General features: G+C 63.1%; 152 protein-coding genes, 1 pseudogene and 1 riboswitch (1 of these 154 cut by a window edge). Of the genes and pseudogenes, 76 read left to right on the top strand and 77 right to left on the bottom strand.

Translation table 11 applies throughout. The features are described from left to right. The first annotated feature begins 343 nt into the window (after positions 1-343). The 4 genes from lhpI to J2Z31_RS21560 all read left to right on the top strand — a co-directional run bounded on the left by lhpI (position 344) and on the right by J2Z31_RS21560 (position 6,122). Positions 344-1,291 carry a bifunctional Delta(1)-pyrroline-2-carboxylate/Delta(1)-piperideine-2-carboxylate reductase gene (gene lhpI / locus J2Z31_RS21575; protein ID WP_209604470.1) on the top strand — a complete coding sequence of 316 codons (948 nt, stop codon included), beginning with the start codon at positions 344-346 and terminating at the stop codon, positions 1,289-1,291. A gap of 344 nt (positions 1,292-1,635) precedes the next feature. Then, positions 1,636-4,095 carry an ATP-dependent helicase HrpB gene (hrpB, locus tag J2Z31_RS21570; protein WP_408022048.1) on the top strand — a complete coding sequence of 820 codons (2,460 nt, stop codon included), beginning with the start codon at positions 1,636-1,638 and terminating at the stop codon, positions 4,093-4,095. Between the two features lie 81 nt (positions 4,096-4,176). Beyond that, complete coding sequence (locus J2Z31_RS21565) at positions 4,177-5,466, top strand: ActS/PrrB/RegB family redox-sensitive histidine kinase (RefSeq protein ID WP_209604466.1); 1,290 nt, start codon at positions 4,177-4,179, stop codon at positions 5,464-5,466. 74 nt (positions 5,467-5,540) lie between these two features. Next, entirely contained in the window at positions 5,541-6,122 is a 582-nt protein-coding gene (locus tag J2Z31_RS21560; protein ID WP_209604464.1) for an ActR/PrrA/RegA family redox response regulator transcription factor, read from the top strand. A 7-nt stretch (positions 6,123-6,129) separates the two neighbouring features. On the opposite strand, the gene J2Z31_RS21555 is transcribed toward J2Z31_RS21560, so the two are convergent. Further along, complete coding sequence (locus J2Z31_RS21555) at positions 6,130-6,654, bottom strand: MmcB family DNA repair protein (protein ID WP_209604462.1); 525 nt, start codon at positions 6,652-6,654, stop codon at positions 6,130-6,132. A 181-nt stretch (positions 6,655-6,835) separates the two neighbouring features. On the opposite strand from J2Z31_RS21555, the gene J2Z31_RS21550 reads away from it, so the two are divergent. Then, a complete protein-coding gene (locus tag J2Z31_RS21550) occupies positions 6,836-7,510 on the top strand; it encodes a L,D-transpeptidase (RefSeq protein WP_209604460.1) in 675 nt (224 codons plus the stop codon). A gap of 119 nt (positions 7,511-7,629) precedes the next feature. On the opposite strand, the gene J2Z31_RS21545 is transcribed toward J2Z31_RS21550, so the two are convergent. The 7 genes from J2Z31_RS21545 to hslV all read right to left on the bottom strand — a co-directional run bounded on the left by J2Z31_RS21545 (position 7,630) and on the right by hslV (position 17,303). Further along, on the bottom strand, positions 7,630-9,807 hold the full coding sequence (locus J2Z31_RS21545; RefSeq protein WP_209604458.1) for a malate synthase G: 2,178 nt from the start codon (positions 9,805-9,807) through the stop codon (positions 7,630-7,632). A gap of 332 nt (positions 9,808-10,139) precedes the next feature. Next, complete coding sequence (locus tag J2Z31_RS21540; RefSeq protein ID WP_209604456.1) at positions 10,140-12,143, bottom strand: hydantoinase/oxoprolinase N-terminal domain-containing protein; 2,004 nt, start codon at positions 12,141-12,143, stop codon at positions 10,140-10,142. 120 nt (positions 12,144-12,263) lie between these two features. Beyond that, entirely contained in the window at positions 12,264-13,664 is a 1,401-nt protein-coding gene (locus J2Z31_RS21535; RefSeq protein ID WP_209604454.1) for a cytochrome P450, read from the bottom strand. 109 nt (positions 13,665-13,773) lie between these two features. Next, positions 13,774-14,724, bottom strand: coding sequence for a DUF1402 family protein (locus J2Z31_RS21530; protein WP_209604452.1), 951 nt, complete (start codon positions 14,722-14,724; stop codon positions 13,774-13,776). 206 nt (positions 14,725-14,930) lie between these two features. Further along, complete coding sequence (hslU, locus tag J2Z31_RS21525; RefSeq protein ID WP_209604450.1) at positions 14,931-16,238, bottom strand: ATP-dependent protease ATPase subunit HslU; 1,308 nt, start codon at positions 16,236-16,238, stop codon at positions 14,931-14,933. After that, positions 16,238-16,756, bottom strand: a complete 519-nt coding sequence (locus J2Z31_RS21520; RefSeq protein ID WP_209604448.1) for a GNAT family N-acetyltransferase — start codon at positions 16,754-16,756, stop codon at positions 16,238-16,240. Before J2Z31_RS21520 ends, hslU begins: the two co-directional genes overlap by 1 nt. Further along, positions 16,746-17,303 carry an ATP-dependent protease subunit HslV gene (hslV, locus tag J2Z31_RS21515; RefSeq protein ID WP_209604446.1) on the bottom strand — a complete coding sequence of 186 codons (558 nt, stop codon included), beginning with the start codon at positions 17,301-17,303 and terminating at the stop codon, positions 16,746-16,748. Before hslV ends, J2Z31_RS21520 begins: the two co-directional genes overlap by 11 nt. Positions 17,304-17,620: 317 nt before the next feature. On the opposite strand from hslV, the gene hisB reads away from it, so the two are divergent. The 7 genes from hisB to coaA are packed head-to-tail and all read left to right on the top strand — an operon-like array spanning position 17,621 to position 22,257. Then, positions 17,621-18,229, top strand: coding sequence for an imidazoleglycerol-phosphate dehydratase HisB (gene hisB / locus J2Z31_RS21510; RefSeq protein ID WP_209604445.1), 609 nt, complete (start codon positions 17,621-17,623; stop codon positions 18,227-18,229). Between the two features lie 26 nt (positions 18,230-18,255). Continuing rightward, a complete protein-coding gene (locus tag J2Z31_RS21505) occupies positions 18,256-18,726 on the top strand; it encodes a DUF2628 domain-containing protein (protein WP_209604443.1) in 471 nt (156 codons plus the stop codon). Then, complete coding sequence (hisH, locus tag J2Z31_RS21500; protein ID WP_209604441.1) at positions 18,726-19,376, top strand: imidazole glycerol phosphate synthase subunit HisH; 651 nt, start codon at positions 18,726-18,728, stop codon at positions 19,374-19,376. The genes J2Z31_RS21505 and hisH overlap by 1 nt, the downstream gene beginning before the upstream one ends. A gap of 34 nt (positions 19,377-19,410) precedes the next feature. Further along, positions 19,411-20,157 (top strand): 1-(5-phosphoribosyl)-5-[(5-phosphoribosylamino)methylideneamino]imidazole-4-carboxamide isomerase, encoded by a 747-nt coding sequence (gene hisA, locus J2Z31_RS21495; protein WP_209604439.1) that lies wholly within the window; start codon positions 19,411-19,413, stop codon positions 20,155-20,157. After that, positions 20,154-20,930 carry an imidazole glycerol phosphate synthase subunit HisF gene (gene hisF / locus J2Z31_RS21490; RefSeq protein ID WP_209604437.1) on the top strand — a complete coding sequence of 259 codons (777 nt, stop codon included), beginning with the start codon at positions 20,154-20,156 and terminating at the stop codon, positions 20,928-20,930. The genes hisA and hisF overlap by 4 nt, the downstream gene beginning before the upstream one ends. An 11-nt stretch (positions 20,931-20,941) precedes the next feature. Further along, positions 20,942-21,265, top strand: a complete 324-nt coding sequence (locus J2Z31_RS21485) for a phosphoribosyl-ATP diphosphatase (RefSeq protein ID WP_209604435.1) — start codon at positions 20,942-20,944, stop codon at positions 21,263-21,265. Next, positions 21,262-22,257, top strand: a complete 996-nt coding sequence (coaA, locus tag J2Z31_RS21480; RefSeq protein ID WP_209604433.1) for a type I pantothenate kinase — start codon at positions 21,262-21,264, stop codon at positions 22,255-22,257. The genes J2Z31_RS21485 and coaA overlap by 4 nt, the downstream gene beginning before the upstream one ends. A 32-nt stretch (positions 22,258-22,289) precedes the next feature. On the opposite strand, the gene J2Z31_RS21475 is transcribed toward coaA, so the two are convergent. From J2Z31_RS21475 to J2Z31_RS21465, 3 genes are all read right to left on the bottom strand, one after another. Further along, positions 22,290-22,901 (bottom strand): alpha-ketoglutarate-dependent dioxygenase AlkB, encoded by a 612-nt coding sequence (locus J2Z31_RS21475; protein ID WP_209604431.1) that lies wholly within the window; start codon positions 22,899-22,901, stop codon positions 22,290-22,292. Between the two features lie 88 nt (positions 22,902-22,989). Then, the gene (gene arfB, locus J2Z31_RS21470) at positions 22,990-23,424 is read right to left on the bottom strand and encodes an alternative ribosome rescue aminoacyl-tRNA hydrolase ArfB (protein WP_209604429.1); all 435 of its coding nucleotides are present in this window, start codon (positions 23,422-23,424) and stop codon (positions 22,990-22,992) included. A 122-nt stretch (positions 23,425-23,546) separates the two neighbouring features. Beyond that, positions 23,547-25,157: a phosphoenolpyruvate carboxykinase gene (locus tag J2Z31_RS21465; RefSeq protein WP_209604427.1), complete on the bottom strand. Its 1,611-nt coding sequence runs from the start codon at positions 25,155-25,157 to the stop codon at positions 23,547-23,549. Between the two features lie 328 nt (positions 25,158-25,485). Here J2Z31_RS21465 and chvI point away from each other — a divergent pair, with 328 nt between their 5' ends. From chvI to trxA, 12 genes are all read left to right on the top strand, one after another. Continuing rightward, positions 25,486-26,208, top strand: coding sequence for a two-component system response regulator ChvI (gene chvI / locus J2Z31_RS21460; RefSeq protein ID WP_209604425.1), 723 nt, complete (start codon positions 25,486-25,488; stop codon positions 26,206-26,208). Between the two features lie 387 nt (positions 26,209-26,595). After that, positions 26,596-28,326 (top strand): sensor histidine kinase, encoded by a 1,731-nt coding sequence (locus tag J2Z31_RS21455; RefSeq protein WP_234939577.1) that lies wholly within the window; start codon positions 26,596-26,598, stop codon positions 28,324-28,326. 2 nt (positions 28,327-28,328) lie between these two features. Continuing rightward, the gene (locus tag J2Z31_RS21450; protein ID WP_234939576.1) at positions 28,329-28,781 is read left to right on the top strand and encodes an HPr kinase/phosphorylase; all 453 of its coding nucleotides are present in this window, start codon (positions 28,329-28,331) and stop codon (positions 28,779-28,781) included. 156 nt (positions 28,782-28,937) lie between these two features. Next, a complete protein-coding gene (locus J2Z31_RS21445; protein WP_209604420.1) occupies positions 28,938-29,339 on the top strand; it encodes a PTS sugar transporter subunit IIA in 402 nt (133 codons plus the stop codon). Further along, positions 29,336-29,629: an HPr family phosphocarrier protein gene (locus J2Z31_RS21440; protein WP_209604418.1), complete on the top strand. Its 294-nt coding sequence runs from the start codon at positions 29,336-29,338 to the stop codon at positions 29,627-29,629. Before J2Z31_RS21445 ends, J2Z31_RS21440 begins: the two co-directional genes overlap by 4 nt. Positions 29,630-29,887: 258 nt before the next feature. After that, a complete protein-coding gene (gene ahcY, locus J2Z31_RS21435; RefSeq protein ID WP_209604416.1) occupies positions 29,888-31,288 on the top strand; it encodes an adenosylhomocysteinase in 1,401 nt (466 codons plus the stop codon). A gap of 349 nt (positions 31,289-31,637) precedes the next feature. Then, positions 31,638-34,118 carry a sensor histidine kinase gene (locus J2Z31_RS21430; protein WP_209604484.1) on the top strand — a complete coding sequence of 827 codons (2,481 nt, stop codon included), beginning with the start codon at positions 31,638-31,640 and terminating at the stop codon, positions 34,116-34,118. 4 nt (positions 34,119-34,122) lie between these two features. Beyond that, positions 34,123-35,634 carry a tRNA (adenosine(37)-N6)-threonylcarbamoyltransferase complex ATPase subunit type 1 TsaE gene (gene tsaE / locus J2Z31_RS21425; protein ID WP_209604414.1) on the top strand — a complete coding sequence of 504 codons (1,512 nt, stop codon included), beginning with the start codon at positions 34,123-34,125 and terminating at the stop codon, positions 35,632-35,634. Between the two features lie 9 nt (positions 35,635-35,643). After that, positions 35,644-36,375 carry a nucleotidyltransferase family protein gene (locus J2Z31_RS21420; RefSeq protein WP_209604411.1) on the top strand — a complete coding sequence of 244 codons (732 nt, stop codon included), beginning with the start codon at positions 35,644-35,646 and terminating at the stop codon, positions 36,373-36,375. Between the two features lies 1 nt (position 36,376). Beyond that, positions 36,377-39,541 carry a double-strand break repair protein AddB gene (gene addB / locus J2Z31_RS21415; protein ID WP_209604409.1) on the top strand — a complete coding sequence of 1,055 codons (3,165 nt, stop codon included), beginning with the start codon at positions 36,377-36,379 and terminating at the stop codon, positions 39,539-39,541. After that, positions 39,531-43,097: a double-strand break repair helicase AddA gene (gene addA / locus J2Z31_RS21410; protein WP_209604408.1), complete on the top strand. Its 3,567-nt coding sequence runs from the start codon at positions 39,531-39,533 to the stop codon at positions 43,095-43,097. Before addB ends, addA begins: the two co-directional genes overlap by 11 nt. 90 nt (positions 43,098-43,187) lie before the next feature. Next, a complete protein-coding gene (gene trxA / locus J2Z31_RS21405; RefSeq protein WP_209604406.1) occupies positions 43,188-43,511 on the top strand; it encodes a thioredoxin in 324 nt (107 codons plus the stop codon). A 201-nt stretch (positions 43,512-43,712) separates the two neighbouring features. Here trxA and J2Z31_RS21400 read toward each other — a convergent pair whose 3' ends face one another. The 15 genes from J2Z31_RS21400 to J2Z31_RS21330 all read right to left on the bottom strand — a co-directional run bounded on the left by J2Z31_RS21400 (position 43,713) and on the right by J2Z31_RS21330 (position 60,616). Beyond that, entirely contained in the window at positions 43,713-45,056 is a 1,344-nt protein-coding gene (locus tag J2Z31_RS21400) for a bifunctional folylpolyglutamate synthase/dihydrofolate synthase (RefSeq protein WP_209604404.1), read from the bottom strand. Positions 45,057-45,156: 100 nt separating this feature from the next. Then, the gene (gene accD / locus J2Z31_RS21395; protein WP_209604401.1) at positions 45,157-46,071 is read right to left on the bottom strand and encodes an acetyl-CoA carboxylase, carboxyltransferase subunit beta; all 915 of its coding nucleotides are present in this window, start codon (positions 46,069-46,071) and stop codon (positions 45,157-45,159) included. A gap of 50 nt (positions 46,072-46,121) precedes the next feature. Continuing rightward, positions 46,122-46,961, bottom strand: a complete 840-nt coding sequence (gene trpA / locus J2Z31_RS21390) for a tryptophan synthase subunit alpha (protein ID WP_209604399.1) — start codon at positions 46,959-46,961, stop codon at positions 46,122-46,124. 5 nt (positions 46,962-46,966) lie between these two features. After that, on the bottom strand, positions 46,967-48,187 hold the full coding sequence (trpB, locus tag J2Z31_RS21385) for a tryptophan synthase subunit beta (RefSeq protein ID WP_209604397.1): 1,221 nt from the start codon (positions 48,185-48,187) through the stop codon (positions 46,967-46,969). Between the two features lie 14 nt (positions 48,188-48,201). Then, positions 48,202-48,858, bottom strand: a complete 657-nt coding sequence (locus tag J2Z31_RS21380; RefSeq protein WP_209604395.1) for a phosphoribosylanthranilate isomerase — start codon at positions 48,856-48,858, stop codon at positions 48,202-48,204. A 179-nt stretch (positions 48,859-49,037) separates the two neighbouring features. Further along, on the bottom strand, positions 49,038-49,793 hold the full coding sequence (locus tag J2Z31_RS21375) for a M48 family metallopeptidase (RefSeq protein ID WP_209604393.1): 756 nt from the start codon (positions 49,791-49,793) through the stop codon (positions 49,038-49,040). Positions 49,794-49,966: 173 nt separating this feature from the next. Continuing rightward, positions 49,967-50,380 (bottom strand): DUF2852 domain-containing protein, encoded by a 414-nt coding sequence (locus J2Z31_RS21370; protein ID WP_209604391.1) that lies wholly within the window; start codon positions 50,378-50,380, stop codon positions 49,967-49,969. A gap of 220 nt (positions 50,381-50,600) precedes the next feature. Beyond that, the gene (phaZ, locus tag J2Z31_RS21365; protein ID WP_209604389.1) at positions 50,601-51,875 is read right to left on the bottom strand and encodes a polyhydroxyalkanoate depolymerase; all 1,275 of its coding nucleotides are present in this window, start codon (positions 51,873-51,875) and stop codon (positions 50,601-50,603) included. 237 nt (positions 51,876-52,112) lie between these two features. Then, positions 52,113-52,949, bottom strand: a complete 837-nt coding sequence (locus tag J2Z31_RS21360; protein ID WP_209604387.1) for an amidohydrolase family protein — start codon at positions 52,947-52,949, stop codon at positions 52,113-52,115. Further along, positions 52,946-53,968 carry a zinc-binding alcohol dehydrogenase family protein gene (locus tag J2Z31_RS21355; RefSeq protein ID WP_209604385.1) on the bottom strand — a complete coding sequence of 341 codons (1,023 nt, stop codon included), beginning with the start codon at positions 53,966-53,968 and terminating at the stop codon, positions 52,946-52,948. The genes J2Z31_RS21360 and J2Z31_RS21355 overlap by 4 nt, the downstream gene beginning before the upstream one ends. Positions 53,969-54,010: 42 nt before the next feature. Further along, positions 54,011-54,988: an ABC transporter permease gene (locus J2Z31_RS21350; RefSeq protein ID WP_209604382.1), complete on the bottom strand. Its 978-nt coding sequence runs from the start codon at positions 54,986-54,988 to the stop codon at positions 54,011-54,013. Positions 54,989-55,032: 44 nt separating this feature from the next. Then, positions 55,033-56,574 (bottom strand): sugar ABC transporter ATP-binding protein, encoded by a 1,542-nt coding sequence (locus J2Z31_RS21345; protein ID WP_209604380.1) that lies wholly within the window; start codon positions 56,572-56,574, stop codon positions 55,033-55,035. Between the two features lie 208 nt (positions 56,575-56,782). Next, a complete protein-coding gene (locus tag J2Z31_RS21340; RefSeq protein ID WP_209604378.1) occupies positions 56,783-57,772 on the bottom strand; it encodes an ABC transporter substrate-binding protein in 990 nt (329 codons plus the stop codon). Positions 57,773-57,956: 184 nt separating this feature from the next. Continuing rightward, positions 57,957-58,976: an aldo/keto reductase gene (locus J2Z31_RS21335; RefSeq protein WP_209604377.1), complete on the bottom strand. Its 1,020-nt coding sequence runs from the start codon at positions 58,974-58,976 to the stop codon at positions 57,957-57,959. Positions 58,977-59,110: 134 nt separating this feature from the next. Beyond that, positions 59,111-60,616, bottom strand: coding sequence for a UxaA family hydrolase (locus J2Z31_RS21330; protein WP_209604375.1), 1,506 nt, complete (start codon positions 60,614-60,616; stop codon positions 59,111-59,113). A 286-nt stretch (positions 60,617-60,902) separates the two neighbouring features. Here J2Z31_RS21330 and J2Z31_RS21325 point away from each other — a divergent pair, with 286 nt between their 5' ends. Beyond that, positions 60,903-61,781, top strand: a complete 879-nt coding sequence (locus tag J2Z31_RS21325) for a GntR family transcriptional regulator (protein ID WP_209604373.1) — start codon at positions 60,903-60,905, stop codon at positions 61,779-61,781. On the opposite strand, the gene hpaI is transcribed toward J2Z31_RS21325, so the two are convergent. Both hpaI and gabD read right to left on the bottom strand, forming a co-directional pair. Then, the gene (gene hpaI / locus J2Z31_RS21320) at positions 61,782-62,582 is read right to left on the bottom strand and encodes a 4-hydroxy-2-oxoheptanedioate aldolase (protein WP_209604371.1); all 801 of its coding nucleotides are present in this window, start codon (positions 62,580-62,582) and stop codon (positions 61,782-61,784) included. A 232-nt stretch (positions 62,583-62,814) separates the two neighbouring features. Continuing rightward, entirely contained in the window at positions 62,815-64,269 is a 1,455-nt protein-coding gene (gabD, locus tag J2Z31_RS21315) for an NADP-dependent succinate-semialdehyde dehydrogenase (protein WP_209604369.1), read from the bottom strand. A 507-nt stretch (positions 64,270-64,776) separates the two neighbouring features. Between gabD and J2Z31_RS21310 the strand changes: the two genes are divergently transcribed. After that, positions 64,777-65,373 (top strand): nitroreductase family protein, encoded by a 597-nt coding sequence (locus tag J2Z31_RS21310; RefSeq protein ID WP_209604367.1) that lies wholly within the window; start codon positions 64,777-64,779, stop codon positions 65,371-65,373. 66 nt (positions 65,374-65,439) lie between these two features. On the opposite strand, the gene gyrB is transcribed toward J2Z31_RS21310, so the two are convergent. The 5 genes from gyrB to J2Z31_RS21285 form a co-directional block, all read right to left on the bottom strand. Then, positions 65,440-67,875, bottom strand: a complete 2,436-nt coding sequence (gene gyrB, locus J2Z31_RS21305; protein WP_209604365.1) for a DNA topoisomerase (ATP-hydrolyzing) subunit B — start codon at positions 67,873-67,875, stop codon at positions 65,440-65,442. 135 nt (positions 67,876-68,010) lie between these two features. Beyond that, positions 68,011-68,388 (bottom strand): helix-turn-helix domain-containing protein, encoded by a 378-nt coding sequence (locus J2Z31_RS21300; RefSeq protein ID WP_209604364.1) that lies wholly within the window; start codon positions 68,386-68,388, stop codon positions 68,011-68,013. After that, positions 68,385-68,939 carry a Smr/MutS family protein gene (locus J2Z31_RS21295; RefSeq protein ID WP_209604362.1) on the bottom strand — a complete coding sequence of 185 codons (555 nt, stop codon included), beginning with the start codon at positions 68,937-68,939 and terminating at the stop codon, positions 68,385-68,387. Before J2Z31_RS21295 ends, J2Z31_RS21300 begins: the two co-directional genes overlap by 4 nt. Further along, positions 68,932-70,038, bottom strand: coding sequence for a murein transglycosylase A (gene mltA / locus J2Z31_RS21290; protein WP_209604360.1), 1,107 nt, complete (start codon positions 70,036-70,038; stop codon positions 68,932-68,934). Before mltA ends, J2Z31_RS21295 begins: the two co-directional genes overlap by 8 nt. A 15-nt stretch (positions 70,039-70,053) precedes the next feature. Then, a complete protein-coding gene (locus J2Z31_RS21285) occupies positions 70,054-70,758 on the bottom strand; it encodes a Tim44/TimA family putative adaptor protein (protein ID WP_209604358.1) in 705 nt (234 codons plus the stop codon). A gap of 134 nt (positions 70,759-70,892) precedes the next feature. On the opposite strand from J2Z31_RS21285, the gene J2Z31_RS21280 reads away from it, so the two are divergent. Together J2Z31_RS21280 and secB are read left to right on the top strand one after the other, a co-directional pair. Then, positions 70,893-71,387: an FxsA family protein gene (locus tag J2Z31_RS21280; protein ID WP_209604357.1), complete on the top strand. Its 495-nt coding sequence runs from the start codon at positions 70,893-70,895 to the stop codon at positions 71,385-71,387. A 204-nt stretch (positions 71,388-71,591) separates the two neighbouring features. Then, positions 71,592-72,089 (top strand): protein-export chaperone SecB, encoded by a 498-nt coding sequence (gene secB, locus J2Z31_RS21275; RefSeq protein ID WP_209604355.1) that lies wholly within the window; start codon positions 71,592-71,594, stop codon positions 72,087-72,089. A 205-nt stretch (positions 72,090-72,294) separates the two neighbouring features. On the opposite strand, the gene dnaQ is transcribed toward secB, so the two are convergent. The 5 genes from dnaQ to J2Z31_RS21250 all read right to left on the bottom strand — a co-directional run bounded on the left by dnaQ (position 72,295) and on the right by J2Z31_RS21250 (position 76,197). Further along, positions 72,295-72,990, bottom strand: a complete 696-nt coding sequence (dnaQ, locus tag J2Z31_RS21270; RefSeq protein WP_209604352.1) for a DNA polymerase III subunit epsilon — start codon at positions 72,988-72,990, stop codon at positions 72,295-72,297. Between the two features lie 235 nt (positions 72,991-73,225). Next, the gene (gene coaE, locus J2Z31_RS21265; protein ID WP_209604351.1) at positions 73,226-73,810 is read right to left on the bottom strand and encodes a dephospho-CoA kinase; all 585 of its coding nucleotides are present in this window, start codon (positions 73,808-73,810) and stop codon (positions 73,226-73,228) included. After that, entirely contained in the window at positions 73,807-74,667 is an 861-nt protein-coding gene (locus J2Z31_RS21260; RefSeq protein WP_209604349.1) for a shikimate dehydrogenase, read from the bottom strand. Before J2Z31_RS21260 ends, coaE begins: the two co-directional genes overlap by 4 nt. After that, a complete protein-coding gene (locus J2Z31_RS21255; protein WP_209604346.1) occupies positions 74,660-75,259 on the bottom strand; it encodes a Maf-like protein in 600 nt (199 codons plus the stop codon). The genes J2Z31_RS21260 and J2Z31_RS21255 overlap by 8 nt, the downstream gene beginning before the upstream one ends. 116 nt (positions 75,260-75,375) lie before the next feature. Next, positions 75,376-76,197: a pyruvate, water dikinase regulatory protein gene (locus J2Z31_RS21250; RefSeq protein ID WP_209604344.1), complete on the bottom strand. Its 822-nt coding sequence runs from the start codon at positions 76,195-76,197 to the stop codon at positions 75,376-75,378. Positions 76,198-76,603: 406 nt separating this feature from the next. On the opposite strand from J2Z31_RS21250, the gene hemE reads away from it, so the two are divergent. The 8 genes from hemE to J2Z31_RS21210 all read left to right on the top strand — a co-directional run bounded on the left by hemE (position 76,604) and on the right by J2Z31_RS21210 (position 85,768). Next, positions 76,604-77,635, top strand: a complete 1,032-nt coding sequence (hemE, locus tag J2Z31_RS21245; RefSeq protein ID WP_209604342.1) for a uroporphyrinogen decarboxylase — start codon at positions 76,604-76,606, stop codon at positions 77,633-77,635. Further along, a complete protein-coding gene (hemJ, locus tag J2Z31_RS21240; protein WP_209604340.1) occupies positions 77,632-78,174 on the top strand; it encodes a protoporphyrinogen oxidase HemJ in 543 nt (180 codons plus the stop codon). The genes hemE and hemJ overlap by 4 nt, the downstream gene beginning before the upstream one ends. Positions 78,175-78,364: 190 nt before the next feature. After that, positions 78,365-79,630, top strand: a complete 1,266-nt coding sequence (gene rho / locus J2Z31_RS21235; protein ID WP_209604339.1) for a transcription termination factor Rho — start codon at positions 78,365-78,367, stop codon at positions 79,628-79,630. Positions 79,631-80,000: 370 nt separating this feature from the next. Continuing rightward, positions 80,001-81,320 carry a tRNA uridine-5-carboxymethylaminomethyl(34) synthesis GTPase MnmE gene (gene mnmE, locus J2Z31_RS21230; RefSeq protein WP_209604337.1) on the top strand — a complete coding sequence of 440 codons (1,320 nt, stop codon included), beginning with the start codon at positions 80,001-80,003 and terminating at the stop codon, positions 81,318-81,320. Between the two features lie 192 nt (positions 81,321-81,512). Continuing rightward, a complete protein-coding gene (gene mnmG, locus J2Z31_RS21225; protein WP_209604336.1) occupies positions 81,513-83,396 on the top strand; it encodes a tRNA uridine-5-carboxymethylaminomethyl(34) synthesis enzyme MnmG in 1,884 nt (627 codons plus the stop codon). Continuing rightward, complete coding sequence (gene rsmG, locus J2Z31_RS21220; RefSeq protein WP_209604334.1) at positions 83,393-84,034, top strand: 16S rRNA (guanine(527)-N(7))-methyltransferase RsmG; 642 nt, start codon at positions 83,393-83,395, stop codon at positions 84,032-84,034. The genes mnmG and rsmG overlap by 4 nt, the downstream gene beginning before the upstream one ends. Before the next feature lie 15 nt (positions 84,035-84,049). Next, on the top strand, positions 84,050-84,844 hold the full coding sequence (locus J2Z31_RS21215; RefSeq protein ID WP_209604332.1) for a ParA family protein: 795 nt from the start codon (positions 84,050-84,052) through the stop codon (positions 84,842-84,844). A 33-nt stretch (positions 84,845-84,877) separates the two neighbouring features. After that, the gene (locus J2Z31_RS21210) at positions 84,878-85,768 is read left to right on the top strand and encodes a ParB/RepB/Spo0J family partition protein (RefSeq protein ID WP_209604329.1); all 891 of its coding nucleotides are present in this window, start codon (positions 84,878-84,880) and stop codon (positions 85,766-85,768) included. A 120-nt stretch (positions 85,769-85,888) separates the two neighbouring features. On the opposite strand, the gene J2Z31_RS21205 is transcribed toward J2Z31_RS21210, so the two are convergent. Next, the gene (locus J2Z31_RS21205) at positions 85,889-86,662 is read right to left on the bottom strand and encodes an amino acid ABC transporter substrate-binding protein (RefSeq protein WP_209604328.1); all 774 of its coding nucleotides are present in this window, start codon (positions 86,660-86,662) and stop codon (positions 85,889-85,891) included. Between the two features lie 268 nt (positions 86,663-86,930). Here J2Z31_RS21205 and J2Z31_RS21200 point away from each other — a divergent pair, with 268 nt between their 5' ends. From J2Z31_RS21200 to ispG, 3 genes are all read left to right on the top strand, one after another. Then, the gene (locus tag J2Z31_RS21200) at positions 86,931-87,716 is read left to right on the top strand and encodes a DeoR/GlpR family DNA-binding transcription regulator (RefSeq protein WP_209604326.1); all 786 of its coding nucleotides are present in this window, start codon (positions 86,931-86,933) and stop codon (positions 87,714-87,716) included. Between the two features lie 177 nt (positions 87,717-87,893). Next, entirely contained in the window at positions 87,894-89,081 is a 1,188-nt protein-coding gene (locus J2Z31_RS21195; RefSeq protein WP_209604324.1) for an MFS transporter, read from the top strand. Between the two features lie 154 nt (positions 89,082-89,235). Next, on the top strand, positions 89,236-90,489 hold the full coding sequence (ispG, locus tag J2Z31_RS21190) for a flavodoxin-dependent (E)-4-hydroxy-3-methylbut-2-enyl-diphosphate synthase (protein ID WP_209604322.1): 1,254 nt from the start codon (positions 89,236-89,238) through the stop codon (positions 90,487-90,489). Positions 90,490-90,726: 237 nt separating this feature from the next. On the opposite strand, the gene hisC is transcribed toward ispG, so the two are convergent. After that, positions 90,727-91,782, bottom strand: coding sequence for a histidinol-phosphate transaminase (gene hisC / locus J2Z31_RS21185; protein WP_209604320.1), 1,056 nt, complete (start codon positions 91,780-91,782; stop codon positions 90,727-90,729). Between the two features lie 12 nt (positions 91,783-91,794). After that, complete coding sequence (locus J2Z31_RS21180) at positions 91,795-92,709, bottom strand: polyprenyl synthetase family protein (RefSeq protein WP_209604318.1); 915 nt, start codon at positions 92,707-92,709, stop codon at positions 91,795-91,797. A gap of 164 nt (positions 92,710-92,873) precedes the next feature. Here J2Z31_RS21180 and mtgA point away from each other — a divergent pair, with 164 nt between their 5' ends. The 3 genes from mtgA (at position 92,874) to rpmF (ending at position 94,697) form a co-directional block, all read left to right on the top strand. Further along, the gene (gene mtgA / locus J2Z31_RS21175) at positions 92,874-93,608 is read left to right on the top strand and encodes a monofunctional biosynthetic peptidoglycan transglycosylase (RefSeq protein WP_408022051.1); all 735 of its coding nucleotides are present in this window, start codon (positions 92,874-92,876) and stop codon (positions 93,606-93,608) included. Positions 93,609-93,686: 78 nt separating this feature from the next. Beyond that, positions 93,687-94,334 carry a glutathione S-transferase family protein gene (locus J2Z31_RS21170; protein ID WP_209604314.1) on the top strand — a complete coding sequence of 216 codons (648 nt, stop codon included), beginning with the start codon at positions 93,687-93,689 and terminating at the stop codon, positions 94,332-94,334. Between the two features lie 177 nt (positions 94,335-94,511). Beyond that, the gene (rpmF, locus tag J2Z31_RS21165; protein ID WP_003535764.1) at positions 94,512-94,697 is read left to right on the top strand and encodes a 50S ribosomal protein L32; all 186 of its coding nucleotides are present in this window, start codon (positions 94,512-94,514) and stop codon (positions 94,695-94,697) included. Between the two features lie 293 nt (positions 94,698-94,990). On the opposite strand, the gene phaR is transcribed toward rpmF, so the two are convergent. Then, on the bottom strand, positions 94,991-95,569 hold the full coding sequence (gene phaR, locus J2Z31_RS21160) for a polyhydroxyalkanoate synthesis repressor PhaR (RefSeq protein WP_209604312.1): 579 nt from the start codon (positions 95,567-95,569) through the stop codon (positions 94,991-94,993). 224 nt (positions 95,570-95,793) lie between these two features. Here phaR and J2Z31_RS21155 point away from each other — a divergent pair, with 224 nt between their 5' ends. The 7 genes from J2Z31_RS21155 to J2Z31_RS21125 all read left to right on the top strand — a co-directional run bounded on the left by J2Z31_RS21155 (position 95,794) and on the right by J2Z31_RS21125 (position 105,085). After that, positions 95,794-96,975 carry an acetyl-CoA C-acetyltransferase gene (locus J2Z31_RS21155; protein WP_209604310.1) on the top strand — a complete coding sequence of 394 codons (1,182 nt, stop codon included), beginning with the start codon at positions 95,794-95,796 and terminating at the stop codon, positions 96,973-96,975. A gap of 113 nt (positions 96,976-97,088) precedes the next feature. Then, entirely contained in the window at positions 97,089-97,814 is a 726-nt protein-coding gene (gene phbB / locus J2Z31_RS21150) for a beta-ketoacyl-ACP reductase (protein WP_209604308.1), read from the top strand. Between the two features lie 1,029 nt (positions 97,815-98,843). Continuing rightward, entirely contained in the window at positions 98,844-101,828 is a 2,985-nt protein-coding gene (locus J2Z31_RS21145) for a helicase-related protein (RefSeq protein ID WP_234939554.1), read from the top strand. 9 nt (positions 101,829-101,837) lie between these two features. Next, the gene (locus tag J2Z31_RS21140; RefSeq protein ID WP_209604305.1) at positions 101,838-102,248 is read left to right on the top strand and encodes an RNA-binding S4 domain-containing protein; all 411 of its coding nucleotides are present in this window, start codon (positions 101,838-101,840) and stop codon (positions 102,246-102,248) included. A gap of 253 nt (positions 102,249-102,501) precedes the next feature. Next, entirely contained in the window at positions 102,502-102,840 is a 339-nt protein-coding gene (gene fdxA / locus J2Z31_RS21135) for a ferredoxin FdxA (RefSeq protein ID WP_209604303.1), read from the top strand. Positions 102,841-103,251: 411 nt separating this feature from the next. Continuing rightward, positions 103,252-103,821, top strand: coding sequence for a CarD family transcriptional regulator (locus J2Z31_RS21130; protein ID WP_209604301.1), 570 nt, complete (start codon positions 103,252-103,254; stop codon positions 103,819-103,821). A gap of 397 nt (positions 103,822-104,218) precedes the next feature. Beyond that, complete coding sequence (locus J2Z31_RS21125; protein WP_209604299.1) at positions 104,219-105,085, top strand: RNA polymerase factor sigma-32; 867 nt, start codon at positions 104,219-104,221, stop codon at positions 105,083-105,085. A gap of 70 nt (positions 105,086-105,155) precedes the next feature. Here the strand turns inward: J2Z31_RS21125 and J2Z31_RS21120 are convergent, their stop codons facing one another. The 4 genes from J2Z31_RS21120 to J2Z31_RS21105 form a co-directional block, all read right to left on the bottom strand. Beyond that, positions 105,156-105,977: an amino acid ABC transporter permease gene (locus J2Z31_RS21120; protein ID WP_209604482.1), complete on the bottom strand. Its 822-nt coding sequence runs from the start codon at positions 105,975-105,977 to the stop codon at positions 105,156-105,158. Between the two features lie 9 nt (positions 105,978-105,986). Next, positions 105,987-106,796, bottom strand: coding sequence for a transporter substrate-binding domain-containing protein (locus J2Z31_RS21115; RefSeq protein ID WP_209604296.1), 810 nt, complete (start codon positions 106,794-106,796; stop codon positions 105,987-105,989). Positions 106,797-107,013: 217 nt separating this feature from the next. Beyond that, positions 107,014-107,529 carry a 50S ribosomal protein L19 gene (gene rplS, locus J2Z31_RS21110; RefSeq protein ID WP_209604294.1) on the bottom strand — a complete coding sequence of 172 codons (516 nt, stop codon included), beginning with the start codon at positions 107,527-107,529 and terminating at the stop codon, positions 107,014-107,016. Positions 107,530-107,747: 218 nt separating this feature from the next. Next, positions 107,748-108,296: a cupin domain-containing protein gene (locus J2Z31_RS21105; RefSeq protein WP_209604292.1), complete on the bottom strand. Its 549-nt coding sequence runs from the start codon at positions 108,294-108,296 to the stop codon at positions 107,748-107,750. A gap of 147 nt (positions 108,297-108,443) precedes the next feature. On the opposite strand from J2Z31_RS21105, the gene J2Z31_RS21100 reads away from it, so the two are divergent. Further along, positions 108,444-109,781: an aspartate aminotransferase family protein gene (locus J2Z31_RS21100; RefSeq protein WP_209604290.1), complete on the top strand. Its 1,338-nt coding sequence runs from the start codon at positions 108,444-108,446 to the stop codon at positions 109,779-109,781. Positions 109,782-109,987: 206 nt separating this feature from the next. On the opposite strand, the gene J2Z31_RS21095 is transcribed toward J2Z31_RS21100, so the two are convergent. The 13 genes from J2Z31_RS21095 to J2Z31_RS21035 all read right to left on the bottom strand — a co-directional run bounded on the left by J2Z31_RS21095 (position 109,988) and on the right by J2Z31_RS21035 (position 125,861). Further along, positions 109,988-111,259: a glycerate kinase type-2 family protein gene (locus J2Z31_RS21095; RefSeq protein WP_209604288.1), complete on the bottom strand. Its 1,272-nt coding sequence runs from the start codon at positions 111,257-111,259 to the stop codon at positions 109,988-109,990. 173 nt (positions 111,260-111,432) lie between these two features. Beyond that, on the bottom strand, positions 111,433-113,088 hold the full coding sequence (locus J2Z31_RS21090) for a GMC family oxidoreductase (protein WP_209604286.1): 1,656 nt from the start codon (positions 113,086-113,088) through the stop codon (positions 111,433-111,435). 77 nt (positions 113,089-113,165) lie between these two features. Continuing rightward, a complete protein-coding gene (locus J2Z31_RS21085) occupies positions 113,166-113,939 on the bottom strand; it encodes a 3-ketoacyl-ACP reductase (RefSeq protein WP_209604277.1) in 774 nt (257 codons plus the stop codon). Then, complete coding sequence (locus tag J2Z31_RS21080; protein WP_209604275.1) at positions 113,939-115,456, bottom strand: GMC oxidoreductase; 1,518 nt, start codon at positions 115,454-115,456, stop codon at positions 113,939-113,941. Before J2Z31_RS21080 ends, J2Z31_RS21085 begins: the two co-directional genes overlap by 1 nt. Next, positions 115,453-116,565 (bottom strand): ABC transporter ATP-binding protein, encoded by a 1,113-nt coding sequence (locus J2Z31_RS21075; RefSeq protein WP_209604273.1) that lies wholly within the window; start codon positions 116,563-116,565, stop codon positions 115,453-115,455. The genes J2Z31_RS21080 and J2Z31_RS21075 overlap by 4 nt, the downstream gene beginning before the upstream one ends. Before the next feature lie 4 nt (positions 116,566-116,569). Next, positions 116,570-117,451, bottom strand: coding sequence for a carbohydrate ABC transporter permease (locus J2Z31_RS21070; RefSeq protein WP_209604271.1), 882 nt, complete (start codon positions 117,449-117,451; stop codon positions 116,570-116,572). After that, positions 117,451-118,329 (bottom strand): carbohydrate ABC transporter permease, encoded by an 879-nt coding sequence (locus J2Z31_RS21065; protein WP_209604269.1) that lies wholly within the window; start codon positions 118,327-118,329, stop codon positions 117,451-117,453. The genes J2Z31_RS21070 and J2Z31_RS21065 overlap by 1 nt, the downstream gene beginning before the upstream one ends. Before the next feature lie 167 nt (positions 118,330-118,496). Continuing rightward, positions 118,497-119,741 (bottom strand): ABC transporter substrate-binding protein, encoded by a 1,245-nt coding sequence (locus J2Z31_RS21060; protein WP_209604267.1) that lies wholly within the window; start codon positions 119,739-119,741, stop codon positions 118,497-118,499. A 161-nt stretch (positions 119,742-119,902) separates the two neighbouring features. Beyond that, on the bottom strand, positions 119,903-121,411 hold the full coding sequence (locus J2Z31_RS21055) for an aldehyde dehydrogenase family protein (protein WP_209604265.1): 1,509 nt from the start codon (positions 121,409-121,411) through the stop codon (positions 119,903-119,905). Continuing rightward, positions 121,411-122,190 carry an enoyl-CoA hydratase/isomerase family protein gene (locus tag J2Z31_RS21050; protein WP_209604263.1) on the bottom strand — a complete coding sequence of 260 codons (780 nt, stop codon included), beginning with the start codon at positions 122,188-122,190 and terminating at the stop codon, positions 121,411-121,413. The genes J2Z31_RS21055 and J2Z31_RS21050 overlap by 1 nt, the downstream gene beginning before the upstream one ends. Further along, on the bottom strand, positions 122,183-123,793 hold the full coding sequence (locus J2Z31_RS21045) for an acyl CoA:acetate/3-ketoacid CoA transferase (RefSeq protein ID WP_209604261.1): 1,611 nt from the start codon (positions 123,791-123,793) through the stop codon (positions 122,183-122,185). Before J2Z31_RS21045 ends, J2Z31_RS21050 begins: the two co-directional genes overlap by 8 nt. Positions 123,794-123,819: 26 nt before the next feature. Beyond that, positions 123,820-124,821 (bottom strand): Gfo/Idh/MocA family protein, encoded by a 1,002-nt coding sequence (locus J2Z31_RS21040; RefSeq protein ID WP_209604259.1) that lies wholly within the window; start codon positions 124,819-124,821, stop codon positions 123,820-123,822. Further along, the gene (locus J2Z31_RS21035; protein WP_209604257.1) at positions 124,821-125,861 is read right to left on the bottom strand and encodes a LacI family DNA-binding transcriptional regulator; all 1,041 of its coding nucleotides are present in this window, start codon (positions 125,859-125,861) and stop codon (positions 124,821-124,823) included. The genes J2Z31_RS21040 and J2Z31_RS21035 overlap by 1 nt, the downstream gene beginning before the upstream one ends. Before the next feature lie 324 nt (positions 125,862-126,185). On the opposite strand from J2Z31_RS21035, the gene J2Z31_RS21030 reads away from it, so the two are divergent. Beyond that, positions 126,186-127,358: a dihydrodipicolinate synthase family protein gene (locus J2Z31_RS21030; protein ID WP_209604255.1), complete on the top strand. Its 1,173-nt coding sequence runs from the start codon at positions 126,186-126,188 to the stop codon at positions 127,356-127,358. An 84-nt stretch (positions 127,359-127,442) separates the two neighbouring features. Here the strand turns inward: J2Z31_RS21030 and J2Z31_RS21025 are convergent, their stop codons facing one another. Continuing rightward, positions 127,443-129,515 (bottom strand): M3 family metallopeptidase, encoded by a 2,073-nt coding sequence (locus J2Z31_RS21025; protein ID WP_209604253.1) that lies wholly within the window; start codon positions 129,513-129,515, stop codon positions 127,443-127,445. Positions 129,516-129,974: 459 nt separating this feature from the next. On the opposite strand from J2Z31_RS21025, the gene leuB reads away from it, so the two are divergent. After that, entirely contained in the window at positions 129,975-131,087 is a 1,113-nt protein-coding gene (gene leuB, locus J2Z31_RS21020; RefSeq protein WP_209604251.1) for a 3-isopropylmalate dehydrogenase, read from the top strand. A gap of 125 nt (positions 131,088-131,212) precedes the next feature. After that, positions 131,213-131,926, top strand: a complete 714-nt coding sequence (locus J2Z31_RS21015; protein ID WP_209604249.1) for a phosphatase PAP2 family protein — start codon at positions 131,213-131,215, stop codon at positions 131,924-131,926. A 100-nt stretch (positions 131,927-132,026) separates the two neighbouring features. Here J2Z31_RS21015 and J2Z31_RS21010 read toward each other — a convergent pair whose 3' ends face one another. Then, a complete protein-coding gene (locus J2Z31_RS21010; protein ID WP_209604247.1) occupies positions 132,027-133,913 on the bottom strand; it encodes an MFS transporter in 1,887 nt (628 codons plus the stop codon). A gap of 499 nt (positions 133,914-134,412) precedes the next feature. Between J2Z31_RS21010 and J2Z31_RS21005 the strand changes: the two genes are divergently transcribed. Together J2Z31_RS21005 and J2Z31_RS21000 are read left to right on the top strand one after the other, a co-directional pair. Next, positions 134,413-135,447, top strand: coding sequence for an aspartate-semialdehyde dehydrogenase (locus J2Z31_RS21005; RefSeq protein ID WP_209604245.1), 1,035 nt, complete (start codon positions 134,413-134,415; stop codon positions 135,445-135,447). Between the two features lie 176 nt (positions 135,448-135,623). Continuing rightward, positions 135,624-136,445 carry a lytic murein transglycosylase gene (locus tag J2Z31_RS21000; protein WP_209604237.1) on the top strand — a complete coding sequence of 274 codons (822 nt, stop codon included), beginning with the start codon at positions 135,624-135,626 and terminating at the stop codon, positions 136,443-136,445. 119 nt (positions 136,446-136,564) lie between these two features. On the opposite strand, the gene J2Z31_RS20995 is transcribed toward J2Z31_RS21000, so the two are convergent. After that, positions 136,565-137,212: a carbonic anhydrase gene (locus J2Z31_RS20995; RefSeq protein ID WP_209604227.1), complete on the bottom strand. Its 648-nt coding sequence runs from the start codon at positions 137,210-137,212 to the stop codon at positions 136,565-136,567. A gap of 141 nt (positions 137,213-137,353) precedes the next feature. Continuing rightward, a complete protein-coding gene (gene pdxY, locus J2Z31_RS20990; protein WP_209604226.1) occupies positions 137,354-138,235 on the bottom strand; it encodes a pyridoxal kinase PdxY in 882 nt (293 codons plus the stop codon). A 298-nt stretch (positions 138,236-138,533) separates the two neighbouring features. Between pdxY and J2Z31_RS20985 the strand changes: the two genes are divergently transcribed. Together J2Z31_RS20985 and J2Z31_RS20980 are read left to right on the top strand one after the other, a co-directional pair. Continuing rightward, complete coding sequence (locus J2Z31_RS20985) at positions 138,534-143,321, top strand: NAD-glutamate dehydrogenase (protein ID WP_209604224.1); 4,788 nt, start codon at positions 138,534-138,536, stop codon at positions 143,319-143,321. 83 nt (positions 143,322-143,404) lie between these two features. Next, a complete protein-coding gene (locus tag J2Z31_RS20980) occupies positions 143,405-144,790 on the top strand; it encodes an MFS transporter (RefSeq protein WP_209604222.1) in 1,386 nt (461 codons plus the stop codon). Positions 144,791-144,900: 110 nt separating this feature from the next. Here J2Z31_RS20980 and purH read toward each other — a convergent pair whose 3' ends face one another. The 4 genes from purH to htpX all read right to left on the bottom strand — a co-directional run bounded on the left by purH (position 144,901) and on the right by htpX (position 151,007). Then, positions 144,901-146,511 (bottom strand): bifunctional phosphoribosylaminoimidazolecarboxamide formyltransferase/IMP cyclohydrolase, encoded by a 1,611-nt coding sequence (gene purH / locus J2Z31_RS20975; protein ID WP_209604220.1) that lies wholly within the window; start codon positions 146,509-146,511, stop codon positions 144,901-144,903. Between the two features lie 128 nt (positions 146,512-146,639). Next, on the bottom strand, positions 146,640-148,322 hold the full coding sequence (locus tag J2Z31_RS20970) for a heparinase II/III family protein (RefSeq protein ID WP_209604218.1): 1,683 nt from the start codon (positions 148,320-148,322) through the stop codon (positions 146,640-146,642). A 208-nt stretch (positions 148,323-148,530) separates the two neighbouring features. Beyond that, positions 148,531-149,940, bottom strand: coding sequence for an RsmB/NOP family class I SAM-dependent RNA methyltransferase (locus tag J2Z31_RS20965; RefSeq protein ID WP_209604216.1), 1,410 nt, complete (start codon positions 149,938-149,940; stop codon positions 148,531-148,533). A 107-nt stretch (positions 149,941-150,047) separates the two neighbouring features. Next, a complete protein-coding gene (gene htpX / locus J2Z31_RS20960) occupies positions 150,048-151,007 on the bottom strand; it encodes a zinc metalloprotease HtpX (protein ID WP_209604214.1) in 960 nt (319 codons plus the stop codon). A gap of 183 nt (positions 151,008-151,190) precedes the next feature. Between htpX and J2Z31_RS20955 the strand changes: the two genes are divergently transcribed. Next, entirely contained in the window at positions 151,191-151,385 is a 195-nt protein-coding gene (locus J2Z31_RS20955; protein WP_209604212.1) for a DUF1674 domain-containing protein, read from the top strand. 314 nt (positions 151,386-151,699) lie between these two features. Here J2Z31_RS20955 and acs read toward each other — a convergent pair whose 3' ends face one another. Beyond that, a complete protein-coding gene (acs, locus tag J2Z31_RS20950; protein WP_209604210.1) occupies positions 151,700-153,649 on the bottom strand; it encodes an acetate--CoA ligase in 1,950 nt (649 codons plus the stop codon). Positions 153,650-153,927: 278 nt separating this feature from the next. Here acs and J2Z31_RS20945 point away from each other — a divergent pair, with 278 nt between their 5' ends. Further along, a complete protein-coding gene (locus J2Z31_RS20945; RefSeq protein ID WP_209604208.1) occupies positions 153,928-154,626 on the top strand; it encodes a DUF1013 domain-containing protein in 699 nt (232 codons plus the stop codon). A 100-nt stretch (positions 154,627-154,726) separates the two neighbouring features. On the opposite strand, the gene J2Z31_RS20940 is transcribed toward J2Z31_RS20945, so the two are convergent. Further along, positions 154,727-155,386 carry a YggS family pyridoxal phosphate-dependent enzyme gene (locus J2Z31_RS20940; protein WP_209604205.1) on the bottom strand — a complete coding sequence of 220 codons (660 nt, stop codon included), beginning with the start codon at positions 155,384-155,386 and terminating at the stop codon, positions 154,727-154,729. 205 nt (positions 155,387-155,591) lie between these two features. Between J2Z31_RS20940 and leuS the strand changes: the two genes are divergently transcribed. The 6 genes from leuS to J2Z31_RS20910 all read left to right on the top strand — a co-directional run bounded on the left by leuS (position 155,592) and on the right by J2Z31_RS20910 (position 162,346). Then, complete coding sequence (leuS, locus tag J2Z31_RS20935) at positions 155,592-158,222, top strand: leucine--tRNA ligase (RefSeq protein WP_209604203.1); 2,631 nt, start codon at positions 155,592-155,594, stop codon at positions 158,220-158,222. Then, on the top strand, positions 158,209-158,739 hold the full coding sequence (locus J2Z31_RS20930; protein WP_209604201.1) for an LPS assembly lipoprotein LptE: 531 nt from the start codon (positions 158,209-158,211) through the stop codon (positions 158,737-158,739). Before leuS ends, J2Z31_RS20930 begins: the two co-directional genes overlap by 14 nt. A 12-nt stretch (positions 158,740-158,751) precedes the next feature. Beyond that, positions 158,752-159,786: a DNA polymerase III subunit delta gene (holA, locus tag J2Z31_RS20925; protein WP_209604199.1), complete on the top strand. Its 1,035-nt coding sequence runs from the start codon at positions 158,752-158,754 to the stop codon at positions 159,784-159,786. Positions 159,787-159,914: 128 nt separating this feature from the next. Continuing rightward, positions 159,915-160,595: an ABC transporter permease subunit gene (locus tag J2Z31_RS20920; protein WP_209604197.1), complete on the top strand. Its 681-nt coding sequence runs from the start codon at positions 159,915-159,917 to the stop codon at positions 160,593-160,595. Then, positions 160,592-161,353, top strand: coding sequence for an amino acid ABC transporter ATP-binding protein (locus J2Z31_RS20915; protein ID WP_209604195.1), 762 nt, complete (start codon positions 160,592-160,594; stop codon positions 161,351-161,353). The genes J2Z31_RS20920 and J2Z31_RS20915 overlap by 4 nt, the downstream gene beginning before the upstream one ends. 369 nt (positions 161,354-161,722) lie before the next feature. Then, a complete protein-coding gene (locus tag J2Z31_RS20910) occupies positions 161,723-162,346 on the top strand; it encodes a LysE family translocator (protein WP_209604193.1) in 624 nt (207 codons plus the stop codon). A gap of 37 nt (positions 162,347-162,383) precedes the next feature. Here the strand turns inward: J2Z31_RS20910 and ftsY are convergent, their stop codons facing one another. From ftsY to J2Z31_RS20890, 4 genes are all read right to left on the bottom strand, one after another. Further along, complete coding sequence (gene ftsY / locus J2Z31_RS20905; RefSeq protein ID WP_209604191.1) at positions 162,384-163,973, bottom strand: signal recognition particle-docking protein FtsY; 1,590 nt, start codon at positions 163,971-163,973, stop codon at positions 162,384-162,386. Positions 163,974-163,988: 15 nt separating this feature from the next. After that, on the bottom strand, positions 163,989-165,263 hold the full coding sequence (gene mtaB / locus J2Z31_RS20900; protein ID WP_209604189.1) for a tRNA (N(6)-L-threonylcarbamoyladenosine(37)-C(2))-methylthiotransferase MtaB: 1,275 nt from the start codon (positions 165,261-165,263) through the stop codon (positions 163,989-163,991). Then, entirely contained in the window at positions 165,260-166,162 is a 903-nt protein-coding gene (gene dapF, locus J2Z31_RS20895) for a diaminopimelate epimerase (RefSeq protein WP_209604187.1), read from the bottom strand. The genes mtaB and dapF overlap by 4 nt, the downstream gene beginning before the upstream one ends. Positions 166,163-166,260: 98 nt before the next feature. After that, positions 166,261-167,271 (bottom strand): MBL fold metallo-hydrolase, encoded by a 1,011-nt coding sequence (locus tag J2Z31_RS20890; RefSeq protein WP_209604185.1) that lies wholly within the window; start codon positions 167,269-167,271, stop codon positions 166,261-166,263. Positions 167,272-167,388: 117 nt separating this feature from the next. Here J2Z31_RS20890 and J2Z31_RS20885 point away from each other — a divergent pair, with 117 nt between their 5' ends. The 5 genes and pseudogenes from J2Z31_RS20885 to J2Z31_RS20865 all read left to right on the top strand — a co-directional run bounded on the left by J2Z31_RS20885 (position 167,389) and on the right by J2Z31_RS20865 (position 171,949). Continuing rightward, positions 167,389-167,865 carry a MarR family winged helix-turn-helix transcriptional regulator gene (locus J2Z31_RS20885; RefSeq protein WP_209604183.1) on the top strand — a complete coding sequence of 159 codons (477 nt, stop codon included), beginning with the start codon at positions 167,389-167,391 and terminating at the stop codon, positions 167,863-167,865. Then, positions 167,865-168,512, top strand: a complete 648-nt coding sequence (locus J2Z31_RS20880) for a cysteine hydrolase family protein (RefSeq protein ID WP_209604181.1) — start codon at positions 167,865-167,867, stop codon at positions 168,510-168,512. Before J2Z31_RS20885 ends, J2Z31_RS20880 begins: the two co-directional genes overlap by 1 nt. Positions 168,513-168,577: 65 nt before the next feature. Beyond that, positions 168,578-168,810, top strand: a riboswitch (cobalamin riboswitch). 360 nt (positions 168,811-169,170) lie between these two features. After that, positions 169,171-170,121, top strand: a pseudogene (locus tag J2Z31_RS20875) (ABC transporter substrate-binding protein); the annotation flags it as partial. Then, positions 170,118-171,146, top strand: coding sequence for a FecCD family ABC transporter permease (locus J2Z31_RS20870; RefSeq protein WP_209604177.1), 1,029 nt, complete (start codon positions 170,118-170,120; stop codon positions 171,144-171,146). The pseudogene J2Z31_RS20875 and the gene J2Z31_RS20870, both read left to right, overlap by 4 nt. Further along, on the top strand, positions 171,143-171,949 hold the full coding sequence (locus J2Z31_RS20865; protein ID WP_209604176.1) for an ABC transporter ATP-binding protein: 807 nt from the start codon (positions 171,143-171,145) through the stop codon (positions 171,947-171,949). The genes J2Z31_RS20870 and J2Z31_RS20865 overlap by 4 nt, the downstream gene beginning before the upstream one ends. Positions 171,950-172,107: 158 nt before the next feature. Here the strand turns inward: J2Z31_RS20865 and J2Z31_RS20860 are convergent, their stop codons facing one another. Continuing rightward, entirely contained in the window at positions 172,108-172,803 is a 696-nt protein-coding gene (locus J2Z31_RS20860) for a TetR/AcrR family transcriptional regulator (protein WP_209604480.1), read from the bottom strand. A 198-nt stretch (positions 172,804-173,001) separates the two neighbouring features. On the opposite strand from J2Z31_RS20860, the gene J2Z31_RS20855 reads away from it, so the two are divergent. The 6 genes from J2Z31_RS20855 (at position 173,002) to trmD (ending at position 177,630) form a co-directional block, all read left to right on the top strand. Continuing rightward, complete coding sequence (locus J2Z31_RS20855) at positions 173,002-173,490, top strand: RidA family protein (RefSeq protein WP_209604174.1); 489 nt, start codon at positions 173,002-173,004, stop codon at positions 173,488-173,490. A gap of 332 nt (positions 173,491-173,822) precedes the next feature. Further along, a complete protein-coding gene (gene ffh / locus J2Z31_RS20850) occupies positions 173,823-175,391 on the top strand; it encodes a signal recognition particle protein (RefSeq protein ID WP_209604172.1) in 1,569 nt (522 codons plus the stop codon). 12 nt (positions 175,392-175,403) lie between these two features. Continuing rightward, positions 175,404-175,739, top strand: coding sequence for a chorismate mutase (locus tag J2Z31_RS20845; protein ID WP_209604171.1), 336 nt, complete (start codon positions 175,404-175,406; stop codon positions 175,737-175,739). Between the two features lie 38 nt (positions 175,740-175,777). After that, the gene (gene rpsP, locus J2Z31_RS20840) at positions 175,778-176,152 is read left to right on the top strand and encodes a 30S ribosomal protein S16 (protein ID WP_209604170.1); all 375 of its coding nucleotides are present in this window, start codon (positions 175,778-175,780) and stop codon (positions 176,150-176,152) included. A gap of 169 nt (positions 176,153-176,321) precedes the next feature. Continuing rightward, on the top strand, positions 176,322-176,885 hold the full coding sequence (gene rimM, locus J2Z31_RS20835; RefSeq protein WP_209604169.1) for a ribosome maturation factor RimM: 564 nt from the start codon (positions 176,322-176,324) through the stop codon (positions 176,883-176,885). A 7-nt stretch (positions 176,886-176,892) separates the two neighbouring features. Continuing rightward, positions 176,893-177,630 carry a tRNA (guanosine(37)-N1)-methyltransferase TrmD gene (trmD, locus tag J2Z31_RS20830; RefSeq protein WP_209604167.1) on the top strand — a complete coding sequence of 246 codons (738 nt, stop codon included), beginning with the start codon at positions 176,893-176,895 and terminating at the stop codon, positions 177,628-177,630. Here the strand turns inward: trmD and J2Z31_RS20825 are convergent. The 3 genes from J2Z31_RS20825 to amaB form a co-directional block, all read right to left on the bottom strand. Next, the gene (locus J2Z31_RS20825; protein ID WP_209604165.1) at positions 177,612-178,358 is read right to left on the bottom strand and encodes a sulfite exporter TauE/SafE family protein; all 747 of its coding nucleotides are present in this window, start codon (positions 178,356-178,358) and stop codon (positions 177,612-177,614) included. The two genes, trmD and J2Z31_RS20825, sit on opposite strands and share 19 nt — an antisense overlap. Before the next feature lie 125 nt (positions 178,359-178,483). Continuing rightward, positions 178,484-179,716 (bottom strand): pyridoxal phosphate-dependent aminotransferase, encoded by a 1,233-nt coding sequence (locus J2Z31_RS20820; RefSeq protein WP_209604163.1) that lies wholly within the window; start codon positions 179,714-179,716, stop codon positions 178,484-178,486. Between the two features lie 42 nt (positions 179,717-179,758). Continuing rightward, on the bottom strand, positions 179,759-180,376 hold the 3' portion of the coding sequence (amaB, locus tag J2Z31_RS20815; protein ID WP_209604161.1) for an L-piperidine-6-carboxylate dehydrogenase. Its footprint extends 915 nt past the window's final position; the window shows 618 of its 1,533 coding nt (coding positions 916-1,533); the start codon falls outside the window, past its right edge — the gene reads right to left on this strand; its stop codon occupies positions 179,759-179,761.

Genomic DNA, 180,376 nt, shown 5'->3' with positions numbered 1-180,376 from the left:
AGCCGTCGTCGCCAGCAGCGCCGCCGCCCTCGTCAGTGATCGGGCTTATAGACCCGCCACCATTCGCACGTCAACAGCCTTTTCTCAAAAAATCGTAGAAAATCGTAAGTGGTTGATTTTCACCGCGTATTTTCTGATCAGGCGAGAAAGCGAGCGAAATTTCTACCAATGAGAGTTCCACTCGTTCGCCACGGCCGTTGTTGGGGACGCTCGCTTATATGGTTAACGAAATACCACGCTTCAAGGGGTGGCACGCCGGAGAAGTCCAGCGCCGCCAGGCGCGTTTTCACCCCTGTCAAAGACTGCTAGTGTCCCCCGATCCTCAACTCGGGAGAATTCGGAAATGCTGGTACTCGATGCGGCTCAGACACGCGCGGCGCTCCCCTGGGACGGCCTCGTCAAGGCGCTCGCCGACATGTTTGCACGGGGCTGCGTCATGCCGGTGCGCCATCATCACGAGGTGGAGGTACCAGGCGAGGCCGATGCGACGCTGCTTTTGATGCCGGCCTGGCAGCCGGGCGACTATATCGGCGTAAAGATGGTGTCGGTATTTCCAGGCAACCAGGGGCGCGGCCTCCCGGCGATCCATGGCAGCTATCTGCTCTCATCCGGCAGGACCGGGGAGTTGCTCGCCATCGTCGACGGCGGCGAACTGACGGCGCGGCGCACCGCAGCGGCCTCCGCGCTCGCGGCACGCTACCTCGCTCGCGAGGACGCAAGCCGGCTATTGATGGTCGGCACCGGGCGGCTTTCGACCAATGTCATCGAAGCCCATGCCGTCGTGCGCCCGATTCGTCACGTGACGATCTGGGGACGCGACCCGAAAAAGGCCGAGGCGACAGCGCGCGATCTCGATCTTAAAGGCATCGAAATCTCCGTGGCGACCGATCTTGCGAGCGCGGCACGGGAGGCCGACGTCATCTCCTGCGCGACGCTATCGTCCGAGCCGCTGATCCTCGGCGACTGGCTGAAGCCCGGCAGCCATCTCGATCTCATCGGCGCTTTCAAGCCGACCATGCGGGAAACGGACGATCGCGCCGTCAGTCGCGCCAGCATCTTCGTCGATACGCGCGAGGGCGCGCTCAGCGAGGGGGGCGACATCGTCCAGCCGCTTCGCGCCGGAGCGATAACGGAGGAGGCGATCCGCGCCGATCTGTTCGAGCTCGCAAGGGGCAAGCACACGGGCCGCACCTCGCCCGACGAAATCACGCTTTTCAAATCGGTCGGAGCGGCGCTCGAGGATCTCGCCGGGGCGGTACTAGCCTTCGAAGCGCACCGGGCAAAGGCATAGGCGAACGCTGCACGAGCGAGGCTGTCGCGCCTTCTACCTCTGGCGGCCAGCGCCTTCAGCTGGTCAGGCGCTTCTCGCCTCCTTGCAATTGTCGTTGCATCGCTCGGGAGCCAATTGCTATTGCGCAACCCGCGGGCAATGAGGACGTGAATGCAGAATATCGCCGGGGCAGGTTCCAGGACGGGTATAAAATCGATTTCGAGGGCCGAAATCGGGCCGCGCTGGCTGCGGCGAATGCGCGATTTCGTCTTCTGCAAGACAAAGGCAGACGGGCTGCCGAGCATTTCCCCAGCCGAAGCGGCGGGCGGTCGAGCCGTCGCGATTGCAGGCGAGGGATGCGCCTGATGCGTGCGCTTCCATCATTGCCAGTCTCGGAAGTACTGCCCGCGCTCGCGGAAACGCTCGACAAATCCCGATCGGTCGTGCTCTCGGCCCCGCCCGGCGCCGGCAAGACGACGCTGGTCCCGCTTTTCCTCCTGGATCAGCCATGGCGCGGCGACGGCAGGATCGTCCTTCTCGAGCCGCGCCGGCTTGCGGCCAGGGCGGCCGCGGGGCGCATGGCCGAACTCATCGGCGAAAGGGTCGGCGAAACCGTCGGCTACCGCATGCGGCTTGACAATCGCATATCGGCCAAGACGCGGATCGAGGTGGTGACCGAGGGCGTGTTCACCCGGATGATCCTTGACGACCCGGAACTCGCCGGAGTTTCAGCGGTGCTGTTCGACGAATTTCACGAGCGATCGCTCGATGCGGATTTCGGGCTGGCGCTGGCGCTCGACGTGCAGTCGGCCTTGCGCGACGATCTGCGGCTCGTCGTCATGTCCGCGACGCTCGACGTCGAGCGTGTCGCAAACCTGCTCGGCGATGCGCCGGTGCTCAAGAGCGAAGGGCGGAGCTTTCCGATCGACATTCGCTACGAGACGAGAAGCACCGGCGAAAGCGTCGAGGATGCCATGGTGCGGACGATCGCCGAGACACATCGCCTGGAGGAGGGCTCGATCCTCGCCTTCCTGCCCGGCCAGGCCGAGATCACGCGGACCGCAGAGCGCCTCAGGGGACGCTTTGACGAGACGACGATGGTCGTGCCGCTCTATGGTAACCTCGGCCAGAGGGAGCAGGACGCGGCAATTCGCCCGGCGCCGAAGGGCACCCGCAAGATCGTCCTTGCAACGTCGATCGCCGAGACCTCGATCACCATCGATGGGGTGCGGATCGTCGTCGACAGCGGCCTGCAGCGGCTGCCGGTATTCGAGGCCACTACCGGAATCACGCGACTGGAGACCGTGCGCGTCTCGAAGGCGTCCGCCGATCAGCGCGCCGGCCGCGCCGGTCGCACCGAGCCAGGTATCGCGATCCGGCTTTGGCATGCGGGCCAGACGGCGGCGCTTGCCGACTTCACACCGCCGCAGATCCTCGCGAGCGACCTTTCCGGCCTCCTGCTCGATCTCGCCCATTGGGGTGTTGCCGATCCCTCATCGCTCGCCTTCATCGACCCGCCGCCTGAGACGACGCTCAACGAAGCGCGCAACCTTCTCGTCGAACTCGGGGCCATTGACGCCAAGGGCGCGCTGACGCCGAGGGGTCGCAAGATTCGAGACCTGGCGCTGCCGGTGCGGCTCGCGGCCATGGCGGTTTCCGCAGCCGAGCAGGGACAGGCGGCGGAAGCTTGTCTGATCGCAGTGATGCTTACCGAGCAGGGCCTCGGCGGCAACGGCGTCGACATCGAGGAACGGCTGCGTCGCTTCCGAAGCGACCGCGGCGAGCGGGCGGAAGCCGGGCGCGGGCTTGCCCGGCGCATGGCCGCGGAACTCGGCGGCCCAAAGGGCAGTGGCGAGCGCCCCCTGCCCGGTCCCCTGCTGATGCATGCTTTTCCCGACCGCATCGCACTGCAGCGCGGCGGCCGCGGCCGTTTCGTGATGGCCAATGGGCGTGGCGCGGAAGTGCCTGAGACCGAGCGGTTGGCGGCAGCGGGGATGCTGGTGATCGCCGACTTGACGGGGCGGGCGGGGGCTCAGCGGGTACTCGCGGCGGCGGAGATCACCAGGGCCGATGTCGAGGCGCACATGCCGGACGCGATCGTCAGCGAAGAGCAGAGCTTCTTCGATCGGGCGAGCCGACAGGTGAGGGCGCGGCGAGTGACGCGGCTCGGTGCCATCATTTTCGAGGAGAAACCCTTGCCGCGTCCTGTCGGTGAGGCGGCCGCCCGGGCGCTCGCCGACGGCGTCCGCCAACTCGGGCTGGCCGCCGTGCCGTTCCCGAAGGAGGTCGCGCAATTGCGCGAGCGTATCGGCTTCTTGCACCGCTCGATCGGCGAACCCTGGCCGGATGTATCGGACGCGGCGCTGATCTCTCGTCTCGACGAGTGGTTCGTTCCTTTCCAAGGGGAGGCCGGCGGCTTTGGCGGCATCCAGGGCCGCGATCTTGCCGAAGGCCTGATGTCGCTCGTGCTTTACGAACTCCAACGCGACCTCGCGAGGCTGGCACCAACGCATTTCGAAGCGCCGACGGGACAGCGGCATCCGATCCATTACGACGGCGACGAGCCGCTCTTGTCGATCCGCGTGCAGGAGCTTTTCGGACTGAAGACCCACCCGACGATCGGCGACGGCCGGCTGCCGCTCTTGCTCGAACTGATCTCGCCCGGCCACAGGCCGATCCAGACGACCCGCGATTTGCCGGGCTTCTGGTCGGGCTCCTGGAAGGACGTGAGAGCCGACATGCGCGGGCGCTATCCGAAGCATCCCTGGCCGGACGACCCGGCCAATGCGATGCCGACGACACGCGCGAAGCCGCGCGGCACATGAGCGCCGTCCGGGGCTGGTTTATCTCTCCCGTCGCGATAAACTCCAGCCAGCCACAAGCGTGTGAGAGGACCGAAAACCAGCATGGCGGCAATGGCGCTCGACAATCTCAACGGCAATCGCAGCCTCAGGCTGCAGACGCTCGTACGGCTGCGCTGGCTGGCGGTCGGCGGCCAGTCGCTCGCCGTCATCGTCACCGCGCTCTGGCTACAATTCCCCCTGCCGCTGGTCTCCTGTTCGGCCCTGATCGCGAGCCTGGCGATCCTCAACGCCTTTCTCACCGTCCGCTATCCGCCGGCGCACCGGCTGACGCCCGCGGCCGCCTTCGTATTGCTATGGCTTGATCTCGCGCAGCTGACGGCACTGCTCTTCATTACCGGCGGACTTGCCAACCCCTTCGCGCCGCTGCTTTGCGTTCCGGTCATCATTTCATCGGCCTCGCAACCGAAGCCGCACAGTATCGTTCTCGCGGGCTTCGCCGTGATCGGTGTTACCGCGCTTGCGTTATCGCCCTTCCCGCTGCCGTGGTATCCCGGGACCGTCCTGCTGATGCCGAGCGTCCTTACGATCGGCATCTGGTTCGCGATCGTCTCGCTGACGGCGTTCGCCGCTTTCTACACCTATCGGGTTTCACTCGAGGCTAGCGAGCTTTCCGAAGCGCTGACGGCGACCGAACTCGTGCTCCAACGCGAAAAGCACCTGTCGCAGCTGGACGGCCTCGCCGCCGCCGCCGCCCACGAGCTCGGCACGCCGCTTGCGACGATCAGCGTCGTCGCCAAGGAGATGGAGCGCGAGCTTGGCGACGATCCCCGCTTCGGCGAGGACGTCCACCTGTTGCGAAGCCAAAGCGAGCGCTGCCGCGATATCCTCAAGCGCCTGACGACGCTGTCGTCCGACAGCGAGGAGCACATGCGGCTCCTGCCGCTCTCCTCGCTCATCGAAGAGGTAATGGCGCCGCACCGTGAATTCGGGATCGAGATCAAGCTCATCGAGAAGGGCGACCGCGGCAGCGAACCGATCGGCAGCCGCAATGCCGGCATCCTCTACGGCCTCGGCAATCTTCTCGAAAACGCCGTGGATTATGCGCGGCAGGCGGTGACGGTGACGGTGGAGCACACGGCCGAGCGCGTGAAAATCATCATCGAGGACGACGGCGACGGCTTCGCGCCGGACGTCCTCGCCCGTATCGGCGAGCCCTACGTCACAAGGCGGCAGAAGGACGACAGCGCCGGTGGCCTCGGACTCGGCCTCTTCATCGCCAAGACGCTGCTGGAACGGTCCGGTGCCCGTTTGCGCTTCGAAAACGGTGATCCGGGCGCCCGCGTCAGCGTCGAATGGCCGCGCGCTCTCATGGATACCAAGCTGGCGAAATGATTCCTGGAGGTTTATTGAAGACGCGGAGAAAAACCCATAGTTTCAGCAGGAAGTCCTTGCTCGGGAATTGAAGAATGACGGAAAAATCAACGGCTGGACAAAGCACGCAGTCAGATGCCGAGCTGATCGGGCCGGACAGGACGCTTTTGATCGTCGATGATGATGGGCCATTCCTGCGGCGGCTCGCCCGCGCCATGGAGGCACGCGGCTTCACCGTCGATATCGCGGAATCCGTCGCCGAGGGGATAGCGAAGGCCAAGGGCAACCCGCCGAAACATGCGGTCATCGACCTGAGGCTGGGCGATGGCAGCGGTCTCGATGTCATCGAGGCGATCCGCGGGCGCCGTGACGACACGCGGATGATCGTGCTTACCGGCTACGGCAATATCGCCACGGCAGTAAACGCGGTGAAGCTCGGGGCGGTCGATTACCTTTCGAAGCCGGCCGACGCCGACGACATCTTCGCTGCCCTGGTGCAGCGCTCGGGCGAGCGCGTCGAGCCGCCGGAAAATCCGATGTCGGCCGATCGCGTCCGCTGGGAACACATCCAGCGTGTCTACGAGATGTGCGATCGCAACGTTTCCGAAACGGCGCGGCGTCTCAACATGCACCGCCGCACGCTGCAGCGAATCCTGGCAAAGCGGGCGCCGAAATAATCGGGGCCTAATCTCGCGCACCGGCGACAATGTCGCGAATCGATTCGCCGAGTTCGCCATTTCTTTCCGCCGCCCATTCGGCGAGCATCAAGCGCTGCGCCGCTGCCCGGGCGAAGGCCTGCGTCACCGATTTTCGCGTCGCTGCCGCCAGGCGATGTTCCGGCGCGTCGCGCAACATATGCGCTTCGTAGCCGTCGGAGAGCATGAGACCGCAGTCCTCGGGGAAGATGTCGAGCGGCACTTGCGGGTGCGTCGCGAAGAACAGCCTGTCGCAATGCAGCCGGTAGTCCGGCCATTTGCGGTCGACGCGCAAGTCCTCGATCGAGGTCTTGATCTCGACAATCCAGATCTCGCCCTTCGCCGAAAGCGAGGTGAGATCGGCCCGTCGGCCGCTTGCAAGCGTCAGCTCCGGCAGCACGGCGTGGCGCAGTTCGGCAAGCAGGCGTTGTACGCCGCGGCGTACCTTCAATGCCCGTTCCGACTGCCGGCCGTCGGCAAGCGGATTGTCGCCATGGATCGATAGAATCGTCATCCCTATTTCAGCGCAAGGCGCCGCTCCCGCCGCTTGTTGCAAAAAAGCAATCGTCGCGGAATTTACAGTTCAAGGCCGAATTGTGGCGGCGCGATCCCTTGCGAAGCGCATTGCAATCGCAAATAAGCTGACGGCCGGGCACCCCCTCCCCTGTTTCCTTACTCCCTTTTACGAGACCCCCATGCGCTTCCGCAACGCTCTCCTTCTGTGCAGCCTCGCTGCCACCGTCCTCATCGCCGGCTGCTCGCAAACCACGTCCACCGCCGGCTCCTCCTCCGACGGCGTAAAGGTCGCGACGAACCAGATCTTTACTGGCGATTATGGCGCGGTCGAGGACCACGGATACCCCCTGCCGGCAATTCCGATCAACCGTCTCGATGAACGTTTCCATCGCCAGATCGTCGATTATGCGACCAAGGAACGCCCCGGCACCATCGTCGTCAACACGCCGAATCGCTTCCTTTACTACGTGCTGCCGGGCGGCAAGGCCGTCCGCTACGGCATCGGAGTCGGCAAGGCCGGTTTCGCTTGGGAAGGCGAAGCCTACATCGCCTGGAAGCAGGAATGGCCGACCTGGCATCCGCCGAAGGAAATGGCCGAACGCAAGCCGGAAGTCGCCAAATATGTCGAGGAAGGCATGGGCCCGGGCTTGAGCAATCCGCTCGGCGCCCGCGCGCTCTACCTCTTCAACCAGGAAGGCCGCGACACCCTCTTCCGCCTGCACGGCACGCCGGAATGGTCCTCCATCGGCACCGCCGCATCATCCGGCTGCATCCGACTGATGAACCAGGATATCATCGACCTCTATTCGCGGGTTCGCCCCGGCCGCAACGCGCGCGTGGTCGTGCAGCAGTAGGGTTGCAGCATTCGAATCGAGATCAAAGGGCCGCCGGGTCTAGTTCCAGGCGGCTCTTTCGTATTGATGTTAGCGCATCGGCCGGCAGGCGGATGAGGGGCAACCGCGGAGAACCGCACTTAAATTTCTGAAGCCGCTTTCGCCTTGAGCTCCAGCCGCCGGCGATGCAGCACCGGTTCGGTGTAACCATTCGGCTGTTCGCGGCCCTTGAGCACGAGCTCGAGGGCAGCCTGGAAGGCGATCGATTCGTCGAAGCGGCCGGCCATCGGCTGATAATTCGGATCTGCGCCATTCTGACGGTCGACGACGGCCGCCATGCGCTTCATCGTCTCGACGACCTGCGCCTCGTCGACGATGCCGTGGTGCAGCCAGTTCGTCATGTGCTGGGACGAGATCCGCAATGTCGCGCGGTCCTCCATCAGGCCCACATCGTTGATGTCCGGAACCTTGGAGCAGCCGACTCCCTGGTCGACCCAGCGGACCACGTAGCCGAGGATACCCTGGGCATTGTTGTCGAGTTCGCGCTGAATCTCCCCCTCGGTCCAGTTCGGCCGCACCGCGACCGGCACCGAGAGGATATCCGCGAGCCGGGCACGCGGCCGGTTCTTGAGGCCCGTCTGGACGTCGGCAACGTCGACGCGATGGTAATGCGTGGCATGCAGGGTCGCGGCCGTCGGCGAAGGGACCCAGGCGGTGTTGGCGCCGGCCTTCGGATGGGCGATCTTCTGTTCGAGCATTGCCGCCATCAGGTCCGGCATTGCCCACATGCCCTTGCCGATCTGGGCGTGACCGGAAAGGCCACATTCCAGGCCGATGTCGACGTTCCAATTCTCATAGGCCGAAATCCAGGCGGCCTGCTTCATGTCGCCCTTGCGGATCATCGGGCCTGCTTCCATCGAGGTGTGGATCTCGTCCCCGGTGCGGTCGAGAAAGCCGGTATTGATGAAGACGACGCGTTCGCGGGCGGCGCGGATGCATTCCTTGAGGTTGACCGTGGTGCGCCGCTCCTCGTCCATGATGCCCATTTTCATGGTATTCGCCGGAAGCCCAAGCGCCGCCTCGACGCGAGCGAAAATCTCACAGGCGAAACCCACCTCTTCCGGCCCGTGCATCTTCGGCTTGACGACGTACATGGAGCCGGCGCGCGAATTGGCCCGGCGACCGTTCGGGCCGATGTCGTGCAACGCGATCAGCGCCGTGACCATCGCGTCCATGATGCCTTCCGGAACCTCGCGGCCGTCGCAGTCGAGGATCGCCGGATTGGTCATGAGGTGGCCGACATTGCGTACCAGCATCAGCGAGCGGCCAGGCAGGGTCAAAGTGGCGCCAGCTGGTGCAGCGAATACACGATCGGCGTTGAGTTTGCGCGTGAAGGTCCGGCCGCCCTTCGTGACCTCTTCCGCGAGGTCGCCTGTCATCAGACCCAGCCAGTTGCGATAGACGATCACCTTGTCCTCGGCGTCGACCGCGGCCACCGAATCCTCGCAGTCCATGATCGTGGTGATCGCCGATTCCAGGATGACATCGGAAATGCCTGCCGAATCGACCTGCCCGATGGAGGTCGTCGCATCGCAGACAATGACGATGTGAAGCTCGTTGCGGCGCAGAACGATTTCAGAAGGTGCGTCGACAGAACCGGAATAGCCGACGAACTGGGCTGGATTCCGCAGCGCAGTCTTCGTGCCGTCGGTCAGGGTAACGGCAAGGACCCCGCCAGCGACCGCAAACCCGCCGACCTCGCTCCAGCGGCCGTCGGCGAGCGGAACGCTCGCGTCGAGAAAATCGCGAACCCAGGCGATGACCTTATCGCCGCGCACGGGATTGTAGCCCTTGCCGCGTTCGGCGCCCTCCGCCTCGGGAATCGCGTCGGTGCCGTAGAGCGCGTCATAGAGCGACCCCCAGCGGGCATTGGCGGCGTTCAGCGCATAGCGGGCATTCATCACCGGAACGACAAGCTGCGGTCCGGCGATCGTTGCGATCTCCGGATCGACATTGTCGGTGGTGACGGCGAAATCCGGCCCTTCAGGCAGCAGATAGCCGATTTCCGTCAGGAAAGCCTCGTAGGCGTCGATATCGAAAGGCGCACCATGTTCGCGATACCAGGCGTCGAGCTTCGCCTGCAGCTCGTCTCGCTTCGCCAGAAGGGCGCGGTTCTTCGGCGCGAGGTCGTGAACGATATCCGAGAAGGCGGAAAAGAAGTGTTCGGCGCCGATTCCGGTGCCCGGCATTGCCTCTTCAACCAGAAAACGGTGGAGCCCAGCATCGATCTTCAAGCCATATTTCTCAACGCGATCCATGCCGCAACTCCCGAAATCTCTGAGGTTCAAACCAATGGATGGAACAAGGATACATGCGGTAACCGACCAAGCACACCCGCTCCCAAGTGGGCGCAGTCTCTCATCAAACGGTCCTCTGTCAATGCTGCCAAAGTGCAAAGCAGTTCCGAAAAGTGTCCCACGGTTTTGGGGCAGGGACCTCAGACAAAAGGAAAATTTAAGCAACCATTCTGGACGGCCCACCGCGGCATTGGCGGACGTCGCATAGGTGCGGCAAATACAAGGGAAATGGGGCGGGGCGCGAACGCTTGTGAGCGCATGCCGCTCCAACAATCGTTTCCCGGATGGAAAAATCAGGAATGCGCGATTCGCGGCCGGCCGCTGGCGGAGGCAATGAAGCGCGCCTCGATGAGCTTTCGTCCGCCCTCGATCTCCGGCGCATCGATCTCTTCGCGCAGGGTGGCGGCCGGCTCTTCCGCGCCGTTCGCACGCGCCGTCTCCAGCGCGATGGCCTCGGCACGGCGGCGGGCGACACCGAAAGCCTCTTCCTGATCGAGGAAGCGCTCGCTGGCGCCTGCGCCGTTGACGACGAAGATGCCCTCCTCCGGTGTCGTCACGAAGACGGTGATCGTGGCGCGCACCTGCCCGACGACGGCGCCGACCGCATTGGCTACATCTGCCTCGTCCGGGATCGCCGACCTGGTGCCGAGCATATCCGCAATCGCCGGATAATAGACTGGCGCCGAGGCGCCCAGACCGACGAGCGGCCGGTCGAGGCCCAGCGAGAACCGGACGATACCGGGCTCGCGCCTGAGCGCCCGATCGACGGCAAGCGAGGCGGCGGGATCGATCGCGCCGGCGCCGTCCTCGTGGAGGCAGGCTTGCAAGATCACTTCCGAGGATTGCCGCGTCAGCCGGTCGACGATCATTCCAGCGAGCACCTTGGCAGACGTCGCGATCGGCTGGCCCGAACCGTCCTTGCAGCGGGCGGCGATCTCGAGGCCAAGCTGTGCCGCTTTGGCATTCCACTGCGCCTGCCGACCGAGCACATGCATGGCGTCGGAGGGCGTCAGCCCTGCAATATGAACGAGGCCGCGGGCCACCAGCCGGTCGAGTGTCGCGCGCTGCGGCGTGCTGACGAGGAGGTCCGCAAGCGCCAGCGGGACCATGCCGATCCGATCGTAAAGCCCTTGCTCCTGCGGCTGCAGCCCGCTCGCCAGATGATCCGGCAGCCCCGTGCGCACGGCGAAACGGCCGTCATGACGGCCGGCATGGGTCGCCCGCAATTGCTTCTCGAGCACCGACACCACCGCGTCGCCGTGCAGATGGGCGGCCAGACTCAGGGGCAGCAGACGGCGAGGACCGAGCTCCAGCTTCGCCTTGAGGCCGCGGTCGTTGATCTTGACCTCGGAGTCGCCGCCGAGGCCGTAGGTCCGCATCGCGACCGCCTCGACCATGGTACGGAACCCTCCGACGACCGCCCCTTCGGCATCGAGCCGAGGGCGGCCGCCCTCGAGCACGGCGACATCCGTGGTCGTGCCGCCGATGTCGGAAACGACGGCGCTTTCCAGTCCGGTCAGGTGCTTGGCGCCGACCAGGCTCGCCGCCGGTCCGGAGAGGATCGTCTCGATCGGTCGCAACCGCGCTTCGGCCGCGGAAATCAGAGCGCCGTCGCCACGAACCACCATCATCGGCACGTCGATGCCGCGGGCCTTCAGGAGATCCTCGCAGGAACCGATCAGCCGGTCGATCATCGAGACGAGCCGCGCATTGAGAAGCGTCGTCAGCGCCCGGCGCGGACCACCGAGCTTGGAGGAAAGTTCGTGGCTGCAGGTGACCGGGAGGTGGGAGACCTCACGGATACGCTCGCGCACGCGCTTTTCGTGGTCCGGATTGCGAACGGCGAAATAGCCCGCAATGGCAAATGACGACACCTGCTGGCGGAGCGTGGGAAGCGAACTTTCGAGCGCACTCATGTCGAGCGGCGTTTCGCCGCCATGGACGTTGTGACCACCCGGAAGAAAGAGGACCGGGTCGCTTCCGAGCGCTTCCTCGAGACCATCGCGTTTCAGGTCCTCGGGCCCGAAGCCGATCATCACCAGTCCGGCGCGGCCGCCCTGCCCCTCGACGAGCGCGTTTGTGGCAAGGGTCGTCGAAAGCGAGACGAGGCTGATGGCCGAAACCGGAACCTTCGCCCTTTCGAGGACGGCCTCGACGGCACCCGAAATACCCTCGGCAAGATCGTGCCGCGTCGTCAGCGCCTTGGCCTTGGCGACGACGCCGGTTGCTTCACTGAAGAGGACGGCGTCCGTATAGGTGCCGCCGGTATCGATGCCGAGAAGAAGATGCGCGGTCAATTTCTGCTGAATCCTGGGAGAGAGACGAGGCCAGTCCGAATGTGAGGATCGTGCCGGTGATAGGACAAATTTCCGAGATTGGCCATTGCCCGGAGAGACATTCACCGTCGCAGCCGCGGATCACCGCGGCCGCAGCGATACCTGCATCGGCAGTCCGCCCCTCGGCTGGGTCGTCAGCCTCTGCACCGGCCAGGGATGCGTCGCCTCGGTCGGATCGAAGCGGAAGCGGTGCATGAGTACGGCGAGCGCGATGATCGCCTCCTGCAGCGCGAAAGTCGCGCCGATACAGACGCGCGGGCCGGCTCCGAAGGGCAGGTATTGGAAACGATTGATCTTCTCTCGGTTCTCGGGAAGGAAGCGCTCGGGCATGAAGGCGCGCGGTTTTTGCCAATAGAGCTGATGTCGGTGCAAGGTCCACGGCATTATCAGCACCGATATACCCTTGCGGATCGCCACCCGCTCCCCCTCGGGCGAGATCCATTGATCTTCCTCGATCGCCGCGCGATTGATGGAGGGCGCCGGCGGGTAGAGCCTCAGCGCCTCCTCGAAAGCGGCAAGCACATGTGGCATGCGACCGAGCCAATCCACGGGATCGGCGCCGCTTGCAAGAACCGCAGCGATTTCCTGCTCCATCACCTCGCGATAGGCAGGCGTATTGGCGACGCAATAGAGGCACCAGGCGAGTGCGCGCGCCGTCGTCTCATGGCCGGCGCCGATGAAGGTCAGAATATTGTCCTCGATCTCCAAGGTCGAAAGCCCTTCCGGTCCTTCGAGCTGCAGCAAGAGCGTCAGGAAGTCGTTCGGAACATTGCCGGGGTCGTTCGCCATCCGCGATCGGCGTTGCGCCATTGTCTCGGAGACGACACCGCGGAAGCGGTCGAGCACCTTCTGACCGCCGATCCGGGTCAGCCGCGGTACCCATTTCGGCGCGACGAGAAGATCCATCGGATCGACCCGACCCATCCGCTGCAGCAACTCCTCGACATTGGCGGCGAATCCTTCCTTCTCGACGGCGATCTCTCCGGAGAAGAGCGTCTCGGCTAGGATTTCGAAGGTAAGCTCCGTCATGTCGACGGCGATATTGGCGACGAGGGGCTCCGACGCCGCCGGCTCGTAGCGTTCGGCGAAAGATTCCGAGACGCGCAGCATCTGGCCGGCAAAGCCCTTGGCGTGGCGCGGCGTGAAGACCGGCGCCATGGCCTTGCGCGAGCGCTTCCAGACCTCCCCTTCCGCCGTCAACAGTCCGTCGCGCAGGATCGGACGAAGGATCAACCGCCTAACGTCCGACATTTCATAGTTGGCGGCGTTCTCGACGAGAATGTACCGGATGAGACCGGGGTCGTTGACGATCAGCGTGCGCTGATTGATGAATTTCGTCTCGATCCAGGGCAGCGTGTAGGAGGGTTCGCCCCAGAGTTCGAGCGGATTGCGAAGTACGGTACGGATGATCTGCAGCCGCGAAGGAATGCCGGTTCGCGGCACCGGCGCGGGCGGCTCGAACGGCTCCGGTCGCGTGTCCATGATTGAGGTGCCTGTGCTTAATGCTCAAGCGTCTCAGCTTTCGCCGGCGCAATCAAGGGCGGGTTTCACGTGAAGCACTTTTATTTGCGCCGGTCGCGGCGCGCCCATTTCAGAGCAAAGCGTCCAGTTCGGCGCGCTTCTCGTTGACGAGCCAGCCGTAATAGTTTTCCTCAGGCCAATGGACCTCGTCGCCCGAATTCCTGGCGGCGAGCGCGGCTGCGCGCTGGTCCGGATTGCCGACATTGTAGAGCGTCGCCGTTATTCCGGGATTTTTGGAGATGTCCATGCCCGCGATCGAGCGGTAGGCGTCGATCGAATGCCGGATCGAGGCGGCCATGTAGGCGAGCGACACGTCTGGTTCCATGATCGCCGCGTAGACGTTGGCCGCATTGCTCTCGTCGAGTCGGCCGTAGCCGGATACGCGTGAAACCATGTCCGTCAGCTTGAGGGCGGTCAGCGGATTGATCTGGCCGAGGCCGAATGTCTGGCCCGCGAAGAAGGGCTGGAAAAACACGGCGCTGAGTCGATTGTCGGGGAAGGCCTTTCCGCCGACCAACCGGCCTCGGAACTCGCTCTCCCATACACGCTCTCGACAGCTCCAAAGCGCGTACGACGTTGCCTCGCCGGCGCAGGCGGAAAACTGCGGCCGTTCGACGAATTCTGCGATGGATTCCCCCTCGTAACCGAAGCGGAAGCTGTTGCCGGCATAGGCGGCCGCCTTGACGTAATAGGCCTGCAGGCGGTCATAGGCGTCGACATTGTATGTGTGCTCGCCGGCGATGGCGCCGATCATGTGAATGGGGGCGATGCCATAGGCGGCTGCAGTCTGTTTGATCTTTGCGACGAGGTTGCGGTCGGAGGCTAGAAGATCGCGCACCTTCTCGTATTTCGCATCGAAGGAGGTCCGGCCGGCCTTGGTACGGCGCACGGAGGCACCGGGAACATGCGGCTGCTCGGCATGGCGGTTGCCTTCCGGCACCGTGAGGATCTCGGCCGCGGCGGGTCCAGCGGCGGCGAGGCAAAGCGTGGCGATGACGAGGAGGCAAGCGGTGAGACGCACGTTCTGTCTTCCTGTGGGACTGCTTTCCATGAAACTGACCAGGCCAGGTCCGATCGGCGCGGGCCCGTAAGGCAGAATCATGTCGGAATCATGCCGCATATCGGTTGATCGACACCGCTCTAGAAAAAACGAGGGCGCCTGTCGAGTGACAGGCGCCCCAGGAATACCGTGACAGGTGGGCTTTTCCCGGGGACCGGGCACAAAAGTCACAGGATGTAGCGCGACAGATCCGTGTTGGCGGCAAGGTCGCCCACGTGCTTGCGGACATATTCCGCGTCGATCATCATCGCCTGGCCGCCTCGATCCGGCGCGTTGAAGGAGATATCGTCCAGGACGCGCTCCATCACCGTCTGCAGGCGCCGCGCGCCGATGTTCTCCACATTCGCGTTGAGCTGGACGGCAACCTCGGCAAGCGCATCGATCGCATCTTCGGTGAAATCGAGCGAGAAGCCCTCGGTCTCGAGCAGCGCCTTGTACTGGCGGATAAGGCTTGCCTCGGTTTCGGTCAGAATCCGGCGGAAGTCCTCCTTGGTCAGGGCGCGCAGCTCCACCCGGATCGGCAGACGGCCCTGGAGCTCCGGCAGAAGGTCCGACGGCTTGGAAACATGGAACGCGCCCGAGGCGATGAACAGAACGTGGTCCGTCTTCACAGGCCCGTATTTCGTCGCAACCGTCGTGCCCTCGACCAGCGGCAACAGATCCCGCTGGACGCCTTCGCGCGATACGCCGGCGCCGAGACCGCCGTCCCGCGCGGCGATCTTGTCGATCTCGTCGAGGAAGACGATGCCGTCGTTTTCCGCCGCGGCGACCGCCTCGCGCTGGATCTGCTCGTTGTCGAGCAGCTTATCTGATTCGTCGGTGACCAGGAGCTCGTAGGAATCCTTGACCGTCGTCTTGACCTTCCTGGTCCTGCCGCCAAGCGCCTTGCCGAACATTTCGGAGAGGTTCAAGACGCCGATATTGGCGCCCGGCATGCCGGGAATCTCGAATGCACCGCCAGGCATGCCGCTGTCGGCAATGTCGATCTCGATCTCCTTGTCATCGAGTTCGTTGGCGCGGAGCTTCTTGCGGAAGGAGTCACGCGTCGCCGGCGATGCCGTCGTGCCGACCAGCGCATCGAGAACGCGCTCCTCGGCGTTTTGGTGCGCCTTGGCCTTCACCTCGGCGCGCTTCTTCTCGCGCACGAGCGCTATGCCGACTTCGACGAGATCGCGCACGATCTGCTCGACATCACGGCCGACATAGCCGACTTCGGTGAATTTGGTCGCCTCCACCTTGATGAAGGGGGCGCCGGCAAGCTTGGCGAGACGGCGGGAAATCTCCGTTTTGCCGACACCGGTCGGGCCGATCATCAGAATGTTCTTCGGCATGACCTCGTCGCGCAGCTCGTCGCTGAGCTGCTGACGGCGCCAGCGGTTGCGCAACGCGATCGCAACTGCCCGCTTCGCGTCCTTCTGGCCGATGATGAAGCGATCGAGCTCCGATACGATTTCTCTGGGTGAAAAGTTGCTCATCAATTCCTCTCAAACTCAGTCCGCGTCAATTCCATCAGCAGGGTGCGACCGGACTCGCCTATCCATTCGCCGAAGGGTACAAAACCGGCCTTCGCATAGGCTCTGACCGCGCGGCGGTTGCCGGCATCGGGATCGATGACGATGCGCCGGGCACCTTTCTCGAACAGCCTCGCGGCAAAGGCTCGAAGCGCGAGCGTGGCAATGCCCTTGCCGGTCAACTCCGGCCGGCCTACGAAAATATCGACGCCCGGCGTATCGGCGGAGAGATCCTTCGCCCAGGGCTCCTCGTCATAGTGCGATGGGATCCACGACTGGATGTAGCCAACCGGCTCATCGGCGACGTGAAAGACAAAGCCGTCGACCTCACCACTCTCACAACCGTCGCGGATCAATCCCAGTTCCACCTCCGGGTCGCCCCACCATTGTCGGACATGCGGCTCCGATAGCCAGGCAAGGAGCATCGGCAGGTGGCGGTCGGCCACCCGCTCGAAGCTGACCTTTGCCCCGTCAGTCGGCATCCAGCGTCTCCACGACGATGCTGTGGTTGGTGTAGACGCAGATGTCGCCGGCGATCTGAAGCGCCCGTCGGGCGACCTCTTCCGCCGATTTATCGCTGTCCATCAGCGCCCGTGCCGCTGCGAGCGCGAAATTCCCGCCCGAGCCGATGGCGATCGTCCCGTGCTCCGGTTCGAGCACGTCGCCATTGCCGGTGATCGCCAGGGTCACGGTCCTGTCGGCAACCAGCATCATCGCCTCGAGATCGCGCAGATATTTGTTGGTGCGCCAATCCTTGGCGAGTTCAACGGCCGCACGCATCAACTGGTCGGGATATTGCTCGAGCTTCGCCTCGAGCCGTTCCAGAAGCGTGAAGGCGTCCGCCGTCGCACCGGCGAAACCGGCAATCACGTCGCCCTTCGACAGGCGCCTGACCTTGCGGGCATTGCCCTTCATGATCGTCTGACCGAGGCTCACTTGGCCGTCGCCGGCCATCACCACCTTGCCGCCTTTGCGCACGGTGATGATTGTGGTCGCATGCATGGTTCCGTATGGATTGTGTTCGCTCATGAAAATACCCGTCGGCCCCGTGGATGCGGGGCGTTGCGGCTCGAACGAGCCTTGCTGCTTGACGCCTATGTAAGTCGGCTCGGCGCGATTGCAAATATGCCGCTTCACCCATCGTCGATCGCGGCTGCGCCGCCGGTCGGGAAAGATGGAATTTCTGTTGCCGTTCTGGATATTTCGCGCCCCGCCTGATATGCAGCGGCTCTACTTCAGGACGGAATATGCGGCGAGCGCCCGGCACCCCCTATTCCTCCGGAGTTCTTGATACCGTCCTGGCGCCTTTGGCAAATTGCGGCGCCCAGCGCATACAGGAGAGCTTGATGGCAGAGGTGATGCCCAGCCGCACCAGCCAAGTGTCGCGTAAGACGAATGAAACGGACGTTTCCGTTTCGGTCAACATCGACGGGACCGGCGTGTCGAAAATCTCGACCGGGGTGGGCTTCTTCGATCATATGCTGGAGCAGCTCTCCCGCCATTCCCTGATCGACCTGGAGATCAACACCGCGGGCGACCTGCATGTCGACGATCATCATACGGTCGAGGACACCGGCATTGCGATCGGCCAGGCGCTTGCCAGGGCGCTCGGCGACCGTCGCGGCATCACCCGTTATGCCTCGATCGACCTCGCCATGGACGAAACGATGACGCGCGCCGCCGTCGATGTCTCGGGCCGGCCCTTTCTCGTCTGGAACGTGACCTTCACGTCGCCGAAGATCGGCACCTTCGATACCGAACTCGTGCGCGAGTTCTTCCAGGCCTTCGCCCAGCATGCCGGCATCACCCTGCATGTGCAGAACATCTATGGCGCCAACAATCACCACATCGCCGAGACCTGCTTCAAATCCGTCGCCCGGGTGCTTCGCACCGCAACCGAAATCGATCCGCGCCAGGCTGGACGCGTTCCCTCGACCAAGGGGACGCTTGCCTGAGCCGATCCAGATCTGGCTTGAAGACCATGGCCTCCTACCTGATCATGACCCCGCCGGGCGCCGCGGCCGACGATGAAGGGGCGCGGTTCGTTGCGGACGGTTTCTCCTGGACCGCCTTCTTCTTTCCCGCGCTCTGGCTGATGGCCAAGCAGACATGGCTCCTCGGAATCGGAGTTGCTATTCTGCAAATCCTGTTAATCCTGCTCTTGCAGCTTCCCGGCGGCTTCGTCGCTGCGCTGATCATGCATCTTGCGCTCAGCCTCCTGGTTTCGCTCGAAGGCCCGCTTTTCATCGCACGGCACCTTTCGGCGCGGGACTGGACGCTGCGCACGATCATTCCGGCGCCCGATATCGCGACGGCGGAGGAAATCTATTACTCGGCCGCAACCGCGCAATCCAAAAGCGCAACTCGGTTGCAGTCGACCCAATGGTCCAGGACGGGTCCGCCAGGAGATTCCGCCGGGCTCGGCCTTTTCGAATCCTATGGAGAACGCTGATGCGCGTCGCCATCATCGACTACGGTTCGGGCAATCTGCGCTCGGCCACAAAAGCCTTCGAGCGAGCCGCCCGCGAAGCCGGTATCGCCGCCGAAATCGAGCTGACGGACAGGCCGGACCGGGTGGCCTCGGCCGACCGGATCGTGCTGCCGGGCGTCGGCGCCTATGCCGATTGCCGCGGCGGCCTTGCCGAGGTCGCCGGCATGGAGGAGGCGTTGACGGAAGCGGTCGAGACGGCGGGACGGCCCTTTCTCGGCATCTGCGTCGGCATGCAGCTCATGTCCTCGCGCGGGCTCGAGAAGACGATCACCAGGGGTTTCGGCTGGATTCCCGGCGACGTCGTCGAGATGACGCCCGACGATCCGTCGCTGAAGATCCCGCAGATCGGCTGGAACACGCTGGGCCTCGTCCGGCCGCACGCGCTCTTCGAAGGCATTCCGACCGGCGAGAACGGTCTGCACGCCTACTTCGTGCACTCCTATCACCTCGCCACCGAACATCCGGACCATGTGGTCGCCGTGACCGACTATGGCGGACCGGTGACAGCCTTCGTCGCCAATGGCAACAAGGCCGGTGCGCAGTTTCACCCGGAGAAGAGCCAGGCGCTGGGCCTTGCTCTTATCGCAAATTTCCTGCGCTGGAAGCCGTGAGGCTGCCCCCGCGACCCTCTGATCGGACGAACACATGATTCTATTCCCCGCCATCGATCTCAAAGACGGGCAATGCGTGCGCCTCAAGCTCGGCGACATGGACCAGGCAACCGTCTACAATGCCGATCCGGCCGCCCAGGCGCGCGCCTTCGAGGAACAGGGCTTCGAATGGCTGCATGTGGTCGACCTGAACGGCGCCTTTGCCGGCGAGACGGTGAACGGCGCCGCAGTCGACGCCATCCTCAAAGCGACGAAGAATCCGGTGCAGCTCGGCGGCGGTATCCGCACGCTCGAGCACATAGAGAACTGGCTCTCGCGGGGGCTCGCGCGCGTTATTCTCGGCACCGTCGCCGTGCGCAATCCGGCGCTGGTCATCGAGGCGTGCCACAAGTTTCCAGGCCGGGTCGCGGTCGGCATCGACGCCAGGGGCGGCAGGGTTGCGGTCGAGGGCTGGGCGGAAGCCTCCGAGCTCGGGATCATCGAACTTGCGAAGAAATTCGAAGGTGCCGGCGTTGCGGCGATCATCTATACCGATATCGACCGCGACGGCATCCTGACCGGAATCAATTGGGCCTCGACACTGGAGCTTGCCAAGGCGGTTTCCATTCCGGTCATCGCTTCCGGCGGGCTTGCGTCAATGGACGACATCCGCCGGATGGTCGCGCCGGACGCCTGGAAGCTCGAAGGCGCGATTTCCGGCCGGGCGCTATATGACGGGCGGATCGACCCGAAGGAGGCGCTGGAGCTGATCCGGGACGCGAGAAGGAGGATGGTCCAATGACGCTCAAAGCCCGTGTAATCCCCTGTCTCGACGTCAAGGACGGCCGCGTCGTCAAGGGCGTCAATTTCGTCGATCTCATCGACGCGGGCGATCCGGTGGAAGCGGCAAAGGCCTATGACGAAGCCGGCGCCGACGAGCTCTGCTTCCTCGATATCACCGCGTCCTCGGACAATCGCGAGACGATCTTCGACGTCGTCGCCCGGACCGCCGAGCAATGCTTCATGCCGCTGACGGTCGGCGGCGGCGTACGCCAGGTGGCCGATATCCGCAAGCTCCTGCTTGCAGGCGCAGACAAGGTTTCGATCAACACGGCGGCGGTGAAAAATCCTGATTTCGTGGCCGAGGCGGCGGACAAGTTCGGCAACCAGTGCATCGTCGTCGCCATCGACGCGAAGAAAGTCTCGGCCGAGGGCGAAGCCGACCGCTGGGAGATTTTCACCCATGGCGGCAGGCAGTCGACCGGCATCGACGCGATCACCTTCGCCGAGAAGGTCGTCGATCTCGGCGCCGGCGAGATCCTTCTGACCTCGATGGACCGCGACGGCACCAAGGCTGGGTACGACATCACGCTGACGCGTGCCATAGCCGATGCCGTTCGCGCGCCGGTCATCGCCTCCGGCGGTGTCGGCACGCTCGATCACCTGGTCGAGGGCATCCGCGACGGCCACGCGACCGCCGTGCTGGCAGCCTCGATCTTCCACTTCGGCACCTACAGCATCGGTGAGGCCAAGCGCTACATGGCAGAGCACGGCATCGCCATGCGCCTCGATTGAGGGGATTTGTCATGACCGATTTCACGCTTTCCGACCTCGAACAGATCGTGGCGACCCGCGCCAAGGCGGCGCCGGAGGATTCCTGGACTGCCAAGCTGGTGGCCGCCGGCCAGACCAAGGCGGCAAAGAAACTCGGCGAGGAAGCGGTGGAGACGGTGATCGCCGCGATCGGCGGCGATCGCAAGAATCTGATCGATGAGAGTGCGGATCTCCTCTATCATCTTATGGTCGTATTGAATATCGCCGCCGTCCCGTTGCAGGATGTCATGAGCGAACTTGCCAGGCGGACGAGCCAATCCGGCCTGCAGGAGAAGGCAAACCGGCAAAATTCATGAGCATCGCCGCGAAAGACATCGAACCGGCCGATATTCCGGGCAATCTTCAGGGGGGCGAGTATTCGCCCTACCACGTCTTCTCCGCCGAGGAATGGTCGCGCTTTCGCGCCGATACGCCGCTGACGCTGACGGCCGACGAGGTGCAGCGGCTACGCTCGCTCAACGACCCGGTCGATCTCGGCGAGGTGCGCCGCATCTATCTTTCGCTTTCGCGGCTTCTCTCCGCCCATGTCGAAGCCTCGCAGATTCTCTTCCAGCAGCGCAAGCGCTTCCTCAGCATGTCGGACGAGACGAAGACGCCCTTCGTCATCGGCATTGCCGGCTCGGTGGCCGTCGGCAAGTCGACGACGGCGCGCATTCTCGCCGAACTGCTCGCGCGCTGGCCCTCGAGTCCAAAGGTCGATCTCGTGACGACCGACGGGTTTCTCTATCCGAACGCGATCCTCACCCGGGAAAACCTGATGGACCGCAAGGGCTTTCCGGAAAGCTACGACATCGGCGCGCTCTTGCGCTTCCTGTCGGCGATCAAGGCCGCACGACCCAACGTCAAGGCGCCGACCTACTCGCACCTGACCTACGACGTCATTCCCGATCAGTTCCAGATCATCGACCGGCCGGACATCCTGATCTTCGAGGGGATCAACGTGCTGCAATCGCGCGACCTCCCGGCCGACGGCAAGATCGTGCCGATGGTCTCGGACTTCTTCGACTTCTCGATCTATATCGACGCCGACGAAAACCTCATCCACAGCTGGTATGTCAGCCGTTTCATGCGGCTGCGCGAGACGGCCTTCCAGAATCCGCAATCCTTCTTCCATCGCTACGCGAAGATAAGCGAGGAGGAGGCACGAGCAATCGCCGAAGGGCTGTGGCACAACATCAACCTGAAGAACCTTCACCAGAACATCCTGCCGACGCGGCCACGCGCGGATATCATCCTCCAGAAGGGGCAGAACCACCTCACGGAGACCGTGGCATTGAGGAAGCTCTGAGGAGAGAAGGTTCCGTCGACGAGGACCCCACCTTACGGATTGACCCGCCGGAGCGTCAGGTTGAGGCGGCCGCCGCTCTTCAGCAGCGTCGAGGTGTTCGGATAGATGCGATCGACACCGTGGAAGGCGAGGCGCCCCTCGCCGCCGAGTACGACGACATCGCCGCTTTCCAGCCTGAAGGATGTGGTCTGACCGCCGCGGGTCTTCCCGCCTACGCGGAAAAGGCAGGCGTCGCCGAGAGAGATCGAGACGACCGCCGTTACGAGATCGCGCTCGTCCCGATCCTGGTGAAGGCCCATGCGGGCCTCAGCGGAATAGAAATTGACGAGGCAAGCCTCGGGCGCCTTGTCGCTCCCCGAAACCGCGCGCCATATCTCGAGAAGAATGTCCGGCATCGGCGGCCAGGGCCTGCCGGTCACCGGATGCTTAGCCTGGTAACGATAGCCGTGGTCGCGGTCGGTGACCCAGCCGAGTGATCCGCAATTCGTCATGCGCACGGACATCGGCTTGCCTGTTTTCGGCATCTCCGGGACGTAGAGCGGTGCCTCGGCGACGACATGGCGGATCGCCTCGACCAGCGCCTCCTGGCGCGGGCGGTCCAGAAACCCGGGAATATGCCTCACGCCTTTCGGGAGCACCTGCATCGTTGGTCTTCCATCCTTCCCTGCCTGAGGAGGATGTAGCGTCGGCGACAGCGTCGAGCTACCCGAAAACCGCAATCTTCTTGCCGCGTCAATCGCCCCCAGGTCGGCCGCGCAGCCGCTTGATCTCGGCGCGGCCGGATTTTTCCTTGAGCCGCCTTTCGACGGAACTGCGCGTCGGCTTCGTCTTCTTACGCGGCGGCGGCGGCGGTTCGGCTGCCTTGAGGATCAGTTCCTTCAGCCGCTCGCGGGCATCCTCGCGGTTGCGCTCCTGGCTGCGGAAGCGATTGGCTTCGATCATCAGCACCCCGTCCTTGGAGGCGCGGCGGCCGGCGAGCTTCAGGGCGTTCGCCTTGACGCGCTCCGGCAGCGACGGCGATGCTGCGACGTTGAAGAACAGCTGCACGGCCGTCGACACCTTGTTGACGTTCTGCCCGCCCGGGCCGCCGGCCAGCACGAACTGCTCCGTCAGCTCCCAGCCGGCGATAACGATCTTCTCGTCGATGTAAAGCGGTTCGCTTGCCATGATTCTCTATCGCACACAGCACGCAAACGTGTGAAGCGGCGGTCCGTTCGCCTCGTGGCCTATGCAAAACCGAAAAACCCGGCCTTGCGGCCGGGTTTCACGTGAATCATGGGCTAAAAGCCTTATTCGGCCGCGACCCTCGCACCCGGCGCGGCGTCGCGGACGCCGCCGTCTACATGACGTTCGAACTTGGCGAAATTGGCGATGAACATGTCGACGAGGCGCCGCGCCTGGACATCATAGGCAGCACCATCCGCCCAAGTGGAACGCGGATCGAGAATGCGGTCGTCGACGTCCGGGACCGATACGGGTACGGCGAAGCCGAAATTCGCGTCGGTGCGGAACGAAGCGTTGTTCAACGAGCCATCGAGCGCCGCCGAGAGGAGCGCGCGGGTGACCTTGATCGGCATACGGCTTCCGGTGCCGTAGGCGCCGCCCGTCCAACCGGTGTTGACGAGCCAGCAGGTGACCCCGTTCTTGGCGATCAAGGCTTTGAGCAGATTGCCGTATTCCGACGGATGGCGCGGCATGAAGGGCGCGCCGAAGCAGGTCGAGAAGGTCGCTTCCGGCTCGGTGACGCCTTTTTCCGTGCCGGCGACCTTGGCGGTGTATCCGGAGAGGAAGTGATACATCGCCTGATCCGGAGTGAGCTTGGCAATCGGCGGCATCACGCCAAAGGCATCTGCCGTCAGCATGATGATGGTGCGCGGCTGCGGCGCAACGCCAGTCTTGCTCGCATTCGGGATGAAATTCAGCGGATAGGCGATGCGGGTGTTTTCGGTCAAGGAGCCATCGTCGAAGTCCGGCAGGCGCCGCTCATCGAGAACAACGTTCTCCATCACGGTGCCGAAGCGCCGCGTCGTCGAGAAAATCTCCGGTTCAGCCGTTTCGGAGAGGCGGATCGCCTTGGCATAGCAGCCGCCTTCGAAGTTGAAGACGCCCTTTTCGCCCCAGCCATGCTCGTCGTCACCGATCAAGGTGCGGTTCGGGTCGGCGGAAAGCGTCGTCTTTCCCGTCCCGGAAAGGCCGAAGAACACCGCGGTGTCGCCGGCGGGGCCGACATTGGCCGAGCAGTGCATCGGCATTACCGATTTTTTCGGCAGCAGGTAGTTGAGCGCGGTGAAAACAGATTTCTTCATCTCGCCGGCATAGGAGGTCCCGCCGATCAGCACCAGGCCATTCGTGAAGTCGCAGGCGATGATCGTCTCGCTGCGGCAGCCATGGCGCTCGGGATTGGCCTTGAAGCTGGGCAGATCGATGATCGTCAGCTTCGGCTGGAACGTCGCAAGCGCTTCGCGTTGCGGCCGGATCAGGAGATTGCGGATGAACAGCGAATGCCAGGCGAACTCGGTGATGACGCGCGTCGGCAGTTCGTTCTCCCGGTCGGCACCGCCGATAAGGTCCTGCACATAAAGCGACATGCCCCTCGCATGAGCCAGCATATCCTGACGAAGACGTTCGAAGTTTTCCGGAGAAATGGCGCTGTTGTTGTCCCACCAGATCTGATCGGCAGTCTCCGCATTGCGCACAATATACTTGTCCTTCGGCGAGCGACCGGTGTGCTGTCCGGTGCGCGCGCAGAGCGCTCCATGGGCCGTCAGTTCCGCCTCGCCACGGCGAAGGGCTTCTTCGTAAAGCTGTGCTGCCTCGAAGTTGTAACGAATAACCGAGAGGTCGGAAAAACCCATCGTTTCGAGCCCGTTCGCGGGGTTGCGGCTGCCAAGCTGCTCCATGGTCAAGCTTCCTTCGTGTTTGGCCGGCGGCGTTGAATTTCGCCGGAACATACTGGTCCCGACGTCCTAAGACAAGACAGCCTATCCGAAAAGAGTAATGATTTCAGTATATTAATCGATTTAAGAAAAATTATGTATTTTTTAATCGGTTGAAATACGCCATTTGATGCCGCATTTTCGGCGCCACGCCGCATCAAAGCATCTGGCGTATTTGCGCTTCGCCACAATTTGTTCCACCTTTATACTCAATTAACGCGGCCGTGACTCGGCGGTTGCCCCGTTTTAAGGACGGATCCCGGCACCGGCATCAAAGACGGAGTAGAATACGATGCAGACCATCGCGCTTGTCGATGACGACCGCAACATCCTGACATCCGTGTCCATCGCGCTGGAAGCCGAGGGCTACAAGGTCGAAACCTATACCGATGGTGCATCCGCGCTCGAGGGGCTGCTGGCGCGCCCGCCGCATCTCGCGATCTTCGATATCAAGATGCCGCGCATGGACGGTATGGAACTGTTGCGTCGGCTGAGGCAGAAGTCGGATCTTCCGGTGATCTTCCTCACCTCCAAGGACGAGGAGATCGATGAGCTCTTCGGTCTCAAGATGGGCGCCGACGATTTCATCACCAAGCCCTTTTCCCAGCGGCTTCTCGTCGAGCGCGTCAGGGCCATACTGCGCCGCGCGATCAACCGCGAAATCGCCGCGGCCAGCGCCGGGGGGGCCAAGAATTCCGACGCCCCGTCACGCTCGCTGGAGCGCGGCCAGCTCGTCATGGACCAGGAGCGGCACACCTGCACCTGGAAAAGCGAGCCGGTCACGCTGACCGTGACGGAATTCCTCATTCTGCACTCGCTGGCACAGCGCCCGGGCGTCGTGAAAAGCCGCGACGCGCTGATGGATGCCGCCTATGACGAGCAGGTCTATGTCGACGATCGGACGATCGACAGCCACATCAAGAGGCTTCGCAAGAAGTTCAAGATGGTCGACAACGACTTCGACATGATCGAAACGCTCTACGGCGTCGGCTACCGCTTTCGCGAGTCGGCCTGAGTATCCCAAGGGACTTGCGGTCGCGGCGGACTTGCCTTGGCGCCGTTTGTGGCGCATTGAGGAGCGGCGCGGAGGCAAGGCCAAGATTCTAAGACGGTGGACACAATTCGAGGCCGCGGATCCACTGCCACAGGTCGATGGGCGCGGCTGGTTGCGGCCGAAGCAAACGGCGAGAGATCAGCAGGCTAAAGTCTGTCTTATGCGCGGAGGCCGCAGGGAAAACCCGGCGTCCGGGCCTGACACGGCCTCAAGGCCGATGTCGGACGACGGATGGCCCGCCGCCGGCCGACCGGCTGCCGGAATGTTAGCGACGACGTTTTCGTCGCAGGAGCGGAAGACTTGGTAGAAGTCTTGCAGGGCGATATCGAAGAGTCGGACGGGAGGGCGCTGCGAAGCCAGCGCCGCTGGGCGCATCCCTTCACGCTCATTCGGCGGCTGTTCGGTAACGCCGTCTTTTCGAGCCTCACGCGACGCATTGTCTTCTTCAATCTCGTCGCACTCTTCGTTCTCGTCGGCGGGATCATGTATCTCAACCAATTCCGCGAGGGCCTCATCGACGCCCGCGTGGAGAGCCTCTTGACGCAAGGCGAAATCATCGCCGGCGCCATCTCGGCTTCGGCATCGGTCGACACCAACTCGATCACCATCGATCCGGAAAAACTGCTCGAGCTGCAGGCCGGCGAAAGCATCACGCCGCTGCCGAGCGACGAGGACCTGGAGTTTCCGATCATCCAGGAGCGCGTCGCGCCGGTTCTCAGACGCCTGATCTCGCCGACGCGCACACGCGCGCGGCTGTTCGACGCCGATGCGGATCTCCTGCTCGACTCCCGCCATCTCTATAGCGGCGGCCAGGTGCTCCGCTTCGATCTGCCGCCGGTCGACCCCGAAACGCCGAGCACAGCGGAGACGATCAGCACCTGGTTCAACCGGCTGCTGCAGCCGGGCGACCTGCCGCTTTACAGGGAGCCGCCTGGCGGCAACGGCTCGATATATCCGGAGGTGATGAATGCGCTCACTGGCGTGCGCGGTGCGGTGGTGCGGGTCACCGAAAAGGGAGAGCTGATCGTTTCCGTGGCAGTGCCGGTGCAGCGCTTCCGCGCCGTACTCGGGGTGCTGCTGCTCTCGACCCAGGCCGGCGATATCGACAAGATCGTGCACGCCGAGCGCCTGGCCATCATTCGCGTTTTCGGCGTGGCCGCACTCGTCAACGTCATTCTTTCGCTGCTCCTATCCTCAACGATCGCCAATCCGCTGCGGCGACTGGCGGCCGCCGCCATTCGCGTGCGCCGCGGCGCCAAGGAACGGGAGGAGATTCCGGACTTCTCCTCTCGCCAGGACGAGATCGGAAACCTGTCGATCGCCCTCAGGGAAATGACGACCGCGCTTTACGACCGCATCGCCGCGATCGAGAATTTCGCCGCCGACGTCAGCCACGAACTCAAGAATCCGCTGACCTCGCTGCGCAGCGCGGTCGAAACCCTGCCGCTCGCGCGTACGGAAGATTCGAAGAATCGGCTGCTTGACATCATCCAGCACGACGTCCGGCGCCTCGACCGGCTGATCAGCGATATTTCGGACGCCTCGCGGCTCGACGCCGAACTCGCCCGCAGCGACGCGAAAAAGATCGATCTCGAAAAGCTTCTCGGCGATCTCATCGACATTTCGCGGCAGGTCCGCGGCAGCAAGAAGCGGGTGCTGCTCGACTTCGTCGTCGACCGCAAGGAGAATTCGAAGGCGAATTTCATCGTGAGCGGCTACGATCTGCGCATCGGCCAGATCATAACCAATCTCATCGAGAATGCCCGCTCCTTCGTTCCGGAGCCGAAAGGCCGTATCATCGTGCGCCTGGCCCGGTCCCGGTCGCGCTGCCTCGTCACGGTGGAGGACAACGGGCCGGGCATCCAGGCCGAGGACATCGACCGCATCTTCGAGCGCTTCTACACCGATCGGCCGGAAGGAGAGGATTTCGGTCAGAACTCCGGCCTGGGTCTGTCGATCTCCCGCCAGATCGCCGAGGCGCATGGCGGATCGCTAAGGGCCGAGAACATCGTCGGCAAGGACGGCCGGGTGAGCGGCGCCCGCTTCATCCTTTCGCTTCCCGCCGAGCCACACGCGTGAAAATGCCGGTTATCAACATTCACGGAACGGCAATTGTGCTCGGCAGCGTCGGCTTCCTCGTGACCGGCCCCTCCGGAGCGGGCAAATCGGCACTGGCGCTGTCATTGATTTCGGAGGTCCGGCGCCGCGGGCGCTTTGCGGCCCTCGTCGCCGATGACCGTGTGGACCTGACAGCTACGAACGGCCACATTGTCGCGCGGTGCCCGCCGGCCATTCAAGGCCTCATTGAGATTCGCGGCGCAGGGATCGCGGCGGTCGAGACCATGCCCGCCTGCATTCTCAGCTGGGCGGTCCTGCCGGTGAAGGCACCCTTCAATCCGCGTCTGCCGCCCGAAAGCGAAAGACTGCAGCTTGAGGCTGCAATTAGCTTGCCCCTATTGCGCCTTCCCGTTGAAGGTACCCTCTCCGCGGTCGACGCCCTCATCGCTTTGTTGCCTGATAAAATAGGCATTTAGCCTTTCGCAAAGGCAGAACGGCTGGTTTTTCGGCATTTTAGACTTGCACTTCGCCTTTTCCTTGCCAAGATGGCCGCCCCAACAGATGGACGAAATTGCTGCATTGCGATATCTGACCATCGACGAGTTGCGGATGCAGTTGGAGCAAAGATACCCATGATCGGACTTGTGCTTGTCACCCATGGCAAGCTGGCGGATGAGTTTCGGCATGCCTTGGAGCATGTCGTCGGTCCGCAAAGAGCAATCGAGACGGTGTGCATCGGCCCAGAGGATGACATGGACCAGCGGCGTCAGGACATCATCGACGCCGTTGAGAGCGCCAACGAAGGCGATGGCGTCGTCATCCTGACGGACATGTTCGGCGGCACGCCCTCAAACCTTGCAATTTCGGTCATGCGCAGCGGCAGCGTCGAGGTGATCGCTGGCGTCAACCTGCCGATGCTGATCAAGCTCGCGGGCGTGCGCGGCGAAAGCGACATGGACAAGGCGCTTGTCGAAGCGTCCGAAGCTGGACGTAAATACATCAATGTCGCCAGCCGCGTACTGAGTGGGAAATGATGGACCATTTGGCAGATACGGCGCTGACGCGCGAGCTGCTGATCATCAACAAGCGCGGCCTGCACGCACGCGCCTCGGCGAAATTCGTCCAGACGGTCGAGGCCTATGATGCCGAGATCACCGTCTCCAAGGACGGCATGACCGTCGGCGGCACCTCCATCATGGGGCTGATGATGCTGGCGGCGAGCACCGGCTGCACCGTCTTCGTCACCGCAAGCGGGTCTCAGGCGGAGGAGGCGCTCAACGCGCTCGATGCGCTGGTGCGCGACAAGTTCGGCGAAGAGATGTGATCTCGTTTCTGCATGAGTGAAGAGGTTGATCTCCCGCCACGCACCGCGCCTGGGCTGCTGCCGACTTCCCCGCGCGGGTTGAACGGAACTTCACTCGACATAAACATATAAAGACCTCTTTATATGACCATTGCCCTCCCTGGCGATTCCTGATAGACCGGGCGCACTCTTCCGTGATGTGAAGCGCGGAACGCAGTGTCACGCCGCCATGCGCCCTCGAGGGCGGCGCGGCCGAAGAAGATCAGCCTGGAGAACTCCATGACCGCTACTCAGGACTATATTGTCGCCGATATCGGGCTTGCCGATTTCGGCCGCAAGGAAATTGCCATCGCCGAAACGGAAATGCCGGGCCTGATGGCCTGCCGCGAGGAGTTCGGACCGTCTAAGCCGCTCAAAGGAGCGCGCATCACGGGCTCGCTGCACATGACGATTCAAACCGCAGTGCTGATCGAGACGCTGGTCGCGCTCGGCGCGGAAGTGCGCTGGGCCTCGTGCAACATCTTCTCGACGCAAGACCATGCAGCGGCGGCGATTGCCGCAAGCGGCATTCCGGTATTCGCCGTCAAGGGCGAGTCGCTCGAAGAATACTGGGCCTATACCGACAAGATCTTCCAGTGGGCCGATGGCGGCTTTTCCAACATGATCCTCGACGACGGCGGCGATGCCACCATGTACATCCTGCTCGGCGCCCGCGCCGAAGCCGGCGAGGACGTTCTGACGAAGCCCGGCTCCGAAGAGGAAGAAATCCTCTTCGCGCAGATCAAGAAGCGCCTTACCGCCTCGCCGGGCTGGTTTACCAAGCAGCGAGATGCCATCAGGGGTGTCACGGAAGAGACGACTACCGGCGTCAACCGTCTCTATCAGCTCCAGGCAAAGGGGCTGCTGCCGTTCCCCGCGATCAACGTCAACGACAGCGTCACCAAGTCGAAGTTCGACAACAAGTACGGTTGCAAGGAATCGCTCGTCGACGGCATTCGTCGCGGCACCGACGTGATGATGGCCGGCAAGGTTGCGGTCGTTTGCGGCTATGGCGATGTCGGCAAAGGTTCGGCTGCATCGCTCAAGGGCGCCGGCGCAAGGGTGAAGGTGACCGAGATCGACCCGATCTGCGCGCTGCAGGCAGCGATGGACGGCTATGAGGTTGTCCAGCTCGAAGACGTCGTTCCCACCGCCGACATCTTCATCACCACCACTGGCAACAAGGACGTCATTCGCATCGAGCATATGCGCGAGATGAAGGACATGGCGATCGTCGGCAATATCGGTCACTTCGACAACGAGATCCAGGTCTCCGCACTGCGGAACCTGAAGTGGACGAACATCAAACCGCAGGTCGATATGATCGAGTTCCCGAAGGGCAACCGGCTGATTCTGCTCTCGGAGGGCCGTCTGCTCAATCTCGGCAACGCGACGGGACATCCATCCTTCGTGATGTCGGCTTCCTTCTCCAACCAGGTGCTGGCGCAAATCGAGCTCTTCACCAAGGGCGAGGACTACAAGAACGAGGTCTATGTGCTGCCGAAGCAGCTGGACGAGAAGGTCGCGCGCCTGCATCTCGCCAAGCTCGGCGCCAAGCTCACGGAGCTCTCCGCCGAGCAGGCGGCCTATATCGGCGTCGAACGCCAGGGGCCTTTCAAGGCTGAACACTACCGGTACTAATCCTTACCCGGGCAATCCACAACATCTTGTGGCCGCGATCTTGACAAGAGATCGCGGCCGCTTTTTTGGGCCCCGCACTTTCCGGCGAATCCTCAAAGAAGTATGGTTAACTCATTGATTCGTGACGCTGGTGCGGACTGCTGTTCACGAGGAGTAGGGGCGGTCGACCGCAGCGCTTCTCTTCGTTCGCCGGCGGCGTTCACGCGTGGGGATGTCTTGTCGGACATGCGGCAAACAGACGGAGACAGACCGGGGATGCAATCGGAACGGACGCGAACCCTTCGAGGTTTCGGGCATGGCGAGCGGGCGGTGCTTTCCGGGCAAACGGGCGGCGATCACCATGAACACCATGATTAAGCAGTCCACGGTTGCGGGCGGGTGGCTGAGCGGACGGCGACTGGTGCGGCGGCTTGCGGCCTGCACGGCGCTCTTCACTGCGGGCGAGGCGGCGGCTGAAGTTTCGACGCCCGTCGCCAGGAGCATCTTCGGGTCCTCCGAGGTCGTCACCTTCTCCGTCCTCATCGGCGTCATTTCCGCCGCCATGATTTCGGCGATCTGGCTCATCCGGCAGCGCGGCAACATCGAAGCCGAAAACCGCGAATTGCGATCGGAACTCTCTGACGCAAACCAGCGAATCTCCCGCTTCCAGGCGCTCATCGCCGACAAGAACCGGCGTATCGTGATCTGGGACGGGCTCGCCGAACGACCGGAATTCCTGGGTCAGCTTCCCGTTGAAACCGGGGCACCGCAGGACGACCGCGACTTTCTCGCCTTCGGGCGTTGGATCAAGCCGCAATCGGCAGGCCAGCTGGAAAAGGCGATCGAGTCGCTGAGAGCGCATGCCCAGAGCTTCGACCTGGTGCTGGAAACGCAGCGCAACGAAGTGCTGGAGGCGCAGGGTCGCGTTTCCGGCGGACAGGCCTTCGTGCGCTTCATTGCGCTCAACAATCTGAGAGCCGAACTCGCCGAGCTGAAGCTCGAGCGCGACCGTCTGCATGCCTCGCTCTCTACCTTCCGTACCCTGCTCGATGCCATCGACCTTCCCGTCTGGCAGCGCAGCCCGGACGGCAAGCTCGAATGGGTCAACGAGGCCTATGCCGAGGCAGTGGAGGCGCGCAGCCCGGCCGCGGCCGCGGCGGAAGGCCGTGAGCTGCTGGCGACCGCCGCGCGGGAAAAGATCCGCGCCGTTTCCACTTTCGAAACCCCGTTCCGCGACAGGCTTTCGACCGTCGTCCGGGGCAACCGGACCTTCTACGATGTCGTCGACGCCCGAAGCACCGCCGGTTCGGCCGGCATGGCGATCGATGTGTCGGGCATCGAAGCTGTGCGCGGGGAACTGGCGCGCACGCTAAAGAGCCACGCCGAAACGCTCGACCATCTGGCGACGCCGGTCGCGATCTTCGACGGCAATCAGCGCCTGCGGTTCTACAACCAGGCCTTCCAACGCCTCTGGGACCTCGACATGGGCTTCCTCGAGCGCATGCCCGACAATGGCGAGGTGCTCGACAGGCTCCGCGCCGGCGGCAAGCTGCCGGAGCAGCTCAACTGGAAGCAATGGAAAGCCAACGCGCTCTCCGTCTATCAGGCGCTCGACACCCAAAGCGACCTCTGGCACCTTCCAAACGGTCAGACCCTGCGCGTCTTCGCCACCGCGCGGCCGCAGGGCGGCGCGACCTGGGTGTTCGAGAACCTGACGGAGAAGGTCGACCTCGAAACGCGCTACAACACCTTGCTCCAGGTTCAGGGCGAGACCATCGACCATCTTGCAGAAGGCGTTGCCGTTTTCGGACCGGACGGGCGCATCCGGCTTTCCAACCCGGCATTCCGGGCACTCTGGGGCATCAGCGAGGCGGAAGCCAAACCCGGCACGCATATCCGCGCCGTCGAGCAGGCATGCCTCTCCTCCTACGACCAGCCGGACGGCTGGAAGCGGTTTGCCGATATCATCACCAGCTTCGACGACGAGCGGCCCTCGAAGCGCGGCATCCTGGAACTGCACACCGGGTTGATCCTGGACTATGCGGTGATACCGCTGCCGAACGCCCAAACGATGCTGACCTTCGTCAACATCACGGACAGCGTGCGCGTCGAGCGGGCACTGACGGAGAAGAACGAAGCGCTGCGCAAGGCGGACGCCTTGAAGAACGACTTCGTCCACCACGTCTCTTACGAATTGCGTTCGCCGCTGACCAACATCATCGGTTTTGCCGATCTCCTGAAAACGCCGGGCTTCGGCGAGCTCAACGGGCGCCAGGCGGAATATGTCGACCATATCGCCAGGTCGTCGTCGCTGCTTCTGACGATCGTCAATGATATCCTTGATCTCGCGACGGTCGATGCCGGCATCGTCGAACTCGACATGTCGGAAGTGACACTCCTGGACCTGCTCGAAGATGTGGCGCAGCAGATGGCTGACCGGCTCACGGAAAGCGGCGCGACACTCAAGATCGACGCGCCGGACAATCTCGGCCGCATCGTCGCGGACCAGCAACGGCTGAAGCAAATCTTCATCAAGCTCCTGACCAACGCCGCCAGTTTCGCCCCCGATGGCAGCGTCATCGGCCTGAAGTGCTGGCGTGACGGCAGCGATTTCGTCTTCTCGGTGAGCGATACCGGACCCGGTATCCCGCAGGACGTCCTGAACACGGTGTTCAACCGATTCGAGAGCTACGGACAGCGCGGCGGCGCCGGCCTCGGGCTCTCGATCGTCGAGAGCTTCGTCAGTCTGCATCACGGCACTGTTTCCATTCACAGCAAGGAAGGCGAGGGTACAGAGGTCACCTGCCGCATTCCTTCCGCCGAAATGCCGAAAATTATCGCAGCGGAATAGAGCGTTGAAACTCTTCGAACTTCTGCTGAACGACGAAGCGGCCACCATACAACTCGGCGAGGATCTGGCGCTGGCGCTTACGCGCGGCGATTGCGTCGGTCTTTCCGGCGATCTGGGCGCGGGAAAGTCGACCTTTGCGCGCGCCTTCCTGAGGGCGATGGCCGATAACGAGTGGCTCGAGGTGCCGAGCCCAACTTTTACGTTGGTGCAAAGCTACGAGCTTCGGATCCCGGTCGCGCATTTCGATCTCTACCGCCTCGGCGATGCATCGGAACTGGACGAGCTTGGATTCGACGAAGCGCTTTCGGAGGGCATCTGCCTGGTCGAATGGCCGGAAAAGGCGGCGGAGGCGCTTCCCTTGGATCGGATCACGCTGACCTTCACGCATGAGGGCGACGGCCGGCGCGTGCAGATCACGGCCCCCCGTGCGAGTTTTGCGCGGATTGCGCGCTCGTTGGCGATCCGCGACTTCCTGGGACGCGCCGGATATCCGGGCGCCAGGCGGCGGCACCTGAGCGGCGACGCTTCGATCAGGGCCTACGAGCGGGTTTATCCGAACGGCAACGAGCCGGCAAAGATCCTGATGGACGCACCGCGGCACAAGCCCGGACCCATCCTCCAGGACGGCAAGTACTACCAGCAGCTTGCGCATATCGCCGAGGACGTCGTCCCGTTAGTGGCGATCTCCGAGCTCTTGCGCAAGCGTGGCTTTGGCGCGCCGGCAATCTTCGCCCGCGACCTCGACCAGGGCCTGCTGCTGATAGAGGATCTCGGCTCCGAGGGCATTGCCGACCGCGAGGGCCGGCCCGTTGCAGAACGCTATCTCGAGAGCGCCCGGCTGCTCGCCAGGCTCCATGCGCAGCCGGCGGAACGTAAGATTGCGATCGCCGAAGGCATCGTCCACCATATTCCCGATTTCGATCGCACCGCGATCAAGATCGAAACCAGCCTGCTCGTCGACTGGTATCTGCCGTGGAAGCGCGGGGCTCCCGCGTCGGATGCGGAGCGGACCGACTACTTCGCGATCTGGGACCGGCTCATCGACGTTCTAGGTTCCGCCGAAAAGAACTTGCTCCTGCGCGATTTCCACTCGCCGAACATTCTATGGCGGCAGGATCGGTCCGGCGTCGATCGCGTTGGCGTCATCGACTTTCAGGACGCGATGATCGGGCCGACGGCCTATGATCTCGCCGCGCTTGTCCAGGACGCGCGCGTAACGATCGACCGCTCGCTTGCAGACAGGCTGATGCAAGCCTATTTTTCCGAGCGCACGGCGCTCGGCGACTTTGACGAGGAAGCCTTCCAGCGCGACTGGCACCTGATGGCGGCGCAACGCAATTGCAAGCTCGCGGGTATCTGGGTGCGGCTGAAGGAGCGCGACGGCAAGCCCGACTACATGAAACACATGCCGCGCACCTTTGCATATCTTGAGGATGCGCTTTCACACCCGGTGCTGACTCCCTTGCGCGAATGGTGCATTAAGGCTGGAATCCTGGCTAGCGAATCAGCCAACTGACAGGAAATCATGCCCATCACCAATGCCATGGTGCTTGCGGCCGGACTGGGCACCCGCCTGCGGCCAATCACCGACACTCTGCCGAAGCCGCTCGTCCCCATCGCCGGCAAACCAATGATCGACTACGTGCTGGACCTCCTGGGTGCCGCCGGCGTGTCCACGGCCGCGGTGAACGTCCATCACTTCGCCGACCAGATGGAAGCACATCTCAGGCGACGCGAGGTGCCGCGCATCCTGATCTCTGACGAGCGCGACGCGTTGATGAATTCCGGCGGAGGGCTTGCCAAGGGCCTGAAACTGCTTGACCAGGGTCCGGTGCTCGTCATGAACGCCGATCTCTTCTGGGTCGGCGAGAACGCGGGGACACCAGGCAACCTGCAGCGGCTTTCCGAATTCTTCGACCCGGAACTCATGGACATGGCGCTGCTCTGCGTGCGGCTCGAGGATACGACCGGCCACAATGGCAAGAGGGATTTTTCGCTTGGCGCGGATGGCCGACTCATTCGTTATCGGGAAGGCATGGACAATCCCGTCGTCTATGCCGGTGCGATCGCACTTGAATCGCAGCTTTTCGCCGACGCCCCCAAAGACCCGTTCAACCTCAACATCTATTTCGACCGGGCAATCGAGAGGGGCCGTCTGTTCGGCCTGATGCTCGAGGGTCGATGGATGACCGTCGGCACGCCAGAGGCGATCGGTGAGGCCGAGACGATCGTCCGGCGTTTCGAACCGGGGGGGTAAGGTGCCCGGACGCGCGCCAAACGTCTTTTCGATTCCGCCCGGTCTGCCGTTCCTGAAAACGCTGGCGGGAAGCCTCTTTACCGGCGCGCTCACCCCGGATTTCCGCTACGATCCGGCGGACCCACTTGCGCTTGCCGGCGTAACGATCTTCCTGCCAACACGGCGCGCGGCGCGCGTTCTGCGCTCGGAATTCGTCGACCTGCTCGGCGGCCGTTCGGCGATCCTCCCCATGATCCGCGCACTTGGCGAGACGGATGACGACAGCGGCTTCTTCGACGCGGAGCTGCCGGCGGTCCTCGACCTCGGTCCGCCGCTTTCCGGCACCGGGCGATTGGTCGAACTCGGCCGGCTGATTCTTGCCTGGCGCAACCGCCTTCCTCAGGTCGTCCTGGACATCCATGCCGAAAGCCCGCTGATCGCACCCGCGAGCCCGGCCGACGCCATCTGGCTCGCGCGCAACCTCGCCGAACTGATCGATGCGATCGAGACGGAGGAACTCGATTGGGAAGCGCTGGACGGCCTCGATGCCGGCGCACATGCGCTGTGGTGGCAACTGACGCTCGCCTTCCTGAAAATCGCCCGAACCTACTGGCCGGAGCGGCTCGCCGAGCTCAAGCATTCTTCGCCGGCGCGCCACCGCAATGCCGTGCTCAAGGCGGAAGCACAGCGGATCGCCGCCGGCAAGGTCACCGGCCCGATTATCATCGCCGGCTCCACCGGCTCGATTCCCGCGACGGCGGCGCTGATTGCGGCGGTGAAGGCCTTGCCGAACGGCACCATCGTGCTTCCTGGCCTCGACCGGAAGATGAGCGACGAGGAATGGGAGCTGGTCGGCGGGGGAGGCTCTGTCACCCCGGACCCGGCGAGCCGCACCCACCCGCAATACGGTCTTCGGCAATTGCTGAAAAGCATGAGCGTCGAGCGCAGTGAAGTTTCGGTACTGGGTTGCGTCGAGAGCATTCTTGACGACCGCAGTGCCGTTCTCTCGCGCGCCCTTCTGCCCGCAAACGCGACGGACAGTTGGATGCGGACGCGGGAGGAATTCGACTCGGGCAAGCTTCTTGCGGCCTTTGCCGACGTGGCGCTGATCGAGGCGGCAAACGAACGCGAGGAGGCGACAGCGATCGCGATCGCGCTCAGGCTGGCGCTCGAAGAAGACGAGAACAGCCAGGCAGCGCTCGTCACGCCTGATCGCGGCCTTGCGCGTCGGGTCGGCGCCGAGCTCCAGCGCTTCGGCATCGAGGCCGACGATTCCGCCGGCATCGCGCTCTCCGCAACGCCGGCCGGCACGCTTGCCCGGCTGCTGGTCGAAGCGGCGCTCCGGCCGAACGACGCCGTTCCGCTCGTCGCGCTTCTCAAGCATCCGCTGGCGCGGTTCGGCCGAACGGCAGAGGATGCGCGCCGCGCCGCCGACGTGCTGGAGTTGATGGCCCTACGGGGCGGAACCGACGTCGCCGATATCTCGACCCTCGAAGCGCTGCTCGACAAGGCGCTGGCAAGGCACGGCACAGACCGCCACCCACCGCCCTGGCGAGATGCCGTGGACGCGAATGTCATTGCCGAGGCGCGCGGGCTAACCCGGCGGATCGCGGCCGCGGTCCAGCCATTGACCGGGACATTCGTGGCCGGAGACGGTCGGAAGCGCTCGATGGTGCTGACACTCGCGGATTGGGCGGAACAAACGGGCCGCGCGCTCGAGGCCGTGGCCATGGACGAACGCGGCAGCCTGGGAGCGCTCTGGGGATCGGAGGCCGGCGAGACACTGGCGGCGCTGTTCGGCAGCATCATCGAGACCGAAGGCCAGATGGAGGCCGACGGACCGCAATGGTGCGACATCATGGAGGCGCTGTCGGCCGGCGAGGCGGTCAAGCCCCGGTCGATGCGACACCCGCGGGTGTTCATCTTCGGCGCGCTCGAGTCGCGCTTGCAAAGCGTCGATCTCGTCGTGCTCGGCGGCATGAACGAGGGCACCTGGCCGGGGCAGACCTCCAACGATCCCTTCCTGTCGCGGACGATGAAGGCGGGAATCGGCCTCGAACCGCCGGAACGGCGGACCGGGCAACTCGCGCATGATTTTCAGATGGCCTGCGGCACGCGCCGGCTGATTTTCTCGCGGTCCATGCGTCAGGGCTCGGCACCGACGGTCGCATCTAGATGGCTGCAGCGGCTGCAGGCCCTTGGCGGCGAGACACTGACCGAGCGACTCCGGGCAAATGGCGCTGCCTATCTTCATTGGATGCGCATGCTCGATGAGGGCGGGCGCCAGCCGCTCGCCGAGCGGCCGCAACCAAAGCCACCCGCAGAACTGCAGCCACGCAAATACTCTTTCAGCGAAGTGACGAGGCTTCGCCGCGACCCCTATTCCATCTACGCCCGGCGGATCCTGAGGCTGGAGCCGGTCGATCCGTTCAACCGCGATCCGGGCGCGGCCGAGCGCGGCTCGCTCTACCACCGCATCGTCGAGCGCTTCGTGAAGGGCGGCTTCGATTCCGCCTCGCATGAAGGGCAGGAGGCGATGGTGCAATTAATCAACGAAGCCTTCGACGAGGAGAAACTGCCCGCCCACATCGATACGATCTGGCGACCGCGCTTCCGGGCAGTAGCGAAGGCATTCCTTTCCTGGGAACGCGAACGCCGGCCCGGCATCGTCAAATCCTTCACCGAGGTCTCCGCCGCAATGGATCTCGGCCTAGATGACGTGAGGCTCACCGGAATTGCAGACCGGCTCGATCGGCTGAAAGACGGATCGATCGACATCATCGACTACAAGACGGGCTCCGCCCCGTCGCCAAAGGAAGCACGCGCGCTGCTCGATCCGCAACTCGCACTGGAGGCCGCCGCACTCAAGGCAGGCGCATTCGGGGCGATCGGGCCCGCGAGGCCGCACTCGCTCAGCTATGTCCGGCTGAAGCCCGGCCGCCGCTTTGCCGTCGACAAGGTCAATAACGAAAACGGCAAGTCGAGAGAGACGAAATCCGCCGAGCAACTGGCCACTGAATCGCTCAGCGAACTGAAGAAGCTCCTCGAGGCGCTGCTGACCGGGCGATACGGTTTTGCCTCCCGCCTGATCGTTCAGAAGGAGCGAGACTACGGCGGCGAATACGATCATCTGGCGCGGGTCGCCGAATGGGCGACCGCCGACGGCGAGGATGACGATGAGGAATGACCCTTTCGGCCTCGTGGATGGCAGGCCCGAGGCGTGGCTAGACTGGACGACCGCGCAGCAGGCGCTCGCCTCGGACCCGGCTCGCTCGGCCTGGGTTTCCGCCAACGCCGGATCGGGCAAGACGCATGTGCTGACGCAGCGCGTCATCAGGCTGCTGCTCGCCGGTTGCCGGCCTTCCGCCATCCTTTGCCTCACCTATACGAAGGCGGCAGCGTCGGAAATGTCGAACCGCATTTTCGAGCGGCTTGCCGAATGGGCAACACTCGACGATGCCGCGCTCGGCGAGCGGATCGCAGCGATCGAAGGGACGCGCCCGCCGCTTGCGAAAGTGCATGAAGCGCGGAGGCTGTTCGCCAAGGCGCTGGAGACGCCGGGCGGCCTGAAAATTCAGACGATCCACGCCTTTTCGGAGGCGCTGCTCCACCAGTTTCCGCTCGAGGCCAATGTCGCCGGACACTTCTCCGTTCTCGACGACCGCGCCGCCGCGGTGCTGCTTGCGGATGCGCGGCGGGCACTTCTGACCGCAACGGCTGGAAGGGGCGAGGAGGCGCTGGAAGGCGCGTTCGCAACGGTTCTCGACCTTGCGGACGACACCGGGCTCGAGAAGCTGCTCGAGGCGATCGTTGCCAACCGGGCGCCAATCCAGACCTTTCTCGATCGCGCTTCGGAAAAGGGCGGTATCGAGGCATATCTGCGCACAGCACTCGGCATCGCCCCCGGCGAAACGGTCGAGAAGGTGATGGCGAGCGCCTGGCCGCTCGCCGGCCTCGTTGGCACGGCGCTCGACCGTTACATCGAGCTTGCGCTCGAGTTCGGCGGCGCCAAAGCCGCTGACATTGCCAATGGCCTGAAGACGATTCGGGGCTGTGACGATGCGGAGGAGCGCTTTACCGGCCTTGTCGAACTGTTCTTCAACGGCGGCGGCAAGCCGAAGGCGGATTCGACCTTCTTTAACAAGGCGATGCTGGCGAAAGCGCCGCATCTTCCCCCTTTGGTCGAGGAAGCACGCAGCCACATTGCCGCATGCCGGGATCGCCTCAGCATCCTGCGGATGTATGAGGCGACGCGAGCCGCCCTCATCCTGGCGGAAAGGCTCAACCGCGATTATGAAGAACTCAAGAAGGCGCGCAGCCAACTCGATTTCGAAGACCTAATCAATCGCACGGCGGCGCTTCTTTCTCGTAGCGACGTCGGCGCCTGGGTGCATTACAAGCTCGACCAGGGCATCGACCACATCCTCGTCGACGAGGCGCAGGATACGAGCCCGGCGCAATGGACGATCATTCAGGCGCTGGCGGCCGACTTCTTCTCCGGCGACACGGCCCGGGCCGACGAGCGAACGATCTTCGCCGTCGGCGACGAGAAGCAGTCGATCTATTCCTTCCAGGGCGCGCGGCCGGAACGCTTCTCGCGCGAAAGTCTCGTCACCGAACGTCGCGTGCGCGCCGGCAACAAGTACTTCAGCCCGATCCGGCTGCAACTCTCCTTCCGCTCGACCGTGGACGTGCTGTCGGCGGTCGATACCGTCTTCACCAATCCGAGCAATGCCAAGGGCCTGAGCGCCCGAAACGAGGCTGTCGTACACGCTTCCAACCGCATCGGCCATCCTGGTGCCGTCGATATCTGGGATGTCATCGCGCCGGAAGCGATGGCCTCCAATGAGGAATGGACCGCGCCGTTCGACGCGACGCCCGAGCGCGCGCCGGTGAATATCCTTGCCCGCAGAATTGCGGCTGTTCTCGAAGACTGGATCGGCAAGGAGACGGTTATCGAAAAGGGCGTTCGGCGCCCCTTACGTCCCGGCGACGTAATCGTGCTCGTGCGCAAGCGCGATGCCTTCGTCAATGCGCTGACACGAGCGCTGAAGCGCCGCGGCAATATTCCCGTTGCCGGCGCCGACCGGCTCGTGCTGACGAGCCATATCGCGGTCCAGGACCTGATGGCGCTCGGCCGCTTCCTGCTGCTGCCGGAGGATGACCTGTCGATCGCAGCACTCCTCAAGAGCCCGCTCTTCAACCTCGGTGAGGACGATCTCTTCGAACTGGCGGCGCGCCGTCCGGCAGGCGAAAGCCTGTGGCGGCGGCTGCAGCAACTCGGCGCGGAGGAGACGAGCCGCTTCCACGAACTGGTGAAGACCCTTAACGGTTATGGCGCCCTCGCCCGAACACTCCCGCCGCACGACTTCTATGCCCGCGTCCTCGGCGCTGATGGCGGCCGACGCGCCTTCCTCGCGCGGCTCGGCAGCGAGGTCAGCGACATTCTGGACGAATTCATGACCTTTGCCCTCGACCAGGAACGGAGCGGCCTTCCCGGCCTGCAGGCCTTCGTCTCGACGCTCGAGATCGAGGCGCCGACGGTGAAGCGCGAGCAGGACAAGGAGCGCGACGAGGTGCGCGTAATGACGGTGCATGCGGCAAAAGGCCTCGAGGCGCCCGTCGTCTTCCTGGTCGACGGCGGGGGCGAAGCCTTCGTCCGCCAGCAGGTGTCGGACCTCCGACTTCTCGAAAGACGCCGGTCCGACCGCTCCGTCATCAGCGTTCCGGTCTGGCGTGCGCCGGGCTCGGCATCAAACACGCTGATCGAAGACGACAACCAACGCCTGAAGAAGCTGGCGGAGGAGGAATACCGCCGGCTTCTCTACGTCGGCATGACGCGCGCCGCCGACCGCCTGGTGGTTTGCGGCTATCGCGGTCAGCGGCAGACCCTTGATACCTGGCACTCCATGGTGCAGGGCACGCTCGCCCACGACCCCAAGGGGCGAGCGACACCGGCGGTCTTCCGCGCCTGCGGCGAGGAATGGCAGGGTCTCGTCTGGCGGGAGACGCATGTGCCGAAAGCGATTCCCTCGAGCGATGGGGGAAAGCTCGCCACGAAAGCGCCATCCAGCCTGCCGGAGGCGCTATTCCAACCGCTGCCGCCGCAACGCCGGCTGCCGCGGCCGCTCACCCCTTCCGGCACCGCGGTGGCGATTGACGATCCGGATGGCGAAGCGATCGTCGGCTCAGCCCTCTTTGCCGACAAAGCCGCACCGAACGTTTCGATGCTGCGTGGCGCGATCCTGCATCGGCTGCTGCAGGTTCTTCCGACGATCGAGGCCGGCGAGCGCCAGGCTGTAGCGGAGCGCTATCTCGCCCGCTCAGTACCACGCTGGCCCGAAACGGAACGGCGTGCACTGGCTGAGGCCGTCATGGACGTTCTCGCGCGTCCGGAGCTGAAGACCCTGTTCACGGACGGCAGCCGCGCGGAAGTTTCCGTCATGGGAACCCTGAAGCTCGGCACCCGCGAGTTCGCCGTCTCCGGCCGCATCGATCGTCTGGCCGTTTCCGGCGACACGGTGACCATCGCCGATTTCAAGACCAACCGCCAGGTGCCGGTATCGCTTGAAGAGATTGCGCCCCCCTACCGCACCCAGCTCGCGATCTATCGCGAACTCCTGAAACCGCTCTATCCGGACAGGAAAATCCGATCGGTGCTGATCTTTACCGGAGGTCCTGCGGTCTGGACGCTGCCCGATGCGGTTCTGGACGCCAGCCTTGAAGAGCTCGCGACAAAGTGAGATACACCTTATTGAAAATCCAGTGGCGCGGCCTCACATGAGGCACAACATCTGGACGATGCCTATTTCCGAACACACAAGGAGCAGCCGATGGCTACCGTTAAAGTCGATGCGTCCAACTTTCAAAAGGAGGTCCTGAATTCCGCCGAGCCGGTCGTCGTCGACTTCTGGGCAGAATGGTGCGGTCCGTGCAAAATGATCGCGCCGAGCCTCGAAGAGATCGCCACCGAACTGGCCGGCAAGGTGAAGGTGGCCAAGCTCAACATCGACGAAAACCCGGAGCTCGCCGCCCAGTACGGCGTCCGCTCGATCCCGACGCTTGCGATTTTCAAGGCGGGTGAAGTGGCCGACATCAAGGTCGGGGCGGCGCCGAAGACGGCCTTGAGCTCGTGGATTTCGAGCGCGGCCGCTTGAGCTGACGCGCCTGACCGTTGGAATTCATGACTGAGAAGCCCGGCTTGCCGGGCTTTTTTCTTGTCGGCGGCTCTCCATGATTTCAATCATCAGGAGGCCTGCGTTTGGAGCCTCAAGCCAGGCCAAGCCAGGCCAAGCCCGTGGATGACCACGGGGCCGAACGGAAGCGGCAGGGATCTTGGTTCGAAATCGTATCGAAACTCACCGCGGTGGCGTGCCATTTTCCGCGAGCACATCGCCGACGAGGTAAAGCGAGCCGCCGATCAGGATGCGGGGCGGCACGGGATCCTCGCCGGTCAGTTCGGCGATCAAGCCAAGCGCCTCCGCAACAGATGAGCAAGCACTAGCCTCCAGGCCTGCCGAGGCAGCATCTGCGGCAAGGGCCACCGGATCGAGTCCTGCGTCCGAGCCCTGGATCGGTACAGTGAAGACCTGCTCGGCGAGGTCGAGGAAAGCCTGGAAATAGCCAACCGGATCCTTGGTGTTGATCATGCCGATCACGAGGAACAGCGGGCGTGGCTCGCGCTCCTCGAAAGTCGCCATGGCCTCGGCGATGACCTGGCCGGCGCCTGGATTGTGGCCGCCGTCGATCCAGATCTCGGCACCTTGGGGGCCGTGATGCGAGAGCTTGCCGCCGGCAAGACGCTGCAGTCGTCCGGGCCAGTCGACGCTTGCCAATCCCTTTTCGATCGCCGGCTCGGGGACGTCGAACCCTGCCGCGCGTACCGCCCGGATCGCTGCCGCAGCGTTGGCGAACTGATGGCGGCCGGGCAGGCGCGGCAGAGGCAGGTCCAAAAGCCCGTCTTCATCCTGATAGATCAGCCTGCCGAATTCCTCATGCGCCATGAAGTCCTGGCCATAGACGGACATCGGGCAGCCAAGACGCTCGGCGGTTTCGGCGAGCACCTCGCGAACGCCGTCCTCCTCCTGGTGACCGATCACTACCGGACGGCCGCCTTTCATGATGCCGGCTTTCTCGGCTGCGATCAGCTCCACCCGATCGCCGAGATAGGCCTGATGATCGAGCGAGATCGGCATGATGACGGAACAGGCCGGCCGGGCGATGACATTCGTTGCATCGTAGCGGCCGCCGAGCCCGACTTCGATGATCGCGGCGTCGGCGGGATGCTCCGCGAAAAGCACGAAAGTGACCGCCGTCAGGATTTCGAAGACGGTGATGTTCTGGCCGGCATTCGCCGCCGCGACGCGTCGTACAGCATCGGCAAGGACGGAATCGCTGACGAGCGCACCCTTGCCGCCCCTGACGCCGAGGCGGTATCGCTCGTGCCAGTTGACGAGATGGGGCGAGGTGTGGACGTGAACGCTCAAGCCGGCCGCTTCGAGGATGGCCCGACAAAAGGCCGTTGCAGAACCCTTGCCGTTGGTGCCGGCGACATGGATGACCGGCGGCAGGCGTTGTTCAGGGTTTCCGAGCGCAGCGAGCAGCCGGGTGATCCTGTCGAGCGACAGGTCGAACCCCTTTGGATGAAGCGCCAGAAGCTTCTCGATCTCCTGCGCCGCTTCGCTGACCTCAGCCGACGTCATGATATTATGCCCCGAGAAATGACCGCTGCAGCGGCAGGGAACCGGTTGCGAAGTCGATACCGGCCGCTCCACGACTTGCTGTAAATGAACTGCCGGTGGTTCACGCCCTCGCCGCGAGAGGCAGCGCAGAAACTTGAGACCCTTCCTCACGCTTTACCGCTTCAGCCGGCTTCTTCATCAGAATCTTCAGGACGCGCGCAAGCGTCTCCGGAATGTCGTGGCGCTTGACCACCATGTCGACCATTCCATGTTCCAGAAGATATTCGGAGGTCTGGAAGCCGTCGGGGAGCTTTTCGCGAAGGGTCTGCTCGATCACCCGCTTGCCGGCAAAGCCGATCTCCGCGCCGGGCTCGGCCATATGGACGTCGCCGAGCATCGCATAGGACGCGGTGACGCCGCCGGTCGTCGGATTGGTCATTACGACGACGTAGGGAAGCCCCGCTTCCTTCAGCATGTTCACGGCAACGGTGGTGCGCGGAAGCTGCATCAGCGACAGGATGCCTTCCTGCATGCGAGCGCCGCCCGAAGCCGGGAAGATTACCAGAGGGGTTTTTTCGGCGATCGCCCGCTCGAAGGCCCTGACGATCGCCTCTCCGGCGGCCATGCCGAGCGAGCCGCCGATGAAGTTGAACTCATGGGCGACGGCGACCAGCTTGACGCCCCGGACAAGGCCGAGTCCGGCGACGATCGTATCCTCGAGTTCGGTCTTGGCGCGGCTGTCGCGCAGGCGGTCGCTGTATTTCTTGGAATCGCGGAACTTAAGCGGATCCTGCGCAACCCTCGGCTGCGGCAATGTCTCGAAAATGCCGCCGTCGAAGAGATCCTTCAGGCGTGCCTTGGCCGGCATCTTCATGTGATAGCCGGATTGCGGAATGACCCACTTGTTCTCTTCGAGATCGCGATGGAACACCATCTCGCCGGTTTCTGGGCATTTGATCCAGAGGTTTTCCGGAACCTCCCTGCGACCCAGCATCGAATTGATCTTCGGCCGAACGTAATTTGTGATCCAGTTCACTTATAGACTCCTGAAGGCTTCCATCGAGTTGTGCGCGTCGAAAGGGGCAGTTATTCGGCAGCTACGGCCCTTGCCGCCCGCACCCCGGCCGAAAGGCCCCTGACCAGCGCTTCGACACCCGGCACGGTTGCTTCCGTCGCGCCACCCTCTTCCGTGAGGCTCGAGGCGATCTGGTTGACGATCGCCGTTCCCACGACGACCCCGTCAGCCGAGGCCCCGATCACCCGCGCATGGTCGGCGGTCTTGACGCCGAAGCCGACGCAGACGGGCAATTGCGTATGCGTCTTGATCCGCGCAACGGCGCCGGCAATCAGGGCGGGCTCGGGCAGAGCCGAGCCGGTGATGCCGTTCATCGAAACGTAATATACGAAACCGGAGGTGTTTTCGAGAACCTTCGGCAGGCGGCGGTCGTCCGTCGTCGGCGTTGCCAGGCGGATGAAGTTGATACCCTTTTCCAGCGCCGGAATGCAGAGCTCATCGTCCATTTCCGGCGGCAGGTCGACGATGATCAGGCCGTCGACGCCGGCGTCCAGCGCATCCTCCAGGAAGCGCTCGACTCCATAGACATAGATCGGGTTGTAGTAACCCATCAGCACGATCGGCGTGCGCTGGTCCTCTGCCCGGAAGCGCCTTGCAAGCTCGAGCGTCTTGGCGAGCGTCTGCCCGGCCTTGAGTGCCCGCTGGCCGGCAAGCTGGATGGCCGGCCCGTCGGCCATAGGATCGGAAAACGGGACGCCGAGCTCGATGACGTCGGCGCCGGCTTTCGGCAATGCCTTCATGATCGCCAGCGATGTGTCGAAATCCGGGTCGCCGCCCATGAAATAGGTGACAAGGACCGGGCGACCTTCTGCCGCGACGTCGGTGAACCTTTGTTCCATGCGTGCGGTCATGATCGTTACTGTCCCATTCCGAGAATTTTGCCGACGGTGAAGATGTCCTTGTCGCCGCGGCCGGAGAGATTCATCAGGATGATCTCGTCCTTACCCATCTTCGGTGCACGCTTGATGACTTCCGCAAGCGCGTGCGAAGGTTCGAGCGCCGGGATGATGCCTTCGAGCCGCGTCAGCGTCTGGAAGGCTTCGAGCGCCTCATGGTCCATGATCGGCACGTATTCGACACGACCGACATCGTTGAGCCAGGCGTGTTCCGGGCCGATGCCCGGATAATCGAGCCCGGCGGAGATGGAATGGCCCTCCTTGATCTGGCCATCACCGTCCTGCAGCAGGTAGGTTCGATTGCCGTGCAGCACACCCGGCGAACCGGCCGTGATCGAGGCGCAATGCTCGTCGCCGTCGAGTCCCTTGCCGCCGGCTTCGACGCCGACGATCTTCACGCCACCCTCGTCCAGGAACGGATGGAAGATGCCGATCGCATTGGAGCCGCCACCAACCGCCGCCACGACGAGGTCGGGAAGACGGCCTTCGGCTGCCAAAATCTGTTCCTTGGCTTCCTCGCCAATGACCGACTGGAAGTCGCGAACCATTTCCGGATAGGGATGCGGTCCGGCGGCCGTGCCGATCAGGTAATAGGTACTGTCGACATTCGTAACCCAGTCGCGCAGCGCCTCGTTCATCGCATCCTTCAGCGTGCCGTTGCCGGCGGTCACCGGCTTCACTTCGGCGCCGAGCAGCTTCATGCGGAAGACGTTGGGTGCCTGCCGCTCGACGTCGGTCGCACCCATATAGACGACGCAAGGCAGGCCGAAGCGGGCGGCCACCGTGGCGGACGCAACGCCATGCTGGCCGGCTCCGGTTTCGGCGATGATGCGCGTCTTACCCATACGCTTGGCGAGCAGGATCTGGCCGATGCAATTGTTGATCTTGTGCGAACCGGTGTGATTCAGTTCCTCGCGCTTGAAATAGATCTTCGCGCCGCCAAGTTCCGCCGTCAGCCGCTCTGCGAAATAAAGCGGGCTCGGGCGGCCGATATAATGGGCGCCAAGTTTTTCGAGCTCCGCCTTGAAGGTCGGATCGGTTTTCGCCTTGTTCCATTCAGCCTGGAGGTCCAGGATGAGCGGCATCAGCGTTTCAGCCACGAAACGGCCACCGAAGATGCCGAAACGGCCGTCCTCGTCGGGTCCGGCTCGAAAGGAGTTCGGTTTGGGCGGCTGGTTCACGTATTGCTCCCTGATCATGGCCGTTCGGTTTCGGCGCGGCGAACCGCATCGAAAAATTCATCCATAAGCTTCAAATCCTTGACACCCGGCGCGCTCTCGATGCCGGAGGAGATATCGACGGCGCGGGCACCCGTCAGGGCCATTGCTTCGCCGATATTTGCTGCATTCAGCCCACCGGAAAGCATGTAATCGACGCGCTCGTCAAGCGCATCAAGCAGGCGCCAGTCGAAGGAAATCCCATTGCCGCCGGGCAAATCAGACCCGACCGGCGGCTTGGCGTCGAAAAGAAAACGATCGACGATGCCGAGATAGGGATCGATCCGATCCAGGTCGGAAGCCTCGCGGATCGGTAGCGCCTTCATCACGGGCAGGCCGTAGATCGCCTTGACCGTCAACACCCGATCCGGGCTCTCGCCGCCGTGAAGCTGCAGGATGTCCGGATTGAGCGCGGCGACGATCTCGTCGAGATCGTCGTTCTCCGCGTCGACAGTGACGGCGACGATCTTGGCGCGCCCTCGAATGCCTTTCGCCACGCGGGCCGCATCGTCAGGTTCGATGTTACGGGGGCTCCTGGGAAAGAAGATGAAGCCCGTATGCGAGGCGCCACGCGCCACGGCATGCTCCACGGCCTCCGGGGTTTTCAAACCACAAATCTTCACTTCGGTTTTCATGGGAAGCGACCTTGCATGAAAAGTGACGCGAGTCGAGCAAAACCGTTGCTTTTCCGCGCGGATTGTCGGCGCCGTTGCAGCAACGGTTTTCATCGCATACCAAAGCCGTGCCGCATCGGGATTGCCCCGATCGGCGCCTCAGTCCCGTCTCACCTGCCAAAGCCGCGCCAAGTCTTCATTCAGCCGAAGTCGATCGCGTGCAGCATGGTGCCGTTGCGCTTCAGCCACCGCCTGGCATCGTTGGTATCCGGGCACAATCTCTCGCAAAGAGACCAGAAATTGGGCCCGTGGTTCATCTCCTTGAGATGGGCGACCTCGTGGGCAGCGAGATAGGCGATCACCTTCGGCGGCGCCATGACGATGCGCCAGGAGAAGCTCAGGTCCCCCTCGGCGGAACAGGAGCCCCAGCGGCTGCGGGTGTCCTTGAGGCTCAGCGAGCGCGCCCGGCGATCGATTCTGCCGCAATAGATCGCCACGAGGCGCTCCAGTTCGAAACGCGCCTCTTTTTTCAGGAAATCGGCAATGCGTCGTCGCAGGTGTTCCTCCGCGCCGCCCACCATGAGCACCGCTTCCTCACCGACCATCACCGCTTCCGTCAGCCCGCGAATGCGGCCGGTTCGCTCGATACGGTGGGCTACGCCGCGGATGAAGATCATCCCCCCATGCTCAAGCTCGCTTTCGCCGGAGAAGCGCGCGAGCTTGGTCATCAGCCAGCCGTGGTGGCGGGTGAGGAACGCGCTGACTTCTCGCTCCGGCAGTCCCTCGGGAACGGTCAGCTTCAAGGAACGGCCGCCGGGCTCTATGCGGAGCGTCAAGCGGCTGGCGCGCGCGTTCTGGCGGATCGTCAAGGGCAGTACCTTGCCTGCCACTTCGATCTCCCGCATGACTTGAGCAGGCGTTCCACCGCCACGGCGCCGCTTGAGGGAAGGAAACATGGAAGCCTGTTTAGCCGATTCGGGGTGTCGTTGACACGTCCTGAACGGGCAATCGCCATGCGTCTTGTCGGACATATCGGACGCGTAAGGATCGCAATCGCCTTGACGCGGCTAAGCCTTTCGTGGCGATGCGATAATTCCGGCGTTTCATGTGAAACGCCGGATGCTTTGCGTCAGTCGACCGTTGCCGGGCCAGCACCGCCGTTTCTGCGCTCGCGCATGAAACGGTCAAACTCTTCCTGGTCCTTGGCGCGCCGGAGCTCGCGAACATAGGCGTCGAATTCCTCGCGCATCCGATCAAGCTTGCGGCGCTCCTCCTCAAGACGCGCAAGTTCCGCGTCGCGCCACTCGTCGAATGCGACATTGCCGGTCCGGTGGGCCCAGTGGCGGCCGCTATTCCGCCGGAAGCCGGCACACATGCGGTCAACGCTGTCGTTGGCGTCCTTCTTGAAGGCTTTCAGTTTGTCGCCAAACATGATGTAGGCGAGCATCGCCAGGCCAAGGGGCCAGAACACAATGAAGCCGAGCACCATCAGCGCGATCGTTGCAGGCGTCCAGTCCGGACGGATCAATGCAGATTGGTTCATCGTCAGCACACCTCTCAATCAGCAGGCCACCCGTTGTGGCCCGATGAAAACGATGTGGGAAAGGCCATCATGGTCTACAAGATCGACGCCCCCGAAATCGGACAAATGCTTGACTCCAAGGGACGAAATCGTGAGCAGATCCCGAAAATCGCCTCTTTTGCGACCCTCGCAGAACCAAGCCGCAGAGTTCACCTCATTTGCTCGCCCGCGGTTCGGCCGTTCACGCCGACTTTCCGCCCTGGATGATCTGCTTGACCGGCCTACTGTGGCGCGAATGCGCCCGCTGAAAGGCCACGATGCGCGGCGCGATCTCGCGGCGGAAGCGCGAGCCGTTGAACACGCCGTAATGGCCGACGTCTGGCTGCATGTAATGCTCGCGCATGTGCTGCGGAATGTTCGTGCAGATCGTGTGAGCAGCCCTGGTCTGACCGACACCGGAAATGTCGTCGTTCTCGCCCTCGACGGTCAACAGCGCCACACGGCGGATCGCGGTCGGATCGACGCGCTTGCCGCGATGCACCATCTCGCCCTTTGGAAGCGCATGCTGCATGAATACGACCTGGACCGTCTGCAGATAGAACTCGGCCGTCAGGTCCATGACCGCCAGATACTCGTCGTAGAATTCGCGATGCTTGTCGGCGGCATCGCCATCGTTCTTGACGAGATGAGCGAAGAACTCCTTGTGGGCGATCAGGTGCCGGTCGAGATTCATCGACATGAAGCCCGAGAGCTGCAGGAAGCCTGGATAAACCATGCGCATGAATCCCGGCTGCGGCCATGGCACCGGCATGATGACGTTGTCGCGGAACCACTCGACCGGCCGCCGCTCCGCTAATTGATTGACGCCGGTCGGGTTGATGCGGGTGTCGATCGGACCGCCCATCAGCGTCATCGAGGCGGGCGAAAGCGGATCATTGTCCGCTTCCATCAGCGCGGCCGCGGCTAACACCGGCACCGCCGGCTGGCAGACACCGACCACATGCGTGTCGGGCCCGAGGAAATGCAGGATCTGGATGACGTAGTCGATATAGTCGTCGAGATCGAACGTGCCCTCGCTCAAGGGCACCATCCGAGCGTCCATCCAATCGGTGATGTAGATGTCGGAATGGGGCAACAGCGCCTCGACGGTGCCGCGCAGCAGCGTTGCGTAGTGGCCCGACATCGGCGCTACGATAAGCACTTTCGGGTCGGCCGCCTTTCCCGCGGCGAGCGATCGTTCGAAATGGATGAGATTGCAGAATGGCGCGCGCCAGACGATCTTCTCACGGACGGGTGTGGGCTGACCGTCCACAACCGTCTCGGCAAGTCCGAATTCCGGTTTGCCGTAGCGCCGCGTCGCGCGTTCGAACACCTCCAGTCCCGCAGCGGCCGCGCGGCCGAAATACGTATGCGAGACCGGGTTCATCGGATTCCTGTAGGCCAGCCGCATGGCGTCCGCTGCCGCCCGCCACGGCGCCATCATGGCATGGTTCATTTCGTAAAGCTGGTAGAACATGCGACGCGTACCCCTTCTTTCAATCGATGACGGCGCCGCTCCCAGTCCGACGCAAGCCTTGCGAGTATTTGTCTTGTCGGCCGCACTCTCCTTCAGAGTACCACTTTTCTTGTGCAGCGCAACAAAGAGACCCCTAACCTAACCTTTTGGGGAAAGGGATCATATTACTAAAAGGAATCATATTACTAATATATGAGGATAGCATTGTGGGGGCTATCGAGCTGTGACGTTCGTACCTCATGAGACGGAAATTCCGTAGAATCGGGCCGCCGTCCCCAGAAAAATCGCCCGCCGCTCCGACTCCGTCCGATGCGCCGTCAGCGCACGAGCGGCGGCAAACCACGCCGCATAGTCCGCAGCGAGCAGCACCACCGGCCAGTCGCTGCCGAACATCACGCGATCGGCACCGAAAACGTCGATAAGATGAGCGGCATAGGGCCGCAATCGCTCGATCGACCATGCCCCGCCGGCTTCCGTCACCAGCCCGGAGAGCTTGACATGCACATTCCGCCGAAGCGCGAGCGCCGCCATATCGGTCCGCCAGGGCTCCATCCTGCCCTCGGCAATGAAGGGCTTCGCTCCATGATCGATGACGATCTGAAGCTCCGGCAATCGGTCGGCAAGGGCTGCGATCACCGGCAGGTGGCGCGGCTGGATCAGCGCGTCGAAGCGAAGATCCAGATGCGGTAAGGCCTCAAGCGTCGCGATCGCCTCCGGCCTGAGGATCCAGGCGGTTTCGGCGATGCTCTGCAGCATCGGACGAATGCCCCTGAACTTGCGATGGCTCTTCAACCGCTCGATCTCGGCGACGGCGCCGGGAGCGAGCACGTCCACCCAGCCGACCACCGCCGCGACCGTCTCTTCCCGTTCCGCAAGCGCGAGCAGGAAGTCGGTTTCCGCGCGATTGGCGGCCGCTTGAACGAGCACGGTGCGGGCGATGCCCGCCGCCGCCAAGTGTGGTTTCAGATCCTCCGGCCCGAAATCCCGGTAGATGGCCTTGAGATCCGGCCCGGGCCAATCATTGTGGCCGAGGCCGAGCATCCAATAATGCTGATGCGCGTCGATGAAGTTCATCCCGCCCCCAGCGTGATCACGGCCTTCACGAGCCCGGTCTTGTCATGGGCCCAGCGCGGCAGGTCGTCGACCGCCCCGTCGAGCGTCGTCCTGTGGGTGACGAGCGCCTCCACCGGCACTAAACCTTTGGCGATCGACGCGATCACATGGTCGAAATCCTCACGTGTCGCATTGCGGCTGGCAACGAGAGTCATCTCGCGCTTGTGGAATTCCGGATCGGAAAAGCGGATCTCGTCCTTGACCACGCTGACGAAAACCAGCGTGCCGCCATGGGCGACGTAAGCGAAGGAACGCGCCATCGAGGCGGCATTGCCGGTGGCGTCGAACACGACATCGAAGCCCTCGTTTCCAGTCGCCTGTGCGATTGCTTCCTCCACGCGCTCGCCGGCGACGATTCCTTGCGAGAAACCGAGCCTGTCGGCGGCAAAGGCGAGACGTTCGGCGCTCGTATCGAGGAGCGTCACCTCATGTCCGGCAATCCGGGAGAAGATCGCCGTTCCAAGCCCGATGGGGCCGGCGCCGATCACCAGCGAGCGGGAACCGGCTGGCACTGCGGAGCGACGGACCGCATGGGCGCCGATCGCCAGGAACTCCACCGTCGCCGCGGCTTCGGGCGAAAGATCGTTCGCCGGGTAGAGGTTCCCTTCCGGCATGACGATTTCCTCGCAGAAAGCGCCGTCGGTATGCACGCCGAGAACCCTGATCGCCGTGCAGCAATTGGGCTTGCCCTTGCGGCAGGCGACGCAGCTTCCGCAGGCGATATATGGGTTGACGACCACCAGCGTTCCGGGCGCGAGCATGCAGTCCGGCCCCGCCTCGATCACCGTCGCGGAAATCTCGTGGCCCATGACACGCGGATATTCGAGGAAGGGGTGTTTGCCCTCGAAGATGTGATAGTCGGTGCCGCAAATGCCGACGCGCCGGACGGCCAGTCGCACCCAGCCGGGGAGGGGCGCCTCCGGCCGATTGCGCTCGACGAGTTCGAGGCGTCCAGGCTCTTGGCAGACAACAGCTTTCATTGCGCGCTCCGAAACTTGGGTCATGGTGCCGTCGTTCGGCGATCACCGCGAGCCGCGGCGCCGAAGCTGGTCGAAATAGACGATGACGATGATCAGCAGGCCCGTGATGATGCGTTGCCAGAAGGAGTTGACGTTGAGGAGGTTGGCGCCGTTATTGATCGTCGCGAGAATGAAGGCGCCGAGGAGCGGACCATGAACCGAGCCGACGGCGCCGAACAGGCTGGTGCCGCCAATGACCGAAGAGGCGATAGCCTGCAGCTCCCAGCCCTCCGCCTGCGTAGCGTTGCCGATGCCGATGCGGGAGGCAAGCAGCAGCCCGACAAAGGCGGCACAGGTCGAGGAGAGGACATAGGCCAGATAGATCGTCCGGTCGACATTGACGCCGGAAAGGCGAGCCGCCTCCCGGTTCGAGCCGACTGCGAAGAGATAGCGGCCGAAGCGGCTGAGGTGCAGGAATACGTAGGCCGGGATCGCAACCACGATCACCATCCAGAAAAGGCTCGGAACGCCGAGGAAATCGGCGCGAGAGAAATTGGTAAAGGCCTCGTTGGTGATCGAGATCGTCGAACCGTTGGTGATCAAAAGACCGATGCCGCGCAATGATGTCAACGTCGCCAGCGTGATGATGAAGGGTGGCAGGCCCATGCGGACGATTCCGAAAGCATGGAAGACGCCGATGAGAACGCCGATCAGAAGCGTCGCGATGACCGCGAGCCAGAGCGGCACGCCGGCGGCCAGCAGCCATGCGACGATGACACTGGTGAAGCCGACCACGGCTCCGACGGAGAGGTCGATGCCGGCAGTGATGATGACGAATGTCTGGCCAACCGCGAGGATCGCGGTCATTGCGCCCTGGCGGAGAAGATTGCTGATATTGTTCGGCGTCCAGAAGGCGTTGGTCGCAAGTCCAAGGGCCAGCCAGAGAGCAAGCAGCAGGCCAAGAAGCGTCAGTCCGAACAGGATGCTCACCCCTCTCTTCGGCGTCGGTGCCGCGCTGCCTTCTACCGTTTCCACACTCATCGTTCCCTCCCTGCACTCGCTGCAGTTTTCAAAAATAAAAGTCCTCAGGCGTTGATCGCCTGCGCCAAGACTTCCTCGTGGCTGGCGGCACGGTAGTCATGACTGGCCACGATCCGGCCCTGCCGGAACACGTGCAGCCGGTCTGCGAGCTCGTAGACTTCGGGCAGGTAGGAGGAAATCAGGATGATCCCTGCCCCCTGCTCGAGCAGCCGGGCAAAGAGCCGATAGATTTCCGCCTTGGTGCCGACGTCGACGCCAACGGTCGGTTCGTCGAAGATGAACAGCTTGGCGCCATGGCTCAACCATTTGCCGATGACGATCTTCTGCTGGTTCCCGCCGGACATTGCGGAGGCGAGCACCCGCCGCGATGGGGTCTTGATCTGCAGGTCGCGGATCTGCCGGTCGGCATTCGCGGCCTCCTCAGCACGATTGATGGTCAGTCCGCGCGTCAGCCTGCGAAAGACCGGCAGATTGACGTTGAGACCGATCGGCAGGTTGAGGCAGAGCCCCTGATCGCGGCGGCTTTCCGGCGCAAGCGCAATGCCGAGTTCCATGGCCTTGCGCTCGTTGTCGATCTCGACCTTCCTGCCCTGCCAGTAGACTTCTCCGGCGCCGATCGGATGGCGGCCATAAAGACCGAGGGCGAATTCGCTACGCCCGGCGCCGATCAGGCCGTACAGCCCGACGATTTCTCCCGAGCGGACGGAAAGCGACACATCACTGAAACCTGGACCGGTCAGGCCGCGCGTCTCGACGATGGTCTCCCCCAAGGGAAAGTGTTCCTTGTGATAGATCTGCTCGATCGTGCGGTTGATCATCAGCGCGATCAATTCGGCCTCGTTCGTCTCGCCGATCCGGCGCGTGCCGACATGGGTGCCGTCGCGCAGGACCGAGACGCGGTCGGCAAGCTCGAATACCTCCTCCAGCCGGTGGCTGATATAGACGATGGTGACGCCTTCGTTCTGCAGGCGGCGAATGAGCCGGAAAAGCTGCGCGGATTCCTGCCGCGTCAAATAGGCCGTCGGCTCGTCGAAGATCAGGAAGCGGGTGCCGCGCATGGCGGCGCGGGCGGTTGCGACGAGCTGCTGCTGGCCGATCGTCAGAATGCCGAGCGTTGCATCGGCCGGCAGGTTGAAGCCGAGATCATCGAGAACACCCTGCGCCGCGGCGGTCATGGCGCGCTTGCGCATGAGGCCATTGCGGTCCATCTCGTCGCCGAGGAACATATTGGCCGCAACGCTCAGGTGCGGACAAAGCACCACTTCCTGGTGCACGGCATTGATGCCACGGGCGATCGCCTCATTCGGGCTTGCAAGCTGCACCGGCTCGCCACACCAGCGCACCTCGCCGGCGGTGCGCGGAATGACGCCGGTAAGCAGTTTGATCAGCGTCGACTTGCCAGCACCGTTCTCACCAACGATGGCGTGGATCTCGCCGGAAAGGAACGTAATGGACGCGGGTTTCAGTGCTTGGACGGCACCGTAGTTTTTCTGCAGCCCGAGCAAGTCCAGGATCGGCTCCCCTTTTGGCACCGCCGTCTTGAGCTCGGCATCACGCCGGTGGCTGACCTCTTGAAGCCCTGTCATGTTCCCCTCCTCGCTTTGCGGGGTCGCGACAGCCGGCTCCTCGCCACCGGCCGCCGCGCCCAACCCTGTCGCGGCGCCTCCAGCGCCGCGCGTCTTGTAAGAGGCGCAAAGTTCGCTGTAGCACTTTGATTTGCTGCCTACCTTTTCCTTAAATCGAGGTCGATTTAAGGGGAGATGCAGTAGGCGCCGCGACTCAAATCCTGGCGGATCAGTTCACCTTGGGGTTCAGGAGTGCGTCGATCTTCGGATCAGCCATGTTGGCCTTGGTGACGAGGTTGGCGCCGGTATCGACATTCGCCTCGACCTTCTCGCCCTTCGATACGGCGAGCGCCGTCTTCACCCCGTCATAACCCATGCGATAGGGGTCTTGCACGACGAGGCCGGCGAGCACACCTTCCTTGAGGAAGCTCACCGTCTTTTCGTCGCTGTCGAAGCCGATGACCTTGATCTTGTCGCCAAGCTTGTTCTCGGCGATTGCCTGCCCGGCGCCCTGCGCCATGATCAGGTTGGAGGCAAAGACCCCGACGAGATTGGGATTGGCGGTGATCAGGTCGGTCATGATGTTGAGACCGGTCGTCGCCTGGCCGTCGGCAAATTTGTCGGCGACAACCTTCAGGCCCGGATATTTCGTCTTCAGCTGATCCAGAAAGCCTTCGCGGCGCTGATCGAGCGACCCGACGCCGGGCAGACTGGTGATGATGGCGACTTCGCCCTCTTCCTTGCCGGTCGCTTCCTTGATCGCGGCGGCAAGCCCATCGGCGGCAATGCGCCCGCCCTGGACGTTATCGGTCGTCAGGAACGAGGTGAACGCCTTGGAGTCGGCAGCCGAGTCGATCCCAATGACTGGAACGGACTTGGCGGCCTCGTCGATCGGCTTGCCGAGCGCCTTGAATTCGGTCGGTGCGATGACCACGGCTGCCGGAGCGCCGGCAACGGCGTTCTCGAGGATACTGATCTGGCCGTTGATGTCCGATTCCGACTGCGCGCCGAGTTCCGGTACGTTGACGCCAAGATCCTTACCGGCCTGGCGGGCACCCGCAAGCACGATTTGCCAGTAGAAGGAGGTGGTGTCCTTCACGATGATCGGGATGGTGACGTCCTGGGCGAACGAGGGCGCCGGCGCCATAGCGGCCAGAAAGGCAGCGCCGGCGAGGGCGTTGAAGGCACGACGGGAAAGAATGCGTTTAGCGATGTTCATCAGGTTCTCCTCTCAAATCACACCTTCGTTCCAGTTATCCACGTTCCGCCAGGTGCTCGCGGACCGTCTTTTATCCATAAAAAACATTTCTGCACGCTAATGCAGAAAGCTTTGCTTGGCAAGTGATAAGCGCATAGTTTTTCGGCCGTTTCGTGCTCATCGCGGCCGGGCCGGAGCTAGCGCATCAGGCTCTCACTGCCTCCTCGCCGAGCTCGGGGGCAACGAGCGTGTAGGGCTCGAAGGCGGTGAAATCCTCGGGTTTGAGCTTCCAACGGGTGAGCTCCACGTTGCGCTCGAGGCTCGAGGGCCTGGCGGTGCCTATCAGCACCGAGGCGACGAGCGGATTGGCGAGCGGGAACTGAAGCGCCGCCGCGGCAAGCGGCATGCCACGCTCGCCGGCGATCGCCTCCATTGCTGCGACCTTCGCCCTGACCTCTTCCGTCGCCGGCATGTAGTCGAAATGCGCGCCCTCGACGGGACCGGTCGCAAGAATGCCGGAATTGAAGACGCCGCCGATCACGAGCGAGGTTTTCTTCTTCTCGCAAAGCGGCAGCAACTCGGCGGCCGCCGAGCGGTCGAGCAAGCTGTAGCGACCGGCGAGCAGGATGCAATCCAGCTCCGCCTGGCGCAGGATCTCGAGGCAAACCGGTACCTCGTTGACGCCGAGTCCATAGGCTGAAATGACACCGGTCGATTTCAGCTCCTCCAACGCCTTGAGGCCGGAATCGAGGAGCTGCCGAAGGTAAACGGCGTTTTTCTTCGCACCATGGGTGTAGACGCCAATGTCATGGACATAGAGGATGTCGAGACGGTTGAGCCCGAGCCGGGCGTAGCTCATCTCCACCGACCGCATGATCGCGTCATAGCCGTAGTCGTAGCTGACGTCGAAGTTGAGCGGCTTGACATAGGAATAGTCGGGAACCTTGTCTTCCGGCACCGGATGCAGCAGCCGGCCGACCTTGGTCGAGAGCACGAAGCTCTCGCGCGGTTTGTCGCGCAGGAAGTCGCCGATCCGCCGTTCGGCGAGCCCGAGTCCGTAATAGGGCGCGGTGTCGAAATAGCGGATGCCCGCATCCCAGGCGGCATCGAGCGTCGCCATCGCCGCCTCGCGCGTGCACTCGCGGTAGAGGCCGCCCAGCCCCGCGGCGCCGAAGCTCAGTTCGGTCACCGCCAGATCGGTGCGGCCGATTTTCCTCGTCTGCATTCCTTGTCTCCTCCCTCCCAAGGATTGCGGTGGTTCGTCAAACGCCTCCGCTTGCCGTGGGATCGTCCCTCACCCCAGCCCTCTCCCGCAGGCGAGGCGGCCGGCAGGCCGGATGAGGCAATTAAGTCCCTTCCCTAAAGCGTCGCCCCGAGATGCCAGGGCACGAATTCGTTGTCGCCGTAGCCGAAAAGCTCGCTCTTTGTCTTTCGGCCCGAAGCCGTGTCGACGATCAGGTCGAAGATCTGGCGGCCGAGGCCGGCGATCGTCGCTTCGCCGGACGCGATCACGCCGCAATCGATGTCCATGTCCTCCTCCATCGCCTGGAACAGCGCCGTGTTGCTGGTGAGCTTGATCGAAGGCGCGGGGCGACAGCCGAAGCAACTGCCGCGCCCGGTGGTGAAGGCGATGACATTGGCGCCACCCGCAACCTGGCCGGTCGCCGAGACCGGATCGTAGCCGGGCGTATCCATGAAAACGAGTCCGCGTTCGCTCACACGTTCGGCGTAGTTATAAACGGCGGTGAGCGGCGAACGACCGCCCTTGGCCACCGCCCCCAGCGATTTTTCGAGAATTGTCGTCAGACCGCCGCGTTTGTTACCCGGCGAAGGATTATTGTCGAGCGAGGCGCCATGCATCGCCACATAGTTCTCCCACCAGGAAATCAGGTCGTCCAGCTTGGCTGCGACTGTCTCATTGACGGCGCGGCTGCGAAGCAGATGCTCGGCGCCGTAGATTTCCGAGGTCTCCGACAGGATTGCCGTGCCGCCGGCTCCGGCAAGAATGTCGACAGCCGCGCCAAGCGCCGGATTCGCGGTGACGCCGGAGAGACCGTCCGAGCCGCCGCATTGCAGCCCGACGATGATTTCGCTGACCGGAATCGGCACGCGCCGCGCCGGCGCCACTTCCTCAGCGATCTCCTGCAGCACGCCAAGCGCGCGCTCCACGGAACGGCGCGATCCACCGGCTTCCTGGATGTTGAAATGCCGCTTTTGCGCGCCGGCACCGCTCTGGCCGTAAAGCGTCAACTGGTTGACCTCGCAGCCAAGCCCGATCATCAGCACGCCGCCGAAATTGGCGTGACGGGCGTAGCCGGCGAGCGTTCGGTGCAGGTTCTTCATGCCGTCGCCGGTCGAGGACATGCCGCAGCCCTGGTCGTGAACGATCGGCACGAAGCCGTCGATCCCTTCAAACTTCGGCAGGAGGCGACGGTTGGCCTCGTCGGCAATGGCGCGACAGACCGTGGTGGAACAGTTCACGCTGGCGATGATGCCGATATAGTTGCGCGTCGCCGCGCGACCGTCGGCCCGGCGATAGCCGAGAAACGTGCGCGCCTTGTCAGCCTCGCTTGCTGTCTCCGGCGGGACAGGAGCGCCGATCGCCAGGCGGTCCTGATCGAAAGCCAGATTGTGCGAATGCACATGCTCGCCGGCGGCGACATCGCGCGTTGCACGACCGATCGCCTGGGCGTATTTGATCACCGGTTCGCCTGCAGCGATCGCTCTCACCGCAATCTTATGTCCGGCGTCGATCCGGTCCTTGGCCGTGGAACCGGCCGGCAGGTTCTCGCCCGGCTCGATCGCCACTGTGGCGACGGCGACGTTGTCTTCCGGCGAGAGAAGGATCGAGGACGGTGCGGACAAACTCTGGGCCTCCGGTTCGACGGCAATGCAGCCGCATGTGTTTTGTCTTTTATCCACAATAGACAGATTTGCGTCAATGGTTATTATGTCTTGCATCGCAACAGTGCTGCCAGTGGACTTGGCTCGCGGCAGACCCGGAGGAGAAGACATGCAGCAAATCAAAGTGCTACAGCGAACTTTGCGCGTCTGATAAGACGCGGGCGCTGTAGACCGAACCCGTTGCCGACTTGCGTCAGCTCCCGGAACGTCGGTACTCCGATCAACATCAACGGGCCGAAAACCGCGCATGGCGAAACAGAACACCGTCTTCAAGGATGCCTTCAACCGCTGCCTGACATTGCTGGCGGAAAACTCGGCGCTGCCGTCGGAACCGGAGCTCGGCCAATCACTCGGCGTGAGCCGCACCACGGTTCGAGCGATCCTTGCGCGATGCGAGGAACTCGATCTCATCAACTGGGACAAACGACGCAAGACCGTGCTCAGACGCCCGGAACCGTCCGACTACTTCCCGACGGAGGAGACCGATTCCCTCGCCGAACGGATCGAGCGCACCTTCATGCGCAGGATTCTCGCGGGCGGTGCCGAGCCCGGCATGCAGATCAACGAGCTTGAACTGGCGCGCGAGATCGGCACCGGCACCACCAGCGTGCGCGAATTCCTGATCCGCTTCAGCCGCTTCGGGCTTATCGAGAAGCGGCCGAACAGCCATTGGGTGCTCAAAGGCTTTACCCGCGACTTCGCGCTTGAACTGACGGAAGTCAGGGAGATGTTCGAGCTTCGCTCCGCCGCGCGTTTCGTCACGCTTCCCGAAGACGATCCCGCCTGGGAGGAGCTGAAGCAAATCGAGGCGGTCCACCGGGACATGCTCGCGGATGTCGACAACCGCTACACGGAGTTTTCCGAGCTCGACGAGCGCTTTCACCTGCTGGTTCACAAATCCTCGAGCAACCGCTTTATCGTCGATTTCTACGACGTGATCGCGATCGTCTTCCACTATCATTATCAGTGGAACAAGGCGAATGCGCGCCAACGCAATGCCCGCGCACTGGAAGAACATCTCGACTATATCGCCGCGCTCCAGTCGCGAGATCCCAATCAGGTTGAGCAGGCCTGCCGCCGGCACCTGCAGTCTGCGCGCGAGACGCTCTTACAGTCCATCCCGTAATCAGTAGCCGGATTCGCTTCGCGCCGGCTCCGTCTCTCCGACGAATTCCCGGCGCAGCCGTTCGGTCGCGCTGACGAGAAGGGTGACATCGGTGCCGATCGCCATGAAGTCGGCGCCGAGCGCGCGGTAGTCATGAGCCTGAGCAAGATCGAGCGTCAGGATCCCCCGCGCCTTGCCGGCGCTCTTGATCCGGGCAAAGGCATCGACGATCGCGGCGCGGACCTCCGGGTGGCCGGGATTGCCGAGGTGCCCCATATCGGCGGCGAGATCCGCCGGTCCGACGAACAGCCCGTCGACGCCGTCGAGCGCCGCGATCTCGTCGATGGCCTTCAGGCCCGCCCGGCTTTCGATCTGCAGCAGCAGGCAGACCTCCTCGTTTGCATTCCCCAGATAATCGGCGATCCGGCCGAAATTCGTGGCCCGCCCGAGCGCCGCACCGACGCCACGGACGCCCAGCGGCGGGTAGCGCACGGCTCGCACGAGCTGTCGCGCCTGCTCGACGCTGTCGACCATCGGGATGAGCAGCGTCTGGACCCCGGTGTCGAGCACCTGCTTGATGAGCGCGGTATCGCCGACGGGGAGGCGGACGATCGGATGACTGCCGCGCCCCGCAATCGCACCGTACTGCGCCGCGAGCAGCGGCAGGTCGTTCGGCGCATGCTCGCCGTCGATCAGCAGCCAGTCATAACCGCTGACAGCCACGACTTCAGCGGCATAGGGGCTGGCAAGCGCCACCCACAGTCCAAGCTGGAAACGATTTTCGCGGAGCGCCGCTTTGAAGGGGTTCTTGGGGGCCGGCATTGACCACTCTCCTTTGACGATCCATTCCAGGCAAGATTGCGGAAGCCGGTTGCCCCTCATCCGCCTGCCCGTCCTCCGCAGCCGCTGCGGAGGTGGACCGACACTTCTCACCGCGAGGAGGGAGAAGGTGGCCGGCAGGCCGCATGAGGGGCATTCCACACCGCAACCGTTTGGCTAATCTCTTACCGGCAAAAGAAAAAACCGGCCAGAGCTTTCCGGCCGGTTCAGGACATCAGGCGATACCGCCGAGGCAGACATATTTGATCTCGGTGAATTCTTCGATGCCATATTTCGAGCCCTCGCGGCCGAGGCCGGAGAGTTTGACGCCGCCGAAGGGTGCCTCCGCGGTCGAGATGAGACCGGTGTTGACGCCGACCATGCCGTATTCGAGCGCCTCGGCCACACGGAAGACCCGCGCCAGGTCCTTGGCGTAGAAATAGGAGGCAAGGCCGAATTCGGTGTCGTTCGCCTGGGCGATTACATCCGCCTCGTCCTTGAAGCGGAAGAGCGGCGCGACCGGGCCGAAGGTTTCCTCCCGCGCAACCGCCATTGCCTGATTGACATCCGTCAACACCGTCGCTTCGTAAAAGGTGCCGCCGAGGGCGTGTCGCTTGCCGCCCTGAAGGACGCGCGCGCCCTTCGAAAGCGCGTCGGCGACGTGTTCCTCGACTTTCGCGAGCGCCGGCTGATCGATCAGCGGTCCGAGGATAACGCCCTCTTCCATGCCGTTGCCGGTCTTGAGCCTGGCGACGGCTGCCGTAAGCTTCTCCGAAAAGGCCTCGTAGACGCCGTCCTGCACATAGAGGCGGTTGGCGCAAACACAGGTCTGCCCGTTGTTGCGGAACTTGGCAATGAGGGCGCCTTCGACGGCCGCATCGAGATCGGCATCGTCAAAGACGATGAACGGCGCGTTGCCGCCGAGTTCAAGTCCGAGCTTCTTGATGGTCGTGGCGCTCTGGCGGTAGAGCTCGGCGCCCACTTCCGTCGAGCCGGTAAAGGTCAGCTTGCGCACGGTCGGGTTCGAGGTCATCTCGGCGCCGATGTCGCGGGCCGAACCGGTGATCACCGAGAAAAGCCCCTTCGGCATGCCGGCGCGCTCGGCAAGCACGGCAATGGCAATCGCCGAAAACGGCGTCTGCGCGGCCGGCTTCAGGACCATGGCGCAACCGGCGGCAAAGGCGGGGCCGGCCTTGCGGGTGATCATCGCATTCGGGAAGTTCCAGGGCGTGATCGCCGCGACGACGCCGATCGGCTGCTTCATCACCAGGATCCGCTTGTCCTTCTGGTGGCCCGGCACGAGGTCGCCATAGACGCGGCGCGCCTCCTCGGCAAACCACTCGATGAAACTCGCGCCATAGACGATCTCGCCAGTCGCCTCGGCGAGCGGCTTGCCCTGTTCGATGGTCAGGATCTGGCCGAGATCGTCCTTGTTCTCGATCATCAACTCGAACCAGCGGCGGAGAATCGACGAACGCTCCTTGGCGGTCCTCGCCGCCCACCCCTTCTGCACCCGCGCCGCGCTTTCGATCGCGGCACGGGTTTCTGCGGCGCCGAGCTTCGGTACGCGGCCGATGATCTCGCCGGTCGCCGGATTGCTCACCTCGATCGCATTTTTTGGGTCGGCCTCGATCCAATTCTCGCCCACGAGAGCGGCCTGGCGAAACAGCGACGGGTCTTTCAGATTCATGGCGCGTCCTTCCTCGGAATGAAATCTACAGAACTTATACAACTTTTTTGTTCGGTTCGACAATCACCCGCAATGCCGTTTCTCCATCTGCCTGCACGATGCTTGCAAGCGATGCACCCATCCCTGATGGGTTGCGCCGGTATACCGGTCGTCATTGATTCCCTCCAGGAATGCACGGTCATGGTCGTTCGCATCCGATCATGGTTGAGGCGGAACGGAGCGTTGTGAGAAGAGCGCCAGGGCCGGTTCGGCAATGATCCCAAAGCCTGGGCCGTTCCGCGCGGGCTTCGTCCAGGGGACATGGTTGCGGATCATCTAGCGCAGTTCAGCAAGTCCATGATAACCCAAAAAGCAGACAGAGTGGCGCCCATTCCGCCGGCTCACCGACGGTTGGTTCGCCCGCTCTCCTCTCCATCCTGTGAATTCCAACGCTGCCATAACTTATGTAGCGTCGCGACGAATCCGCTCCTCCCAAGCAGATCTGCTTGCAAGATAAGGATGTTGTCCGTGACAGAAATCAACCAACGAAGAGCCGACCACCCGATCCATTCCATATTTCTCGAACGATGGTCGCCGCGCGCCTTTACCAGCGAGGAAATCGGGGAAACGGATCTGCTTGCGCTTTTCGAGGCGGCGCGCTGGGCGCCTTCCGCCAGCAATCTCCAGCCCTGGCGCTTCGTCTACGCTCGCCGCGGCACCGAATATTTCGCTCCGCTGCTCGCCACGCTCGACGAAGGCAACCAGCGCTGGGCGAGAAATGCCTCGGCGCTTGTATTCATCCTTTCGAGAACACACAGGACAACTTCGACCGGCGAGGTCCGGCCCTCCTATAGCCACGCCTTCGACACCGGCGCCGCGTGGTTCGCCTTGGCCCTGCAGGCACAGCTCGCCGGATGGCATGCCCATGGCATGGGGGGCATCGACCGCGACAGAGCGATGCGGGTACTCGAGGTACCCGCGCACAATCGTGTCGAAGCGGCCGTCGCAATCGGCAGGCTTGCCGATCCCGCCACATTGCCGGAGGATCTGCGTCAGCGCGAGAAGCCAAGCCAGCGCAAGCCTATCGGCGAGTTCGTCTTCGAAGGCCGGTTCAACGGCGCCTGAGCCCAAAAAGAAAAGTCCCGGCGCGGTGTACCGCCCCGGGACTCATGTATTCGCGCGGCGGCAGCGTCAGATGTCCAGATTGGCGACGCTCAGCGCGTTTTCCTGGATGAAATCTCGACGGGGCTCGACTTCGTCGCCCATCAGGCGCGAGAACAGGCCGTCCGCATCGGTAGCGTCGGCAACCTTGACCTGCAGCAGCGAGCGAACGTTGGGGTCGAGCGTCGTCTCCCACAATTGCTCGGCATTCATCTCGCCGAGGCCCTTGTAGCGCTGCATGGTCAATCCCTTGCGACCGGCGGCGAAGATCGCGTCCAAAAGGGCGCGCGGACCGCTGATCTCCTGCGTCCCGTCGCGGCGGCGAAGCCCGGGCGGCGTCGAATAGACTTCCTTCAGTTTCGCCGTCAGCTGATCGATGTGGCGCGCGTCGGAGGAGCCGATCAGCGCCATGTCGAGTACGGACACTTCCTTAACGCCGCGTACCATGCGCTCGAGCTTCAACCCGCCTTCCGTCGTCACCGATCCGACCCAACCGCGCTCGGTCTCCTCGGCAATGACATCGAGCCGCCGCGCCACTTCGGCAGCGATCTTCTCGAATTCGTCGCGCCTTGAATTGAGCTCGATGTTGAGCGCGCCGGCGATCGCCGCCTGCTCGACGATCGAGCGATTGTAGCGAGAGTGCAGCCCGTCCATCAGCGAGCGCAGTCGCAGCGCGTCGTTGATGACTTCGCGGAGATCCTGCCCTGCCCGCACCTCTCCCGAGGCAAGCTCGAGCGAGGCCTCTTCCAGGCCCATGCTGATCAGATAATCTTCGAGCGCCTTTTCGTCCTTCAGATATTGCACGGACTTGCCGCGCGTCACCTTGTAGAGAGGCGGCTGGGCGATATAGAGGTGGCCGCGCTCGATCAGGTCCGGCATCTGCCGGAAGAAGAAGGTCAGCAGCAGCGTACGGATGTGGGCGCCGTCGACGTCGGCATCCGTCATGATGATGATCTTGTGGTAGCGCAGCTTGTCGGCATTGAACTCGTCCTTGCCGATCGACGTGCCGAGCGCGGTGATCAACGTGCCGATTTCCTGGCTCGACAGCATCTTGTCGAAACGCGCGCGTTCGACGTTCAGGATCTTGCCCCGCAGCGGCAGGATCGCCTGGTTTTCGCGCGAGCGCCCCTGCTTGGCCGAACCGCCCGCCGAATCGCCCTCGACCAGGAAGAGCTCGGATTTCGCCGGATCGCGCTCGGAGCAATCCGCGAGCTTGCCGGGAAGCGAGGAGATATCGAGGGCACCCTTGCGGCGCGTCAGCTCGCGCGCCTTGCGCGCCGCCTCGCGGGCTGCAGCCGCCTCGACCACCTTGCCGACGAGAACCTTGGCATCGGCCGGATTTTCCTCGAGCCAGACGCTCAAGGCCTCGTTGACTAGGCTTTCCACGACCGGCCGCACCTCCGACGAAACCAGCTTGTCCTTGGTCTGCGAGGAGAACTTCGGATCCGGCACCTTGACCGACAGGACGGCCGTCAACCCTTCGCGGCAGTCGTCCCCGGTCAGCGATACCTTTTCCTTCTTGGTGATGCCTGACGTATCGGCATAGGAGGTGATCTGGCGCGTCAGCGCCGCGCGAAAGCCGGCCATGTGGGTGCCGCCGTCGCGCTGCGGTATGTTGTTGGTGAAGCAGAGCACGTTCTCGTGATAGCTGTCGTTCCACCACATCGCCACTTCGACGGTAATGCCGTCCTTCTCGCCACGGATCGAGACGGGCTTGTGCACGAGCGGCTTTTTCGCGCGGTCGAGGTAAGCGACGAAGGCCTCGAGGCCGCCGTCATACATCAATTCCTCGCGCCGAATGTCCGAATGCCGCTTGTCGGTCAGCACGATACGGACGCCCGAATTCAGGAAAGCAAGCTCGCGCAAGCGGTGTTCCAGCGTCGCATAGTCGAATTCGACATTCGAAAATGTCTGCTCACTCGGCAGGAAGGTAACCTCGGTTCCGGTATTGCTGCCGGCATCGCCCGTGACCGTCAGGGGACTGTCGGCAACGCCATGGGTGAAGCTCATCTCATGGATCTTGCCGCCGCGGCGGATCTTCAGCTTCAGTGATGTGGAGAGCGCGTTGACAACCGAGACGCCGACGCCGTGAAGACCGCCGGAAACCTTGTAGGAATTCTGGTCGAACTTACCGCCCGCGTGGAGTTGCGTCATAATGACTTCCGCCGCCGAGACGCCCTCTTCCCTGTGGATGTCTGTCGGGATGCCGCGGCCATTGTCGGTCACGGTGACTGAGCCGTCGGGATTGAGCGTCACCGTCACGATATCGGCATGGCCGGCAAGCGCCTCGTCGATTGCATTGTCGACGACCTCATAGACCATGTGGTGCAGACCGGAGCCGTCATCCGTATCGCCGATATACATGCCCGGCCGCTTGCGCACGGCATCGAGGCCTTTCAGCACCTTGATGGAATCGGCACCATATTCGGCGATCGCGCCGGCTTCGGTCTCAGTAATATCGGTCATTCGGCTTCAGGTCTTTCCAGGTTTCGGACGCCCGTGATTTGTTGACGAATCACGGGCGCGAGATGCCTCGCGGACTATAGAAAATTTGTCCACGGGTTCCAAATCCCGACCCGCAGGTCGCGGGCGAGGTGGGCTTTATCCCCTGTCATTATCAGGAAATGTGGCTTTTTCCAAAATATCTTCCATGGCCTCGATCGCCTCCTCCGGCAGATCGCGAATCCGCTCGCTCAGCCGGTTGGCAAAGGCGGTATGTCCGGCCGGCAGACCGGACGTGTCGAGCACCACCCGGGGATCGGAAATTCGGGCGATGCGGAAGAGTTCGTCCGCCTCGTCCCAGATTACGTTGAAGTATCCGGCGACGCGCTGCAGGAAGTCGAAACTCGGCGCGCCCCTCTTGCCGTGCTCAAGTGCCGAAAGATAGGCGGGCGATACCCCGATTGCCGCCGCCATCTCTTTCTGCGAGGCGCCCTTGCGGCGGCGCAGATCGCGCATGGCTTCACCGAAGGGCGTCATGATGCCCGCCCCCTGGTCCGGGCCAGGCGCACATAAAGAGCCCCATCGCCGCCATGGTTTCTGGCCGCCGGCTCATAGGAGGAAATCAACGGCCGGAATTCCGGCAACGAGAACCACAGCGGAACCGCCCGCTTCAAGGCGCCGTCGCTGCCGAGCGACGTACCCTTCCCGGTGATGACGAGGACGTGCCTGAGCCCGCGTTCATGCGCCTTCAGCAAGAACTGCAGCAAGAATCCATGCGCCTCACTCTGGATCATGCCGTGCAGGTCGATGCGCGCTTCGAGCGCCAGCGTACCTTTCTGCAACTTGCGCTTGACCGGTCTTTCGAGCGGATGATGGCGGTGATCGGGCTTGCCGCTCAAGGTAAAACCCCGCTCCGGCTTTTCCGCTGGCGTCGCGGACCCTTGCTGCTGCACCGCCGACGGCGATTGCTCTTCTTCTCCCAGCAGATCGGCAAGTTCGTCGAGCCGACCGGGCATCGGCCTGGTCGAGCGCGCGACCTTGCCCCACAAGATGCGGTCTTCCGCCGTAAGCTTCTTGTCCTTAGCCATGGCGATATCTGGCCGCTGCCGCGCGCGGCACGAGGACGAAAAAGTCCGCTTCGTTGCGCACCGAGCCTGCGAGATTGCCGGCGGCCTCACCTGAGCCGGTGAAGATATCGCCACGCGCTGGGCCAACGATCGCCGAACCGGTGTCGAGCGCCAGCATCAGCCGTCCGAAGGAGCGGCCATTGTCGAGATGGGTCAGCGTCGCACTCGCAATATAGAAGGGAACGCCGAACGTATGGATGAGGCGGTCTACGGCCAGCGAGCGTCCCGGCTCCAGCGGCACTTTGGCTGCCGCAATCGGCCCAAGATCGGCATCTTCGACCGGCGCCTCGCGGAAAAAGATGAAGGACCGGTTGTGCCAGAGAACCTCGTCGACGCGCTCCGGGTTGGCGGCAAGCCAGCCGCGGATGCTCGCCATCGACACGCTCGCGGCTTCGATTTCGCCGCGATCGACGAGGAGCCGGCCGATGGCGGAGAAGCGATGTCCCGTCTTTGCCGCATAGGTGATCCGCCGGCGCGAGCCGTCCGGATAGATGAGCCGCGCGGCGCCTTGCACATGCGCAAAAAAAACATCGACCTTGGAACGCGCATAGGCGATCTCGAGACCGCGACCGGCGAGGAAGCCCTGATCGATCGCCCGCCGGTCCGGATATTCCTCGATCGTACCGTCGCGAAGCCTTCCGAAGGCGAAATACGGATCCATGCCTTCCGGCCGGGCATCGTCGTCGAGATCGACCAGATCATCCGGGCGCCGATAGAAAGGGAAACGGAAGTCGGCATCAGCGGTCGCGCGCACGTCGACTTCCGGCTCGTAGAAAGCCGTCACGAAGCCTTTGCCGCTTCCATCGGGGAGAATCCGGAATGGCAGGAAGTGTTCCTCGAAAAACGCCCGTGCCCCGGTCTCCCCAAGGCGTGCCATACCGGCGGCGCCGAAGGCCGGCAGGAGATCATCGACCGAAATGCCGAGGGAACCGGTCCTGTACGACTTCACCCTGGTCACTTGGCGGTGGCATCGGCGAAGCGCGGCGATAACCGGCGCTGGGTTGTCTTGCTGCCAACCGGGCAAATCCGCAAAAGCGACCGGCTCGAGATCAAAGGCCATGATTGCCTCTCGCGGTCAATTTTCCGATTCGGTGGCGATCAGCTTCCAGTTCGGATCGCGGGAGCGGATGTCACGCGCGAAGGTCCAGAGGTCGTTGACTTCGGCCACGGAATCGGCGTCACCGTCAACGAGCTTGCCCTGCTTGTCATAGGTGGCGGAAATGAGCTGACTGATGATCCGGACCGTGACGTTTGCTTCGCTGTCCTTCAATTCCGCATGCATGATGTCGGCCTTTTCGATGCCGACAAAGGTCGACTTGACCACTTCTCCCCTGGCCTCGCGCTCGGCGATGGCGGCCTCGAAGCCCTCATAGACCTCGCGCGAAAGAAGTCCTTTGAGCGTCTTGCGGTCGCCATCGGCGAAAGCCATCACAATCATCTCATAGGCCATCTTGGCCCCGTTGACGAACTCCGCAGGCTCGAACTGGGGGTCGGCGTCGCTCAAGCTTCTAAGCTGAGCGTTAAGCGACGTGCCGGGCTTGGCGAAGGAGTCGATCGCCGCATGGCGGGACTCCTCTTCCGCGGCACTCTCGCGCCGCGGCAGTTGAACAACCTTGCCCTTGTCGCTCGCCTCGGTGCGTTGAGCGACATCGCGCGGAGCGTAGGGATCGAAAGGCGGCCGTTCATTCCCTGTCCTGCGGCCAAGGACGCTGCGCAATTGCAGGAAGATGACCACCGCCGCGATCAGGAAAAAAAACGTGATGAAGTCGAAAGAGCCCATTTCCACCCGGAACCGCTGTTAGAATTTGCCTTACTGTTCCATATAGTCCGCAAGGATAAACCATTCAAATGGCGATGTCGCACCCATAAACCGTCGCGATGGCAATTGCACTTCTCTTCTTGTGAGCTTCTTCGATGCGATCCCTTGTCACACCCTTCGTTCTCCTCGGCCTGCCGCTTGCGGAAATTGCCGGCTTCGTCATCGTCGGGCGCGCGCTCGGCGTCGCCCTGACGCTGCTGCTCGTGCTGCTGAGCGCCGTTGCCGGCGTCGCCCTTTTGCGTATCAAGGGCCTTGGCGTGCTTCGCCGCGTGCAGGAAGCGGCCCGCTCGGGCGTCGACCCGGGCCTGGACGTTATCGGCGGCGCGCTGATCTTCATCGCGGCGGTCCTGCTCATCGTTCCGGGCTTTCTCACAGACATCATCGGCCTCCTGCTCCTGTTGCCTCCGGCGAGGCGCCTGCTGGCAGACGCGCTGAGGACGAGAATGACCATCCTGACCGACACGGGTTTTTATACGAGCGGCAGGAGGAACGAGCAGTCAAAAGGTTCGGTGATCGATCTCGATGAGGACGAATTCTCCCGGAAAGAGAAGGACGAAAACGGTCCGCCGGCCAATCGGATTTCCCACTGATCGGGGCCGATGGATCTCCTTCCATGGCATTCGCGCCAAAGCCAGCGGAGCTGCGGGATGCGCTTTCAGCGATTTCCTGAACCGGAGGCGATTGCGTCGATAAGTGGGTAATCTTTCCGAGGAACCAGTCCCTGCGGCGAGGGTTGTAAGCCAGGGGACGAAGTGCTAGATGGCCTCACCAATTCGAAGTCCGAGGAAACTCTTATGACGACTGATACCGCTTCCAACGGCGACGCCCAGCAGAACCCGTCGCTCAATATCCTGGCCCAGTATGTCAAGGACCTCTCCTTCGAAAACCCTGGCGCACCGCGTTCGCTGCAGGCCCGCGATCGCGCTCCTTCGATCAACATCAATGTCAACGTCAACGCCAATCCGCTGGCTGAGAACGACTTCGACGTCGTGCTGTCGCTGAATGCCCAGGCGAAGGACGGCGACAAGATGCTGTTCAACATCGAACTGGCCTATGGTGGCGTATTCCGCGTCAGCGGCTTCCCGCAGGAACACATGCTGCCGCTGCTCTTCATCGAGTGCCCGCGGCTCCTGTTCCCCTTCGCCCGTCAGATCGTGGCCGATGCGACCCGCAATGGCGGTTTCCCACCGCTGATGATCGATCCGATCGATTTCGCGCAGATGTTCGCGCAGCGCATGGCTGAAGAAAAGGTTCGCGCCCAGGTCGCCAACACCAACAACACGACCAACTGATACGATCGTCAGCGGTCACGAAAGCCCGGCTTCTCAGCCGGGCTTTTTGTTTGGGTGAGGATGCGCCTTACATGCGGGTCGTCGGCTCTTGAATTCCGCTCCCTCTTACAGCGCCTCGCGTTTTTGAGACCTGCGAAGGTCGCTGAAACTCTTTGAATCTGCGCATCGAGCTTTCCGATAATCGGTTCCGATTTCGGGCGATGCGCTAGCCATACTTCGTCCAGATGGCCTTGGCGCCGATCTTGGAAACGAGCGCCGCATGAGCGGCAATCTCGGCTTCCGTCAGGCGGGGCGGCAGCGGCCTCTCCCTCTTGAACACCAGGATCGGGGCATCATCGGCATCGGCCGCGAGCCCGCCCATGTGACTGGTGACGAGGCCGAGGGCCGCCTGCCGGCCGCCGATCATTTCGATATAGACTTCGGCGAGAAGCTCGGAGTCGAGAAGCGCCCCGTGCTTGGCGCGGTGGGAATTGTCGATACCATAGCGGCGGCAGAGGGCATCGAGCGAATTGGGGCCCATCGGGTGCTTGCGCCGGGCGAGCGCCAATGTGTCGGTCACCCGATCGGCGGCGATCGGCGGCAATCCCAGCCGCTCGAATTCGGCATTGATGAAGCCCATGTCGAATGTGGCGTTGTGCGCGACCCAGCGGGCATCGCCGAAAAACGCGAGGACCTCCTCGACAACGTCGGCAAAGGACGGCTTGTCCCTCAGGAAATCGTCGGTGATGCCGTGGACGGCCAGCGCGTCCGGATGGACCTTACGGTCGCCCGGATTGAGATAGATGTGGATCGTCCGTCCCGTAGGAAACTGATTCTCGAGCTCCACGCCACCGATCTCGATGACCCGGTCCTCGCGATTGTCGAGGCCGGTCGTTTCGGTATCGAAGATGATTTCACGCATGCGGGGTTCCTGGAGATCGGCTCGATGCGAATCAATGCGAAGCGCGATCTGTCTTAATGGGATTCGGCGCTCGATTGAAGTGGGCGAGTAGCTTTCCAACCGCCCCGAAAGACCCTCCCCAACCCTCCCCAAGGTGACAGGAGGAGAGGGGCCTGCGATGGCGCTCCGGCGCGGCGCTGTCCTTCGGTGCCCCAGACGCCAATCCGGTGAAACCCAGGAGAGCCCCGCTACCGCGCTACCCCGCCCGAAGGCGATCGACGACGGCGCGTACCTGCTCGCGGGTGACGTCGAAACTGTCGCTCGTATCGATCAGATAATCCGCGCGGGCACGTTTTTCGCTGTCGGGGACCTGGCGGGCGAGGATCATTGCGAATTTCTCTTCCGTCATGCCCGGCCGTCTCAGGACCCGTTCCCGTTGGATCTCGGGATCGCATGTGACGACGACCACCCGGTCGACCCGCGCCTCCGCCTTGGTTTCGAATAGCAGCGGAATGTCCAGGAGCACGAAAGGCGCGCCGGCCGCGCGATGCTTGGCGAGGAACTCCCGCTCGCGCTTACGCACGAGCGGATGGACGATCTGCTCCAATTCTCCGAGCCGATCGGGTGCGGCGACAAGCTGCCGCGAAAGCTCGGCTCGGTCGATGGCGCCATCCTTGACGACCCCCGGGAAAGCGGCTTCGACCCGAGGAACCGCTTCGCCGCGATAGAGGTCGTGCACGACCTCATCGGCATCGTTCACCGGCACGCCAAGATCCCGGAACATCTTGGCCGTGGTCGACTTTCCCATGCCGATCGAGCCGGTAAGGCCAACGATGATCATGCGTGCGCATCCATATCGTTAATGATGATCTGCCGGAGCTGCTCGTCAACGAGCGGCCGCCGACCGAACCATTTTTCGAATCCTGGCACGGCCTGGTGCAACAGCATGCCAAGCCCGTCGACGATGCGGAAGCCCTGCTCCTCCGCTTGCCGCAAAAGCGGAGTCTTGAGCGGGACATATACGATGTCCGTGACGACGGCCTCCCCGGATAGCGGGGAGAAATCGATCTGCGGCGCCGGCTCTCCGTCCATGCCGAGCGAAGTGGTGTTCACGAACAGTCCGGCCCCGGCCATGACTTCGGAGAGCGCCGCCATCGGGTGCGGACGGACGGCGGCGCCGAAGCGGTCGGCGAGTTCCCGCGCCCGCATCTCGGTGCGGTTCACCACATGGATCGTCTTTATTCCCCGGTCGCGCACCGCCTGGATGACAGCGCGGCTGGCTCCACCGGCCCCTAGGACAACGGCGGTCGAGATCCGATCCCAGCCGAGGGCGCGTTCGTCGAGATTGGCGACGAAGCCGAGACCATCGGTATTGGTAGCGCGGATTTCCCCCTCCTCGAGCCACAGCGTATTGGCCGCACCGAGCTCGGCGGCGTGTTCGTCAAGCCGGTCGGCGAGCCGGAACGCCGCCTCCTTATGCGGAATGGTGACGTTGCCACCACAGAAGCCGGCACTTCCGTCCCTGAGCGCATTCATGAAGGCTGGGAAGTCCTCGGGCTTGACCTCGTGTGCTTTGTAGCTGCCCTCGAGCCCGAATTTCCTCAGCCAGTAACCATGAATCAGCGGGGAGCGCGAATGCTTGATCGGATAGCCGGTGACGAAGGCATGGTTAACAAATGTTTCACGTGAATCACGCATCGATGGATCCCAGTTCGCGGAGCTTGGAGAGAAGCGGCAGCATAGGAAGGCCGAGAATGGTGAAATAGTCGCCTTCTATCCGTTCGAAGAGCTGGATACCTTGCCCCTCGAGCTGGTAGGCGCCGACGCTCGCAAGCGCCTTTTCGCCCACACTTTCCAAATGCCGCGCGACGAAATCCGGACTCAAGGGCCTGACCGTCATGTGAGCGGTGGTGACATGCCGCCAGAGAACATCGCCATCGCGGACGAGAACGATCGCGCTGTTCAGGCGATGCGTCTTGCCGGAGAGCGAGAGGAGATGCTCGGCGGCTTCCGCCATGTCCTTCGGCTTGTGATAAACGCGTTGCCCGAGCGACATCGTCTGATCGCTGCCGATCACCAATGCGCCCCCGAAATGGCGGGCGACATCGCGCGCCTTTGCCTCGGCTAGCACAAGGGCGACATCGACGGGCGAGGCACCCGCTGCCTCGAGCGGCTCTTCCAAGGCACGCTCGTCCACCTGGGCCGCATGCGCCTCGAAGACGAGCCCTGCATTTTCGAGGAGGGCCCGGCGGAACGGACTGGCCGAGGCCAGCACAAGCAAGGCTGTCATATCGTAGTCCCGCATTGCAAAAGTGCGCTCATCGCATGATCGACTCTCGCCAATCATCACGGCACCGCTTCTCTCGACGCCGCCAAAGGAGGCGGCCGTTCACGGCCGGTTCCGGCTTATCTGAGCCGCGGCCGAAGGGCAACGATCGCCGCTGCGGTTTCTTCAATCGAGCGGCGCGTGACATCGATGAGTGGCCAATTGTTGCGCGCGCAAAGCGCACGGGCATATTTCAGCTCTTCGGCGATCGCTGCCCTGTCCGTGTAATCCTCGCCGTGGAAGCCATGGGTGGTTCCGAGCACGCGATGTTGCCGGACCTGCGACAACCGGTCCGCGCTGGCAATGAGACCGACGATCAGCGGCCTCGTCGCCTGGAGCAAGGCTCCCGGCAGCGGCACACCGGGCACGATCGGAATATTGGCGGTCTTGATACCGCGATTGGCGAGATAGATGCTCGTCGGCGTCTTCGAGGTTCGACTGACACCCACAAGAACGACGTCCGCCTCGTTGAAATCGGCCGGCATCTGGCCATCGTCGTGATCCATGGTGAAGTTCAGCGCTTCGATGCGGGCGAAATAGTCCGCGTCCATCACGTGCTGGGCACCCGAGCGGCGGCGCGATGGCGAACCGAGATAGGACTGGAACAGTTCGATGATAGGGTCGAGTACCGAGACGCAGGGTACGCCGATCTCGCGGCACCTCTGATCGATCAGGCCAGCAAGCTCACGGTCGACGATCGTGTAGAGCACGATGCCGGGCGCGCCATCGATCGCCTCCAGGACCTGCATCAACTGCTTCCTGTTGCGGATCAGCGGATAGACATGTTCCAGCGCATGCGAGGACTGGAACTGCGCAGCCGCGGCGCGGCCGGCGGCAATCAGCGTTTCGCCGGTCGAATCGGAGACAAGGTGCAGGTGGAAGTAGTTTTTGCGATTCTCCACGCAATTCTCCGGGGGCTGTTGATAGGCCGGGACTGAAGACAGCTAAGGACGCAAGCGGCGATCAGGCAAGTGGAAAAGCGCCTAGTTGTTCACAAGTGCCGCCCAGGCGAAAATGACCCGTCCGGCGCTGTGGACAAGACTCAAGCCGACGACAATTTGTCACGCGGATCGACTCCTTGTCCACAGGAAGAGACCCGCTCGCGAACAGCGCAAGCCGTTGACTTGCCTCGGCATTCCGGACTTTCCCAATAGCTTTGCTGAACCGTCCGATGATTTTCCCGGGCGCGCCGGAGACATCCCGCCAGTTTGGACGAACTGAGGACTGATTTTAATCCTTGATAGCCACCGACTCTAAGAAATAGAAACAATTAGAAATGAGATTGTTTTTAGATTGGGGAAGCTCGCGGTGGACGAGACACGTCGGAAAGTCATGGAGGTGTTGAACGGGAAATGCCTCACGCCTCCCCCGATCTGGCTGATGCGCCAGGCCGGGCGCTATCTTCCTGAATACCGACAGACGCGGGCGGTGGCTGGAAGCTTCCTCGACCTCTGCTATACGCCTGAGCTTGCCGTCGAGGTGACGCTGCAACCGATCCGGCGATATGCGTTCGACGCAGCGATCCTGTTTTCCGATATTCTCGTCATTCCCGATGCGCTTCATCGAAATGTGCGCTTCGAGGAAGGGCATGGACCCCGGATGGACCCGATCGATGAGGATGGCATCAAGGGTCTTGATGCCGGTGGCGTTTCCCGGCACCTCGCCCCTGTTTTCGAAACCGTGACGCGGCTCCGTCGTGAACTGCCGGGGGAAACGACCCTGCTTGGCTTCTGCGGCGCCCCCTGGACGGTAGCGACCTATATGATTGCCGGACATGGCACCCCCGACCAGGCACCTGCCCGGCTCTTTGCTTATCGCCATCCGCAAGCTTTCGATCGGCTCTTGGGGTTTCTGGCAGATGTTTCTGCCGATTATCTGGTCGCGCAGCTCGACGCCGGTGCCGACGCCGTGCAGATCTTTGATTCCTGGGCCGGCGTTTTGGGTGAAGACGAGTTTGCCCGTTTTGCCGCCGAACCGGTGCGACGGATCATCGCGTCCGTTCGAGCCAGGCGCCCGTCCGCCAGGATCATCGCGTTCGCCAAGGGCGCCGGTACGCTGCTCAAGACCTATCGGCAGGCCACGGGAGCGGACGCGATCGGCCTCGACTGGACGGTGCCGCTCTCCTTCGCCGCGGAGCTACAGAAGGACGGTCCTGTCCAGGGCAATCTGGACCCGATGCGGGTCGTGGCCGCCGGGCAGGCGATGGAGAGTGGGGTCGACCGGATTCTCGACGCGCTCGGCAACGGGCCGCTGATCTTCAACCTCGGACACGGCATTACACCGGACGCGGATCCGGCAAACGTCGCCGCCCTGGTATCGCGGGTGCGCGGGTATCGATGAGGCGAGAACGGCAGACAGACCACGGGCCAGGAAAACGGGCGCGGCTGCGCGCGATCGTGGCACTCTGCGTGTTTGCGGCCCTGCTTGCGGGGCTCTTCGTCTGGCAGCCGGACGATCTCTATCTCTGGATCAAGGCGCTCCACATCGTCGCCGTGATATCTTGGATGGCGGGGCTGCTCTATATGCCGCGGCTCTTCATCTATCACACCGATGCCGAGCCCGGTTCGGTACAGTCGGAGACATTCAAGATGATGGAGCAGAGACTGCTGAAGGTCATCATGAATCCGGCAATGAAGATTACCTGGGGTCTCGGGCTCTATCTCGCGTGGGATTTGTACGGATTCCGCGGTGGCTGGCTGCATGCCAAGATAGTGGCGGTCGTACTGTTGACGCTCATCCATGCGCATTTCAGCCGCGCCGTCGAGTGCTTCAGCCGGGACGAGAATCGCCGTGATGCCCGCTATTGGAGGCTGATGAACGAGGCACCGACCCTATTGATGATCCTCGTGGTCATCCTCGTCGTCGTGAAACCATTTTGAATTCAATCGATTCGCAGCTGCGATAGTTGTCGCTAATTTGCGGCGCCCCCTTGCGGCGTTTCACGTGAATCGCTATTTTCGCGCATCTCCTCCATGGCCTGTGACGAAGTTTAGAGCCTGCCCCCTTCCCCTCGCAGCTCCGTTACCAAAATCACGCCACCTGCTTCCCCCTATAGAACATGGACTCTTCATGGCTGAAATGAAGCTTCAAGACCTCAAGAACAAGACGCCGACCGATCTCCTCGCTTTTGCGGAAGAGCTTGAGGTGGAAAATGCCAGCAGCATGCGCAAGCAGGAGCTGATGTTTGCGATTCTCAAGATGCTGGCGACACAGGAGATCGAGATCATCGGCGAAGGCGTCGTCGAAGTCCTTCAGGACGGGTTTGGCTTCCTGCGCTCGGCGAACGCAAACTATCTACCGGGTCCGGACGATATCTATATATCGCCCTCGCAGATCCGCCGCTTCTCGCTGAAGACCGGCGATACCGTGGAAGGACCGATCCGCGGCCCGAAGGAAGGCGAACGTTACTTTGCGCTTCTCAAGGTCAATACGATCAACTTCGACGACCCGGAGAAGATCCGTCATAAGGTTCACTTCGACAACCTGACACCGCTTTACCCGAACGAACGGTTCAAGATGGAGCTCGACGTCCCGACGTCGAAGGACCTTTCCGCCCGCGTCATCGATCTGGTGGCGCCGCTCGGCAAGGGCCAGCGCGGCCTGATCGTGGCGCCGCCACGTACCGGCAAGACGGTGCTGTTGCAGAACATCGCACATTCGATCACCGCCAATCACCCGGAATGCTATCTGATCGTGCTCCTGATCGACGAGCGGCCGGAGGAAGTGACCGACATGCAGCGCTCGGTGAAGGGCGAGGTGGTGTCCTCGACTTTCGACGAGCCGGCAACGCGCCACGTCCAGGTGGCCGAAATGGTGATCGAGAAAGCCAAGCGGCTGGTCGAGCATGGGCGCGATGTCGTCATCCTGCTCGACTCGATTACCCGTCTCGGTCGCGCCTACAACACTGTCGTGCCCTCTTCCGGCAAGGTTCTGACCGGCGGTGTCGACGCGAATGCTCTGCAGCGGCCGAAGCGTTTCTTCGGTGCGGCGCGCAACATCGAGGAAGGCGGTTCGTTGACGATCATCGCCACGGCGCTGATCGATACCGGCAGCCGCATGGATGAAGTCATCTTCGAAGAATTCAAGGGCACCGGCAACTCCGAAATCGTCCTCGACCGTAAGGTTGCCGACAAGCGCATCTTCCCGGCGATGGACATTCTGAAGTCGGGAACGCGCAAGGAGGACCTGCTCGTTCCGCGCCAGGAACTGCAGAAGATCTTCGTGCTGCGCCGTATTCTCGCGCCGATGGGCACCACTGATGCTATCGAGTTCCTGATCGACAAGCTCAAGCAGACCAAGAATAACGGCGATTTCTTCGATTCTATGAACGCCTGAATGGTTGGTTGCCCTCTAACGGCCGGGATTGCGAGGTCCCGGCCGTATCTGTTTCAGTACACTGCTTCACATATTTAGCCGGAGTCGTTGACATCCGACGGGTGCACTAGGCCGCAGTACCGGTTCTGCTCGGCATGACACGACAGTCCGGGATGATTCACGTGAAACATGCGCTTGAGCCGAGGCGCGCGGAGATGGCGGCCGCTTGATTTTCGGGTCCGACATGTGCATAACGCGCCGACCGTCCAGGACGGAAGCACGTAAAGTGCACCCTGCCGCGAGCAGTTGAATATAGATGCCCAACAGAAACACGAGTTAGAAGTGAGCCTGCACCGGGGCGAATCCCGGGAATTGCGGGTTCAACAGGCCGATGCAGTTCACCGACACGATCTATGCCCTCTCCAGTGGTGCCCTACCCGCCGGTGTGGCGGTCGTCCGCATCAGCGGGCCTGCGACTGCAGAGGCAGTGGTTCAGCTTTGCGGCGCGCTGCCCAGGCCACGAATTGCCGCGCTCCGAACGATTCGGACGCGTAACGGTGAGCCACTCGATAGCGGCCTGGTCCTATATTATCCAGGTCCGGCATCATTCACCGGCGAGGATTGCTGCGAGTTCCAGGTGCATGGCGGCCGCGCGGTCGTCCACGCCATTCTCGACGAACTCTCAAAAATCGACGGCCTTCGGCATGCGGAAGCAGGCGAATTTTCGCGCCGCGCCTTTCAGAATGGCAAGATGGACCTGGTCGAGGTTGAGGGACTGGCGGATCTGATCGCCGCGGAAACCGAAATGCAGCGCCGGCTGGCCGTCGAGCAGTCCGGCGGCGGACAGTCGGCTCTTTACCAGTCCTGGGCCCGCCGCCTCACCCATGCCCGAGCGATGATCGAGGCGGAACTCGACTTTGCCGATGAGGACGACATTCCGGGTTCCGTGAGCGCGTCGATTTGGGTCGATATGGCGAAGCTTCGGGCGGAGATCGATGCGCACATCGCTGATGCCGGCCTCGCCGAGATCATTCGTGATGGCCTCAAGATCGTCATTGCAGGCAAGCCAAATGCCGGAAAGTCGAGTCTGCTCAATACACTCGCAAAACGTGATATTGCGATCGTCACCGAGATTGCCGGCACGACGCGCGACGTGCTCTCCATCGATCTTTCATTAGCCGGATTCTCGGTTAAACTCTTCGATACGGCGGGCCTGCGCGAGACCGAGGAGCTGGTCGAGCGCGAGGGCATTCGGCGGGCGCGGGAGATTATCGCTGGCGCCGATCTGATCTTGCTCCTCTCAGAAAAACCGGAAGGGTTTCATTTCGACGAGCCGATCGCCGAGGGCGTGGGTGTAATCCGTGTGGCAACGAAGATCGACACGGAGGAACATGCCTGGCAACCTGAGGACGCAGATGTCTTCATTTCGATGAAAAGCGGGGCTGGCATTCCCGAGCTGTTGCAGAGGCTGGCCTCGTATTTGCCGGATATGGCGGGGCGGATATCCTTTGCCATGCCGGCGCGGAAGCGGCACGTGGATTGCCTTCGCCAGGCAAGCGCCGCCTTGCAGCTCGGAATGACAACGGAAGGGCTGGACCTGCAGGCGGAGCAATTGCGGATAGCGAGCGACGCTCTCGGCCGCATTACCGGGCGCGTCGACGTGGAGAACCTGCTGGACGTGATTTTCTCGGAGTTCTGCATCGGCAAGTGACGGCCTTTACAATGCGAGCGGGCCGCTACTGCATGTCTCCTTCCTCGACCTCCATTTGAGGAAATGACACGCAGCATCGGCTACAGCGCGTGTAGCGCGTCACAAGACGCTGTAGAAGCGTTTCACGTGAAACGTCTTGACAGGCGCGGCTGATTTGAGAATCAAGACCGTAGTATGCGGGAGCATAGACTTATGACGAGCTATGATGTCATTGTAATCGGTGGCGGCCATGCCGGCTGTGAGGCCGCGTCGGCGTCGGCGCGATTGGGCGCCCGGACGGCTCTGATCACCCACAAAAAAGCGACGATCGGCGTCATGTCCTGCAACCCGGCCATCGGCGGGCTCGGCAAGGGTCATCTCGTGCGCGAGATCGACGCTCTTGACGGACTTATGGGGCGAGTAGCGGATGCGGCCGGTATTCAGTTCCGCCTGCTCAACCGGCGCAAGGGACCGGCGGTGCGCGGGCCACGAACCCAGGCGGATCGAAGGCTCTACAGGGAAGCGATGCAGCGTGAGATCGAAGCGATCGCAAATCTCTCGGTGGTCGAGGGGGATGCCTTTGACCTGCTGACAGAAGGCAACGCGGTCATCGGCGTGATCATGAAAGACGGCCGGACCTATCGCGCAGCTTCCGTGGTGCTGACGACGGGGACTTTCCTCAGAGGCCTCATTCACATCGGCGACCGCAAAATAGCTGCGGGGCGAGTCGGTGAGGAGCCATCGCTTGGGCTGTCTGCCACCTTGTCCGGGTTTGGTCTGGCGCTCGGACGGCTGAAGACCGGTACACCGGCGCGGCTCGACGGCCGGACGATCGACTGGGATCGCGTCGGCCGCCAGGGGCCGGATGAGGAGCCGGTGCCTTTCTCGTTCATGACGGATCGCATTCTCAACCGGCAGATCGAGTGCGGCGTGACGCGCACCACCGACGCAACTCACAAGATCATTGCGGATAATATCCATCGCTCGGCAATGTATTCCGGTCAGATCGAGGGAGTCGGCCCGCGCTATTGTCCGTCGATTGAGGACAAGATCGTGCGATTTGGCGAACGAGACGGCCACCAGATCTTCCTGGAGCCGGAAGGGCTTGACGACGACACCGTTTACCCGAACGGCATTTCTACGTCCCTGCCCGAGGAGGTGCAGCAGGCGTTTATCCGCACGATCCCAGGGCTCGAGAAGGTTACGATTCTCCAGCCTGGCTATGCGATCGAATACGATCATGTCGATCCGCGCGAATTGCAACTCACCCTCGCGGTGCGGAAGATCCCCGGGCTCTTTTTGGCGGGGCAGATAAACGGCACGACAGGCTACGAGGAGGCTGGCGCGCAAGGTCTTGTCGCTGGCTTGAACGCGGCGCTGACCGCGACCGGGCGCGAAGCTTTCACCTTCAGCCGGACCGACTCCTATATCGGGGTGATGATCGACGATCTTACGTCGCGCGGCATCACAGAACCCTACCGGATGTTTACCTCTCGCGCGGAGTACCGGCTGTCGCTCCGGGCGGACAATGCCGATATGCGCCTGACGCCCGTTGGGCTCCAGCTCGGCTGCGTCGGGGAGGGACGTCGGGTGCGTTTCGAGGCCTGGCAACGGGCCTATGATGCCGGTCGCACTCTGCTGCAGTCGCTTTCGATTACGCCAGCGGAAGGCAAGCGTTTTGGGCTGAAGCTCAACCAAGATGGTCAACGGCGCTCGGCGCATGAAATCCTCTCCTATCCCGATCAAACGATCGCTGGATTGAAGCCGCTGTGGCCGGAACTGGAGGGCATTGACGCAAGCGTCGTCGAAGCGCTGGAAATCGACGCGGCTTACGCCGTCTACATGGAGCGGCAGGCGGCAGACATTGCGGGTATCCGCCGCGAGGAGAGTGCCACCATCCCCGACGATTTCGACTATAGCGACCTGCCCGGTCTTTCCAACGAGCTAAAGCAGAAGTTGAGTCTGCAGAGACCGCGCAACCTGGCTCAGGCGATGAAGGTGGACGGAATGACCCCCGCGGCAGTCTCGCTGCTTCTGTCGTGCTTGCGGCGTCAGGGGCGTGAAACGAAACGTGCGGCGGGGCAAGGCATACAATGAAAACGAGTCTCGTCGAGAGGCTGAACGGTTTGCGTGTTTCACGTGAAACGCGGGAGAAGCTGGAGCACTTTGCCGCTCTGTTCCAGAAGTGGGCGAGGTCGATCAATCTTGTCGCCCCATCGACTTTGGATGATCTCTGGCACCGCCACATTCTCGACAGCCTGCAGATATTTCAGCTTTCCCCCGCCCCCAAGGCCTGGGTTGACCTCGGCAGCGGTGGTGGCTTCCCCGGTGTCATCACCGCAATCTGCTTGTCGGAGCATTCCGACGGTTGGGTGCATCTCGTCGAGAGCAACAACAAGAAGGCAGCGTTCCTGCGCGTAGCGCTGAATGACACCGGCGCGCGTGGCACGGTTCACCCTATTCGAATCGAGGCGGCACCTGCGGCGATTCCCTCATGTGACGCCATTTCGGCTCGGGCGCTCGCGGATCTCAGCCAACTTCTCGATCATTGCGCACCCTGGATGCTGCAGGATGGGTCAAGAACCGTCGCTTTCTTTCACAAAGGCCGGGATTATCAGCAGGAAGTCGACAAAGCCGTTAGCCGCTTTCAATTCGATCTGGTAAAACACGCAAGTGTCGTCGAGCCGGATTCGGTGGTTCTCGAGATTGCAAATCTTTCACGTCGGACGAAGTGATAGGCGAGCGGAAACATGTTTGGCCCAAATAATCGGATTATCACCATTGCCAATCAGAAGGGCGGCGTCGGCAAGACGACCACCGCGATCAATCTAGCGACCGCCCTCGCCGCTATCGGTGAGAAGGTCCTGATTGTCGATCTGGATCCGCAGGGTAATGCCAGCACCGGTCTTGGCATCCAGCGCCGTGACAGGCACCTGTCATCCTACGACCTGATCATGGGCACGCATTCAATCGGCGCCATTGCCCGGGACACGGCGGTGCCAAACCTCGCCATCATCCCCTCCACTATGGACCTGCTCGGAATCGAATTGGAGATTGCCCAGGAGGCCGATCGAGTCTTCCGCCTGCGGAAAGCGCTCGTTGCGCCGGCGGCCCACGACTATTCCTACATTCTGCTGGATTGCCCCCCATCCTTCAACCTTTTGACGATGAACGCCATGACGGCGGCACACTCTGTCCTGGTGCCGCTGCAATGCGAATTCTTTGCGCTCGAGGGCTTGAGCCAGCTTCTGGAGACGGTCGACCAGGTGCGCCGCACCGTCAATCCAGGTCTCGATATTCAAGGCATTGTGTTGACGATGTTCGACTCACGCAACAACCTGGCGCAGCAGGTGGTGAGCGACGTGCGGACGCATCTGGGGGACAAGGTCTATCATACGTTAATCCCGCGCAATGTCCGCGTTTCCGAAGCGCCGTCTTATGGTAAGCCCGCTATTCTCTATGACCTGAAATGCGCCGGCAGCCAGGCGTATCTGCAACTGGCATCGGAAGTCATCCAGCGTGAGCGGCAACGGAAGGCCGCCTGACCGTTTCGATATCGTAATAATTGGGTGTGACGCATGAACGATGACAGCTCCAAGCGGCGTCTTGGTCGCGGCCTCGCCGCCCTGATCGGGGAAATGGATCAGCCATTACAGAGCGGCGCAGCGCCTGCGAGTCCCGTCAACCCCGATCGCCGGGTCCCCATCGAGTTCGTTTCGCGCAACCCCCGCAACCCCCGTCGGCAGTTCGACGAAGCGGAATTGCAGGATCTCGCGAGTTCCATTCGTCAGCACGGCATCGTTCAGCCGGTCGTCGTCCGTACCGTCGGCAGCGATCGTTATGAGATCATTGCGGGCGAAAGGCGTTGGCGTGCAGCGCAACTTGCCGGCTTCACGGAGATCCCGGTCATCGTTCGCGATGTTGACGACCGCACCGCTCTGGAGATCGCCATTGTCGAAAACGTGCAGCGTTCCGATCTCAATCCGCTCGAGGAGGCGCTCGGCTACGAGCAGCTGATCGCAGAGCACGGCTATACGCAGAACGATCTCGGCGAGATCATCGGCAAGAGCCGCAGTCACGTCGCGAACAGTTTGCGGCTCTTGAAGCTGCCGGAACCCGTGCGCGACATGTTGTCCGACGGCAGCTTGTCGGCGGGGCATGCGCGTGCACTGATCCCGACTTCCGACCCCGGGGCACTCGCGCGCATGATTGTCACCAAGGGGCTTTCCGTCCGCGAGGCGGAGCGCCTTGCCCAGAATGACATCAAGGCGCAGAACGATCCTGATTTCGCCAAGGCACGGCGGCGCGAGGAAAAGGATGCCGATACACTGGCGCTGGAGCGCACACTGTCCGACAGCCTGGGGCTGGAGGTGACCGTCAGCCACAGGGCGTCCGGTGGGCACCTCAGGATTGCCTACAAAACGCTCGATCAGCTCGAAGAAATTTGCCGGCTTCTCGAAAGGCGATGAACCAGCCTTGGTGCCGCCTGCTAGGCCGGTACAATCTATCCCGGCCTGGGTCCCTCGCCTACTCCTACATGGGTCGTCATGGAAAGTGGGCCGGCGATCACCGGCCCCACTCGATAGGCGTTACTTGGAAACGTCGGCGCCGAAATACTTTTGCGAGATCTTCTCATAGGTGCCGTCCGCCTTGATCTCGGCGAGCGCCTTGTTGATCGCCTCGAGCAATTCAGGCTCGCCCTTGCGGATGATGATGCCGGAATAGTCAGCATCCGCCTGTTCAGCGGCGATCTTCACATTGGCATCGGGCTTCTGCTTCCTGAAATCGAGGAAAGAGAGGCTGTCGTTGATGGTCGCGTCGGCACGGCCGGTCAGCACGAGCTGGATCGACTGATCGAAGCCGTCTGTGCCGACGAGTTCGGCGCCGGATTTCTCGGCGAGTTTGCCGAAATTGCTGGTCAGCGATTGCGCCGCCTTCTTGCCCTTCAAATCGGCGAAATCCGTGATCTCCTCGTCGTCGGCCCGCACGATCAGCACAGCCTTGGAGGCGATATAGGGATCGGAGAAGTCGTATTTCTTCTTGCGTTCCTCAGTAATGCCGACCTGGTTGATGACGGCGTCGTAACGATTGGCGTCGAGGCCGGCGATCAGCCCGTCCCACTTGCCCTCCAGGAACTCGGCCTGAACGCCGAGGCGCTTCGCGACCTCCTGGCCGATCTCGACGTCGAAGCCGACGAGTGCGCCGCTCGCATCGTGATAGGTGAAAGGAGCGTATGTGCCTTCGGTGCCGATCTTCAGCACGCCGGCGGACTTGATCTCATCGAGGTTGGAGCCGGCTTCGGCGGTGGTGAAGGCGGCAAGTTGCAAAAGAGCAGCAGCGAAAAGCGTCGGAAGAAGTTTCATCGTCTTGTTTCCATCCTTGTCGTTCTCCGGCCCGTCCTCCGGATTGTGGCGACAATCGCACAGAACTCGTTTCACCTCAGCGCATGAAAGACCATTTCGCGGCTGTTTCGATGAATATTTTTCCCAATTGGTAAAATTCGTTCGAAACGGCCAGCGCAATAACCGGCATTCGCTCCCACTGTTCCACCTCAATCTGGTTGCAACAAGGATCGGAGACTGTTACTCACGTTGTTGCCGATTAACGCACGTTTACGCACGGTTTTCGCCCATGTCCTTGGATCTCCTGCTGCGGGAAAGACAATCTGTCATCCGCGAACGCCTGCGGACGCATGGTCGCGTTCTCGCGGCGGAGCTCGCGCGCGAGTTCAGCGTCTCCGAGGATACGATCCGCCGGGATTTGCGTGAGATGGCCGCAGCAGGCCTGTGCGAGCGGGTCTATGGCGGCGCCTTGCCCCTTGCGTCGGATGCGGGTCGTCCCCTGATCGAGCGCGCTGCGCTTGCTGCGCAGAGGAAGGCGGCCCTGGCGCGAGCATCCGTCGAGTACATCGAGCGCGGCATGACGATTTTTCTCGATGTTGGTTCGACCAATCTGGCGATCGCGCGGGCAATCCCTCCAAACCTTTCGATAACGACCGTCACCAATACGCCGTTGATCGCCTCGGCTCTCATGGAGAAGCCGGCTGTCGACCTCATCCTGATCGGCGGAACCATCGACCGCGCGGTCGGCGCTGCGGTCGGCGCGCGGGCGCAGCGCGATGCGGATCTGCTTCGGCCTGATCTCTGTATCCTCGGAGCCTGCGGTGCGGATGCTGAAGCCGGGCTCACGGCGGTGCACTTCGAAGACGCCGAATTCAAGCGGCTGATGGCGTCGAAAAGCCGATCCGTGCTGGCCGCCGTTACCACGGACAAGCTCGGTACGGCCGCCCCTTACGCGGTGGTCGGCGTCGAAGCCGTTTCGACCCTGGTGCTCGAGGCGGGCGCGCCGCCGGCTCACGTTGCCGCACTGACGGCGCGCGGCACGGCCGTGGTCCTCGCCGGCGAACCAGGCGGATGAGCGGGTCGCGCGATGCACTCGTGACGCCGATCTCGCGAAATCACCCATTGCAGCGCCGCGCGTCTACCAGATGCACAAAGGTGCGTTGCAGCACTTTGAACCGCGCATGCCTCGTCCTTAAATCGATTTAAGGAGACGTGCTGTAAGGCCGGCGAGACCGGCAGCAGGAAAACTCCGATGGACCAATTTAGTGCCCGTAAGACCTGGGTCCGCCAAGGCTATATGACAAAGAACCGACTCGCGGTGTCGCTCCTTTTTCTAATGAATGGCTTCGTCACCGGGAGCTGGGCGCCGAAGATCCCGGAATTCAAGGACCGGCTCGGGATCGGCGAGGGAATGCTCGGCCTCTTGATCCTCGTATTCGGCGTCGGCTCGCTGGTGCTGATGCCGATCGCCGGCGCTTTCATCGCCCGACTCGGTTCCGCGAAGGTCTCGAAAGTCACGGCGATCATTCTCTCGCCGCTGCTGCTCTTGCTGACCTTGGTGCCGAATGTCTGGACGGCCGCGATCGGCATGTTCCTGCTTGGCGGCTTTGTCGGCGCGATGGACGTGGCGATGAACGCCAATGCCGTAGGGGTCGAGAGATCGATGCGGCGGGCGATCATGTCCTCCTGCCATGCCTATTGGAGCCTTGGCGGGCTGGTCGGCGCGGGGATCGGCGGCTTTTTGATGGCCCGGATCGGCGTGCTGCCGCATGCGGTCGCGGTGACCCTGCTCTGCCTGACGATCCTGGCCGTTGCCTGGCCGATGATCCTTGCCGACAAGCCGCATCCGACGGCCGCCAGGGAAAAGCTCAGGCTGCCGATGACGCCGCTGCCGTGGCTGATCGGCATCATGGCGCTGTTCTCGATGGTACCGGAGGGTGCCGTGCTCGACTGGGGTGCGCTCTATCTCAGGAACGAACTCGGCGCCTCTACCGAGCTCTCCGGCTTCGGCTTCGCCGCCTTCTCGGCGACGATGGCGACGATGCGCTTTGCCGGCGATCATGTGCGCGACCTTCTCGGCGCGAAGCGGACGCTGCGCATCTGTACCCTCACGGCGTTTGTCGGCCTCGTGCTCGCCGGCCTTGCGCCCAACGCAGCGCTGGCCATCGCCGGCTTTGCGATTGCCGGAATCGGGATCTCCAACATGGTGCCGATCGCCTTTTCCGCCGCCGGCAACATGCCGGGCCTGCAGCCAGGTATCGGCCTCGCGGTCGCGACGACGATGGGCTATTCCGGCATGCTTTTCGCACCCTCGCTGATCGGCTTCATTGCAGAGTTCAGCGGTTTTGCCGTGATCTTCACCTTTATCCCGGCCCTTTTCGTCGTCGTGCTCCTGCTGTCGCGGCACGCCGTTCATGCAGACCACGGCAGGCAAGAGTGACGGCGTGCCATCAATTCGCCGTCAGCGCGTGATGTGGCGTTGACAAGCATGCTTTCCTTCGCCACCTGAAAGGCGAAAGCCGGATTCAGAGCACTTTCAGGAAAATTGAAGCTGGTTTTCGTCCGGATTGCGCAAAAACCAAGAAGAGGCGTCCATGTCTTCTGCCTTCGATTTCGAGCCAAAGCCGCGCCGTGCCTCGGTCGCCGTCGATGTCGGCGGCGTGATCGTCGGTGGCGGCGCGCCGGTCGTCGTGCAATCGATGACCAATACCGACACGGCCGATGTCGATGCGACCGTCGCGCAGGTCGCGGCGCTCCACAGGGCGGGTTCGGAACTGGTGCGGATCACCGTCGACCGCGACGAAAGTGCCGCTGCGGTACCGAGAATCCGCGAGCGTCTCTTGCGCCTCGGCCTCGATGTGCCGCTCGTCGGCGACTTCCACTATATCGGCCACAAGCTGCTCGCAGACCACCCGGCCTGCGCCGAGGCCCTCGCGAAATACCGCATCAACCCGGGCAATGTCGGATTCAAGGACAAGAAGGACAAGCAGTTCGCCGAAATCATCGAGATGGCGATGCGCTACGACAAGCCTGTGCGCATCGGGGTGAACTGGGGTTCGCTCGATCAGGACCTCCTGACGCGTCTCATGGACGAGAACAAGGCCAATGGCTCACCCCTGACGGCTCAGCAAGTGACGCGCGAGACGATCGTGCAGTCGGCGCTGATCTCGGCGGAACTCGCCGAAGAGCTTGGCCTGCCGCGCAACCGCATCATCCTTTCCGCCAAGGTTTCCGGCGTGCAGGACCTGATCGCCGTTTATGCGATGCTCGCCGCGCGCTCCGACCACGCGTTGCATCTCGGCCTCACGGAAGCCGGCATGGGTACGAAGGGCATTGTCGCCTCCTCGGCCTCTCTCGGCATTCTGATGCAGCAGGGTATCGGCGACACGATCCGCATCTCGCTGACGCCGGAGCCCGGCGGCGACCGCACGCGCGAAGTGCAGGTGGCGCAGGAACTGCTGCAGGTCATGGGCTTCCGCCAATTCATTCCCGTCGTTGCCGCCTGCCCCGGCTGTGGCCGCACGACCTCGACCGTGTTCCAGGAACTCGCCCAGAAGATCCAGGAGGATATTCGTGCGAACATGCCCGTCTGGCGCGAGAAATATCCGGGCGTCGAGGCGCTGAAGGTCGCGGTCATGGGCTGCATCGTCAACGGCCCCGGCGAAAGCAAACACGCCGACATCGGCATTTCGCTTCCGGGCACCGGCGAGATGCCGGCCGCTCCCGTCTTCATCGACGGTCAGAAGGCGATGACGCTGCGCGGGCCCAGGATCGCAGAGGAGTTCCAGCTCCTCGTCTCCGACTATATCGAGAAACGCTTCGGCGGCGGCCAGGCTGCGGCCGAGTAGGGCTCAATGCGAAGACCTGTTACGTCCCCTTCCAACTAAGGCGAACCCCTCCCCTCCCCACAAGGGGGAGGGACAGGCGCTCGCGGCAATCGCCTGCCCTTCGCCGATTCCGTCGCGACGGTGAGAACGAAGTGGAGAGGTGCAGCGGGTCTAGCCCCTCCCCTTGTGGGGCGGGGTTGGGGGGTTTGTCACGAAAATCTCTCGCCCTTGTTCGAGAGCTGAGTTTGTCGCGCGCCTTCAAAGAATTTCGTCAAGCGCCGCGATCAGCCTGCCGCATTCCTCATTCGTGCCGATGGTGATGCGCAGGAAATCCTCGATCCTCGGCTTGGCGAAATGGCGGACGATCACGGCGCGCTCGCGCAGCTTCGCGGCGAGCGTTTGGCCGGGATGGCCCGGGTGGCGGGCGAAGACGAAGTTTGCCAGCGAAGGCAGGACCTCGAAGCCGCGCTTTTCCAGCTCCCGGGTAAGTTCCGCCCGGGTGGCGATGATTCTGGCGCGCGTTTCCTCGAACCAGGCCTCATCCTTGATTGCGGCGGTCGCACCGGCCTGGGCGGCGCGCCCCAGCGGGTAGGAGTTGAAGCTGTCCTTGACGCGTTCAAGCGCCTCGATCAGCGGCCGCTGGCCGATGGCGAAGCCGACGCGCAGGCCGGCGAGCGCCCGTGATTTCGAAAAGGTCTGCACGACAAGCAGGTTCGCGTATTTCGGCACGAGCGGGATCGCCGATTCGCCGCCGAAATCGATATAGGCTTCGTCGATTACGACGGGCTGCTCCGGGTGCTCCGCCACCAGTCTCTCGATCTCGGCGAGCGGCAGGCCAATGCCGGTGGGCGCATTGGGGTTCGGCAGGATGATCGCGCCCGAGGGGCGACGATAGTCGGCGATGTCGATGCGGAAGGCATCGTTGAGCGGCACCTCGACCGCGTCGATGCCGAAGAGGCCTGCATAGGTCGGATAGAAGCTGTAGGAAATATCCGGATAGAGCAGCGGTTGGTCATGTTTCAAAAGCGCGGCGAAGGCATGGGCCAGGACCTCGTCCGAGCCGTTGCCGACGAAAACCTCCTCCGCCATTACGCCGTGTCGCTCGGCGATCGACTGCCTCAAGCCCAGCGCGAGCGGATCCGGATAGAGACGGAGATCGGCGCCCGCCGCCATTCGGATGGCCTCGAGCGCGCTTTGCGAAGGGCCGTAGGGGCTCTCATTCGTATTGAGCTTGACGAGATTTGCCATGCGTGGCTGTTCACCCGGAACATAGGGCTTCAGCCTCGATACGATCGGCGACCAGTATTTGCTCATGGGCTACAGGTCCTAGTTCCTGCGTTTGGCGATGAAGCGGGCGGTCTCGACGAGGACGGCCGAACGGCTGCCGTAAGCCGCCAGCAACTCCTCCGCTTCGACCACCAATCTTTGAAGCTCGTGTTCAGCCCATTTTTGGCCATGGAGGGCGACGAGCGTGCCCTTGCCGCGGGCGGCGTCCTTGCCGGTCGCCTTTCCCATGACTTCAACGTCGGCCGTAACGTCGAGCAGGTCGTCGGCGAGCTGGAAGGCAAGGCCGATCTTCTCACCGAAGGAGCGCAGCCGCTGCCGATCGTCGGCGCCGGCATCGGCGATGATCGCGCCGGCCTCGCAGCCGAAGCGGATGAGGGCGCCGGTTTTCATCGCCTGAAGGGTGACGATGCCCGCCTCGTCCGGGGCTTCTCTCTCGGCGGCGAGGTCGAGCGCCTGGCCGCCGGCCATGCCGCCGTGGCCCGAGGCGCGCGCAAGCGCCAGCACGAGCGCTGTCTTCTGCCGGTCGGAAAGCGGCGTTTCCGGTGCGGCGATGATGTCGAAGGCAAAGGTCAACAAACTATCGCCCGCGAGGATCGCGGTCGCCTCGTCAAAGGCGACGTGGACCGTCGGCTGTCCCCGGCGCAGCTCGTCATTGTCCATCGCCGGCAGGTCGTCATGGACAAGCGAATAGCAATGCACGCATTCGAGCGCTGCGCCGATCCGCAGGGCGGCGTCCATGTCGCCGCCGAAGAGCGCGGTGCTTTCGGCCACGAGAAACGGGCGCAGCCGCTTGCCGCCATTGAGCACGCCGTGACGCATGGCGCTGATAAGGGTCCCCGGGCGGGCGATCTCGTCCGGAAATGGATCAGGATCAAGAAGCGTCGAAAGCAAGGTCTCGACCGCAAGCGCATCGGCTTTCAGCCGTTCCGCAAAGGATGATGTCTCGTAGCTCATGAAGGCTCTTTGGCACGGGCCGGGGCGGCTTTCAACGGACTTTCGCATCGCATTCGCCGGGGATGAGTGCATCCAACCCTTGTCTTTTGTGAGAAAGGCCGTTCAACTCTCGGCCTCCGTGCAATAAGAAGGCGGGCATGAAGAGAGGGGCGGACAGTCAGGCCGTGGACATCATTTCGGAAGAGCGCGAGGAGGGCGAGATGTCTGCCGGCCGAGGATCTGCCCTGCGCCGTGGCTGGCGGCGCCTGCTCCTTCTCGGCCTTTCCCTCTTGCTGCTGCCCTATCTGCTCATCATCCTCTATCTCATCGATTTCATTCATCCGGTGTCGACCCTGATGCTGCGCGACCTGGTGCTCCTGCGCGGCTATGACCGGCAATGGGTGGAGTTCGACGACATTGCTCCGGTGCTCGTGCAATCGGTGATGATGTCCGAGGACGGCCGGTTCTGCTCGCATGGCGGGGTCGACTGGGTGCAAATGCAGAGCGTCGTCGAGGAGGCGCTCGACGGCGGGCAGACGCGTGGCGCCAGCACCATCCCGATGCAGACCGTCAAGAATCTCTATCTCTGGAACGGTCGCTCCTTCGTCCGCAAGGGGATGGAAGTGCCGCTGGCGATCGCCGCCGACTTCGTTTGGAGCAAGCGGCGTATGATGGAAATCTATCTCAATGTCGCCGAATGGGGCGACGGGATCTATGGTGTCGAGGCCGCCGCGCGCCATCACTTCGGCGTATCGGCGGCCAAGCTTTCGCGACGGCAGGCCGCGCTGCTGGCCGTTTCCCTGCCCAATCCGATCGACCGCAATGCCGGCAAGCCCGGTCGAGGCCTGAAGCGTCTTGCCTCTGTGATCGAACGCCGCGCCAGCCGGTCGCGCGACTATATCACGTGCCTTTATGATTGAGATGAAGGCAATTCATTGGTCCTGCGGCCGCTGGTGTGGCAAGGCTGTTTGCCGAAAACAATGAACGGAGACAGCATCATGGCCGAGCTCGTGCTCTATGTCGGCAACAAGAACTATTCCTCCTGGTCGCTGCGGCCCTGGCTGGCGCTCGAGGCTTGCGGAATTCCTTTCGAGGACGTGGTGATCCCCTTCGACTTTGCCGCGGGAAATCCGCGCTTCCGCGAAATCTCGCCGACGGGACGCGTGCCGGTTCTGCACCATGGCGACGTGCGGGTCTGGGAGTCGCTCGCAATCATCGAATATGTGGCGGAGCTCTATCCTGATGCGGGCCTCTGGCCGAAAAACCGCGAGGATCGCGCCCGGGCGCGATCCTATTCGATGGAGATGCTCTCCGGCTTCCGGGCACTGCGTGGCGCCTGCCCGATGAACATCCGCCGGCCGCGCAAAGCCATCGCACTTGCCGAAGGCGTGGCGGCCGACGTGGCGCGGATCGAAACGATCTGGCGCGAGGCGATCGCGAGCTCCGGCGGTCCGTTCCTGTTTGGCCGCTTCACCGCCGCCGACGCGATGTTCGCCCCGGTCGTAAACCGTTTCGACGTCTACGAACTCGTGAACGATCCGGCGACGCTCGCCTATATGGAGGCGGTGAAGGCGCATCCGGCCTACAGGAAGTGGGAAGAGGCAGCGAAGGCAGAACCCTGGATCGTTCCGGAGGACGAGGCTTGATGCTCTTCAAGTCTCGACCGAGACTGCCCTCCCGCTAGACTCGAAAATTTGCGTGCGGGGTCTGGTCAAACGGCGGTCGTCCATGTATAAGCGCGCGAAATTTCCGAGATCGACATCTGTTTGACCCGGCCATTTTCGGCTGCTGAACAGTGTTTTGCCCGATAAGTGGAGAATGAAATGGCTGTACCGAAAAGAAAAACGAGCCCGTCCAAGCGTGGCATGCGCCGTTCCGCTGACGCCCTCAAGGCTCCGACCTACATCGAAGACAAGAACTCCGGCGAACTGCGCCGTCCTCACCACATCGACCTGAAGACCGGCATGTATCGCGGTCGTCAGGTTCTGACGCCGAAGGAAAACGCATAAGCGTTGTCCATTTCGGATGGAGTTCGAAGGGCCGGCATTGCCGGCCCTTTTTCTTTGACGCGAGTTCTTTGACGCGAGCGGCCGTAGGCCGTCGAAACCGTGCTCAACCGCTCCCCTTCTGTCCTCACAAGCGCAAGCTGCCGCGGACGGCTGAGTAGTCGGTTGCCAGCAGCGTCGACTCGCTAGTGGGCGCAGGACGGCTGGACAAGCTTCGATGACTTGAGACAGTGTGTGTCGCAGAGGCGAAGTGCTCCTCCTCCCCGCGCGGACGGGTTGGGGAGGGGAATTTCCAGCTAGCCCAGATTATCCAGCTTCGTCTGGAGTGCGCGCAGCTGCTCCTTGAGTTCGTCGATGTCCTTGGCCTCAGGCTTCTTCGTATCCTTGGCCGGAGGAGCGGCCATGAAGGGCGAGAACATCTGCATCGCCTGGTGGAACATTTCGGTGTTTCGCCGGACCTGCTCCTCGACCAGTTGCAGCGGCACCTGCAGGTTCTTGCCAAGCGGCGTGTCGCCGAAGGCCTTGTTGATCTGCTCGCGCATTTGCGCCTGCTGATCGGTGAAGGCCTGCATCGAATGTTCAAGGTAGCTCGGCACCACCATCTGCATCTGGTCGCCATAGAAGGAAATCAGTTGCCGAAGGAAGGAAATCGGCAAAAGCGTGTTCCCGGTCTTCGACTCCTGTTCGAAGATTATTTGCGTCAGTACGGAATGGGTGATGTCCTCGCCGGACTTGGCGTCCTGTACGACGAAGTCTTCCCCCCGCTTCACCATGACGGCCAGGTCGTCCAAGGTCACATAGGTGCTCGTCCCGGTGTTGTAGAGGCGCCGGTTCGCATATTTCTTGATAACGATCTGGCCTTCGCTCTTCGCCATCAGGGGTCTCCTCTCACCCATGGTCCCGTCTTTATTGTGTTTTTCAGAGTATCCGCAAAAGCGCGCCGCTGACAATCTCTTTGTGCGATGCGGCGACGCGGGTGCAAAAATATGATGAATTGGGCCGAGCGTGAAGCTTTTGTAGCGCGTCATCATGGCGTTTGACTCGGGCTCCTGCCTTTGCCAGTGTGGCCACGAGGCCAAGCAAGAAGAGGAAACGTCTGATGAGCAATCCCTCCATCGTGATCGCCAGTGCCGCCCGTACCGCCGTCGGGTCTTTCAACGGTGCCTTCGCCAGCACGCCTGCGCATGAGCTGGGCGCAACCGCCATCAAGGCGGTGCTCGAGCGCGCCGGGGTGGAGGCGGGTGAGGTGGACGAGGTGATTCTCGGCCAGGTGCTGCCGGCAGGAGAAGGTCAGAACCCGGCCCGCCAGGCGGCAATCAAGGCCGGTATCCCGCAGGAAAAGACCGCATGGGGCATGAACCAGCTTTGCGGATCGGGGCTGCGCGCCGTCGCGCTCGGCATGCAGCAGATCGCAACCGGTGATGCGAATATCATCGTCGCCGGCGGCATGGAGTCGATGTCGATGGCGCCGCATTGCGCCCACCTTCGCGGCGGCGTGAAGATGGGCGACTACAAGATGATCGACACGATGATCAAGGACGGCCTGACGGACGCCTTCTATGGCTACCACATGGGCACCACCGCCGAGAACGTCGCGCGCAAGTGGCAGCTGACCCGCGAGGAGCAGGACGAATTCGCGCTCCGCTCGCAGAACAAGGCGGAAGCTGCTCAGAAGGCCGGCCGGTTCGCCGACGAAATCGTGCCCTTCATCGTCAAGACGCGCAAAGGCGACGTGACCGTCGATCAGGACGAATATATCCGCCACGGCGCCACCCTCGAGTCGATGGCGAAGCTGCGCCCGGCCTTCGACAAGGAGGGAACGGTGACCGCCGGCAATGCCTCGGGCATCAATGACGGCGCCGCCGCGACGCTTCTGATGACCGAGACCGAGGCAGGGCGGCGCGGCATTCAGCCGCTCGCCCGCATCGTCTCATGGGCGACGGCCGGCGTCGACCCGCAGATCATGGGCACCGGCCCGATCCCCGCCTCCCGCAAGGCGCTCGAAAAGGCAGGCTGGTCCGTCGGCGACGTGGAACTCGTCGAAGCCAACGAAGCCTTCGCGGCGCAGGCCTGCGCGGTCAACAAGGATCTCGGTTGGGACCCGTCGATCGTCAACGTCAATGGCGGCGCGATCGCGATCGGCCACCCGATCGGCGCCTCCGGCGCGCGCGTCCTCAACACGCTGCTCTTCGAGATGAAGAGGCGCGGCGTCTCCAAGGGCCTCGCCACGCTTTGCATCGGCGGTGGCATGGGCGTCGCCATGTGCGTGGAGCGCATGTAACCGGCAGCCGCCATGCGTGCTTGCATCGAATGGAATCGAGTGCTTGTGGCCCGGGCTCCCGGGCCGCATGAGCAAACTTTCGCGAATTACAATCAACCGAACGGGAGGCGAACATGAGCAGGGTAGCATTGGTTACGGGCGGGTCCCGCGGTATCGGCGCTGCAATCTCCGTCGCGCTGAAGGCGGCTGGCTACAAGGTGGCCGCAAATTACGCCGGCAATGACGAAAAGGCCCAGGCCTTCAAACAGGAAACCGGCATTCCTGTCTACAAATGGGACGTCTCCAACTATCAGGCCTGCGTCGATGGCATCGCCAAGGCGGAGGCCGAGCTCGGGCCCGTGGAGATCCTTGTCAACAATGCCGGCATCACCCGCGACGCGATGTTCCACAAGATGACGCCGGAGCAATGGGGAGAGGTCATCAACACCAATCTGACCGGGCTCTTCAACATGACCCACCCGGTCTGGTCCGGCATGCGCGATCGTGGCTTTGGCCGCATCGTCAACATCTCCTCGATCAACGGCCAGAAGGGACAGATGGGCCAGGCGAACTATTCGGCCGCCAAGGCCGGCGATCTCGGCTTCACCAAGGCGCTGGCCCAGGAGGGGGCGGCGAAGGGCATCACCGTCAATGCGATTTGCCCGGGCTATATCGGTACCGAAATGGTGCGCGCCGTGCCGGAAAAGGTGCTCAACGAAAGGATCATCCCGCAGATCCCCGTCGGCCGCCTGGGCGAGCCGGAGGAAGTGGCGCGTTGCGTCGTTTTCCTCGCCTCCGACGACGCCGGCTTCATCACCGGCTCGACGATTTCGGCCAATGGCGGACAGTACTTCACCTGATGGCGAAAGCGGGCGGTGAGGACCTATTGCTGCATCTCCGCCCTCCAGCAGGCGCTGGAGCATGCTTAGATCACGAGGATTTTGGTCGGATCGACCTAAATCATAAACGTGATCGATTCTAGAAAGTCAGCGCGGGATGCGGGCGGAAAACCATCCCGCGCTGGTCGCCGGCAAGCTCAAGCAAATCTTCGATCGAGAATCCTGCTCGGGGCCAGTGCGCTCATCGCGCCGGCCGCGCAGGATATTTTCGGCGGCGAAATCCTGACAACCGGACACACGACCGCATGCACTATTGCAATCGCATCGATGCTAGGCGATGCGATCTGACGCTCTCGCAGTTCAAGCAGCCGATCTTCGACGACCTCGCATCGACACGGGACGAAGCCTTCGCGGATGCCTTCGGGCGGCGTGTCGGCGCAATCTGTACGGCTCTCTCCCTCATTCCAGTGCTTGATCGGGCCAAGGCATGGTCGGGCGGGGAACTGATTTCGACCTCACTTCGGTACAGTGAGCCATCTATATCTTGTGGCGAACATACTCGGAAAATCCCTATTGCCGGCGATTCTCCCCATGCGCCGAACCTCTTTGGCAATGGTGCGGCAACGATTCTCATTCCCCGGTTCTTTAAGACTCGCTGCGAATCAGAGTTAAAATTTCCATGTTTTCCAGAGTCTTGGATTCGGAATCCTTTGGGCCGAATCCCGACCCGGTAAGCACGATAGATGCGGTCAAGGTAGCCGAGACGAGCATTGCCGACCTGGATTCAGCATCTCGTGCGAGTCTGGCCAACACAGTCTATATGTAGCCGTGAACATACAGTGAATCGATGCGAGTCGTCGATTCGTCGCCGATTCGTTCCGCGGCTGTTCCAAACGTCAATATGGACGCGCGAGATGCAGCCGCTACATATGGTCGTGACAGCCCGTCGCTTTTAATCGTTCACGCCCCTTGCGTTTGGCACTGCGCGTGGGCATCTGTTTCCCGCCGGGACGCGAAAGCCCACCGGCTCGTTGAGACTGCCCGGGATCGATGACCTTGTCCTTTCAATCCATGATCCTGAGCGGCCGCGGCGTGACCGCGGTGCTCGGGCCCACCAATACAGGCAAGACGCATTATGCAATCGACCGCATGATCGCGCATGACAGCGGCGTCATCGGCCTGCCGCTAAGATTGCTCGCGCGCGAGGTCTATACGCGCTTGGTCGAGAAAGTCGGTCACCACAATGTCGCGCTGATCACCGGCGAGGAGAAGATCGCGCCGCATCGCGCCCGCTATTCGGTCTGCACCGTCGAGGCGATGCCGCGCGAGACGACGGCGTCCTTCGTTGCGATCGACGAAGTGCAACTCGCGGGCGACCTGGAGCGGGGCCATATTTTCACCGACAGGATCCTGCACTTGCGTGGCCGAGGCGAGACGCTTCTGCTCGGCGCGGCGACCATGCGGCCCATTCTCGAGCATCTCTTGCCCGGCATCACCGTGGTCGAGCGGCCGCGCATGTCGCAGCTCCTCTATGCCGGCACCCGGAAGATCACCCGCCTGCCGAATCGTTCGGCGATCGTCGCGTTTTCCGCCGACGAGGTCTATGCGATCGCCGAGCTCATCCGGCGGCAACGGGGCGGGGCGGCCGTCGTGCTGGGCGCGCTCTCGCCGCGCACCCGCAATGCCCAGGTGGCGCTTTATCAGGAAGGTGACGTCGACTATCTCGTCGCGACCGATGCAATCGGCATGGGGCTCAATCTCGACGTTGATCACGTGGCCTTCGCGCAGGATCGCAAGTTCGACGGTTATCAGTACCGCAATCTCAACCCCGCGGAGCTCGCCCAGATCGCAGGGCGGGCAGGCCGGCATATCCGTGACGGGTCCTTCGGCGCGACGGGACGCGTCGACCCTTTCGAAGACGAGCTCGTCCAACGCATCGAATCGCACGAATTCGATCCGGTGCGGGTGCTGCAATGGCGTTCCAAAGCGCTCGATTTCTCCTCGCTGAAGGCATTGAAGATGAGCCTCGAGGCCGCACCCGCAGTCTCGGGACTGGCGCGCGCCCTGCCGGCCGTCGATCAGCAGGCGCTGGAGCACCTGTCGCGTTATCCGGAGGTGATGGATGTCGCCACCACGGCCGAGCGAGTCGAGAAACTATGGGAAGCCTGCGCCTTGCCGGATTATCGCCGCATAACGCCGGCCCAGCACGCCGACCTGATTTCGACGATCTATACGGATCTCGTTCGGGACGGCAGGGTCAACGAGGACTTCATGGCCGAGCAGGTTCGTCGTGCCGATCACACGGACGGCGAGATTGACACACTTTCGGCGCGAATTGCGCAGATCAGGACTTGGACCTATGTGTCCAACCGGCCCGGGTGGCTTGCCGATCCGACACACTGGCAAGAAAAGACGCGGGAAATCGAAGATCGATTGTCCGACGCCTTACATGAAAGGTTGACGAAACGCTTTGTTGATCGCAGGACATCTGTGCTCATGAAGCGCCTGAGAGAGAATGCGATGCTGGAAGCAGAAATCAGTGTGAACGGTGATGTCTTCGTTGAGGGCCACCACGTAGGTCAGCTAACCGGTTTCCGGTTCACCTTGGCTGCCGGCGAGGGCGCGGATGCGAAGGCCGTCCAGGGTGCCGCACAGAAGGCGCTTGCGCTGGAATTCGAGGCGCGCGCCGCTCGTCTCCATGCCGCCGGCAACAACGATCTGGCGCTGTCGTCTGAAGGCCTCGTGCGTTGGCTCGGCGATCCCGTCGCGCGGCTCGCCGCGAGCGATCATGTCATGCGTCCGCGCGTCATTCTTCTCGCCGACGAGCAACTCCAGGCCAATGCTCGCGAGCATGTGCTGGCGCGCATCGAGCGCTTCGTGAACTATCACATCAGTACGGTCTTGAAGCCGCTCGACGACATTTCGCGCGCGGAGGATCTCGAGGGGCTCGCAAAGGGGCTTGCCTTCCAGCTCGTCGAAAATCTCGGCGTCCTCTTCCGCCGCGACGTCACTGAGGAGGTGAAGTCGCTCGATCAGGAAAGCCGCGCATCGATCCGCAAATACGGTGTTCGCTTCGGTGCCTATCACATATTCCTGCCGGCGCTCCTGAAGCCGGCACCGGCGGAACTGATCACGCTGCTCTGGGCGCTCAAGAACGACGGCCTCGACAAGCCCGGTTACGGCGAACTGATCCCTATGCTCGCCGCCGGCCGCACCTCCGTCGTCACCGACCCGTCCTTCGAACGGACGTTCTACAGGCTCGCGGGCTTCCGCTATCTCGGCAAGCGCGCGGTCAGGATCGACATATTGGAGCGCCTCGCCGATCTCATCCGACCGCTGCTGCAGTGGACACCAGGTTCGGCACCGCGCCCGGAAGGCGCTTATGACGGTCGCCGCTTCACGGCGACGACCTCGATGCTGTCCATTCTCGGCGCCACGGCCGACGACATGGAGGAAATTCTCAAGGGCCTCGGCTATCGCGCCGATGTCGTGACGGCGGAGGAGGCGGCTGCCTTCCTCGCAAGCCAGGCCGGCGCAACGGTCGAGCCTGCTCCAGCCACCGAAACGGCTCCGGAACTGGCCGATGTTGATCCGGAAGCGGCAACGACGGAGGCCGCGGGCCAGGCAAGCGGCGAGGATGGGGCAGTGACGGCGGAGCCAACCGCCGAAGAAGCACCACCGGCCGAGACGGAAGCGTCGGTCGAACCGAAGCCGGTGCTTCTGTGGCGCCCTGGCACGCGCCAGGAAAACCAGCGGGGCGGCCGCCATCACGGCGACCAGCGCCGCGGCGGAAAGCGCCAGGGCGAGCGTCACGGCCAGGCGGAAGGCCGAGACGGTGGCCGCAAGGGTACGCCGGCGCGCGCCAAGGCCCAGGAGGGCAAGCCGGGGGGCCAGCGCAAGGAGCGTCCGGACCGGCATGAGCGGCATGACCGCGGCGGCAAGTTCGACAGCCGCCCGCAACGCAAGGAGAAGCCGATCGATCCGGATTCGCCTTTCGCGAAGCTCGCCGCTCTCAAGGAGCAACTGAAGAAGTAGGCCTGAGCGATGGAGGAACAGCCACAGTCTCCGTCTGCAGCGCGCCAGCGGCTCGACAAATGGCTGTTCTTCGCCCGGCTGATCAAGTCGCGCTCTCTCGCACAGAAGGCGATCGAGGCCGGGTTCGTGGCGGTCAACGGCACGCGGGTGACGCAATCCGCCGCGCAGGTGCGGGTGGGCGACACGCTGGAACTGTCCCTCGACCGACGCGACCTCGTCCTTCGAGTTCTGTTGCCGGGAACGCGGCGGGGCCCCTATGAGGAGGCCCGGCTCCTTTACGAGGATATGACACCATCCGCGCCTGTCCGAAAATTGACGCCCTTCGAGCAAGCGACGCGCGAGCGTGGCGCGGGGCGACCGACGAAGCGGGAGCGGCGCGAGACCGATCGGCTGAAGCCCGGTGCCGACGAGGGCGATTGAGGCTAATGAAGGTCGCGGACGCTTCGATCCGAAACACCGACGAGGGCGAAAAACTCTGCCTATTTCGCGGCAAATCGCGCATGGATAATTCTTGCAATGGGCGCCCGAAGCCTTTACGTCACAAGCCACGTTAGGTGACATTCGGCTCTGCTTCGGCAGCTATGCGCGCCGGACATTCCTAGCATGCGCGGACGACCGGAATCACTCTCGATTGCCGTCTGCCACCAAATGTGAGCATTGGCTGGAGTACCTCATGACGTATGTCGTGACCGACAATTGCATACGCTGCAAGTACACGGATTGTGTGGAAGTCTGCCCGGTGGATTGCTTCTACGAAGGGGAGAATTTCCTCGTCATCCACCCCGACGAGTGCATCGATTGCGGCGTGTGCGAGCCGGAATGTCCTGCCGGGGCGATCAAGCCGGACACCGAACCTGGCCTCGATATGTGGTTGAAAGTGAACGCTGATTTTGCCACGAAGTGGCCAAATATAACGGTCAAGCGGGACCCCCTGCCCGAAGCCAAGGAGATGGATGGCATCGAAGGGAAATACGAGAAGTATTTCTCCGCCGAACCGGGACAGGGCGACTGAGATCGCCGATCTGCTTTGTTCGTCGCGGTTGACGGACCGGCAGCAATGGCGGGGCAGCAAATCTGGGAAATCCCTCCGGTGTCTCACGGGGGGGGGCGAGCTTGGCAGCTCGATCGCTGCCATGCAGCAAATCATTGATTTCGACAGTTTTTTGTGGTAGGTTGCGGGAACTGATCCACAGAGGGTGCTTTTGCGCGCCCGAAAACCATCACGAAAGCAAACGATCTCCACAACGCGGCCCTCTCCAGATATGCAACGTTCCGTTGCTTGTGACTGCGGCGTATGTGGTTGTTTGCGTTTCGTTGGACGGACCAGGATGGACCCCACCCGGCGGAATCCCCGTCTCACCGGGCTTCACCCACCCGGCCCGGCCTTTGAGGCCGGGTGTGCAACAGGGAGTGTTTGAAACGAATGACGACCCAGCAGAAGAAATCTTCAACGCGCCAAGGCTTCAAGACCGGTGAATCGATCGTGTATCCGGCCCATGGCGTTGGCCAGATCGTCGCAATCGAGGAGCAGGAAGTTGCGGGCATGAAGCTCGAGCTTTTTGTCATCGATTTCGAGAAGGACAAGATGCGTCTCAAGGTGCCGGTGGCCAAGGCCGTCAGCATCGGCATGCGCAAGCTGTCGGAGACCGATTTCGTCGATCGTGCGCTGAAGGTCGTGCAGGGCAAGGCACGCGTCAAACGGACCATGTGGTCGCGGCGCGCCCAGGAATACGATGCCAAGATCAATTCCGGCGACCTCATCTCCATCGCGGAAGTGGTTCGCGATCTCTATCGCGCGGAAAACCAGCCGGAACAGTCCTATTCCGAGCGCCAGCTCTATGAAGCCGCGCTCGACCGCATGGCGCGCGAAATCGCAGCGGTGAACAAGATGTCGGAAACGGAGGCCGTACGTCTCGTCGAGGCGAACCTGAACAAAGGGCCGAAGCGCGGCAAGGCCATCGACGAAGACGACACCCAGGACGAAGCAGCGTAATCACACCGATCTCGGAAATACGGCGACCTTTGCGCGTATAAGACGCGCGCCGCAGTAGTCCAAAACCAAAAGCCCGGCTCTCGAGCCGGGCTTTTTCGTTGTGCGTCTTACCTGGATAGAGGTACGCGACAGAACGGCGCCGTGCATCGCTTTTACGTTGCAATCAAAAATCGTTCGTCGAAGGAACTTTTCGACCCCGCGTACGTTTGACGTTTCCGGGACGCGTCCGTGCCCCGGCGTTCTTGGTCTGTGATTCCTCACCGTCTCAGGTTCGTATTCTTCGATCTAGGGCGCTTTCTTGTTTCGTCAAGCTGCGCCGATTGAGCTTGCCGAACGCGCAGGCGGCGTTTGGCCTTTCTTCAACGCGAAGGCGTTCAGCGCCAGGACGGAGCAATCGATGAAGACTCTCACCGCAGACCGGCGTTTGATCAAGATTGCCATGGATGCCCCCTATCTCGAGCGGGACGAAGAGCATGCGCTGGCTGAGGCGTGGCGGAACGACCATAACCAGGAGGCGCGTAACAAGATTGCGATGTCGCACATGCGGTTGGTGGTGGCGATGGCGGCCAAGTTCCGCAGTTTTGGCCTACCGATGGGCGACCTCGTGCAGGAGGGCCATATCGGCCTGTTGGAGGCGGCCGCGCGCTTCGAGCCAAGCCGGGAGGTGCGGTTTTCGACCTACGCCACCTGGTGGATTCGCGCGTCGATGCAGGATTACGTGCTCCGCAACTGGTCGATTGTCAGAGGTGGAACGAGTTCGGCTCAGAAGGCGCTGTTCTTCAACTTGCGTCGGCTGAGGGCCCGCCTCGCCCAAGGCGACCGGCAGCTGACGTCGCAGGCAGTCCATGAGGAGATTGCCGCTGCTCTCGGCGTCAGTCTCGCCGATGTCCAGACAATGGATGCCCGCCTTTCCGGTAACGACGCGTCGCTACAGGCGCCCGTCGGGCATGGCGATGTCGAGGGAGGCGCGCGCCTCGATTTCCTTGCAAGCGATGCGCCGTTGCCCGACGAGCAGGTCAGCGACATGATCGACGGCGAACGTGCTCGTCGTTGGCTGCACAATGCGCTTGGTCAGCTCAGCGACCGCGAGATGAAGATCATCCGCGCACGGCGGCTCTCGGAAGATGGTGCGACGCTCGAGCAACTCGGTGCCACTCTTGGCATCTCGAAGGAGCGAGTGCGCCAGATCGAGACGCGGGCGCTGGAAAAATTGCGCGCGGCCTTGGCCGCCAAGGCACCCGCCTTGACGGCGGGCATGCATTGAGAAACGGCTCGCCGAACATTGATTCCCTCCCCAACTCCTCCCGACAAGGGGAGGAGACCCAGTGCGCCCGCTACCGCGTGTCAGCCCGCCGCAGTCGTCGCTCGAGCGCCCTCAGTGCGAGCGAGAGGCCAACCGTCAGGATCAGATAGACATAGGCCACGATCGAATAGGTCTCGAAAAAGCGGAATGAGCCGGACGCATAGACCTTGCCCATCTGGGTGATGTCGGCGACCCCGAGGACGGAGACGAGAGAGGAGTCCTTGACCATCGCCACGAAGTCGTTGCCGAGCGGCGGCAGGATCACGCGGATCGCCTGCGGGAACACGACAAGGCGGAACCGCTGGTAGCGCGAGAGACCTAGGGCCTTTGCGGCCTCGATCTGCCCCTTGTCGACGGACAGGATGCCGGCGCGAAAGACCTCGGCGATGAAGGCCGAATAGCCGATCATCAGGGCGATGATTGCCCGCCACATCAGCGAGATGTCGCGGACGACGATGGGTTCCACCCAGCCTGCCGCAATGACGGGCGATGCAAGGAAGTTGACGGTCACCACCAGCGCCGGCGCACCGACGAAGGCGATATAGAACAGCAGCACCAGGATCGGCACGCCGCGGATCACCTCCGTGTAGAAACGCGCGACCTGCCGGAGCACCACGTGCTCCGAGAGCGCCATCAACGCGACGCCAAGCCCGAGCACGGTCGCCAGCGCAAAGCCCGTCAGCGTGACGAAGACGGTGACGCCGATGCCCTTGACGACGACGGTGAAAACCTGGGCGAATATGTCATTCGCCACGATGACCGCGGCAAGGATCCCGGCAATCGCGAGAAGGGCGACCAGCCACCAGGGATAGTCGCCCTTCTCGGTTGTTCCGGATGGCTGGACCGGCGCCATCGTCACCGATCAGCCGCCCATCTTGTAGTCGAGGAACCACTTCTTGTTGAGCGCATCGAAGGTGCCGTCCTCCTTCAGCGCCTTGATCGCGGCATTGACCGGGCCGACGAGATCGGAGCCCTTGGGGAAGATGAAACCGAAATCCTCGGTGCCGAGCGGTTCGCCTGTCACCTTCAGCTTGCCTTCCGACGCATCGACATAGCCCTGGGCCGCGACGCTGTCCGTCAACACGAGATCGACGTCGCCGGCCGTGAGTGCCTGCACGGTGGCGCCAAAGGTTTCGAACAGCTTGATGCGCGGATTCTGCTCGTTGCCGTCGAGGATTTCGTAGACGGCGGTGTAGAAGGGCGAGGTGCCCGGCTGGGCACCGATCAGAGCATCCTCGACCGCGGCGAAGCTCTTGGCGTCCTTGAAACGCGTCTCATCGCTGCGCACCAGCATGAACTGCTGAGACCGCATATAGGGATCGGAGAAGTCGACCTTCTCCTTGCGATCATCCTTGATGGTGATGCCGGTCATGCCGATCTGGTACTGACCGTCGGAGATCGCCTGGATCATCGCGTCCCAACTCACATTCTGGTATTCGACCTTAAAGTTCAGCCGCTTGGCGATCTCGTTCATCGCGTCATATTCCCAACCGACCGCCTCGCCGCTCTTCGGGTCGACGAATTGCAGCGGCGGATAGGCGTTCTCGGTCACGACGACGACGGTCCTGCCGCCGAGATCCGGAAGATCGCTCGCCTTGGCGGGGACGGAGAAGGCGAAGGGAAGGGCGAGGGCAGCGGCTATGCCCGCGAGCACATGGCGGCGGATTGTCATGGAAGAACTCCTGGAAATTTGTGGCGACAGAAGATGTCACGAAATCTCACGGGAATACAAGCCAATAGGTCATATTCGGGGGCGAGCCGCGATGGCGGTGACTTGTTCTTGAACACGCGACGGGAAGCGGGTGGATACTCCGCAGGTTTCCAGCGGCAGGTCAAAAAATAAGGCGGCCCGAAGCCGCCTTATTTGCCAGTTCCAGGAACTGCAATTCTTATTCTGCGGCGGTTTCCGCTGCCTGTGCCTCGGCGGCTTCGGCGGCTGCCTTCTCGGCGGCCAGCGCCTGGGCGGCTGCGACCTTTTCAGCCTCGATGCGTGCCTTTTCGTCGGCGACGGCCTGACGCTCTGCTTCGTTCAGCTTGCGGGCGCGCGTGCCGGTGTTCTCGACGATACGCGCCGACTTGCCGCGACGATCGCGCAGGTAGTAGAGCTTGGCACGACGGACCTTACCGCGGCGAACGACTTCGACGCTTTCGACGAGCGGCGAATAGACCGGGAAGACGCGCTCGACGCCTTCGCCATAGGAAATCTTGCGGACGGTGAAGCTCTCGTTGATGCCGCCGCCGGAACGGGCGATGCAGACGCCTTCGTAAGCCTGGACGCGGGTACGGTTGCCTTCGACGACGCGGACGTTGACGCGAACGGTGTCGCCGGCGGAGAATTCGGGAAGCGTGCGCTTGGCGGCGATCTTGGCGGCCTGTTCGGCTTCCAGCTGCTGGATGATGTTCATCGGTCTAACCTTTGCTTTCTTCTGAAACAGCCAGAGCGCTCTCGACCGGCCTGTCGGTTTTCCTTAAGGCCTTGCCCATGGGGCAGGAGCGGTTTCACCATTCTTTGTTCATGGTCGACGGGCGGGAACCCGAACCGGCCGGCACTTACACCAATGCGGCCGGTTTGTCATCCCCGAAAGTGGATTTTCTCGCAGGAGAAGAGCCATGCCCCTGTCGGTCAGAAGGTCGGCGGGGTGCAGGCGCTGATCACCTCGCAGGGCACCGGCCCGATGCAGCGGAAGCGGTGCGGGCGCCGGCTTTCGAAGTAATAGGCGTCGCCCGGCCCGAGGATGCGCCGCTCGTCATCGACCGTTAACTCCAGCCGGCCGGAGAGCACGATACCGCCCTCCTCGCCCTCATGCACCAGCGGCACCTTGCCGGTATCCGCACCCGGCTGGTAGCACTCCTTCAGGATCTGCAGGCTGCGGCCGAAGAGATTGTCGCCGATCTGCCGATAGGAGATCGGCCCCTTTCCGATCTCCACCAGTTCCTCCGCCGCATAGAAGGCCTTGCGCGGCTTTTCCGGCTGGAAGGAGAAGAACTCCGCAAGCCCTATCGGAATGCCGTCCAGGATTCGCTTCAGCGCCCCGACCGAGGGATTGGAGGCGTTGGATTCGATGAGGGAGATGGTGGAGTTGGTAACGCCGGCGCGCTTGGCGAGTTCGCGCTGGGAGAGATTGTGCATCAGCCGCACCTGGCGCAGGCGGCTGCCGATATCGACGCTCATCGCAGATCCCGTGTTGATCTTGTTCGAAATATTGCAATTCTATCAGCTAGGCGCCAGTAAATCCAATGCGTTAGGGAGACGAAGAAAAGGACTTGTTCGGGCATTCAAATCATGACGTCTATCGTGCAACCGGTCAGGAGGATTGCCATGAACGCCCACAACAAGCCGAATACGCCGATTCTCGACAGCTATTGGATGCCCTTCACTGCCAACCGCCAGTTCAAGGCCGCGCCACGCCTGCTGACGTCTGCGGAGGGCATGCATTACACCAGCATCGACGGGCGCAGGATTCTCGACGGCACGGCCGGTCTCTGGTGCGTCAATGCCGGCCACGGTCGTCGCCAGATCGCCGCGGCCGTCGAGCGCCAGCTTTCGACGATGGATTATGCCCCCTCCTTCCAGATGGGCCATCCGATCGCCTTTGACTTCGCCGAGCGGCTCGCCGAGATCGCTCCCGGTGGCCCCGATGCCCGGCTCGACCGGATCTTCTTCACCGGCTCCGGCTCGGAGTCGGTCGACACCGCCCTGAAGATCGCGCTCGCCTATCAGCGCTCGATCGGGCAGGGGACGCGCACCCGGCTCATCGGCCGCGAGCGCGGCTATCACGGTGTCGGCTTCGGCGGCATTTCCGTCGGAGGCATCGTCAACAACCGTCGCGTCTTCCCGCAGCTCCAGGGTTCCGATCATCTGCGCCACACCCATGACCTCGCGAAGAACGCCTTCGTCAGGGGGCAGCCGGAACATGGCGCCGAACTCGCCGACGATCTCGAAAGGCTGGTGGCGCTGCACGGCGCCGAGACGATCGCCGCCTGCATCGTCGAGCCCGTTGCCGGCTCGACCGGCGTGCTGATTCCGCCGAAGGGCTATCTCGAGCGGTTGCGGACGATCTGCGACAGGCACGGAATCCTGTTGATTTTCGACGAGGTGATCACCGGTTTCGGCCGCCTCGGCGCGACCTTCGCGACCGATTATTTCGGCGTGACGCCGGATATCGTCACCACCGCCAAGGGCCTCACCAACGGCGCGATCCCGATGGGTGCGGTCTTCGCCAGCCGCAAGGTTCACGACGCGCTGATGCATGGGCCGGAGGGGCAGATCGAGCTCTTCCACGGTTACACCTATTCCGGCCATCCGGCTGCCTGTGCCGCCGGCATTGCCACGCTCGATATCTATCGCGACGAAGGCCTGATGACGCGCGCCGCCGAGCTGCAGGAGGACTGGCACGAGGCGATGCATTCGTTGAAAGGCCTGCCGAGCGTCGTCGACATCCGCACCATCGGCCTCATTGCCGGCATCGAGCTCAGCCCGCGCGATGGCGCTCCCGGCGCCCGCGCCTATGACGTCTTCGTCGACTGCTTCGAGAAGGGGCTGATGATCCGCGTCACCGGCGACATCATCGCCTTCTCGCCGCCACTGATCGTCGAAAGACAGCAGATCGCCGAGATCGTCTCGATCCTCGGCGACGCGCTGAAGCGGGTGAAATAACCGGACTGATACTTAGCCGGTGAAGACCCTCCCCAACCCCTCCCGACAAGCGGGAGGGGCTTAGCCTGCCGCACCGTCCCTACCCATTGTTGATGCAACGGGCTGGACGGTTCGAGAATGGCAGGCGATTGCAACGGGCGCCAAAGCCCCTCCCACCTGTGGGGAAGGGTTGCAGAGGGTCTTGTCCCGCTCCATGCCAGAACAACTCACCGTATCAGTATCGCCCGGAAATCATTGACATTCGTGCCGGTCGGGCCGGGCACGAACAGATCGCCACTCGCGGCGAAGGCCGTCCAGGCGTCGTGCCGGGCAAGATGGGCACGCGGATCGATACCGGCCTCCCGCATGCGGGCGATGCTCGCGCCATCGGCAAAGGCGCCGGCATTATCCTCAGAGCCGTCGATCCCGTCCGTGTCGGCGGCGAGCGCATCGATGTTGCCGACGCCGTCGATGTCGAGCGCCAGCGACAGGAGCAGCTCGCTGTTGCGCCCGCCCTTGCCGTAAGCGTCGCCGGTGATCGTCACCGTCGTCTCGCCGCCGGAAAGCAGCACGACCGGCTTCACAAACGGACGGTTCCTCGCGGCCACCTCGCGTGCCAGCGCCGCGTGCATGCGGCCGACGTCGCGCGCCTCGCCTTCGATCGCGTCGGAGAGAATGACGGCCTCGATGCCGGCCTCAAGGGCGCGCGCGGCGGCTGCCTCAAGCGAGACGCCTGCCGAGGCAATCACATGGACCTGGTTCATAGCGAAGGCCGGATAGTCGGGGCTCGGCGCGCGCCCGGCGTCCGAGGCGAGATGGGCCATCACCCGCTCCGGCAGGTTCATGCGGTAGCGGGCGACGATCTCGCGCGCTTCCTCGAGCGTCGACCGGTCCGGCACCGTCGGCCCGGAGGCGACGAGGGCCGGGTTGTCGCCCGGCACGTCGGAGACGACGAGGCTGACGACGCGCGCCGGCGATGCCGCCAGGGCCAGGCGTCCACCCTTGATACGTGAAACATGCTTGCGCACCACGTTCATCGCCGAAATCGGCGCGCCGGAGGCAAGCAGCGCCCGGTTGACGGCGATCTCGTCCTCGAGCGTCAGGCCCTCGGGCGGAGCCGGTAACAGCGCCGAGCCGCCGCCGGAGATCAGCGCCACCACGAGATCGTCTTCAGTCAAACCCCTCACCCGCTCGAGGAGCGCCGACGAGGCGACGGCCCCCGCCTTGTCCGGCACCGGATGGGCCGACTGCAGCACTTCGATGTTCTCGCACGCCTCGATCGGTCCGTGCCTTGCCACGACGGTCCCCTCGAGCCGACCATCCCAGAGCCGTTCGAAGGCGGCGGCCATCTGGCTTGCCGCCTTGCCGGCCCCGACAACGATGGTACGTCCCTTCGGTCGCTGCGGCAGATGGGCGCGAATGGCGGCTTCGGGATCGGCCGCTTTCACGGCGGCCTCGAAGAGTGAAGTCAGGAATCGGCGCGGCTCGATCAATTTCATCGAATCAAATCCGGAATGGCTATGGGATAATGTCTCAGATCCTATGCGATCCAAGGAGGATTTCGGCAGCAATTTAAAGCGCTGCAACGGCATTCGCGCGTCTGAATAAGACGCCGGGCGCCGTATGCCGAAACCGAAGCCGTCCCGGCTGCCCTTATCGGCCACCCGTTCCGTCAGCGCATTTCGGCGCGGGCACGCGGCCGCGTGTCATTGCGCTCGTGCTGGAAGACCGCCGGCGGCAGCGGTGGCAGGCCACGGATGATATCGGCGCCTTTCTCGCCCACCATGATCGTCGGTCCGTTGGTGTTGCAGGAGGGGACGCGCGGCATCACCGAGCTGTCGCAGACGCGCAAGCCGTCGAGGCCGCGGACCTTCAGCTCAAGATCGACGACTGCCATCGCGTCCGTACCCATCTTGCAGGTGCCGACCGGGTGATGGTCGGTCTTGGCATTGGCGCAGCCATAGTCGAAAAGCTGCTCTTCCGTCTTGATCTCCGGGCCCGGGAGACGTTCGGCGAGCACATAGGGTTCGAGTGCGGGCTGCTGCATGATCTCGCGTGCGATCTTCAGTCCCTCGAGCGACATCTTGCGGTCGTGCGGATCCTCCCAATAGTTGGGGTCGATCAGCGGCGGCGCCGCCGGATCGGGCGAGGAAAGACGGACGGTGCCGCGCGAGCGCGGATGCAGATAGGCGGAATTGAGCGTCACCCCGGCATTCCTGAGCCGCGCGACGCCCGCCTCGATACCGGAGCCGAGGCCGAGGTGGAACTGGATGTCGGGCGAACGGGCGTTCGCGTCGGCATACCAGAAGCCGCCCGTCTCGAAGAGCGAGGAAGCGACCGGACCGCTACGGAAGAGTACATATTGCAGCCCCGCCCAGAGCGTGCGGTGCAGCTTGGCAACGCCGTCATAGGTGTGGTCGCCGGTGCATTCGGAAATGACGAAAAGGTCGAGATGGTCCTGGAGGTTGCCGCCGACGCCGGACAGGTCGTGGCGGACCTCGACGCCGACCGAGCGCAGGTGGTCGGCGGGGCCGATGCCGGACTGAAGGAGCAGTTTCGGCGAGCCGATCGCACCGGAGGAGACCAGCACTTCGCGATCGGCGCGGATAACCTCGCCGCCGCTCCCGGTCACCACTTCGACGCCGACCGCGCGCCTGCCCTCGAGCAGGATGCGGGCGACGGGGGCGCCGGTGCGCACCGTCAGGTTCTTCCGGTCCTTGATGGGCGAGAGATAGGCAAGCGAGGCGGAGGAGCGCCGGCGGTCGCGCTGGGTGAGCTGGTAGAAGCCGATGCCCGCCTGCTGTTTGCCATTGAAATCGTGATTGTAGGGGATGCCGAGCTCCTGGCCGGCGCGGATATAGGCGTCGCAGATCGGCAAGGCCGAGACCGGCATCGAGACGCCGAGCGGCCCACCATAGGAGTGATAATCGTCGGCAAAGCGCTCGTTGTCCTCGGCGCGCTTGAAATAGGGAAGCACGCTGCGATAGTCCCAACCGGTGCAGCCGTCCTCGCTTGCCCAGAGATCGTAGTCGACCGCATTGCCGCGGGTATAGAGCTGCGCATTGATCGAAGAACCGCCGCCAATCACTTTCGCCTGGGTGTAACGCAGCACCCTTCCCTTCATGTGCTTTTGCGGCACCGTGTGCCAGCCCCAGCTCGCCACTCCCTTGGTCATCTTGGCAAAGCCCGCCGGCATGTGGAACAGCGGGTTCCAGTCGCCGCCGCCGGCTTCGAGCAGCAGCACCTTGACAGTCGGGTCCTCGCTCAGGCGATTGGCAAGCACGCAGCCGGCGGGTCCGGCACCGGTGATGATGTAGTCATAGTTCATGCATATCGTCCTCGGCTCCGCGCTCCGGGCGCGATCTTTTTGAAAATCGTCACTCTCAGCGGCCCCACTCCGCCGCCTCACAGCCTTCCGATCGATAGCCCGCCATCCGCCTGGATCACTGAGCCGGTGGCGAAACCGAACCGGCCGCTTGCGAGCCCGGCGACGATGTTGCCGATGTCCTCGGGTTCACCCCAGCGCCGCATCGGGACCAGGCCGCCGGCGATCAGCGCGTCGTATTTGCCCGAAACCGCTGCGGTCATGTCGGATCGGATGATGCCGGGCCGGACTTCGTAGACGGCAATGCCGGTCTCCGCGAGCCTCAACGCCAGTCCCTGGGTGAAGGCCGCAAGTCCCGCCTTGCTCATGCAGTAGTCGAGACGTTCCGGCGAGCTCATCGCAGCGGAAACCGAGGTGATGTTTATGATCGAGCGCGACGCGGCAGCTTGTGTCGCGAGCATCGCCTTTACGACGGCCTGGGTGAAGAAGACGGTGCCGCGCAGATTGACGCCGATGATCGTGTCGAAGTTCTCCGGCTTCAACTCCAGGAAATCGCCGCGCACGACAGAGGCGATGCCGGCATTGTTGACGAGGCAGTCGATCCGCCCGAAGGCGTGGATCACCGCGTCGACGGTCGCCTGATGGCTGGAGATGTCGGCGAGGTCGGCTCTGAGGAAGGTCGCGCGAGCCCCCAGCGCTTCGAGTTCCGCAAGGACGGGATCGACGCCTTCCGCGTCTCCTATGCCGGTGATCGCAACGTCGAATCCGCTTGCCGCGAGCGCGCGGGCGATGCCGAGGCCGATGCCACGCCGGCCGCCGGTTACGATCGCGATCGGACGCGTGCCTTCTGCCATCACTGGAGCTCCTCCCCGGCAATGTGGTCCGCGACGCGCAGCGCCTGTGCGGCGACGGTGAGCGCCGGGTTGACGGCGGCCGAGGTCGGCAGGAAGCTCGCATCGACGACGAAGAGATTGGGGTGGTCGAAGGCACGGCAATAGACATCGAGCGGCGCCTTCTTGGGATCATTGCCGATCCGGACCGTTCCGCATTGATGCGACGGCGTGCGCTTGTCGAAGGCGCGCGCCATCACCACCGGGAAGTCCGCCTTCTTGAGCACGGTCTTGAGCTTGGCGACGAGCTTCAGATGCGCCTGCCAGTTCGTCCTGACCCATTGCAGCAGGATGCGATCGCCGTCGACCATGACGCGGCTTTCCGGAGAGGGCAGATCCTCGCTCATGGCGTAGAAGTCGATGGCGCGGGCCGAAACCTGGTTCAAGAGCCATTCCGGCATCGCCCGCATGTTCGCCTTGAGGATCGCGCCTGAGACGCGGCCAAGCAGCTGGACATTGCCGAGCGGCGGCCCGCCCTCGCCGTCGGAGAGATAGAAATCGTTGAGCCCGAAGGTTTTCTGATAGACCGAATCGTTGCGGTACCAGGGGCTGAGCGCAATCACTGCGCTTGAGTTGTGATTCATGAAGTTGCGGCCGACCTGGTCGGAACGGTTTGCGAGCCCCGCCGGGTTGCGCTCGTCCGCCGAGCGCAACAAAAGAACGGCTGACTGCACGGCGCCGGCGGAAAGAATTACGATCTTCGGCGACAGGCTATGCTCCGCCCCGTCGCTGATGTAGTGCACGGCCTCGATCGCCTTGCCGTCCGGCGCGGTCGAAAGCCGGGTTACCCGCGAGCCGGTCTGCAAGCGGACATTCGGATATTCGAGCGCTGCCGCCAGCGCCGCGGTTTCGGCATCCATCTTGCCGTCGAAGCTGTTCGGATGCGCATCCCACGGGGTTTTGCCTTTGGCGAGCCAGCGGTCGATGTCGATGCCGAGCGGCAGCGAATAGGGATGCAGTCCGATGTCGCGCAGGCGCTTTCGGACCTTGGCGATCGCGACCTCGTCCGGAACCGGTCCATGCGGATAGTCGTTGGAGTGAGGCGGTTCGGTCGGATCTTCGCCGAGGCGGCCGCGCACCTGATAGAGATCTTCCGCCTTGGCATACCATGGCTCGAGTTCCTCATAGGGAAAGGGCCAGGCGGGAGATATTCCGTCGAGATGCCGCATCTCCTCGAAATCCTCGCGGCGATAGCGGGTGAGCACCGCGCCATAGAACTTCGAATTGCCGCCGACATTGTAGTAATTGCCGGGATTGAAGCCGGGACCGCCGGCCTCGTACCAGGTCTCCTTCGGCCGGAAATGGCCGCGCTGGAATATCGCCCGCTGGTCACGGTTCTCCGGCCGGTCCTCGATATGCCGGCCGGCTTCCAGGATGAGGATCTCGGCGCCGGAAGCGGCAAGGCCCGCAGCCACGGTCGCGCCGCCGATCCCTGAGCCGATAATGACGATGTCCGGCGCTTTCGCAATGTCCGCGCTCATGCGATCCGCTTCTCGCTTTCAGGGTCGAAGAACACCGCCTTGTCGAGGTTGAAGGCGAGCCGCGACACTTGCCCGGGCGCGATACGGGCATCGGCCCTCAGTCGCGCGACGATCTCCTTGCCGCCGAGGCGGGTGACGGCGAAGGTATCGGAGCCTGCAGGCTCGACGACTTCGATCAGGCATTCGCCCTCGGCGACGAACTTCGCATTGCGGTCGGCGCCGTCCGGATCGGTAAGCGCTTCCGGTCGGATACCGAAGACGACCTCCCGGCCGGCATAGGCGGAGAGCGCACCGTCGCGCGGTACGGCGAGCTTCAGCGGCTCTGCATTCGGGCGTGCGAGCGAAACGGCGACCTGCTCGCCTTCGGTTTCGATGCGGGCGCTCAAAAGATTCATCGCCGGCGAACCCATGAAATCGGCGACGAACATATTGGCCGGGTTGTTGTAGATCTCCGCCGGTGTGCCGAACTGTTGCAGCACTCCGTCCTTCAGGACGGCGATCTTGGTCGCAAGCGTCATTGCCTCGATCTGGTCATGCGTCACATAGACGATGGTGGTCTTCATGCGGCTGTGCAGCCGCTTGATCTCGGTGCGCATGTCGACGCGCAGCTTTGCATCGAGATTCGAGAGCGGCTCGTCGAAGAGGAAGACTTGCGGTTCACGCACCAGGGCCCGGCCCATGGCGACGCGTTGCCGCTGGCCGCCGGAAAGCTGGCTTGGCTTGCGGTCGAGCAGGTGGCCGATCTGCAGCATGTCGGCCACCTGGCGGATCGCCTTCTCGCGTTCATCCTTCGGCACGCCGCGGATTTCCATGCCGAAGGCGATGTTCCCGGCGACCGTCATGTTGGGATAGAGCGCGTAGGACTGAAACACCATGGCGATGTCGCGCTTCGACGGGTGCAGCCCGGCGACCGAGCGGCCGTTGATGGCGATGTCGCCCGAGGTGATTGGCTCAAGGCCCGCGATCGTGTTGAGCAATGTCGACTTGCCGCAGCCGGACGGGCCGACCAGCACCAGGAAACCGCCCTCCTCGATCTCGAGGTTGATGTCCTTGAGGATCTCGAGGGCGCCGTAAGACTTGCGCAGATTGGTGATCTTCAGAAATGACATGGGCTTATCCTTTCACGGCGCCGGACATCAGCCCGCGGACGAAGTAGCGGCCGGATACCACGTAGACGATGAGCGTTGGCAGGGCGGCGAGGATCGCGCCCGCGAAATGGACGTTGTATTCCTTCACCCCGGTCGACGAGCTGACGAGATTGTTGAGCGCCACCGTCATCGGCGTCGAATAGGGACCGGAGAAGGAGGCGCCGAACAGGAAGTCATTCCAGATATTCGTGAACTGCCAGATGACGGAGACAACGATGATCGGCCCGGAGGAGGGCAGCATGATCCGCCAGAAGATCTGGAAGAAGCTCGCGCCGTCGATCTGCGCCGCACGCACGAGTTCGGTCGGAAACGCCTCGTAGTAGTTGCGGAAGTAGAGCGTGGTGAATCCGATGCCGTAGACCACGTGCACAAGGATCAGCCCGCTTATCGATCCGGCAAGACCGAAGATCCCGAGGATGCGCGCCATCGGGATCAGCACGATCTGGAAGGGAATGAAGCAGGAGAGGAGCAGCATGCCGAAGAAGACGTTCGCGCCGGGGAAGCGCCACTTTGTCAGCACGTAACCGTTGAGCGCGCCGATCATGGTCGAGATCGCCACGGCCGGCACGACCATCAGGATCGAGTTGATGAAAAAGGGGCGAAGACCGGTCGGCTGCACGCCAATCTGCGCCGTCGACCAGGCGGAAAGCCAGGGCTCGATCGTCCAGGTCTGCGGCAGGTTCAGCATGCCGCCCTGGCGGATTTCGTCGAGCGGCTTCAACGAATTCACCAGCATCACATAGAGCGGCAGCAGCGAATAAAGAGCGAAGAGGATCAGCGCCGCATAGATCAGCGCCCGCGTCAGGCGATCATGCGAGATGACGTTCTCGGGACTGGGGGCGCCCATCAGCGTTTTCCTCCCCGGATTTCGGAATAGAGATAGGGAACGATGATCGAGAAGATCATCACCAGCATGATGATCGCCGACGATGCGCCGATCGCCATCTGGTTGCGGGTGAAGGTATAGGAATACATGAAGGTCGCCGGCAGCTCGGTCGCCTGCCCCGGCCCGCCGCCGGTCAGCGCGATGATCAGGTCGTAGGCTTTGATCGCGAGATGGGCGAGGACGACGAAGGCGGAGAGGAAGACCGGCCGCATCAGGGGAATGATGATCCGGCGATAGATGGTGGGCGTCGTGGCGCCATCGATCTGTGCGGCCTTGATGATCTCGTTGTCGACGCCGCGAAGGCCCGCCAGAAACATCGCCATGATGAAGCCGGTCGATTGCCAGACAGCGGCGATGACGACACAGTAGATCGCGAAATTGCGGTCCTTGATCCAGCTGAAGGAGAAGCTCTCCCAGCCCCAGAGATGCATGGTGTTCTCGAGTCCGATGCCGGGGTCGAGGAACCACTTCCATGCCGTGCCCGTGACGATGAAGGAGAGCGCCATCGGGTAGAGATAGATCGGCCTGAGGAATCCCTCCGCCCGGATCTTCTGGTCGAGCAGGATGGCGAGTGCCAGCCCCAGCACCGAACAGATCACGATATAGAGCGTCGCGAAGATCGCGAGATTGCTGATCGCCCGCCACCAGTGCGGCAGCGCCCAGAGCCTCGAGTAATTGCTGAAGCCGACGAAATCATAGGACGGCAGCATGCGGCTGTTCGTCATCGACAGGAAGCCGGTATAGGCGATAAAGCCGTAGACGAAGACCAGCACTATCAGAAAGCTGGGAGCGAGCACGAGCCTCGGCAAGAGCTCCTGCAGCCGGGTGCGGCTATCCATGTTCGTTACCACCATTATCTTTTTGCACGGAGTGGCTTGCCCCTCATCCGCCTGCCGGCGCCTTCTCCCCGCCTGCGGGAAAAAGGCATCGTGCCGCAGCGCCTCGATCCCCTCTCCCCGCCTGCGGGGAGAGGGTCAGGGGTGAGGGGCAATTCCTCTCGCTGCCCTTACTTCGCAGCCTCGACCGCTGCGACGAGTTCCTGCACGGCGTCTTCGGAGCTCAGCTCGCCGTTGAAGTGGCGGGTCACAACGTCGTAGATCGCGTTCTTGACGGAGGCCGGATTGGCATGGCCGTGGGCCATGGATCCGAACAGCGTGCCGCCGGTATTGGCCTCGGCGAGGTCCTTGATGCCCTTCTTGCCGCAATCGTCGAAATCGGTATCCGGCACGTCGGTGCGGGCGGGAACCGAGCCCTTGACGACGTTGAAGGCCGATTGGAATGTCGGGCTCAAGATAGCCGACGCCATCGCCATTTGGGCCGGCACCTTCTCCTCGGAAACATTGAACATCGCGAACTGGTCGGAGTTGAAGGTGACCGAGCCTTGCGTTCCCGGGAAGCGGATGCAGACGAAATCCGCACCCGGCTTCTTGCCGGCCTTCAGGAATTCGCCCTTCGCCCAGTCACCCATGAACTGCAGGCCGGCCTTGTCCTCGATGACCATCGCCGAGGCGAGGTTCCAGTCGCGGCCGGAGAAGTTGTCGTCGACATAGGATCTGAGCTTCGTCATCCGGTCGAAGGCTTCCTTCATCTTGTCGCTGCCGAGCGTTGCGGAATCGAGGTCGATGAAGGCCTTCTTGTAGAAGTCGGTGCCGAGCGAAAGCACGACGGCGTCGAAGATCGTCGCGTCCTGCCAGGCCTGGCCACCATGGGCGACCGGCGTGATGCCCTGCTCCTTGAACTTGTCGAGCAGCGCGATCAGCTCTTCCCAGGTCGTCGGCTCCTTGCCGCCGGCCTTGTCGAGCGCCGCCTTGTTGATCCAGACCCAGTTGGTCGAGTGAACGTTCACCGGAGCGGCGATCCAGTGGCCGTCATACTTGGAGAACTGCTGAAGGGCCGTCGGGATCACCTTGTCCCAGCCTTCCTTCCCGGCGACCTCATCGAGGTTGCCGAGTGCGCCTTCCTTGGCCCAGTCGAGAATATCGAAGCCGAGCATCTGCACCGCCGTCGGCGGATTGCCGGAGGTGACGCGGGCGCGCAGCACGGTCATCGCCTCGGTACCGCCGCCGCCGGCGACGGGCATGTCGGTCCAGCCGATGCCCTTGCTTTCGAGATCCTTCTTCAAGACGTCGAGGGCAGCAGCCTCGCCGCCGGATGTCCACCAGTGCAGCACTTCCACATTCTCGGCTGCCCGCGCGGCGGTGGCCGCTAACATCAATGCTGCAACCGCCGTCGTCGTCATCAACTTGCGCATCGTTATCCTCCCGTTTGCAAGTTATCGAAGCGGAAAACTCCTCCCGCCATTCTCTTTGCCGCCCCTCTACCGTTGCGGCACGGTTCGCGGCAGGCGCCGCAAGCCTATTCAATACGTTACACCCTTTCAAAACCTGCGACGACTTCACCGTTCGCCGGACGTCAGCGCGGCATCCACCAGTTCGTACGCCCGCCGATATGCATGTTGAGCGTCTTCGTCTCGGTATAGTCCTCGACCGCATGCCGCCCGAGTTCACGGCCGAGTCCTGATTGGCGATAGCCGCCAAAAGGCAGTTCCGCGGCGCCGTCCATGAAGGTGTTCATCCAGATGGTTCCGGCGCGCACCCGCCGTCCGATCGTCAGGCAGGTATCGAAATCGCGGCTCCAGACCCCGGCCGAGAGCCCATAGTCAATCGAGTTGGCGATGCGGATCGCCTCTTCCGTCGTCTCGAAGGTCAATACCGATAGGACCGGCCCGAACACCTCCTCGCGCGCCACCGCCATTTCCGGCCGGACGGCGGAAAGGATGGTCGGGGCCATGAACTGCCCGATGCCGAGGTCTAGCGCCGCACCGCCGTGCGCGACAGTCGCCCCGTCACCGGCAGCAGCGGACACATAGCCGGCAATCTTTTCCAGGTGCTGGGGCGTGATGATCGCCCCGACCTGGGTTTCGGGATCCAGCGGATCGCCGACCTTGACCTTGGCGGAAAGGCTGGCGATCTGCGCCGTAACCTCGTCGGCGATGTCGCGGTGCAGGATCAGCCGCGAACCGGCATTGCAGCATTCGCCGGCATTGAAATAGGCGCCGAAGACGGCGGCATCGACGAATTCGTCGAGATTGGCGTCAGGGAAGACGATCTGCGGGTTCTTGCCGCCGAGTTCGAGCGAGACCTTCTTCAGCGTCTGGGCGGCATTCGCCATCGTCAGCCGGCCGACGCCGGTCGATCCGGTGAAGGAGACCATATCGATGTCCGGGTGGGAGGTCAGCGGCGCGCCGGCTTCCGGTCCGGTGCCGACGATGATGTTGACGACGCCGGCCGGTACGCCCGCCGCCTCCAGAATCTCTCCGAGCAGGAGCGTCGAGCCCGAAGTGAGCTCCGACGGCTTCACCACTGTGGTGCAGCCTGCTGCAAGCGCGAAGGGCAATTTCTGGCTGACGATCAGGAAGGGGAAGTTCCAGGGGGTGATGATCGAGACGACGCCGATCGCCTCGCGCAGCACGACACCGAGCGTGCCCTCGCCAAGCGCATTATAGCTTTCGCCGGAAAGCTCGCGGGCGAGTGCCGCCGCATAGCGCCAGATGTCGGCTGCGCCCGTGAGTTCGCCCTTCGCCTGGCTGATCGGCTTGCCGGATTCGACCGCATCGAGGAAGGCAAGCTCGTCGGCGCGTGCCTCGATCATGTCGGCGGCCCTGAGGAGAACGCGCGAGCGTTCCGACGCGGTCATGCGCGGCCACGGCCCCTCGTCGAAGGCGCGCCTTGCGGCTAATATCGCCCGTTCCGCATCCGCACTCGTCGCTGCCTGGTAGCGGCTGACGACGACGCCGTGGCCTGGCGCCACGCGTTCGATCGTCCGCCCCTCGGCGCCGGCCACCCATTGCCCGTCGATCAGCATGCGGAATTCGCGCGCCTTATAGTCGCCGAGCCCCTTCGGCCTCACCAGAACCGTCATCACCATTCTCCCTTGAAACGGGCTTCGCGCTTCTCGCCGAAGGCGGCGACGCCTTCCTTGAGGTCGCCGGTCTTGGCGACGAGGATCGACCCCAGCGCCTCGATGGCGGCGCCCTTGTCCTCGCCATTCGCCGAGGCGATCATCAGTTTCGACACTTCGAGCGCCGCAGGGCCGCGGGCGGCTACACGCGCCGCGTAGTCCCTCGCCGCCTGCTTCACGGTGCCGGTCTCGACCACGGCATCGACCAGGCCCTCGCCCTTCGCCTCTTCGCCCGAGAAGATCTCGCCGCCGAGCACCATGCGGCGCACGACCTGCGCGCCGAAGCGGGCGACGAGGCGCTGCGTGCCGGACCAGCCCGGCACCATGCCGAGGCTCGTCTCCGGCATGCCGATCTTCACCTGGGCTTCGGCGATGCGGATATCGGCGGCAGCCGCGAGTTCCAGCCCGCCGCCGAGCGTATGGCCGTTCAAGGCGGCAATCACCGGCATGCGCAGCGTCGCCAGCCGCTCGAAGACGCGATGGCCGAAGCGCACCCAGTCATGGCCGAAGGCCGCCGGCTCCATGCCGCCCCAGGCATTGATGTCGCCGCCGGCGGAGAAGGCCTTGCCCTCGCCGGTGAGGATCGCGACGCGCACGCGGCGATCCGCCTCGAGCCGATCGCAGGCGGCGGCAAGCGCCTGCAGCATGTCGATGTCGAAGGCGTTGAGCTTCTCCGGCCTCGAGATCGTCATCGTCGCGATCGCGCCGTCGAACTCGATGCGGATCCGATCGTCAGTCATCAGCGCCTCCCGCAATCGCCCGTCGGGGCTTCACCGGCAATGTCAATCCGATCGGCGCCTCCCGGAAGAGCCCTGCCTCCATTACTTTCAGACCATCGGAGACGATCAGCGGAAACTCCGACTGATCCAGAATATGCGTCTGCAGATCGATGCCTGGCGCGATCTCCGTCAGCATGATCCCCTCGGGCGTCAGCTTCATTACGCACCGTTCGGTGACATAGGTGATGTCCTGCCCCTGCGCGATGGCGCGTCGACCGGAGAACGTCACGTGCTCGACCTCGTTGACGAGTTTCCTGAGCTTGCCTTCCTTCTCGATGACGAGCCGGCCATCGACGACCGCGAGCCTGGCGCCCGCATTGAACATGCCGGAAAACACGATCTTTCTGGCTCGCGCAGTGATGTCGACGAAGCCCCCTGCCCCAGCCGTCACATGCGGCCGGAAGCTGAGCTTCGAGACGTTGACCGAACCCGAGCGATCGATCTCTAGGAAGGAAAGCAACGAGGCGTCGAAGCCCGCGCCCTGGAAATAGGTGAATTGGTGGGGCGAGGGCATGAAGGCATCGGCATTCGAAGCGCAGCCGAATGCGAAATCGAGGAGCGGCACGCCACCGACCGCGCCCTGTTCGATCACCCATGTGACGGCGCCATGCAGCCCCTCTTCAAGTAGGATCCGCGGCACGTTTGCGGAAATGCCGAAACCGAGATTGACAGCGCTTCCGGCCTCGAGTTCCTGGGCGACGCGGCGCGCGATCACTTTTTGAATGTTGAATTCCGGCAGGCGGAAGCTGTCGAGCGGCCGGAAGATTTCGCCGGAAATCGCCGGATCGTAGAGCGTCTGTGTCGTCTGCTTCTGCTCGGTGTCGACGACGATGTAATCGACGAGCACGCCCGGTACACGCACGTCGTGGGGCTTCAGCGAGCCCTCCTTGGCAATGCGCTTCACCTGGGCGATGACGATGCCGCCATTGTTGCGGGCGGCAAGCGCCTGGTCGAGTCCGCCGAGATAGGCGCCCTCGTGCTCATAGGTGAGATTGCCGCGCTCGTCGGCGGTCGTCGCGCGGATGATCGCCACCTGCGGCGCGATCGCCTTGAAATAGAGCCAGTCCTCGCCGTCGAAACTGATCTTCTTCACGACGGGGTCGGCGGCGGAGGCATTCATGGCGCAGCCTTCGCGCGACGGATCGACGAAGGTGTCGAGACCGACCTTGGTGATGACACCCGGCCGCTTGGCCGCCGCCTCGCGATGCATGTCGAAGAGGATGCCGGAGGGGATGTTATAGGCGGCGACTTCGTTGGCACCGATCATCTGCCAGATCAGCGGCGGCTCGGCGCTCGACGGACCCGACGGATAGGAGCCGCCGATGACCTTCTTCAGGAGACCCTTTTTGGCGATGTGGTCGACGCCCTTGATGCCGCTCATGTCGCCGGCGGCGATCGGGTGCAGGGTCGTCAGATCCCGCGGGTGCCCGGTCGCGTCGAAGCGTTCGCCGATCGCCTTCAGCATCAGGTCCGGGCAGCCAAGCCCGCTCGACGAAGAGACGGAAACGACCGCGCCGTCGGGAATCAGAGCCGCCGCTTCGTCCGCCGAGATGTGCTTGCTCATCTGCGTAGTATTCAACGACATGCGCGTTAGAGCCCCGTTTCGATCTGCACCGCCATGCCGGTCGCAGCCGCCTTCACCACGGCGAGGCCGGTTGCAAGCGACCAGACGCCGTCCTCTCCTGTCGCCGAGGGCCGGCCGTTGCCTTCGATCGCCGCATGAAAGGCTTCGATCGCCATTTCGTAGAGATTGCGGTGGTCGAGCGGCAGTTCGATCTCACCTTCCTCGTTGCGGAGGGTGACGGTGCCGACGGGGCGCTGCGTCATCACGTTGCGGCCGATGAGGGAACCATCGGTGCCGTGCACCTCCAGTCCTGTCTCCGCAAACTTGGTGGTGAAGGCATCGTGGAACTGGGCAATGACGCCGGAACGGAAGCGCAGGACGCCCATGACGCCGTCCTCCAATCCTTCCTTGCTCAGGCCGGCGCTGTGGCTGATCGCCACCGCTTCGATCGGGTCGTCGTCGAGCACGTACCGCAAGGTATCGGCGTCGTGCACCGTGATATCCAGGATGACGCCGCCGCCGGCCTCGGGCCTGTCGAGCCGCCAGCCCTGGAGATGCGGCGGCAGATAGACGGCGTGGAAGACCCGCGCCGCAATAGGCCTGCCAATGCGGCCCGCGGCGATCGCATCGCGCATGGCGCGGTGGGTTGCCGCATTGCGCAAGTGATGGTTCGTGCCGAGCACGACACCGGCCTCGCAGGCCGTCAGCACCATTTCGCATGCGTCGTTGAGATTCATCGCAAGCGGCTTCTCGCAAAGCACGTGCTTGCCGGCCCGGATTGCCGCAAGCGCCTGATGGTGATGCAGATCGTTGGTGGTCGAGATGTAGACGGCGTCGAGATCCGGGTCGCCGACCAGCTCATCGACGCTCGTGACCGCCTTGGCGATGCCGTTTTCCTCCGCATAGGCCGCCCCGCGCTCGGCGTTCGAACTCATTACCGACACCGCCTCGCCGCCGCTTGCGCGGATGGCGCCGATCACCCACTCGCGCGCGATCGTGCTCGCGCCGATCAATCCCCAGCGTACCATCACGAAACCTCCTTCACTCGGCGCCCGGTGGCCGCACCGCAGCTTTGGCGCACAACGAGCCGCACCGGGCTGATGATCGCCTCCGGCTCCGGGCGCCCTATATTGATCTGCTTCAACAGCAATTCGGCCGCGCGCTCGCCCATACCCTGTGGATCGACCGAAACGGTGGTCAGCGCCGGCACTGCCGTCTTTGCTTCGATCACGTCGTCGAAGCCGATCACGGCGAAATCGGCGCCCGGCTCCAGGCGCCGTGCCCTGAGCCCGTCACAGACGCCGAAGGCGACCGCATCGTTGAAGCAGAGCGCGGCGGTTGGCCGCTCCTTCAGCATCATCGCTTGTTCGATTGCCGCGACCCCGCCGGCGCGCGACGGCGCCGAGCCGATCACGAGTTCATCGGCGGAGCCGAGGCCCGCCTCATCGAGCGCATCGCGATAGCCGCACATACGCGCCTGGAAAACGGCCGTGTCGGGAAAGCCGCCGAGAAAGGCGATCCGCCGGTGGCCGCGCTCGATCAGATGGCGCACCGCGGCAACGGCGCCTGCCTGGTTGTCGGAGGTGAGCGACGAGACGCCGGCTCCCGTGATGTCGCGGACGACGAGCACGACGGGAATGCCGCTTTCGACGAGCGGCGCGAGATCGGCGGCGACCGTGCCTCGTGCCGGCGAAATGATCAGGCCGGAGACGCCATGTTCGCGCATCGAGGCGATGACCTCGCGCTGCCGCTCGCTCTTTTCGCCGGTATTGGCAAGGAATTGCACGAAACCTGCGGACTGCACAACCGAATCGACGCCGACCGCGAGCTCCGCAAAGAAGCTGTTGGTGAGGTCGTTGACGACGATGCCGATGATCTTCGATTTGGCCTGACGCAGATTGGCAGCGCCACGATTGTAGACATAACCGAGGTCGCGGATGGCTGCATTCACCTTCGCCCGCGTCACCTCATTGACGAGCGGACTACCCTGCAGCACGAGCGACACGGTCGACTTCGACACGCCGGCGGCACGCGCTATGTCGACAACCGTCACCCGCTCCCTTGCCACTGGTTTGCTCCCAAGTTTTCGTTTCTTCCATCCTTCATAATTGGAACGTTCCAATTTCGTCAAGAGGCTTGTATTCACATTTTTTCGCCAAGGAGTGAGCCGCGTCTGCAACGGGGTCTGTCGCGAAGCGTCGTGAATATGCCACGCTACCGCCTGATATTCTGGTGTTTGTCTCATGTTTTTGCGGCCGGGATGTTGCCGCGACAGCGCCTGCGCCGGCGAGCAGAAACGCGGCGCGACGTCCTGCGCGATCAAAATTTAACCTTGCCATTTGGAACGATCTAAATTATTCCGGTGCAGCAAGATTGAGGAGGATAGACGTCGATGACCAGCCTGATGCTGCCGCGCCGAGATGGCTCGCTCGAAGAATACCGGCTGCGGGGAACGCCAATCACCCGGCCCGAGAGAGTGCCGAGTTTCAACCGCATCGCCTATGCGGCCGCGCATGTCGTGTCCGATCCTCTGCACGATACGGATCCCTGGGGAAATCCGGCAATCGACTGGGAGGCGACGATGGCGTTTCGTCGTCACCTCTGGAGCCTCGGTTTCAAGATCGCCGAGGCGATGGACACCGCCCAGCGGGGCATGGGGCTTCCCTGGGCGGGCGCCCAGGAATTGATCCGCCGCTCGCTCGCCGAGGCGCGGAGCATTGCCGGCGCCGACCTCGCCTGCGGGGCCGGCACGGACCAGCTCCCCCCGGCGGAGGCCCGCTCGATCGAGGATGTGATTGCCGCCTATGAGGAGCAGATCGGCTTCGTCGAGGCGCAAGGCGGCCGCGCGATCATGATGGCGAGCCGGGCGCTCGCCCGCGTGGCGCACTCTTCAGACGACTACCGGCGCGTCTATGGCCGCATTCTGTCCCAGGCGAAGGACAAGGTCGTGCTGCACTGGCTGGGCGACATGTTCGACCCGCAGCTCAAAGGCTATTGGGGCTCGGAGAATTTCGAAGGGGCGCTCGAAACGGTGCTGTCGATCATCCGCGAGAACAGCTCCAAAGTCGAAGGCATAAAAATTTCGCTCCTCGACAATGGCAAGGAGGTGAAGCTGCGCAATGGCCTGCCGGAGGGCGTGCTCTGCTTCACCGGCGACGATTTCAACTATGCGGAGCTGATCGAGGGCGACGGCGAGAAATACAGCCATGCCTTGCTCGGCATCTTTGACGCCGTGGCGCCCTCGGCTTCAAAGGCGCTCGCCGCGCTCGCGAGCGGGGACGTCGCAACCTTCCGCGGTGTCATCGAACCGACGGTGCCGCTGTCGCGCAAGATCTTCGAGGCACCGACGCTATATTACAAGGCCGGGGTCGTGTTTCTGGCCTGGCTGAACGGCCATCAGCGCCATTTCACCCTCCCGGCCGGCCTGCAATCCGCCCGTGGGCTTCTGCACTATGCGGAAATCTTCCGCCTGGCCGACCAGGCAAATGTGCTCGACAGGCCGGAGCTTGCGGCAACGCGGATGCGGAATTTGCTTGCCGTGCTGGGGGTGGAGCAGGCGGCATAGCATGTCGTTTGCCCCTCATCCCGCTGCTGCGACCTTCTCCCCGCAAGCGGGGCGAAGGAGGCTCGCGGCAATTTCACGCGATACTCAGAGAACGGGCGCCACCAAGGCCCTCTTCGCCAACATCGCATCCGGGCTCGGCAGCTTGCCGCGGAAGTTCTTGTAGGCGTCTTCCGCGTCGATGGCGCCGCCGACGGAATAGATGTGGGCCTTGAGTTTCGCCGCCATTTCCGGATCGAACGGATCGCCGGTCTCCTCGAAGGCGGCGAAAGCGTCGGCGTCGAGCACTTCCGACCACATGTAGGAATAGTAGCCGGCGGAATAACCGTCGCCCGAGAAGACATGCAGGAAATGCGGGCTGCGATGGCGCATGACGATCGAGCTCGGCATGCCGATCCTCTCCAGTGTCGCCGCCTCCAGCTCCGCCGGGTCGGTGACCGCCTCCGCCGTGTGATAGGCCATGTCGACAAGCGCGGACGCCGTGAACTCGACGGTGGCGAACCCGGAATTGAAAGTGCGGGCGGCGAGCACCTTGTCGAGCAGCTCCTCAGGCATCGGCTCCCCGGTTCGGTAGTGCACTGCGTAAGTTTTCAGGATGTCCGGCACCGTCAGCCAATGTTCATAGAGCTGCGACGGCAGTTCGACGAAGTCACGCGAAACGCCGGTGCCGGATACGGTAGGATAGGTGACATTGGAGAGCATGCCGTGCAGCGCATGGCCGAACTCGTGGAAGAGCGTGCGGGCGTCGTCGAGAGAGAGCAGCGCCGGCTTGCCGTCGGCCGGCTTGGCGAAGTTGCAGACATTGTAGACAATCGGGATTTCGCCGACCGCGCCGTTCGTCAGTGTCAACCTGTGCTGCGACTGGAACGAGCTCATCCAGGCGCCGGACCGCTTCAACGGCCGCGCGAAATAGTCGCCCAGGAACAGCGCCACGAGCTTGCCTTGAGAATCGCGGATTTCGAAGACGCGGACATCCGGATGATATGCGGCGATGCCCTTCTTCTCCGTCGCTACGATGCCGAAGAGCCGGCGCGCGACGTCGAAGCAGGCGTCGATGATCCTCTCGAGCTGCAAATACGGCTTCAACTCGCTCTCGGAGAAGCTGAACTTTTCGGCCCTCAGCTTTTCTGCATAGTGGCGCCAATCCCAGGGCATGACCTCGTGATTGCGGCCCTCGGCCATGATCAGGGCGGTAAGCTCCGCCTCTTCCTCGCGAGCCCGCACCAGCGCCTTCGTCCAGACTTGCATGAGAAGACCATTCACCGCGTCGGGTGTCTTCGCCATGGTGTCGTCGAGCTTCAGCGCCGCATAATTCGCGTAGCCGAGCAGCCTCGCCTTTTCCGCCCTGAGCGCTAGCGTCTCGGCGATAATGGCGCGATTGTCGGTCTCGCCGTCGCTTTCGCCGCGCGCGACCCAAGCCCTGAATGCCTGTTCGCGTAACTCGCGATTCTCGGAAAAGGTCAGGAACGGCTCGATGATCGAGCGCGACAGCGTCACCGCATATTTGCCGTCCTCGCCCCGATCCCGCGCCGCGGCGGCCATCGCATCCTTGAGGAAATCCGGAAGGCCGGCGAGTTCCTGCTCGTCGGCGAGCAGCAGCGTCCAGCGCTTCTCGTCGGCAAGCACGTTCTGGCCAAATTTCGCACCTAAGCCGGCCAACTTTTCGTTGATCGCTGCAAGCCGCTCCTGCTCAGGCTTGTCGAGCTTCGCGCCTGATTTGACGAACCCCTTCCAATGCCGCTCGAGGACTCGCGTCGCCTCGAGGTCGAGGCCGAGTTCGCTGCGCTTCTGCCACAGCGCGTCGATCCGGGCGAAGAGGGCCGGATTCGTGCCGATCCTCGAATAGTGCCGCGATAGCTTCGGTGCGATCTCGCGTTCGAGCGCTTGGATCACCTCATTGGTGTGGGCACCAGCTTTGCTCCAGAAGAGCGCGGAGACGCGCGAGAGATCGTCTCCGGCGATCTCCAGCGCGACGATGGTGTTGTCGAAGGTCGGCGGCTGCGGATTGTTGGCGATCGCCTCAATCTCCGCGTCATGGGCTTGAAGCGCCGCTTCGAATGCGGGCGCGAAATCCTCGTCCCTCAGCGCCTCGAAATTCGGCAGGCCTTCGTGTCCGGTCCATTTCACCAAAGCCGGGTTGAGTGAAACGCTGATGGTCATCGATGTTCCTTTCGAATGCAGACGGGCCGCTTAAGGGCCTTCGTAGAGAAGGGAGGTGGCCCGCCCAAAGCGCCGAGCGTCTTACGAGACGCGCCGTCGCAGCGCTTTGACCTGCGGCGTGTCTCTGTCCCCAAATCGAGGTCGATTTAAGGAGACATGGTGGTTGGGCAACCCTAAAGCCGGACGAATCTCGGCCCTTTCGGGTCGCGAAGGCCATTCGAGCGTCACGCCATGATTCCGTCAAGCGGAAAGCGGCGAGGGGCCGCGGACAGCAGGCGCAAATCTTTCGGCGACGCGATTTCCCTCGTTACGAAGTTGCGCTAAGAACGCGCGCTACAGCGCTGCGCGTTTCCAGACGCACCAAGGTCGCTGTGCATTCTATAGTGCTGCGTGTTCTCATTGTTGAATCGGGTGGGATTTAACGGAACATGCGGCGTTTCCCCGCGAGAAGGATCATCCATGACTGTGCGCAATCTCTTCCTTCTGCCCGGCGACGGCATCGGCCCGGAAGCCATGGCGGAAGTCCGCAAAATCATCGAGTACATGAATGCCGAGCTTGGCGCCGGTTTTGTGACGGACGAAGGGCTTGTGGGTGGATCCGCCTATGACGCCCACGGTGCTGCGATCTCGGAAGCGGATATGGCGAAGGCTCTTGCCGCCGATGCGGTGCTCTTCGGCGCCGTCGGCGGGCCAAAATGGGACGCGGTCCCTTACGAGGTGCGGCCGGAAGCAGGCCTCCTGCGGCTTCGCAAGGATCTCGAGCTGTTCGCGAATCTGCGCCCGGCGATCTGCTATCCGGCGCTTGCCAGCGCTTCGTCGCTGAAGCCGGAACTGGTCGAGGGCCTCGATATCCTGATCGTGCGCGAGTTGACGGGCGGCGTCTATTTCGGCGAGCCGAAAGAGATCATCGACCTTGGCAATGGTCAGAAGCGCGGCATCGACACCCAGGTCTACGACACCTATGAGATCGAGCGCATCGCCGGCGTCGCATTCGAGCTGGCGCGCACCCGCAGGAACCGCGTCTGCTCGATGGAAAAGCGCAACGTGATGAAGTCCGGTGTGCTCTGGAACCAGGTGGTCACCGAGACGCACAAGGCGAAATATCCCGACGTCGAGCTCGAGCACATGCTGGCGGATGCGGGCGGCATGCAGCTCGTGCGCCAGCCGAAGCAGTTCGATGTCATCGTCACCGATAACCTCTTCGGCGACATGCTGTCCGACGTCGCGGCGATGCTCACCGGCTCGCTCGGCATGCTGCCCTCCGCCTCGCTCGGCGCGCCCGACGCCAAGACCGGCAAGCGCAAGGCGCTCTACGAGCCGGTTCACGGGTCGGCCCCCGACATCGCCGGCAAGGGCGTTGCCAACCCGATCGCCATGATCGCCTCCTTCGCCATGTGCCTGCGCTATTCCTTCAACCTCGTGAAGGAAGCCGACAATCTGGAAAAGGCGATCGCCAATGTGCTCGACAAGGGCATCCGCACCGGCGACATCATGGCGGAAGGCTGCCGCAAAGTCGGCACCGCCGAGATGGGCGATGCGATCCTTGCCGAATTCAAGGCGCTCTCGGCCTGAGAGCATTTCCGTTCTGATCCGCGAAAAGACACCTCCGGTGGCCACCGGAGGTGTTTTCGCTTTTGGCCCTTGAATTCGCACGATCCGCCTTCAAATCCATGAAAGCGAATGGATATGGAGTAAAAATGCGCCGACCGCTTTCCAGCACCTCGTGGATATTGCTGACGACGATCGTTCTCATGCTTGCGCTGATGCCGCTCGACCCGCATCTGTCGAAGTGGGCGCAGGACCTGCCTGAAGCCGTCGTCGACTTTAATAAGGCGATCACCGATTTTGGTACCTTTGGCTGGATGATCTATGCATCCGCCTTCCTGCTGCTGGTTGCCCTCATCGCCAAACGCGCCGCGCAACAGGAGACGGTGCGGCAGCGAGCGCGAACGGTGCGGAGACTTTCCGCCTATTTCCTTCTGACGATCGGCACCGCAAGCGTGCTGGTTCACGGGCTGAAATTCCTGATCGGCCGGGCCCGTCCGGAGCTCATGGAAGAATATGGCGCCTACAGCTTGACGCCGTTCACCGGCGAACGCTTGTTCGAGAGTTTCCCCTCCGGCCACTCGACCGCAGCCGGCGCCCTGTTCGGTGCCTTTGCGATGCTGATGCCGCAGTTCCGGCCACTGTTCTTCGTGTTCGCCATGACGATCGGGATGTCGCGCGTGATCGTCGGCGCACATTACCCAAGCGATGTGGCGGCCGGCCTTCTGCTCGGTCTCTGGACGGCCGTGATGATCGCCTTCCTCTTCGCGCGGCAAGGCTGGCATTTCCGCTGGGGTGCCAATGGCTGGCCGGTGCCCAATAGCGCGCATGCGGCTTCACGCCAAGAGCCCCAAGCCGAGCAATGAAAAAGCCGGCGCGGAAAGCCGCGCCGGAGTCGGGAGAGGTCACTTGGAAATCTTGGAGCGGACGCCATAGACAGTTTTCCGCGCCCGCTCCCGGAGTTTATCAATCGGCGCTGATATCGCGGTCCTTGGTTTCCGGCAGGAAAAGCAAGCCGATGACCAGGGTGATGCCGGCGAAGACGATCGGGTACCACAGGCCGTAGTAGATATCGCCCTTGGCCGCGCTCATCGCGAAGGCCGTTGCCGGCAGCAGACCGCCGAACCAGCCGTTGCCGATGTGGTAGGGCAGCGACATGCCAGTGTAGCGGATGCGGGTCGGGAAGAGCTCGACGAGGAGCGCAGCGATCGGGCCGTAGACCATCGTCACATAGATCACGAGAACGGTCAGGATGGCGATGATCGTTACCCAGTCGACGCGGGCGGGGTCCGAAACCATCGTGAAGGCGCCGGCTTTTTCGATCGAGTAGACCGCCATTTCGCTTGCGCCGCCGAGTTCCTGCTCGGTCAGCAGCTTGTCGGCGAGCAGCTTGTCCGCCGGCATCATGGTCTTGTCGCCGGAGCGGATGGCAGCCGCGTCAAGTGCCAGTTCCGGATTCGCCGCGACGAAGGCGTCGAGCTTCGTTTCCGGCACCTTGGCCGCACCCCGCACCAGGGGATAGCCCGAAGCCTGAAGCGCCATGTTGACCTGCTTGCCGAATGCCGCCTCGCTGGCCTTGGCCTTGTCGCCAGCGGCAACCGCGTCGTAGCTGGTGATCGTCGTATCGCCTACATTGACTGTCGCCGGCGTTCCCGCGGCCGCCGTGGTCACGACGTCGTAGGGAACGGAGTTCTTGGTCAGGAAGGCGGTGGCGATGTCGCAGGAGGTGGTGAACTTCTGCACGCCCGTCGGGTTGAACTGGAAATTGCAGTCGCCCGGAGCAGCCGTTACCGTGGCACGGACATTCTGCTGCGCTTCGGCAAGAGCCGGATTGCCTGCCCAGGTCATAGCCTTGAACAGCGGGAAATAGGTGAGCATGGCGAGCAGCAGGCCGGCCATGATGATCGGCTTGCGACCGATCTTGTCCGACAGCCAGCCGAAGAAGACGAAGAAGCCGGTGCCGAGCAGGAGCGAAGCGGCGACCATCAGGTTGGCCGATTGCGCATCCACCTTCAAGACGCCCGTCAGGAAGAAGAGCGCATAGAACTGACCGGAATACCAGACGACGGCCTGGCCGACGACGGCGCCGAAGAGTGCAAGAATGGCGATTTTAGCGTTCCGCCACTCGCCAAAGGCCTCCTTCAGCGGCGCCTTCGAACCCTTGCCTTCCTCCTTCATCCGCTTGAACGCGGGCGATTCGTTCATCTTCAGCCGGATCCAGACGGAAACGCCGAGCAGTACGCAGGAGAGCAGGAAGGGGATGCGCCATCCCCAGGCGGCGAAGGCTTCTTTGCCGACCAGGTACTGGACGAACAGAATGACGATCAGCGACAGGAACAGGCCAAGCGTTGCCGTTGTCTGTATCCAGGACGTGAAGTAACCACGCCGGCCATGCGGTGCATGTTCCGCGACATAGGTCGCGGCACCGCCATATTCGCCGCCGAGCGCAAGGCCCTGAAGCAGGCGCAGGATGATCAGGATGATCGGTGCCGCGATGCCGATCGAAGCGGAGCCTGGCAACACGCCGACGAGGAAGGTCGAGAGACCCATGATCAGGATGGTGACGAGGAAGGTATATTTGCGGCCGACGAGGTCGCCGAGACGGCCGAAAACGAGCGCACCGAAAGGGCGAACCAGGAAGCCCGCGGCAAAGGCGAGCAGCGCGAAGATCGCCTGGGTCGTCGGCGGATACTGGCTGAAGAAGGTCGCGCCGATATAAAGGGCAAGCGAACCGTAAAGATAGAAATCGTACCACTCGAAGACTGTGCCGAGCGAGGAGGCGAAGATGACCTTCTTCTCCTCTGCGGTCATGGGACCGGCTCTCGCGCCGTCCGCCGTTGCGATATTCGCCATACTGATATCCTCCACTTCAAAATCGCATGTTGCGCGCCCGTCCTTCGTCGACCCGGTTTCCTCCCTTAAGTCTCCGGATAGGGTGCGCCTGATGAAAAGATGTCAGAAAAGCGCCCGCCAAGGCAGGGATGCTTTCGTTCTATGACTTTCGTCTAAGGCTGCGATGGCGGCGCGTCGGCCGCGTACAGAGAAGATTGAGGCGGCCCGGCGTCAGCGGCTTGACTCCTGCCGAAAAGCCGGTATGAGCAGCGGCGAACGAGGAAACCGCCATGCGACCGACTCTTGCGTCCATCGCCCAGCCGATCCTGCCGGCCCCTGTCGGTGAGGCTCGCCTTTTCTCGCTCGCCAGCAAAACAACGGCCAAAACGACGACGAAAACCGTCTGACGTCCCTGGCCCTCCGCTCTCTCCCCGGTAAGGCCGGGGAAAGGAGCTTCGCGGGCGTTCCCCGCGGCTCCCCCTCCACCAGACGAGGAGAGACAGAAAGAGAGCTTAGAATCATGGGTTTCAAGATTGCAGTCGCAGGCGCCACCGGCAATGTCGGCCGGGAGATGCTGAACATCCTTTCCGAACGTGGATTTCCTGCGGACGAGGTTGTGGCGCTCGCCTCCTCGCGCTCCGTCGGCACCGAGGTTTCCTATGGCGACAAGACGCTGAAGGTCTCCAATCTCGAAACCTATGACTTCTCCGATACAGACATCTGCCTGATGTCGGCCGGCGGCGCGGTGTCGCTGAAATATTCGCCGAAGATCGGCCAGCAGGGCTGCGTCGTCATCGACAACTCCTCGGCCTGGCGCTACGACGCCGACGTGCCGCTGATCGTGCCGGAAGTCAACCCGGACGCGATCTCCGGCTTTTCCAAGAAGAATATCATTGCCAACCCGAATTGCTCGACCGCGCAGCTCGTCGTGGCGCTGAAGCCGCTGCACGATCGCGCGACGATCAAGCGCGTCGTCGTTTCCACCTACCAATCGGTCTCGGGCGCCGGCAAGGACGGCATGGACGAGCTCTTCAACCAGACCCGCGCGGTCTTCGTCGCCGACCCGATCGAGAGCAAGAAGTTCACCAAGCGCATCGCCTTCAACGTCATTCCGCACATCGACGTCTTCATGGAAGACGGCTACACCAAGGAAGAGTGGAAGGTGCTTGCCGAAACCAAGAAGATGCTTGACCCGAAGATCAAGGTGACCTGCACGGCCGTGCGCGTCCCGGTCTTCATCGGTCATTCGGAATCGGTCAACATCGAATTCGAAAACGAGATCACCGCCGACGAGGCGCGTGAAATCCTGCGCGAGGCGCCGGGTTGCCTTGTTGTCGACAAGCGCGAAAACGGCGGCTATGTGACGCCTTACGAATGCGCCGGCGAAGACGCGACCTACATCTCGCGCATCCGCGAGGACGCAACGGTCGAGAACGGACTGAACATGTGGGTCGTCTCTGACAACCTGCGCAAGGGTGCGGCGCTCAATGCCGTTCAGATCGCCGAGCTCCTGATCAATCGCGGCCTGATCAAGCCGCGCAAGCAGGCCGCCTAAAAAACGACATCGATGGAAGAGAGAAGCCCTGCATGGCTGCCATGACTTGCGGGGCTTTCCAGGAGCGACGTTCGTATTATCAGGCGCACCACAGCGCCGCGCGACGTGGCAGCACCGCCGGACGGTGACGGTCCGGTTCTTGAAGGCAACAGATACGGGCAATGATGGGGTATTCCATGCACAGGGTGAAGAGCACAGCATTGGGGCTCGCGGCCCTCATTTCGACGATCGTTCTTCCGGCGGCCGCCTCCGCGGCGCAATGCGGCAATGACGGCCGCGGCTTTTCGGCCTGGGTCGAAGGGTTCAAGCGCGAGGCTTCGTCCAACGGCATCAGCCCGTCGGTGGTCGATCAGGCACTTGCCGGCGTGTCCTACAACAGGGCCACGATCCGCGCCGACCGCGGCCAGAAGAGCTTCAAGCTCTCGCTCGACCAGTTCATGCAGAAGCGCGGCGGTCAAGCGATCATCTCGCGCGGCAGGAAGATGCGCGCGCAGCACGCCAAGCTGTTCGCTTCGATCGAGAGCCGCTACGGTGTCCCGGCCGGCCCGCTCGTTGCCATTTGGGGCATGGAAACGGGTTTTGGCTCGTTCATGGGCAAGGAGCACACGCTCTCGGCCGTCGCCACCCTTGCCTATGATTGCCGCCGCTCCGACTACTTTACCGAACAGCTCTATGCCGCATTGCAGCTTGTCGGCCGCGGTGACCTTAACCCGGGCGCCCGCGGCGCCGCCCACGGCGAGATCGGCCAGACGCAATTCCTGCCGCTGAACGTGCTGAAATACGGGGTCGACGGCGACGGCGACGGCCATATCGACATGGTACGCTCCAAGACCGATGCGCTGGCGTCCACCGCGAACTTCCTGCGCGGTCATGGTTGGCAGCCGGGTGCAGGCTATCAGCCCGGGCAGCCCAACTTCGCTGCCATTCAGGGCTGGAACGCTGCCAGCGTCTACCAGCAGGCGATCGCCATCATCGGCGCCGAAATCGACGGCGATTGATCAGGGAATCATCTCCGGAGCTTATTAGAGCCTTTCCGGGTTAAATGGAAACATTCTGCCGGAGCAGGTTTTCGTCAGGGCAGAGGCGACGTCGCGCCCTTTCGTTGAGCTGGTGCACTTCACATTCCCGGCCGCGCAAAATCGCCGGTCTTGGCGTCCATTACCCAAAGCTCGCCGGTCGAGATATCGAACCAGGCGCCGTGAAGACGCAGCTTGCCCTTGGCCTCGAGAATCTGCACGCACGGAAAGGTCTTGAGATTGGCGACCGAGTTGCGGATCGACACGCGCTCGAGCGCCCGCTGGCGTTCCGACTGGGTCATGTAATCGGTGTTCTGGATCTGCTCGGCAGCGGGTTTCAACAGGTTCATCCAGCGGCCGATGAAATCGCCGGGGGAGAGAGGCTCCGCGTCGGGGTCCAGTGCCGCCTTGATGCCGCCGCAGCGGCCGTGGCCCATCACCACGATATCGCTGACGCGCAGGGACTGGACCGCAAACTCGAGCGCGGCCGATGTCGAGTGATAGTGGCCGTCCGGCTCGTAAGGCGGCATCAGATTGGCAACGTTGCGGACGACGAACAACTCCCCCGGGCCGCTGTCGAAGATCGTCTCCGGCGCCGCGCGTGAGTCGCAACAGGCGATCACCATCGTCGTCGGTTTTTGCCCGCTCTCGGCGAGCGTCCGGTAGCGTTGCTGCTGTTCGCTGAAGCGACCGCTCATGAAATTGCGGTAGCCCGCCAGGAGATGTTCCGGAAAGCTCTGCTTCTCCATCAGTTACCCCGTGTGATCCACATTGCATCAATTGCCGCTCTATGGCGTGGGCACCAAGGAGCCTCGAACTGTTACAGCGAGCCCCGCGCGCCGAAAAGGGAAAATAGCCCTTATGAGCGATTTCTTTTGTAGCCGGGCCGCCTATTTCCGTCGCATTTGGCTTGGATGTATGAGCCGACGCATCTGTACCATCGCCATTGGCGCTGCCAGGCTCGAGGCGTCCTGTTCGAGCGTCAGTTCATCGGCGCCGCGCTTGGCCGTGCGCGCTATGACTTCGAAAACGCTGGCGGTGGCCATTTGCAGCGCGCGCTCCTCGGAAAGGCCCTGCAGCAGCCGCGCGAGAAACACCGCTGACAACAGGTCGCCCGAACCATTCGGGTTATCTTCGACCAGCCGATGTTCGGCAAGCAGCGCATGGCGTCCGGAGAGATAGAGGTTGCCGGTTCCGCCGCTCATCATCGGCACCGCCGAAGATACGAGCACGCGCGGAGGCCCCAGATCGACTGCCGCATCGAGGATTGCCGCATTCGACTCGAGCTCGGCGCCAGCCAGCCAGGAGAGTTCGAACCGATTCGGCGTCGCCAGGGTCGCAAGCGGCAGCAACCGGTCGCGAATGGCCTCTGCAATCTCGGTCGGCACGTAAAGACCGCTGGCGTCACCGATGACCGGATCGCAGGCATAGAAGAGATCGGGATTGCGGCGCCTGAGCGCGCTCACCAGCCTGGCGACGCCCTCAGCCTGCCCGGGCGAACCGAGATAGCCGGAGAGGACGGCGCGCACTTCGCCGATCCAGCGGGCGTTGACGAGATCGTCGATGATAGATTGGAACTCCGGTTCCGGCAGCGTCAAACGCGTCGAGCGGCCATGACCGGGATGCCAAGGCAGGATAACGGTCGGCAGCGCCCAGACACGGTGCCCGAGCGTCTCAAGCGCGAAGACCACTGCCCGATTGCCCACCGTGCCACGAACCACATGGCTGGAGACGACGATAACGGCACCGGGCTCGGCTGCACTGTCGGACATCGGACGATCCCTTGATTCTGGCGGAACGAAGAAGAGCCTATGCGGTTTTCCGCCCGACTGTCGAGCCACCCGCCGATAGCCATCGAACGCGCCCTTCCGAATGTTCCGACGTTTTCATTCGTTTTCGTCGTTTTTTGAGAAATCTTTGCAAAATCTCTCCCGATTTAAATGGATTTAGGTCGATTCCGCGTCGATTTCGACGAAAACAGGCTCGATTTCGCCCAAATCCATCTAAAAAACGGTCGCCATTGGCCATGGTTCTGATAGGTTCGGCCATCATGATTGGGGGAACGAGTTCATGGGCGTGAAATACAACCCGAAGCGGGATCGGCACATCGATGCGGCCCGGGCGGCGGTGAGCAAGATCGGGGTCGACACCTTGCCGCCGGAGATCCTCTTCGGGGGCGCGAGCAACGACGATCTCGATCTTTATTCGCCGGATATGCTGGCGCTGACCGCGGCGCACGCGCGCGCGGAACTGGCCCGTTGGGACGGCGGCAAGCCGCAGGTTTCGGTAGAAACGGTGCCAGGGGTGGCGCCGGGCGGAACCGACGTCTCGATCATAGCGATCACCGAGCGCAACATGCCGTTCCTCTACGACTCGGTCATGGGCGAGGTGACGAGTACCCATCGGGACATCCATCTGGCGATCCATCCCATCCTCGTGATGCAGCCCGGTCATGCGGTGAAGCTCTACGATCCGGACGAGGAAAGCGATCCGGCCCACCGCGTCAGCCATATCCAAATTCACCTGGGCAAGCTGACGCCGCTGGAGGCGCGCTCACTGAGCAAGCGCATAACCGATGTCCTGGAGCAGGTCCACCAGGCCGTGCACGACTGGCCTGCTATGACGGCGCTACTCGACCAGGTAATGCGTGAGCTCGAGGACTACAACGCTTCGCGCAAGAAGAGCGATCGCGACGAGGCGCTCGCTTTCCTTCGCTGGCTAAGGGACAACAATTTCACCTTTCTCGGAATGCGGGAATACACCTACTCCGGCAAGGGCGAGGAGGCGACGGTCGAGCGCGGCAAGGGCAGGGGGCTTGGTATTCTCTCCAATCCGGAGGTGCGGGTTCTCAGGCTCGGCAAGGATGCCGTGTTCACGACGCCGGAGATCCTCGCCTTTCTCGAAGGGCCCGATTTCCTGATCGTTACCAAGGCCAATGTGAAATCAGTCGTGCATCGCCGCGCCTACATGGACTATATCGGCGTGAAGCGCTTCGACTCCTCCGGCAATGTCGTCGGCGAGTTGCGCATCGTCGGCCTCTTCACCTCGACTGCCTACACCCGACAGGCGGCAGAGATTCCGCTTCTTCGGCACAAGATCGAGAAGATCATCGACCATTTCGGCTACGACCCGCAGAGTCACTCGGGCAAGATGCTGGCAAACACGCTGGAGTCCTATCCGCGCGACGATCTTTTCCAGATCGATATCGGGCTTCTCGCGGCCTTCTGCGAACAGATCAACGAGCTCGGCGACCGGCCGCGCGTGCGGGTTCTGCCACGCATCGACCAATTCGACCGTTTCGTCTCGGTTATCGTCTTCGTGCCGCGCGAACAATATGATTCCAGCGTTCGCGAAAAGATCGGCGACTATCTGAAGACCGTCTATGACGGCCGGGTTTCCGCCTACTATCCCGCCTTCCCGGAAGGGGGGCTGGCACGCGTGCACTTCATCATCGGCCGGTCGGGCGGCAAGACGCCGCGCGTCCCGCAGGCCAAGCTCGAGGAAGCGGTTCGCACCATCGTCACCCGCTGGACCGACCGCTTCAACCTGCTCGCCCGCAACGACGGCATCGAACTCTCTGCCGGCGAAGCCTATCAGGCAGCCTTCACCCCCGCAGAAGCCTATGCCGATCTCGGCCACATCGCGGCTTGCAAGAGCGACGATCCGATCCGCATCTCCTTCTACCACCGCCACGACGAAAGGCCGGATGCACTCGAACTGAAGATTTTCCACGCGAACGATCCGGTCTCGCTCTCTCGGCGCGTGCCGCTGCTCGAAAACCTCGGTTTCCGCGTCATCAGCGAGCAGACGTACGATATCGGCGTGCGCGTCCATGCGGAGGAACCGTGCCACGTCGTGCTGCACGACATGGAACTCAGCCGTCGCGATGGACATGAGGTCAATCTCGCCAGGACCGGCCCAGCTCTGGAGGAGGCCTTCCTCGCCGCCTGGAGCGGCACGATCGAGGACGACAATTTCAACAGGCTGGTCCTGCTGGCGGGGCTCACCGCCCGCGAGGTCACGGTGTTGCGCGCCTATGCGCGCTATTTGCGGCAGGCGGGCATCACCTATTCGCAAGGGTATATCGCCGATACGCTGAACAAGTACCCGGCGATCGCAGCCGATATCTTCCGCCTGTTTTCGACCAGGCTCGACCCGCAAATCGAGGCGAAGGCGCGAGCGAAGAAGACCAACGCGTTGCTCGCGGCCATCGAAGAGGCGCTCTCGAAGGTGCCGAGCCTAGACGAGGACCGCATCCTGCGCCGCTACGTCAACGCGATCCAGGCGACGCTCAGAACCAACTATTTCCAGAGGGATTCGGAGGGGAGGCCCCGCCCGGTGCTTGCTGTCAAGCTCGATCCGAAGGCGCTCGAGGGCCTGCCGGAACCGCGCCCCTTCCGCGAGATATTCGTCTACGGCACGGAGGTCGAGGGCGTGCACCTGCGCTTCGGCAAGGTGGCGCGCGGCGGGCTTCGCTGGTCCGATCGGGCGCAGGACTACCGCACCGAGGTGCTGGGCCTCGTCAAGGCGCAGCAGGTCAAGAACGCGGTTATTGTTCCGGTCGGCGCCAAGGGGGGCTTCTATCCGAAACAACTGCCCGTCGGCGGCAGCCGCGACGAAATCTTCAAGGCAGGTACCGAAGCCTACAAGACCTTCATCCGCAGCCTGCTCTCGGTGACCGACAACATCGTCGGACAGGATATCGTCCCGCCCCCGCAAACGGTACGGCTCGACGGCGACGACCCCTACTTCGTCGTTGCGGCCGACAAGGGAACCGCGACCTTCTCGGACACGGCGAATGCGCTGGCGCAGGAGGCGGGCTTCTGGCTCGATGACGCCTTCGCCTCCGGCGGCTCTGCCGGTTACGACCACAAGAAGATGGGCATCACCGCGCGTGGGGCCTGGGAGGCGGTCAAGCGTCACTTCCGCGAGATGGACATCGACATACAAACGACGCCCTTCACGGTCGCAGGCGTCGGCGACATGTCGGGCGACGTCTTCGGCAATGGCATGCTGCTTTCGGAGAAAATCCGGCTGGTCGCCGCCTTCGACCATCGCGACATCTTCATCGATCCGGATCCGGACACCGACCTCTCCTTCGCCGAGCGCAAGCGCATGTTCGACCTGCCGCGATCGAGCTGGCAGGACTATGACCGGAAGGCGCTTTCGCCCGGAGGCATGATCATCTCCCGCTCGGAGAAGCTGGTGACGCTGACGCCGGAGGCCATGGCGGCGATCGGCGTCGACAAGCAGAAGGCAACGCCGTTCGAGATCATGAACGCCATCCTGAAAAGCCCGGTCGACCTTCTCTGGTTCGGCGGCATCGGCACCTATGTGCGGGGCAGCAATGAGACCGATGCGGAAGTCGGCGACCGCGCCAACGATCCGATCCGCGTGACAGCGGAAGAGGTGCGCGCCCGGGTGATCGGCGAAGGCGCCAATCTCGGCGTCACGCAGAAGGGCCGCATCGGCTACTCGCTCGCGGGTGGACGCTGCAATTCCGATGCGATCGACAATTCGGCGGGCGTCAATTCCTCCGACGTCGAGGTCAACATCAAGATCGCGCTCGCCTCCGCCATGCGCGACGGCCGCCTCACCAGGCCGAAGCGCAACGCCCTGCTGGCATCGATGACCGAAGAGGTCGCCAGCCTCGTGCTTCGCAACAACTACCAGCAATCGCTGGCGATCTCGCTCACCGAAAGGCAGGGCCTCGCCAACCGGACGCCCCTGGCGCGGCTGATGGCACGGCTCGAGGCCGACGGCCACCTCAACCGCAAGGTGGAGACCTTGCCGACGGACCAGGCGATGGGGGAGCGCTATCAAGCGGGCAAGCCGCTGACGCGTCCCGAGATCGGCGTTCTGCTCTCCTATGCGAAGCTGGTTCTGTTCGACGAATTGATCGAGAGCGGGCTGCCGGACGACCCCTATTTCACCGCAACGCTCGAAGGCTATTTCCCCGCGAAGATGCGCAAGACCTATGCCGGCGACATTCACGGGCATCGGCTGCGCCGTGAGATCATTGCGACGATGCTCGCAAACGAAACGATCAACCGCGGCGGGCCTGCCTTCGTGTCAACGCTGATGGATGCCACCGGCCTGCTTTCCGCCGATGTCGTCAAGGCGGCCGTGCTGGCGCTTGACGGCTTCGACCTGCCGCGGATCTATGGCGAGATCGACGCACTCGACAATAAAGTCGGCGGGCAGCTCCAGAACGAGCTTTACCAGGAAGTCGGGCGCATCTTTTCCTTCGTTGCCGAAAGGGCGCTGCGCACCCGTGCAGCTGAGGGTCCCGTTTCGGAAGCTGTCGGAACGCTCCAGAATGGGCTGCAAAAGCTGCGCGGCACGGTTCGCGGGGCCACTTCCGGCGAAAGCGCCGAGGGCGCCCGGCTGAAGGCGGCCTCCTTCATCGAGCGGGGCGTGCCGGCGAAGCTTGCCGAGGAGATCGCTGAGCTTTCGCTGATGACCCTGGTGCCCGAGATCATGCAGATTGCCTCAGAGACGGCTGAGCCGCTGACCCGCACCGCGCAAGCCTATTTCGCCGTGACGGAAAACCTCGGGATCGACCGGCTGCTGACCGCCGCCGATCGCGTTCCCGCCAGCGAGCAATTCGAGGCACTGGCACTGGCGCGTGCGATCGCCGACATCGCCGGAGCGCGGCGCGATGTTGCCACGGCGGCGCTGGTCGCACACAAAGCCGAACGAAATCCCGTTCATGCCTGGCAGGAAAAGGACCGCACCCGACTGTCGCGCCTTGGTGAACAGCTGAAACTGCTCACGGAAAAGGGGGAGACCACGCTTGCGAAGATTGCCGTGGCCGCCGGCCTTCTCAGCGACCTTGCACGCGGCAGGACGAAATGACACAGTCCCCCCGGGTTGCGCTTCCCGGGGGCTGATTGTCGTCCGGCAGCACGCGCGGGTGTAAGGGGAGAGCCAAGGTGGAAATGGCGGCGGAACGAGCAGGGGCGCAGTTCGGGGCCTCACGCCGCGGCATTCTGGGTTGGATGCTGTTCGACTGGGCCGCACAGCCCTTCTTCACGGTCATCACCACCTTCATCTTCGCGCCCTATTTCGTTGCCCGGCTGGCGCACGACCCTGCCGAGGGACAGGCGATCTGGGGGTACACGCTCGCCGTCTCGGGCATCGTCATCGCCATTCTTTCGCCGATCCTCGGCGCCGTCGCGGATGCGACTGGGCCCCGCAAGCCATGGATCGGCTTCTTCGCCGCGATCAAGATCGTATCGCTGGCGATGCTCTGGTTCGCCGTGCCGGGCTCGCCGCTCCTTTATCCTGCCATTTTCCTTGCGCTCGCGACCGTGGCCGCCGAATTTTCCATCGTCTTCAATGATTCGATGATGCCGCGTCTCGTTGGCGCGAAAGAGGTGGGGCGGATCTCCAATATTGCCTGGGGGCTCGGCTATCTCGGCGGCATGATCGTGCTGATCGCGATTGTCGCATTTGTTGCGGGCAGCCCGGAAACGGGAAAGACCGCGCTCGGCCTCGATCCCCTCTTCGGCCTCGACCCGGCAAGGGGCGAGGATGCTCGCATCACCGGTCCGATCGCCGCCGCCTGGTACCTGATCTTCCTCCTGCCGATGTTTTTCTTCACGCCAGATGCGGGCAAGGCGACGAACTCGCTCGCGCAGGCGACAGCGTTGGGGCTCAATGAGCTCAAGGGCACGCTCGGGGAGCTCAAGCAGAGGGTGGGCATTACGCGCTTTCTGATCGCGCGCATGATCTACCAGGACGGCGTCAATGGCTTGCTTGCGCTTGGCGGCGCCTTTGCCGCCGGGATGTTCGGTTGGCAGACGATGGAACTCGGCCTTTACGGGATCATCCTCAATGTGGTCGCGATCTTCGGCTGCCTCTATGCAAGCCGGCTCGACATGCGGCTTGGCTCAAAGGCGATCGTCGTAGCCAGCCTCCTCTGCCTCACGTTTGCGACGCTCGGCATCGTCTCCACCGGCCCCGGCTTCACCCTGTTCGGATTGGTGACGCTGCCGGACGCGGATTCGGGCGGGCTCTTCGGCACGGCTGCCGAGAAGGCCTATATCGTTTACGGTCTGCTCGTCGGCATTGCTTTCGGCCCTGTCCAGGCCTCGTCGCGTTCCTATCTCGCCCGCAGCGTCTCGCTCGACGAGACCGGCCGCTATTTCGGTCTATACGCACTCTCCGGTCGGGCGACCTCGTTCCTGGCCCCCGCCTCGGTTGCGACGATCACCACGATGACCGGTTCAGCTCGCGTCGGTATGGCGGCACTGGTCGTCTTCCTCGCCGTCGGCCTCGTCATTCTCTTGCGCACGCCCTACCCGGCGCATCGGGCGGAGTGATAGGCAGTCGGGGAGGCGGTTTTACCCTACCGCAGAGTAGGGGCGCCCGGCCGGCGTGTTCGGGTACCAGCCCGGTGCGATGCGGCGGTTGACGCCGCACCGCTCGCTCTTCAGTGCCTGAAATGCCGCATCCCCGTGAACACCATCGCGACGTTGTGCTCGTTCGCCGCGGCGATCACCTCGTCGTCGCGCATCGAGCCGCCCGGCTGGATGACGGCGGTGGCGCCGGCTGCAATCGCCGAAAGCAGTCCGTCGGCGAAGGGCAGAAAGGCCTCCGAGGCGACGGCGGAGCCGCGCGTCAGCGGCTCTGCGAGGCCGAGCGCCTTGGCCGCCTCCTCCGCCTTGATGGCAGCTATGCGGGCGGAATCGACGCGGCTCATCTGGCCGGCGCCGATGCCGGCCGTCTGGCCGTCCTTGGCATAGACGACGGCATTCGACTTCACGTGCTTTGCCACCTTGAAGGCGAACTTCATGTCCTCGAGCTCCTGCGCCGTCGGCGCGCGCTTCGTCACCACCTTCAGTTCAAGGTCCTCGACCATGCCGTGGTCGCGCGTCTGCACGAGCATGCCGCCGGCAACCGTCTTGGCGGAAAGACCCGGTGCACGTGGATCGGGCAACCCGCCGGCGGCAAGCAGCCTGAGGTTGGGCTTGCGGGCGACGATCGCTCTTGCCTCGTCGCTCACCGAAGGCGCGATGATGACCTCGGTGAAGAGCTTGACGATCTCTTCCGCCGTCTCGGCATCGAGCTCCTGGTTGAGCGCGATGATGCCGCCGAAGGCCGAAGTGGAATCGCAGGCGAGCGCCCGGCGATAGGCTTCGGCAAGCGTCGCCGCGGCGGCGACGCCGCAGGGATTGGCGTGCTTGATGATCGCGCAGGCGGGCGCCTTTTCCGGCAGGAATTCGGCGACCAGCTCGTAGGCGGCATCCGTGTCGTTGATGTTGTTGTAGGAAAGTTGCTTGCCCTGCAGGAGCGTTGCGGTCGCAACCCCGGGGCGCTTCTCGCCCGTGATGTAGAAGCCCGCCTTCTGATGCGGGTTCTCGCCGTAGCGCATCTCCTCCCTGAGAACGCCACCGATCACGCGGTGGCGCGGCATGGGCACGTCGAGCACCTCCGCGAACCAGTTCGAGATCGCTGCGTCGTAAGCCGCGGTGCGGGCATAGGCCTTGGCGGCCATCTTCTGACGGAAGGCATAGCGCGTCGCGCCGTCGGCGATTTCCTCGAGGAGCAACGGATAGTCGGCCGGGTCCGTGACGATCGTCACATAAGCGTGGTTCTTGGCCGACGCGCGGATCATTGCCGGGCCGCCGATATCGATGTTCTCGACCGTCGTCGGATAGTCGCCGCCCTCAGCGCGAACCTCTTCGAAGGGATAGAGGTTGATGACGGCGAGGTCGATCGCCACGATACCGTGGGCGCTCATCGCTGCCGCGTGTTCCTGGTCGTCGCGAATGGCGAGCAGGCCGCCATGGACGTTGGGGTGCAGGGTCTTGACGCGCCCGTCCATGATTTCCGGGAAACCGGTCAGTTCCGAAACGTCGCTGACGGGTAGGCCGGCCGCGGAAATCGCCTTATGCGTGCCGCCGGTCGAAACCAGCCTGACGCCCTTCCCGTGAAGAGCTCTGGCGAGCTCGATGATCCCGGTCTTGTCGGAGACGGAGAGGAGGGCGGTTTTGACCCGGACCTCGTCCGGTGCGGGAATTTTCTTGGAGGCGACAGCCATCAACCATGCTCCTGTGGCGGCGCCGGAGCTTCTGGTGGCTGCGGCGATTGGAATGGCTGCCCGTTAGCACAGCTCGCCGGAGGAAGGAACCTTCGCTGCGACAAGGAGCGGAATTTGTACCGATGGGCCTAAACGTCGCGGGTCAGCGTCCACTGGATCTCGGGCTGCGACCCGACCGGGAAGCTGATGGTGATCTGCGATGACGCCCGAGCGCCGGACGGATCGGCGAAAAAGACATCCTCCTCGATCGCCAGTTCTCCGTCGCGACAGGCAAAGAGCCAGGCCTCGCCGTCAGGCGCACTAAGATAAACCTCGCTCTCGCCGTGCCGGCGCATGCCGATCGCGGGATGAATATGAAACCGGGCGACGGCGACGGCATCCGCCGCCTCGGGATCGCGCCCATCCGCCCGTGAAAGCCGATCCCGGCCGCGGATCAGCCGGCCACCGTTCAATATCCCGACGTCGCGCTCGTGGATCAGGCCGAAGGCCGCGAGATAGCCGTCATGGCTCGCCCGCACGGATTCGATCCGGCCGGGCTCGTCTTTTCGCTCGCAGACCACCCGGGAGGGGCCATCGGTCACGATCGGTCCGAGATAGGGCGACTTCGAGAAGCGGCAGGAGGATGTGTCGTTGACCGTCACCGTCGAATGCGCGGCGGTGGCGCGCGCCAGCTGCCGGAATCTTTCGCCGGCGAATTTCGGCGCGCCGGAATTGACGATGAACCGATTCCGCCCCGAGGACATCTCAAAGGAGAGATAGCCGGCATGGGCCGCGCGCGACAGATCGACCGAAAGCGGCCGCCCGGTGTCCATAATGATGGCGGTCTCACCAAGCGAGAGCCGCTCGAAATTCATGTGCGGCAGCGACCGGAACGGCTCGCCCGCCGTCTCGTCATAGCGCAGCACCGAGGCAAGCTCATGCGCGAGCACCGAGGTGGCGCCGTTGAAAAGCGCCAGTTCCCCGCTCTGGTGGCGGAAGAATCGCAGCGCCGGATACATTCGATCGATGCAGGGAATGAGACGCGACGGCACGTCATGGCCGAGATTGACATAGGTCTGGCGCAGCGGCAGCAGGTCGAGCAACAATTCGAGGCCCGCGAGCGGGTTGCGGGAGAAGTGGCCGCCATCCGGCAGGATCTGTCGGTCCAGCTCGAGATCGAGACTGCGCGCGGCTTTGCGGATCACCGAGGCCGAGGCCGGCATCGACACAGAGGCCATGGCGAGCGCGATGCGGACCCGAAGCCGCGCCTCGCCGTCGGGAACGGTCTTGGCGATGTGCCGGAGGTAACGGACCTGCAAGGCCAGACTTTTGAGGAAGCGGCGATAGAAGCCACGTTCGGCATTGCGCAGCACCACTGGAGAGTGCGACAGCCAGGCGATAATGCGCTGCGCCACCACATCCGCTTCCCAAGAGATGCCGCCGATGCTTCGGCCATGCGTGGCAAGCCAGTCGTCGATGATCTGCCGGAGCTTTACGAAGCCGGCTTCGTCACGCACGGCTCGAAGATGGCGCAGCCAACCGAAAGAGTGCAACTTCGTTGCGAAGGCGCGCGACGGCAGGTCGATCTCGAAGGGCGAATCGCCCTCGGTGTCCAGCGCACGCCCACCGAGCGGATAGCGCCCATTAAGAATCTCCTCTGCGACGAAGCCGTCGACGGCTCTCAGATCCGTGGGCGCGACGATCAGGCGCTCAGGGGTGAAGCCGGCGAAGCGGAACGCCGAAAAGCGTCCGAGCGCGAGCCGGCGCAAAACGCGACGCCAGCCTTCGCGCAGATACAGGTAGAGGAGCCTTCGTTTACTGGAAAACAGCATCGGCGCCCGTCGGTTTCCTCATTGCTGCAACGGACCCTCGAAACGCTCGATCAGCGACCTGCCCGGGCGCCAGAATCCCCACTTTAGATCGGAAATCGATTCGAAGATGATTAAATTTCGACTGGTCCTGCATCATTGATAGGCGCCTGGTATGAAGGCGTCAATCGTCGTGGTGCAACTGGCTGTTGACGGGCAGCCGGCGCACCTCTCAGGGCTTGCGGCGCAAGACCGCAGCGAAAAAGCCGTCGAGCCCACCGGCAAAGGGAGGTGCAAGCTGCAGCATTGCCGGCGTGGTGCGGAACTCGCCAGCCTCGGTGATCGCTTCTTCGAGACCCGGCCAGTCGGTGGCGGCAATGGGTACGCGGTCGCAGAGACCGTCGGCAACGACCCGCGCGACGACCTCCTCGCCCTCGCGCGGGTCGAGCGAACAATTGGAAAAGACAACCAAGCCCCCCGGTTTGACGACGGTAAGCGCGTGGCGCAGCAGCCGCTCCTGCAGCCGCGCGAGCTTTTCGACATCCTCCGGCCCCTTGGTCCACAGTACGTCCGGATGGCGCCGGGTCGTGCCGGTGGAGGAGCAGGGAGCGTCGAGAAGTGCCGCGTCGAAGAGCTCCTCCGGCTGGAAAGCCGCCATGTCGATCTCTTTCATCCGGGCCTCGAGGCCGAGCCGCTCGAGATTGCCCCTGAGCCGCCGCAGGCGGCTCGAAGACTGGTCGAGCGCCGTCACCCTTGCTCCGGCAAGGATGAGCTGCGCCGTCTTGCCGCCCGGGGCCGCGCAGAGGTCGATCACCGATTTTCCGGCTAGACCGCCGAAAAGGCGCGCAGGAATGGAGGCCGCTGCATCCTGCACCCACCAGGCTCCCTCGGCAAAGCCCGGCAAGGAGGGGACAGAGCCCGAGAATTCCGCCAGCCGCACCGATCCGGTCGGCAGGACCGTGCCGCCGAGACGCTCGGCCCAGGAGGCCGGATCGGTCTTGACCGTCAGATCGATAGCGGCCGGAACGAGTTGTGCCTCCGAGATCATGTCCGCCTGCTCGCGACCATAGTGAGCGACGAGCCGCTCGTGGAACCAGGCCGGCATTGCCGCAACGCTCCGCACCCGCTCGAGAATGGCTTGCTTCTCGCGCGAAAGCCGCCGCAGCACCGCATTGACGAGATTGGCAAACCGGCGGTTACGCGGATCCGACTGCGCCTGCTCGACCGCAAGGTCAACGGCGGAATGATCGGGAACATCGAGATAGAGTATCTGCGTGGCGGCAACCGTCAGCACATGTTCAAGCGCCCGAGCGCCTTCCGGCAGAGGCGTCTGCAGGAGGGAGGCGATCGCCGCCCGGATCCGCGGCAGGTGGCGGAGGGCCGAGTTGAGGATGGCGCGCACCAGCGCCCGGTCGGCATCGCTGAGAGCGCGATAGGCAGGGTTGCCGTGCTCCTGGTCGAGCATGCCATCGAGTGGCGTCTTGCGCTCGATCACCGCTGCCAAAATCTTGGATGCGGCTTGCCGGCTCTGGAGCCCGGGTTTTAACGCAGCAACAGGGCTCGGTCGCTCTTCCCCCTTGCGGGGCGGCTTGTGCATCTGGGCCCGTTTCGGTCGCGAATCGGTTTTCTTGATTTCGGACATTTAGAGCCTTCCTGGCTAATGGAAACGATGTTGTTGGGCCAAGCAAACGTCCGTCCGCTTGGGCCAACCAAAGGGGGCGGGCATCCAGGATCAGAGGCAGGAAGGCTCTAAGACCAGGGCCCTTTCGGCGGTTCGGAACCACCGCGACCCCAGCCGGTTTTCGGGACAGAGCGCGATTTGCGCACTGCATTATCAGCGCGAACGGTGCCCGTCGAGCCCAGCGACATCTCGCGCGCCATTCTCTCGAGCGCCGCAATACGGTTCTCCGTATTCGGGTGGGTCGAGAAGAGATTGTCCATCCGCTCGCCCGAGAGCGGGTTGATGATGAACATGTGCGCCGTTGCCGGATTGCGCTCCGCATCGTCGTTGTGGATGACATTGGCTGCACGGGCGATCTTGGCGAGAGCCGAGGACAACCAGAGCGGATTGCCGCAGATTTCAGCACCGCGCCGGTCGGCGGAATACTCGCGCGTTCGGCTGATCGCCATCTGGACGAGCGCGGCTGCCAGCGGCGCGACGATCATCGCAATCAGCACGCCGATGAAGCCGAGCGGATTGTTGTTGTCGCGGTTACCGCCGAAGAAGAAAGCGAAATTGCCGAGCATGGAGATCGCCCCGGCAAGAGTTGCCGTGAGTGTCATCGTCAGCGTGTCGCGATGCTGAATATGCGCAAGCTCATGCGCCATGACGCCCGCAACCTCCTCATGGGAGAGTGAATGCAGGAGGCCCGTTGAAGCGGCGACCGCCGCATTCTCCGGATTGCGGCCGGTGGCAAAGGCATTTGGCTGCGCACTGTCGATCACATAGACGCGCGGCATCGGGAGACCGGCATTCTTCGCGAGATCGCGAACGATGCCGTAGAATTCCGGTGCGCTGCGCTCGTCAACCTCCTGGGCCCGATACATGCTCAGGACGAGGCGATCGGAATTCCAGTAGGAGAAGAAGTTCATGGCAGCGGCGATCACAAGGGCGATCATCATGCCGCCCCGGCCGCCGATGACGAAGCCGACGGCCATGAAGAGAGCCGTCATGAAGGCAAGCAGCATTGCGGTGCGCACAAGGTTCATGAATGGTCTCCAGGCATCTCATTTCTCGTTCGCAGTGACGGTGCGCGGCGGCAAAGGCCCGCGCATACCGACCCACGACGAAAACGTTCCACGTGAATCAGGGTTCCCGCTTTGGCGGAAGCCACTTATATGATGGGGGCGAAATAGCGTTTCTTCAATATCGTCAGGGAAACCCGGCCCGTCATGCAGAACGACAACGACAACGCTCCCGATCGTCGCAGGTTATCGCCTGCCGCCCTTCGCGCCCTGAAGGAAGCCGAGGAAAGACGGCTGGTCACAGAACCGAAGGAGATGCCGACCGAATTGGGCGGCCGCGGCGGCCTAGACCCGGCGCGCTTCGGGGACTGGGAAATCAAGGGTAGGGCGATCGACTTCTAAAGACGCCTTTGCCCCGAAAGGTCTGGCGATCATTTCGTGGGCGAATCGATGGGTGTTGAAGCGAGATTGATTGCCCGGCTGCATTCGCCCCGGATCCGTCCGCGAAAATTCAAGACTGCCCCCTCACCCTAGCCCTCTCCCCGCAAGCGGGGCGAGGGGAGTCGTTGCGGCGAGGCGCGCCCGCTTCACCCTCCGCAGCCGCTAAGAAGACACGGGCGAGCACTGCGAGTCCCTTCTCCCCGCTTGCGGGGAGAAGGTTGCGGCAGCGGGATGAGGGGCCTTTCGCGAGGCTGCGCTCTGCCAGCTCGCTTTCCTCACCCGCGGTTCTGGCGATTGGCGATCAGGTCGTCGACCACTGCCGGGTCGGCAAGCGTCGAAGTATCGCCGAGCGAGCCGAAATCGTCCTCGGCAATCTTCCTCAAGATGCGCCGCATGATCTTGCCGGAGCGCGTCTTCGGCAGGCCCGGGGCGAACTGGATCTTGTCCGGCGTGGCGATCGGTCCGATTTCCGAGCGCACATGCTTGACCAGTTCCTGCCGCAGCTCGTCGCTGCCGACCTCGCCCGCCATCAGCGAGACATAACAATAGATGCCTTGCCCCTTGATCGAATGCGGATAGCCGACCACCGCGGCTTCGGAAACGAGATGGTGGGAAACGAGAGCCGATTCGACCTCCGCCGTGCCGAGGCGGTGGCCGGAAACATTGAGCACGTCATCGACGCGGCCGGTGATCCAGTAATAGCCATCCTCGTCACGGCGGCAGCCGTCGCCGGTGAAGTATTTGCCCTTGTAGGTGGAGAAATAGGTCTGCACGAAGCGCTCGTGATCGCCATAGACGGTGCGCATCTGCCCCGGCCAGCTGTCGGTGATGCAGAGATTGCCGTCAGCCGGCCCCTCGAGCACATTGCCCTCATTGTCGACGAGCTGCGGCTGGACGCCGAAGAAGGGCCGCGTCGCCGAACCGGGCTTGAGCTCCGTCGCACCCGGCAGCGGCGTGATCAGGACGCCGCCGGTTTCCGTCTGCCACCAGGTGTCGACGATCGGGCAGCGCTCATCGCCGACCACGTGATAATACCATTCCCAGGCTTCCGGATTGATCGGTTCGCCGACCGTGCCCAGCAGGCGTAGCGACGAACGCGAGGAGCGTTTGACGAAATCGTCGCCGGCGCCCATCAGCGAGCGGATCGCCGTCGGGGCCGTATAGAAGATTTTGACTTTGTGCTTGTCGATGACCTCCCAGAAGCGGCCGGCATCGGGAAAGTTCGGAACGCCTTCGAACATCAGCGTCGTCGCGGCATTGGCGAGCGGCCCATAGACGATATAGGAATGGCCGGTCACCCAGCCGACATCCGCCGTGCACCAGTAGACATCGCCGTCGTGATAGTCGAAGACATATTGATGCGTCATCGAGGCATAGACGAGGTAACCGCCGGTCGTGTGCAGGACACCCTTCGGTTTGCCGGTCGATCCCGAGGTATAGAGGATAAACAGCGGGTCTTCCGCGCTCATCTTCTCCGGCGGGCAATCCGGTTCGACGGTGGCGATTTCCTGATGGTACCAGAGATCGCGTCCGGGTGCCCAGCCGACCTTGCCGCCGGTACGACGCACGACCAGTACCTTCTCGACCATCACGTACTGCTTGGCGGCGATGTGGATCGCCGTGTCGGTATTCTCCTTGAGCGGCACCGGCTTGCCGCCGCGCACGCCCTCATCGCAGGTGATGACGAAAGTGGACTCGCAGTCGACGATGCGGCCGGCCAAAGCCTCGGGCGAGAAACCGCCGAAAACGACAGAGTGGATCGCGCCGATGCGCGCGCAGGCGAGCATCGCATAGGCCGCTTCCGGGATCATCGGCATGTAGATGGTCACCCGGTCGCCTTTCTTCACGCCATGCTTCTTCATGACGTTCGCAAGACGGCAAACCCGATCGTAGAGCTCGTTGTAGGTGATCTTCTTGTCAAGATAGGGATTGTCCCCTTCCCAGATGATCGCTGTCCTGTCGCCATGCGTTTTCAGGTGACGGTCGATGCAATTGAAAGAGACGTTGGTGAGCCCGTCCTCGAACCACTTGATCGAGACGTCGCCCTCGAAAGATGTATTCTTCACTTTCGTATAGGGCTCGAACCAGTCGATCCGCTTGCCGTGCCTGCCCCAGAAACCGGCAGGGTCGGCGACGCTCTCTTCATACCACTTCAGATAAGTCTCATTGTCGAGCAGTGTCTGGCTCTTGGCAGACTCCAGGACCGGATAGGTCTTGACGGACATATTTTCCTCCCTGCGCATAATCTCATGGTATCGCGAAGCGGAATTCCGCGGAAAAACCGCATGCCTTGCCTTCTCCCGCTTCGGGGCGGCGCTCCTCACCGCCCGCTTGAGGGGATTCATAGCAGGTCAAAGGCACGCCGCAATTAGACAAAAGCACATTCGGAAGTGAAGAATTGCAATTTCGAGACAAGAACGATATAGAACGCTCAATTCCCGGAAATCAGTGGTAGACTCCACGGCCCGCGACACCGGCGCGGACGGACAAAAGGACTATATCCATGGCTCAGCAACTGCTTATGCCCAAGGCGACGGCCGTCTGGCTCGTTGACAACACCGCTCTGTCGTTCGATCAGATCGCGCAGTTCTGCAGGCTGCACCCGCTCGAAGTCAAAGCGATCGCCGACGGTGAATCGGCGCAGGGCATCAAGGGTCTCGATCCGATTGCTACCGGTCAGCTTTCGCGTGACGAGATCGCCCGCGCCGAGGCAAACCCGAACCACAAGCTCAAGCTTTCCGAACCCAAGGTTCGTGTCCCGGATTCGAAGCGCAAGGGGCCGCGCTACACGCCGGTTTCCAAGCGCCAGGACCGGCCAAACGCCATTCTCTGGCTCGTGCGCAACCATCCGGAACTGAAGGACGCGCAGATTTCGCGGCTTGTCGGCACGACGAAGACGACGATCGAGCAGATCCGCGAGCGCACCCATTGGAACTCAGCCAACCTGACGCCGATGGATCCGGTGACGCTCGGCCTTTGCTCTCAGATCGATCTCGATCTCGAAGTCGAACGCGCTTCCAAGGGCCGCCCGCTGCCGTCCGCCACCGAGGCAGGTGCAACGCTCGAAGCCGCGCAGGAGACGGAAAGGCTTAGCTACGACTACGGCCGCGAGGAAGAGAAGGAAATCGATGCCGACGCCGTCTTCGCGAAGCTGAAGTCGCTGAAGTCCGATCGTAAGGACGAGGACGACGACGAATACTGATCGCTTCGTCATCGCTGAGACGCAAAAACCCGGATCGAAGCATCCGGGTTTTTGTTTGCCTGAACACGGGCGGAGGCACTCGGAGGAAGGGAATTTCCGTTCAGCGAGCGCCGAAGATCGCCGACCCGACGCGCACGCTGGTTGCGCCGAAGGCGATGGCCGTCTCGAAATCGCCGGACATTCCCATGGAAAGCTTTTCCAGCCCGCACCGGCCGGCGATCTTTGCAAGCAGGGCGAAGTGCGGCCCGGGATTTTCGTCGACCGGCGGTATGCACATCAGCCCCTCGATCACAAGACCGAGCTCCGTGCGGCAGAAATCAACGAAAGCAACGGTGTCTTCCGGTTTAACGCCCGCCTTTTGCGGTTCGAGGCCGGTATTGACCTGCACATAGAGACGGGGCCTGCGGCCCTGGCGCTCGATTTCACCGGCGATGACGCGCGCGATCTTCTCCCGATCGACCGTCTCGATGACATCGAACAGCGCGACAGCGTCCGCAGCCTTGTTCGACTGCAGCGGGCCGATCAGATGCAGTTCGATATCCGGCGTCTCACGTTTCAGCTCCGGCCACTTGCCTTGAGCCTCCTGGACGCGATTCTCACCGAAGGCTCGTTGACCGGCATCAATCACGGGGCGAATCGCATCGGCATCGAATGTCTTCGAAACGGCGACAAGAGTAACGGCGCGCTCCGCGCGGTTCGCAGCCTTCTCGCCCAAGCGAATCCGGTCCAGGACATCGTTCAGCCGTTCCTGCACTTCCATTCTTCGCTCCCAAGGCCAAATGTGTCGATCATCTGCTTCAGCGGATTATTGAAACTTGCGGTGCTTGCCAAGCCCGCAGATCGGGAAACCGGTACCGGAAAACCTTCGAAACTTGACGCTTGAGCCGTTTCGTGGTGAAGGTCTCGCCAGCGATCACGAGGGTGCGCCGAGCCCCCCGCAAACTTCCGGAACATCGACAGAAATCATGGCGACCGAACGATATAATCCGCGTGATGCCGAGCCGCGCTGGCAGCAGGAATGGGAGACACGCAAGGTCTTCGAGACCGAGAACGACGATCCGCGCGAAAAATACTACGTGCTGGAGATGTTTCCCTATCCGTCCGGGCGGATCCACATGGGACATGTGCGCAACTATACGATGGGCGACGTCGTTGCTCGCTACAAGCGTGCCCGTGGCTTCAACGTGCTGCACCCGATGGGTTGGGATGCCTTCGGCATGCCGGCGGAAAACGCCGCCATGGAACGCGGCGTGCATCCAGCCGGCTGGACCTACCAGAACATCGCCTCGATGAAGGCACAGCTGAGGGTGATGGGCCTCTCGCTCGACTGGAGCCGGGAATTCGCGACCTGCGACCCGGCCTATTACCAGCGCCAGCAGTACCTCTTCCTCGATTTCCTGGAAAAGGGCCTGGTCTACCGCAAGCAGTCGAAGGTCAACTGGGACCCGGTCGACAATACCGTGCTCGCCAACGAGCAAGTGATTGACGGGCGCGGGTGGCGCTCGGGCGCGCTTGTCGAGCAGCGCGAGCTGACGCAATGGTTCTTCCGCATCACCGATTTCAGCCAGGAGCTGCTCGACGCGCTCGACAAGCTGGACCAGTGGCCGGAAAAGGTGCGGCTGATGCAGAAGAACTGGATCGGCCGATCCGAGGGCCTGTCGCTCAGATGGGAACTCGACCCGGCCACCGTTCCCGGCGACATGACGGAACTGACCGTCTACACGACCCGTCCCGACACGCTTTTCGGCGCCTCGTTCCTGGCGATTTCCGCCGACCACCCGCTGGCAAAGGAAGCGGCCGCCAAGAGTGCCGAAATCCAGGCTTTCTGCGAAGAATGCCGCCGCGCCGGAACATCGCTTGCCGCCCTCGAGACGGCCGAGAAAAAGGGTATCGATACCGGGATCCGCGCCAAGCACCCGCTCGACCCGAGCTGGGAGCTGCCGGTCTATGTCGCCAATTTCGTGCTGATGGAGTACGGCACCGGCGCGATCTTCGGCTGCCCGTCCGGCGACCAGCGCGACCTCGATTTCGCCCGCAAATACGGACTGCCGGTGGTGCCGGTGGTGATGCCGAAGGATGCCGATGCCGCCACCTTCACGATCGGCGACGAAGCCTATGTTGGCGACGGCGTGATGATCAACTCGCGCTTCCTCGACGGACTTTCGACGGACGAGGCCTTCGAGGCCATTGCCTCGAAGCTCGAGAAGGAGACACTGAACGGCGAACCACGGGCCGAGCGCAAGGTCAATTTCCGCCTGCGCGACTGGGGCATCTCCCGTCAGCGCTACTGGGGCTGCCCGATCCCGGTGATCCATTGCGATGATTGCGGCGTCGTGCCGGTGCCGAAGGCGGACTTGCCGGTGTCGCTGCCGTCGGACGTCACCTTCGACAAGCCCGGCAATCCGCTCGACCGGCATCCGACCTGGCGCCACGTCGCCTGCCCGGAATGCGGCAAGGACGCGCGCCGGGAAACCGACACGATGGATACTTTCGTCGACTCCTCCTGGTATTTCGCCCGCTTCACCGCCCCCTGGGAGGACAAGCCGACCGATCCCAAGGCCGCGAACCACTGGCTGCCGGTCGACCAGTATATCGGCGGGATCGAGCATGCGATCCTGCACCTCCTCTATTCGCGGTTCTTCACCCGCGCGATGAAGGCGGCCGGTCATGTGACGATCGACGAGCCGTTCAAGGGGCTCTTCACGCAGGGCATGGTCGTGCACGAGACCTATAGCCGCGGCGAGGGCGCGCAGCGGGAATGGATCACCCCCGCCGAGGTCCGCATCGAGGAAGTCGACGGAAGACGGCGGGCGGTGCTGATCGAAACCGACGAAGAGATCGCCATCGGCTCGATCGAGAAGATGTCGAAGTCGAAGAAGAACGTCGTCGACCCGGATGACATCATCGGCTCCTATGGCGCCGATACGGCTCGCTTCTTCGTGCTTTCCGATTCGCCGCCGGACCGTGACGTCATCTGGTCCGAGGCCGGCGTCGAGGGCGCCCACCGGTTCGTCCAGCGCGTTTGGAGACTGGTCGCCGAGGCCGCCGCGGAACTGCGCAAGGTTGATGCTTTGCCGGCGAAGGAAGGCGAAGGCCTTGCTATCTCGCAGGCCGCGCACCGTACGCTCAAGGCTGTCGAGGCAGACTACGACAAGCTCGCCTTCAACAAGGCCGTGGCACGGATCTACGAGCTGGTGAACGTCCTGGCGGCGCCGCTGACGCAGGTAGCCAGCGCTAAGGCCGAGCCCGGCCTGACCGCGGCCGTCAAGGATGCGACCGCGATCCTGATCAACCTGATCGCGCCGATGATGCCGCATCTTTCGGAAGAGTGCTGGCGGGAGATCGGCGGCGAAGGCCTGATTGCCGAGCGGCCCTGGCCGAGCTTCGATCCGGCCCTGGTGGTGGAGAACGAAATCACCCTGCCGGTGCAGATCAACGGCAAGAAGCGGGCCGATTTGACAATCGCGCGCGACGCGGATCAGAGTGCGATCGAACACGCCGTGCTCGCCCTCGACGCCGTCAAGACGGCGCTCGGCGGCGGCAGTCCCAAGAAGATCATCGTCGTGCCGCAAAGGATCGTCAATGTCGTTGTCTGATGAATCTGGCTACCGTTTCCGGTCCCTCGGCTTGCTGGCCGGTGCGCTGCTATTGGCAACGCTCGCCGGCTGCCAAGTGCGGCCGCTTTATTCGGAAGGTTCGACAGGCGCAACGGCTGCCTCGCTCGCTTCGATCGAGATTTCCGACGCCGATGACCGCGTCGAGCAGGAAGTGCGAAACGCGCTGATCTTTCTCACTTCCGGCGGCGCAGGCGAACCGGTCAATCCGCAATATCATCTGGCGCTCAACGTGGCGCACCGGACGATGGGCGTGCTCTATGACCAGGAGCGCGACCGAGCAGGGGCCGGGCGCATCGTCGTCAAGGCGGACTACAACCTGACGAAGACGGCTACGGGGGAGACGGTCAAGTCGGGCAATCGCTCGGCCGTCGCGCTGGTCGACTTCCCCGACCAGGAATTCGCGAAGATCCGCGCGATTCGCGATGGCGAGAACCGGGCCGCTCGGGAGCTTTCGGAACTCATCAGCGCTGACATCGCGGCGGCACTCGGCCGCTGATCCGGTGCTCGGATGAGCGAGGTCAAGTCGCACGAATTCGACAGCTTCCTGCGGAAATCGGCAGCGCATTATCGGCTTTTCCTCGTCTACGGTCCCGATCGCGGCCTCGTTTCCGAAAGGGCGGCCGAGCTCGCCAGTTCCCTCGGGCTGCCGCTTGACGACCCGTTCGCCGTCGTCAAGCTCGATGCAAGCGAGTTGCAGCAGGGCGCAGGTCGTTTGCTCGACGAGGTCAATGCCATCGGCCTCTTCGGCGGCGAAAAGCTGGTATGGGTTCGCGGTGCAGCCGCGGAGAAGGGACTCAGCGAAGCCCTGCAGCTTCTCGCAGCCGAGCCGCCGGCGAGCAGTCACCTGATCATCGAGGCCGGTGATCTCAAGAAGGGGGCGGCGCTTCGAAAGGTGGCGGAGCCCGCCCGCACCGTGGCATCCATCGCCTGCTACAGCGATGACGCTCGAAGCTTGCATGCTCTCATCGACAAGGAGCTTTCGGAATTTGGCCTCAGAATCAGCCCGGCCGCGCGCGAGCGGCTGCTCGAGGTTCTCGGCGGCGACCGCATCGCCTCGCGCAACGAGATCAGGAAGCTTGCGCTTTATTGCCGCGGCACGGCGATCGTCGATGAGGAGGATGTCCTTGCGATCGTCGGGGACGCCAGCGCCATTTCCGTCGACGATGCCGTGGATGCGGTTCTTGGGGGCGATGTGGACGCGCTCATGCACGCGATGAAGAAGATCTCAACGTCGAAAACGCCCCCCTTCCTGGTGCTTCAGGCCTGCCTCAGGCAGTTTCAGCAGCTCGACGTCATGCGAGCCGAGATGGACGCCAGCCGCCAGTCTGCAAGCCAGGTGGTGGCAAGCCTCGGTCGCGGCTTGCATTTCCGCCGCAAGCCGATCGTCGAGGCGGCCCTCCGCCATTGGACGTCTCCCGCCATCCGGCGCGAACTGAGCCGGTTGCAGGCAACCGTCTACCAGAGCCGCAGCCGGCAATCGCTCGAGGAGAGCCTGGTTCTGCAATGTCTGCTGGCGATCGCGATTCAGTCTGCCAGGCGCTGAGGCTACGCTCAGGGCAGGTACTGGACAGTTGCATAGGATGCGGGCTTCACAGCTCTCCCCATCCTGCACTATGAATTGCCATCCGTTCCGGCACAGGCGGCGGATCGCACGTCTTGAAAGGCTCTCCATTGCCCCATTGGCTCCAATTGATGGTGGACTCGCTGCCGGCCCTGCTTCTCGCGGGGCTGACCTTCACGGTTCCTCTGACACTGCTTTCCTTCACCCTTGGGCTCCTGCTCGGCCTTGTAACTGCGATTGTCCGGCTTTTCGCTCCGGCGCCGCTCGTGGCCATTGCCCGCCTTTATGTCTGGGTGATCCGCGGCACCCCGCTGCTCGTCCAGCTTTTCGTCATCTTCTACGGCCTGCCAAGCCTTGGCATCCTGCTCGACGCTTTTCCGGCCGCGCTGATCGGCTTCACCCTGAATATCGGCGCCTATTCGTCCGAGATCATTCGGGCGGTGATCTCGTCGGTCCCGCGCGGCCAATGGGAGGCGGCCTATTCGATCGGCATGAGCTGGCCCCAGGCGATGCGACGTACCATCCTGCCGCAGGCCGGCCGCGTCGCCGTTCCGCCGCTGTCCAATACCTTCATCTCGCTCGTCAAGGACACCTCGCTCGCCGCTGCGATCACCGTGCCCGAACTGTTCCAGACGGCACAGCGCATCGTCGCCACCACCTACGAGCCGTTGATCCTCTACATCGAGGCGGCCCTGATCTATCTTGCCATGAGTTCGGTGCTTTCGGCCCTGCAGGTGAAGCTGGAGAGCCGCTTCGCCCGCTACGGCGGCTTCCTGGAGGCGCGCGCATGATCGAGCTGTCACATATCGTAAAGCGCTTCGGTACCCATACGGTACTCAACGACATCAGCATAACGCTCGCGGAAGGCACCGTCTCGGCGCTCGTCGGCCCCTCCGGCGGAGGCAAGAGCACGCTGTTGCGCTGCGTCAACCTACTGGAAATCCCGACCAGCGGCACGATCCGCCTCGGCGACGAGCGGCTGGAATTTACGCCCGACCGCAAGGTCGGTTGGCAGGCAATCCAGAAGCTCCGCCGCCAGACCGGCATGGTGTTCCAGAATTTCCAGCTCTTTCCGCACCAGACGGCGATCGGCAATGTCATGGAGGGCCTCGTCACCGTTCTCAAATGGCCGGCCGCCCGCGCCCGCGCCCGTGCGCTCGAACTCCTGGAAAAGGTCGGCATGGCCCACAAGGCCGACGCCTGGCCGGCAACGCTCTCCGGCGGCCAGCAACAGCGCGTCGCGATCGCCAGGGCGCTCGCCCCTTCGCCGCGCGTGCTGCTTTGCGACGAGCCCACCTCGGCGCTCGATCCGGAACTGGCGGAAGAGGTCGTCGAGGTCCTCAGCCGGCTTGCCCGCGAGGGCACGACCATGATCATGGCGACCCACGACCTCAGGCTTGCCTCCCGCGTCGCCGATCACGTGATCTTCCTCGACGGCGGCGTCGTGGTCGAAAGCGGTCCGCCGAAAACGATTTTCTCGACGCCGGAGCGAGAGCGCACCAAACGGTTCATCGCTTCGCTGAGCGCGCCGATGAGCTATGAGATTTGATCGACGTTCGGACGCATAAACTGATTTTCCAAATCGCACTGCCACGCACATTTGACCCGGAGGCATTTCCCTCTCTACACCGTCATCCTCAGGCTGGACCGGCTGAGACAAAGGCAACCGCGAGGTCGCACCAGAAGGTCTTGCCGGCCCATGGCTGTACGGGAAGGAAAATTTGGATTTGATGGGTCCGCTGCTATGGCAAGCTCTCTTTGCTGAAGAATACGGCCGGATCGGGCCAGCCGTTTTGCAGTCAAGAGGCAGGCGCGACCATCCGCCAGGCCCGATCAGCAAACCCTCGCGCCGAACATTGGTTATTTACAAAGGCGTTTCGGTAGGGATTTATCCTGATCTTTAGGCAGGAGACTCCTCATGACGTTCGAGACTTGGATCGCCTTCACCGCAGCCTCCACGGTACTGCTCATTATTCCTGGCCCCACAATCCTGCTCGTCGTGTCCTACGCGCTTGGGCAAGGCTGGCGCGCCGGGTTACCAATTGCTGCCGGTGTCGCGCTTGGCGATTTCACAGCGATGACTCTGTCGATGCTTGGCGTCGGCGCACTCCTCATGGCGTCGGCGACGGTTTTCACGATCCTGAAGTGGATAGGCGCTGCCTATCTCATCTATCTCGGCATCAGGCTTTTCCGTGCGAGCGGCGCACTCGACGCCAAGCCGCGCACGGACGCGGCTTCCGCAGCGAAGATGACGACGCATGCCTGGCTGGTCACCGCACTCAATCCGAAAAGCATTACCTTCTTCGTCGCTTTCCTGCCGCAGTTCCTCGACCGCAGCGCGGATTTTCTGACCCAGATGCTCGTCTTCGAGACCACGTTCCTGACGCTCGCCTTCGCCAATGCCCTTGGCTATGCGCTTGTCGCATCCCGGGCCCGGAATGTCGTGCGAAATCCCCGCGCAATCGGCATCTTCAACAAGGCTGGCGGCATGCTACTCGTCGGGGCGGGGGTCGCGACCGTGGCGTTGAAGTCGGGAAACTGACTTCCGAGCGGAATGGCCGGGTGGGACATCCAGGAGCTCACGGCGCAATGCCGGCGATCGCCTCGGCAAAGTCCTTGGCCTCGAAGGGCTCCAGATCGTCGATCCCCTCGCCAACGCCGATGAAATAGACCGGGAGCTTGTGCTTTGCCGAGATCGCCACCAGGATGCCGCCGCGTGCTGTGCCGTCGAGCTTGGTCATGATCAGGCCGCTGACGCCGGCGACGTTGCGGAAGATCTCCACCTGCTGCAGTGCATTCTGTCCGGTCGTCGCATCGAGTGTCTGCAGCACCGTGTGCGGCGCATCGGGATCGAGCTTGCCGAGGACGCGCACGATCTTTTCGAGCTCCGCCATCAGCTCGGCCTTGTTCTGCAGCCTCCCGGCGGTGTCGATGATCAGTACGTCCGACTTTTTCTCGCGGGCCCGCTCGTAGGCCTCGTAGGCGAGGCCCGCCGCATCGGCGCCGAGCTTGGAGGAAACGATGTCTGATTTCGTCCGCTCCGCCCAGATCTTCAGTTGCTCGATCGCCGCTGCTCGGAATGTGTCGCCGGCCGCGAGCATCACCTTCAGCCCTGCGCCGGAGAGCTTGGCAGCAAGCTTGCCGATCGTCGTCGTCTTGCCGGTGCCGTTGACGCCAACGACGAGGATCACATGCGGCTTGTGGCTGAGGTCGAGTTCCAGGGGCTTGGCGACCGGCTCCAGCACCTTGGAAATCTCGCCCGCCATAATGCGGGAGACGTCCTCGCCGGTTACATCCTTCCCGTAGCGCTCCGAGGCAAGCGTGTCGGTGATGCGCATCGCCGTCTCGACACCGAGATCGGCCTGGATCAAGAGATCCTCAAGGTCCTGCAGCGTCGCGTCGTCTAGCTTTCTCTTGGTGAAAAGGCTGGCGATCTGACCCGTGAGCTGCGAGGAGGTGCGGGCCAGGCCGCGGCGCAGGCGCTGATACCAGGAAAGCTTCGGCTGCGGAGCAGCGGCCTCTTCCTTCGGGCGCTTCTCGGAAGCGGCGAAGCCCTTCGGCAGGTTTGGGGCGGGCTCAGCGGATGCGCCAACCCCCTCTGCCCTGGCGGGTATCTCCCCCACGAGGGGGGAGAGAGCTGAGGCACTTTCCTTCTCCACCGCGACGGTTTCGTTGGCAACGACGCTTTCGCTCGCCTCGGCGTTCTCGCCCTTCGTATCGGCGTCTTCCGTGGTTGTCTCGGGCGGGATGGCGACAATGTCCGGAACGGCCTTTGACTCATTTGTGTCGGTCCGGACGTCCTCGGCGGTCACCTCGGTCTCCCTCTGCTCTCCCCCCTCGTGGGGGAGTTGTCCCGAAGGGACAGAGGAGGGTATCGCAGCCTCGGCCTTTTCATCTGCGAGCGTCGCGTAAGGGGGCATCTCCCCCACGAGGGGGGGGATCGGACGCGGGACGCTCTCGTCCTGCACAGCGACGCTTGCGTCGGCGGCGGTGTTTGCGCTCGGCTCGGTCGCGACCCCAGCCGTCCCCTCTTCCTCCTTGTCGGGAACAAAGGGCGTTATCTCCGCCGCATCCGTTGTTTCCGGCGCAACCTCCTGCTGCGGCACGGGTTTTTCCTCGACGGCGTCCTTGCCGAAGGAGAAGATCTTCTTGATGAAACCAATCGCCATGGGATTATCCAGCTATCAGGCCGCAGCCATCTGTTTGGGCCGCATCGTCAGATGCTTGCCGTTATGGCCGGTGATCGCGACCCTCGTCAGAGACCGGGGCTTAAGCCCGGCGGCCTCGACGAGCGTGAAGTTTTCCGTGTGCGCCAGCCCGTTCATCTCGACCAGGATCGTCTGCTCGCTGCCGATCATCCGTTCGAGATGGCTCGCGTAGAGTTCCGCCCCCTTCGAGCGCAGGCGTGCCGCGCGATCCTTGACGAGCGCGCGATCGAGTTGCGGCATGCGCGCGGCCGGCGTTCCGGGGCGCGGGCTATAGGGAAAGACGTGCAGATGCGCGATGCCGCACTCTTCCGCGAGCCGCATGGCGTTGGCGAACATTTCCTCGCTCTCGGTCGGAAAGCCCGCAATCATGTCGGCGCCGAAACTGATTTCCGGCCTCAGGCCGCGCACCTCGTTGCAAAACGCTCGGGCATCGGCGCTCGAATGGCGCCGCTTCATCCGTTTCAGGATCAGGTCGTCGCCATGCTGCAGCGACAGGTGCAGATGCGGCATGAAGCGCGGCTCCTCGGCGATCAGGTCGAGGAGGTGCCGATCCGCCTCGATGCTGTCGATAGACGAGAGCCTCAGGCGCAAGATCTCCGGCACGCGCTTCAGCAGCGTCTTGGCCAAGAGGCCGAGCGTCGGCGTCCCCGGCAGGTCGGCGCCGTAGCTTGTCGCATCGACCCCGGTCAAGACGATTTCGCGGTATCCGCCTTCCACGAGCCGGCAGGCCTGCTCGACGACGGCGCCCATCGGCACGGAGCGGGAATTGCCGCGTCCATAGGGAATGATGCAGAAGGTGCAGCGATGGTCGCAGCCGTTCTGCACCTGGATGAAGGCGCGCACATGCCCGTCGATGTGCTTTACCATCTGCGGCGCCGTGGCGCGCACGCTCATGATATCGTTGACGCGCAGCTTCTCCTCGACCGAAACGCCGAAATCCGGCAGCGAGCGATAGGAAGCGCTCTTGAGCTTCTCCTCGTTGCCGAGCACGGCATCGACCTCCGCCATTTCGGCGAAGGTTTCCTTCTCGGTCTGCGCGGCGCAGCCGGTGACGATAATTCGGGCATGCGGGTTTTCACGGCGCGCCCGGCGGATCGCCTGGCGCGCCTGGCGCACGGCCTCCCCGGTGACGGCGCAGGTATTGACGAGAATGGCGTTGTTCAGGCCCGCTTTCTCGGCCTGCGCCCGCATCACTTCCGATTCGTAGGTGTTGAGCCGGCAGCCGAAGGTTATGACCTCGACGCCGCTCAAAGCGCCCGAGCTCCAGTTTCGCCACTCGTCTCGTCGCGCTGGAAGGCACCGGTAGCGGGATCGAGCGTTCCCGACCATTCCCATTCGGCCGGTCCCGTCATGATTACGTGATCGTCGCTCTCGCGCCACTCGATGACGAGTGGGCCGCCAGGCACGTTCACCGTCACCGTCCGGTCGGTGCGTCCGGTGCGAGCCCCGCTGACGGCAGCGGCGCAGGCAGCTGAGCCGCAGGCAAGCGTCAGGCCTGCGCCGCGCTCCCAGGTCCTCAGGTCCATCTCATTGCGGGAGCGGACATGGGCGATCGAGATATTGGCGCGCTCGGGGAAGATCGGATGGTTTTCGAGCAGCGGCCCGAAGCGCTCGAGCTCGTAGCTCCAGACATCGTCTTCGACCCAGAAGATCGCATGCGGGTTTCCCATCGAAGCGACGGAGGGCGAATGCAGGACGGGATCGTCGATCGGCCCGATCTGCAGCTCGATCCGGCGCGTGTCGTGGAACTCCTCGGCGAGCGGGATGTCCTTCCAGTCGAAACGAGGGATGCCCATGTCGACCGAAATCATCCCGTCGTCATGTTCCCTGGTTTCGAGGAGGCCGGCGACCGTGTGGAAGAGGAAAGCCTTTTTGCCGGTTTCGGCGGCAAGCGCCTGCACCACGCAGCGCGTACCGTTGCCGCAGGCCTGCGCCATCGAGCCGTCGGAATTGATGATGTCGATCCAGGCGTCCGTGCCGGCGGCCTTCGGATCGTGGATTGCCATGATCTGGTCGAACCGGGTCGCCGGGTCCGCATTGAGCATGATCGCGGCTTCGGGCGTGACGCGGTCCTTGCGGCCGCGCATGTCAATCACCAGGATCTTGTTTCCAAGCCCGTTCATCCTGGCAAATTGCACCCGATCGGCCATGTCGCGATTGTCCCAACCCGGCCTCCAGTCCGGAGGCGCTTTTCATTCGGGCTGTATATGGCGGAAAAGCCCGGAAATTACCAGTGCCGGCGTCACTCTCATGCCGGCGGCGCATGAGGTACGTCGAAGACCTCACCCGGACGCAGGGCCCTGAACCGGTCCCGTTCAATGCCCGCCTTGTCGAGTGCAGCCTCGAGCGCTCTCAGCGGATCCTCGATCCCCTCATTGGTCAGCCGGAAGGTGCCCCAATGGTGGCCGGCAACGTGCCCGGCGCCACAGGCGAGCATTCCCATCACAGCCTCTTCCGGATTCTGGTGCTGGCCCTCCATGAACCAGCGCGGTTCGTAGCAGCCGAAGGGCAGGTTGGCGAGGCGGAAGGGTCCATGCTTTTCCCGCGCCGCCCGATAATTGCTGCCGCCGTGAAAGCCGGTGTCGCCAACGTGGTAGATCTTGCCGGCAGGCGTCTCGATGACGAAGGCGGCCCAGAGGGCCATGCGACGGTCGCTGGTGCGGCGCGCAGACCAATGGTGGCAGGGTTCCGCATGGATGACGAAGCCGTCATCCAGGTCGAGTCGATCGCCCCAGTCGACCACCGATATCCGCGCTTCCGGCACGGCACGGCGGATGATCGTGTCGTTGCCGAGCGGCGTAACCATATGCGGCGCATGCTCCGCATGGAGCGCGCCCAACGTGGCGAGATCGAGGTGGTCGTAGTGGTTGTGGGTGACGAGCACGAGGTCGATCGGCGGCAGGTCGGCCATCCGGATTCCTGGCGCGTTGCGGCGAGGGGGGCCGGCAAAGGCGAAAGGGCTCGCGCGACGCGACCAGACGGGATCGCTCAGGATGTTGCGGCCAGCCACCTGGATCAGGAGCGTCGCGTGACCGACCATGGTCACGCGCAGCCGCTCGCCGTCGACGGCCAGGTCGGGTTTCGACGGGCGGAAGGGACTGTCGTAACGCGCCGGCCACCGCATACGCCTGGCGCCGAACTGCCAGCGAACGAGGTCCGCAAGGCCGCGCGGCGCAATGCCTCCAGGATTGAAGAAGCGGATACCATCGAAATGGTCGGAAACCGGACCGCTGTAATAGGGATTGACTTCCTTCCTCATGGCTGCCTCGTCCGCATGCTTGCGAAACATAGGAGAGCAGACCGGCCAATCCCAGGGGGGCGCGGCGAACCGTTAAGAATTTCTTGAAGACGGCAACTCGATTGCTACCATGCTTCAATGCTGGTCCGATTCGACAAACAGGAGCGTCTCTATAAGGCGATCAGGCTCGTCCGCCCCGTCCATCTCAATGTCAGCAGGACGATGGAGAAATTGCTGGAAGGGGCGGGGATCAGCGTCGCCGAGCGCGCCGTCCTCGAGCTCATCTGCGGACAGCCGCTGACGGTCCCGGAGGCGGCCAGGCAGCTCTCCATGAAGCGGCAGTTCGTGCAGCGCGTGGCCGCCGGGCTCATCTCGAAAGGGCTGATCGAGAAGACGCCCAATCCCGAGCACCGCAGCGCCTATCTCTGCGCGCCGACCGCCGCCGGCCGGGATCTGTTCCAGACCGTTCACGGGCGCGAGCTCGAGATGCTGCACGCCGTTCTCGGCGACATCAACCAGACCGAAGTGGTCGTGGCGCTGCGGGTGATGATGCGCATCGACGCCGCCTTCGAGGCGCTTGCGCAGGCGGGGGACGGGAAGGAGGAGAGATCGTGATGCCGCTCTTCTGGACGATCGCGGGGATCGCCATCCTTGCCGTGCTTTTCGTCATCGAGCTGAGGCGGGAACTCAAGGTGACCTATACGCCGACCGCCGGCGAACCCATCGACTTCTCCCTGCGGCCCAATCTTGCGCTGCTGGTGATCGACATGCAGGAGGACTTCACCTCCGTCGGCGGGCGATACGGCTGGGAGGCGGCCTATCGGAAGGCGCGTGTCGAGGCGATCGACATCATGGCCGCAAAGGCCAAGAAGGCGGAAATCCCGGTGATCGCCATTCGCCATGTCCACCGCGCTCCGCTCATCCGGCTGATGATCCGCCTCTTCGGCGAGGGGCGCGGCATACCCGGATCCAAGGGCCTCCGCCTAGCGGAGCTTCCAGTCCAGCCAGACTTCGAGCTGGTAAAATCGCGGAGCGACAGCTTCACCTCCCCGGAACTGGACGGCTATCTCGCGGCGAACAGGGTCGGCACGCTGCTTCTGACCGGGCTCGACGGCTCCTATTGCGTGCAGGCCACCGCCCACGGCGCGCTCAATCGAGGCTATCGGGTCGAGATCGTCAAAGACGCGGTGTTGAGCCACGACGAAGCGGATTGGTGCAGGCATCTCGCGGCCCTGAAGGGCCGCGGCGCCGTCGTCGTTTGATTTGCGGTCCCGGGCGGGACGGTTCGCATTCAGTCGAGGTGGCCTTGACCGGCCGGGATCAGCAATTTATTGAAGCCGACGACGGTTCCCCGACGACGAAGCGAAGGGGATGAATAGGGAACACGGTGCGGGCGACCCAACAGGGACCAAGACCGTGGCTGCCCCCGCAACTGTGAGCGGATTGCCGTCCATCCTCGTGGCGCCTCCAGCGCCATGCCACTGTGCCGCGCGGCACGGGAAGGCAGATGGACGACAGACATCCGCAAGCCAGGAGACCTGCCGTCATGCGTTCGCTCCAATGTCACGGGCGGGGATGCCCGGAACAGGATCTGCCATGACAAAAGCTTCGCGCCTGGCTGCGCCTCCTACCGTCATTCCTCCCCGCGTGAGCGCCTGCGCGCTCCAAACCGCTGACCTTGCGCATCGGCCCCAGGAATCGGAGCCGATTTCGGAAAGCACGATGCTTAGGCCGAGAGACTTGCAGCGCGTCTGACAAGACGCGCGGCGCTGCAAGCGACGCGATCCGTTCATGCCCGCCCGTACATCGTGGCAGCCATTCTTGCAATCGGGGAGATCCAACGTGACCACCATTCCCAGCATCCGCCGCAGCCTGATCGCGTTCGCCGCGCTGATGTCGTCCATCGCCAGCAACGCGCAGGCCGCCGAGACCACCTATCCGCTGACGCTCGCCAATTGCGGCCGCGACGTCACTTTCCAGAAGGCGCCAGAACGTGCCGTCTCGATCGGCCAGAGCAGCACGGAGATCATGTATCTGCTCGGGCTTCAGAACCGGATGGTCGGTACCGCCGTCTGGCTCGGCCCGGTCCTGGAGGGTTACGAAGAGGCGAACGCCAAAGTGAAGCGCCTCGCCGACAATGATCCAAGCTTCGAAAGCGTTCTTGCCGAGAAGCCGGATGTCGTGACAGCGCAGTTCCAGTGGCACGTCGGGCCCGAGGGTGTCGTCGCCAAGCCGGAGCAGTTCGAGGAACTCGGCATTCCGTTCTATACCTCGCCGGCCGATTGCGTCGGCAAGGATAACACCGGCGGCGGCGATGGCGTCCGCCACGCCGTCTTCACCATGGAGCTGATCTACCAGGAGATCGCCGAACTGGCGCAGATCTTCGACGTCCAGGTTCGCGGCGAGAAGCTGATCGCCGAGCTGAAGGCGCGCGAGGAAGCGGCGAGGAAGAAGGTCGCGTCGGCGAATGGCAAGCTTTCCGCGGTGTTCTGGTTCTCGAGCGCCGAGCTCGACATCGATCCCTACGTTGCCGGCAGGAACGGCGCCCCCGGATATATCATGAGGGCGCTTGACATCCGCAACGTCATCGAGAGCGACGAGGAGTGGCCGACCGTCGGCTGGGAAACCATTGCCAAGTCCAATCCGACGATCATCGTCGCGGGCAAGATGGAGCGGCGCCGATACCCTGCCGACGACATCGCTCTCAAGCACCAGTTCCTGAGGTCCGACCCGGTCACAAACCTCATGCCGGCGGTAAAGGATGGTCATGTCGTCGAAATGGACGCTCAAGCGATGAACCCGACGATCCGGACCATCGAAGGAATCGAGGTTCTGGCCGAGGCCATCGCAAAATCCGGCCTGACCCAGTGATCGGCTTCGCGAATTCCCTGTCGAGAACCGGCGCCAGCCTGCTGGCGCTTTTCCTGCTGTTCGCCGCGCTCTGGCTGGGTGCGGCGATCGGCGAGACGGCGATCCCGATGGACGTCGTCGGCCGGACGATTGCCAATCGGCTATGGCAAGCCGGGTACTCGCTCGACCCGATCAACGAGGGCGTCGTCTGGAACTACCGCCTCAGCCGTGCCGTGGTGGCGGCCTGCTGCGGCTCGGCGCTTGCACTTTCCGGCGTCGTGCTGCAATCGCTGTTGCGCAACCCCTTGGCCGATCCGTACATTCTCGGCATCTCTGCAGGTGCATCGACGGGCGCGGTCGCCGTGGCTATCCTCGGTTTTGGCGCCGGTCTGCTGACTATGCCGCTGGGGGCCTTCCTCGGCGCGCTTCTCGCCTTCGGGCTCGTCAGCCTGCTCGCAATGCGCGCGGGCAGGGGGCACGGGGCGATCATCCTGGCCGGTGTCGCCGGCTCGCAGCTCTTCAACGCGCTCACCTCCTTGATCGTCACCAAGGCGGCCAATGCGGAACAGTCGCGCGCGATCATGTTCTGGCTGCTCGGCAATCTGTCCGGCGTCCGCTGGCCCGATGCCTGGCTCGCGGTGCCCACCGCCGTGATCGGACTGCTTGTCTGTCTGTGGCATGCTCGCGCGCTCGATGCCTTCACGTTCGGCTCCGAGGCGGCCGCTTCTCTCGGCGTCCCGGTCCGGCGGGTCTATGTCGTCCTGATCGGCGCATCGGCGATGATGACGGCGGCCATGGTCAGCATCGTGGGGTCAATCGGTTTCGCCGGGCTCGTCATACCGCACGCGGCCCGCATGCTTGTCGGCATTCGGCACGGGGTGCTGCTGCCGGCTTCCGCTTTGATCGGCGCGATATTCATGATCGCCGCCGACATCGTGTCGCGCGTAATCATTCCGGGACAGGTGCTGCCGATCGGCGTCGTGACCGCGCTCGTCGGCGCTCCGGCCTTCGCAATCCTTCTCGGCAGGCGTGGAGCGGCTCGATGAGATTATCGGCATGCAACGTCTCGTGGTCCAAGGGCGGGGTTTCCATCCTCGAGAACGTCTCGCTGGATGTCGTGCCGGGCGAATTTCTCGGCATCGTCGGGCCGAACGGCTCCGGAAAGACGAGCCTCATGTCGCTCCTGGCAGGTCTCCGGCGGCCCAAGTCGGGTCGAATACTGGTCGACGGACAGGCCATCGACAGGCTCAGCCGGCGCGAAATCGCCAAGCGTATCGCCTTGGTCGAGCAGCAGGCCGAAACTGGCGAACGCATATCCGCCCGCCAGGCCGTGGAGCTCGGTCGTACGCCGCATCTCGGTGCGCTCGCCCCCTGGTCGTCGAAAGACGACGCGATTGTCGACGAAGCGCTCCGCAATGTCGACATGGAGCGATTGGCCGCCCGGCTGTGGCACACGCTTTCAGGCGGAGAGCGGCAGCGCCTGCACATCGCCCGCGCTCTCGCGCAACAGCCGCAGGTCCTGCTTCTCGACGAGCCGACCAACCACCTGGATATCGGCCATCAGATCGGTCTGCTGCAACTCGTCCGCCAGCAGAAGCTGACGGCCGTCGCGGCCCTGCACGATCTCAACCACGCGGCCATGTTCTGCGATCGCATCGCTTTGATGAGCGGCGGCCGCATCGTTGCGCTTGGGCGCCCATCCGATGTCCTCAGCGGCGAGCGAATCGCCGCCGTCTTCGGGATCGACGTCGATGTGGTACATGAGAGCGGGGGGCGCTGCCACATCCGTTACCGGCCGCCCGGTTCACCGGTCGTCGAAATGCCGGTGCTCAGGAGGATTTCATCATGATCGGTGTTGCCGTGCCTCCCTGTGGACCTCATCGGCATTCGCTTGGGCAGCAGCCTATGCAAATGCGCATGAGGTGCCTCGCGGTCTCTGCGGCCCTTCGACAATCCCGATTCGCAGCGCTGCAAAGATCGCTATGAGATCGGAGAGATGGCTCTGCCTCATCTCAGAGGGAGTCCGTCCAGGAGAAAGCCGAGGCCCTTCCTGAAAGCGCCGTCCCAATCGTCATCCAAAAGCAAATGGGAGCTTTCGATGGTCGGGTACCGTTCGCTGAGGCTTGTGAGGCGCTGCTGCGCGGCCGCCCTGTCGGCGTCCAAAAAGTCGAAGCTCGCCCGGGTGATGGTGGCACCCATCACATAGTTCCACAGCGACCATATTGCGGCGTTCAAGTCTGCGTCTCCCACGCCGGCGGCGGACAAGGTCTTGCTCAGCAGTTCCAGGCGATTGAGTATGTTCGGCCCGAGGGCCCGGCGCGGCAATAGTGACGCCGACCAAGGATGTCGCAGCATGCTCGCGCGCCAGTCCTCGAGCATGTGAAGGACTTCGCCTCGCCAGTCTTGGGGTTCAGCTTTTTGCTGCGGTCCGCGATATTCGAGCACTGTGTCGAGCGCCAGGTCAAAGACCGCCTCCTTGTTGTCGACATGCCAATAAAGGCTCATCGCGCCCGAACCGACGCGATCGGCCAACTTGCGCATCGTCAAGCCATTGACCCCTTCAGCGTCCAGCAACTCTATCGCGGTCACCACAATACGCCCGAGAGAAAGAGGCTGTTCACCGCCCCGCTCCTGCGCGGACGGAGGAGGGCTTCTTGTCCGCTGAGACCGTTTGCCAGTGGCTCGCCCAGATTTGTTTGCCATTCGTCTACCTTGCTGATCAGAACGTCGACTCTGTCTGAAAATGCGACGCCGCCGATTGTGACCCAATTGACTCGTACGTCGTACGATGCGATCAGATCGTACGCCGTACGACTTGATCATACGAGCGTTTGGTTGATGTTCAATCCTGTAGGCTGCGATGGGTCATTTACCCGCAGTCCTCAGAGCCAAGAGAAAATCATGTCACTCGTAATCAAGCATTCGCTTATCGGAGGGCTAATCGTTATGACCATGGGCGTTCCAACTACGACGGCGGCGAACGAGAACGATCTCAAGCTGACCATCGTCAATCCACCGAATCTTGGCGACCCGTCGCCGAATGGCTACAGCACGGCGGTGATAGTGCCCTCTAATGCCCGGATGGCCTACATCTCCGGACAGGGCGGCTTCGATAGCACGGGAGCCTTGTCGCCCGACTTCGACGTCCAGGTCGCACAGGCCTACGCAAATTTGCGCACCGTCCTCGAGGGGATCGGTGCAAAGCCTGATCAGGTCGCCAAGCTCACGGTCTACGTAGTCGATCACGACATGTCGAAGCTTGAAGTCCTGACCAGGAACGTCAAGGAAATGTTCGGCGAAAGGCTGCCTGCGCAGACCCTGGTCCCCGTTCCCAAGCTCGCGATCGACCCTATGCTCTTCGAGGTGGAAGCCGTGGTCATGCTTGACTAGCCGGCACCTCTCGCGGCCCGGCCAGTCGCAAGGATTCGCGTGCCAGATCAAGGTTCCCAATCTTGCAAGGCTGGCGCCGAATGCCGCGGCTTCGCTTCCGCTCCTTGACTTTCCGCCCGCTTTCCTGTTTATCGCGGCAAAATTCCTTCGCAAGTGTTGACTTCGAAGCCGCCGACCGGGCCCCGCAAAGGTATAAAGAGAGCCCGGAGGTCACCATCCGACAGCGCGTTGCGCCCTCGGGTGGTTTTCGGCTTTGCGCCTTGTTTTCCGCGCGAGGGACCCCACGTTTCCGGCGAGCCCCAAGGTCAACCGGAAGCCAGAAGGAAGAGAGAATGTTCGAGAGCCTGCAGGACCGTCTTGGTTCCATATTGAATGGACTGACCGGCCGCGGCGCCCTGTCGGAAGCCGATGTTTCCGCGGCGCTTCGGGAGGTTCGCCGTGCGCTGCTCGAAGCCGACGTCGCGCTCGACGTCGTGCGCTCCTTCACGGAGAGGGTCCGCGAGAAGGCGGTTGGCGCCGAGATCTTGAAGTCGATCAAGCCCGGCCAGATGGTCGTCAAGATCGTCCATGACGAGCTTGTCGCCATGCTCGGCTCGGAAGGGGTGACGATCGACCTCAACGCGCCTGCGCCCGTCGTCGTCATGATGGTCGGCCTGCAGGGCTCGGGCAAGACGACGACGACCGGCAAGATCGCCAAGCGGCTGACGAGCCGCGACAAGAAGAAAGTCCTCATGGCGTCGCTCGACACCCGTCGGCCGGCCGCCCAGGAGCAGTTGCGCCAGCTCGGCGCCCAGACCGGCATCGACACCCTGCCGATCATCGCCGGCCAGTCGCCGACCGACATCGCCGCTCGCGCTGTCCAGGCGGCAAAGCTCGGCGGCCACGACGTCGTCATCCTCGATACTGCCGGCCGCACCCATATCGACGAGCCGCTGATGATCGAGATGGCGGAGATCAAGCGGAAGTCCAACCCGCACGAGATTCTCCTCGTTGCCGACGCGCTTACCGGCCAGGACGCCGTCAATCTCGCCCGCAACTTCGACGACCGGGTCGGCATCACCGGGCTGGTCTTGACCCGCATGGATGGCGACGGCCGCGGCGGTGCGGCACTCTCGATGCGCGCCGTCACCGGCAAGCCGATCAAGCTGATCGGCGTCGGCGAGAGGATGGACGAACTCGAGGAGTTCCATCCCCGCCGCGTCGCCGACCGCATCCTCGGCATGGGCGACATCGTCTCGCTGGTCGAGAAGGCGGCGGAGAACATCGACGCCGAAAAGGCGGCGGCGATGGCCGCCAAGATGGCGAAAGGCAAGTTCGACCTGAACGACCTCGCCGATCAGTTGCGCCAGATGCAGAAGATGGGCGGCATGGGCGGCATCATGGGCTTGATGCCCGGCATGGCCGGTATGAAGGACAAGATGGCCGCGGCCGGGCTTGACGATTCCCTGTTCAAGCGCCAGCTCGCCATCATCTCCTCGATGACCAAGGCCGAGCGCGCCAATCCGGATATGCTCAAGCATTCGCGCAAGAAGCGGATCGCGACCGGCTCCGGCACCGACGCCTCGGACATCAACAAGCTCCTGAAGATGCACCGCCAGATGGCCGACATGATGAAGATGATGGGCGGCAAGGGCAAAGGCGGAATGATGAAGCAGATGATGGGCGGCCTTGCCAACAAGATGGGCCTCGGTGGCCTCGGCGGCGGCATGCCAGATCTCTCGAAGCTCGATCCGAAACAGCTCGAAGCTCTGCAGAAGCAGGCGGAAACCGCCGGTCTCGGCCCGAATATGCCTGGGCTGGGCGGCGGCCTGCCTGGCCAAGGATTACCAGGATTGGGCGGCCCCAAGCTGCCGGGCCTTGGCGGTTTCCCCGGCCTGCCCGGCCTGCCGAAGAAGAAGTGAGGATCGCAACGGATGCTTGATCCCGAGATCAAAGAGGAATTGGCGAGTTACCGGCAGTCGATAGACAATATCGATGCCGCCCTTGTCCATATGCTGGCCGAACGCTTCCGCTGCACCAAGGCGGTGGGCGTTCTGAAGGCCAAGCACAGACTGCCGCCGGCCGACCCGGCGCGCGAAGAATACCAGATCGAACGCCTTCGGCGGCTCGCCAAGGACGCCAATCTGGACCCGGATTTCGCCGAGAAGTTCCTGAACTTCATCATCAAGGAAGTCATCCGGCATCATGAAGCCATCGCCGCCGATCGCTCGCAGCCCGCGGGCAGCGCCGGCACTACAAGTTCCGCTTGAACGAAGCGGTCAAGAAAGCCTGCAAGGAGTAAATTGAAATGGCACTGAAAATTCGTCTCGCCCGCGGCGGTTCCAAGAAGCGCCCCTACTACCAGATCGTCGTTGCCGATGCTCGCTCGCCCCGTGACGGCCGCTTCCTGGAAAAGCTCGGCTCCTGGAATCCGATGCTTGCCAAGGACGACGCAAAGCGCGTTGAGCTCAACGCCGAGCGCGTGAGCCACTGGATCGCTCAGGGTGCCCAGCCGACCGACCGCGTGCTTCGCTTCCTCGACCAGGCAGGCCTCGCCCAGCGCCCGGCCCGCAGCAACCCGACAAAGGCCCTGCCGGGCAAGAAGGCACAGGAGCGGGCTGCCGAAGCCAAGCAGCGCGCCGAAGAGGCAGCCGCCGCCGCTGCGGAAGCTGCCGCAGAATAATACGTCCGGAGCGGATTGGGCCACGTGTGTGCGGTTTTCCGCCCGCATCCCGCTCAGACCTACTCTCGGCCATGTTGCAATACGGGTGGCATTTCCATGCCGCCCGTTTTGCTTTATTTGCTCTCGCAGAGAATTGGCGGTTGCAGACCGCCCTTACCGGATCCCGCGGATGACGAAGCTAAACAACCCTGTCCTGATGGCGACGATCGGTGCGGCGCAAGGCCTGCGCGGCGAGGTGCGGGTGAAATCCTATACAGACGACCCGATCGCGCTCGGCAGCTACGGCAATCTGCACAGCGAAGACGGCCGCGTCTTCGAGATACTCGAAATCCGTGAAGCGAAGAACATGGTCGTCGTGCGCTTTCGCGGGATCAACGACCGCACCTCCGCCGAGGCGCTGAACGGGCTCGAGCTTTTCATCGAACGCGACAACCTTCCGGACGAGGATCTCGACGAGGACGAGTTCTTCTATGCCGATCTCGAAGGGCTGGAGGCGGTCGACGCCGAGGGTAAAAGCTATGGCGCAGTGACGGGTGTGTTCGATTTCGGCGCCGGCGATCTCCTGGAATTGAAAGGACCGGGCAGGCGGCCGGTGCTGATCCCCTTCACCGAATGGTCGGTTCTGGAAATCGATCTCGAGGCAGGCAAGCTGCTGGTCGATCCTGTTGCGGCGGGTCTCCTCGACGACAAGGACGATGGCCTCGGCAAATCATTCCCGACCGGGCGCAAGTGACAAAGCCATGACTTTCCGCGCATCCGTGCTGACGCTCTATCCGGAGATGTTCCCCGGGCATCTCGGCGTGTCGCTCGCGGGCAAGGCTCTCAGCCGCGGCCAATGGTCAATCGATGCCGTGCAGATCCGCGATTTCGCCGAGGACAAGCACCGCACCGTCGACGACACCCCGGCAGGCGGCGGCGCCGGCATGGTGCTGAAGCCGGATGTGCTTGCCCGCGCCATCGACTATGTCTCGGCGGATGACCACCGGCCGCGGCTGCTGATGAGCCCGCGCGGGCGGACACTGACGCAGGCGCGCGTGCGCGAGCTTGCCTCTGGCCCAGGCGTCGTCATCGTCTGCGGCCGTTTCGAGGGGGTCGACCAGCGCGTCATCGATACGCGACAGCTCGAGGAAGTGTCGATCGGCGACTACATTCTTTCGGGCGGCGAGCCGGCGGCGCTGGTGCTGCTCGATGCGGTGGTGCGCATCCTGCCGGGCGTCATGGGCAATGAACTTTCCGGCCTGCATGAAAGCTTCGAGGGCGGGCTGCTCGAGCACCCGCATTACACGCGGCCGCAGGTCTTCGAAGGCCGGGAGATTCCGGCGGTGCTGACCTCCGGCAATCACGGCGCGATCGCCAAATGGCGAGAGGCCGAGGCACGGCGGCTGACCGAGGAACGGCGGCCGGATCTGCTGAAGGGTGATCCGAATCCCCCGGCAAACGATGCGAAGCCCGATTCGCGTCAGCCGGTAAAAAGATAATAGGCGGCCAGCAGCAAACCGACTGCGACGACAAGCGCGCGGATGACGGCCTGGGGCACGCGCCGGGCCGCCCAAACGCCCGAATAGCCGCCAAGCGCCGCACCCGGCACCATGATCGCCGCATGCAGCCAGGAAACGACGCCGCCGGCAGCGAAGACGAAGATGGCAATCGTCGCGATGACGATCGAGATGAAGTTCTTGAGCGCGTTCAGCCGGTGATAGCCACCGCCTGTCGCAAGCCCGAGCACGGCGAGCATCATGATGCCCATGCCGGCCCCGAAGAAGCCGCCATAGATGGAGGTTGCAAACTGGCTCGCGGCGCCGAGGGGACCGATCCTGTGTTCATCGCTGCGCGCCTTCGGCTTCAACAGCGGCCCAGCCGCGAAGATCGCGGTTGCGGCAATCAGGAGCCAGGGCACCATCGCGCGGAAGGACGGATTGGAGAGCGACAAGAGGATCAGCGCCCCGGCAAGGCCGCCGATCGCGGAAATGATCCCGAGCACGACGGCATTGCGCCAATCGGCGCGAATCTCCTTCGCATAGGCGAGCGCCGAGGTGACGTAGCCGGGAAGCTGGATGATCGAGGAGGTGGCATTGGCGACGATCGGCGGCAGTCCGCCAAGCGTCATCGCGCCGAAGGTGAGAAAAGTGCCGCCGCCGGCGATCGCATTGACGACGCCGGACAGGAATCCCGCAACGAACAGCAGAAGCACGTGGAATATCGTCATCCTCTCCCCCGAACCGGCGCGGAGATCGGGATAGCGGCTGGCAGCGCCGACTGCAAGCCCGTCAGGCGATCACGCCGCAATACTCCCTCCGCGCGACGCGGAGGGAGTTGTCGGTTTTAGCCGCCTCACGCAAGCCGGGCGCAGGCGGCGGCGATGCGGGTGAGCGCTTCCTTCAGCTCCCCTTCCGAGGTCGCGTAGGAGATGCGGAAGAAAGGCGAGAGGCCGAAGGCCGTGCCCGGCACGACGGCGACGTGGGCGTCCTCCAGCAGATAGGCGCAGAAGTCTGCATCGGTTTCGATCCGTTTGCCGACGGGGGTCACCCGACCAAGCATGCCCTTACAGCCAGAGAAGGTGTAGAAGGCGCCTTCCGGAACGCGGCAGTCGAGACCCTCGATCGCGTTCAGGCCGGCGACGACGAGGTCGCGGCGGCGCTGAAAACTCTGCCTGCGCTCCTTCAGGAATTCCTGCGGGCCGGTGAGCGCCGCGACCGAAGCGGCCTGGCTGACCGATGAAGGGCACGAGGTCGCCTGGCTCTGGACGACGGCCATCGCCTTGATCAGCTCGCGCGGCCCCCCGGCATAACCGATGCGCCAACCGGTCATCGCATAGGCTTTCGAGACGCCGTTGACGGTCAACGTACGTTCCTTGAGGCGGGGCTCGAGCTGGGCGGGCGTGACGAAATCGAAGTCGTCATAGACGATGTGCTCGTACATGTCGTCGACGAGCAGCCAGACATGCGGATGCTTGAGCAGCACGTCGAGAAGCGGGCGGTAGTCGGCCGCGCCATAGGCCGCGCCGGAGGGGTTGGAGGGCGAGTTCAAGAGCACCCACCGGGTCCGTGGCGTGATCGCCGCTTCGAGCTTCTCGGCGGTCAGGCGGAAACCGGAAGATGCATCGCAGGCGATCAATACCGGCTTGCCTTCGCAGATCTGGACGATGTCGGAATAGGAGGTCCAATAGGGCGTCGGTATGATCACCTCGTTGCCCGGATCGACCGTCGCCGCCATGGCATTGAACAGGATCTGCTTGGCGCCGGTGGCGACCGTGACTTCATCGAGCTCGTAGGCGATGCCGTTCTCGCGCTGGAATTTCTCCCGAATTGCCTGTTTCAGTTCCGGCGTGCCGTCGAGCGCGGTGTATTTCGTCTCGCCGCGCCGGATTGCCTGCGAGGCCGCCTCCTTGACGTGGTCCGGCGTGTCGAAATCCGGTTCGCCGGCGCCGAGGATGATCACCGGCTTGCCTTCTCGCTTCATGGCACTGGCGCGGGCGCCGATCTTCAGGATTTCCGAAACGCCGATCGAGGAAATCCGCGAGGCGGGCCGAAAGCCCGCCTCCTTCACCGTTGCATTGATGGTCATGGCCGATCCTATTCGATGTCGCCAGCTATTCGATGTCGCCAATCATTCGATATCGAACGAGACGCCCTGCGCCAGCGGCAGAGCCTTCGAATAGTTCACGGTGTTGGTGGCCCGGCGCATATAGGCCTTCCAGGCGTCCGAGCCGGATTCGCGGCCGCCGCCCGTCTCCTTCTCGCCGCCGAATGCGCCGCCGATTTCCGCGCCGGAGGTGCCGATATTGACGTTGGCTATGCCGCAATCGGAGCCGTCGGCCGCGAGGAAGCGTTCCGATTCCTGCATGTCGCGGGTGAAGATCGACGAGGAAAGGCCGGCGGCAACCGCATTGTGCTCGGCGACCACCGCGTCGAAGTCGCTATATTTCATCACATAGAGGACCGGCGCGAAGGTCTCTTCGAGAACCGGGCCTTCCTGCTTCGGCATTTCGACGATCGCCGGCTTGACGTAATAGCCGTTTTCGTAGCCGAGCTCGACGCGTTCGCCGCCGGTGACCGAACCGCCATGCGCCTTCGCCTCGGCGATCGCCTTCTGCATGTTGTCGAAGGCCGCCTTGTCGACGAGCGGCCCGACGAGTGCCGAGCTTTCGAGCGGATTGCCGACGGAGACCGACTGATAGGCCTTCTTCAGCCGCGGCACGAGCTGATCATAGACGCTCTCATGCAC

Source organism: Sinorhizobium kostiense, from assembly GCF_017874595.1.
Taxonomy (GTDB): domain Bacteria; phylum Pseudomonadota; class Alphaproteobacteria; order Rhizobiales; family Rhizobiaceae; genus Sinorhizobium; species Sinorhizobium kostiense.
This window is presented reverse-complemented; position numbering and strand designations above follow the sequence as displayed.

Bases quoted from the DNA above. Each gene is read 5' to 3' on its own strand.
- lhpI (WP_209604470.1), top strand. From the start codon at position 344: ATGCTGGTACTCGATGCGGCTCAGACACGCGCGGCGCTCCCCTGGGAC.
- hrpB (WP_408022048.1), top strand. From the start codon at position 1,636: ATGCGTGCGCTTCCATCATTGCCAGTCTCGGAAGTACTGCCCGCGCTC.
- J2Z31_RS21565 (WP_209604466.1), top strand. From the start codon at position 4,177: ATGGCGGCAATGGCGCTCGACAATCTCAACGGCAATCGCAGCCTCAGG.
- J2Z31_RS21560 (WP_209604464.1), top strand. From the start codon at position 5,541: ATGACGGAAAAATCAACGGCTGGACAAAGCACGCAGTCAGATGCCGAG.
- J2Z31_RS21555 (WP_209604462.1), bottom strand. From the start codon at position 6,654: ATGACGATTCTATCGATCCATGGCGACAATCCGCTTGCCGACGGCCGG.
- J2Z31_RS21550 (WP_209604460.1), top strand. From the start codon at position 6,836: ATGCGCTTCCGCAACGCTCTCCTTCTGTGCAGCCTCGCTGCCACCGTC.
- J2Z31_RS21545 (WP_209604458.1), bottom strand. From the start codon at position 9,807: ATGGATCGCGTTGAGAAATATGGCTTGAAGATCGATGCTGGGCTCCAC.
- J2Z31_RS21535 (WP_209604454.1), bottom strand. From the start codon at position 13,664: ATGGACACGCGACCGGAGCCGTTCGAGCCGCCCGCGCCGGTGCCGCGA.
- hslU (WP_209604450.1), bottom strand. From the start codon at position 16,238: ATGAGCAACTTTTCACCCAGAGAAATCGTATCGGAGCTCGATCGCTTC.
- J2Z31_RS21520 (WP_209604448.1), bottom strand. From the start codon at position 16,756: ATGCCGACTGACGGGGCAAAGGTCAGCTTCGAGCGGGTGGCCGACCGC.
- hslV (WP_209604446.1), bottom strand. From the start codon at position 17,303: ATGAGCGAACACAATCCATACGGAACCATGCATGCGACCACAATCATC.
- hisB (WP_209604445.1), top strand. From the start codon at position 17,621: ATGGCAGAGGTGATGCCCAGCCGCACCAGCCAAGTGTCGCGTAAGACG.
- J2Z31_RS21505 (WP_209604443.1), top strand. From the start codon at position 18,256: ATGGCCTCCTACCTGATCATGACCCCGCCGGGCGCCGCGGCCGACGAT.
- hisH (WP_209604441.1), top strand. From the start codon at position 18,726: ATGCGCGTCGCCATCATCGACTACGGTTCGGGCAATCTGCGCTCGGCC.
- hisA (WP_209604439.1), top strand. From the start codon at position 19,411: ATGATTCTATTCCCCGCCATCGATCTCAAAGACGGGCAATGCGTGCGC.
- hisF (WP_209604437.1), top strand. From the start codon at position 20,154: ATGACGCTCAAAGCCCGTGTAATCCCCTGTCTCGACGTCAAGGACGGC.
- J2Z31_RS21485 (WP_209604435.1), top strand. From the start codon at position 20,942: ATGACCGATTTCACGCTTTCCGACCTCGAACAGATCGTGGCGACCCGC.
- coaA (WP_209604433.1), top strand. From the start codon at position 21,262: ATGAGCATCGCCGCGAAAGACATCGAACCGGCCGATATTCCGGGCAAT.
- J2Z31_RS21475 (WP_209604431.1), bottom strand. From the start codon at position 22,901: ATGCAGGTGCTCCCGAAAGGCGTGAGGCATATTCCCGGGTTTCTGGAC.
- arfB (WP_209604429.1), bottom strand. From the start codon at position 23,424: ATGGCAAGCGAACCGCTTTACATCGACGAGAAGATCGTTATCGCCGGC.
- J2Z31_RS21465 (WP_209604427.1), bottom strand. From the start codon at position 25,157: ATGGAGCAGCTTGGCAGCCGCAACCCCGCGAACGGGCTCGAAACGATG.
- chvI (WP_209604425.1), top strand. From the start codon at position 25,486: ATGCAGACCATCGCGCTTGTCGATGACGACCGCAACATCCTGACATCC.
- J2Z31_RS21450 (WP_234939576.1), top strand. From the start codon at position 28,329: ATGCCGGTTATCAACATTCACGGAACGGCAATTGTGCTCGGCAGCGTC.
- J2Z31_RS21445 (WP_209604420.1), top strand. From the start codon at position 28,938: ATGATCGGACTTGTGCTTGTCACCCATGGCAAGCTGGCGGATGAGTTT.
- J2Z31_RS21440 (WP_209604418.1), top strand. From the start codon at position 29,336: ATGATGGACCATTTGGCAGATACGGCGCTGACGCGCGAGCTGCTGATC.
- ahcY (WP_209604416.1), top strand. From the start codon at position 29,888: ATGACCGCTACTCAGGACTATATTGTCGCCGATATCGGGCTTGCCGAT.
- J2Z31_RS21430 (WP_209604484.1), top strand. From the start codon at position 31,638: ATGATTAAGCAGTCCACGGTTGCGGGCGGGTGGCTGAGCGGACGGCGA.
- J2Z31_RS21420 (WP_209604411.1), top strand. From the start codon at position 35,644: ATGCCCATCACCAATGCCATGGTGCTTGCGGCCGGACTGGGCACCCGC.
- addA (WP_209604408.1), top strand. From the start codon at position 39,531: ATGAGGAATGACCCTTTCGGCCTCGTGGATGGCAGGCCCGAGGCGTGG.
- trxA (WP_209604406.1), top strand. From the start codon at position 43,188: ATGGCTACCGTTAAAGTCGATGCGTCCAACTTTCAAAAGGAGGTCCTG.
- J2Z31_RS21400 (WP_209604404.1), bottom strand. From the start codon at position 45,056: ATGACGTCGGCTGAGGTCAGCGAAGCGGCGCAGGAGATCGAGAAGCTT.
- trpA (WP_209604399.1), bottom strand. From the start codon at position 46,961: ATGACCGCACGCATGGAACAAAGGTTCACCGACGTCGCGGCAGAAGGT.
- J2Z31_RS21380 (WP_209604395.1), bottom strand. From the start codon at position 48,858: ATGAAAACCGAAGTGAAGATTTGTGGTTTGAAAACCCCGGAGGCCGTG.
- J2Z31_RS21375 (WP_209604393.1), bottom strand. From the start codon at position 49,793: ATGTTTCCTTCCCTCAAGCGGCGCCGTGGCGGTGGAACGCCTGCTCAA.
- J2Z31_RS21370 (WP_209604391.1), bottom strand. From the start codon at position 50,380: ATGAACCAATCTGCATTGATCCGTCCGGACTGGACGCCTGCAACGATC.
- phaZ (WP_209604389.1), bottom strand. From the start codon at position 51,875: ATGTTCTACCAGCTTTACGAAATGAACCATGCCATGATGGCGCCGTGG.
- J2Z31_RS21360 (WP_209604387.1), bottom strand. From the start codon at position 52,949: ATGAACTTCATCGACGCGCATCAGCATTATTGGATGCTCGGCCTCGGC.
- J2Z31_RS21355 (WP_209604385.1), bottom strand. From the start codon at position 53,968: ATGAAAGCTGTTGTCTGCCAAGAGCCTGGACGCCTCGAACTCGTCGAG.
- J2Z31_RS21350 (WP_209604382.1), bottom strand. From the start codon at position 54,988: ATGAGTGTGGAAACGGTAGAAGGCAGCGCGGCACCGACGCCGAAGAGA.
- J2Z31_RS21345 (WP_209604380.1), bottom strand. From the start codon at position 56,574: ATGACAGGGCTTCAAGAGGTCAGCCACCGGCGTGATGCCGAGCTCAAG.
- J2Z31_RS21340 (WP_209604378.1), bottom strand. From the start codon at position 57,772: ATGAACATCGCTAAACGCATTCTTTCCCGTCGTGCCTTCAACGCCCTC.
- J2Z31_RS21335 (WP_209604377.1), bottom strand. From the start codon at position 58,976: ATGCAGACGAGGAAAATCGGCCGCACCGATCTGGCGGTGACCGAACTG.
- J2Z31_RS21325 (WP_209604373.1), top strand. From the start codon at position 60,903: ATGGCGAAACAGAACACCGTCTTCAAGGATGCCTTCAACCGCTGCCTG.
- hpaI (WP_209604371.1), bottom strand. From the start codon at position 62,582: ATGCCGGCCCCCAAGAACCCCTTCAAAGCGGCGCTCCGCGAAAATCGT.
- gabD (WP_209604369.1), bottom strand. From the start codon at position 64,269: ATGAATCTGAAAGACCCGTCGCTGTTTCGCCAGGCCGCTCTCGTGGGC.
- gyrB (WP_209604365.1), bottom strand. From the start codon at position 67,875: ATGACCGATATTACTGAGACCGAAGCCGGCGCGATCGCCGAATATGGT.
- J2Z31_RS21300 (WP_209604364.1), bottom strand. From the start codon at position 68,388: ATGACGCCCTTCGGTGAAGCCATGCGCGATCTGCGCCGCCGCAAGGGC.
- J2Z31_RS21295 (WP_209604362.1), bottom strand. From the start codon at position 68,939: ATGGCTAAGGACAAGAAGCTTACGGCGGAAGACCGCATCTTGTGGGGC.
- mltA (WP_209604360.1), bottom strand. From the start codon at position 70,038: ATGGCCTTTGATCTCGAGCCGGTCGCTTTTGCGGATTTGCCCGGTTGG.
- J2Z31_RS21285 (WP_209604358.1), bottom strand. From the start codon at position 70,758: ATGGGCTCTTTCGACTTCATCACGTTTTTTTTCCTGATCGCGGCGGTG.
- J2Z31_RS21280 (WP_209604357.1), top strand. From the start codon at position 70,893: ATGCGATCCCTTGTCACACCCTTCGTTCTCCTCGGCCTGCCGCTTGCG.
- secB (WP_209604355.1), top strand. From the start codon at position 71,592: ATGACGACTGATACCGCTTCCAACGGCGACGCCCAGCAGAACCCGTCG.
- dnaQ (WP_209604352.1), bottom strand. From the start codon at position 72,990: ATGCGTGAAATCATCTTCGATACCGAAACGACCGGCCTCGACAATCGC.
- coaE (WP_209604351.1), bottom strand. From the start codon at position 73,810: ATGATCATCGTTGGCCTTACCGGCTCGATCGGCATGGGAAAGTCGACC.
- J2Z31_RS21260 (WP_209604349.1), bottom strand. From the start codon at position 74,667: ATGCGTGATTCACGTGAAACATTTGTTAACCATGCCTTCGTCACCGGC.
- J2Z31_RS21255 (WP_209604346.1), bottom strand. From the start codon at position 75,259: ATGACAGCCTTGCTTGTGCTGGCCTCGGCCAGTCCGTTCCGCCGGGCC.
- hemJ (WP_209604340.1), top strand. From the start codon at position 77,632: ATGAGGCGAGAACGGCAGACAGACCACGGGCCAGGAAAACGGGCGCGG.
- rho (WP_209604339.1), top strand. From the start codon at position 78,365: ATGGCTGAAATGAAGCTTCAAGACCTCAAGAACAAGACGCCGACCGAT.
- mnmE (WP_209604337.1), top strand. From the start codon at position 80,001: ATGCAGTTCACCGACACGATCTATGCCCTCTCCAGTGGTGCCCTACCC.
- mnmG (WP_209604336.1), top strand. From the start codon at position 81,513: ATGACGAGCTATGATGTCATTGTAATCGGTGGCGGCCATGCCGGCTGT.
- rsmG (WP_209604334.1), top strand. From the start codon at position 83,393: ATGAAAACGAGTCTCGTCGAGAGGCTGAACGGTTTGCGTGTTTCACGT.
- J2Z31_RS21215 (WP_209604332.1), top strand. From the start codon at position 84,050: ATGTTTGGCCCAAATAATCGGATTATCACCATTGCCAATCAGAAGGGC.
- J2Z31_RS21210 (WP_209604329.1), top strand. From the start codon at position 84,878: ATGAACGATGACAGCTCCAAGCGGCGTCTTGGTCGCGGCCTCGCCGCC.
- J2Z31_RS21205 (WP_209604328.1), bottom strand. From the start codon at position 86,662: ATGAAACTTCTTCCGACGCTTTTCGCTGCTGCTCTTTTGCAACTTGCC.
- J2Z31_RS21200 (WP_209604326.1), top strand. From the start codon at position 86,931: ATGTCCTTGGATCTCCTGCTGCGGGAAAGACAATCTGTCATCCGCGAA.
- J2Z31_RS21195 (WP_209604324.1), top strand. From the start codon at position 87,894: ATGGACCAATTTAGTGCCCGTAAGACCTGGGTCCGCCAAGGCTATATG.
- ispG (WP_209604322.1), top strand. From the start codon at position 89,236: ATGTCTTCTGCCTTCGATTTCGAGCCAAAGCCGCGCCGTGCCTCGGTC.
- hisC (WP_209604320.1), bottom strand. From the start codon at position 91,782: ATGAGCAAATACTGGTCGCCGATCGTATCGAGGCTGAAGCCCTATGTT.
- J2Z31_RS21180 (WP_209604318.1), bottom strand. From the start codon at position 92,709: ATGAGCTACGAGACATCATCCTTTGCGGAACGGCTGAAAGCCGATGCG.
- J2Z31_RS21170 (WP_209604314.1), top strand. From the start codon at position 93,687: ATGGCCGAGCTCGTGCTCTATGTCGGCAACAAGAACTATTCCTCCTGG.
- rpmF (WP_003535764.1), top strand. From the start codon at position 94,512: ATGGCTGTACCGAAAAGAAAAACGAGCCCGTCCAAGCGTGGCATGCGC.
- phaR (WP_209604312.1), bottom strand. From the start codon at position 95,569: ATGGCGAAGAGCGAAGGCCAGATCGTTATCAAGAAATATGCGAACCGG.
- J2Z31_RS21155 (WP_209604310.1), top strand. From the start codon at position 95,794: ATGAGCAATCCCTCCATCGTGATCGCCAGTGCCGCCCGTACCGCCGTC.
- phbB (WP_209604308.1), top strand. From the start codon at position 97,089: ATGAGCAGGGTAGCATTGGTTACGGGCGGGTCCCGCGGTATCGGCGCT.
- J2Z31_RS21145 (WP_234939554.1), top strand. From the start codon at position 98,844: ATGACCTTGTCCTTTCAATCCATGATCCTGAGCGGCCGCGGCGTGACC.
- J2Z31_RS21140 (WP_209604305.1), top strand. From the start codon at position 101,838: ATGGAGGAACAGCCACAGTCTCCGTCTGCAGCGCGCCAGCGGCTCGAC.
- fdxA (WP_209604303.1), top strand. From the start codon at position 102,502: ATGACGTATGTCGTGACCGACAATTGCATACGCTGCAAGTACACGGAT.
- J2Z31_RS21130 (WP_209604301.1), top strand. From the start codon at position 103,252: ATGACGACCCAGCAGAAGAAATCTTCAACGCGCCAAGGCTTCAAGACC.
- J2Z31_RS21125 (WP_209604299.1), top strand. From the start codon at position 104,219: ATGAAGACTCTCACCGCAGACCGGCGTTTGATCAAGATTGCCATGGAT.
- J2Z31_RS21120 (WP_209604482.1), bottom strand. From the start codon at position 105,977: ATGGCGCCGGTCCAGCCATCCGGAACAACCGAGAAGGGCGACTATCCC.
- J2Z31_RS21115 (WP_209604296.1), bottom strand. From the start codon at position 106,796: ATGACAATCCGCCGCCATGTGCTCGCGGGCATAGCCGCTGCCCTCGCC.
- rplS (WP_209604294.1), bottom strand. From the start codon at position 107,529: ATGAACATCATCCAGCAGCTGGAAGCCGAACAGGCCGCCAAGATCGCC.
- J2Z31_RS21105 (WP_209604292.1), bottom strand. From the start codon at position 108,296: ATGAGCGTCGATATCGGCAGCCGCCTGCGCCAGGTGCGGCTGATGCAC.
- J2Z31_RS21100 (WP_209604290.1), top strand. From the start codon at position 108,444: ATGAACGCCCACAACAAGCCGAATACGCCGATTCTCGACAGCTATTGG.
- J2Z31_RS21095 (WP_209604288.1), bottom strand. From the start codon at position 111,259: ATGAAATTGATCGAGCCGCGCCGATTCCTGACTTCACTCTTCGAGGCC.
- J2Z31_RS21090 (WP_209604286.1), bottom strand. From the start codon at position 113,088: ATGAACTATGACTACATCATCACCGGTGCCGGACCCGCCGGCTGCGTG.
- J2Z31_RS21085 (WP_209604277.1), bottom strand. From the start codon at position 113,939: ATGGCAGAAGGCACGCGTCCGATCGCGATCGTAACCGGCGGCCGGCGT.
- J2Z31_RS21080 (WP_209604275.1), bottom strand. From the start codon at position 115,456: ATGAGCGCGGACATTGCGAAAGCGCCGGACATCGTCATTATCGGCTCA.
- J2Z31_RS21075 (WP_209604273.1), bottom strand. From the start codon at position 116,565: ATGTCATTTCTGAAGATCACCAATCTGCGCAAGTCTTACGGCGCCCTC.
- J2Z31_RS21070 (WP_209604271.1), bottom strand. From the start codon at position 117,451: ATGGGCGCCCCCAGTCCCGAGAACGTCATCTCGCATGATCGCCTGACG.
- J2Z31_RS21065 (WP_209604269.1), bottom strand. From the start codon at position 118,329: ATGGATAGCCGCACCCGGCTGCAGGAGCTCTTGCCGAGGCTCGTGCTC.
- J2Z31_RS21060 (WP_209604267.1), bottom strand. From the start codon at position 119,741: ATGCGCAAGTTGATGACGACGACGGCGGTTGCAGCATTGATGTTAGCG.
- J2Z31_RS21055 (WP_209604265.1), bottom strand. From the start codon at position 121,411: ATGACGGTTCTGGTGAGGCCGAAGGGGCTCGGCGACTATAAGGCGCGC.
- J2Z31_RS21050 (WP_209604263.1), bottom strand. From the start codon at position 122,190: ATGACTGACGATCGGATCCGCATCGAGTTCGACGGCGCGATCGCGACG.
- J2Z31_RS21045 (WP_209604261.1), bottom strand. From the start codon at position 123,793: ATGAGCAAGCACATCTCGGCGGACGAAGCGGCGGCTCTGATTCCCGAC.
- J2Z31_RS21040 (WP_209604259.1), bottom strand. From the start codon at position 124,821: ATGGTACGCTGGGGATTGATCGGCGCGAGCACGATCGCGCGCGAGTGG.
- J2Z31_RS21030 (WP_209604255.1), top strand. From the start codon at position 126,186: ATGACCAGCCTGATGCTGCCGCGCCGAGATGGCTCGCTCGAAGAATAC.
- J2Z31_RS21025 (WP_209604253.1), bottom strand. From the start codon at position 129,515: ATGACCATCAGCGTTTCACTCAACCCGGCTTTGGTGAAATGGACCGGA.
- leuB (WP_209604251.1), top strand. From the start codon at position 129,975: ATGACTGTGCGCAATCTCTTCCTTCTGCCCGGCGACGGCATCGGCCCG.
- J2Z31_RS21015 (WP_209604249.1), top strand. From the start codon at position 131,213: ATGCGCCGACCGCTTTCCAGCACCTCGTGGATATTGCTGACGACGATC.
- J2Z31_RS21010 (WP_209604247.1), bottom strand. From the start codon at position 133,913: ATGGCGAATATCGCAACGGCGGACGGCGCGAGAGCCGGTCCCATGACC.
- J2Z31_RS21005 (WP_209604245.1), top strand. From the start codon at position 134,413: ATGGGTTTCAAGATTGCAGTCGCAGGCGCCACCGGCAATGTCGGCCGG.
- J2Z31_RS21000 (WP_209604237.1), top strand. From the start codon at position 135,624: ATGCACAGGGTGAAGAGCACAGCATTGGGGCTCGCGGCCCTCATTTCG.
- J2Z31_RS20995 (WP_209604227.1), bottom strand. From the start codon at position 137,212: ATGGAGAAGCAGAGCTTTCCGGAACATCTCCTGGCGGGCTACCGCAAT.
- pdxY (WP_209604226.1), bottom strand. From the start codon at position 138,235: ATGTCCGACAGTGCAGCCGAGCCCGGTGCCGTTATCGTCGTCTCCAGC.
- J2Z31_RS20985 (WP_209604224.1), top strand. From the start codon at position 138,534: ATGGGCGTGAAATACAACCCGAAGCGGGATCGGCACATCGATGCGGCC.
- J2Z31_RS20980 (WP_209604222.1), top strand. From the start codon at position 143,405: ATGGCGGCGGAACGAGCAGGGGCGCAGTTCGGGGCCTCACGCCGCGGC.
- purH (WP_209604220.1), bottom strand. From the start codon at position 146,511: ATGGCTGTCGCCTCCAAGAAAATTCCCGCACCGGACGAGGTCCGGGTC.
- J2Z31_RS20970 (WP_209604218.1), bottom strand. From the start codon at position 148,322: ATGCTGTTTTCCAGTAAACGAAGGCTCCTCTACCTGTATCTGCGCGAA.
- J2Z31_RS20965 (WP_209604216.1), bottom strand. From the start codon at position 149,940: ATGTCCGAAATCAAGAAAACCGATTCGCGACCGAAACGGGCCCAGATG.
- htpX (WP_209604214.1), bottom strand. From the start codon at position 151,007: ATGAACCTTGTGCGCACCGCAATGCTGCTTGCCTTCATGACGGCTCTC.
- J2Z31_RS20955 (WP_209604212.1), top strand. From the start codon at position 151,191: ATGCAGAACGACAACGACAACGCTCCCGATCGTCGCAGGTTATCGCCT.
- acs (WP_209604210.1), bottom strand. From the start codon at position 153,649: ATGTCCGTCAAGACCTATCCGGTCCTGGAGTCTGCCAAGAGCCAGACA.
- J2Z31_RS20945 (WP_209604208.1), top strand. From the start codon at position 153,928: ATGGCTCAGCAACTGCTTATGCCCAAGGCGACGGCCGTCTGGCTCGTT.
- J2Z31_RS20940 (WP_209604205.1), bottom strand. From the start codon at position 155,386: ATGGAAGTGCAGGAACGGCTGAACGATGTCCTGGACCGGATTCGCTTG.
- leuS (WP_209604203.1), top strand. From the start codon at position 155,592: ATGGCGACCGAACGATATAATCCGCGTGATGCCGAGCCGCGCTGGCAG.
- J2Z31_RS20930 (WP_209604201.1), top strand. From the start codon at position 158,209: ATGTCGTTGTCTGATGAATCTGGCTACCGTTTCCGGTCCCTCGGCTTG.
- holA (WP_209604199.1), top strand. From the start codon at position 158,752: ATGAGCGAGGTCAAGTCGCACGAATTCGACAGCTTCCTGCGGAAATCG.
- J2Z31_RS20915 (WP_209604195.1), top strand. From the start codon at position 160,592: ATGATCGAGCTGTCACATATCGTAAAGCGCTTCGGTACCCATACGGTA.
- J2Z31_RS20910 (WP_209604193.1), top strand. From the start codon at position 161,723: ATGACGTTCGAGACTTGGATCGCCTTCACCGCAGCCTCCACGGTACTG.
- ftsY (WP_209604191.1), bottom strand. From the start codon at position 163,973: ATGGCGATTGGTTTCATCAAGAAGATCTTCTCCTTCGGCAAGGACGCC.
- dapF (WP_209604187.1), bottom strand. From the start codon at position 166,162: ATGGCCGATCGGGTGCAATTTGCCAGGATGAACGGGCTTGGAAACAAG.
- J2Z31_RS20890 (WP_209604185.1), bottom strand. From the start codon at position 167,271: ATGAGGAAGGAAGTCAATCCCTATTACAGCGGTCCGGTTTCCGACCAT.
- J2Z31_RS20885 (WP_209604183.1), top strand. From the start codon at position 167,389: ATGCTGGTCCGATTCGACAAACAGGAGCGTCTCTATAAGGCGATCAGG.
- J2Z31_RS20880 (WP_209604181.1), top strand. From the start codon at position 167,865: ATGCCGCTCTTCTGGACGATCGCGGGGATCGCCATCCTTGCCGTGCTT.
- J2Z31_RS20865 (WP_209604176.1), top strand. From the start codon at position 171,143: ATGAGATTATCGGCATGCAACGTCTCGTGGTCCAAGGGCGGGGTTTCC.
- J2Z31_RS20860 (WP_209604480.1), bottom strand. From the start codon at position 172,803: ATGGCAAACAAATCTGGGCGAGCCACTGGCAAACGGTCTCAGCGGACA.
- J2Z31_RS20855 (WP_209604174.1), top strand. From the start codon at position 173,002: ATGTCACTCGTAATCAAGCATTCGCTTATCGGAGGGCTAATCGTTATG.
- ffh (WP_209604172.1), top strand. From the start codon at position 173,823: ATGTTCGAGAGCCTGCAGGACCGTCTTGGTTCCATATTGAATGGACTG.
- J2Z31_RS20845 (WP_209604171.1), top strand. From the start codon at position 175,404: ATGCTTGATCCCGAGATCAAAGAGGAATTGGCGAGTTACCGGCAGTCG.
- rpsP (WP_209604170.1), top strand. From the start codon at position 175,778: ATGGCACTGAAAATTCGTCTCGCCCGCGGCGGTTCCAAGAAGCGCCCC.
- rimM (WP_209604169.1), top strand. From the start codon at position 176,322: ATGACGAAGCTAAACAACCCTGTCCTGATGGCGACGATCGGTGCGGCG.
- trmD (WP_209604167.1), top strand. From the start codon at position 176,893: ATGACTTTCCGCGCATCCGTGCTGACGCTCTATCCGGAGATGTTCCCC.
- J2Z31_RS20825 (WP_209604165.1), bottom strand. From the start codon at position 178,358: ATGACGATATTCCACGTGCTTCTGCTGTTCGTTGCGGGATTCCTGTCC.
- J2Z31_RS20820 (WP_209604163.1), bottom strand. From the start codon at position 179,716: ATGACCATCAATGCAACGGTGAAGGAGGCGGGCTTTCGGCCCGCCTCG.